This window comes from Streptomyces sp. NBC_00287, from assembly GCF_036173105.1.
In the GTDB taxonomy this organism is placed as follows: Bacteria; Actinomycetota; Actinomycetes; order Streptomycetales; family Streptomycetaceae; genus Streptomyces.
Genome location: NZ_CP108053.1, coordinates 4,276,166 through 4,498,360 on the forward strand (window position 1 = coordinate 4,276,166; position 222,195 = coordinate 4,498,360).

Here is a 222,195-nt window from a genome sequence, read left to right on the forward strand (position 1 = left end):
CACCTCGACGGGCGCGGTGATGATCTGGCCGCCCGCCTCCCGAATCCGCCGGACCAGCGCCTCGGCGTCCGGGGTGGCGAAGTACACCGTCCAGACGGTCGGCATCCGCCCGTCCACCTTGGGGACGAGCGCGGCGACCGGCTCCCCCTCCTGCAAGGCATACGGCTCCTCTTCCGGGAAGCTCCACCCGAAAAGCTCACCGTAGAACCGCTTGCCCGCCTCGACGTCGGGGAGCTGGGCGTCCACCCAGCAGGCGACGCCCTCGGCATACCCGGATGCCCTGTTTTCGGCCATGCCGCCAAAGTAACGGCCTCTCACGCACCCCGCAGACCAGGCACACCACCCTCTCCGCCCTCGCGCACCCCATTTGCAGTCGGCCGAATCGCGCTCCGATCACCCCTCGGTAAGCTGACGGCATGACAGGACAAGTGCGTACCGTCGACGGCCGCGTGGCCGGCCGGCGTGGGCAGGCGACCCGGCAGAAGCTGCTCGACTGCCTCAGCGAGATGCTCAGCTCCTCCCCTTACCGGGACGTCAAAGTCATCGATGTCGCCCGGAAGGCGGGCACTTCGCCCGCCACCTTCTACCAGTACTTCCCGGACGTCGAAGGCGCCGTCCTGGAGATCGCCGAGCAAATGGCCACCGAGGGCGCCGGGTTGACCGAGCTTCTCGAAGGCCGCTCCTGGGTCGGCAAGTCCGGCTGGCAGACCGCACAGGAACTCGTCGACGGATTCCTGGAGTTCTGGCGGAGGAACGACGCGATCCTGCGCGTGGTCGATCTCGGCGCCGCCGAGGGCGACAAGCGCTTCTACAAACTCCGGATGAAGATCCTCAACTCGGTGAACAACTCCCTCGCGGACGCGGTCGCGGAGTTGCAGGCCAAGGGCAAGGTCGACAAGGACGTCAACCCGGCCGCGGTGGCGGGCTCGATCGTCGCGATGCTCGCGGCGGTGGCCTCGCACCAGAAGGGCTTCCAGACCTGGGGCGTCAAACAGGCCGAACTCAAGCCGAACCTGGCGCTGTTGGTACACCTGGGCGTGACCGGCAAGAAGCCGACGAAGTAGCGCCCGGATCTCTTTCCCGTCTTTTTCCAGGCCCCCAAGTCCTGTCTGGCAGGCGGCTGTTCACCCAGGTGGACGGCCGCCTGCCGCGCTATGCGGGCAGTGGCCGGTCGCGTACGACGTGCTTCATCACCAGCGTCGAGGTGAGCCGCTGCACCCCCGGCAGGGTGGCCAGCCGATCGTCGTACAGCCGCTGGAAAGCGGCGAGGTCGGCCGTCGCCACCCGCAGCAGGTAGTCCGGCTCCCCGAAGAGCCGCTGTGCGTCCAGTACGTGCTCGATCTCGCCGATGGCCCGCTCGAACTCGGCGACGGTGTCCCGGTCCTCCTGCCGCATGGACACAAAGACCAGCGCCTCGAAGGTCAGCCCCACGGCGGTCGGCTCCACGACGGCCCGGTAGCCGCTGATCGCCCCCGACCGCTCCAGCTCGCGCAGCCGCCGGTGGCACGGCGAGACGCTGAGGCGCACCCGCCCGGCCAGCTCGGTCACGGTCAGCCGCCCGTCCTGCTGGAGCTCAGCAAGGATTTTCCGGTCTACGTCGTCCATGGGGTAAATCTTGCCTCAGTACAAGCGATCATGAGCAAACTTCGGGAGCACTTTCGGGCCAATCCCGCCTAATGTCCCCACCATGGACTCCGGAACCCTCCTCGCCTTCCTCGCCCTCGACCTGCTGCTGGTCTGTGTGCCGGGCGCCGACTGGGCGTATGTGATCTCGGCGGGACTGCGCGGCGGCAAGGTGGCGCGGGCCGTGGGCGGTCTGGTGAGCGGTTACGCCCTGCACACGGCCCTCGCGGCGGCGGGCCTGGCGGTCCTGGTGGCGAGCAAGCCGGCGCTGCTGACCGGCCTGACGGTGGCCGGGTCGGCGTATCTGGTGTGGCTGGGCTGGAGCGTGCTGCGCCGGCCGGGGGTGCCCGGGGAGTCGGCCACGACCGGCGACCGGGTCTTCCTCCGCGGGGCCATGATCAGCGGCCTGAACCCGAAGGGCCTGCTGCTGTACCTGTCGGTCCTGCCGCAGTTCCTCGTCACGGGCGGCGGCCATCTACCGGTCCCCGCCCAGACCGCCGTCCTCGGCCTGCTCCACATGGCGTGCTGCGCGGCCGTCTATGTGGCGGTCGGCGTCGGCGCCCGCGCGCTCCTCTCCGCCCGCCCGACGGCGGCCCGCGCGGTCACCCGCACCTCCGGGGCGGCGATGCTCGGCATCGGGGCGTTCCTGCTGGTCCAGCACACGCTATGACTCTCTTCGTAGGACCCTGAAGAGCCGAATCTCCCGCTCCAACCCGCGCCTGATAGGTGGCGTACGGCGGCCAGAAGGCGAGCGCCGCCTTCCACACGGCCGCCCGCTCCTCCCCCTCCAGCAGATGCGCGGTTACGGCGATGTCGGCGCCCTTCCAGTTGATCTCGGCGTCGGGATGGGCGAGGAGGTTGGCGGTCCAGGCGGGATGGCCGGTTCTGCCGAAGTTGGAGCCGATGAGGATCCAGGTCCCCTTCTCCGGTTCCGGCATACAGGCGAGCGGAGTCCGGCGGGGCAGTCCGCTGCGGGCGCCGGTGGAGGTCAGGATCACCCCGGGCAACATCTGCGCGCTGAGCAGCACGCGGCCCCGGGTGAGCCGGTGCACGGCACGGTCGAGGGCCGGGATCACATACGGGGCGACCTTGGCGAAGCCACGCGTCGAGGACACCTTCTGCACCAGCCGGACGCCGATCACACCGTCACCTCGAAGAGCCGAGCCACCTCGGCCGCGTACGCCCGCAGCCGGTGCACGGGCCCGAACAGCAACTCATCGCCCGCGGCACGCTTGAAGTACAGGTGCACATCGTGCTCCCAGGTAAAACCGACGCCCCCATGCAACTGGATCGCCTCCCCGGCGGCAGTTCGCAGCGCCTCCAGCGCTTGGGCGAGGGCTAGGCGGCCGACGGGGTCGGGGTGGGCGGGGGCGCCGAGGGTTTCCGGGTGGGCGGGGGCGGGGCCGCCGACGCGTTCCTGGTGGGCGGGGGTGGGGGCGCCGAGGGTTTCCCGGTGGGCCGTGGTGAGCCCGGCGACGGCCTCCCGGTCGGCAGTGGCGAGACCGTCCGCAGCTTCCCGGTGAGCGGTGGCGGCCCCACCGACCGCTTCCCGAGCGCCAGCGCCGATACCACCGGCGGCCTCCCGGGCGCCAGCAGCGAGACCACCAGCAGTTTCCCGGTGAGCCGTGGCGGGCCCACCGACGGCGTCCCGGTGGCCAGCGGCGAGACCACCGGCAGTTTCCCCGTGAGCCGCGGCGGCCCCGCCGACCGCTTCCCGGCGAGCCGTGGCAGGCCCACCAACCGCTTCCCAGTCGCCAGCGGCAAGACCACCGGCAGTTTCCCCATGAGCCGCAGCGGCCCCGCCGACCGCTTCCCGGTGGCCGGTGGCCCAGGCGGCGTAGTAGGCGGCGGATCTGGCTGCCTGGAGTTGGACGTAGACGTCGGCCAGTCGGTGTTTGACGGCCTGGAAGGAGCCGATCGGACGTCCGAACTGCTCCCGCTGCTTCACATACTCGACGGTCAGCTCCAGTACCCGATCGGCGGCGCCGACGGCCTCGCAGGCGAGGACGGTGGCGGCGGTGTCTCCGAGGCGGGCGAGCGCCCCGAGCACGTCCGCGCCCTCCTCCCCCAGCAACCGAGCTTCCACGTCCCGGAGTTGGAGCCGCGCGAGCGGCCGGGTGGAGTCCAGGGCGGTCTGCCGTACCCGGACGAGCCCCTCGGCGTCCCCGGGGACGAGGAAGAGGTCGGTGCGGGAGCGGGCGAAGCCGCCGGTGTGGGCGGCGACGAGGAGGAGCCCGGCGCTGTGGCCGTCGAGGACGTGCTCGATCTCCCCGTAGAGCCGCCAGCCACCCTCCGCCGAGCCGCCGCTGGGCGCCAGGGTGGGGCCGGGGGCGGCCGAGGCCGCCGGCGCACGCCGTGCCTGCACACCCCCCGCACGCCCGCCACCCGCCCAGTCCCCGCAGTTGTCGCCGGTCAGTGCTAGGCAGGCCGCTGGGGCGGCCAGGGTGGCGGTGAGCGACCCGGCGGCGATACGAGGGAGCAGTTCGGCCCGTTGGGTGTCGGTGCCCAGGGCGAGGATCAGCGGGGCGGCGAGGACGGCGGTGGCGAGGAAGGGGGAGGGGGTGAGCAGGCGGCCCAATTCCTCTGCGGCCAGGGCGAGTTCAGTCGCCGAGCAGCCGACTCCGCCGTAGGGCTCGGGGAGGGCCAGACCCGGCAGGCCGAGCTGTTCGGAGAGGGCCGTCCATAGGGCGAGGTCGTGGCCCGCCGGGGTGTCGACGGCGGCCCGCAGTTCCTCCGAGCCGCACCGCTTGTGCAGCAGTTCGCGGAGAGTGCGGCGGATTTCGTCCTGTTCGGCGGTGAAACCGGCGTCCATCGCTGCCCCTTCCCTCCGGATCTGACGGTCCGTCATATTAGGAGGGCCGGGTCGAGATGCACAGAGGGAGAGGCCTGTCATGACTGACGGAAACCGGAAAGTCGCCGTGGTCGGGGTGGCCCTCTCCGACTGCGGCCGGGTGGACGACGCGACGCCGTACGCCCTGCACGCCCAGGCGGCCCGCCGGGCACTCGCGGACGCCGGGCTCGACCGCTCCCTGATCGACGGCTTCGCCTCCGCCGGCACCGGCGTCCTCGCGCCGGTCGAGGTGGCCGAGTATCTGGGCCTGCGCCCGACCTGGGTCGACTCCACGTCGGTGGGCGGCTCGACCTGGGAGGTCATGGCGGCGCACGCGGCGGACGCGATAGCGGCGGGCCATGCGAACGCGGTCCTGCTGGTGTACGGCTCGACGGCCCGCGCGGACATCAGGGCCGGCCGGAGGACCGGCAACCTCTCCTTCGGCGCGCGCGGCCCGCTCCAGTTCGAGGTGCCGTACGGCCATACCCTCATCGCCAAGTACGCGATGGCCGCACGCCGCCACATGATCGAACACGGGACGACCATCGAGCAGTTGGCCGAGGTGGCCGTGCAGGCGCGGCAGAACGCGGCACTGAATCCGGAGGCGATGTTCCAGGACCCGATCACGATCGACGACGTCCTGTCCGGGCCGATGATCGCGGACCCCTTCACCAAGCTGCACTGCTGTATCCGCTCCGACGGCGGGGCGGCGGTGCTGCTGGCGGCGGAGGAGTACGTACGGGACTGCCGCAAGGCGCCGGTGTGGGTGCTGGGGAGCGGCGAGTGCGTGTCCCACTCCGCCATGTCCGAGTGGGAGGACTTCACGGTGTCGCCGGCGGCGGTGAGCGGTCGGCTGGCGTTCGAGCGGGCGGGGGTGCGGCCGACGGAGATCGACGTGGCCGAGATCTACGACGCCTTCACCTACATGACGCTGGTGACGCTGGAGGATCTGGGGTTCTGCAAGAAGGGGGAGGGCGGGGCGTTCGTGCAGGCGCGGGAGCTGCCGGTGAACACGGACGGGGGCGGACTGTCCGCCCAACATCCCGGGATGCGGGGGCTGTTCCTTCTGGTGGAGGCGGTACGGCAGCTCAGGGGCGAATGCGAGGCGCGGCAAGTGCGCTGTGGCGACGGCGAGTTGCCGCGCCTCGCGGTGGCGTCCGGGACGGGTGGGTGGTTCTGCTCGTCGGGGACGGTCGTACTGGGGAGGGCTTAGAAGAAGGCGCGCGGGTCGGCGTGCAGACGGTCGCCCAGGCGGATGGTGATGAACTCGTTGTTGTCCGCCTTGCCCGCCGTACGGCCGGACGAGAAGGGGAAGTTGTTGTCGTTCAGGACGGCGAGGGTGCGGTCGTCGAGCAGGACGACGTCCTCGATCGTCTGGAACGGGAAGGTGAAGGTCTCGCCGAAGCCGCCGAGCTTCTTCGGGTTCGCGATGTTCATCAGGTCCGCGACGAGGGTCTTGTCCATGACGCCGTCGTCGTTGCGGTCCCGGGTGTCGGCGAGGTAGATCCGCTTGAACTTGGCCGTCTCGCCCTGACCGCCGTCCCGCTCGATGACGAGGAAGCGGTGCTTGTCGACGGCGATGGCGTCGCCGATGGCGTTGGCGGGCGACTCCAGACGGTACGTCCAGCGCTTGCCGGTGTACTCGCCGGACTTCGCGCTGAACTGGTTGAAGCGCAGGTCACCGGGGGTGTCACCGGCCACGGTGCCCTCCAGGAGGGGGTAGAGGTACCGCCCGTCGACGGAACGGGCCATCCCCTCGAAGCCCTTGCTGCCACCGAGGTTGGGGGTGCCGCCGTTGAGGTAGGGGTTCTCCGGCGCCTTGACCCCGTCGAGCGAGATCGGTGCCTCGAGCAGCTTGCCGGTCCGCGAGAAGTGCAGCAGGAACGGGCCGAACTCGTCCCCGATCCAGTACGTGCCGTCGTACGCCTTCACGATCGACTCGACGTCGAAGTCGGCGCCGGTGAGGGTGCGGTCGCTGCGGGTGAGCGCGAACGGGACCTTGTGGTCGGGGTCGGTCAGGTTGAACCCGCCGAGCACGTTGACCTTCCCGGTCCGGGTGTCCGGCTTGATGCGGTGGATACGGAGCAGGAAGTCGGCGCTGTTGGCCTTGCCGCCGTAGCCGTTGTCCGACAGCACGTCGTAGGTGCCGTCGTGCCGGTTCACGATGCCGCTGAAGCCCTGGACCGGCTGGTCTTCGAAGGGTGCGGAGATGCCGTTGAAGGGCCCGGCACCTATAGCGGCCCCGGACGCCTCACTCCCCGGCACGAAGGTCTCCGCCGGGAGGGAGGCCCATCCGGTGAGCGTGGCCTGCCCGAAGTCGTGGGCCTGCTCACCGGCGAGGGCGGAGGGCGCCGCGAGGGCGGCCGTCAGGGCGACGGCACTGAGCATGATCGAGGTTCTTCTCATGGCCCGCACGGTAGGGACACCTAGTGACGAACGGCCGAACTGCCGAGGAACGCCGTCCAGGTGGAGGGGGTGACGGTGAGGGTGGGGCCAGTGGAGGTGGGCTGCTTGGAGTCGCGGATGTGGATCGCGGTGGGGGTAGGGGCTATTTCGAGGCAGGCCTCGCCTTCGTTGCCGCTGTAGCTGGACTTACGCCAGGCCAGTCGGGTCGTGCTCATAATTGCGCCGCCTTCCTCTCAATGAGCTCTGCGGACTCCCAGGGAGTGAGGGCCTGCGCCCGCAGGATGCCGAAGAGGTGGAACAGCTCGGTCACCTCGTCCGGCTTGTGGATCAACTTACCGCCGCCCTGGGCCTCCACGTATACGAGATTGCGGCCTTCTTCGGTGCTCATGAGCTGCATCGGGCCCATTAGCCCGGCGTGGGTGTGCCGGTCGCTCGGCATCACCTGGACCGTCAGTTGCTTCATCTTCCGGATGCACTCCAGCACATGCAGCAACTGCCCCTTGAGGACCTCCGGACCGCCGAGCGTCCGCTCCAGTACGGACTCCTCGATCACGTAACCAACATACGGCGGTGGGTTGCGTACAAGCACCGTCTGCCGTTCCAGCCGAGCGGCCACGTGCTGCTCGATCTCTTCCTCGCTGTACGCCGGAACGCGCGCCTCGTACAGGGCCCGCGCGTACGGCTCCGATTGCAGCAGCCCGGGGAACAGCATCGTTTCGTACGCACTGATCACCCGCGCCTGCCTCTCTCGCCGTACCCAGTCGACGAACCGCGGCGGATACTTCTCCTCCTCGATCACCTCGATACACGCAACGAGCACCCCCCGCGCGCCCATCGCCTCGTCCGCCTCCCTCAGGAACTCAATCGGCGGGATGCGCTCGGCCCGCTCGTACGACCCGTAAGTCGACTCGGCGACGTGCACCAGGTCGGCGGCCTCCTTCTGGATCAACCCCAGCCGAGCCCGATGAATCCGCAGGAGCTCTCCCACGAGCCGTCGCCCCACCGAAACCACAAGGACCACCCCTCTCCCCACAAAAGCCTTTTGTGAGCCGTGTTCATCTGGTCACTCACCGCAACCATCGCCACCCTCATACCCATGACGAACCGACTCCACGCCAATTGGATCCCTAAATCCGGCATTCAACTACGTCTCGCCGGAGTCCACTTCGACGCCATCCGAGTCTGCGGCATCCGCGGAGAAGCCGTCGTCCACCACCTCTCCCAGCTCGCCGAAGGCCCCGTCGGTCCCGTGATCCGCGAAGGCAACGGCTGTCGCTGGACCTACTTCCTCCTCGCCCCCGGCGAAAGCGTCGAGCACGAGTGGCCGCCCGGCGCCCGGAAGTACACCCGCTCCTCTCGGGACGAGTACGTCGGGGTACCCGCCCCGGAGGGGAACACGTTCCCCCTCAGTTGGCGTTGTGGTGCACCGGAGGCAGGTGAGTTCGTGGACGCCGAACTACTGCACGGCGTTCTGACGGCTCAGCTCTGCCAGACCGTCGACGTGGAGTAGGAGACCGGAATGGCCCTGAACCGCAAAGAGCGCGCAGAATTCCTCGCGGAACCGCACGTCGCCGCGCTGTCGGTGGACGGCGGCGAGGACCGGGCGCCCCTGACCGTGCCGATCTGGTACCAGGTCGAGGACGACGGCAACGTATGGATCATGACCGGTGTCGAGTCGCGTAAGAACGAGCTGATCAGCGCGGCGGGCCGGTACACGCTGATGGTCGACCGACTGGAGCCGACGATCCGGTACGTGTCGGTGGAGGGACCGGTCGTCGAGACGGTACCCGCGACGAAAGACCAGCTCAGGGAGATCTCGGCGCGGTATCTCCCGGAGGACAAGGTGGACGGGTACGTCGACTTCGCGTGGAAGAACCACGGCGCGCAGGTGGTCGTACGGATGCGACCCGAGCGTTGGGTGTCCTCGGACCTGGGAACCGTCTGACAATCGGTGCATGGATCTTCATGAGCTGCTGAGGTCACTGCGGGTGTGGGACCCGGAGGTGACCGAGTTGCCGCCCTTCGACCCGGGGGCGGCGCCGGCCGAGCCGCTGCCGTTGTTCGCGAGCTGGTTCGCGGAGGCGGTGGCGGCGGGACAGATCGAGCCGCACACGATGTCGCTGGCGACGTCGGACGAGGAGGGCAGGCCGGACGTACGGACTGTGATGCTGCACGGCGCGGACGCGGACGGCTGGTCGTTCGCGACGCATGTCAGCAGCAGGAAGGGGCGACAGCTCGCGGTACGGCCGTTCGCGGCACTGGGCTTCTACTGGCCCGTGCTCGGGCGGCAGGTGCGGGTGCGGGGGCCGGTGACGGCGGCCGCGTCGGCGGAGAGCCAGGCGGATCTGCATGCCCGGTCGACGGGGGCGCTGGCGGCGGCGCTGACCGGTCGGCAGAGCGAAGTGCTCGGTTCCTTGGAGGAGTTGGCGCGAGTCTCGGCCGAGTCCTGGGCGCGGGCGCAGCAGGAACCGGACGCGCCTGTCCCGACCTGGACCCTCTACCGCCTGCTCCCTGAGGAGGTGGAGTTCTTCCAGGGCGACGAGAAGCGTCAACACGTACGGCTGAACTACCACCGTGCGGCCGAGGGCTGGAGCCGCGAACTCCTCTGGCCCTGATCGCTATGAGCCCGCGCCGCCCTGGAAGTCGTACACCTCGAAGTCCGCCACCGCCCGGTAACCGAGCCGCTGGTAGAGGACGTTGGTGGTGGTGTTGGCCATGTCGGTGAAGAGGAGGACCTCCTCCGCTCCGGAGCGGACCGCGGCGCGGCTGACCACGACCGTCACCGCGCCGGCGTAACCGCGTCCGCGCAGGTGGGATGGGGTGTAGACGGGGGCGATACGGACCTGTCCCGCGACCATCGGGGTGACGCCGCACATGGAGACGGGCGTGCCGTCGACCTCCCAGAAGGTGACGCCGCCGTAGGCGATGCGATGGTCGGCCCAGTTCTCGACCTCACCGGCGGAGTGCTCACCGACGCTCTCGGTGAACTCGCCGTACCAGCGGATCAGTTGGTCCCGGTCCTTCTCGCCCGCCACTCGCGCGCTGCCCTCCGGAACCGGCTGCGGTGTCATCAAGCTGCCGAGCCGGTACAGCCGTTGGCGCTGACGCAGGGCCGCGGCGGCGCCGGTGTGGCGCTGCCAGGAGCGGACGAACCCGGTGGTCGTCTCGCGGGTACCGATGATGCCCGGCACCGAGTGGCCGACGGCGACCAGGTGGGCGGCGAGGGCGTCGGTCTCGTCTGCGGTGAGGGGGGTGACGTTGAGCCGGTAGGGCGGGGTGCGGAAATAGGCTCCGCGCACCTGACCGTCCCGTTCCATCACCCCGAACACGGGCGGCTCGTCACCGCCGTACGCGCGCAGTCCGCGCATCCGCAGCGACTCCGTGACCGTCAGGGCGACGGTGTGCAGATCCGGGCGCGACCGCAGGAAGCCACCAGCGTGGCCGAGGAAGCGGTCGAGGTCTTCGGTGACGTACCAATCGTCCGAGCGCATGTCTCATGATCCCGCGTCTGTACGGGACTTGGCCATGCCTTTCCGGGGTGAACACACGGCCGTCATATCGACGCGAGAGTCACGCCCTCATGACGCATCCGGATCCGGATCCTCCGCAAGGCGCGCGTGCAGATGCATGTCCCGGTAGGCGTCATGGCGACCCGCCTCCCACATCGCGCCGCGCAGGGTCCCCTCGTACGTAAAACCGCAGCGCTCGGCGATATGGCACGACGAATCGTGGCCCACGGCATGATCGAGTTCCAGGCGGTGCAGGCCCAGATCGGTGAGCGCCCAGCGGGCGGCCAGGGTGAGCGCCCGGGTCGCCATTCCGTGGCCGCGCGCCTCGGGGAGCACCCAGTAACCGACGCGCGCTGTGTTCATCACACGGTTGATGACGTTGACGCCGATGTGCCCGAGCGGCGTTCCGGTCTCCGGGTCCGCGATGCAGTACGGCGCCGCCGTGCCCTCCGCCGCGGTATGCGCCGACGCCCGCAGCTGGTCTCGCGCGGTGTCGAGGTCGGTGGTGAACCTCAGGGGCGTGTTCCAGCGCCGGAACTCCGGGTCGGAGCGTCCGCGCAGCCAGGCCTCGGCGTCGGCCTCCGACTCCGGGTCCCAGGGGCGCAGCCAGAGGTGCGGGGTGCGCAGGTCGGGGAGGGTGGCGGCGGCTTTGTAGCGCTGATCGTCCTTGTAGCGCTGATCGTCGAGGGCCATGAGCCCATTGAAACCGTTCGCTCATTCATTCGCATGGGACATGGGATTCCTGCGCCTGGGACCTGGGCTTCCTGGGCTTCCCGGGCTTCCCGGGCTTCCTGGGGCGGAACACGGGCACCCCGTCCCGGAACCCCGCCTCCAGCTCCATCCCGGCCCGCAGCGGCGCCTCCCCCGCCGCCCCGGTCCACTCCACGATCTCCGTCATCATCCGGGGGCCCTCGGCGAGGTCGACGACGGCGGCTACGTACGGCGTGCGCTCCCCGAAGGGCGGGAGGTCGTTGCGGTGGACGACCGACCAGGTGTAGAGCGTGGCCCGGCCGCTCGCGGTCTCCCAGACCACGTCCTCGCTCCAGCAGTACGGGCAGAACTCGCGCGGGTAGTGATGGGCCCGTCCGCAGGCCCGGCAGCGGCGGATCAGCAGGCGGCCCTGAGCCGCCGCGTCCCAGTAGGGGCGGGTGAAGGCGTCGGGTTCGGGGACGTCGAAGGCGGCTGGCGTTGCCATCAGAAGATTCCCAACGCGTTGTCCATGGACCAGGTCTGCCAGGACATTCCGAAGAGGGCGACGACCGAGATCAGCGCCATCATCGAGTTCTGGCCCTGTTCGGCCCAGTCGTGGATCATCAGCGCGAAGTAGACGCCGTTGAGCAACAGGCCGGCGACCAGGGCGATCGGGGTCAGGAAACCGGCGATCAGGCCGAGCCCCAGGGCGAGTTCGGCGTAGGCGACGACGTACGCCATGGTCCGCGGTCGGGGCGCCACGACCACGTCGAAGCCGGAACGTACGGCGTTCCAGCGGTGCTTGGCCGCCACGTCCGCCGCCCACGTGATACCGCCGCCCTGGAACCAGCTCTTCTTGTCCTTGTGCCGCCAGCTCTCCAGCCACCACAGGCCGAGGCCTATACGGAGCACGGCCAGCCATTCCGCGCCGCTGAGCCAGATCGTATCCATGAATCTGACGGTACGTCAGATGGAGTTGCCCGGGAAGCCTGTGCGTCCACCATGAAGCTGTGTGGTTCCCATGAAAGCCCAGGATTGTTGGCAATTTTGTCGCCAGTATGGCTACCTTCGCACTACTGGGACCAGGGCCACGGCGCCAACACCGACCCCGGCGACTTCATCACGTGGATCGCCAAGGTGACGGGTCACAAGGCCAAGTAGGGCCCCTGAGCCGCGGTGCCACCGGTTTCCCGTCATGACTTCGGTCACCGCGAAAGCCACGGCGCCGAGCCCCTCCGCAACGAACGGGCTCGGCGCCGTGGCGCGTCCGGGGCGGTCTGACCGGCCGGTTTTACGATGACCGGCATGCCAGCCGTGCCGCCGCCGCCCGTCCTCGTCCACCTGGACAGTCCGTTCATCAACTTCCGCGACTTCAAGTTCACCGAGGCCTCCGCGCACGGTTACCGCTGGATCGACATCAAGCGCTTCCGCCTCCCGTCCGAGGCGCCTTCGGACCGCGCCCTGCTCGCCGCCCTGATCGCCCACCCGCAGTTCCGCGACACCTACGACGGCTCCGGCGTCCAGGACTGGCCCCGGCACGGCGGATGGTGGCTCGACCGCATCACCCCCGACACCTACCGAGCCGTCGACGCGGCGGCCGCGAGCACCGCCATCCGCGCCTGGACCGACCAGCACGGCCCCGTCCCGCACGCACTCACGGAACGCATCCAGGCGCAGGTCCACACCCCCATCGCCACGGCGACCAGCACCTACCTCCTGGACCCCCTCCCCGGGGACGCCCGCCACGACTGGGGCGGCGTCCACACCGACTTCCACGAACTGGTGCTCATCGACCGCCCTTCGGCCACCCTGACCCTGTTGGTCGCCGCCGACGACTGAGGCCTCTCCTCCAAAACCCCACAACCAGACGCCGTACGCCACCGGCCCCACCCACTCCTCCTACGGACGTGATCAATCCGCAACCAATTCCGGTCTTGACCGAGACCCATCAACGGGGGGCGTGATTACGCTCGCGCTATGGCCGACTCCACAGCGCACTCACCAGCCGACGCGGACCGCCCGGTGTACGTCATCGGCGGCGGTCCCGGCGGGCTCGCCGTCGCGTACACCCTGCGCGCCCAGGGCATACGCGCCGTCGTCCTGGAGAAGTCCGACCGCGTCGGCGCCTCCTGGCGCGGCCACTACGACCGGCTGCGCCTGCACACCACCCGCCGCCTGTCGGGACTGCCCGGGCTGCCGATACCCCGCCGGTTCGGGCGGTGGGTGACCCGGGACGACGTGGTGCGGTATCTGGAGAAGTACGCCGAACACCACGAGCTGGAGATCGTCACCGGCGTCGAGGTCTCCCGCGTCGACCGCGCCCCCGACGGCAACGGCTGGCTCCTGCACGCCACCGGCGGCCGCGAACTGACCGGCGCCGCGGTGGTCATCGCCACCGGCTACAACCACACCCCCTGCCTCCCGGACTGGCCCGGCCGCGACTCCTACACCGGCGACCTTCTGCACGCCTCCTCCTACCGCAACCCCAAGCCCTACACCGGCCGTGACGTCCTCGTCGTCGGTGTCGGCAACACCGGCGCCGAGATCGCCGTCGACCTGGTCGAGGGCGGCGCCTCCCGGGTGCGGCTCTCGGTGCGCACCGCCCCGCACATCGTGCGCCGCTCCACGGCCGGCTGGGCCGCCCAGTACTCGGGCGTCCTGTGCCGACGCCTGCCGGTCGCCCTGGTCGACCGCCTCTCCCGCCCGCTGGCGAAGCTGAGCGTGCCGGACCTCTCGGCGCAGGGGCTGCCCCGCCCCGACACCGGCCTGTACAGCCGGGTGCTCGAAGGGGCCGTCCCGGTGCAGGACGTCGGCCTCATCGACGCCGTCCGCGCGGGCCGGGTCGAGGTCGTGACCGCCGTCGACGGCTTCGACGACGGCAAGGTACGCCTCGCCGACGGCACCCTCGTCGAGCCGGACGCCGTCATCGCCGCCACCGGCTACGTCCGCGCCCTGGAAGGTCTCGTCGGCCACCTCGACGTCCTCGACGCCCGCGGCAGACCCGTCGTCCACGGCGCCCGCACCCCGGCCCACACCCCCGGCCTGTACTTCACCGGCTTCACCAACCCCATCAGCGGCATGCTCCGGGAACTGGCCATGGACGCCGAGAAGATCGCGAAGGCCGTGGTGAAGGAGGCCGGGAACCGCGTGTCCAAGCTGCCCGTCACCTGAGATTCTCTGCCTGAGCGTCCCTCCTCCGTTCAACTTTGCCTGCACAGCCATTCCTGACGAAGTGTCAGTTCAGTAATCTGACAGTGCGTCAGTTAATCGCTGTCACACAGGAGCGGGCGGACCGATGCTTGGATCAACCCACGGCACCCTCACCACCGACTCCCGCGGGACCCGGGTCATCGCCTGCGGCGAGCAGCCCGGTCCCGCCGTCCACGGCCGGCCGGCCGAGGTCGACGATCTCGATGTCAGCGGGCGTCCGCTGTATGCGGGCGTCCCCGATCTGGACCGCTTCTTCCGGCCCGAGTCGGTCGCCGTCATCGGCGCCTCGGACGCCGAGGGCCGGCCCAACGCCGGCGTCACCCGGCAACTACTCGCCTGGTCCGAGCGGGTCGGCGCCCGGCTCCACCCCGTGCACCCGAGCCGCCCGTCCGTCTTCGGCATCCCCTGCTCTCCTTCCGTCGCCGACCTGCCCGAGCAGGTCGATCTCGCCGTACTGCTGGTCGCCGACCCCCTTCCGGTGCTCGAGGAACTGGCCGAGGCCAAGGTGAAGTTCGCGGTGGTCTTCGCCTCCGGGTTCGCCGAGACCGGTGCGGAGGGCGCCGCGGCACAGGCCCGGCTCGCCGCCGCGGTCGAGCGGTCCGGGATGCGGCTGCTGGGCCCCAACACCAATCTCAACGCCTTCGAGGAGTTCCGCACCGACCTCGACGGCCCGGCCATCGCCCTGATCACCCAGTCCGGGCACCAGGGCCGCCCCGTCTTCGCCCTCCAGGAACTCGGCGTCCGCCTCTCCCACTGGGCACCCACCGGCAACGAGGCCGACCTGGAAACCTCCGACTTCATCTCCTACTTCGCCGAGCGCCCCGAGGTGGGCGCCATCGCCTGTTACATGGAGGGCCTGAAGGACGGCCGTTCCTTCCTGCTCGCCGCCGACCGGGCCGCCCGCCGCAGGGTGCCGGTCGTCGCGGTCAAGGTGGGCCGCACCGAGACCGGCGCCCGCACGGCCGCCTCCCACACCGGCAAGCTGACCGGCGCGGACGCGGTGGTGGACGCGGCGATGCGGCAGTACGGGGTGATCCGCGTCGACGGTCTCGACGAACTCCAGGACACCGCGGCGCTATTGGCCCGGTCGCGGCCCCCGCGCGCCGACGGTGTCGTCGTCTATTCGATCTCGGGCGGCACGGGCGCGCACTTCGCGGACCTGGCGACCGAGGCGGGACTGCGGCTGCCGGTGCTGTCGGAGGCCAAGCAGGCTGAGCTGCACCAGTGGATACCCGAGTACCTGAGTGTGGCCAACCCGGTCGACAACGGCGGCCATCCGGTGGGCGACTGGCGCGGCCGGAAGATCATCGACGCCATCCTCGACGACCCCGAGGTGGGCGTCCTCATCTGTCCGGTCACCGGGCCCTTCCCGCCCCTCAGCGACCGGCTCGTGCAGGACCTCGTCGACGCGGCCGAGCGCACCGACAAGCTGGTGTGCGTGGTGTGGGGGTCGCCGGTCGGCACCGAACCCGCGTACCGCGAAGTCCTGCTCGGCTCCTCGCGGGTGGCCACCTTCCGCACGGTCGCCAACTGCATCACCGCGGTCCGCGCCTACCTCGACCACCACCGCTTCACCACCGGCTACCGCTCCCCCTTCGACCGCGCCCCGCGCACCCCGTCCCCCTCCTTCCGCAAGGCCCAGGCATTGATGCGCCCGGGCCAGCAGCTGAGCGAGCACGCGGCGAAGCAGCTGCTGCGGGCGTACGGCATTCGCGTACCGCGCGAGCAGTTGGTGACCAGCGCGGCGGCGGCCGTACGGGCGGCGGGCCTGGTCGGCTACCCGGTGGTGATGAAGGCGTCCGGCGCACGGATCGCCCACAAGACCGAGCTCGGCCTGGTCAAGGTCGGTCTCACCTCGGCCAGCCAGGTCCGGGACGCCTACCGGGAGTTGACGGACATCGCGCGCTACGAGGACGTCTCCCTGGACGGCATCCTGGTCTGCCAGATGGTCGAGCGGGGCGTCGAGATGGTCGTGGGCCTGACGCACGACGACCTCTTCGGGCCCACCGTGACCGTCGGGCTCGGCGGGGTGCTGGTCGAGGTGCTGCGCGACACCGCCGTACGCGTGCCGCCCTTCGGGGAGGAGCAGGCGCGGGACATGCTCCATGAACTGCGCGGGCGGGCCCTGCTCGACGGGGTCCGGGGGCGGCCCCCCGCGGACACGGACGCGCTCGTCGAAGTCGTCCTGCGGGTGCAGCGCATGGCGCTGGAGCTCGGGGACGAACTCGCGGAGCTGGACATCAACCCGCTGATGGTGCTGGAGCAGGGGCAGGGCGCGGTGGCGCTGGACGCGTTGGCGGTGTGCCGCTGAGATGGACATGCCCGATTCCCCCCGTGTGCCCGGAAATTCCGTTGAGTCATTGGTACAACACGCCACTGACAATCGGGTCTGCCGCATCACGCTCAACCGCCCCGAGACCCTCAACGCCATCACGCCTGACCAGCGGGAACGCCTCATCGAACTGCTCGCCGAGGCATCGGCGGACGCGGAGATCAGGGCCGTCGTCCTCACCGGAACCGGCCGCGGATTCTGCGCGGGCGCGGATCTGCGGGGCACGTCCACGACCAGTGACCGCGTCCCCGGCGATGTGGCCCGCATGCTCCGCCTGGGCGCCCAACGCCTCATCGCCGCCGTCCTCGACTGCGAGAAGCCCGTCATCGCCGCCGTGAACGGAACAGCGGCGGGCCTGGGCGCACACCTGGCCTTCGCCTGCGATCTGGTCCTCGCCGCCGAATCGGCCCGGTTCATCGAGGTGTTCGTACGACGGGGTCTCGTCCCCGACGCCGGCGGCGCCTATCTCCTGCCGCGCCTGATCGGCCCCCAGCGGGCGAAGGAGCTGATGTTCTTCGGCGACGCCCTGACCGCGGCGGACGCGGAGCGGCTCGGGCTGGTCAACCGGGTCGTCCCGGACGGGGAGTTGGAGAAGACGGCCCGCGAGTGGGCCGAGCGTCTCGCCGCCGGTCCCACCCGCGCCCTCGCCCTGACGAAGCAGCTCGTCAACGCCTCCCTCGACAGCGACCGCGCGACCGCCTTCGCGGCGGAGGCGGCGGCACAGGAGATCAATATGACGACCGAGGATGCGCAGGAGGGGGTGGCGAGCTTCGTGGAGCGGAGAAGCCCTCTTTACAAGGGGCGCTGAGGCTTCAGGATCCGCAGATCCCCGGCGTCCGGATCACCGAACAGCACGAACAGCTCGGGGTCCTGCTCGGTGCCGCCGATCACCCAGTACGTGTCCTGACCGCATCCGCCGTCGAGCCGTACGGCGACCCCACCCCGGTCCCAGTTGCCGTCCTCGCGCTTCAGGGACCAGGTGCCGGTGCCGTCGCAGAGGGCGAAGGCCTGACCCGCCGCCCAGTCGTCCATGTCGGTCTCGGTGGGCAGCTCGGTGAACTCCGCCCGCCCGTCCGGATGCAGCCGCAGAACCGCCCCGTCGTCGCCCCGCCAGACGCCGGTCAGCTGCCCGGCGGAGAGGACGGGAGGCTCGTACCCCTTGATCAGCCCCGCGCTCCCCGCCAGCGCGCCACCTACTCCGACCAGTACGAACAGCACCACGGAGGCCAGCCCCGAGCGGAACCAGACGCCCCAGAACCCCCACCGGGGGCGCCTGCGGACGTAGGCCATGGCGAGGGCGGGAAGGATCCCGAAGGCCGCGAACAGCAGGGCGGTGCTGATGAAGGGCCAGTCCCACAGCACGGTGGTCAGTGCCGCCCAGCCAACGCCGATCAGCGCGCTGCACGCCAGCTGCCAGGCCCAGCGTGGCCCACGCGCGCGTGCGACGACGAGGCCGGCCAGACAACCGGCAGGCAGGGACTGCACCAGCGCATGGATGAGCCCGAGCACGGGCAACACCAGCGGCGCGAAGACGAGCACGCAGGCCATGCCCATCGAGTTGAACCCTCGGCCGTAGGTGTCGCCGGACTGCTCGCCGATCCACCCGACCAGCCAGACCACCGGAAGCTGACCGGCGGCCACGGCAGCGGCCGCGTACAGCTCCGACGACCGCGCTGAGCTGTCGTTTCTGTGCTCCTGCGGACTGTTTCCCCACCTCATGCGCGCAGCGTACGCACGCGTGCCCGGCGCCCCCGCACACCCCTTCCAATCTGACACACCGTCAGCTTCAATGGGTGACGTGATGGGACACGCAGGAATGGCCGCAGCCGCCGTCCGCTACCTCAGGTCGGTCGACGCCCCGCGCGTGGAGCCGTTGCCGCGACCGGAGTTGCGGTGTGTCGGCGAGGACGAGCGGGCGCCGGTCGATCAGGCCGAGTTCCGGCGAGTGCTCGGGAACTTCGCGACGGGGGTGACCGTTGTCACATCACCAGCCGCCGACGGCGAAGCCACCCCCGCCGGTTTCGCCTGCCAGTCCTTCTCCTCCCTCTCCCTCGACCCACCCCTGATCGCCTTCATGGTCGGCCGCACATCGACGACCTGGCCGCGCATCGCCCGCGCCGGCGTCTTCTGCGTCAACGTCCTGGCCGCCCACCAGGGCAACCTGTGCCGCGGCTTCGCGGTAAGCGGCGGCGACAAGTTCGCCGGGGTCGCATACGACGCGGCACCGGCGTCAGGCTCCCCGCGCCTCGAGGGCGCCTTGGCCTGGGTGGACTGCACGATCCACGCCGTACACACGGGCGGCGACCACCTCATCGTGGTGGGGCGGGTGGATGCGCTGGGAGCGACCGAGGAGGACGCGGCGCCGTTGCTGTTCCACCGGGGCCAGTTCATCTGACGGCAAGGGGGCGCCCCGTCAGGGGCGCGGGGAACTGCGCGACAAGCCCCCACGGGCCCGCAGGTCCTTCACGCAACAGCAACCGCCCCAGCCACCCCCGACCGACGCCGAATCACCAACGCCATCAGCGCAGCCACCGCGCACAAGGCCCCGGACGCATACCAAACAACGTCATAAGACCCGAACGCATCCCGCGCGACCCCACCAAGAAACGCCACCAGCGCCGCCCCCACCTGATGGGAAGCAAGCACCCACCCAAAAACAATCGCGCTGTCCTCCCCATAGTGCTCCCGGCACAACGCGACGGTCGGCGGCACAGTAGCCACCCAATCAAGCCCGTAGAACACGATGAAGAAGATCATCGGCGGCCTCACGCTCGGCGCGAGCAGCATCGGCAGAAACAGCAGCGAGACCCCCCGCAACGCGTAATACACCGCCAACAACCGCCGAGCCTCATACCGATCGGTAAACCAGCCGGAGGCAATCGTGCCGACGACATCGAACACCCCGATCACCGCAAGCAACGAGGCCGCGGCCTGAACCGGCATGTGCTCATCGTGCGCCGCAGGCACAAAGTGGGTCTGGATCAGACCGTTGGTGGAGGCCCCGCAGATCGCGAAGGTACCGGCGAGCAGCCAGAAGGGCCCGGTGCGGGCCGCGTCGAGCAGGACCCGAACGGCACGGCGGGCGGCGCCCGTCGCGGGCGGCGGCTTCGGCACGAACTCCTTCGCACCGTACGGCTTCAGACCCACGTCCGCCGGATGGTCCCGCAGCAGCAGCCACACGAACGGGACGACGGCGAGAGCCGCCAACGCCACCGTCACGGCCGCCGGACGCCAGCTGTGTTCCTCGACCATCCAGGACAGCACCGGCAGGAAGATCAGCTGCCCGGAGGCCGACGCGGCGGTGAGGATTCCGGTGACCAGGCCGCGCCGCTCGGTGAACCACCGGTTGGTGACGGTCGCGGCGAAGGCCAGCGCCATGGATCCGCTGCCGAGGCCGACCAGCAGACCCCAGCACAGCATGAGCTGCCAGGCCGCCGTCATCCAGTACGTGAGGCCGGAGCCGAGGGCGATCACGGTCAGCGCGACCGCCACGACCTTGCGTATGCCGAAACGGTCCATCAGTGCCGCCGCGAAGGGCGCGGTCAGACCGTAGAGCGCGAGGTTCACGGAGACCGCGGCGCCGATCGTGCCGCGGGACCAGCCGAAATCCTCGTGCAGCGGGTCGATGAGCAGCCCGGGCAGGGAGCGGAAGGCGGCGGCGCCGATGATCGTCACGAAGGTGACGGCGGCGACGTACCAGGCGCGGTGGATACGGCGCTTTCGGCGGGTCGGGGTGCTCGGGTTGTCCTCTGCGGTGGCCGCGGCGTCGGTTGTCTGGGTCACGACATAGATGATCGCGTCCGGATTCCGCCTCATCGAGTGGCCCGAAGGTCAGCGTTCGTTAGGATCGGGCCATGAGCAGTGACCCGGAGTCGACTGAGTCCCCTGCGTTTCGTCCGCATCGCGTCGTCGTGCTCGCCCTGGACGGCCTGCTCCCCTTCGAGCTGGGCATCCCGCACCGCATCTTCGGCCGCCCCAAGAACGCCCGCGGTAGGCACCTGTACGAGGTCCTGACCTGCTCGATCCGGCCACCCGGCCCCGTCGTCACGGACGCCGACTTCGCCATCATGGTCGAGCACGGCCCCGAGCTCCTGGCGACCGCCGACACGGTGATCGTCCCGGCCTCCTACGAGCTCGGCCCGGTCTTCGAGGAAGGCGTGCTCACCCCCGAACTGGCCGCCGCCCTCGCCCACATCCGCTCCGGCACCCGGCTCGCCTCCATCTGCACCGGCGTCTTCGTCCTGGCCGCCGCCGGGTATCTCGACGGCCGCCGCGCCACCACGCACTGGGCGGAGACGGACCAGCTGCAACGCCTCTTCCCGGCCATCGACGTCGACCCGGACGTCCTGTTCATCGACGACGGCGACGTACTCACCTCGGCCGGCGTCGCCGCCGGGATCGACCTGTGCCTGCACATGGTCCGCCGCGACCACGGAACCGCCGTCGCCAACGAGATCGCCCGCCGTACGGTCGTACCGCCGCATCGCGACGGCGGCCAGGCGCAGTACATCCACCGCCCGGTGCCCGACCCCCAGCAGGCGACGACGACCACGGCCCGCGCCTGGGCCCTGGGCCGCCTGCACGAGCCGATCCAGCTGCGGGACATGGCGGCGCAGGAGGCCATGTCGGTACGGACCTTCACGCGCCGCTTCCGCGAGGAGGTCGGGGTCAGCCCCGGTCAGTGGCTCACCCAGCAGCGGGTGGAACGGGCCCGGCACCTGCTGGAGTCCACCGATCTGTCCATGGACCAGGTGGCACAGGGCTCCGGATTCGGTACGGCGCAGTCGATGCGGCAGCACTTGCAGACGGCACTCGGGGTGACGCCGACCGCGTACCGCCGGACCTTCCGTCAGTCCGAGAACGTCAGCACCGCCCGGGCCACCCGGCCCGCCTCGGCATCGGCGGCGGCCTTCTCGAAGTCCTCCACCGGGTAGGTCCGCGTCACGAGTTCGTCGAGAAGCAGCCGGCCGGCCCCGTACAGGTCGGCGTAGAGCGCGATGTCCCGCTGCGGGCGCGAGGAGCCGTAGCGGCAGCCCAGGATCGACTTGTCCAGGTAGAGGGTCGAGACGCGGAAGGACGCCTCGGCCGTGGCCGGTGGCACCCCGAGGAGGATCGCCTGGCCGTGCCGGTCGAGGAGGTCGATGGCCTCACGGATCAGCTCGACGCGTCCGACGCACTCGAAAGCGTGGTCCGCACCCGTGGGCAGGATGTCCCGCACCCCATCGGTGGAGGTCAGGAAGTCGGTCGCACCGAACCGGCGGGCCATCTCCTCCTTGGCCGGATTGGAGTCGACGGCGACGATCCGCAGGGCACCCGCGATCCGCGCGCCCTGAATGACATTGAGCCCGATTCCACCGGTCCCGATCACCACCACTCTGTCTCCGCGATCCACCCGCGCCCGGTTGAGCACGGCCCCCACCCCGGTCAGCACCCCGCACCCGATCAACGCCGCGGACACCAGCGGAAGTTCCCTCGGGATCCGCACCGCCTGCACCGCCTTCACCACCGTCCGCTCGGCGAAGGCGGAGTTGGACGCGAACTGGTACACCGAGCGCCCACCCCGCAGGAAGGGCTGCCCAGGCCGCCCGATCGCCTGCCGGCACATGGTCGGCCGCCCCCGGTCGCACTCAGGGCACGCACCGCAGTTGGCAAGCGTGGACAGCGCCACATGATCCCCGGGCACGACATGCGAGACCCCGGCCCCCACAGCCTCCACCACCCCCGCCCCCTCGTGGCCGAGCACCACAGGAACGGGGAAAGGTATGGTCCCGTCCACCACGGACAGATCGCTGTGGCACAACCCCGCCGCCGCGATCGCGACCAGCACCTCACCCGGCCCCGGTTCCCGCACCTCCAGGTCGTCCACGACCTCGGTCCGCTTCCCGTCGAACAGCACTCCGCGCATCAGACGACCCCCTTGGGCTCCCTGGGCAGACCGAGCACCCGCTCGGCGATGATCGTGCGCTGAACCTGATCCGAGCCGCCGTAGATGGTGTCGGCCCGGGAGAAGAGGAACAGATGCTGCAGCGGATCGAGTTCGTACGGCGTCGAAGGCGCCCAGTCGACCGGACCGACCGCGGCCCCGGCACCCCGTACCGCCACCGCCAGCTCCCCGAGCCGCTGATGCCACCCGGCCCACAGCAGCTTGGCCACGCTGGAGGCGCCCGCATCACCGGAACCGCCCAGGGTGCGCAGGGCGTTCCAGCGCATGGTGCGCAGCTCGGCCCACTGCCGGACGAGCCGGTCCCGTACGACGGGATCCGCCACCGCTCCCGTCTCCACGGCGACCCGCACCACCTGCTCCAACTCCCGTGCGAAGCCGATCTGCTGGGCCAGCGTGGACACCCCGCGCTCGAACCCGAGCAGGCTCATCGCCACCTGCCAGCCCTGGCCCTCGCCGCCGACGACGTGCTCCACGCGCGCGTGCGCGCCGTCGAAGAAGACCTCGTTGAAGTCGCTGGTGCCGGTCAGCTGCCGGATGGGACGGACGTCGATGTGGTCCGGTTGGTCCATCGCCACGAGGAGGAAACTCAGCCCCTGGTGGCGCCGGGACCCCGGCTCGGTTCGGGCCAACACAAAGCACCAGTCCGCCTCGTGCGCGAGTGACGTCCAGATCTTCTGCCCGGTGATGCGGTACCCGCCCCGCACATCCCGCACGGCCACGGTCCGCACAGACGCCAGATCCGACCCGGCCCCGGGCTCGCTGTACCCCTGACACCACAACTCGTCACCGGCGGCCACCGGAGGCAGGAAGCGGGCCTTCTGCTCCTCGCTGCCGTGCGCGAGCAGAGTCGGCGCCAGCAGATTCTCCCCGATGTGCCCCGAGCGCGGGGGCGCGCCGGAACGGGCGTACTCCTCGGCCCAGGCGACCTGTTGGGTGAGCGTGGCGGACCGGTTGCCGTACCCGGTCTCGGGCCAGGAGAGCCCGATCCAGCCGGCCGCGCCGAGGGTGCGTTCCCAGGTGCGGCGGTCCAGATCGGGGTCGGCATGCGCGCAGAGCCAGGCCTTGGCTTCCGCACGGAACGCCTCGTCCTCGGCACTGAATCCAAAGTCCACGGGACTCTCCTCTACGAGGCGTTCGGCGGCCGAAGCAACGGCATCGGATCCGCTCCCACCGTCCCTGGCAGAAACTCCGCGATCCGTTCCGGCGTCCACGACCCTTCGGAGTACGCGGCCCGCAATTCCCTCGGCTGAGCCCAAACCGCCAGCTTGGGCCCGGCAATTGTGTAGACCTGCCCGGTGATTCCCTGTTCCTTGGCCCGATCCGACAGCAGATAGACGACAAGCGCCGCCACATCCTCCGGATCCCCGATCTCCGCCAACTCCATGGGAACCTTCGCCGACATCCGCGTACGAGCGACAGGCGCCACCGCATTGGCCGTCACTCCGTACTTGTTCAGGCCCAGCGCGGCACTCCGTACCAGCGAAATGATCCCGCCTTTCGCCGCGCTGTAATTGGCCTGCGAAACGGACCCCTGATGGTTCCCGCTGGTAAAACCGATCAAGGTGCCGGAACGCTGTCCCCGCATCACCGCGGAGGCCGCGCGGAATACCGTGAACGTGCCCTTGAGGTGGGTGGCGATCACCGGATCCCACTCCTCCTCGGTCATGTTGAACAGCATCCGCTCCCGCAGAATCCCGGCGACACACACGACCCCGTCGATCCGCCCGTACGCCGACGCGGCCACGTCCACGACCCGCTGCCCGCCCGCCATGGTGGAGATGTCGTCGGCCACCGCGACCGCCTCTCCCCCGGCGGCCTCGATCTCCTTGACGACGCCCTCGGCGACCTCGCTCGTCGGCGAGGCCCCGTCCACCGCGACCCCGTAGTCGTTGACGACGACCCGCGCCCCCTCGGCCGCAGCCGCCAGCGCCACCGCCCGGCCGATCCCCCGCCCCGCGCCGGTCACGGCGACGACCTTGCCTGCCAAGAAGTTCCCCACGCCCGGCCCCTTCCCGCGGTTTCTGACGGACCGTTAGATTTTATGTCCCGCGAGACAGTCGGAGACAAGCCCCGGGGAGGGACCGATGTCATTGCCGGACGCGTTCCACGAGATCGCCAAGCGCGTGAACAACTGGGGCCGTTGGGGGCCCGATGACGAGATCGGCACCCTCAACCTGATCACCGACGAGGTCGTCCGCGAGGCCGCGGCCTCGGTCCGCAGCGGACGGCGGATCCCGCTCGCGCTGCCGCTGCGCCAGGACGGCGTACAGACCGGGATGATCCCGGGGCGGATCAACCCCCTGCACGTCATGGTGCAGATCAATCAGGAGATCTTCGGTCCGGGCACGGTCGCGTGCAGCGACGACGCCGTGACCATGGGCCTTCAGGCGGGCACCCATTGGGATGCGCTGACCCATGTCTCGCACTCGGGCCGGCTCTACAACGGCCGCCCGGCCGACACCGTCAGCGCGCACGGCGGCGCGGAGTTCGCCGGGATGGCCACCGCGCGGCACATCGTCTCGCGCGGGGTGTTGCTCGACGTGGCACGCGCGCGTGGCGTGGAACGGCTCGAGGGAGCGCACGCCGTGACGCCCGAGGACCTGGAGGCGGCCGAGGAACTCGCGGGCACGCGCGTGCGTGGCGGCGACATCGTGCTCGTACGCACCGGGCAGATGCAGATCTGTCTCGCCGGGGACAAGCACGGTTACGGCTATCCGTCGCCGGGACTGTCGATCCGCACTCCGGAGTGGTTCCACGCGCGCGATGTGGCCGCCGTCGCCAACGACACCCTCACGTTCGAGATCTTCCCGCCGGAGATCGAGGACCTGTGGCTGCCCGTGCACGCGCTCGACCTGGTGGAGATGGGGATGCCGCAGGGGCAGAACTGGAATCTCGAAGAGTTGTCCACAGCCTGTGGACAAGAAGAGCGGTACGCCTTCCTGTTGTCGGCGACCCCCGAGCCCTTCGTCGGCGCGACAGGGGCCCCGGTGGCACCGGTCGCCGTACTGTGAGCCCCTGACATGCGGCTGGCGGTGCGCGATGCCCGCCCCGAGCACGGCAGCGCGCACCGCCATCCGACTCCGGCGCTCCCGCCCCGGCTGCCCCTCGGACCCTGAGGGAGCCGACGCCGAATCACGACCCACACTCGCCGAGGGCTCCCGTCACCGAAACCCTCGTCGTCCCCTCACGGCGAATCGCTGACCATAAGCGTGATCAAACGGACACGCGCCGTCAACACCTGTTCGGGGATTTATTACTTATGCCCTATATGCGACAGGCGCACACTGAAGCATGTCCGGCGCACCGCACCACGTCCGGCGCAAGGGATCAGCACCTGTCGGCCATGGGCACCGCCGCATACCCCGCGGGCGCCCTCACACCGCCTCGAACGCCAGCCCTTCAAAGGCTCCGCCGCCATACGCCACCGCGGGCTCGCGCCCCTCGGCGCACCGGTCCAACTCGCACCAGATCCGCTTGCCCGGACCGTCGGGCATCCATCCCCATCGATCCGCGAGACCGTCGACGAGGGCGAGGCCCCGGCCGCCCGTCTCGCCGCCGCCGGCGCAACGCGGCACCGGGGCCCGGCCACTGGCGTCCACCACTTCGAGCCGTACGGTGGCCGACTCGGCGCCGGTCGCCACCCCGGGCAGGAACAGTCGCAGCACGGCCGGACAGCCGGTGTGCACCACGGCGTTGGTGACCAGTTCGGACACGAGCAGGATGAGCGTCTCCGACAGCGACTCGTCGACCCCTATCCCGGACCCGGCGAGCCGCGAGCGGGCCCACCTCCGGGCTCGCCCCACCTCTGCGGGGTCGGGCCGGATCTCCAGCTGCACTTGAAGCACCTGCACCGCTCACACCATCCGAACCGGCGGACTCATAGCCCCGCGCCTCACGAGGGCCACGATCGTAGCCATTTTTTGCATGACCAGAACAATGGCCGGAGCCAGGGTCACGGAACGTGAATCCCTTACGAGAAAGCATGGTTGACGTACAGTCACCCCAACAAGCGCTTCGGGCATATTCCAGCGCGAAGGAGTACCCGTGCGGGATACTGTGCGACGCACTTGACGGGGAGTCGAACAGGCGGGGGCCGAAACCGCGCCCGCCCTGCGATAACCGGCGCGCACCGCCGGATCCGGAGCCGCCTCAAGGGCAACTCCGGCATGGCTCGTGCTCGGAACCACTCGCATCCCACACAAGGTACCGGAGCAAGGCGCCGACTCCAGGCCGTGACGAGTCACACGTAGGACACAACCCGATATCAACGCTCCGTAGTTCCGGTATGCCACAATCCGCGACATCAATTGCCGCCGCTCTACCGGATCCGCAGCCCAGAGGCCTTTTCGCCGCTCACGCGACCAGATCGGCGGCGAGCAATTCCTCACTCTCCGTGTTTCCGCCGCCACGCTGTGCCCGCACCCAGGCCCGCTTCAGATGCAGATGCACCTCGCACTCCCAGGTGAAGCCCATACCGCCGTGCACCTGGAGGCAGTCGCGGGCGCCGCGTACGGCCGCCTCGTCGGCGAGCAGCCGGGCCGCGGCGATGTCGGCGGGGGCCGAGGTCACGGCGGCCGCGTAGACGGCCACACGGGCCGTCTCCGCCCGCACCAGCATGTCCGCGCACAGATGCTTCACCGCCTGGAAGGCCCCGATGGGCTGTCCGAACTGTTCGCGGGTCCGGGCGTGTTGCACGGCGAGCTCACACGCGCGCGTGGCGGTGCCCAGCTGCTCGGCGGCGGTGAGGAGGACGGCGAGGGGGTTCGCCTCGCCCTTGTCGACGACTCGGTGAAGCGGAGTCAGGGGGTCCATGGAGCGCAGGGGTACGGCGCCTGCCGTATCGCCGAGTATTACGTCCGCCTGCGCCAGCCACTCCACCAGACCGGCGTCCACGGCCGTCACGATCGTCTCACCGCCGGCCGCGCCCGGCACCGTGCCCGCCGCGAGATGGGTGGCGATCAACGGTCCGGGCAGCAGTGCCCGCCCCGCCTCCTCGAACGCCAACACCGCCTCGGGCAGCCCGAGTCCGACCCCACCGTCCGCCTCGGGCACACACAGCGCGAAGAACCCGGCCTCGCCCAGCTCCCGCCACAGCGCCCGGTCAAGCCGGGGCTCGTCCACAGTCGCCGCCCGCAGTTCCGCGGCACCGAACCGCCGCTCCAGCAGCTCCCGCATCCCCGCCTTCAACGCCCGCTGATCCTCGGTCAGTTGGAAACGCATCCTCATCGCCCCTTCGGCAGCCCCAGGATCCGCTCGGCCACGATGTTCCGCTGGATCTGCGAGGTCCCGGCCGCGATGGTGTACGACAGCGACGACAGCCGGTCGAGGACCCAGGCCCTGTCCAGGTCGAGGGCGTCGGGCCCGAGGACGTCGGCGGCGGCGTCGTAGAGCTCCTGGCGGGCGTGCGAGTACCTCAGTTTGAAAACCGAACCGCCGACTCCCGGGACCCCGCTCACCGAGGCCTCGCTCACGTTCCACTGCGTCAGCCGCCTCAGCGCTCGGAACTCGGCGTTCAGGCGGCCCAGCCTCCGTCGTAGCACCGGATCGTCCCAGCGGCCGTTCTTGCGGGCCTCCGAGGCCAGTTCGCGCAGGACACGACGGCAGGCCACCACCTCGCCGACGAAGGCCGTACCGCGCTCGAAGGACAGCGTCACCATCGTCACGCGCCAGCCGTCGTTCTCCGCGCCGACCCGGTGCCCGACCGGCACCCGTACCTCGTCGAGGAACACCTCGGCGAACTCGGTGGACCCGGCGAGGGTCCGCAGCGGCCGTACGGTGACGCCGGGCGCGTCCATGGACATGGCGAGCCAGGTGATGCCCCGGTGCCTGGGCGCCGAAGGGTCCGTGCGCACCAACAGCTCGCACCAGTCGGCCACTTCGGCATGGGAGGTCCAGATTTTGGACCCACTCACCACATAGTCGTCGCCCTCCCTACGCGCGCGCGTGCGCAGCGCCGCGAGGTCGGAGCCGGCGCCGGGCTCGCTGAAGCCCTGGCACCAGACCTCCTCGCCGCGCAGGATCGGCGGCAGCCAGCGCGCCCGCTGCTCGGGGGTGCCCTCGGCGGCGATGGTGGGCCCCGCGTGGAGGAGGCCCACGAAGTTGGCGCCCACATAGGGCGCGCCCGCGCGTTCGGTCTCCTCCAGGTAGATCAGCCGGGTGGTCGGGGAGGCGTCCCAGTGGACGTCGGCGTACCCGGCGTCATGGAGCATCCGCTGCCAGCCGAGGTCGTAGGCGCGCCGACCGGGCCAGTCGGACGGGTCGGGCGCGGGCGGCAGCTTCGGCAGCACCTCGCCGAGCCACTGCCTCAAGCGCGCCCGGAAGTCCTCCTCTTCCGGCGTGTAGGCGAGGTCCATACGGTGGCCACCAATCTGACGATCCGTCAGTTCAGGCTAACCCCGCACCCCTGGACCGACAAGGCGCGGCGCCCTACGCTCTGCCCACGATCTGACGCATCGTCAGCAAAGGGAGGTCGCCACCGTGACCGACACCGCACTCGACCTGAGCTCCGCCCGGACCCTGTGGGACCTGCTCGCCCGCCGCGCCGACCTCACCCCGGACCGGCCCGTCCTCCTCCAGGAAGACCGCACCTTGAGCTTCGGCGAGCTACGCGCGCGTGCCGAGCGGGTGGCGGCCGGTCTGCACGACATGGGCGTGCGCCCCGGAACCGTCGTCGCCTGGCAACTGCCCACCCGTATCGAGACGGCCCTCCTCTCCTTCGCCCTCGCCCGCCTCGGCGCCGTACAGTCGCCGGTCATCCCCTTCTACCGGGACCGGGAGGTCGGCTTCGCCCTGCGCGAGTCCAAGGCCGAGTACTTCGCCGTACCGGGCACCTGGCGCGGTTTCGACCACCTGGAGATGGCTCAGCGGCTCGGCGCGAAGGGGATCTTCGAGGCGTACGGCCGTCTCCCCGACGGCGATCCGCGGGTGCTGCCCGCCCCGCCCGCCGAGGGCACCTCCGTCCGCTGGATCTACTGGACCTCGGGCACCACCTCCGACCCCAAGGGCGTGCTGCACACGGACCGTTCGCTGATCGCGGGCGGCTCCTGCCTCGCCCACGCCCTGCGCCCGACCGCCGCCGACGTCGGCTCGATCGCCTTCCCCTACGCCCACATAGGCGGCCCGGACTACATGGTGATGCTGCTGCTGTACGGCTTCCCCGCGGTGCTGTTCGAGCAGTTCGCGCTGCCGGAGGCGCTGGCGGGATATCGCCGGCACGGGGTGACGATGGCGGGCGGATCGACGGCGTTCTACTCGATGTTCCTGACCGAGCAGCGCAAACAGCCCGGATCCAAGGTGGTTCCGACGCTCCGGCTGCTGGCTGGCGGAGGGGCGCCGAAGCCGCCGGAGCTCTATCACGCCGTCGTCCGGGAGATGGGCGTGCAGCTGACCCACGGCTACGGCATGACCGAGGTGCCGATGATCACGATGGGCGACCCGGACGACGACCCCGAGCTGCTCGCCACCACCGAGGGACGGCCGCCGGAGGGGATGGAGATCCGGATCGTGGACGGGGAAGTACGGCTGCGCGGGGAGGCGGTGTGCCGGGGCTATCTGGACCCGGAGCAGACCGCGCAGGCCTTCGACGAGGACGGCTTCCTGCGCACCGGGGACTTGGGGCTGCTCACCGGCACCGGGCATCTGGTGCTCACCGGGCGGCTGAAGGACGTGATCATCCGCAAGGGCGAGAACATCTCGGCGAAGGAGATCGAGGATCTGCTGCACCGGCATCCGGCGGTCGCGGACGCGGCCGTCATCGGGCTGCCGGACGCCGAACGCGGGGAACGCGTGTGTGCCGTGGTCGAACAGCCCCAGGGGGCCGAGGAATTGAGCCTCGCCCAGGTCACAGCGTATCTGCGCGCGGAAGGGCTGTCCGTGCACAAGCTGCCGGAGCAGCTGGAGGTGGTGGACGCCCTTCCGCGCAACGACACACTGCGCAAGGTGCTCAAGTACAAGCTCAGGGAGCGCTATTCGGGGACGGTGAAGTAGCGCGCGAAGGCGGTCACGATCTCGGACTCCTCCACCCTGCCGTCGCTGTCGGCGTCGAGGGTGGCCGCCGCGGCCCGCGCGATGTCCGCGTTCACGCCGAGGGCGGTCAGTACGCGCGCGGTGTCGGCGGTGGTGGCCGCTCCGTCGCCGTCCCCGTCCGCCACCGCGAGGGCCGCGTGCAGGAAGGGGCGGGCGATCTCGGCGAACCGGTCCGGGTTGTCGCGCAACCGCTTGACGGCGCCGCCCACGAACTCGTCCCGCGTGATGCGCTGATCGCCGTCCCGGTCCGCGATTCCCGCCATGCCCTGCCAGAACGCCTCGGCGCCGATGTACAGCGCCTGGCCCTTGTCGGACCGGGCCGCCGTACCGAACTCCGCGAGCAGCGCCTTGGCCGCCGCGTTGAAGTCCGCACGGTCGATATAGCCGTTGCCGTCCTGGTCGAAGGTGGCGAACCGGGCGGCGATCCTGCGCTCGTACTCGCTGCTGACCATGTCTTTTCGTGCCGCCTTTACGTCACGTGGGGTGCGTTCTGGCACGGAGCGTACGACGCCGGGGGCCGTCCGGGAGCGGGAAAGCGACGGTTGTGCCAAGACCGAGGGAATTTTGGGACAACGGTGTGGCAGAGCCGTGATCCGCTACGCCGACAGCGGCCCCGTCTCCTCGTCGGTGGCCGAATCCAGGTCGGGGTGGACGTCGAACAGGCGGCGCACGCCCAGGGCGCCGAGGACGCGGTTGACGTGGGAGCCCTCTACGGCGCCGTGCGCGGGCAGGATCAGGCGCAGCCGGCCCCGGCAGGAGCGGACGAGCCGACGGGCGGCTATGAGCACGCCGACGCCGCTGGAGTCGCAGAAGAAGACCTCGGAGAGGTCGAGCACGAGACTGTGCCGCCCCTCGGCCACTTCGTCGTGCACGCGTTGGCGAAGCACGGGCGAGGTCACCAGATCCAGTTCGCCCGACACATGCAGCACGGCCCACCCGCCCTGCTCCCCGCAGGTCACCTTGAACGCCACCGCCATGCCCTTCGCTCGCCGGACCCCCCGCAAACGGAAGCCGTCCCTACGCTTCCTTGCAGCGCGGCTGCCCAGCGGCAGTGCCCTGAAACACCGGGCCGGAAACAGAAAGAGTGCGAAAGAGGCTTGTTTCTGTCGCCTCCGGTCTTGTTCGATCAGTTCTGGACTGGGTAGGCGACGGTTCACTATCACCCGAGGCCCGTCAGGGGGCGCACATTGCGACAAAGGGGCGTGCGCTGTCAGAGGTGCCGACTACATTCGAGGAGACAGTGGGAGCAGGCTTGACCAGGGCACGCAGTGTGAGGTGAGGGGGTCGCATGGCGAAGAAGGACGCACCGCCCCGCTGGGACCGCAAGATGCAGCAGCGTCTCGCACGCGGTGAGGCGGCCGCCCTCGGCGAGCTCTACGACCGTTTCGCCTCCCTGGTGCACGGTCTGGCCCACACCGTCCTCGGCGACGAGCGCGCCGCCGACGGCATCACCCGCGAGGTCTTCGCCCACGTCTGGGAGCACCCCGACGCCTACGACCCCAAGCAGGGCCCGCTGCGCTCCTGGGTGGCCACGCTCACCCACGGCCTGGCCGTGCAGCGCCTGCGCGCCACCGAGACCGCCGCGCTGGCCCAGGGCGGCCACGGCACCACCGAGGACCTGGAGCGCAAGGTGCGGCACGCGTCCGTGGCCGCCCGCGCCGACTACATCGTCCAGGCCATGCCGGTGCCGCTGCGCGCCGCCCTGGAGCTGGCCTATTTCCAGCGCCGCGACTACCGCCAGACCGCCGTCGACCTCGGCGTCACCGAGGACGAGGCCCGCCGCCGACTCCGCCTCGGCCTGCAACTCCTGTCCACCGCCCACGACGCCGGCACCCCGCCGGGATACAGGGGTGCGGTGTGAACGACGCGGACCGGTTCGAGGCCTACGACGAGCACGAGGGAGAGGGCGAGCCCAAGGAGGAGCGGAGTTACGAGGGTTACGACGGCCCGGAGCCAGACGACAAGGACGCGGACGCCGGTGCGTCCGGCCCCGGCGGCCCCGGCAACGGCAACGACCCGCGCCCCGGCCGCGACCCCGAGCAACCGCCCCGTATACCGCTCCCCCGCGCCTCCGTCGAGGACACCGGCCGGCCGCTGCCCGACCTCGCCACGGATCCGGTGCCGCTCGTCCTGGAGCACCGCGTACTGAAGTCGCTGCTCGGCGCGTGGGCGCTGGCCGCGTGTTCGCCGGAGGAGGCCCTCGCGGTCGAGGTGCACCTCGGCGACTGCGGCTCCTGTGCCGATGAGGCGCTGCGGCTGCGCGAGGCCGTGGGACTGCTGCACAAGGCCGAGAGCCTCGACCTGGACCCCGCCCTGCGCACCCGGGTGCTGGAGAGCTGCCTGGAGCGCCGCCCGCCGCGCATCCCGGTGCCGGGCTGGGCGGCGGCGTACGACGCCGAGACGGCGCGTCTGGACGCGCTGCTGCAGGACTTCGGGGACGCGGAGTGGCACGCGCCCGTGCGGCTGCGGTGGTTCAGGTCCGACGAGGCGACGAGCCGCCGTACGACGGTGGCCGGGGTGATCGCACACCTGCTGACCGTCGATGGCCTGGTGGCGGTCGCCCTGGGCCTCGACGACCCCCTCGGCGACGTCGCGGCCGACCGCCCCACCCCGTCCGCCCGCACCGAGGCGTACTGGCGCGCCTCCCACTTCCCGCCCACCCGCTCGGTCCGGGCGCCCTGGCGGGAACAGAGCCACGACCTGGTCCGCACGGTCTCCTTCACCGGCGGCCAGGCAGGCGGAATGCCGGTCTCCTACGGCGACTTCTCGCTGCCGCTGCACGACGCGATGCTGGACCGGGCCTTCGAGTGCTGGGTGCACGCGGGGGACATTGCCGAGGCGGTGGACTACCCGTACGCCCCACCGTCGGCCCGCCACCTCCACGACATGATCGACCTCGCGGCCCGCATGCTGCCCGTGGCGCTGGCCGGCCGCCGGCAGAACGGGCTGGCGTCGCCGGCGAGAGGCCGCCACCTGGGCCTGGCCGGCGGCCCCGGCCGCAGCCTCCGGCTGGAGATCGAGGGTTCGGGCGGCGGCGAGTGGCTGATCCCGCTGGACTCCCCGGCGGCGGTGGGCTCCGCCGAGCAGGAGGTGGCCCATGTGGCCCTGGACGGCGTGGAGTTCTGCCACTTGGCCGCGGGCCACGTGTCTCCGACGGAGGCCGCGGCGGGGCAAGTGGGCGACCGCGAGGCCATCAGGGATGTGCTGTTCTCGGTGGCGTCGTTGAGCCGGATGTAGGGGCTGGTTGGGGATTCGTCGGCGGCTGCGGGCAGTCGTGGGCTGGTCGCGCAGTTCCCCGCGCCCCTAAAAGGTGGGTCCACTGGTCCGACTCAAGGGGCGCGGGGAACTGCGCGAGCGACCACGAATCGCCCGCAGCCGCCCCGAAACCCAAGCCCCCGCCCCCTTAGGCGAAAACGACCGTCCGCCGACCGTTCAGCAAAATCCGCCGCTCCGCATGCCACTTCACGGCCCGCGCCAGCGCCTGGCACTCCACATCACGCCCCACAGCCACCAGCTGATCCGGCGTGACGTCATGCCCGACCCGCTCGACCTCCTGCTCGATGATCGGCCCCTCGTCAAGGTCGGCCGTCACATAGTGCGCAGTCGCCCCGATCAGCTTCACACCCCGCGCATGAGCCTGGTGATACGGCTTCGCACCCTTGAAGCTCGGCAGGAACGAATGGTGGATATTGATGATCCGCCCACTGAGCTGCTTGCAGAGATCATCGGACAGCACCTGCATATAGCGGGCGAGAACGACCAGCTCGACGTTCTCCTCGCGCACGATCTCCAGCAACCGAGCCTCGGCCTGGGCCTTCGTGTCCTTCGTCACCGGAATGTGGTGGAAAGGAATGTTGTACGAGCCCACCAGCTCGGCAAACTCCGTGTGGTTGGAGACCACCGCCGCGATCTCCACCGGCAGCGCCCCGATCCGCGCGCGGAACAGCAGGTCGTTCAGGCAGTGCCCGAACTTGGAGACCATCAGGACGATGCGCATCTTCTCGTCGGCCCGGTTGATCTGCCAGTCCATCTGGAAGGAGTCACCGATCGCCGCGAAGCTCGCCCGCAGCTTGTCCACCGTCACCGGCGCCTCCGCCGAGAAGTGGACGCGCATGAAGAACAGACCCGTGTCGTGGTCGCCGAACTGCTGACTGTCCTCGATGTTGCAGCCGGTCATGAAGAGGTAGCTCGACACGGCGTGCACGATGCCCTGCTTGTCGGGGCAGGACAGAGTCAGGACGTACTGGTCGGAGGGGACCGCGGCTCGGTCGGACTGCTCGTTCATGCAGGACAGGGTCCCACAGACGGAGCCCTCCGATCACAGCCGTCCCGCTACGCGGACCTACGCGGACCGCGTCATGATCCGCAGCACCTCCAGCGTGCGCGGCGGCGCGTCCGGGTCGTCCCCGTCGCTCGTCGCCATCCGCACATGCGCGTCCCGCGCGGCACGCACCGCGTCCGGCCACCCCTGGTGTTCCAGGTAGGCGGCGACCGGCGCGTCAGGGCCGACCTGGTGCATGATCCTCAGCACCCGCAGCACGGCAGTGTCGACGAGCGCCGCCTCCTGCGAGTCCCGGAAGATCGTGCCGACGTACTTCTCGGCGGACCAGCTGTCCAGCCAGGTGTCCTCGACCAGGCGGTACACGGCATCGGTGACGTCTCCGTAGCCGTCGACGCCGGCCAGCCAGGCGTCCCGCTGGAACACCGGGTCGGAGAGCATGTGCAGCGCGGAGCGCACATTGCTGCGCCAGCGCCACCACGGCATGTCGTTCAGTGGCATGCCGCCCATGGTGGATGAGCGACGGCCGCGACGGGAAGAGTTCTCCGAACCTTGCACGGTCATCGATCGTACGTTCTCGCTCAGCCGACGCTCAGGGACCCCCGTAATTCACCTTCGCGTCACCTTCTGTTGACCGTGGGTCACTTCCGGGTTAGCGATGTGACGGAATCGTGCGTGTCCATGACCGGCAGGCGGCGCTTCCGCAATACCCACCTCCCCACGCTCACCCGACCCGTCAGAGCCACCGCGAGCAAAGCGGCGGCCCTGGTCGCGTGCGCATCCCTCGCCGTCGGTTGCGGGGTCATCCCCGGTGTCTCGGGGGGCGCCGGGGACGATCCCATCACCGTGATGACCTGGGCACCCCAGGACACCAGCGCCACCAACAAGCCCGGCATGCCCGCGCTGGCGCTGGCGTACGCCCGCTGGATCAACTCCCAGGGCGGCCTCAACGGGCGCAAGCTCCGGGTCCTGAACTGTAACGACCACAACGACAGCGTCTCCGCGGCGAAATGCGCCGAGCGCGCCGTCGAGGAGAACGTGGTCGCCGTCGTCGGCTCCTACAGCCAGCACGGCGACTCCTTCTTCCCCACGCTGGAGAGCGCGGGGATCCCGTACATTGGCGGCTACGGCGTCACCAGCGCCGAGTTCACCAGCCCGCTCTCCTACCCCGTCAACGGCGGCCAGCCCAGCCTGCTGGCCGGCCTCGGCCGGGAGCTCGCCAGGAACTGCGGGCCCGTCGCGCTCGTACGGCCCGACAGCATCGCGGGCGACGAGCTGCCCCCGCTGCTGAACTCCGGTCTCTCCGCGGGCGGCCACGCCGACGCGGGCGACCAGCTGGCGGCGGAGGACGCGACCGAGTACTCGGGGCAGTCGAAGCAGGCGCTCAACTACACGACCACCGACCCGGCCAGCCCCGGCTGTGTGGTGCCCGCCCTCGGCGACCGCACCAGCACCTTCATGGACTCCTTCCGGCGTGGCCGCGAGGACTACCCCGACGTCCGCACGGCGACCGTGCTGGGCAGCGTCGACCAGACCGTGATCGACGCCTCCGGCGGCAAGTCCGGGCCCTACGAGGGTGCGTACATCACCGGCTGGTATCCCGTGGCCAGCGACAAGCGCTGGGACGAGATGAAGAAGGTGATCAGCGCGCAGGCCTTCGGCGACAACCGCATCGACCCCGCGGACGCCGGAGTGCAGACCACCTGGATCGCGTACACCGTGTTCAAGGCCGTCGTCGACTCCATCGGCGACTCCGAGGTGACCGCCCGCTCGGTCCGCCGCGCCCTGGACAACGGCCTGGAGATCAGCACGGGTGGGCTCACTCCGCCGCTGAGCTGGGACTTCTCGGAGAGCCTCGCCTCGGTCGGCTTCCCTCAGCTGGTCAACGCCGATGTGACCATGCAGGTCGTACGGGACGGTCGGCTGGTGTCGGCCCGCAAGGGCTTCATCGATGTGACGAAGACCCTTCAGCAGGCCGACCTCAACTGATCGGCTCCTAGAGCTGGGTCGGCTGGCGCTCGGTCAGGCCGTACGTCTTCGCGATCGAGTTCCACAGGCCCGCGGCCTTGGCCTTCTCGGTGCTGGCCGTGCCGCTGGCCGTGTTGCCGGCCTGGGTCTGCGGGGTGGCCCGGGCCTGCCCCTTCTTGCAGAGCTGGCCCTTGCGCTGCGCGACCTGGTCGGCCCAGGCCGCGTAGTGGTTGTCGGCCGACGCGGACGCCTGCCAGGCCTTGTTGAGGGCCGTGGTCAGCTCGGTGTGCTGCGGCAGCTTGTCGACGGACAGCGTGGCCAGCTTGGTCACCAGGTCGTTGCGCTGCTTGGCCGCGTCCCTGAGGTCCTTGGCCGCCTGGGGGAGGTTGGTGCAGGCCTTCACGTCGGCCACGGCGTTGATGACCATGGTCCGGCTGTTGCCGCTGTCGGCCAGCAGCTTGTCCAGCTCGACGGCCTGCTGCTCGACCGGGTCGGCCGAGGGGGAGGGCGAGGCGGACTCGCTCGCCGGGGCGGTGGCGGCGACGGTCTTGTTGTCGCTGTCGTCGTCCCCGCCGCCACTGGCCAGCAGCGCGCCGGCACCTATACCGACGACGGCGATACCGACGCCGACGGCGGCGAAGAGCGTCACACGCGATCCGGTACGGCCGCCACCGCGGCGGCCCTCGTCGTCGTGCGCCTCGCGTCTGGGGATGAGCGGGGGCTGCTGCTGGGCGCCGTACCGCTGCGGCTGCGGCTGCTGGAAGCGCGGCATCTGCTGGGTGGACGCGGCCGGGGGCTCACCGCCCGGCTCGCTGCGGAAGAGGTTGTCGAACTCGGCGGGCGTCTGCCGCTCGCCGCCCGCGCTCGCCGGCACGGGCGCGATGTACTGCGTGGCCTCGGCGTCCGGGTTCGGGGCGGCATGACGCCGGACCCGGCCCAGCACCTGCGTGCTCTCGGCGGGCGTCTCGGGCGTGCCGACCTCGGGCGGCAGCGCCCCGGCACCGACCGGCGGGATGTACTGCGTCGCGCCGTCCTCGCGGACCGGGGGGATGTATCGGGTGGCCCCGTCGTCCACGACCGGCGGGATGTACTGGGTGGCCCCGTCGTCGCCATAAGCAGGCCCGGGCGGAAGAGCACCGGATGCCGACGGACCGGCCGGGGACAGCTGTACGCCCTGACCCGCGTCGCCATAAGCAGGTCCCGGCGGAAGAGCACCGGAAGCCGACGGACCGGCGGGAGGCAGCTGTGCGCCCTGGCCCGCGTCGCCATAAGCAGGTCCCGGCGGAAGAGCACCGGAAGCCGACGGACCGGCCGGGGGCAGCGGTGTGCCCTGGTCCGCGTAGGAGCCGTAGGCGTCCGCGGGCGGCAGCTGGGTGCCGTAGCCCGTGGGGTCGCCGTACGACGGGGCCGGGGCTGGGGCGCCCTCCGGGGGGAGGGGCTGGGACGGGGCGGGTGCTTCGTCCGGGGTGGGCCAGGGGGCCGGGGGGTGCTCCGGGCCGGCCCATGGCTGGGCGGGCGGCGGTGTCCAGCCCTGGCCCGGGGGCGGGGCCGTCGGGGGCTGCGGCTGCTCCGGGCCCCACGAGCCGTTCCAGGCCTGGCCGCCGGGTGGGGCCGCCGGGGTGGGCGGCGCCGTCGGGTGCGCCGGTTGCTGGGGGCTGCCGTAGCCGCCCGTCATGCCCGGGAGCAGGGGCTCTCCTCCGTCGGAGGGCAGCACGATGCCTTCGCGCGCGGGTCGCGCCGAGGGCTCCTCGCCCTGTCCACTCTGCGTCACCGGGACTCCTACGAATGGGGGACCTTCGGAATCGTCGGCTCACGCTACCGGGTCCCGAGAGCCGCGTGCCACGCAGCTCAGGACGTGACGTCCGTCCCTGTGACCGCGGTAACAGAACCGGCCCCCCATCCGCTGACTACGTCTCCTCTCCGTGCCGACGCCTTCGTTTCCCATGTGTTCACGCGCGCGTGGCCCGCACTTTCACGCTGCCGCCTGCAGCTCAAGACGCGCCCCGAACTCCCGTACCACAGGTTCCTCCCGGTACGGCTCCAACCGCTGCTGGAAGTCCTCCAGATACTCGGCGCCCCGGTTGGACCGCAGGGTCTCCAGCAGCTCGACGGCCTTCAGGCCGGTGTGGCAGGCCTGTTCGACCTCGCGCTGCTGGACCTGGGCCGTGGCGAGGAGCACAAATCCGATCGCGCGCCGCCGCGCCTTGTTCTCCGGCAGCCCCGCGAGGGACTCCTCCGCGCGCCGCGCCGCCGCCTCGGCCTGTCCGAGGTCGCGGTGGCAGTGCGCCAGCTCATCGGCGAGGTAGGCCTCGTCGAAGTGCGCGATCCACACCGGGTCGTCCCCGGCGGCCGGATCCGCCGACTCCAACGCGCTCACCGCCCGCCCGGACGCCGCCTGGGCCGCCCGTACGTCGCCCATGAGCGCATGCCCACGAGCCTCGGCCGCGTAGAACATGGACTCCGCGCGCGGGGTGACGCGCCCCCGCGCCCCCTCCTGCGCCGCCCGCGCCAGCTGCGCGATCTCGCGCGGGTTCCCGAGCTGCGCGGCCAGATGGCTCATGGACGCGGCGAGCACGTATCCGCCGTAGCCGCGGTCCCCGGCCGCCTGGGCGAGCCGCAGGGCCTGGATGTAGTACCGCTGGGCGAGACCCGGCTGGCCGGTGTCGATCGCCATATAGCCGGCCAGCTCGGTCAACCGGGCCACCGCGGCGAACAGTTCACGCCCCACGGCCTCCCGGTACGACCCGGCCAGCAGCCCCGAGACGACGCTGTTGAGGTAGTGCACGACGACCGGGCGCACATGCCCGCTGCCGTACTGATGGTCCAGGTCGACCAGGGCCTGCGTCATCGCCTTCACGGCGGCGACGTCGGACTGGCCCACGCGCGGGCCCGCCGAGCGCGCGACCTGCGAGTCCGGCGCGGAGATCAGCCAGTCGCGGCTGGGTTCGACGAGCGCGGACGCGGCGACGGACGAGCCGGACAGGAAGTCCCGGCGGCCCACGTCACTGCGCCACAGCTCACACACCTGCTCGATGGCGCCCAGTACCGTCGGCGAGAACTGGAGGCCCACACCGGAGGCGAGGTTCTTGCCGTTGGCCATGCCGATCTCGTCGATCGTGACCGTACGGCCGAGCTTGCGGCCGAGTGCCTCCGCGATGATCGCCGGGGCGCGTCCGCGCGGCTGTTGTCCGCGCAGCCAACGGGCCACGGACGTCTTGTCGTAGCGCAGGTCGAGGCCGTGCTCTGCGCCGCACATATTGACCCGGCGGGCCAGCCCGGCGTTCGAGCAGCCCGCTTCCTGGATGAGCGCCTGCAGCCGTTCGTTCGGCTGCCGCGCGACGAGAGGCCTTGCGGCCATGGCGTACCCCCTGTGGCTGCGGTGCCTGCCCACGCACCGAGTTGACGAGTCTTCGCACCGAAAAGATCCGGCCTTGAAGATCAATGCCCCGCGGACATACCGAAAATGCGAGACATGCGAGGATTGCCGGGGTAAGAGCCGAAGCCGACCCCACTCGTGGCTACCCACCTCCGGCCATGGATCCTCCCGCGCGCCCCCACACGTGCATCCATGCGCCCCAGACGCGGAATCGATGCTCCTCCCCCGCGCGCGCTACGCCCGTAACCCGAGGTGGGCGCGGGAGTTGTGAAGTGCGTGGAAGAGACGATCGCGGGCACTGAAGCCGCTCAGATTCCGAAGCAGCGCGGGGAATCGCTGCTGGAGACCGCTGTTCGCTACGCCGAGGAGCGCCACTGGGACGTGTTCCCCGGCACTTGGCTGGAAGCCGTCGACGGGGTGCAGCGCTGTTCGTGCGGCGACGCCTCGTGCGGTGCGCCGGGGGCGCATCCGGCACGCGCGGACTGGGAAACGCAGGCGACGGGCAGTGCGACGGTCGCGCGCCGGATGTGGTCGAAGCAGCCGCTGGCTTCGATCCTGCTGCCGACCGGGCGCACGTTCGACGCGATCTCCGTCCCGGAGACGGCCGGGTTTCTCGCGCTGGCCCGGATGGAGCGCATGGAGTTGACGCTCGGTCCCGTGACGTTGACGCCGGATCGCCGGATGCACTTCTTCGTGCTGCCGGGGGCGTCCGTGAAGGTGCCGGAGCTGGTCCGGAAGCTGGGCTGGTCCCCGTCGTCGCTCGATCTCATCGCGCTGGGCGAGGGCAGCTACGTGGCCGGGCCGCCCACGCGGTACGGGTCGCGGGGGGCGGTGCAGTGGGCCTGCCGGCCGACGCCTGCGAACCGTTGGCTGCCGGATGCCGAGGAGTTGATCTCGCCGCTCGCCTATGCGTGCGGGCGGGATCGACAGCCCTGAACATAGGGTGCCCGTATGACTCCTGCTGTGGTGGTGCGTGGGCTCTGGAAGCGGTTCGGGCAGCAAATCGCCGTCGCCGGGATCGATCTGGAGCTGCCCGCAGGGAAGTTCATCGGTCTGGTCGGGCCCAATGGCGCCGGGAAGACCACCACGCTCTCCATGGCGACCGGGCTGCTGCGGCCCGATCAGGGGTCCGTCGAGGTCGTCGGGCACGACGTGTGGCGCGACCCGGTGGAGGTGAAGGCACGCATCGGGGTGCTGCCGGAGGGGCTGCGGCTGTTCGAACGGCTGTCGGGGCGCGAACTGCTCGCCTACTCCGGGCGGTTGCGCGGGCTCCCCGGCACCGAGGTCGACAAACGGGCCACGCAGCTCCTCGACGTGCTGGACCTGGCCGGCGCCCAGCACAAGCTCGTCGTCGACTACTCGACCGGCATGCGCAAGAAGATCGGGCTCGCGGCCGCTCTCCTCCACAACCCCGAAGTGCTCTTCCTCGACGAGCCGTTCGAGGGCGTCGACCCGGTCTCCGCGCAGACCATCCGGGGCGTCCTGGAGCGGTACACCGCCTCCGGCGCCACCGTCGTCTTCTCCTCCCACGTCATGGAACTCGTCGAGTCGCTGTGCGACTGGGTGGCCGTCATGGCGGCGGGCCGGATCCGGGCGCACGGCCCGCTCGCCGAGGTACGCGGGGACGCGCCCTCCCTCCAGCAGGCGTTCCTGGAGCTGGTGGGCGCCCAAGGGCGCGACGCCGGTTCCGACCTCGACTGGCTGGGCGGCGGGGCGCGATGAGCGCGCCCACGATCACACCCGTCCTGGTACGGCTGAAGCTGTCGCTGCTGCGCAACGGCCTGCGCCAGTCCAGCGGCCGCCGCGCCGCCTACGTCGCCTCGATGGTCTTCACGCTCCTGTTCGCCGCGTTGCAGCTGATCGGCCTGATCGCGCTGCGCGACAACACCCATGCCGCGTCCGTGGTCGTCCTGCTGGTGGCGGTGCTGGCGCTCGGCTGGGCGGTGATGCCGCTGTTCTTCCCCGGCGGCGACGAGACGCTCGACCCGACCCGCCTGGTCATGCTCCCCCTGCGCCCCCGCCCCCTGGTACGCGCCCTTCTCGCGGCCTCCCTGGTCGGCATCGGACCCCTGTTCACCCTCTGCCTGCTGGCCGGCTCGGTGATCGCGGTCGCGCACGGCGCCATGGCCTACGTCGTGGGCGTCGTCGGAGTCGTTCTCGCGCTGCTGGTGTGCGTGGCCCTCGCGCGGGCCGTCGCCGCCGTCAACATCCGGCTGCTGACCAGCCGGAAGGGCCGGGATCTCGCGGTACTGAGCGGTCTGGTCATCGCGATCGGCGCCCAGATCGTCAACTTCGGCGCGCAGCGGCTCGGTTCGTCGGGACTCGGCGAACTCGACCCGGCGGCGGAGGTGCTGCGCTGGCTCCCGCCGGCGTCGGCGATCGGGGCGGCAGACTCGGCGAGCGACGGTGCGTACGGCGTCGCGCTGCTGCAACTTGCCCTGGCGGCCGGTGCGCTGGCCGCGCTGATCGCCGTATGGTCGCGCCACCTGACCCGTCTGATGACCGAACCCGACGGCTCGACACTGCAGGCGGCCACCGAGACCGCCGTACGGGAATCCACGGGCCTCGGCCGTCTTCTGCCCGCTGGGCGCACCGGACCGGTCATGGAGCGCAGTCTGCGGTACATCTGGCGCGATCCGAAGACCAAGATGGCCTGGGTGACCTCGCTGGCCATCGGCCTGATCGTGCCGGTGTTCAACGCCTTCCAGGGCACCGGCACGATCTACTTCGCCTGTTTCGCGGCCGGGATGCTCGGGATCCTGATGTACAACCAGTACGGCCAGGACACCTCGGCGTTCTGGATGGTCGCGATGACGATCTCGTCGACGCGGGACGCCTACGTCGAGCTACGCGCGCGTGCGCTGGCGCTGCTGGTGATCACCCTGCCGTACGCCACACTCGTCACCGTCCTGACGGCGGCCCTGCTGGACGACTGGCCGCGGCTGCCCGAGGCCCTGGGCCTGTCCTTCGCCCTGCTCGGCGCGATGCTGGCGACCGGCGCCTGGACCTCGGCCCGTTTCCCGTACTCCATCCCGCAGGAGGGCTACAAGAACGTGGCTCCCGGCCAGGCGGGCCTGGCCTGGATCTCGGTCTTCGGCGGCATGGTCGCGGCGGCCCTGCTCTGCGCCCCGTTCATCGCCCTGACGATCTGGCTGAACGTGAGCGCGAACGGCGACGACTGGACCTGGCTGCTGCTGCCGGTGGGGGCGGCGTACGGGGCGGGGATGACGGCACTGGGTCTGAGGCTGGCGGCTCCACAGACGGCGGCAAGACTGCCGGAGATCTTGACGGCGGTGAGCAAGGGCTAGCGCTTTGCAGGGCCGGCGCCCCTCAAACCGTCCGCACGGCGTCCAGAAACGGCTCGATAGCCACCCGCCAAGCCTCCGGCTGGTCATAGTGCACAAGGTGTCCCGCCTCGGCCACCTCCGCGTACTCCCCCCTGGGAAGGACCCGCACCATCTCCTGCGCCTCGGCCCGGCCCAGCTCCCCGTCCAGCCCGCGCACGACCAGCGCCGGGCACTGGACCTGTGCCAGCTCCTCCCAGTGCGCGTCGTACACCCAGGTCTCCCGGGACTTCAGCATCTGGTCGGGCTCGAACACCGGCCGCCAGCCGTCCTCGCACTCCTGCATGACCTCGGCGTAGAACTCCCCGCGCGCGGGGTTGGGCCGCTCCACCCAGGGGTCGTCCTCGCCGAACCACTTGCGTACGTCGGCGAGCGTGGCGAACGGCACGGGCCATGACTTGAACCAGTCGGCCCACTCCCGCTGCGAGGCCGCGCCGAGTGCGGAGGCCCGCATATCGCAGATGATCACGCCCGACACCAGGTCGGGCCGTTTCGCGGCGAGCTGCCAGGCCGTCAGCGCCCCCATCGCATGACCGATCAGGACGGTCGGCGCGAGGTCCAGTTGTTCCAGCGCGGCCTCGGCGTCCTCCACGTAGGCTTCGCGCGTGAACGCGGCCTCGGGCGGCTTGTCGCTGCGGCCGTGCCCGCGCTGGTCCAGCGCGATCGCGCGATGCCGCTCGGAGAGCCAGCGGGCTGTGGCCGCCCAGTGCGAGGCGCGGCCCATCAGCCCATGAAGTAACAGCACGCCATGCCCCGGATCGCCTTCGGGGGCAACCGGTCGGTCGTTCTTGGGTGGGTCGCCGAACTCCCAGGCCGCGAGGCGTACCCCGCCTGTCCCGGTCACGTCGATGCGCCGCGCCATAGGTCCTGGCACCCCCCTAGCTCGCCTGCCGTGCCTTTGCGTCGGTGTCACCCGCAGGTTATCGAACCCCTATTCGAAAATGCCGTCTCGGCGGGCAACACCCCTCATTCGAGTGACCTCCCTCAAGGATTGATGGCCGCCGCCGAGGGGAGATCTTCAACGGGAGGCGGACCGCTCGGGGAAACCGGTCCGAGGGGAATGACCCTGAGAGCTCGGGGCTCCGGGTCAGCACAGGGGAGGACAGGCCCCGGCGCCGCATGGCGCCGGGGCCCTCCACACGTCTGCGGCGCATCCTCCGCCCCCTCAGGTCATATGCCCCTCGCGACAGCCTCGCACGCGAAGCGCCGGAGCGCTGCGATTCGGCGGACTGAATCTTGGAAACGACGAGATCGCGTCGGTCGCCTCAACTGCCCCTGTGGTTGCGGGAGTTGCGGTCAGCGCTTGGCGACGAACACATGCGAGGCGATGTCCGCCTCCAGCTCGGCCGCCTCGCCGCCGCTGCCCACCAGCACACCGCCCGCCGACTCGGTCACGCTCACCACCGAGCCGGGCTGCACGCCCGCGCGACGCAGCGTGTACATCAGCTGCGCGTCCGTCTGGATCGGCTCGCCGATCCGGCGTACGACGACGGTCTTGCCCTCCACGCCCGGGTCCAGCTCGGCCAGCGACACCATGCCCTCGTCGAGGAAGGGGTCGGCGCCGTCCTTCTCGCCGAGCTCCTCAAGGCCCGGGATCGGGTTGCCGTAGGGCGACTCGGTGGGGTGCCGGAGGAGCTCCAGGACGCGCCGCTCCACGGCCTCGCTCATCACGTGCTCCCAGCGGCAGGCCTCGGCGTGCACCTGCTCCCACTCCAGGCCGATCACGTCGACGAGGAGACACTCGGCGAGACGGTGCTTGCGCATCACGCGGGTGGCCAGGCGACGACCCTCGTCCGTCAGCTCCAGGTGGCGGTCGGAGGCGACGGACACCAGGCCGTCACGCTCCATTCGCGCCACGGTCTGGCTGACGGTCGGCCCGCTCTGGTCGAGCCGCTCGGCGATCCTGGCACGCATGGGGACCACACCTTCCTCTTCCAGCTCGAGGATGGTGCGGAGATACATCTCCGTGGTGTCGATCAGTCCGGACATACGTGCCCCTTGATGAGATCTGCCGGAAGCGCGACAGCTTCGCGGCGCGTGCGCTGGCCCTGGCCTCAATTCTGACGCATAGCGCTGACAACCGTGCCGCGCCGTTGAAACCAGGGGGTTTCGCGCTTGTACGCGGCTCCCGTACGGGCGCATCCGCCGTGCGCCCCCGGCGGCCGTACCGCCGTATTGACACCGCTGTGGTCCAGACCGCACGGTGATCCGCGACACAGATCACGACCGTTCACGACCGCCACCGCACTTTCGCACGGCAAAGGGGCCCCGCGCATGAGCGACCGCAAGCTGGCCGGCCAGTTCTTCGACGCCGCGATCGGGCTGCTCCAGCGGGTCCGCGACGAGGAGGCCGGGAACATCGAGGCGGCCGGCACGCTGCTCGCCGACACGGTCGCCGAGGGCGGGCGGCTGTTCGCCTTCGGGGCCGGGCACTCCTCGCTCGCCGCGCAGGACGTCGTCTACCGCGCGGGCGGGCTGGCGCTGATGAACCTGCTGGCCGTGCCGGGTGTCGTCGGCGTCGATGTGATGCCCGCGACGCTGGGTTCCGCGCTGGAGCGGGTCGACGGGCTCGCCGCCGCCGTACTGGACAGCTCGCCGCTGCGCGCCGGGGACGTCCTGGTGATCGTCTCGCTGTCCGGGCGCAACGCGCTGCCCGTGGAGATGGCCATGAACGCCCGCGCGCTGGGCGTGAAGGTCATCGGGGTGACGTCCGTGGCCTACGCCTCCGAGACGAAGTCGCGGCATGTCTCCGGGACGTATCTGAAGGACCACTGCGATCTGGTGCTCGACTCCAAGATCGCCGTCGGGGACGCCGAGCTGACCCTGGACACCGTTCCGGCGCCGTTCGCGCCCGCGTCCACGGTCGTCACCACGGCCCTGCTCCAGGCGGTCATGGCCACGGCGGCCGGCGCCCTGGCCGACCGCGGCATCGAACCGCCCCTGCTGCGCTCGGGCAACGTGGACGGCGGCCATGAGTGGAACGGCCGGGTGATGGCGGAGTACGGGGACCGGATCTTCTACCAGCGGTGAGCTCTCAGGTGGCGCTCGCCAGGTCCAGGGCCGTCGCGATGCGTGCCGCCACGTCCTCCGCGTAGGTCGCGTCGGAGCGTTCGAAGGGGGTTCGGCCGCCGCCGCGCAGGAACGTCACCACGCCCAGCGTCCGGCCCCGGCTGCGCAGCACCGCGCACAGGGCGTGCACCGAGTCGGACGGCCACTGGCGGGCCTCGGCCCACAGGCGGGCCTGTTCCGGCGGCACTGTGCCGACGCTGGCCCGGACCGATCCGGCGCGCGCCACGCACTGGAGCGCCGGGTGCCCTTCGGTGTAGCGCACGGGCAGGCCCGCGGCGCCGGTGGGCAGGCTGGGGCCCGGGGCGCCGGAGGGGGTGGCGGCGGTTCTGACCAGACGGACCGGGGCGGCGGTGTCCGCGTCGCTCAGGGTGCCGCCCGCGACGCGGTCGATCAGCGCGTGGTCGGCGAATCCGGCGAGCGCGAAGTCGAGGTGGACGGTGGCCGCCTCCGCGGGGTCCTCGCACTCCGCGGCGGCCCGCGCGGCACGGTGCATCTGGTTGGTACGGAAGCGCAGCAGCGCCGCCTCCTGCTCGCCCTGCTTGGCCTCGGTGACGTCCTGGAAGAGCCAGCCCACGCCCAGCGGCACCGGCTCCTCGGCGAGCGGCGAGGCCAGCCGTACGAAGCCGCAGCGCCAGCAGCGCCGCTGGTCGCCGTCGGGGGTGCGCACACTGACCCAGATCTCGGCCGGGGCGGGCGGCGCGCCTTCCGCGAGGACATGGGTGAGCGCGCTCTCCAGTTCCTCGACGCCCTGGGCGAGCAGTTCCCCGAGCGGGCGACCCAGGACGGACGTACGGCCGATGCCGAGCGCGCGGGCGGCGTGCGCGTTGACGACGGCGGGGCGCAGGTCGGCGTCGACGAGTACGACGCCCCAGGAGGCGTCCTCGAAGAGGGCCTCGCTGAGTGCGATGGACCGCTCCAGGTCGATCTGCGCGTGCACCTCGCTGAAGGCGCAGTACACACCGGCGGGCTTGCCGTCGGGACCGCGTACGGCCGCGGACTGGGTCCGTACGAGGACCCGCCCGCCGTCCTTGGTGAGCAGCGCGAACTCGTGCACCTGTCGGCCCGGGGAGTCCATGGAGGACATCAGCCGCGCCTCGACCTCCTCGGCGTCGGCGCTGCGCACGGCCCAGCCGGCGAAGCCGTGCCGCCCCACCGCCTCGGCGGCGGTCCAGCCGAGGATCCGCTCGGCCTCACGGTTCCAGTGGGTCACGACACCGTCGGCGTCGAAGGCGCACAGTGCCGCGTCCATGCCGTCCAGCAGCGCGGCGAGCAGATCGGAGCCGCCGGTGCCCTCGGGACCGGCCCGCTCGGGTTCGTCCGGCCCCAGCTCGTCGGTGGTCCCACTACGCCGGGAAGCACTCACCTGGACCCCCTGCCAAGCCGCGTCCGCACGCGTACGGTGCGGCGGTTCGCCCACTAACAATCATTCAACTCGAACGTGACGCAGCACACACCGGGTTCCCACAAGATTGAAGGAATCGTTGTACGCCGGAGACGTCGTACCACTCAGCGCTCGAGCCGCAGTGTGAGCCACACTTCGGTCTCGTCCTCGGGCGCCACATAGCGCTCGACCTCGACAAACCCCCGCGCCTCGGCAAAACGCAGCCCGTCGGTGTTGGCGGCGAGGACGACGGTCTGGATGCCCTGGGCACCGAGCACACGCGCGTGCGCGAGGCAGTGGTCGTAGAGGGCCGCCCCGAAGCCGCGCCCCCGGAATTCGGGCAGCACGCGCGCGATGACGGTGGCCACCGCTTCCTCGCCGTCCGGTGGCCGCACGGTCGAGCATCCGACGAGTACGTCCCCGAGGTAGGCGTTCTCCAGCCGGTGCCGACCGCTGCGTTCGCGCACCTCGTCGGGGCTCAGCTCGTCGGGCGGCACGATGAGGTTGTGGACGTACCGCCACTGCTCCAGCATGCGGTCGCCGTCCACCGGTACGACACGAAGATCATCCACGTCTGGGATCTCCCCACGGCGCGTACACCTCAACCTTGAGAAAAAAGAGGTTGAACCCGCCGCTGTCGCTTCCTAGTGTGTGGGGCACACGAGAAGGGAGGTGGTTCGGCAGATGTATAAGAACCGGACGCGTGAGGTGGCTGCGGGCTAGCGGCCCAGCACCCCACTAGTTGCGGTGCCGGACCAGCACGTGACAGATGCGTGCAGCCGGCCCAATCCCAGGCAGTCACCCGACCCGCGAGCTCGCCGGTACGTCCGGCCGGCTCCCCCGCCGTCAGGCGGAGGAACCCGAGCTCGCGGGTCGTCTGCGTGCTGGGCGGCTCTCAGCGCGCGATGTCGCCGTAGCCCTCGATCTCCTGAGGATTGCGCGACCCCGGCCCCACGTACCGCGCGGACGGCCGCACCAGCCGAGCCGTGCGCTTCTGCTCCAGGATGTGCGCCGACCACCCGGCGGTGCGGGCACACGTGAACATCGACGTGAACATGTGCGCCGGCACCTCGGCGAAGTCGAGGACGATCGCCGCCCAGAACTCCACGTTGGTGGCCAGCACCCGGTCGGGGCGGCGGGCGTGCAGCTCCGCCAGGGCCGCCTTCTCCAGCGCCTCGGCCACCTCGAAGCGCGGCGCGCCCAGCTCACGGGCGGTGCGGCGCAGCACACGCGCGCGTGGGTCCTCGGCGCGGTACACGCGGTGCCCGAAGCCCATCAGGCGCTCGCCCCTGTCCAGGGCCTGCTTCACATACGCCTCGGCATCCCCGGTGCGCTCGATCTCCTCGATCATGTACAGCACGCGCGAGGGGGCTCCGCCGTGCAGCGGCCCGGACATCGCCCCCACGGCGCCCGACAGCGCGGCGGCCACATCCGCGCCCGTGGACGCGATCACGCGCGCGGTGAAGGTGGAGGCGTTCATGCCGTGCTCGGCGGCGGAGGTCCAGTACGCGTCAACGGCCGCGACATGCTTGGGGTCCGGCTCGCCCCGCCAGCGGATCATGAACCGCTCGACGACGGACTGCGCCTTGTCGATCTCCCGCTGCGGAACCATCGGCAGACCCTGCCCGCGCGCGGACTGGGCGACGTAGGACAGCGCCATGACGGCGGCCCGGGCAAGGTCCTCGCGGGCCTGTTCGCCATCGATGTCGAGGAGCGGTTTCAGGCCCCACACGGGGGCCAGCATGGCGAGCGCGGACTGGACGTCGACGCGGATGTCGCCGGAGTGCACCGGGATCGGGAACGGCTCGGCAGGCGGCAGGCCGGGGTTGAAGGCCCCGTCGACGAGCAGGCCCCAGACGTTGCCGAACGAGACATGGCCGACGAGGTCCTCGATGTCGACGCCCCGGTACCTGAGTGCGCCGCCCTCCTTGTCGGGTTCGGCGATCTCCGTTTCGAACGCGACGACTCCTTCGAGTCCGGGTACGAAGTCGGACATCAGGCGGCTCCCTCGTGATGTGTGCGACAGATGGTGTTGTGGGGGTGATGGTGCGGACCGTGGCTCGTGCGGCAGGGACGGCTGCGCGCCCGGTGGATCCGCGGTCGTGGCTCTGACGGACTCGCGGTCCTGGGCGGTACCCCAGTGATGCCCCGTGCGGCTGGCGGTCACCCAACCGGAACGGCATCAGAACGATATCCCCGGGTGCCACCTTTGGGGAGGGCTTGCGGCACTGAGTGCCATGCAGTGATGAAGGACACCGTGCCGAACGGGCCGGGCACATACGGCAAGATGACCGCGTGACCGACCGAGACGCCGTACCTCCGGACCCCGCCGCGATGCGCATGCATTACCGGGCCGCGGGCCTCGCCGAGAACGAGCTGGCCGCCACGCCGGTGGAACAGTTCGCGCGCTGGTTCAAGCAGGCCGCGAGCGAGGCTCATCTGTTCGAGCCGAATGCCATGGTCGTCTCCACCGCGGACGCCGACGGCCGGCCGAGCTCCCGCACGGTGCTGCTGAAGCAGTTCGACGAGCAGGGCTTCGTCTTCTACACCAACTACGACTCCCGCAAGGCCCGTGACCTGGCGGAGAACCCGTATGTCTCGCTGCTGTTCCCCTGGCATCCGATGGCCCGCCAGGTCATCGTCCAGGGCCTCGCGCGGCGCACCGGGCGCGATGAGACGGCCGCCTACTTCCGCACGCGTCCGCACGGCTCCCAGCTCGGCGCCTGGGCCAGCGAGCAGTCCTCGGTCATCCCCACCCGCGCCGACCTGGACGCCTCCTACGCCGAACTGGCCGCCCGCTACCCGGAGGGCGAGCAGGTGCCCGTACCGCCGAACTGGGGCGGTTTCCGGGTGGCTCCGCAGTCGGTGGAGTTCTGGCAGGGCCGCGAGAACCGGCTGCACGACCGGCTGCGGTATGTGACCCAGCCGGACGGGAGCTGGCGGGTGGAGCGGCTCAGCCCCTGAGCGCCTTCAGGTTTTGAGGGTCTCGTCCAGTAGGGCGGCCCACTGCGCCACCACCCGCTCGCGCCGCCCCTTGTCGTCCGTCAGCAGGTTCGCGAGCCCCAGCCCCCGGGCCATGTCCAGCAGCCCCTGCACGGTTTCCCGCACCCCCGGCTCGGACTCGTCCGCGCCGAGCAGGTCTACGGCGATGCGGTGCGTCTCGCGGCCGACGCGGGCCTCGAGTTCGGTGACCCTGGGGCGCAGCTGCTCCTCGTTGGAGGCGGCGACCCACAGGTGCAGGGCGGCGCGGAACAGGGGCCCGGTGTAGAGGTCGACCAGCGCCGTCACCACCGCCCGTCGGTTCTCCGCCGCGCCTTCCGGGAACAGCGCCCGCAGGGCCGTGGAGCGTTCCTCGGCGACGTACTCGACGGCCGCCGTGAAGAGGTCCTCGCGGGTCGGGAAGTGGTGCTGCGCGGCGCCCCGGGAGACCCCGGCGCGCTCGGCGACGACGGACACCGTGGAGCCCGCCCAGCCGTGTTCGGCGAGGCAGGCCACGGCGGCCTCCAGGAGCCGCTGCCGGGTCGCCCGGCTGCGGTCCTGCTTGGGCACGCGGTCGCGTTCCGCCGTACTCACACCACCCATGAGGGATCCCGTCGCTCCAGGAAGGCCGTCATACCCTCGCGGGCCCGCGGGGCGGAGAACAGCCGGGCCGAGAGCGCGGTGAGGTCGGCCGCGTCCCGGTCGAATGACTCCAGCACCCTAGCCGTGAGCAGCCGCTTGGTCTCGGCCAGGGCCTCGGGGGCGGAGCGCCGGAGGCCGTCGAGGATGGGTTCCAGTACGGCGTCCACGTCGTCCCCCGCGGCCGTCAGCAGGCCGATACGGGCCGCCTCGGGGGCGTCGAAGCGCTCGCCGGTGAGGTAGTAGCGGGCGAGGGCGCGGGGGTCGGTACGCGGCAGCAGGGGGAGCGAGATGACCGCGGGGGCCACCCCGATCCGGACCTCCGTGAACGCGAAGCTCGCCGAGTGCGCGGCGGCGGCGATGTCACAGGCGGCCAACAGGCCGAGGCCGCCCGCGCGTACATGGCCGGTGACCCGCGCGACGACCGGCCGGGGCAGCTCCACGATCTGCCGGAGCAGACCGACCAGCGCGTCCGGGTGGGGCGGGTCGCGCAGGTCGGCGCCGGCGCTGAAGGTGTTGCCGGTGTGGGTGAGGACGACCGCGCGGACGTCCGTGTCCTTGGCGCATTCGGTGAGCGCGTCGGCGAGTTCGCCGACCAGGGCCGCCGACAGGGCGTTGCGGTTGTCCGGCGAGTCGAGGCTGAGGGTCTCGACGCCACGCGCGCGTGTGCGGCCGATCAGCGTCACGCGCGCTCCCTGAGCTCTCGCCGCAGGATCTTCCCGGAGGCGGCCCGGGGCACGCCCTCTATGAAGGCGACCTGGCGGATCCGCTTGTAGGGGGCGACGCGTTCGGCGACGTACATCATGACCTCCCCCTCGGAGAGACCGGTGGCCGAAGGCTGGCGGACCACGTATGCGCGGGGCACCTCGTTGCCGTTGTCGTCGTAGACGCCGATGACGGCGGCGTCGGCGATGCCCGGGTGGGTGAGCAGCAGGGCCTCCAGTTCGGCGGGGGCCACCTGGAAGCCCTTGTACTTGATGAGCTCCTTGACCCTGTCGACGACGAACAGCCAGCCTCCTTCGTCGACATGGCCGACGTCGCCGGTGTGCAGCCAGCCGTCGGTGTCGATCATCGCGGCGGTGGCGTCGGGGCGGCCGAGGTAGCCCTTCATGACCTGGGGGCCCCGGATGAGGACCTCGCCGGACTCGCCGACGCCGAGGTCCTTGTCGGGGTCGTCGAGGGAGACGATCCGCATCTCGGTGCCCGCGATGAGCCTGCCGACGGTGCCGGGGGGCGCCTCGCGCATGGCGTCCAGGGGGACGACATGGGTGCCCGGGGACAGTTCCGTCATGCCGTACGCCTGGCCGATCGGCGGCAGGTTCAGACGCTGGGAGCAGGCGGCCGCGAGCTTGGCGTCCAGGGGGGCGGCGGCGCTGATGATGTGCCTCAGGGACGACAGGTCGTACTGGGCGACCAAGGGGTGCTTGGCGAGGGCGAGGACGATCGGCGGGGCCACGAACAGGTCGGTGATGCGGTGGTTCTGGATGGCCGCGAGGAAGGTCTCCAGGTCGAAGCGGGGCAGGACGACGACCGTGGCGCCGCTCCTGAGGGGCGCGTTCATGAGGGCCGTGAGGCCGTAGATGTGGAAGAAGGGCAGTACGGCGAGGATGCGGTCACCCGGTTTCGCCGGCATCGACGGTTCGAGCTGGGCGAGGTTGGTGGCGATCTGCCGGTGGGTGAGCATCACGCCCTTGGGGATGCCGGTGGTGCCCGAGGAGTACGGGAGGGCCGCCACGTCCGCTACGGGGTCGATGTCGACCTGCGGTTCGGGGGCGGTCGAGCCGAGCATGTCGATGAGGGAGCGGTGTCCGGGCGCGCTGTCGCAGACGAAGATCTCCTCGACCCCGCCCGCGAGTTCGGCGGCGCGGCGGGCGGACTCCAGCAGCGGGGAGACGGTGACGATCCAGCGGGCCGCCGAGTCCTTCAGCTGCTTGGCGAACTCCTCGGGCGTGGCGAGCGGATGCACGGTCGTGACGGAGGCACCCGCGCGCGTGGCGGCGTAGAACGCCGTGGGGAAGGCGACCGTGTTCGGGCTGTGCAGGGCCAGCACATCGCCCTTGCGCACGCCCGCCTCGGCCAGCGCGGCCGCGATGCGCCGGTGGAACTGGTCCACCTGCGCATACGTGAGGGTCATGCCGTTCGTGCCGTCGATCAGCGCGGGCGTGTCGCCGAACTCGGCGGCCCGGCCCAGCACGGCTTCGTGGATGGGGAGTTCGACGGGCGGGACGTCTGCGTACTCGCTGCGGAACATCGTTCCTCCAAGACGGCCTAGTACGACTTGGGCAGGCCCAGGGTCTGGTGGGAGACGTAGTTGAGAATCATCTCCCGGCTCACCGGAGCAATACGAGCCACGCGCGCGGCTGTTATCAACGAAGCGAGCCCGAATTCCCGCGTGAGGCCGTTCCCGCCCAGCGTGTGCACTGCCTGGTCGACCGCCTTCACACAGGCCTCCCCGGCCGCGTACTTGGCCATATTGGCGGCCTCGCCCGCGCCCACGTCATCCCCGGCGTCGTACAGATGAGCCGCCTTCTGCATCATCAGGCGGGCCAGTTCCAGGTCGATGTGCGCCTGGGCGAGGGGGTGCGCGATGGCCTGGTGGGCGCCGATGGGGGCCTTCCATACGGTGCGTTCGCGGGCGTACGTAATCGCTTGCGCGAGGGCGTAGCGGCCCATGCCGATCGCGAAGGCGGCCGTCATGATGCGCTCGGGGTTGAGGCCGGCGAAGAGCTGGAGCAGACCTGCGTCCTCGTCGCCGACGAGCGCCTCGGCGGGCAGTCGTACGTCGTCCAGGGCCAGCTCGAACTGCTTCTCCGCGGCGTTGAGTTCCATGTCGATCTGCCGCCGCGAGAAGCCGTCCGCGTCGCGCGGGACGATGAACAGGCAGGGCTTGAGGTTGCCGGTGCGGGCGTCTTCGGTACGGCCGACGATGAGCGTCGCGTCCGCTATGTCGACACCGGAGATGAAGACCTTGCGGCCGGTGAGGAGCCAGTCCGTGCCGTCTCGGCGCGCGGTGGTGGTGATGCGGTGGCTGTTGGAACCGGCGTCGGGTTCGGTGATGCCGAAAGCCATGGTGCGCGTACCGTCGGCGAGGCCGGGCAGCCAGTCCTGCTTCTGCTGCTCGGTGCCGAAGCGGGCGATCACTGTGCCGCAGATGGCGGGTGAGACGACCATCATCAGCAGGGGGCATCCAGCGGTGCCCAGCTCTTCGAGGACGATGGAGAGTTCGGCGATTCCGCCGCCGCCCCCGCCGTATGCCTCCGGCAGGTTGACGCCTAGGTAGCCGAGTTTGGCGGCCTCGGACCAGAGTGCTTCCCGGTCGAAGTTGCGGCCGTGGCGTTTGCCGAGGGCGGCGACGGCTGATCGGAGGGCCTTGTGTTCTTCGGATTCGAGAGTGGGGTGCATGGGGCTCCTTCCCGGGTGCGGGTTGTGTGTGGTTGCTCGCGCAGTTCCCCGCGCCCCTTAGGTCGGCTGTACGACCGCCAACAGTGCGCCGACCGTTACCTGTTGTCCCGGTTCGGCTTGCAGGGCTGTCAGCGTTCCTGTGACCGGCGCCGTGATCTTGTGTTCCATCTTCATCGCCTCCAGCCAGAGGAGGGGCTCTCCGGCCTCTACGGCGGCCCCCACAGCGAGGCCCTCGGCGACCCTCACCACCGTGCCGGGCATCGGGGCCAGGAGGGACCCGGGTGCGAGCTGGGCCGTGGGGTCAGGGAAGCGGGGCAGGGGTTTCAGGGCCGTGTTGTTGACGTATAGGGCGTCGCCGTGGCGCGCCACCTCGAACCTGCGCTGTACACCGTCCACTTCCAGTACGACGAGCCCCGCGCCCGCGCTCACGACGCGCACTCCCTCGGCCTCCAGGCCCGTCCTCGTGTGCCTGTACTGGACCTCGTGCTCCTCGCCCGCCATCGCGTACCGCTTCGTCTGCGGCTGGGAAGGGACGTTGCGCCAGGCGCCGAAGCGGGAGCCGGAGTGGTGGGCGTCGGCCAGGGCGGCGGCCAGGGGGGCGTGCGGGTCGGGGGTGGGCTCGGTCAGTTCGGGGAGGTGGCGGTCGTAGAAGCCGGTGTCCATACGGGCCGTCGTGAACTCCTCGTGGCGCAGGGAGCGGACGAGGAGGTCGCGGTTGGTGACCGGGCCGTGGATCGTCGCCCGTTCCAGGGCGCCCGCGAGCTTGCGGAGCGCGCCTGCGCGCGTGGGGGCGTGGGCGATCAGCTTGGCGAGCATCGGGTCGTAGTGGATGCCGATCTCGTCGCCGTCGCCGTAGCCACTGTCCAGCCGGACGCCCTCGGGTACGGCGAGCCGGTGCAGGGTGCCGGTCTGCGGGGCCCAGTCGCGAGCCGGGTCCTCGGCGTAGAGGCGGGCCTCAATCGCGTGGCCACGCGCGCGTGGGGGCTCGCTTTCGAGGGGCTGCCCTTCCGCGATGCTCAGTTGCAGCGCGACCAGGTCGACACCGAACACGGCCTCCGTCACGGGGTGTTCGACCTGGAGGCGGGTGTTCATCTCCAGGAAGTGCGCCTTGTCGTCGGCGACGAGGAACTCGACGGTGCCGGCGCCGACGTAGTGCACGGCGCGCGCGGCGCGTACGGCCAGCGCGCACAGCTCCTCCGCGAGCTGTTCCGAGAGCCCGGGCGCCGGTGCCTCCTCGATCACCTTCTGATGGCGGCGCTGGAGGGAGCAGTCGCGCGTGCCCAGCGCCCACACCGTGCCATGCGCGTCCGCGAGCACCTGCACCTCGACATGCCGACCGCGCTCCACATAGGGCTCGACAAAGACCTCGCCGTCACCGAAGGCACTCGCGGCCTCGGCGCGCGCGCCCTCCAGGGCGGCGCTGAGCTCCTCCAGGCGGCGCACGATCCGCATCCCGCGCCCCCCGCCGCCCGCGGCCGCCTTCACCAGCACCGGCAGGTCGCTCTGCGCGACCTCGCGCAGGGGCGCGAGCCCCATCAGCTCCTTCGCGCGCGTCTTGGACGCCATCGCCTCGATGGCCTCCGGGGGCGGCCCGATCCACACCAGCCCCGCGTCCACGACGGCACGCGCGAACTCGGCGTTCTCCGAGAGGAAGCCGTAGCCGGGGTGCACGGCGTCCGCGCCGGCCGCGACAGCGGCCTTCACGATCAGATCACCGCGCAGATACGTCTCCGCGGGCGTCGCCCCCGGCAGCCGTACCGCAGCGTCGGCCACGCGCGCGTGGAGGGCGTTCTCGTCGGCGTCCGAGTGCACGGCGACCGTCCGGATTCCCAACTCACGGCAGGTGCGGAAGACACGGCAGGCGATCTCGCCCCGGTTCGCCACCAGAACAGAAGTAATCATTCGTCTCACATCCGGAAGACGCCGAAGCCACCGCGCGCGCCCTCGTAGGGCGCCGTGTGGACGGCGGACAGGCACAGGCCGAGGACGGTGCGGGTGTCGCGCGGGTCGATGACGCCGTCGTCGTACAGCCGCCCGGACAGGAACATCGGCAGCGACTCGGACTCGATCTGCTGCTCCACCATGGCCCGCAGCGCTGCGTCCGCCTCCTCGTCGTACGGCTGCCCCTTCGCGACCGCCGACTGCCGGGCGACGATCGACAGGACGCCCGCGAGCTGCTGAGGCCCCATAACGGCCGACTTGGCGCTGGGCCAGGCGAACAGGAAGCGCGGATCGTAGGCCCGCCCGCACATGCCGTAGTGCCCGGCGCCGTAGGAGGCGCCCATGAGGACGGACAGGTGGGGCACGCGCGAATTGCTCACCGCGTTGATCATCATCGCGCCGTGCTTGATGATCCCGCCCTGCTCGTACTCCTTGCCGACCATGTAGCCGGTGGTGTTGTGCAGGAAGAGGAGCGGGATGTCGCGCTGGTTGGCGAGTTGGATGAACTGAGCCGCCTTCTGCGACTCCTCGCTGAAGAGCACGCCCTGGGCGTTGGCGAGGATGCCGACCGGGTAACCGTGCAGACGCGCCCACCCCGTGACCAGGCTGCCGCCGTACAGCGGCTTGAACTCGTCGAAGTCGGACGAATCGACGATCCGGGCGATGACCTCGCGCGGATCGAACGGCGTGCGCAGGTCGCCCGGGACGATGCCGAGCAGCTCCTCGGCGTCGTACTTGGGAGGTTCGGCGAGCCCCGGATCCTCGTACGCCTTGCGATGGTTGAGCCGCGCGACGACCCGCCGCGCCTGCCGCAGCGCGTCCCGCTCATCCACGGCGAAGTAGTCGGCGAGCCCCGACACACGCGCGTGCATCTCGGCGCCGCCCAGCGACTCGTCGTCGCTCTCCTCGCCGGTGGCCATCTTGACCAGCGGAGGCCCGCCGAGGAACACCTTGGCGCGCTCCTTGACCATGATCACGTGGTCGGACATACCGGGGATGTAGGCGCCACCGGCGGTGGAGTTCCCGAAGACGACGGCGACGGTGGGGATCCCGGCAGCGGACAGCCGGGTGAGATCCCGGAAGATGGCGCCGCCGGGAATGAAGATCTCCTTCTGGGAGGGGAGATCGGCCCCACCGGACTCAACGAGGCTGATACAGGGGAGCCGATTGGCGAGCGCGATGTCATTGGCGCGCAGAGCCTTCTTCAGAGACCAGGGATTGCTGGCACCCCCGCGCACCGTCGGATCATTGGCGGTGATCAGACACTCCACCCCCTCAACGACCCCGATACCGGTGACGAGCGAAGCGCCGACGGCGTAATCGCTCCCCCATGCGGCCAGCGGGGACAGCTCAAGGAAGGGCGTGTCGGGGTCGAGGAGCAGCTCGATGCGCTCCCGCGCGAGGAGCTTGCCGCGCCCCCGATGCCGCGCGATGTATTTCTCCCCGCCACCCGCGAGCGCCTTGGCGTGCTCGGCGTCGAGATCGGCGAGCTTGGCGAGCATGGCCTCGCGATTGGCCCGGTAGTCAGGGCCGTTGGGGTCGAGGGCGGTACTGAGAACCGTCACAGGAGGGCCTCCGGGATGTCCAGGTGGCGGGAGCGCAGCCACTCGCCGAGCGCCTTGGCCTGCGGATCGAAACGGTGCTGCGCGGCGACACCGGCGCCGAGGATGCCTTCGACGACGAAGTTGAGGGCGCGCAGGTTGGGAAGGGCATGGCGGCGGACGGTCAACCCGGCGGTCTCCGGCAGGAGTTCGCGGAAGAGATCGACGGTGAGCGTATGGGCCAGCCACCTCCAGGCATCGTCCGTGCGCGCCCACACCCCCACATTGGCGTTCCCGCCCTTGTCCCCACTGCGTGCCCCGGCAACGAGCCCGAGCGGGGCGCGGCTGGTGGGCCCTGCCGGCAGCGGCTCGGGAAGCGAGGGATCCGCTGGGTCTTCGAGTGCGAGGGTGTCCTGGGGCGGCGCCATAGGGACCCGTCGGCCGTCATGAAGGACAGCCACATGTGCGGCGGCGCCATGAGGGACGTACACATCCTCGAAGACCCCATAGGGGGCGCCCTTCCCAGGTGGGGCGAGCACATGGAACCCGGGGTAACTGGCGAGGGCGAGCTCGATAGCGGCGCCGCTCAGGGCCCGCCCGACGGAGGCCTGATCGGGGTCCCGGACGACGAGCCGGAGCAGAGCGCTGGCCGTCTCCTCGGTCGAAGCGTCGGCCCGGTCGGTACGGACGAGTTCCCACCGCACCTCGGCGGGCGGCGACTTGGCCAGCGCGTCGGTCATCTGCGCCCGCACCAGCTCGGCCTTGGCCTCGATATCGAGGCCGGTGAGCACGAAGACGACTTCGTTGCGAAATCCCCCGAGCCGATTGACACCGACCTTGAGAGCAGGAGGCGGCGCCTCCCCGCGCACGCCACGGATACGGACCCGATCGGGCCCGTCCTCACTGAGCTGGACGGTGTCAAGGCGGGCGGTGACATCGGGCCCGGCGTACCGGGCGCCTGAGGTCTCGTAGAGAAGCTGGGCGGTGACGGTACCGATATCGACGAAGCCACCCGTTCCGGGATGCTTGGTGATGACAGCGGACCCGTCCTCGTGGAGCTCGGCGAGCGGAAAGCCGGGCCGTCGGACGTCCCCGCCTTTGAAGAAGGCGTAGTTGCCGCCGGTGGCCTGCGCCCCACACTCCAGGACATGTCCGGCGACGACGGCGCCGGCGAGCCGGTCGTAGTCCGTCGGCTGCCATCCGAAGTGGGCGGCGGCGGGCCCGGTGACCAGGGCGGCGTCGGTGACCCTCCCGGTGACGACGACATCGGCGCCTTCCCGTAGACAGGCGGCGATGCCGAACCCACCGAGGTAGGCGTGGGCGGCGAGGCTGCCGGGGTGAGCGGCGGTGAGGTCGTCGCCCTCGACGTGAGCGACCCGCACAGGGATTCTGAGCCGGTCGGCCAACTCCCGTACGGCGGCTGCGAGTCCGGCGGGGTTGAGCCCACCGGCGTTGGCGACGATACGAACGCCTCGCTCGTGGGCGAGCCCGAGGCACTCCTCCAGCTGCCGCAGGAAGGTACGGGCGTACCCGGCGCCGGGGTCCTTCAGCCGGTCGCGCCCAAGGATCAGCATGGTCAGCTCGGCGAGGTAGTCGCCGGTGAGGACGTCGAGTTCACCGCCGGTGAGCATCTCGCGCATGGCGTCGAAACGGTCGCCGTAGAACCCGGAGGCATTGCCGATACGGAGGATCACGCGTCGGCCCCCTTGGGCGCGCGTCCACTGCCGGGCGGGCCCGCGAAGGCCTGGGCGATGTCCAGCCAACGGTCGGCGTCTTCGCCTTCGGCCCTTATGGCGAGGTCGGCACGGTGAGCACGCCGGGTGACGAGAAGGCAGAAGTCGAGGGCGGGCCCGGTGACGCGCTGGGGGGCGTCTTCGGGCCCGTAGGCCCACGTCTCGCCGCCCGGCCCGACGAGCTCGACGCGGAACTCGCCGACGGGCGGGGTGAGTCCGCGCACTCCGTAGGCGTAGTCGCGGGCACGCACCCCGATCCGGGCCACATGCCGGAGCCGGTCGGTAGGTGTGCGCACCACACCCAGGGCGTCCGCGACGTCTTGGCCGTGGGCCCAGGTCTCCATAAGGCGGGCGGTGGCCATGGAGGCGGCGGACATGGGTGGGCCGTACCAGGGAAAGCGGGCGCCGGCGGGGGCGGCGCGCAGAGCGTCGGCAAGTGCCTTGCGTCCGGTGCGCCACGCGGCGAGGATCTCGGCGGGCGGCTTCTGAGCCCCCTCCTCCGCGCCCTCGTCGACAAAGCTCTCCGGGGAGGCGAACGCCTTCTCGACCTCCCGGCCGAAGGCATCGGCATCGGTGACGGCGAGCAGGGCGGCGTGATCGGTCCAGGCGAGGTGGGCGATCTGGTGGGCGATGGTCCAGTGCGGGGCGGGGGTGGCGAGGGCCCACAGGTCCGGACTCAACTCGGCTACCAGCCGGTCGAGTTCATCGCTTTCGGCACGCAGGTCGTCGAAGACGGGCGTCGGGTCGGCCATGGGGTGGAGCATGGCAGGGGCCCCAGAAACAAGCAAGCGTGCTTGCATTAATTAGTTTTCCACAACCCGGCACCTGTGTGCGCATGCCTGGCTACTCTCGGTGATGGGAGGTGGGTCGCTGTGAACATCCGGAAACTTGATCCGAGTGCGTCGCCGTTGGACTACTACGGGTATGAGCTGCGGCGGACGAGGGAGGCGGCGGGGCTGACGCTGGCGCAGCTCGGGTCGATCGTGTTCTGTACGGGGTCGTTGGTTGGGCAGATCGAGACGGCGTTGAAGGTGCCGCAACGAGCGTTCTCCGAACGGGTGGACGCGGCACTGGGGACGGACGGGACGTTCTCGCGGTTGGTGGGGCTGGTTTTGCGGAGCCAGTTGCCTAGTTGGTTTCAGCCGTACGCGGAGCTGGAGGCGCGTGCCACGCACATCGCCACGTACCAGTCCCAGGTGGTGTACGGCCTGCTCCAGACGCCGGCTTACGCGCGCGCGGTGCTGGAGGCCGGATGGTCGGAGACACTGGACGACCAGGTCGCAGCGCGTCTGGATCGGCAACGGATCCTGACTCGCGAGAAGCCACCGCTGATCTGGGTGATCCTGGACGAGGCCGTGCTACTGAGGCCGTTCGGTGGCCGGGAGGTCATGAGGGGGCAACTGACGCACTTGTTGAGCTTCCAGGACTGCCGGGAAGTGCGCGTGCAGGTGCTCCCCTTCAGCGTCGGCCAACACCCGGCCACAGCAGGCTCGTTCAACATCCTGCGCTTCGAGGACCACCCGAGCATCACCTACTCCGAGAACTACGACTCGGGATACATGACGGCCAACCCGGACGTCGTCGAGGACTGTTCGCATCGCTACGATCATCTGCAAGCCGCAGCCCTCTCCATCGAGGACTCGGCGGCACTGATCGCCCGTGTCCGGGAGGAACGCTATGCAGAACAGTCAGGACCTGACGGGAGCGCAGTGGCGTAAGTCGTCGTACAGCGGAGGCACGGGCGGCGATTGCATCGAGTGCGCCCCCCTCGGCACCGCCGCCTGGCGCAAGTCCTCGTACAGCGGAAGCAGCGGCGGCGAGTGCGTCGAGGTCGCCGACCTCACCCCCCACATAGCCATCCGCGACTCCAAGAACCCCACCCACGGAACCCTCACCGTCACCCCAAACACCTTCGCCACCTTCGTAACGGCCACCGCCGACGGCGCCTTCGGCTGACGTCACTCCGCGCGTACCGCCTCGGCAGCAGTGATCGAGGTAGGCGTGGACGGGCTTCAGCGAGCCGTGCTGCACAGCCGCCGCCAAGGCTTGATCCTTGGCCTGGTCGTACACAGTCAGCAGCCGAGGTGCGACAACTGCACAGGCGGCACGCAAGGCGCCCGGCGTGCGCTCCGGGCGGGGGATCAGCGGCCGGTCGCCCTCTGCCGTTCCCTTCGCAGGCACGCGTCCGACTCTAGCCCCAACCCGACTCACCGCGCCGCGGCAACCGTCAGGACGCCGTACCCGGCGTCTTGGCCCTCCCCCGCCCCACCTGCGTCCGTACCGCGCCCATGCTCGCCGCGATGACCAGGGCGATAGCGACCGACTCCATGGCGGACAGGGCCTGGTTCAGGATGAGGAAACCCGCCGTCGCCGCGATCGCCGGTTCCAGGCTCATCAGGATCGCGAACGTGGAGGCGGGCAGGCGGCGTAGGGCCAACAGCTCAAGCGTGTAAGGAAGCACCGACGACAGAATCGCCACCGCAGCGCCGAGGCCGATGGTCACCGGATCCAGCAGCTTCGCCCCCGACTCCATCACCCCCAGCGGAAAGAACAGCACCGCCGCCACCACCATCGCCAGCGCCAGCCCGTCCGCCTGCGGGAACCGTCGGCCCGTACGCGCGCTGAACACGATGTACGCCGCCCACATCGCGCCGGCGCCCAGGGCGAAGGCCACGCCCACGGGGTCCAGGCTGCTGAAGCCTCCGCCGCCGAGGAGGAAGACACCGGCGAGGGCCAGTCCGGCCCAGATGAAGTTGATCGCCCGCCTGGAGGCGACCACCGACAGGGCCAGCGGGCCCAGCACCTCCAGCGTCACCGCCGGGCCCAGCGGGATACGGGCCACCGCCTGGTAGAAGAGGCCGTTCATCGCGGCCATGGTGATGCCGAAGACGACCACGGTTCCCCAGTCCATGCGGGAGTGGCCGCGCAGGCGCGGGCGGCACACCAGCAGCAGCACCACCGCCGCCACCGCCAGCCGCAGTGTCACCACGCCCAGCGCCCCCGCCCTCGGCATCAGGCTCACCGCGAGGGCGCCGCCGAACTGCACCGAGATGCCGCCCGCGAAGACCAGCCCGACGGGACCGAGGGAGCCCCAGCGACGCGGGGCACCGGTCGGGGCGGTCCGGATCGGGCTCGGCGGGGAGGAGACGGCGGCGTCGGGGAGGCTCACGGGGCGGTCCAGGGGCTAGGGGCTTGTTCATCGTGATGTACTGCCAAGTCCACGGTAATGGACTCGGCAGGGATGCGTGAACCCTTTTCCGCCCGCTCGGCAGTGGGCTTCGACACCCGGCCGGGGCGGCGGGCACGGGCATCGGCAGATTGGCTCGAATTGCTCGCCGACCACCGGCGCACCCAGTGATCCCCAGGCCAGTGCGTGCGGCGCCGGATTCGGAGCATGACATTCGCGTTAACTGTGGCCGGGCGCCGCCCAGTTGATCGAACGAGCGCGGCCTTGTGCCCTTCTGTGGCTTCTGGGTGCGTTGCTAACGTCCACGCGCACCCTCCTCGTACGTCCCACATGGCCACAAGGAGAGCAACGTTGACACACGTCCCACCGCTGCGCCGCTTACGAAGATCCGCTCTGCTCGCGGCGACCGCGGCCGCCCTCATCACCGGCCTCCTGGCCGCCCCCCTCCACACAACCGCACACGCAGCCGATGCCCCGGCCCTCGCCGCAAGCGCGGACGAGACCGACACGGCCACCGACCTGGCCGTAGGAATCACCCCCACCGGCGAGGTGATGACCACCTCCGGCAGCACACTCTCCGCCACCGAGGAAACGACCGAGCCCTACAGCGGCTCCGGCGACCTCGCCGACGCCGGTGACAACGTCTCCTTCGACCCCGCGCCCGAAGACGCGACCGGCGACGACGGCACCGTCTCCACCGACTCCGTGATCGGCACGGACAACCGCAGCCGCATCACGGCCACGACGTCCTACCCGAGCCGGACCGTCGCCTACCTGACATCGAGCGGCGTACGGTGCACGGGCTTCCTGGTCTCCAAGGACACCCTCGTCACCGCCGGCCACTGCGTACACCCCGGCGGTACCGGCAGCACCGCCGACTTCTACGACAGCTTCCGCGCCTACCCGGGCAAGAACGGCACCACCAATCCGTACGGCGGCTGCGGCTGGAGCCAGGTGTGGACGGACACGGCCTGGATCAATGACGCCAACGGCTCCCACGACTGGGGTGTCATCAAGCTGAACTGCAGCATCGGGAACACCGTGGGCTGGCTCGGCTACCGCTGGCAGGGAGCCTCGCTCACCGGCACGAACGTGACCGTGCGCGGCTACCCGGGCGACAAGGCGTATGCCACCCTGTGGACGCACGGCGGATCCGTCCAGTACTCGTACACGAACATCCTCGGGTACACGATCGACACCGCGGGTGGCCAGAGCGGCTCCCCGGCCTACGACGCCAACCTCTACGCGGTCGGCATCCATGTACGCGGGGCCGGCGGATCGATCGCCTACAACCAGGCCAAGCGCATCACCGAGAGCCTGTTCAACATCATCCAAGGCATCACCTGACGCGGAGCACCAGATGACAGCCATCCGCCGAGCAGTCCTGACCGGCGCCGTCCTCCTGTCGCTCGCCGCCTGCGGCTCGTCGAGCGACGACGGCCCGGGCGGAACCGGCGGCAACGGCACCGTCTCCGGCGAGGTCCAAGCCCCCGACGGCAAGACGGTGCCCGGCTGCACGGTCACCCCGGAACAGGTCGAAGGTGACAGCGGCGTACCCGAGATGAACGTCGTGACCACGGAGAACGGCACCTACACCTGGCCCCTTCCCCCGGGCACGTACAACTTCACGGTCGTCTGCGACACCGAACGGGACCCCTCCGTCCCGAGCGCCTACGACGGCCTCAAGGGGTCAGCCTCGGATGTGGAAGTGACCTCGGGCGAGACCCGGACCCTGAACATCCGCCTGACCTAGTCCCGCCCCCCGAACACCTCCAGCCCCTCCGCCAACACCTCCGCCAGATGCCGCCCCCGCACCCCGCCCAGCTGCTCCAACTGCGTCCGGCACGAGAACCCGTCCGCCAGGACCACCGCCCCGTCCGGAGCCTGCCGTACGGCCGGCAGCAGTTGTTCCTCCGCGCAGGCCGCCGACACCTCGAAGTGGCCTTTCTCGAAGCCGAAGTTACCCGCGAGGCCGCAGCAACCGCCGCTCAGTTCGCCGGAGAGCAGAGCGGCTTGACGCAGGCGGCGATCGGCCGTGTCCCCGAGGACCGCGTGTTGGTGGCAGTGGGTCTGGCCGACGGCGGGGCGGTCCACGGAGGGCGGCGTCCAGTCCGGGGCCAGGCGTTCCAACGCCTCCGCGAAGGTCAGGACCCGGGCCGCCAGAGCGCCCGCGCGTGGGTCGTCGTGCAGCAACTCCGGCAGGTCCGCACGCAGGGCGGCCGCGCAGCTCGGTTCCAGGACCACCAGCGGGGCCTCGGTCGCCAGTACCGGTGCCAGCAGGTCCAGCGTCCCGCGCAGCACCGCTCGGGCCCGGTCCAACTGCCCCGTGGAGATGTACGTCAGACCGCAGCACACCCTCCCCCGACGCCCCGCGCTCAACAGCGAGACCGCCCATTTCGTACGGCCGTCCCCCACCGGCCGCCCCCGCATCCGCAAGGTCGGCGGCAGCGCCACCCGCAACCCCGCCGCCTCCAACACCCGCACCGCCGCCCGCCCGACGGAGGGCGAGAGATGCTCGGTGAACGTGTCCGGCCACAGGACGACCAGGCGGCCATCGGCAGCAGCGGGGCCGCCCTTACGTCGCCACCATCCGCTGAACGTCTCCGTAGCGACCCGAGGGATGTCCCGCTCGACCGCGACCCCGCCGAGCCGCTTACCCAGCGATGCCAACGCCCTTACAGACGCAAGGGAGTTCACCACAGAGGCCAGCCGCATCCGCGACACCGACCGCAACCACACCGGCAGCCACCCCATCGTGTAGTGGGCCGCCGGGCGCCGCCGCCCCGCGTAGTGGTGGTGCAGGAACTCCGCCTTGTACGTGGCCATGTCGACCCCCACCGGGCAGTCGGACCGACACCCCTTGCACGACAGGCACAGGTCCAGCGCGTCCCGGACCTCCCTCGACCGCCAGCCGTCCGTCACGACCTCGCCCGCGAGCATCTCGTGCAGCAGCCGGGCACGCCCGCGCGTGGAGTGCTCCTCCTCGCCCGTCGCGCGGAAGGAGGGGCACATGACGGCGGGGCCGGTCGCCGAGGTCGTACGGCATTTGGCGACACCGACGCAACGGCGTACGGCGGCGGAGAAGTCACCGGCGTCGGAGGGGTAGCCGAAGGCCACGTCGACCGGTTCGCGGGGCAGGACGGAGAAGCGGAGGTTTTCATCCAAACCCGACGGGCGGACGAGCATGCCGGGGTTCAGCAACCAGTCCGGGTCCCAGACCGCCTTCGCCCGCTCGAACAGGCCGACCAGCTCCGCGCCGTACATCTTCGGCAGCAGTTCCGCCCGCGCCTGTCCGTCCCCGTGCTCCCCGGACAGCGAACCGCCGTGCGCCACCACCAGTTCGGCGAGCTCCTCCGAGAAGCCCCGGAAGCGTCCGATGCCCGCCTCGGTGAGCAGGTCGAAGTCGATACGGACATGGATACAGCCGTCCCCGAAGTGGCCGTACGGCGTTCCGCGCAGCCCGTGTGCGGTCAGCAGCGCGCGGAAGTCCCGTAGGTAGGCGCCCAGTCGCGCGGGCGGCACCGCGCAGTCCTCCCAGCCCGGCCAGGCCTCGCTGCCGTCCGGCATGCGGGTCGCCGTACCGCTGGCGTCCTCGCGGATGCGCCACAGGCCGCGCTGCCCGGCCGGGTCGGTGACGACCAGGGCGTCCACGACATCGGCGGCGCGCACGATCTCCTCCGCACGCGCGCGTGCCTCGTCCGCCGACTCCCCGCCCGTCTCCACGAACAGCCAGGCACCGCCCCGCGGCAGCGCGACCGCCGACGGCACCAGGTCGGCCGCCATGCCCTCCACCGTCAACGGGCCGTACGGCAACAGCCCGGCCGCGGCCTCGGCGGCCGCGCCTTCGTCGGCATACCCGAGCACCGCGAGGGCACGCGCGCGTGGCGCCTCGACCAGTCCTACGACCGCCTCCGTCAGCACCCCGAGCGTGCCCTCGGAGCCGCAGAAGGAACGGGCCACATCGGCGCCCTTCTCCGGCAGCAGGGCGTCCAGCGCGTAACCGGAGATACGGCGGGGCAGCTCGGGGAAGCCGGTCCGCAGCAGGGCCAGGTCCCCCTCCACCAGCGCCCGCAGCCCCTCCGGCGCCCCGGCCCACCCCTTGCCCAGCCTCAACCGCCGCCCGCGCGCGGTGACGACATCCAGCTCCCGAACACTGTCCGCGGTCGTCCCCCACGCCACGGAGTGCGAGCCGCAGGAGTTGTTCCCGATCATCCCGCCGAGCGTGCAGCGGCTGTGGGTGGAGGGATCGGGCCCGAAGCGGAGCCCGTGCGGGGCGGCGGCGTCCTGAAGACGGTCCAGAACGAGCCCGGGCTGTACGACGGCGGTCCGGCTCTCCGGGTCGAGGGAGACCAGACGGTTCATGTGCCGGGTGAAGTCCAGCACGACTCCGGTGCCGGTGGCCTGCCCGGCGATGGAGGTACCCCCGCCACGCGGCACGACGGGAACACCGTGGGCCCGGCACACCTCCAGCACGGCGGCCACGTCATCGGCATCACGCGGGGCGACGACGCCGAGGGGGACGCGGCGGTAGTTGGAGGCGTCCATGGTCATCAGCGCCCGGGACGTGACGTCGAAACCCACCTCGCCCCGGACGGCCTTGCGCAGCTCGACCGCCAGATCCTTCATGAGCCCACTCAACCAGCCTCACGTCTCAGACGACGGACTACATTTCGCCCGCGTTTCCCGCACCGGCTAACCTCACTGCGTGGCTGAGATCCAGATTCCCGCTGACATCAAGCCCGCCGACGGACGTTTCGGCGCGGGCCCCTCCAAGGTGCGGACCGAGGCGCTGGACGCCCTCGCCGCCACCGGTACCTCTCTGCTGGGCACCTCCCACCGCCAGGCCCCGGTCAAGAACCTGGTCGGCCAGGTGCGTGCGGGCATCAGCGAGCTGTTCCAGCTCCCGGACGGCTACGAGGTCGTCCTCGGCAACGGCGGCTCCACCGCGTTCTGGGACATCGCCACCCATGGCCTGATCGAGAACAAGTCGCAGCACCTCACCTTCGGTGAGTTCAGCTCGAAGTTCGCCAAGGCCGCGAAGCTCGCCCCCTGGCTGGCCGAGCCGACCGTCATCTCCTCGGAGCCCGGCACGCACCCGGAGCCGCAGGCCGAAGCGGGCGTCGACGTCTACGCGTACACCCACAACGAGACCTCCACCGGTGTAGCCGCCCCGATCAAGCGCGTGGCCGGTGCCGACGAGGGCTCCCTCGTCCTCGTGGACGCGACGAGCGGCGCCGGCGGCCTCCCCGTCGACATCGCCGAGACGGACGTCTACTACTTCGCCCCGCAGAAGTCCTTCGCCTCCGACGGCGGCCTGTGGATCGGCGTCTTCTCCCCCGCCGCGATCGAGCGCGCCGAGCGCATCCACGCGTCCGGCCGCCACGTCCCGGAGTTCTTCTCGCTCCCCACGGCGATCGACAACTCCCGCAAGAACCAGACGTACAACACCCCGGCCCTCGCCACCCTCTTCCTGCTGAACCAGCAGCTGGAGTGGATCAACGGCCAGGGCGGCCTCGCCTGGTCCACGGCCCGGACGAAGGACTCCTCGACCCGGCTGTACGGCTGGGCGGAGGAGAGCAAGTACGCGACCCCGTTCGTCACCGACCCGGCCAAGCGCTCGCAGGTCATCGGCACGATCGACTTCTCCGACGAGATCGACGCCACCGCCGTCGCCAAGGCCCTGCGCGCCAACGGCATCGTCGACACCGAGCCCTACCGCAAGCTCGGCCGCAACCAGCTCCGTGTCGCGATGTTCCCGGCGATCGACCCGGCGGACGTCGAGGCACTGACGAAGTGCGTCGACTACGTGATCGAGAAGCTGTAAGCAGTTTCCGTACGGCTTGTGAAGGGCGCCCGGCGATCATCGCCGGGCGCCCTCGCCTTTCACCGGCCCAGCTTCTGGAACCTCCGTACCGCGAGCGGCAGGAAGATCGCCGTCAGGATGACGGGCCAGACCCCCGCCATGAGCAGGGCGTGCTCCTCGACCCAGGAGTCGCCGCCGCCGACCGGGGTGCCGAACAGGTCGCGGGTCGCCGCGGCCGTGGAGGAGATCGGGTTCCAGGCCGCGACCCAGCCCAGCCAGTCGGGCATCAGCTGCGGCGCGACGAAGATGCTGGAGATCATCGTCAGCGGGAAGGCGACCGCGAAAAGACCGCCCGCCGCCTCGGGGTTGGGGACGATGAGGCCGAGCCACACCCCGATCCAGATCAGCGCGAACCGCAGCCACAGCAGCAGCCCGAACGCGGCCAGGAAGTTGAGCCCGCCGTCCGGCCGCCAGCCCATCGCGATCGCCGTCAGCATCATGATCGCCAACTCGGCGCAGGCGACGAGCAGATCGGTCACCCCGCGTCCGGCGACCACCGCGGAGGAGGACATGGGCATGGAGCGGAACCGGTCGATGACGCCCTTGGTGGAGTCGTAGACCACGAGGGTCGCGGTGTTGATGAAGCCGAAGGCCATGGTCATCACGAACATGCCGGGCATCAGGAAGTCCTTGTAGTCCCCGCCGCCGGGCACCTGCATGGCGCTGCCGAAGACATAGCCGTACAGCAGGACGGAGAGGATCGGGAAGCCCAACTGCCAGGCGATGTTGATCGGTTGGCGCTGGTAGTGGGTGAGGCCGCGGCGGACGATGTTCCACACGTCGGCGAGCAGCCAGTACGTACGGCCGCCCGGTGCCTGGGTGTTCAGGTCTACGGCGGTCATGCCGCTGCCTCCTTCTCGGTGCGGTGTCCGGTCAGACGCAGGAACACATCGTCGAGGCTCGGCCTGCGCAGCCCGATGTCCTCGACCCGGACGCCCTCGTCCTGAAGGGTCCGCGCGACCTCGGTGAGCGCGCTCACCCGGTCGCTCACCGGGGCATGCACCCGCAACTCGGTCTCCTCCGCCTCGGGTTCGCCGTCCGAGACCCGGGAGACGACCTTCACCACGCGCGGGATCTCCGACCGCTCGGCGACCACGACCTCGATACGGTCGCCGCCGACGAGGTTCTTCAGCCCGTCCGGGGTGTCGTCGGCGATTGCCTTCCCCTGGTCGATGACGGTGATGCGGGAGGCCAGCTTGTCGGCCTCCTCCAGATACTGCGTGGTCAGCAGTACGGTCGTGCCGCTCGCCACCAACGCCCGTACCGACTCCCAGACTTCGCCCCGGCTGCGGGGGTCGAGCCCGGTCGTCGGCTCGTCCAGGAACAGCACCGACGGGGCGAGGATCATCGAGGCGGCGAGGTCCAGGCGGCGCCGCATACCGCCGCTGTACTTGCCGACGCCCTTCTCGGCGGCGTCGGTCAGGTCGAACTGCTCCAGCAGCTCGGCGGCGCGCGCCTTGGCCCGACTGCCGCCGAGGTGGAAGAGACGGCCGAACATCTCCAGGTTCTGCCGCCCGGTGAGCACCTCGTCCACCGCGGCGTACTGCCCGGTGAGGCCGATGCGCGCCCGCACCTCGCGCGACTGGCGTACGACATCCAGGCCGGCCACCGTCGCCCGTCCGCCGTCCAGCTTCAGCAGCGTGGACAGGATGCGGACCGCCGTGGTCTTGCCCGCGCCGTTCGGGCCGAGCAGTCCGTGCACGGTGCCCTCGCGGACGGCCAGGTCGAAGCCGTCGAGGGCGCGTTTGTCGCCGTAGCGCTTCTCCAGGGCCTCCGCCCGTACGGCGTATCCGTCGCTCATGGGTCCCCCTTCTCGGTAACTGAGTACACCGTACCCGATTACGCGTACGCCGTACCCAGTTTTTTCCGGAGGACTTAAGCTGAGGGGCATGACCAGCGGCAAGGGCGGTACGGAAACCAGTGGCAGCGGTGACATCGCCCGCACCATGGAACTGCTCTGGGACACCGGCCGGCGCCCCAGCCGGGGCCCCAAACCGACCCTGACCCTCGATCAGATCGTGGAAGCCGCCGTCCGGGTGGCGGACGGCGAAGGTCTGGAGGCGGTCTCCATGCGCCGGGTCGCCGCCGAACTCGGCACCGGCACGATGTCGCTGTACCGGTACGTCCCCGGCAAGGGCGAGCTGCTCGACCTGATGCTGGACCGGGTCCAGCGCCCCTCGGACGACCCGGCCGGCCTGGGCGACGGCACCTGGCGCTCGGCGCTGGAGGCGCTGGGCCGCGCAACCCTCGACCTCTACCGCCGCCACCCCTGGCTGCTCCAGGTCAACCAGTCCCGCCCGATCCTCGGCCCGAGCGCCCTGGACGGCATGGAGAAGGTCCTCGCCCGGATCAAACCGATGGGCCTGAGCGACCCCGAACTGGTCTCCGCGATCGTCGCGATCGACGGCTACGTCGTCGGCGCCGCGCGCACCCAGCTGTACCACCAAGAGGCGGAGCGGCGGACAGGACTGACCGACGCGGAGTTCTGGCAGGCGCAGACGCCGATGCTGGAGAAGGTCATGGTGTCCGGCCGCTACCCCCTGCTCTCCTCCCTCGCGGAGGACACCTGGGGGCCCGACTTCGACCACTTCGAGTTCGGGTTGCAGCGGATCCTGGACGGGCTCGAGGTGTTCGTGGCGCGGCGGCGGGAGGAGTGAGCGGCGGTCTTACCTCCGCCGCAGCAGCCGCCGGAAGCCGAACCACACGGCGATGACGGCGGCCACAGCGAAGGCGCCCATCTTGTAGTCGCTGCCCCCGCTGTCACCGGAACTCCCGTCGGCGGACGGCGACTTGGAGTCCCCACCGCCACCGCCACCGGAGTCGCCCCCGGGCGCGTCCTCCGGCTCGACCGAACTCTCCGCCCCTTCGGCGCCGTACATGAGCTTCGAGCCGTCCGCGGTGTAGGTGACGGACTCGCCCTGGCCCAGGAACGGCACGCTCAGACGGCCGGTCCTCTTGAGGTCGCCGCCGTTCCAGTCGTAGGCGGCGGCGCCGAAGTAGCTGCGGACGACGAGCTTCTTGCCGTCGGGCGAGAGGGTGGCGTCGGTGGCCTGGAGGTTCTCGATGGTGGCGATGGGCTTGAAGACGTTCGTGCCGGAGGCGGAGAGCTCGGTCGGACCCTCGTAGAGGTGCCCGTTCCCGTCCTTCTTGTCCACGATGTAGACGCGCCCGGTCTTCGGATGCACGACGAGCGACTCGGCGTCCCGCGCCCCGTCCTGATACTTCACCACGTACTGCGTGGCCTTGATCGTCAGGTCCCGCAGCTCCTTGGGCTCGGGGAGCTGGTAGATCCAGACGTGCGGCCAGGTGCCGCCGAGGTTGTCGCCGATGTCGCCGACGTAGAGCTGGTTGCCAGGGCCGACGGAGATCGCCTCGACGTCTCGGGGGGCGCCGACGCCGGTCATGGTGATCGTGGCGACGGTCTCGCCGGTGGCGCTGTCGACGGCGTAGAGGTAGGCGCCGTCGTCGCTGTCGTTGTGGGTCCAGTAGATGCCGGGGTGCTGACGCGAGGCGGCGAGACCGCTGGACTCGGTGATGCGCGGGTCCTTGATGGTGAAGCCGTCGTCGCCGTCGGCGGCGGAGGCGGGCACGGCGAGCGCGCCCACGAACAGGGCGGCGGCGAGGACGGCGAAGGGTCGGCGCATGCCGTCAAGCCTGCCATCCCGCCCTGTCGTTCGGCGGGGCGTGTCCGGCCTCACACCCCACCCGCCCCGCCGATCGTCCATCATGAGCGGATGCTCAGGTTCATGCCCGTCGGTGATTCCCAGACAATCGGAAGCGCGGGCGAACACACCTGGCGCTACCGACTGTGGCAGCACCTGCGCGATACGTACGGCGGCCCCTTCACCTTGGTCGGCCCGCGCGAGGAGCTGTACGACAAGGCGACGGACACCCCCACCTCGTACGAGTACGCCGACCCCGACTTCCCCCGGGCCCACCTGGCCGGCTGGGGCGAGGGCTGGCTGCACATGGCCCCGCTGATCGGCGAGGCGGTGCGATCGTCCCGTGCGGACGTGCTCCTGGTCTCCCTGGGCCTGATAGACCTGGGCTTCTACACGAACGCGGAGCAGACGGCGGAGAACGTACGCCGCTTTGTGACGGAGGCACGGGCGGCCCGGCCGAAGGTGCGGATGGCGATCCTCCCGGTGATCCCGAACATCCGAGCAGAGTCCGAGCCCGCCTTCGGCGCCCAGGTGACCCTCTTCAACGAACTCCTGGCGAAAGCAGTGGCCGACCTGGACGAGCCCCGGTCCTCGCTGCTGCTGACGTCGCCGCCGGAGTCGTACGACATCAACTTCGACACCTATGACGGGACCCACCCGAACGCGAGCGGCGAGCACAAGATCGCGGCGGCGTTCGCGGAGGCGATGTGGCAGGCGTGGGGTCTGGGGGAGCGGTACGGGGACTGAGTTCCTTACGTGACCTGGTCACCGTGCGTATCGTTGTACTGCGCGGCTGCATCTGTCCGTGGGGCAGCCGGGGAGGAGCGCCACGATGATCGTCGCAGAAGACAGGATCGAGATGGCCGAAGTCAGCGGCGAGCTCACTCTGGACGTCATGTTCGAGTGGCTTGAGAAGATGCCCATCCCCGAGGGAACAAAGGTCGAGATCGTCGGGGGAAACATCTTCATGTCACCGCAGCGGCACACCCACTTCCAGATCATCTTCGACATTCTGGAGCAGCTGCGCGCCACATACCCCCGCAAGCGGCTGGCATCAGACGTGCGGATCGATTTCCCCGGGCACCTGAACGGCTTCGCCTCCGACGTAGCGGCTGTGGCCGACCGCTCGGTGAAAGACGGCAAAGGGCGCTGGCGCTATCAGGACGTCGAGTTCGTGGCCGAGGTGATCTCCAAGGACACCGGCCAGAACGACTACGGCCCCAAGAAGACCGCCTACGCCACCGCCGAGGTCGCTGTCTACCTGGTCGCCGACCCCTATCAGGGCCGCTGCCACATCTACACCGACCCCAAGGACGGCGACTACCAGGTGGAGACGACCGTCCCCTTCGGCAAGGACCTCGACCTCACCGGCACCGTCGTCGGCCTCGTCCTGAAGACCGACGAGTTCCCGCGCGACTGACACAATCAGGCCGCATGGCGATCATTCATCACACCACCCTCAAGCCCTCCAAGCTCGAACTGCTCACCACCTGGCTGCCCACCCGCCCCTGGTATGTCGGCGAGGGCACACCGGAGTTGACCAAGGCCGGTGGCTTCCGGCTGGACGACCCCGAGGGCGAGGTCGGGATCGAGTTCATGGTGGTGGGCGATGCCGACGGGGTCACGTACCTCGTCCCCCTCACCTATCGCGGCACCCCTCTCGACGGTGCCGAACACGCCCTCGTCGGGACCATGGAGCACGGAGTGCTCGGCAAGCGCTGGGCCTATGACGGCTGCCATGACCCGGTGCTGGTCGCCGAGTTGTTCGCCCTGATCGAGGGGCGCGCCCAGGCGCAGGCGCAGAGCGTCGACAACACCCCGGACCACGAGATCGCCCGCTCCTACTCCGGCCCCGGCAACCTCTTGGCGCACGGACCCGCCGTGGACGACGAGACCGGCACCGAGATCACCGCCCAGGACGGCACCACCCTCCGCCTCCACCGCCGCCTCGGCCTCCCCGACGCCCCGCCCCCGGGCGCCCTCGGTCATGTCTCCGGGCACTGGACGGCGCAGGACGGCACCCGCGTACGGAGCCTGTTCGCCGAACTGCGTTAAAGGTCGCTTGCTTCGAGTCCGCTCTACGGCGTTGGCTGGTCAGTCATGAAGTACACGCAACTCGGACGCACGGGACTCAAGGTCAGCCGACTCGTCCTCGGCACCATGAACTTCGGACCGCAGACCGACGAAGCCGACAGCCACGCGATCATGGACGCGGCGCTGGACGCGGGCATCAACTTCTTCGACACCGCCAACGTGTACGGCTGGGCCGAGAACAAGGGCCGTACCGAGTCGATCATCGGCAGCTGGTTCGCCAAGGGCGGCGACCGCCGGGACAAGGTCGTCCTCGCCACCAAGGTGTACGGCAACATGGGCGCCGACGGCGAGGCCTGGCCGAACCACGACAAACTGTCGGCGCTCAACATCCGCCGGGCCGTCGACGCCTCGCTGAAGCGGCTCGGCACGGACTACATCGACATCTACCAGTTCCATCACATCGACCGGAACACCCCGTTCGAGGAGATCTGGCAGGCCATCGACGTCCTCGTCCAGCAGGGCAAGATCCTCTACGCCGGTTCCAGCAACTTCCCCGGCTACAAGATCGCCCAGGCCAACGAAGTCGCCGCCCGCCGCGGCTCCTACGGCCTGGTCACCGAGCAGTGCCTGTACAACCTCTACGAGCGCCGCGCCGAGATGGAGGTCATCCCGGCCGCGCAGGACTACGGGCTCGGCGTCATCCCGTGGTCACCGCTGCACGGCGGCCTGCTCGGCGGCGTGATCAAGAAGGAGACGGAGGGCGGGCGGCGTGCCTCGGGCCGAGCCGCGGACACCCTCGCGGACCCGGCCGCCCGGGCCCGGCTCCAGTCCTACGAGGATCTGCTGGACAAGCACGGCGTGGAGCCCGGCGAGGCGGCGCTGGCCTGGCTCCTCACGCGGCCCGGTGTCACCGGCCCCATCGTCGGCCCGCGTACGGCGCAGCAGCTCGACTCCGCGCTGAAGGCGGTCGAGCTGGAGCTGAGCGAGGAGCTGCTGACGGGCCTGGACGAGATCTTCCCTGGTCCGGGGCCGTCTCCGGAGGCCTTCGCCTGGTAGCAGCCCTCTAGTGGGGGGCACCCGCACACGGGGCGCCCCCTACTGACCTACCGCCGCCGCCAACGCGATCACAACGAACATCAGCACAAGCACACCGGCCATGATCCGGTTCCGGGTTTTCGGGTCCACACCCCGAGCCTAACCGCCCGCCCCGAGCGCCCAACGGGCGACCGTCTCGTACCGCGGCTCCTCCCCCGGCACCCCGGACCTCGGCAGGTGGCTGCGCACCAGTACCAGCTCCCCGACCGTCCAGGTGCGGCTCGTGAAGTCGTCCAGGGCCGTTACGCAGGGCCGGGTGTCCACCGCCCTCCGGCTGCGCGCCACCGTCAGATGCGCCTTGTACCGCCGGTGCTCCCCCATCGCCACCCCGGCCTTCCGGCCCGCCGCCTCCGCCCGGTCGGCCAGCAGCCGCATGCTCGGCACATCCCCGTCCGCCCCCACCCACAGCGCCCTGCCGTGCCCGAACTGCCCACCCCCGCGCAGGGCCAGCCGGAAGGGCTCACTCCGGTGCGCGGCCCGCTCCAGTCGAAGAGACAGATCCGGTACGACGTCGTCGTCGACCTCACCGTAGAAGGCGAGCGTGAAGTGCCACCCGGGGCGCCCGGTCCAGCGCAGCGCGTCCGCCCCCGACAGCTTCTTCAACTGATCGACCTCAACGGCCAGTTCACGGGAAACATCCTCCGGCAGGAGCAGCGCGGCGAAGAGTCTCATGGCCCCAGCCTGCCACCATGGGGGCATGGAGATCATCATCAGGGACGGTGGGCCCGACGACATCCCCGCGATACTCGGCATGCTCGACAGCGGTGTCGAGTGGCTGGTGTCACAGGGGCGCAGCGGGCAATGGGGGAGCAAGCCCCTGTCGGAGAATCCGAAGGTCGCGGAGTCGGTCGCCCGGTACATGGCCGAGGGCGCCGCGTTCATCGCAGAAGCCGACGGGGTGCCGGCCGGCGCGCTCACCCTCACCGATGCGCCCGGCGCCTATCTGTCCCATCTTCCGCCGCCCGGAGAGCCGGAGCGGTACATCCACTGGCTCACCTCCGACCGCCGTTTCCAGGGGCACGGCGTCGGCAGCGCCCTGCTCGCACACGCCGCCGAGGTGACCCGGCGGGCGGGCATAGGCCTGCTGCGGGTGGACTGCTACGTCGGCGGCGACGGCAAACTCGTCGCCTACTACGAGCGCCACGGCTTCTCCCCGACGGACACGTACACCACCGGGGAGAACAACGACTGGCCGGGACAGGTGCTGGCCATGCGCGTGTAGCCGTACGGCTCACGCCGCCGGTGCGAGCTGTTCCCGCTCTCTGGGGACGAAGCGGACCGCCGGATGTCCGCCGTTCCAGCCCACCGTCAGCCGTAGATTGCCGACTCGGGCCAGGACCAGGCCGATCACGATCGCCGCGAGTGCGGCGATGGCGCCGCCGGCGGCCAGGCCCGCTCGGACTCCGTAGGCGTCGGTGATCCAGCCGGCGATCGGGGCTCCCAGGGGCGCGCCGCCCATGAACACCATCATGTACAGGGACATCACCCGGCCGCGCATGGCCGGGTCGGTGCTCAGTTGGACGCTGCTGTTGGCGGTGACGTTGACCGTCATGCCGAACATCCCGATCGGGACCATGAGCAGGGCGAACAGCCACAGCGAGGGGGCGAGCGCGGCCGCGATCTCCAGCGTGCCGAAGGCCACCGCGCCCGCGACCAGCACCCTCAGTCGGGCGGTGCCGCGGCGGGCGGCGAGCAGGGCGCCCGACAGGGAGCCCACCGCCATCAGGGTGTTGAACAGGCTGTAGGAGCCGGCGCCCGCGTGGAAGACGTCGTCGGCGAAGGCGGAGAGGTAGACGGGGAAGTTGAAGCCGAAGGTGCTGACGAAGCCGACCAGGACGATCGTCCAGATCAGCTCCGGGCGCCCGGCGACGTACCGCAGGCCCTCTCTCATCTGGCCCTTGCCGCGCGGGGCGCGCTCGACGGAGTGCAGGTCGCGGGCGCGCATCAGCAGCAGCCCGGCGATGGGCGCGACGAAGGAGAGGCCGTTGAAGAGGAAGGCCCATCCCGTGCCCACGCCGGTGATCATCAGGCCGGCCACCGCAGGGCCGACGAGCCGCGCGGACTGGAAGTTCGCCGAGTTGAGGCTGACCGCGTTCTGGAGCTGGTCGGGGCCGACCATCTCGGTGACGAAGGTCTGCCGGGCCGGGTTGTCGACGACCGTCGCGAGGCCTACGGCGAAGGCGGCGACGTAGACGTGCCAGACCTCGACATGTCCGCTCAGCGTCAAAAAGGCGAGGGCGAGGCCGGTCACGGCCATCGACGTCTGGGTCACGAGCAGCGTGGGCCGCTTGGGCAGCCGGTCGACGAGGACACCGCCGTAGAGGCCGAAGAGCAGCATCGGCAGGAACTGCAGAGCCGTCGTTATACCGACGGCGGTCGCGGAGCCGGTGAGGCTGAGGACCAGCCAGTCCTGGGCGATGCGCTGCATCCAGGTGCCGGTGTTGGAGACGACCTGTCCGATGAAGAACAGGCGGTAGTTCCGGACGCCCAGCGAGCTGAACATCGAAGACTTGGAAGACTGGGCAGACTTGGTAGGGGTGGTCGGTGCGGGGGCGGAAGCTGCTCCGGATCCCGTACTCAAAAGGGTTCGCCTCCTTCAGGCTTACAGATGCGCCAGCTTCTCCAGCACGGGGGCGGCGGCGCGGAGTTTCGCCCACTCGTCCTCGTCGAGGCCGTCGACCAGGGTGGCCAGGAAGGCGTTGCGCTTGGCGCGGCTCTCGGCGAGCATCGCCTCGGCCTGTTCCGTCTTCGTGACGACCTTCTGGCGCCGGTCCTCGGGGTGCGGCTCAAGCCGGACCAGCCCCTTGGCCTCCAGCAACGCGACGATGCGGGTCATCGACGGCGGCTGGACATGCTCCTTGCGGGCGAGCTCGCCCGGGGTGGCCTGGCCGCAGTTGGAGAGGGTGCCGAGCACCGACATCTCGGTCGGGCTCAGCGACTCGTCGACCCGCTGGTGCTTGAGTCGGCGGGACAGCCGCATGACAGCGGATCGCAAAGAGTTCACGGCGGCAGCGTCGTCGCCATGGGTAAGGTCCGACATGTTCTTTAGGTTAACTCATTACCCTGACTAAAGACCACCCTGACACGCACAAATGCCCGTGACCCTGGCCACTGAACCACCTCGTCACCCGTATGAGTGAGCTGAATCCGGAAAGTGACGCGCGGCCCGGCCACCTGAGGTGACCCTCGTATGCATGGGGACCAGCGTGCTCAGCCTGCGGATGGACGGGGAGCTGCTCGAACGGCTCCGGCACCATGCGGCCAAAAGGGGAATGAGCGTCCAGGACTATGTGGTCCGGACGCTCATTCGGGACGACTTCGACGAGCGGTTCCAGACCGCCGTGGAAGAGACAGAGAAGTTCTACGGCCTTACGTGAGGCCCAGCGCCGGCATCAGGTAGTAGAAGCCGAACACCGCGGCCACGACATACATCGCGGCGGGGATCTCCTTGCCCCGCCCGGCCGCGAGCCGCAGTACCACGAAGGTGATGAAGCCCATGCCAATCCCGTTGGTGATCGAGTAGGTGAACGGCATCATCACCATCGTCACGAACGCCGGGATCGCGATCGTGTAGTCGGCCCAGTCGATCTCCTTGACAGAGTTCGCCAGGATCAGGAAGCCGACCGCGAGCAGCGCCGGGGTCGCCGCCTGGGAGGGGACCATCGTGGCGACCGGCGTCAGGAACAGCGCGGCGGTGAAGAGTCCGCCGGTGATGACGTTCGCGAAGCCGGTGCGGGCGCCCTCGCCGACGCCGGCCGTGGACTCCACGAAGGCGGTGGTGGCCGAGGAGGAGCTGGCGCCGCCTGCCGCGACCGCGAGGCCGTCGACGAACAGGACCTTGTTGATGCCGGGCATCTGGCCCTGGGCGTCGGTCAGCTTGGCCTCGTCGGAGACGCCCATGATCGTGCCCATGGCGTCGAAGAAGCAGGACAGCAGGACCGTGAAGACGAACAGGACGCCGGTCAGCACACCGACCTTCTCGAACCCGCCGAACAGACTGACCTCGCCGACCAGACCGAAGTCGGGGGAGGCGACCGGGTTACCGGGCCACTTCGGCGTGGTCAGGCCCCAGGAGGGGATGTCCGCGATCGCGTTGATGATCACCGCGAGGACCGTCATGGCGACGATCGAGATCAGGATGGCGCCGGAGACCTTGCGCACGATCAGGGCGAGCGTCAGCAGCGCGCCCAGGACGAAGACGAGCACCGGCCAGCCGTTGAGGTGACCGTCGGCGCCGAGCTGGAGCGGGACGGTGGTCTGGGCGGCGTCCGGGATCCGGGAGACGAAACCGGAGTCGACGAGCCCGATCAGCATGATGAACAGGCCGATACCGATCGAGATCGCCTTGCGCAGGCTGAAGGGCACGGCGTTCATCACGCGCTCCCGCAGCCCCGTGGCGACCAGCAGCATCACGACGAAGCCGGCCAGGACGACCATGCCCATGGCGTCCGGCCAGGACATCCGGGGCGCGAGCTGGAGGGCGACAACCGAGTTCACACCAAGACCCGCGGCGAGCGCGATCGGCACATTGCCGATGACGCCCATGAGGAGCGTGGTGAAGGCGGCCGTCAGGGCGGTGGCGGTGACCAGCTGACCGTTGTCGAGCTGGTTGCCGTACATGTCCTTCGCGCTGCCGAGGATGATCGGGTTCAGCACGATGATGTAGGCCATCGCGAAGAAGGTGGCAAAGCCACCACGGACCTCACGCGCGAGCGTGCTGCCCCGCTCCGAGATCTTGAAGAAGCGGTCGAGGGCGCCGTACGCGGGCGCGCCGCCGGGCTGCTCGGGGGCGGGGACCTTGGCGGGGGCCGAGGTGGGCATTGGCGTTTCCTACGAACAGAAGTGGACAAAGACAAACGGTTTCAGTATGAACATATGAGGGTTTGATCGCTATCTCCGCGCGTAGACCGCGTGTGGGCCTGATCGTGGTGAGCCGCTTTCCGATCGCCTCGTAAGCTGTGCCCATGGCGAAGTGGACACCCACACACGAGGCGCCGGAGCCCCTGGAGGGCCCCGTCGTCGCCACCATCACGGGCGGCACGATCCTCTGGTTCGTCCTCTTCCTGGTCCAGCTCCCCTTCTACGGCTGGTTCGACGACCACGGGCACCTGTGGTGGCTGTGGACCTGCCTGGCCGGCGGCGGGCTGGGTCTGATCGGCGTCTGGTACGTCCGCAAGCGGGACGCGGCGATCAAGCGGTCCGCGTCCGTACAGCAGTAGGCGCGGCCTACAACCACGGCACCATTTCGCCCCGTTGCCCGTCCTCCCCAGGTCGGATCTTCCGCCCACTCGGCGGGTGAAGCCGTAAATCCGCACGTACCGTCGAATGCATGACGCACATCGACGCGGGCACCGAAGTCGATCCCGGCCATCCCCTGCCCGCCCCGGTGGGTACGGGCGGACTGACCGCCGCCGAAGTGGCCGAGCGGGTCGCGCGGGGGCAGGTCAACGACATACCGGTGCGCAGCAGCCGGTCCACCGTCGAGATCGTCCGGGCCAATGTCTTCACCCGGTTCAACGCGATCATCGGCGTGCTCTGGCTGATCATGCTGTTCGTCGCGCCGATCCAGGACAGCCTGTTCGGCTTCGTCATCCTCGCCAACACCGGTATCGGCATCATCCAGGAGTGGCGGGCGAAGAAGACCCTGGACTCCCTCGCCGTCATCGGGGAGGCCCGGCCCACCGTGCGGCGCGACGGGGTCGCCGCCGAGGTGACCACCGCCGAGATCGTGCTGGACGACCTGATCGAGATCGGGCCGGGTGACAAGGCTGTCGTCGACGGGGTGTGCGTCGAGGTCGACGGCCTGGAGATCGACGAGTCACTGCTCACCGGCGAGGCCGACCCGGTCGTCAAACAGCCCGGGGACCAGATCCTCTCCGGCAGCTTCGTGGTCGCGGGCGGCGGCGCCTTCCAGGCCACCAGGGTGGGTCGCGAGGCCTACGCCGCCCAGCTCGCCGAGGAGGCCTCCCGCTTCACCCTGGTCCACTCCGAGCTGCGCTCCGGTATCTCCACGATCCTCAAGTACGTGACCTGGATGATGATCCCGGCCGCGCTCGGCCTGGTCGTCACCCAGCTCTTCGTGAAGGACAAGGACCTCGACGACTCGATTGCCCGGACCGTCGGCGGCATCGTCCCGATGGTCCCCGAGGGCCTGGTCCTGCTCACGTCCGTCGCCTTCGCCATCGGTGTCATCCGGCTTGGCCGAAAACAGTGCCTCGTCCAGGAGCTCCCCGCTATCGAGGGCCTCGCCCGCGTCGATGTCGTCTGCCTCGACAAGACCGGCACCCTCACCGAGGGCGGCATGGACGTCACCGAGCTCAGAACGCTCAACGGCAGCGACGAGGGTTACGTCCGCACGGTCCTCGGCGCCCTCGGCGAGTCCGACCCCCGCCCCAACGCCTCCCTCCAGGCCATCATCGACGCCTACCCCGACGCCGAGGACTGGCGCTGCACCGAGTCCCTGCCCTTCTCCTCCGCCCGCAAGTACAGCGGCGCCACCTTCAGCGAGGGGGGCGGCGAGTCCAGTACGTGGCTGCTGGGGGCGCCCGATGTCCTGCTCGCCCCGGACGACCCCGCGCTCGCGGAGACCGGGCGGCTCAACGAGCAGGGCCTGCGTGTCCTCCTCCTCGCCCGCACCGGACGCGAGCTCGACGACCCCGACGTGGCCGCGGGCGCCAAGCCGACCGCCCTGGTGGTGCTGGAGCAGCGGCTGCGGCCCGACGCCGCGGACACGCTGCGCTACTTCGCCGAGCAGAACGTCAGAGCCAAGGTCATCTCCGGCGACAACGCGGTCTCCGTGGGCGCGGTCGCCAACAAGCTCGGGCTGACGGGGACGACCGTCGACGCCCGTACGTTGCCGCGCGACAAGGACGGCATGGCGACGGCCCTCGACGAGGCCACGATGTTCGGGCGCGTCACTCCGCAGCAGAAGCGGGACATGGTCGGCGCGCTCCAGTCGCACGGGCACAACGTCGCCATGACCGGCGACGGCGTGAACGACGTCCTGGCCCTGAAGGACGCCGACATCGGCGTGGCCATGGGCTCGGGGTCGGAGGCCACCCGCGCCGTTGCGCAGATCGTGCTGCTGAACAACAGCTTCGCGACGCTTCCCTCGGTCGTCGCCGAGGGGCGGCGGGTCATCGGGAACATCACGCGGGTCGCCACGCTGTTCCTGGTGAAGACCGTGTACTCGGTGCTGCTTGCCGTGCTGGTGGTGTGCTGGCAGGTGGAATACCCGTTCCTGCCACGGCACTTGACTCTGCTCTCCACCCTGACGATCGGCGTCCCGGCCTTCTTCCTCGCCCTCGCGCCGAACAAGGAGCGGGCGCAACCGCACTTCGTGCGGCGGGTGATGCGGTACTCGATCCCGGGTGGGGTGCTGGCCGCGATCGCGACCTTCCTGACGTATCTGATCGCCCGTCACTACTACTCGGGCGAGGGGGCGTTGGACGCGGAGACCAGTGCGGCGACGCTCACGCTGTTCCTGATCTCGATGTGGGTACTGGCGATCATCGCGCGGCCGTACACCTGGTGGCGGGTGGCGCTGGTCGCGTCCATGGGCCTGGGGTTTGTGCTGGTGCTGGTCGTGCCGTGGCTTCAGGAGTTCTTCGCGCTGAAGCTGGTGGGGGTCACGATGCCGTGGATCGCGGTGGGGATCTCGGTGGTCGCGGCGGCCGCCCTGGAGTTCACATGGAAGTGGGTCGACCGCCGCGTTCCCGCGTAGCGCTTGGCTTGGGCGGGACGGGGCGCGTGGTCGGCTGCGGGACCGTCGTGGCTGGTCGCGCAGTTCCCCGCGCCCCTAAGGGAGTTGTCCTACTGCACGTCTACGAAGTCGCCCTTGGCCGCGACCGGCGCCGTGCTCGTGATGCCCGCGTACGTGAAGCGGTAGTAGCCGTCCTCGGAGGCCGTGACCGTCGTCTTCAGTGCGCCGCCAGTGGCGGTCTGGATGCCCTTGACGTTGCTGTAGGCGGTCGTGCCCGCCTTGCGGAACTGGAGCACCACCTTCTGGCCCGCCGGGAGACCCACGTACTTCTCGGTCTCCCAGTTGGCGCGGGTCAGCTTGCCGGTGACCGTGATGGGCTTGCCCTTCTTCACCGGCTCCGGCGCGGCGTCGACCGTCAACTTGGCGGCGCGCTGGACCAGCGTGCTGCCGAGGTCGCCCTGGTCGGCGTAACCGACCTTGGTGATGTCGTAGTTCTCGCCCTCCGGGTCCTGACCGTTCTGGGCGAGCGCGAGAGCCGCGCCCTTCCAGGTACCGGCGTCGGAGTTCGCCAGCTCGGCGTCGGCCGGGTAGATGTCGATCTTGCCGGTGCAGGTGGCGGTGGTGTCCGAGGTCGAGGCGCAGGTGGCCGCCTTGTTGCCGAACAGCATGTTGTCCGGGCTCGCGAAGGCGCCCTTGTAGATGTACGGGCCGGTCGCGAAGTCCTCGGCCTTGATGTCGATGTCGGCGGCGTGGGTCATCGTGTAGGTGACCGTCGTCGAGACCTGGGCGGTCGTACCGACCTTGACCGTCTTGGCGATCTTGAAGTTGGAGAAGGTGACGTCCATGTCGTACGGGGCGTCCGCGCGGGTGCCGAACGCGCTCTTGGCGACGGCGGCGCGGACCTTCGCGACGTCGGCGCGGTAGGCGGAGGCGGAGTCGTCGGCCTGCGCGGCCGGCACGGCGAAGGCGGACAGGGCCAGGGCGCCGGAGACGGCGGCCACAGTGGCGCGAATACGCATGCGTTCCCCAAATGGTCGTGAAGGGAGCCTGGATGCTCCACATGATCAGAGGGACGCGTGGGGCATTCGGTTGCCCGGCACCCCCCAAAACGCCGACGCCCGGCCCCGGATGGCTTCCGGGACCGGGCGTCGGTGAGGGTCTGTCGACTACTGCACGTCGATGAAGTCACCCGCGGCCGAGACCGGCGCGGTGGACGTGATGCCCGCGTAGGTGAAGCGGTAGTAACCGTCGGCGGAGGCCGTGACCGTGGTCTTCAGCGCACCGCCCGTGGTGGTCTTGATGCCCTTGACGTTGGAGTACGTCGTGGTGCCCTTCTTGCGGAACTGCAGCACCACGCTCTGGCCGCTGGGCATGCCCGCGTACGTGTTGGAGTCCCAGCTGGCGCGGGTCAGCTTGCCGGTGACCGTGATGGTCGCGCCCTTCTTCACCGGCTCCGGCGAGGCGTTGACCGTCAGCTTGGAGTAGCGCTGGAGGTTGAAGGAGTTGGTCTTGTCCTTCACCGCGACACCGACGTTGTCCAGGACCGGGTTCTCCGGGTCCTCACCGTTGAAGGCGACCGCGAAGGCGGCGGCCTTCCAGGCGCCCGCATCCTCGTTCAGCAGCAGGTACGGGTCGATGGCGACGGTGGCCTTGCAGGACGCGGCGGTGGCCGAGGTGTCCGTGCAGGTGGCGTCGTTGCTGTCGAACCACCAGATGGAGTTCTCGAACGACTCGCCGCGGTAGAGCTCGACACCCGCGAAGAAGTCGGACGCGTGGATGTCGACGTCCGCGGCGTGGGTGAGGGTGAAGGAGACCGGCACGTTCACCACGTTGGTGGTGCCGACCTTGATGTTGCTGCCGTTGTTGACCTTGACGTTCGAGAAGGTGGCGTCGAGGGCGTAGGGAAGGCCGTCCTCGGCCGTGGCGTAGGCCGACTTGCCGGTGGCCGCGTGGGCAGCCTCGCTCGCGGCGCTGAGCTCGGCGGGCACCCGCGAGTCGTCGGCCAGAGCGAGCGGAGCCGCGACGGCGGACAGGACGAGGGCGCCGGAGACGGCGGCCACGGTGGCGCGAATACGCATGTGTTCCCCAGTGTGGAGAGGGGCCCCGACGGTGGTCGTTCCCTACGGCTCGTCGTCGGCCGGGGCCCAAGTGATCGTGGAGCCTGTTGGCTCGCATGATCAGATTCGTGACGCATGCGAATGGTTGTACGTCGTACGAAAGTTTTGTGCGGAAAGTTTTGAGACAGTGTGTGCGTCTCAGTCGAACCAGCGGTCCCGCGCCAGCTCCTGTGTCCGCGAGGGATCCTCCAGCAGCGCCGCCACCTCGAACCGGCGCGGCCACTGCCCGGCCGCCCAGGCCAGACCCGCGGCGACGCCCTCCAGCGTGGACGCGTGCAGCACGCCGTCGTCGGTGAGCCGCCAGTCGATCTCCACGCCGTCCACGACGAGTTCCTCGTGCTCGACGTAGGAGGACGGGGTCCGCGGGCCCAGCAGCACCCGCACCGAGTCCGGTACGTCGTGCTCGGCGCCCTCGGAGTCGACCTCGCCGGTGACGGACTCGCTCAGGCGCCGCACCTGGAACAGCTCCGCCAGCTCGGCGGCCCGCGCCGGCCGTACCGGCAGCAGCGGGATGCCCTCGGTGAAGGGCAGCAGGTCGGGCGAGTCGACGACCATGGCGTCGGCCGCGTCCACCACCTCCACCCGGCCGTCGACCACGGCCCGCAGCTCGTCGGGCAGGGTCACCTGCTCGGGGTCGAGATCGGCCAAGGCGCTGTACAGGGCGTGGAGTTGGGTGCCGGTCACGGTCCGCTCGGGGTCGGCGAGCCGGTCCAGCAGCTCGGCGGCGCCGCCCGGCTCGTCGAGCAGGGCCGCCACCGACGTCCGTACGCCCAGGGCTCGCAGCACCTGTTCGTCGTCGAACCCGGTCGCGTCGGCCTCGTCGTACAGGCCGCGCAGGAGCGGGTCGCCGCCGGAGGCGAGCAGTCCGGCGGGGCGGCGGCCGTCGAGCACGGGGTGCCCGCGCAACCACCAGGCGGTGTAGGGCCGTACGACCTCGTGCGTGCCGTCGGGCAGGAGGATGCGCACCTGCTGGGTGATGGCATCCCTGAGCGGCGGCTGGGCGAGGAGGGTGAGGGCCTGGGGCCACTTGTCGTCGTCGACGAGGTCGAGGTCGCGTACGGCGACCAGTTCCGTGGCGACGGGCGGCACCGGTGTGTCCGGGAAGCGGTCGAGGATGTCCTCGCTCCACACGTCCACGGCGTCCAGCAGCCCGGCGTCGTCGGGCTCGGCGAAGTCCCCTTCGCGGGGCTCCAGTTCATCGGGGTCGAGGACGACGTCCGTGGCCCGGACGAGCGCGAAGGTGGCGAGCACTCCGCAGGCGGCGAGGGGCTGTTCGCCCCACTTGTCGGCCAGTTCGGCGTCCACGGCGGCGAGTTCACCCTCGCGCATGACCTGGTGGAAGGCGCTGCCGGGCAGCACCAGCTCGCCGGCGGGCGCCAACTCGCCTTCCTCGTCGGGCAGGGCGAGGGCGCCGAGCCAGGGCTCGTCACCGGGTTCGAGGTCGGCGTCCCGCACCAACGCGAGGACGGTGTCGGCCAGTTCCTCGGCGTCGGGCGCCTCCTGCTCCCAGTCGAGGCCGCCCTCGTCGTCCAGGGAGGTGGCTACGGCGGCCCGCACCTGCGGGGTGGTGAGCACGGCCCGCGGGGTGGCGGGCAGCGCGCCGAGCTTCTCCAGCAGCGGGTGGGCGGCGTCCGGGTGGGCGACCTTGAGGCCGAGCCGGGCGAGGATCTCGGGGTCGATCCCCGTGCCGTCCGGAGTGGGCAGCAGCACCTGGCGCGGGCCGATGGTGGTGCGTCCGTCCGCCAGCGGTACCGGAAGCCCGGACAACCGGTCGGGGTCGACGCCGGCGAGGCTGTCGTAAAGCCGCCGCCACCAGCCCGGCTCCTTCTCCAGACCGGCCAGCCGGTCCACGGCATCGGTCAGCGGAACCCGGGCGACGCCCAACGTCCGCAGCTCCACCCGCCGTTCGAGCCCGGCGGGCAGCAGGGTGGGCAGCACTTCGGCGAGCACGCGCACGGTGTCGGAGCCCGCGCCCTCGACCACCTCGGCGTCCCGCGGCCGCAGCGCCTCGGGAAGATCGTCGGTGGCTTCGAGGGCGGGCGGCAGGAAAGAGGTCCGCGGCAGCCGCTGGAGGATCGCCGCACGCAGCGCGCCGTCCAGCTCGCCCTTCCCGAGCGGCCCGGGCACGAGGTCGATGATCCCCGCGGTCACCGGCCGCCACTCGGCGAGCAGCTCAGCGTAGGCGTCGGCCGCGCGCTCGACGAGGAAGTCGGTCAGCGGGCCGGGGGCGGCGTGCCGCCGCGTGGTGTCCAGCGGGAAAGAGGCGATGAGCAGCGCGGGCACCCCGAGCGGCTCGTCGCTCGGCGTCGGGGCGTGCACGACGGAGTTGGTGCGCGGCCGTGCCGGGGAGCCGTCCGCTTCGGCGGGCACGGCCCAGGTGATGGACCAGTGGGGCCGCAGCCGCTCCTCCACGGGCCGGTCGGCGAGCAGCTCCGCCGTGAGCGGCCCGTGCGCGAGGGCCGTACGCCAGTGGGTGATGCCGTCCCGCGAGTCCTCCACGACGGTGAAGACGCCGTCGGTGCGGCGGCTGAGCGTCCGTACGGTGTCCGTCTCGATGACGACCTCGGTGAGCCCCGGCAGGGCGAGCAGGAGGGCGTCGTCGACGGCGTGCAGGAGGCGCTCGGCGAGGTCGGCGGCGGCCGTGTCGCGCAGCGGCAGGATGACGGCCGTGTCGTAGGGGCCGGGGGCGGTGCCCTCGGCGGCGAAGGGGAGCCGGAGCAGGGGCACATGCCCGTCGCGGCGGCGGATCTCGTCCCCCAGACCGGGGCTGTGCCGGGCGGTGTCGGCGGCCAGCTCACGGGCCTCCGCGAGCGACCAGCGCACCCCGCCGTGCCGGCCGACGACGGCGGGCTCGTCGGTGACCGAGAGGACGGCGGCGAAACCCACGCCGAAGCGGCCGATGGAGGGCGTGTCCCGCTTGGCGGACGCCCGGAGCGTGGAGAGCGACTCGACACCGGCGGCGTCGAGGGGGGCGCCGGTGTTGGCGGCGACGAGGACGCCGTCGCGCAGGGTGAGTCGGAGCCGTCCGGGCACGCCCGCGCGGGCGGCGGCGTCGGCGGCGTTCTGAGCGAGCTCGACGACGAGCCGGTCCCGATATCCGCCGAGGACGAGGTCCTCCTCGGCGTTGGCGTCCTCCCGGAACCGGGCGGGGCTGGTGGCCCAGGCGTCCAGTACCCCACGTCGCAGCCGGGCGGTCCCGAACGGATCCGCTCCCTCGACGGCCGGCCGCACGAACTTGCTCACGTTCACTCCACTCATCGGCGTGACGATGAAGGTACCGCGAGGTGGGGCCCCGCTAACCCCGGGCCAAAGGCTCCCAGGGGGCTAGGAGTGACCCAAGTCCGCCGCGTCCTCGTCCGACACCGCCGGTACCGATCCCGAGTCCGGTGCCGGGCGCAGTGGGAAGGGGTCGACCCTCGTCTCGTCGATCACCGGTGGGGCCGGCTGCGGGGGCTTGGGCATGACGGCCGCCTCGGAGTGGCCGCCGCAGCCGTAGGTCAGGGAGACGACGCGGCCGTCGGCCGGGGAGAACTCGTTGGCGCAGACGCCGAAGGCCTGGCCCAGGGAGCCGCCGAGCCGCATCAGGAAGCCGCAGCTGACGCAGGAAGCGGGGGCGGCCTGTGCCATCGGGGTCTTGGCGCCGAACGCCTCCTCCCAGCGGTCCGCGGCGACATGGAGGCCGTAGCGGGACAGGACCCGGGCCCGGCGCATGCCCAGTTCCTCGGCGACCGCGGCGATCGAGCCCCGGGTGGGGGCGACCGGCAGGTGGGCGGGGGTGCCGGCGGTGACCTCGGCGTCCTCGGCCTCGACCAGCTCGGCCATCTCGTGCGAGACGGGCGAGCTCGGCACCGGCTCGTCCTCGCCGGTGTAGCCGGGCTCCAGGCGGAGGTCCTCGGCGTCGGTGGGGAGCAGGTCGCCGGGGCCCATGTCGCCGGGGCGCAGCCGCTCGCTCCACGGCACCCACTCGGGGGCCAGCAGCGCGTCCGGTCCTGGCAGCAGGACGACCTCGTCCAAGGTCACGAACTTCGCGCGGGAGGCCCTCGCCACGGTCACGGCCCAGCGCCAGCCGCGGTACCCGAGCTCCTTGCACTCGAAGAAGTGCGTGACAACGCGGTCGCCCTCGGAGACCAGACCCACGTGCTCCCCGACGACGCCGGGTGCGGCTGCCTCCTCGGCGGCGGTGCGGGCGAGGTCGGTCGCCTCGGCGCACAGGCGGTCGGGGGTGCGGCTTCGCGTTGTCGCTGCGCTCACAGGTATCGCTTCTCTCCTACGCCGTCTCTCGGGTGCGGCTGCCTGAAGGCGGCGGGGCGGGCGGACGGAGCGGACCGAAGGACCGCGTCGACGTCGTCGCCCCCTCGCACTCGGGCGCACCTGTCACCATCCATTCTGCGGGATGGCCGAGATACGCACGCTACCTGCTCACCGGCGCTCGGCCTACACCGACGGTCGCAAACCGCTGACAAAGCCACCGCCATACGCGCGGTAACCGCACTACGTACGCCCATCTCGGGGCACTATGACGTCGTGGCAGCCGCGCGGACGCCTCAAGGAGCCACCGGGGTCGGTGGGGACAGGGGCCGCAGCAGAAGCGGCGGTTCGGGCCGACTCGGCGGCGCCGTCCGCTCCGTCGGACGTGCCCTGCACTTTCCGGTCACCGGCACCGCCCGCGGTATCCGCAAGGCGACGCACGCGCAAGGAGCGGGCGAGTCAGGCCTCGGCAAGCTGATCGAACTGCACGGCGTGAACGGCGCCGGGGACATGATGATCACCGTCGCCCTAGCCTCCACCGTGTTCTTCTCCGTGCCCACCGACGAGGCCCGCGGCCGGGTCGCGCTCTACCTGGGCATCACCATGGCGCCCTTCACGCTCCTCGCGCCCGTGATCGGCCCCCTCCTCGACCGCGTCCCGCACGGCCGCCGGGCGGCGATGGCATGCGCGATGCTCGCCCGGGCCCTGCTCGCGCTGGTCCTGTCCCGCGCGGTGATCACCGGCGGCATCGAGCTGTACCCGGCGGCGCTCGGCGTGCTGGTGTCGTCGAAGGCGTACGGCGTGGTCAGAAGCGCGGTCGTGCCCCGGCTGCTGCCACCCCGCTTCTCCCTGGTGAAGGCGAACTCACGGGTCACCCTCGGCGGGCTGCTGGCCACCGGGGTGGCCGCGCCGATCGGCGCCGGGCTCCAGGCGATCGGGCCCCGCTGGCCGCTCTACGGCGCCTTCGTGATCTTCATGCTGGGCGCGTTCCTGTCGTTCACGCTGCCGCCGAAGGTCGACTCGGCGAAGGGCGAGGACACCGCGCTGCTGGCGGCGGACGAGCAGCATCTGCACGGACCGCACCTCAAGCCCGTCAAGCGCCCCGGGCTGCGCACGGTCGGCCTCGCCGTCACCCACGCGCTCGGCGCCAACGCCGCCCTGCGCTGTCTGTCCGGCTTCCTGATCTTCTTCCTCGCCTTCCTGCTGCGCGAGCATCCGCTGGCCGGCCAGAGCGCCGCGGTGTCGCTGGGCATAGTGGCCGTCTCGGCCGGGGTGGGCAACGCCTGCGGTACGGCGGTCGGGGCGTGGCTGCGATCGCGCGCCCCGGAGATCATCATCGTGACCGTCGTGGGCGTTGTGCTGACCGCGGCGATCACCGCGGCGGCCTTCTTCAGCGCCGCCCTGGTGGCCTGCCTCGCGGCGGTCGCCGGGTTCTCGCAGGCGCTGGCCAAGCTGTCCCTGGACGCGCTGATCCAGCGGGACGTCCCGGAGCTGGTGCGCACCTCCGCCTTCGCCCGCTCCGAGACGCTGCTGCAGATGTCCTGGGTGCTCGGCGGCGCGATCGGCATCGTGCTGCCGCTGAACGGCACCCTGGGCATGACGGTGGGCGCCACGATCGTCGCCGCGGGCTGGCTGACCACGGTCCACGGCCTGATCGTCTCGGCCCGGCACGGCGGCCCACCGCGGACTGGGGTGGCGTAACGCACGGCACGCCGCACCCCCACGTAAAGAGACCGCAGGACGCTCCCGATAGCCTTCGCCCATGACCCTGCTGCAATCCGCTGTGCGACGCCGCCGCGCGCTCGCCGCCGCCGGCGCCGTATCCGCCGGACTGCTCGTCCTTTCGGCCTGCGACAAGCCCACGCCGATCGCCACGATCACCGTCGGTTCGTCCTCGGTCAGCGAGGAGGCCACCTGCGGTGGCGAGGGTGAGGCCCTGCAGACCGCGGACCTGACGAAGTGCCTGAAGGACACCGACATCGAGTCCATCAGCGTGGACCCGGACGAGACCGTTCGCTTCGGTGTCGACCCGGAGATCGCGGACAACGGCTGGACGATCCTGATGAACGGCCAGCCGCTGCTCACCGAGCCCCTCAAGAAGACGTACACGACGATCCCGGGCAGCGTGTTCTTCAACGCCCAGTACGGCGCGCAGGGCAACTCGACTCTGGTGTCCATCCGAGAAGGCGGCGAGAACGAAACCACCGGTCTGTGGTCCTTCAAGCTGAAGAAGGACAGCTGATCGCGTCCCCCGCACGCATCCTCGTGGCCACCGCCGTCCCCGCCGAGCGGGACGCGGTGGCACGGGCGTTCCCGGGTGACGTCCTGGCCGTGGGCGTCGGTCCGGCCCGTGCCGCCGCCACGACGGCCACGGCCCTCACGAGGACCTCGTACGACCTGGTGATCTCCGCCGGAATCGCCGGCGGTTTCGCCCCCCACGCCCCCGTCGGCTCCCTCGTCGTCGCCGACGAGATCACTGCGGCCGACCTGGGCGCCGAGACGCCCGACGGCTTCCTGCCGGTCACCGAGCTCGGCTTCGGCACCGTCACCCACCGTCCCCCCGAAGCACTCGTACGGGAGACCGCGACCGCCACCGGCGCCCTGACCGGCGCCGTGCTCACCGTCTCCACCGTGACCGGCACCGCCCTCCGCGCCACCGCGCTGCGCGAGCGCCACCCGACGGCCCTCGCCGAGGCCATGGAGGGCTTCGGGGTCGCCGAGGCGGCCGCCGCGCACGGCGTGCCCGTGCTGGAGATCCGGGCCGTGTCGAATGCCGTGGGCCCGCGCGACCGCGCGTCCTGGCGCATCGGCGAGGCACTCGACGCCCTGGCGGCGGGCTTCGGGAAGCTCACACCCGTACTGGAGAGTTGGAAGTCGGTATGAGGCTGCAGATCGCGTACTCCCCCTGCCCGAACGACACCTTCGTCTTCGACGCCCTCGCGCACGGCCGGATCCCCGGCGGGCCCGAGCTGGACGTGACGTTCGCGGACATCGACCTCACCAACGGCATGGCCGAGCGCGGTGAGTTGGATGTGCTGAAGGTGTCGTACGCGGTGCTGCCGTACGTCCTCGACGAGTACGCGCTGCTGCCCTGCGGGGGCGCGCTGGGCCGGGGTTGCGGTCCGCTGGTGCTGACCCGGGAGGCCGGGGTGGACCTCACCGGCCGTACGGTCGCGGTGCCCAGCGAGCGGTCGACGGCGTACCTGCTGTTCCGCCTCTGGGCAGCGGAAACCCTCCCGGGCGGGGTCGGGGAGATCGTGGTGATGCCGTTCCACGAGATCATGCCGGCCGTGCGGGACGGGAAGGTCGACGCGGGACTCGTCATCCACGAGGCCCGGTTCACGTACCAGAACTACGGGCTGCACAAGCTCGCGGACATGGGCGAGCACTGGGAGCACACCACCGGGCTGCCCATCCCGCTCGGCGCGATCATCGCCAAGCGGGCCCTCGGCGCCGAGCGGCTGACCCACCTCGCCGAGTCGATCCGCGCCTCGGTGCTGGCCGCCTGGGACGACCCCGAGGTGTCCCGGCCGTATGTCATGGAGCACGCCCAGGAGATGGACCCGGCCGTCGCCGACCAGCACATCGGGCTGTACGTCAATGAGTTCACAGCGGATCTCGGCGAGGACGGTTATGCGGCCGTGCGCGGGCTGCTCACACGTGCGGCGGCCGAGGGGCTGTTGCCGCCCCTCGGCCCGGATGCACTGGATTTCCCCTGACGGGTGCTTATACGTCGAGCTGGTCTGCCACCGCGCGCAGCAGACCGGCGATCTTCTTGCCGGCGGCCTTGTCGGGATAGCGGCCCCTCTCCAGCATCGGCGTGATGTTCTCAAGGAGGGTCGTCAAATCCTGGACGATGGAAGCCAGCTCGTCCGGCTTCTTGCGCTGCGCCGCAGCGACCGAGGGGGTCGGGTCGAGAATCGTGACGGACAGGGCCTGGTCGCCGCGCTGCCCGGCGACGACCCCGAACTCGACTCGCTGGCCCGGCTTGAGCGTCTCGACTCCGGCGGGGAGGACCGAGGAATGGACGAAGACGTCACCGCCGTCGTCGCGGGAGAGAAAGCCGAAGCCCTTCTCGCTGTTGAACCACTTGACCTTGCCGGTAGGCACGTCTGTCCTCGTCCTCGTACTCGTCGGAAAACTGCTTCGGAAAACGGCTCTTGATAGCACTGGGGCGGGTCGACCATGACCCGCCGGTACCAAGGCTAATGGTCTTCGGGCGGGTGACAAGACGTCCCCCGGTTGTTCCTTCGCGCAGGGAACTACCCTGGTCCGGTGCGTGACAAAACCCAAACGAATTCCACCGCGCCCGGTGACCGACTGATCCGAGTCGGAGCGGTCGTGTTCTTCCTCGGTGCCGTGGCCACTGTGGTCACGGTGGCCCCGCTGCTGCTGGGGTCGTCGCCTTTTCCGGCCTACATGTTCGGATTGAGCATGCTCATGGGCGTCGGTTTCCTGATCGCGGGCGTGGGGGTGTTCCGGTCGATCGCGGCGGGGCGCCGTCAGGCGCGGGCGGGCCAGTAGCCCGCGAGCCACTGCGGGAAGTGCGTGAGGTCGGCGAGCACCACATCGGCACCGGCCGCGCGCAGGGCGTCGGCGTCGTAGGGCCCGGTCGCGACGGCGACGGAGAGCGCCTCGGCGGTCCGGGCGCCGCGTACGTCGCCCAGGTGGTCGCCGACGTAGACGCCGGCGGCGTACTCGCGCAGCGCCTCCGCCTTCCGCTCGGCCCACAGGTCGCCTATCACCGCGTCGGGCTCGATGCCGAGGTGGTCGAGGTGGAGCTTGGCGTTGGGCTCGTACTTGGCGGTGACGACGATCGCGCGACCGCCCGCGGCGCGTACGGCTGCGATGGCGTCGACGGCGCCGGGGAGTGCGGGGGTCGCGCCGATGGCGAACTCCGGGTACATCGACCGGTACAGCTCGGCGATCTCCTTGAGCCGCGCCGCCGGGAACCAGTTGGCGAGCTCCTCCTCCAGCGGCGGCCCGAGCCGGGTGATCGCGAGGTCGGCGTCGACGTAGGTCCCGGTGCGCTCGGCGAGCGCGGTGTAGCAGGCGTGGATGCCGGGGCGGGAGTCGATGAGGGTCATGTCGAGGTCGAAGCCGACGGTGCGGGCGGACGCGGGGTTCTCGGTGGAGGCCATATGGGCCATTGTGCCCATCCCGTACGACGAGCCCGGGGCGGCGACCTACTTCTGCCGCTGCGAGCGCCACACCAGGTACAGCGCCGAGGCGACCGCGGCGCCCCGCACGACCCAGGGCCAGGTCTCGGCGACGGCGTCGTTCATCTGCCCGTCGGCGATGGGGTCGCCCCAGCGGCCGTCCGTACGGCCCCACAGCCACACGATCCCGGCGGTGACCGCGAGGCCGGGCAGGACGATGACGGCGCCCTTCTTCTCGGCGTCGGTCAGGCGGCGTGAGCCGTAGGCGAGGAGCCAGCCGAGGATCAGCACGATGAGGTTGCCGATGACGGCGCCGGTGAGCAGGAGGGCGGCGGCGAGCAGGAGGAGGGGGTTCTGCCGGCTCTTCCACTTGGCGGCGGGCAGGGCCCGGAAGCGGCGGCGCGGAGCGGGCTCCTCCTCGACCGGTTCCTCAGCCTTCTCGACGACGGCCGCCTCTTTCGGGGGCGGGGGCTTGAGCAGCTCCGGGATCTCGACACCGCCGACGAACCCGGGGACCTCGTCCCCGACCCCGAACGGGCTGGAGTCCACCCGCCACCAGTCGGGCTGGGCGGCACTGTCGCCGAGCTCGTGGGTGGCGGCGAGATGAGGCGAGGAGGGAACCTCGTCGCCCCCGGAGTCGGCTTCGGCGGGCCGGGGGCGCGGCACGATCCGCCGCAGCCGCTTCTCCTCACGGTCCGGCTGTACGGGCACGGAGGCGGCCGGCGCCTGGGGCGCACCGCCGCGGCCCCCGGCGGCGGTGACGACCTCGTCCGGGGTACCGAGCCGGTCGATGATCCGGCGCACGGCGGCAGGACTGTCGACGGTGACCTTGGCCCGGCGCCGGTCGATCTCGTTCCGCAGCTCGGAGACGAGCCGCATCCGAGTACTCGACGGCAACTGCCGCTGCTGAGCCACGTCTCCGACGCGGCTCAGATACTCGTAGACGACCTGATCGCTCTCAATACCCACCGAAGTCCCTCCGGGGGTCGGCACGTTGAAACCCTACTGGGCAACAGCGTAGCCGCGGGCAGTCGTGCAGCCGGGCGGCACCGTGTGACGCAGCCGAACCCCATCGTCGTACCCAACCGCTAACGTGGGCAGGATGAGCGACCCGGCATCCCCGCCCCGTTCCCTCGCGGAAGCGCTCCGCGCGCGGGACGACGCCTCCCTGGCCGTACTCCTGCGTGCCCGCCCCGACCTCATCACCCCCGTCCCGACGGACCTCACCCAGCTCGCGACAAGGGCCGGCACCCGCGCCTCCGTCGTCCGTGCCCTGGAGCGCCTGGATCGCTTCGCCCTGCAGACCGCCGAGGCCCTGGCCGTCGCCGCGGACCCGGCGCCGTACGAGGAGCTGCTCGGCCTGATGGCCGGCGACGAGGGCGACCCCGCCGTCGAGGGGGCCCTCCCCCGCGCCGTCGCCCTGCTGCGCGACCAGGCCCTGGTCTGGGGCGACGACGACCGGCTCCGTCTCGTCCGCACGGCCCTCGAGCTGCTCACGCCCACCCCGCAGCACCCGTCCCCCACGGGACTGGGCCCGGCCGTACGGGAAGCCACCTCGGGCATGTCCCCGGGCCGCATCCAGGAGATCGTCACCGCTGCCGGCCTGCCGTCCACCCACGACGCCGTCTCCGCCGTCACCGCGCTGACCGCCCTGTTCACCGACCGGCACCGGATGTCCGCCCTGCTCGCAGGCGCCCCCGCCGAATCCCTCGAGGTGCTGACCCGCCTGATCTGGGGCCCGCCGTACGGGCAGGTCACCGCCGATCCGGCGCCCCGGCTGCGCTGGCTCCTGGACCGCGGGCTGCTGCTGCCGACGACGCCGGGGACGGTCGTACTCCCCCGCGAAGTGGCCCTGCACCTGCGCGGCGGCCATGCACACCGCGCCACCGAGCCGCTGCCGCCCCCCGTGGAGGCCACGGCCATGCACCGTCCACAGGTTGTGGACGCGACGGCGGCCGGGCAGGCGTACACCGCGCTCGCCACCGTCGAGGAGCTGCTGAAGGACTGGGACGAGGGCGGCCCGGCGGTGCTGCGGGCCGGTGGGCTGAGCGTGCGCGATCTCAAGCGCACGGCCGTGGCGCTGGACGTCTCCGAGCCGGTCGCCGCGTTCTGGGTCGAGCTGACCTACGCCGCGGGGCTGCTCGCCTCCGACGGCGAGGCCGACGAGCGGTACGCGGCGACGCCCGCCTACGACGAGTGGCTGGAGCGGTCCCCGGACCGCCGCTGGACGCAGCTCGCGGAGGCCTGGCTGACGGCGACGCGGACGTCGGGCCTGGTCGGGGGGCGGGACGCCAAGGACCGTACGCTCTCCGCGCTCGGCCCCGGCCTCGACCGCTCGGCCGCCCCCGAGGTAAGGCACCGGGTCCTGACCCTGCTGGCCGGACTGTCGGAGGGCGCCGCCCCGAGCGCGGAGTCGGTACTGGCCCGGCTGCGCTGGGAACGCCCGCTGCGCGGCCCGCAGACCGGCGACGACCTGCGCGGTCAGCTGGCCCAGTGGACGCTCGCGGAGGCCGAGATGCTGGGCGTGACCGGCCGGGGCGCCCTGTCGGCACACGGCCGCGCCCTGCTGGGCGCACCGGAGCCGAGGCACCAGCAGGAGCCCCCCACCGGCCCCGGCGACAAACTCCCCGTCCACCACCGCCCCACCCCCACGACGGCCCCCCTCACCCCGCCCGAACAGGCGACAGCCTCCGCGGCGGCCGCCCGCCTGCTGGCCCCGCTCCTGCCCGAGCCCCTGGACCACGTCCTGCTCCAGGCGGACCTGACCGCGGTGGCCCCCGGCCCGCTGGAGCGCCCGCTCGCGGACATGCTCGGGGTGCTGGCGGACGTGGAGTCGAAGGGCGGCGCCACCGTCTTCCGCTTTACGCCCGGCTCGGTACGCCGCGCCCTGGACGCCGGCCAGTCCGCCTCCGATCTGCACGCCTTCCTCGCCGCGCACTCCCGTACGCCGGTGCCGCAGCCGCTGACGTATCTGATCGACGACGTGGCCCGTAAGCACGGCCATCTCCGGGTCGGCGCGGCCTCCGCGTACGTCCGCTGCGACGACGACGCCCTGCTCAACGAGATCCTCGCCGACAAGCGCGCCGCGGGCCTGCGCCTGCGCCGCCTCGCCCCGACCGTGCTCGCCACCCAGGCCGACCCGGCGGCCCTGCTGGACGGCCTGCGCGCGATGGGCTTCGCCCCGGCCGCCGAATCCGCCGAGGGCGACGTCCTGATCACCCGAGCCCTGTCCCACCGCACCCCACCCCGCACGGCCCCCGAACCGGTACCGGAAGGCCCCCCGATCCCGGACTCAACCTTGTTGTCGGCGGCGATCCGCGCGATCAGAGCGGGCGACATGGCCTCCACAACCCCCCGCAAACAGCCCCCGCTCTCCGGCGGCGACCTCCCCCGCACCAGCTCAGCCGAGACCCTCGCCACCATGCAGGCCGCCGTCCTCACCGGCGAGACCCTCTGGATCGGCTACGTCAACGCCGAGGGCGCCGCCACCCAACGCGTCATCGCCCCCATCCGCGTCGAGGGCGGCTTCGTCACGGCCTACGACCACACGGCGGACGAGGTACGGACGTATCCGTTGCACCGGGTGACCGGGGTGGCCGAGCTGGCGGACGACTGAGCTTGATCGTTCGCATGTGCGGCACACTGGAGGTTTGGACCAGTCCGGAGGGATGCGTACGTGAACGGACCGTTGATCGTCCAGTCCGACAAGACCCTGCTCCTGGAAGTCGACCATGAGCAGGCCGACGCATGCCGTCGGGCCATCGCTCCGTTCGCCGAGCTGGAGCGGGCGCCGGAGCATATTCACACCTATCGGGTGACCCCGCTCGGGCTGTGGAACGCGCGTGCCGCCGGGCATGACGCCGAGCAGGTCGTGGACGCGCTCGTGCAGTACAGCCGGTATCCGGTGCCGCACGCGCTGCTCGTCGACATCGCCGAGACCATGGACCGGTACGGCAGGCTGACGCTCTCCAAGCACCCCGCGCACGGGCTGGTCCTGACGACCACCGACCGTCCGGTGCTGGAGGAGATCCTGCGCTCCAAGCGGATCATGCCGCTGGTCGGCAATCGGATCGACCCGGACACCGTCGCCGTGCATCCCTCCGAGCGCGGGCAGATCAAGCAGACGCTGCTGAAGCTGGGCTGGCCGGCCGAGGATCTCGCCGGGTACGTCGACGGCGAGGCGCATCCGATCGAGCTGGTCGAGGACGGCTGGGCGCTCAGGCCGTACCAGAAGCAGGCCGTGGAGAACTTCTGGCACGGCGGGTCCGGGGTCGTCGTACTCCCCTGTGGTGCCGGTAAGACGCTGGTCGGCGCCGGGTCCATGGCGCAGGCGAAGTCGACCACGCTGATCCTCGTCACCAACACCGTCTCCGCCCGGCAGTGGAAGCACGAGCTGGTGAAGCGGACCTCGCTCACCGAGGACGAGATCGGCGAGTACAGCGGGACGAAGAAGGAGATCCGGCCCGTCACCATCGCGACGTACCAGGTGCTGACGACCAGGCGGAAGGGCGTCTATCCGCACCTGGAGCTGTTCGACTCCCGGGACTGGGGGCTGATCCTCTACGACGAGGTGCATCTGCTGCCCGCGCCCGTCTTCAAGTTCACCGCCGATCTGCAGGCGCGGCGGCGGCTCGGGCTGACCGCGACCCTCGTCCGTGAGGACGGGCGCGAGTCGGATGTCTTCTCGCTCATCGGCCCGAAGCGGTTCGACGCTCCCTGGAAGGAGATCGAGGCGCAGGGGTACATCGCGCCCGCGGACTGCGTGGAGGTCCGGGTGAACCTCACCGACGCCGAGCGGCTCGCCTACGCCACCGCCGAGCAGGAGGAGAAGTACCGCTACTGCGCGACGACCGACACCAAGCGCAAGGTCACCGAGGCTCTGGTACGGCGTTTCGCGGGCCAGCAGATCCTGGTCATCGGCCAGTACATCGACCAACTCGACGAACTGGGCGAGCACTTGAACGCCCCCGTCATCAAGGGCGAGACCTCCAACGCCCAGCGCGAGAAGCTCTTCGACGCCTTCCGGCAGGGCGAGATCAGCGTGCTGGTCGTGTCCAAGGTCGCGAACTTCTCCATCGACCTGCCGGAGGCCACGGTCGCCATCCAGGTGTCGGGCACCTTCGGCTCCCGCCAGGAGGAGGCGCAGCGCCTCGGCCGCGTCCTGCGTCCCAAGGCCGACGGCCACCAGGCCCACTTCTACTCGGTGGTCGCCCGCGACACCCTCGACCAGGACTTCGCCGCCCATCGCCAGCGCTTCCTGGCCGAGCAGGGGTACGCATACCGGATCGTGGACGCGGACGAGCTCCTCGCGGAGAGCTGAGCCGCCAGCAGGGTCAGCGCGAACAGGGCGTACGGGGACGCCAACGGCTGTTGCCACCACGGGAGATGAAGGTCCAGGTCGCCCTCGTGGGGCAGCAGCCACATCGTGCGGGCGGTGAAGACGGCCGTCGTGAGGGCAGCGAGGTGACGTCTGCGGTCCGCCAGGAGTACCGCGATCAGCGGGACGCACCACACCCAGTGGTGGGACCAGCTGATCGGGGAGACGAGCAGGGCCGTGGCTGCCGTCAGGAGGATGGCGTGGCGGTCGTCGCGGACCGCCTGCCACAGCGCGACGGCCGCGATCGCCGCCGCCGGGAGGAGCAGCCAGGCGAGGCTCGGTGTCGGGTCTCCCAGGGCCCGGGCGATCAGGCCCTGGAGGGACTGGTTGTCCACGATCCACGCCTTGCCCACGCGGTCGATGTCGTAGAGGTGGCGGGTGAAGTAGTCGAGGGTGGCTGTGGGGAGGGCCAGGGCGCCGAGCAGGACGGTGCCGGCGCAGGCCGCCGTCGCGGTGAGCGCCTCTCGGCGGTGGCCGCGCAGCAGCAGGTACGCGATGAAGACGGCCGGGGTCAGTTTGATCCCGGCCGCGATGCCTACCGCGATGCCCTTGCCGCGTGCGCCGGGCGGTCGGGTGAGGTCCCACAGGATCAGGCAGACGATCGCGAGGTTGGTCTGGCCGAACAGGACGGTCTGGAAGACCGGTTCGAGCCAGAGGGCCCCGGCTGTGGCGGTGCAGATCGTCCTGGGGCGGACGGTCAGTCCCGCGAGTCGGGCCGAGAGGTGGATGAGCCAGGCGAGCAGGAGCGCGTTGCCCGCGAGGAAGGCCGCCTTCAGGACGGTTACGGGGAGCAGCGCCGCCGGGACGAACAGCAGGGCCGCGAACGGGGGGTAGGTGGCGGGGAGATGCCACTCGGTGACCGTGAAGCCGTACAGATCTCCGCCCTGTACGACCGCCTGTCCCTCGGCCCGGTAGACCAGCGCGTCGGCCATCGGGAGGCCCTGGTGGGCACAGAGGGTGGCGAAGGCGGTGCCGGAAACCGCCGCAAGAAGAAGGGTGGTTACGGTGTGTGATCTACGGGTCACGCTGTGACCCTAGGGGGTTACTTGTGGCGGACGCCTGCTTCCTCGCCGTACTCACCGAGGATGATCACGTCGAAGGCGGCGCCAGCGAAGACCTTCACGGCGCGCAGGGCGTCGCCGAGGCGGTGGCGGTGGCTGCCGAGGACCGGACTGGCTCCGGCGGCCGGGGGGCGGCCGGGGGCTGGGTGGATGGTTGCTGCGCTCATGTCTCCATGGTTGCTCGCGGGCGGTAAGGAGAGCATCGGCCTGCCGGGCGAACCGCCGTACGGCCCTCGTACACCTCCGGACCGACCCGTACCCCCCGGAGAGGAGGGGCCCGTCCCCTAGGGGATGAGAAAACCGTTGGTCTCCCCCTCCGCCGTTCACCTAGAATCTCCGCTCTTGCCCGCCTCCCCTCACGGAGTGCCGCCGCCCGGCCGGAAACCGGACGGCTTCTCGCAGCGCCCGAACCCCGTAGGCCCACCGGAGGCACCCCCTTGTCCACGCCCGCCGACGACCCCCTCTCCCGTGAGCGTTCCCACCTCGCCTCCTCCCGCGCCGCCCTGCGTGCGATGCGCGAGGACGTCGAGGCGCTCGACATCAGGGACGTCACCGCGAACTGGGTCAACGCCGAAGTGCTCGCCCACCAGATCGACGAGCGGATCAAGGCGCTGGCCGACCTGAGCCACACGCCATTGTTCTTCGGCCGCCTCGACTATCTGACACAGAGCGAGCGGTTCTACATCGGGCGCCGGCATGTGCACGATGCCGTCGGCGATCCGATGGTGATCGACTGGCGGGCGCCGGTGTCGCAGCCGTTCTACCGAGCGTCCAAGAAGGACCCGATGGACGTGGCGCTGCGCCGCCGTTTCGGTTACACGGGCGGCGATCTCACCGCGTACGAGGACGAGCATCTGTCGGATCCGGCGGAGGCCGCGCGGACCAGCAAGCTGCTCCAGCAGGAGATCGAGCGTCCGCGTGTGGGCCCGATGCGGGACATCGTCGCGACGATCCAGCCGGAGCAGGACGAGATCGTACGGTCCGGTCTGGGCGGGACCGTGTGTGTGCAGGGAGGTCCCGGGACCGGAAAAACGGCGGTCGGTCTGCACCGGGTGGCGTACCTGCTGTATGCCCACCGCGAGCGGCTGGCCCGCACCGGGACGCTGGTTATCGGACCGAACCGGTCCTTCCTCAGCTACATCGAGCAAGTCCTCCCCGCCCTCGGTGAGTTGACGGTCCGACAGGCGACCGTGGACGACCTCGTCGGGCAGGTGGAGGTGCGCGGTACGGACGACGCGGCGGCGGCGATCGTCAAGGGTGACGCGAGGATGGCGGAGGTGTTGCGGCGGGCGCTGTACTCGCATGTGACGATGCCGACGGAGGGGGTCGTGGTGGTGCGGGGATCGCGCCGCTGGCGGGTGCCGTCGTACGAACTCGAGGAGATCGTCCGGGAGTTGCTGGACCGGGAGATCCGTTACGGAGCGGCGCGGGAGGCGCTGCCGCAGCGGATCGCGCATGCGGTGCTGGTGCAGATGGAGCGTTCGGGGGAGGCGCCGGACGATCGGGTGCAGGACGCGGTGGCGCGCAATACGGCGGTGAAGGCGGCCGTGAAGGCGATCTGGCCGGTGGTGGAGCCGGCGAAGCTGGTGCTGCGGTTGCTGACGGATGCGGAGTTCCTTGCGGAGCACTCGGAGGGGGTGCTGAGCGAGGAGGAGCGGAAGCTGATCCTCTGGGCTCGGCCGGTGCGGTCGGTGAAGTCGGCGAAGTGGGCCGCGGCGGATGCGGTGCTGATCGACGAGGCGACGGATCTGATCCAGCGGACGCATTCGCTGGGGCATGTGGTGCTGGACGAGGCGCAGGATCTGTCGCCGATGCAGTACCGGGCGGTGGGGCGGCGGTGTACGACGGGGTCGGCGACGGTGCTGGGGGATCTGGCGCAGGGGACGACGCCGTGGGCGACGCGGAGTTGGGCGGAGGCGCTGTCCCATCTGGGGAAGCCGGAAGGGGTGGTGGAGGAACTGACGGCGGGTTTCCGAGTCCCGACGGACGTGATCACGTACGCCTCGCGCTTGCTGCCGCACATCGCGCCAGGGCTTACACCGGTGGCCTCGGTCCGTGAGAATCCCGGCTTCTTCGAGGTGCGGTCGGTGGGTGATACGGCGGAAGTCGTGAGTGCGTGTGAGGAGTTGCTGCGGAACGAGGGCTCGACGGGGCTGATCGCGGCGGATGCGCGTATCCCGGAACTGTCGGAGGCGCTGGGGGCGGCGGGGATCGGGTACCTGTCCCCCGGCGAGGAGACGACGTCGCAGACCCGGCTGACGCTGGTCCCGGCATCGCTGGCGAAGGGTCTGGAGTACGACTACGTGGTCCTGGACGAACCCCGGGCGGTGGTGGACGGCGAGCCGGACGAACGGACGGGCTTGCGGCGGCTGTACGTCACGCTGACGCGAGCGGTATCGGGCCTGATCGTGACGCATGGGGCGCCCCTGCCGCCTGAGCTGACGGCCTGATTCCTCGCCCTCCTCAAACGCCGGAGGGGCTGCTTTTAGCCCGTCCGGCGTTTGAGGACGAGGCCCGTTCAGGGCCGAAAGGGGGGTCTGGGGGCGCAGCCCCCAGTGGGGGTCCCCCCTCTGGGGGAGGGACGGGTAGGGGCGGCGGGGGCGAAGAAGGTCTGGTCAGCCCCCGTCCAGCACCCCCCGCCACTCCCCCACCGCCGCCTCCGACACCGGCCCGGCCCAGCCCCCCGGCCGAGCCGCCCCGCCGATATGGAACGCGTCGATCCCGGCCGACAGCAGATACGGCACATGCTCCAGCCGCAACCCCCCACCCACCAGGATCCGCTGCTCGTACCCCGGCTCCCCACCCCGCGCCGCCTCCGCCAGCAACGTAGGCAAGCCCTCGTCCACCCCCACCGCAGACCCCGCCGTCAGATACGTGTCCAGCCCCGGCAAACCGTCCAGCGCCTTCCGCAGCGCATCCCGATCCCCCGCCCGGTCGATCGCCCGGTGAAACGTCCACCGGCACCCGCCCAGCACCCCCACAACCCGCTCCACCGCATCCAGGTCGACACCCCCGTCCGCGTCGAGGAACCCGAGCACGAACTCCTCGGCCCCCACCCCCCGCATCTCCCCGGCAACCCCCACCAGCCGGTCCACATCCCCCGCCGCGAACCCGTCCGCCAACCGCAACATCACCCGCACCGGAATATCCACCGCGGCCCGAATCCCCGCCACGGTCGCGGCCGACGGAGTCAGCCCGTCGGCCGCGATGTCGGTGACCAGTTCGAGGCGGTCCGCGCCTCCGGCCTGGGCGGCGACCGCGTCCTCGACGTCGAGGGCGATCACCTCCAGGAGTGCACGCTTGCTCATGGGGCCCCATTCGTCGGCGACCAGAGGTCGACTACAGCTACAGGTCTAGTCCAATCCTGCTCCAAGACTACGCCGACTACACAACCCCGATCACTCTCACCCGAAGATGTTCAGCTCCCCCTCCTCCGCCCCCGCCAGCTCGTACGACACCCCGCCCACCGGCCGCCGCCCCGAGTACAGCCGTACAAGAGTCGCCGCGTCCCCGATGAACCGTGCCGGCGTCCGCTCCCCGGAGTCCGCGCCGAGCCGCAGCGGCTCGTCGATGTCGTCCAGGTCGGCGTGGAGAGGCAGATGCCCTCGGGAGCGGGTGACCTCGGACAGCAAGGTCAGGGCGTAGGGGAGGCCGGCACCCGTGTACGCCCCGGGCTCACCCCACGCCTCCCGGACATCCCCCGCATGCACCCACTCCCCGAGCGCGATCCCGTCCAGCGCCCCGCCCGCCTTCGCCATCACCGGCCCGGCCTCGGTCATCCCCCGTTCCAGTTCGTCCACGATCCGCGCGGACGACCACTCGGCCCGTTCGGCGATGTCCCGGTCGTTCGACTCGGGCGAGAAGACCCCCTTCTCGAACCGTCCTTCCACCACTCGCATCAACGCGGCCGAACAATGCGCCAGCACATCCCGCACCGACCACCCCGGACACGCCCCGACGGGCACCGCGAAGTCCGCCTCACCACGGCCGCGCAACATCGGCACCAGTTCGTCCCGCTCCACGGTCAGCAGACGCCCCGGCAACTCCGGATCCCGTACCCACTTGTCAGTCATGGGCTCCAAACTAGGGGCGAGCGTCGGCCCAGGGAGAGAATGAGCGCATGGCAGATCTCGACGACCTCCGCTCCCGTTGGCTGCGCACCCTGCTCGCGGCGCGGGGGGACGACTCCAGCGCGATCGCCCCGGAAACCCCGGAACGGTACGGCGACGCGCTGCTCAAGCGCTGGTGCGAGCCGCAGCGGCACTACCACACCCTGGAGCACCTCTCAGCCGTCCTCGACCACATCGACGTACTGGAGGAATACGCCGACGACCCCGCCGCCGTGCGCCTCGCCGCCTGGTTCCATGACGCCGTCTATCTGCCGGACCGCTCCGAGAACGAGGAGCGCTCCGCCCGCCTCGCCGAGCGCGCACTCCCCGAAGCCGGCGTACCCGCAGAGCGCACCGCCGAAGTCGCCCGTCTCGTCCGCCTCACCGTCACCCATGACCCCGCCGACGACGACCGCAACGGCCAGGTCCTGTGCGACGCCGATCTCGCGATCCTCGCCGCGCCGCCCTTCGCGTACGCCGCCTACACGGCCGCCGTCCGCGAGGAGTACCACTTCGTGCCGAGCGACGCCTTCCGCGCGGGCCGGTCCGCGATCCTGCGCCAACTGCTCGATCTGCCACGGCTGTTCAGGACCCCGTACGGACAGGAGAAGTGGGAGGCCACCGCCCGCTACAACCTCACCTCGGAACTCGAAATGCTCTCGCTCCCTTCCACCCCGTCCGCATAGCCTGCCCGCATGCGACACATGGGCGGGGAACGCGTTCAGGAAGCCGTGGCGGGCTCGGTGGCCCTGCTGCGGACGGCGGTCGAGAAGGACTGGGACACGGTCAAGGCCGCCCGGTCCGACTGGAGTTGCCGGGAGGCGGCGATCCATATCGCCTACGACCTCATCGTCTACGCCGGTCGGCTCGCGGGGCGGGGGCACAGCAGCCATGTCCCGCTGAGGATCCATCCCGACGACACCGCCGGGAACGAAGGCCTCCTCCACGCCATCGAAACCACCGGCACCCTGCTCACCGCCACCATCCGCACCACCCCCCGCCACATCCGCGCCCACCACCCCTGCCCCTTCCACACCGCGAACCCGGAAGGCTTCGCCGCCCTCGGCGTCGGCGAGGTGCTGCTGCACACGTACGACATCGCCGAGGCCCTGGGTCTGGTGTACGAACCCCCCGCCGAACTCGCCGAGTTCGCGCTCACCCGGCTCCTTCCGCAGGTCCAGCCCGGGCCCACCCCGTGGAGCACCCTCCTGTGGGCCACCGGCCGCGGTGAACTCGCCGACCGCGCGCCCGTCACCAGCTGGTACTGGATCAACAACCTCGTCGTCCCCGCCGAGCGGCTCAACCTGGAGAGCCTCACCCCCGCCGCAGCGGCCGACCTCGCCGCGGGCGGCGACGGCGGCTACGAGTGGGCCCGGGGCGGCCCCTACGACGGCACCCGCGAGGCCTCCGGGATGTTGCTCAAGGCGTACGAAGCGGGCGTGCACCGCCCGGAGTTCGGCGTCTTCGTCCTCGTACGACATGAGGACGACCGCGCGGTCGGCGCCCTCGGCTTTCATGGCGCCCCGGACGAGGAGGGCCGGGTCGAGATCGGGTACGACCTGGCGGAGTCCGCGCGCGGCAACGGCTATGCGACGGAGGCGCTGCGCGCACTGGCGACGTGGGCGCTGGCCAGGGATGACGTACACACCCTGCTGGCGACGGTAGATCACGACAACCGGGCGTCGCAGGCCGTGGTCACCCGGGCCGGATTCGTCCGGGCCACCGTCGAGGAGGAGCGGGCGATGGGCGAGAGCCGCGAGGCGAACGGGCCGCTCCAGGTCTACGTACGTACGGCCTAGGCCCGCCCCTTCGGCCTCCGCAACCCCGACCCGTTCAGCATCCGCACGATCTCCCGGCTGCTGACCTCCACCGCCCCGGCGGCCACCACATCCGCGTACCGGTGCGACGGTATGTCGTAGTGGTCCCGCTCGAAGGCGCGTCGGGGGACGCCCACCTGCTCGGCGAACGCGTGCAGTTCGGCGTAGGAGACATCGCTGACGAGGTGGGACCACATCCGGCCGTGGCCCGGCCAGGTGGGCGGGTCGATGTAGACCGTCACGAGGACGCCCCGCCGGTCGCCGTCCCCAGGGAGCCGAGCGAGGCCACCTTCACGCCCGCCTTGTGGCAGACCCAGTGCGGGTCGGGGCCGAGCTCCGGTTCCACGTCCAGCGCGTGCGGGTCGCCGGAGCCGCACACCGGGCACAGCGGCCAGCGGCCGTACCGCTCCAGCAGGGCGTCCTGGACGTCCTGCGCGACCAGACCGGCCACGTACGCCATGCCGTCCGGCCACTGCTCCACCCACCAGCGCCGCTGTACGACGGACTCCTCGACGAGCGAGACGACGTCCGCCTCGGCGACCTGGCCCGCGACCAGATCGGCGAGCACGAGGGCGCGTGCCGCGTGCAACGCCTGCTCCAGAGGGGTGACCAGGGGGCCGGAGGGTTCCATGCACCCATTGTGCGCACTCTTGACCACAACACCGAAGCGAAAATATCTTTCAACAGTGACCCAGCACGTGAAGGAAACTTTCGGGACAAGGCAGGGGCAGGGCTCGGGGCAGGCCGGTCCGGCCGCCGGTCCACCTCCCGCCCCCGCCGCCCTCGCGGCCAAGGTGCGCACGCTGGCGCCGTCCATGACCCGTTCCATGCAGCGGGTCGCCGAGGCCGTCGCCAGCGACCCGGCCGGCTGCGCGGCGCTCACCGTCACCGGTCTCGCCGAGCTCACCGGCACCAGCGAGGCCACCGTCGTACGCACCGCCCGACTGCTCGGTTACCCCGGCTACCGCGATCTGCGCCTCGCGCTCGCCGGACTCGCCGCCCAGCAGCAGTCCGGGCGGGCGCCCGCGATCACGACGGACATCGCGGTGGACGACCCGATCGCCGACGTCGTCGCCAAACTCGCCTACGACGAGCAGCAGACCCTCGCCGACACCGCGGCCGGACTCGACACGGCCCAGCTCGGCGCGGCGGTCACCGCGCTGGCCGGTGCCCGCCGGATCGATGTGTACGGCGTCGGGGCGTCCGGGCTCGTCGCGCAGGACCTCACGCAGAAGCTGCTGCGCATAGGGCTGATAGCCCACGCGCACAGCGATCCGCATCTGGCCGTGACGAACGCGGTGCAGCTGCGCGGCGGCGACGTGGCGATCGCGATCACCCACTCCGGGTCCACCGGCGATGTCATCGAGCCGCTGCGCGTGGCCTTCGAGCACGGGGCCACCACGGTGGCGATCACCGGACGCCCGGACGGGCCGGTCGCCCAGTACGCCGATCACGTGCTGACCACATCCACCGCACGTGAGAGCGAGCTGCGCCCCGCGGCCATGTCGTCCCGGACCAGTCAACTGCTGGTGGTGGACTGTCTGTTCGTGGGCGTGGCCCAGCGGACGTACGAGACCGCCGCGCCCGCGCTGTCGGCGTCCTACGAGGCGTTGGCCCACCGGCACCGGCGACACTGAATCACACCCGTTTGCGGAAAGAGCTCATGACCTCTACATCCAACCCCCGTGATCTCCGCGCCGAGTTGGAGTCCCTCACCACCGAGGCCTTCCGCCCCGACCTCGCCGATATCGACCGGCTGCCCACGCTCGACATCGCCCGTCTGATGAACGGCGAGGACAGCTCCGTACCGGCCGCCGTGGCCGCGCGGCTGCCGCGGATCGCCGCCGCCATCGACGCGGTGGCCGAGCGGATGGCGCGCGGGGGGCGGCTCGTCTACGCGGGCGCGGGCACCGCGGGGCGGCTCGGGGTGCTCGACGCCTCCGAGTGCCCGCCCACCTTCAACACCGACCCGACGCAGGTCGTCGGCCTGATCGCGGGCGGCCCCGAGGCCATGGTGACCTCGGTCGAGGGCGCCGAGGACTCCAAGGAGCTGGCCCGCGCCGACCTCGACGCGCTCGGGCTCACGCCCCTCGACTCGGTGGTCGGCGTCTCCGCCTCCGGCCGTACTCCGTACGCGATCGGCGCCGTCGAACACGCCCGTGTGCTCGGCGCGTTGACCATCGGCCTGGCCTGCAACGCGGACAGCGCCCTCGCGGCCGCGGCGGAGCATGGCATCGAGATCGTGGTCGGCCCCGAGCTGCTCACCGGGTCCACCCGGCTGAAGTCCGGCACGGCGCAGAAGCTCGTCCTCAACATGATCTCGACGATCACGATGATCCGGCTGGGCAAGACGTACGGGAACCTGATGGTCGACGTACGCGCCTCGAACGACAAGCTGCGCGCCCGCTCCCGCCGTATCGTCGCGCTGGCCACCGGCGCGGACGACGAGGAGATCGAGCGGGCGCTCGCCGCCACCGACGGCGAGGTGAAGAACGCCATCCTGGTGGTGCTGGCCGACGTCGACGGCCCGACGGCCGCCCGCCTTCTGGAGGAGTCCGGCGGCCATCTGCGTGCCGCGCTGGCGGCGGCGGGCGGCTGACCGCAGGCTCGCGGGGTGAGCACCTCGTACCACGACACAGCAGCCGCGATCCTCCCCCTGGTGGGCGGCCCCGCGAACGTCACCTCCGTCGCCCACTGCATGACCCGCCTGCGCCTGGGCCTGGCCGACCGCTCCCTGGTGGACGAGGAGGCGCTGCGGGCGGTGCCCGGCGTTCTCGGGGTGGTCGACGACGACACGTATCAGATCGTGCTGGGGCCGGGGGTGGTGGGACGGGTGACGCCGGAGTTCGAGGCGTTGCTGACCTCCGCGGGTCAACTCGCCCTGAAGGGTGCCGAGTTGAAGGAGGCCCGCAGCGCCCGCAACGCCACTCCCGGCAAGCTTCTGCTCCGCCGGATCGCGAATATCTTCGTCCCCCTCATCCCGGCGCTGATCGGCTGCGGCATCCTGGCGGGGATCAACGGCCTGCTGATCAACCTGGGTCGGCTGACGGGCGTGACCCCCGCGCTGACGGTGCTCGCCGCCGCCTTCATGTCCCTGATCGCGGTGTTCGTCGGCCACAACACGGCGAAGGAGTTCGGCGGCACACCCGTGCTGGGCGGGGCGGTCGCGGCGGTCGTGGTGTACCCGGGGGTGGCGAAGGTGACGGCGTTCGGGGTGACCCTCGCCCCCGGTCAGGGCGGGGTGCTGGGCGCGCTGGCGGCGGCGCTGCTGGGGACGTACGTGGAGAAGTGGTGCCGCAGACGGGTGCCGGGGACGCTGGACGTACTGCTGACCCCGACCGTGACGGTCCTCGTCGCGGGCCTGGCGACCCTCTACGGCCTCATGTACGCGGCCGGCGAGATCTCCACCGCCATCGGCACGGCCGCGAACTGGCTCCTGTCCACGACCGGCGCCTTCGCGGGCCTGATCCTCGGCGGCCTCTTCCTCCCCCTGGTCATGCTGGGCCTGCACCAGGCCCTGATCCCCATCCACACCACCCTGATCGAACAACAGGGCCACACCGTCCTGCTCCCCATCCTCGCGATGGCGGGCGCGGGCCAGGTGGGCGCGGCACTGGCGGTGTACGTCCGCCTCCGCCACGACACATCCATCCGTACGACGATCAAGTCGGCCCTTCCGGCGGGCCTGCTGGGCGTGGGCGAACCGTTGATCTACGGGGTGTCGCTCCCCCTGGGCCGCCCGTTTCTGACGGCCTGCGTGGGCGGGGCGGCGGGCGGGGCGTTCGTCGGCTTCTTCGCGATGCTCGGGGCACAGGTCGGCTCGACGGCGATCGGACCGTCGGGGTGGGCGCTGTTCCCGCTGCTGGCGGGGAGCGCGGGCCTGTGGTCGACGGCGGGGATCTACGCGGGCGGGCTGCTGACGGGGTACGGGGTGGGCTTCGTGACGACGTACGCCTTCGGCCTCAGGACTTCGTCTGCGTGATCCGCCAGAGCCTGCGCGGAAGTTCGCCCTCCTCGAAGGGATGCACCTCGCGGAGGTCCCACCCCTCGGCGAGGGCGTCGACGAGTTCGCGGGAGAAGAAGTGCACCGCGAACCCGCCGTGCTCCCAGATGTCGTCGCCGTGCCCGGTCCCGGCGCCGAAATGGGCGTCCCCGGTGTGCCGGACGGTGTACACGAACACCCCGCCCGGCCGCAGCACCCGCCGCACCTCGCCCACCAGGGCGTGCAGCTCCTCGGTGGACAGGGCCATACAGAGCAGCATGTGCGCGAAGACACCGTCGACGGAGGCGTCGGGGAGGGGCAGAGGCTCGCGTACGTCATGCACGGTGCGCGCGACGCGGAGGCCCTGCGCCCTCGCCGCGTCCCCGAGTTGCTCAAGCGCTACGGCACTGAAGTCGGTGGCGTGCACGGAGAATCCCTCGCGGGCGAGGAAGAGGGCGTCCCGGCCGTGCCCGGCCCCCAGCTCCAGCACATCCTCGGCACCGGCTGTCCGGAAGACGCCGGCGGCATGCACGGCCGGCGCCGAGGGCTCCTCGCCGTACATGCCCGGATGGGAGCCGTACATCCCCTGCCAGTGCGCCCGCTGGTCGTCGCCGAGGTCGTGCTCGTCGTTCACCGTCCGCACGCTACAGCGCGGTGGCCCGCCTGGCCGACCGGCAGGTCCGACCGCAGTTCGCGCACAACCGGTCCGCGAGGCGCAGCGAGCCGCCGCGCTCGGGCACGAGGTCGAACCACTGCCGGTCGGCGGCGGCCGGCCCGCGCACGGTCACCTCTGGCAGGTTCTGCCCCAATGGCAGTTTGTGCCACTTGTCAGTGGGGCCTGCGAGAGTGTGAGAACGCGCTTGGAGGGGGCGGACGATGACGAACGGTCACGGCTGGGACGGCATGGACTACCGGGGCTGGCAGGACCTGGGGGACGTACGGCGGCGCCTCGACGCGGGGGCCGATCCGGAGCGGTGGGGCATGGGCGGCTCCCGGCCGCTGCATCGGGCGGTCGTGTTCGGCTCGCCCGAGGTCGTCGCGGAGCTCGCGGGCCGCGTCCGCGACGTGGACGCGCTGGAGCACGGCGTGACGGCGCTGTGGGAGGCGGTCGTGGCCCGCAAAACGGAGAATGCGCGAGCCCTGGTCGCCGCCGGTGCCGATCCCGGCTGGGTCGGACACGGCGGCTGGACACCGGCCCGCCTCAGCCTCGCCGGCCCCGAGCCGGACCTGTTCCCGCTGCCCGAGGGAGCGCCCGGTCTGACGGACTCCGAGCGCGCGGTGGCGGACGAGGGCCGACGGCTCATATCGGCCGTCGGCGAGTTCCACTACGAAGGGACCGGGCTGGCCTGCGTCGCGGGGATCGACGCCGAGGAGGCCATACGACGGCTGTCGGCGACCCCGGCCGACAGCGAGTTCATGGACGAGCTGACGGAGGACATGTTCAGCTACGACCTGGACGAGACCCTGCGCTTCGTCGGGGTGACGACCGTGCCGGGCGGCTGTGTCGTCACCCAGCCCTGGGGCTACGGCCCACAGCAGCCGGTGGTCATGCGGCTGCTGTCCGAGGGCACCCTGGCCTACGGTCTGTACGCCAACGCCAAGAGCGGCAACCAGGGTTGCGTCTTCCGCGACGGCGTCGGCGAGGGCTGGGACCTGCACCCCGGCGGCGGCCCCTATCCGGAGGACAGCCTCGAGGAGGTGCTCTTCTCGTACGTCTACACCCACAAGGCGGTCGCCTACTGCCTCGCCTACGCCGGTCTGCGCCCGACGGACGCCCGCGCGGTGGTGGGTCCGCCGGACCACTGGGTCGAGCTGCCGGAGCGGGACTACTGGGCGCGATGACGAAGGCCCGCCGATCGCCGCGGGAGGGCGATCGGCGGGCCGAGGCAGGGCCATGGGCTCAGGACTTGGCCGTCGCCTCCGCCGGTGCCGGCGCGCCCTGCGCCGACGCGGCCAGGGTGGCGGCCGGTCGCTGGCGCGGGATGAAGGAGGCGACCGCGAAGGCAAGAAGCGCCGCTCCGGCGCCGACCGCGAGGACCACCTTGAAGCCGTTCTCGGAGGGCAGGGCGTAGCCGCCGAAGTTGGTGGTCATCTGGGCGAGGATGACACCGGCGATGGCGCTCGCCGAGGAGGTGCCGATGGACCGCATCAGGGTGTTGAGGCTGTTGGCGGCGGCCGTCTCGGAGGCGGGCACGGCGCCCATGATGAGGGCGGGCATCGAGCCGTAGGTGAAGCCGATACCGGCGCCGATGACACAGGACACCAGCACGAAGTGCCAGACCTCGGACATGAGGAGGATGTTCAGACCGTATCCGGCGGCCACGATCAGGGCGCCGATCATCAGGGTGACCTTGGGGCCCTTGGCCTTGGAGACGGCCGCCGAGACCGGGGCGGTGGCCATCATGACCAGGCCGGACGGCGCCATGACCAGACCGGCGACCAGCATCGACCTGCCGAGGCCGTAGCCGGTCTGCTCGGGCAGCTGGAGGAGCTGCGGCAGCACCAGGGACATCGCGAACATCGCGAAACCGACGGCGATCGAGGCGAGGTTGGTGACCAGCACCTGACGGCGGGCGGTGGCACGCAGGTCGACCAGCGGCTGCTCGATCCGCAGCTCCCACCAGCCCCACGCCAGCAGGATCACCACGGCCGCGAAGAACAGACCGAGCGTGGTGCCGCTGGTCCAGCCCCAGTCGGCGCCCTTGGAGATACCGAGCAGCAGACAGACCAGGCCCGTCGCCATACCCAGGCCGCCGACGAGGTCGAAGCGGCCTCCGGTGCGGACCTTGGACTCGGGCACGAAGACGAGGACGAGCACGGTGGCGACGGCGCCGAGGGCGGCCGAGGTCCAGAAGAGCATGTGCCAGTCGAAGTTGTCGGCGATCAGCGCGGCGGCGGGCAGACCGAGGGCGCCGCCGATGCCGAGGGAGGCGCTCATCAGGGCGGTGGCGGAGGCGAGGCGTTCGGCGGGCAGCTCGTCGCGCATGATGCTGATGCCGAGCGGGATCACGCCGGAGGCGAGACCCTGGAGCACCCGCCCCATGATCATCGGGATCAGCGAGTCGCTGAGCGCGCACACCAGCGAGCCCGCGACCAGCAGTACGGCGCTGACCAGCAGCATCCGCCGCTTGCCGAACATGTCGCCGAGCCGTCCGACGACCGGGGTGGCCACGGCGGCGGCGAGCAGGGTGGCGGTGACCGCCCAGGCGGTGTCCGAGGCCGGGGCGTCCAGCAGCTTCGGCAGCTCCGGGACGATCGGGATCACGAGGGTCTGCATCAGCGAGACGACGATTCCGGCCAGGGCCAGCACCGCCACCACGGCATTCGTCCTCGGCGGGGCGGAACCCCCCGCCGGGCCGGTCTTGGCAAGGGTGTCGGACATGGCGAAGCCTCCGTCGACAGGGAAGAGCGATTGACTGAGGCAACCGTAAGTCAGTTGATTGACTTAAGCAAGCGCCGCTGGTGGAGGCCGGTACGGCGCGGCCTTGAGGGGCCGCGCCCGGCTCTCAGTCCCGAGGGGCCCGCGCGTCGATGAAGGCCCGGATCCGCTCCTCGCCCAGCTCATGGACGGTCTCGTGGGCCCGCGGATCACGGGCGTGGAGGGTGTGGAAGAGCGGCCCGCTGTCCCCACCAAGTTCGACCAGCGAGGCCGAGGCGCCGCGCACCGCGCGTTCGGTGCCGGGCGGGGCCGTCAGGTCGATGCGGTTGACCACGCCAGGGGTCACCCACACCGGTACGCCCGCCAGGAAGCCGAGCACCTGAAGATGGAAGTGGCCGGTGAGGACGGCCTTGACGTCGGTGCCGCGGATGACGTCGGCAAGGGCCCCCGGGTCCCGCAGACCGAAGGGCCGCTGCACAGGATGATCGAGCGCTACGGGCGGATGATGGAAGGCGAGTACCGTCCCCTCGGCGGCGGGGGTCCGCAACACCTCGCGCAGCCAGTCGAGTTGAGCCTCGCCGAGGTGGCCCCACACCTCCCCCGGTACCAGCGAGTCCAGGGTCACGATCCGCCATCCGCCGACCGTGGTCACGGCCGCCCGTTCCCCGGCGGCGGACTCCAGCGCCGTCTCGGCGCAGTCGCCGCCGTCCACACCCAGATGCCCGCTGCCCAGCACCTTGCCGAAGGCGGCGCGCTCGTCGTGATTGCCGGTGGTGAAGAACACCGGCGCCCCCAGCCCCGCGGCGAACTCCCCCACCAACTCCCGGAGGGCGGCATACGCCTCGACGGCGCCGTCGTCGGCGAGGTCGCCGGTGACCACGACCGCTCCGATGTCCCGCTGGTGCCGCAGCTCGGCGAGCATCAGCCGCAGGGACTCGGTGGCGTTGACTCCGTGCTTGTTGGGCGCGTCGGAGCGGTCGAGGTGGGTGTCGGAGAGATGAAGGATCTTCATCTCCGGAAAACTAGCGGGAGTTGAGGGGGAGGGTCCATAGCGTTTCAGCTCAGGGACTTCAGCGCCGCCGGGTCGTACGGGGCCAGTTCGGTCACCCGGCCCGCCAGGACCTTCTCCGCCCACCGCGGGTCCTGGAGCAGGGCGCGGCCGACGGCCACCAGGTCGAACTCGTCGCGCTCCAGACGGTCCAGGAGGTTGTCGAGGCTGCCCAGCTCGGCACCCTCGCCCTGGAATGCCTTGATGAAGTCGCCGTTCAGGCCGACCGAGCCGACCGTGATGGTGGGCTTGCCGGTCAGCTTCTTCGTCCAGCCGGCCAGGTTGAGGTCCGAGCCCTCGAACTCGGGGAGCCAGTAGCGGCGCGTGGAGGCGTGGAAGGCATCGACACCGGCCGCCACGAGCGGGGCGAGGACGGCCTCCAGCTCCTCGGGGGTCTCGGCAAGGCGGGCGTCGTAGGCGTCCTGCTTCCACTGGGAGTAGCGGAAGATCACCGGGAAGTCGGCCGAGACGGCCGCGCGGACGGCGGCCACGATCTCCGCGCCGAACTTCGTACGGGCCACCGGGTCGCCGCCGTAGGCGTCGGTGCGGCGGTTGGTGCCCTCCCACAGGAACTGGTCGATCAGGTAGCCGTGCGCGCCGTGGAGCTCGACACCGTCGAAGCCGATCCGCTCCACGGCGGCGGCCGCCTCGGCGAACGCGCCGATGACGTCGTCCAGGTCCTGCTGGGTCATCGCCTTGCCGGTGGGCTCCTCGGCGCCGATGCGCAGCCCGGAAGGACCGACGGCAGGGGCCTCGGCGAACGGCGGCTGACCTGCTTGTCGCACCATGCCGATGTGCCAGAGCTGCGGGACGATCGCGCCGCCCGCGGCGTGTACGGCATCGGCGACCTTCGTCCACCCCGCGAGCTGCTCCGCGCCATGGAACCGCGGGATCCGGTCGCTCAGCCCGGCCGACTCATGGCCGACGTACGTACCCTCGGTGACGATCAGCCCGACCCCGGCGGCGGCCCGGCGCGCGTAGTACGACGCCACGTCCTCCCCCGGAATGCCGCCCGGCGAGAACGCTCGCGTCATCGGCGCCATGGCGATGCGATTGGGAACGGTCAGCCCGTTGATCGAAGTAGGACGGGACAGAATCTCAGCGGCGCGCGAGGCGGCTTCGGTGGCGGCGACGGTCATGTGGCAGCTCCTAGGGGTGGTTGATATATGCGCACGCATTGTTGCATGCACTTAAACAACCACCCATGGGCCCTGACACATTCCGCGCACCGAACGCGCCCCATAGGGGCGCGGGGAACTGCGCGACCAGCCCCCACGGCCCGCACCCGCCGAAACACCCGAGGGCGGCACCCCCTGTCGCAACAGGAAGTACCGCCCTCGGTAAGGACGTTGATCAACCGAAACCGGTCGATCAGAAGTCCATGTCACCGCCCGGCATACCGCCCGGAGCAGCCGCAGCAGCCTTCTCCGGCTTGTCGGCAATGACAGCCTCGGTGGTCAGGAACAGCGCAGCGATCGACGCGGCGTTCTGCAGCGCGGAACGCGTCACCTTCGCCGGGTCGATGATGCCCTCGGCGATCATGTCGACGTACTCGCCGGTCGCGGCGTTCAGACCGTGGCCGACGGCCAGGTTGCGCACCTTCTCGACGACGACGCCGCCCTCAAGACCACCGTTGACGGCGATCTGCTTGAGCGGGGCCTCCAGCGCGAGCTTCACGGCGTTGGCGCCGGTCGCCTCGTCACCCTCGAGGTCCAGCTTCTCGAAGACCCGGGAGGCCTGCAGCAGGGCCACGCCACCACCGGCGACGATGCCCTCCTCGACGGCCGCCTTCGCGTTGCGAACGGCGTCCTCGATGCGGTGCTTGCGCTCCTTGAGCTCCACCTCGGTGGCGGCACCGGCCTTGATGACCGCGACACCGCCGGCGAGCTTCGCCAGGCGCTCCTGCAGCTTCTCGCGGTCGTAGTCCGAGTCGCTGTTCTCGATCTCGGCGCGGATCTGGTTGACCCGGCCCTGGACCTGCTCCGAGGAGCCGGAACCGTCGACGATGGTGGTCTCGTCCTTGGTGATGACGACCTTGCGGGCCTTGCCAAGGAGGTCCAGGGAGGTGTTCTCGAGCTTGAGACCGACCTCCTCGGAGATGACCTCGCCACCGGTGAGGATGGCGATGTCGTTCAGCATCGCCTTGCGGCGGTCACCGAAGCCCGGGGCCTTGACGGCGACGGACTTGAAGGTGCCGCGGATCTTGTTGACGACCAGGGTCGACAGGGCCTCGCCCTCGACGTCCTCGGCGATGATCAGCAGCGGCTTGCCCGACTGCATGACCTTCTCCAGCAGCGGGAGCAGGTCCTTGACCGAGGAGATCTTGGAGTTGGCGATCAGGATGTACGGGTCGTCGAGGACGGCCTCCATACGCTCCATGTCGGTGGCGAAGTACGCCGAGATGTAGCCCTTGTCGAAGCGCATACCCTCGGTGAGCTCCAGCTCCAGACCGAAGGTCTGGGACTCCTCGACGGTGATGACGCCTTCCTTGCCGACCTTGTCCATGGCCTCGGCGATGAGCTCGCCGATCTGGGTGTCGGCGGCGGAGATGGAGGCCGTGGAGGCGATCTGCTCCTTGGTCTCGACGTCCTTCGCCTGCTCCAGCAGGGCGGCGGAGACGGCCTCGACGGCCTTCTCGATACCGCGCTTCAGGGCCATCGGGTTGGCGCCGGCGGCGACATTGCGCAGGCCCTCGCGGACCAGCGCCTGGGCGAGAACGGTCGCGGTGGTCGTACCGTCACCGGCGACGTCGTCCGTCTTCTTGGCGACTTCCTTGACCAGCTCGGCGCCGATCTTCTCGTACGGGTCCTCGAGCTCGATCTCCTTGGCGATGGAGACACCATCGTTGGTGATCGTGGGGGCGCCCCACTTCTTCTCGAGGACGACGTTGCGGCCCTTGGGGCCGAGCGTCACCTTCACGGCGTCCGCGAGCTGGTTCATGCCGCGCTCGAGGCCGCGCCGCGCCTCCTCGTCGAACGCGATGATCTTGGCCATGTGAAGTGGTCCCTCCAGGACTGGGGGTGATTCCTTCGGACCGCGCCCGCGCCCGCGACGGACGGCTCGCCTGCCCTGTGGTTCCTTGCCCCACCTGGCCTGCGGGCCTCACCGACCCGGTCCTTCTTTGTCACTCTCACCTTCAGAGTGCTAACGCCAATGATTAGCACTCGGCCCATGCGAGTGCAAGCGGCTCTCGGGGATCGGGCCGCGTCGGGTCGGGGCTCCCCAGGCATGCGGAAGGGCCCGCACCCGAGGGGTTGGGTCCCCGAGGTGCGAGCCCTTCAGCAGAAGACGTCGCTTGCGGTTCGTTGGTCGCGCGTTCAGGCAGAGACGCGAACCATGTCGGCCTGCGGGCCTTTCTGGCCCTGCGAGATCTCGAACTCAACCCGCTGGCCTTCTTCAAGGGTGCGGTAGCCGTCCATCTGGATCGCGCTGTAGTGGACGAAAACATCCGCACCACCGTCGACCGCGATGAAGCCGTACCCCTTCTCCGCGTTGAACCACTTGACGGTGCCCTGAGCCATGCCTAACTCCCCTATTACTGGCCCTTGCACAGATCCACACTTCGCGGATCCGGGTCAGACCTCACCCCCCACGGTTTGGGGGCGTGCGCCGGAACGCGTCGACCGCGGCTGAATGTATCTGTCCAACTGCCGTCTGCAACAGGTCAATCGGACGAGAATTCTGGACGCGCAGGGTCCGGAATGTAGTGAGAATTCGCCCGAATTCAGGGCAAGTCGGGCCCCATAAAGGGAGCATAAGGCGCAAAAGACCCGCACACTTTGGCTACTTCTCGTCGCATACGGAGTCGATACTCATATGCGTCCGGCATGCGGGGAGCAGCAGGTTCCCCAACTGTACCGTGCTCAACCATGCAGAATTGCCCCCTCCGTTTGTCTTACGGAGGGGGCAATTCAATGAACTCTCGGTGACGCACCTTACCGACGGTAACGATCAGCCGCCGGCGACCGCCGGAATGATGGAAACTCCGGCGCCGTCCGGGGTCGCCGTCTCCAGGCCCTGCTCGAAGCGGACGTCGTCGTCATTGACGTACACATTCACGAAGCGGCGCAGCTTGCCCTGGTCGTCCAGGACGCGCGCGGCGATTCCGGTGTGGTTCTTCTCCAGGTCGGCGATGACCTCGGCGAGGGTGCCACCCTCGGCCGTCACCTCGGCGGCACCACCGGTGTAGGTGCGCAGGATGGTGGGGATGCGGACTTTGACGCTCATGAGTCGAGGCCAGCCTCTCGGAAGGAGTCGAGGTTCGGACGGATCGTCGCGGTCAGGCCGGTGCCGGCCACCGCGTCGAGGGTCTTGAGGCCGTCGCCGGTGTTGAGGACGACGGTGGTGAGGGTCGGGTCCAGTACGCCGTTCTCGATCAGCTTGCGCGTCACGCCCACGGTCACGCCACCCGCCGTCTCGGCGAAGATGCCCTCGGTCCGGGCCAGCAGCTTGATCGCGTCGACGACCTGCTCGTCCGTCACGTCCTCCACCGCGCCGCCGGTGCGGCGGGCGATGTCCAGGACGTAGGGACCGTCCGCCGGGTTACCGATGGCCAGCGACTTGGCGATGGTGTTCGGCTTCTGCGGGCGGACGACGTCATGTCCCGCCTTGTAGGCCACCGACACCGGCGAGCACCCCTCGGCCTGCGCGCCGAAGATCTTGTACGGCTTGTCCTCGACGAGCCCGAGCTTGATCAGCTCCTGGAGCCCCTTGTCGATCTTCGTGAGCTGCGAGCCGGAGGCGATCGGGACGACGATCTGGTCGGGCAGCCGCCAGCCGAGCTGCTCGCAGATCTCGTACGCCAGGGTCTTGGACCCCTCCGCGTAGTACGGCCGCAGATTGACGTTGACGAAGCCCCAGCCCTCGCCGGCCGGGTCGCCGATCAGCTCGGAGCAGAAACGGTTCACGTCGTCGTAGTTGCCCTCGATGCCGACGAGCTCACCGCCGTAGACCGCGGCCATGACGACCTTGCCCTGCTCCAGGTCGTGCGGGATGAACACGCAGGAGCGGAAGCCGGCGCGGGCGGCGGCGGCGCCGACGGCACCGGCCAGGTTGCCCGTGGAGGAGCAGGAGAGGGTCGTGAAGTTGAAGGCGCGGGCGGCCTCGATGGCCTGCGCGACCACGCGGTCCTTGAAGGAGTGCGTCGGGTTGCCGGAGTCGTCCTTGACGAAGAGCTTGCCGGCCTCGACACCCAGCTCGCGGCCGAGGTTGTCGGCCTGGACGAGCTTGGTCCAGCCGGGGTTGATGTTGGGCTTGTCCGCCACGTCCGCCGGAACGGGCAGCAGCGGCGCATAGCGCCAGATGTTCGCGGGTCCCGCCTCGATGCGCTTGCGGAGCTCCTCCGTGTCGTATCCGGAGAAGTCGTACGCGATCTCGAGCGGGCCGAAACACTCCTCGCAGGCGAAGACCGGGCCGAGGGGCACACGGTGGCCGCACTCGCGGCAGCTCAGCGCGGCGGCGGGGCCGAGGTCTACGGTGTTCGTGGTGCTTGCAACAGTCTGCACAGCCATGGAGGCGAGGCCCTTTCTCCTCATCTTCCTCACGACGCACTTCGCCGTGAGACGGATTTGGCACCTTCCCTAGTCGGGAGCCTCGCGGAGAACGATCAACACTGATCTACGAGTACCGACTGGAGGGTTGCCGGGGCTTCATCGGGCCGTATCCCTCTGCCCCTCTGGATGAGCGGTATGTAGTTGTAGACGCAAACAACCCCCGACATGCGATGGTCATCAGCGTTGTTCAAGACTGTAACCGAAGGCCAGGACAGTTGAGATAGACGTCCGAACCGCGAGATGGATCACACAGGATCCCGTCCCTATCTCCGTCAGTGAGGAGCCGCAGACTGTGCTGGAAGAAGCCGAGCGCTGGCTGAGCACCCGCTCCTGGTCCGTGACCGACCGCCCGCTCCACCAGATCCTGGCCGCGAAACGCAGCTCGGGCCAGACGGTCTCCGTCGTGCTGCCCGCGCTCAATGAAGAGGAGACGGTCGGCGACATCGTCGCCGTCATCCGGCATGACCTGATGCAGCAGGTCCCGCTGGTCGACGAGATAGTCGTCGTCGACTCCGGATCGACCGACCGCACCTCCGAGGTCGCCGCGGCGGCCGGGGCGACGGTCGTGCACCGGGACGCGATCCTGCCCCGCCTGCCCGCCGTGCCCGGCAAGGGCGAGGTGCTCTGGCGCTCGCTGCTGGTCACCCGCGGCGACATCGTCTGTTTCATCGACGCGGACCTGAAGGAGTTCTCCTCGGACTTCGTCTCGGGGATCGTCGGCCCGCTCCTCACCGACCCCGGCGTCGACCTGGTCAAGGCGATGTACGACCGACCGCTCGGGCAGGCGGCGGGCCAGGGCGGCCGGGTCACCGAGCTGATGGCCCGCCCGCTGCTGAACATGCACTGGCCGCAGCTCGCCGGCTTCGTCCAGCCGCTCGGCGGGGAGTACGCGGCCCGCCGCTCCCTGCTGGAACAGCTCCCCTTCCCCGTCGGCTACGGCGTCGAGCTCGGCATGCTGATCGACGCGCTGCACCTGGTGGGTCTGGACGCGCTGGCCCAGGTCGACGTGGGGGTGCGCAAGCACCGGCACCAGGACGGACAGGCGCTCGGCCGGATGTCCGCCGCGATCTACCGCACGGCCCAGCTCAGGCTGGCCCGCGGCCATCTGATCCGCCCTTCGCTGACCCAGTTCGACCGCGGCGAGGACGGTTTCGAGCCACGGACGTACTCGGTGGACACCGAGGAGCGGCCGCCCATGGTGGAGATCGCGGAGTACGCGCACCGCAAGGTGGCGTAACCCACGTCTCGTGGGGCGGCTCGTACGTTTGAGCGTTTACGGCACGGGCTAGGTTGGAGCACATGGCTTCCACGCACGTGGCTTCCGCACACGGTGCCGCTCAGGTGCTGGTCGCGTCGAATCGCGGCCCGGTCTCCTACGAGGTCCAGGAGGACGGCTCGCTGCGCACCAAGCGCGGGGGCGGCGGACTGGTGTCGGGCCTGTCGGCCATCGGCCCGGACGCCGGTGCCCTGTGGGTGTGCTCGACGCTGTCCGACGGCGACCGCGAGGCGGTGCGGCGCGGGGAGGGCGAGTCCGGCGTACGGATGCTCGACATCCCGGCGGACGTGCACGCCGACGCGTACAACGGCATCGCGAACTCGGTGCTCTGGTTCGTCCACCACATGCTGTACCAGACGCCGCTGGAGCCCGTCTTCGACGCGGAGTTCCAGCGCCGGTGGGCGTCGTACGAGACCTACAACCGCGCGTTCGCCGAGGCGCTCGCCGAGGAGGCGGCCGCGGGGGCGGCGGTGCTGGTGCAGGACTACCACCTGTGCCTGGTGCCGGGGATGCTGCGCGAGCAGCGCCCGGACCTGCGTATCGGCCACTTCTCTCATACGCCGTGGGCGCCGGTGGACTACTTCCGGATGCTGCCCGACGACATCCGGTCCCAGCTCATGAGCGGAATGCTCGGCGCCGACCGCCTCGGCTTCCTCACCCGGCGCTGGGCGGACGCGTTCACCGCGTGCTGTGCGGAGCAGGGCGGGCTCGGCGGCACCGAGATCGGCGTGCACGGCCTTGGCGCGGACGCGGACTTCCTGCGCAAGCGGTCCCACGAGCGGGACGTCGAGGAACGGATGACGGCGCTGCGGGAGGAGATCGGCGGCCCGGACCGGAAGACGATCGTCCGGGTCGACCGCACCGAGCTGTCGAAGAACATCGTGCGCGGACTGCTGGCATACCGGCAGCTCCTCGACGACCGCCCCGAGTGGCGGGAACGGGTCGTGCACGTGGCGTTCGCCTACCCCTCCCGACAGGACCTGGCGGTGTACCGCGACTACACGGCGGAGGTGCAGCGCCTCGCGGAGGAGATCAACTCCTCTTATGGCACCCCGGGTTGGACCCCGGTAGTCCTCCACGTCAAGGACGACTTCGCCCGCTCCCTGGCCGCGTACCGGCTCGCCGACGTGGCCCTCGTCAACCCCATCCGGGACGGCATGAACCTCGTCGCGAAGGAGGTGCCGGTCGTCTCCGACGAGGGGTGCGCGCTGGTGCTGTCGCGGGAGGCGGGGGCGTACGAGGAGCTCGGCGAGGACGCGATCGTGGTGAACCCGTACGACGTCCTGGACACCGCGCGTGCCCTGCACGAGGCCCTCACTCTGCCGCCCCACGAACGAGCCGAGCGCACCAAGCGCCTCGCCGCGGCGGCCACGGCGCTGCCGCCGGGGCAGTGGTTCATGGAGCAGTTGCGGGCGTTGCGCGCTTAAGCGGCCATTCCTTCGGGGCTCACCAAAACCCGCCCCAGCAGCTCCTCGTACGCCCGCCCGTCGAACTCCCCCGCCGCCGGCGCCAGCACGCTCGCCGCGGACAGGGCTGTCGCGCGGGCCAGGCGGTCCGGCCAGGGGAGCCCCTCGGCCAGGCCCGACAGCAGGCCGGCGACCGCCGCGTCGCCCGCGCCCGTCGGGTTGCCGTGCAGTGTGGCGGGAGGGGTCGCGCGCCAGCGGCCCTCGAGGGTGTGGGCGAGGAGGCCGTCGGCGCCGAGGGAGGCGACGACCGTGTGGGCGCCGCGGCGGCGGGCGTCCTGGGTCGCGCGCAACGGCTCGTGGGAGCCGGTGAGTTCGGCCAGCTCGTCGGCGTTGGGCTTGATGATGTCGGGGCGGGCGGCGACGGCCCGGCGCAGGGGTTCGCCGCTGGTGTCCAGCAGTACGGGAACGCCCGCGGCGCGTGCCGCGCGGACCAGGCCCGCATAGGCGCCGACCGGGACTCCCGGAGGGAGGCTGCCGCACAGGGCCACCGCGTCGGCGGACGCGAGCAGACCGTCGTAGGACTTCTGGAAGGCGGACCACTCGGCGGGCGTGACGAGCGGGCCCGGTTCGTTGAGCTGAGTCGTGTCACCGGTCAGGTCGTCGACGACCGCGATGGTGCGGCGGGTGGCGCCGGAGAGTGGGACGAGGGCATCCACGACCCCCGTGAGCCGCTCGCGTACTACACGGCCCGTGGCGCCGCCCACGAAGCCGGTAGCCGTCACCTCGTGGCCGAGGGCCGCCAGCACCCGCGCCACGTTCAGGCCCTTGCCGCCGGGGCGTTCGAGGACCTCGGAGACCCGGTGGGAGGCGTGCGGGCGCAACGCCCGTACGCGATAAGTGATGTCGAGAGCGGTGTTCAGCGTGACCGTGAGGATCACCCGGGCCGACCTCCCCCCGAAAAGCGGTGCCGTCTCTTCCGGTCCCGATCATGCCAAACAGACGGCGGTCGTCCCAGTCCTCGGAACGGCCGCCGTCGCGCTGGTTGCCGGACGGATCAGCCCAGTTGGGGAGCTACCACCCAGTCACCTCGGCGCAGCACGCCCTTCACGTTGAAGTCGGAGTCCAGCAGCACCAGGTCGGCGTACTTGCCCGGCTCCAGCGAGCCGATGGTGTCGGCCATCCCGAGGAGGCGGGCCGGGTTGGCGGACAGGGCCGTCACCGCGTCCCCGACCGACAGCCCGTCGATCGTCACCGCGCGCTTGAAGGCACGGTCCAGGGTGAGCGTCGAGCCCGCGATCGAACCACCCTCCACCAGGCGTGCGACGCCTTCGGCGACCTCGACCTCCAGCGGACCCAGCATGTAACGCCCGTCGCCGAAGCCTGCCGCGTCCATCGCGTCCGTGATGAACGCGACCCGGTCCGCGCCCGCGTGATGGAACGCCAGCTGGAGGGAGGCGGGGTGCAGATGCGTACCGTCGTTGATCAGCTCGACGGTGATCCGGTCGTCCTCCAGGAGCGCCGCGATCGGGCCGGGGGTGCGGTGGCCGAGCGCGGGCATCGCGTTGAAGAGGTGCGTCGCTACGGTCGCGCCCGCGTCGATCGCCTCCACGGTCTGCTCGTACGTCGCGTCCGTGTGCCCGATCGCCGCGATGACGCCGTGTTCGGCGAGAAGCCTGACGGAGTCGATGCCGCCGGGGAGTTCGGTGGCGAGGGTGACCATCTTCGCCTTGCCGCGCGCCGCGTCGATCAGCTTGCGGACCTCAGCCGGGTCCGGGTCGCGCAGCAGCTCCTCGGAGTGCGCGCCCTTGCGGCACGGGGAGATGAACGGGCCCTCGAAGTGGATCCCGGCGATGTCGCCCTGCTCGGCGAGCTCGGAGAGGAGGCCTGCGCGCTGGGTGAGGAAGTCCATGTCGCCGGTGACGGTGGAGGCGACGAGGGTGGTGGTGCCGTGTCTGCGGTGGGTGTCGATGCCCTTCAGCACGTCGTCGACGGTGCCCGAAGTGAAGGAGGCTCCGCCTCCGCCGTGGTTGTGGATGTCTACGAAGCCGGGTACTACGTAGTGGCCGGATACGTCGATGACCTGGGCGTTCTCTTGAGCGCTCGCGGAGATTCGGTCACCCTCGACGACCACCTGGCCGCCGTCGACCACTCCTGTGGGCATTACTACGCGGGCGCCCTTGAGGACCAGCTGCGGGCCGGTGGGGGCTTGGCGCGCAGTTCCCCGCGCCCCTGAGGGGGTTGCCATCAGGTCGATTCCTCCTGGATCCGAGTTGTAGTCGTCAGCAGGTCCCAGGCCAGGAGGCCCGCACCCAGACAGCCCGCCGTGTCCCCCAGAGCCGCCGGGACGATCTCCGGCAGCTTCTGGAACGTGACCCTCCGCCGGACGGCGTCCCGCAGTGGTGTGAACAAGGTTTCCCCCGCCTCGGCGAGGCCGCCACCGATGATCAGGGTGCGCGGGTCCAGCAGGGTGAGGGCGGTGACCAGGCCGTCGGCGAGGGCGTCGATGGCGTCCTGCCAGACTCGTACGGCGTTCGGGTCGCCGGACATGACGGCGTTCGCGCAGTCGGCCGCGTCTGCGTCGGGGTTGCCGCTCGCCTTGGCCCAGGCCTCGCTGACCGCAGCGGCGGACGCGAGCCGTTCTAGGCAGCCGCGCTGGCCGCAGGGGCAGGGGGTGCCTCCGGGGCGTACGACGACATGGCCGATCTCGCCCGCGAAACCGTGCGCCCCGGCCTCCACCCGGCCGTCCACGCCGATCGCGCCCGCGATACCGGTGCCGAGCGCCACGAACAGAAACCGGTCGGCGCCCCGGCCCGCGCCGACGCGGCCCTCGGCGAGACCGCCGGTGCGCACGTCGTGGCCGAGGGCGGCAGGGATGCCCAGCTCGGTGCGGATCAGCTCGCGCAGGGGTACGTCGCGCCAGCCCAGGTTGGCCGAGTAGGCGGCGACGCCGGCCGCGTCGTCGACGATGCCGGGGACGGCGATTCCGGCCGCGGCCGCCGGTTCGCCGAAGGTTTCGGCGCCGTGGGCGCGCAGTTCGGCGGCGAAGTCGAGGATGCCGGCGACCACCGCGTCGGGGCCGCGCTCGCGTCCGGTCGGTCGGCGGGCCTGGTACAGCAGAGCGCCGTCCGCCCCGACCAGGGCGGCCTTCATCCCGGTGCCGCCCACGTCGAGGGCGATGACATGTCTCACGGGGACAGTGTGGCCCGTTGACCCGGGAGAGGTCTAGTCCACTCACGTGGTGTAGACCTTATGACGTTGTATCGAAAGTTTTCGCAGGGTTGGGGCTGGAAGAGCAGTGCAGCGGCGTAGGGCAGGAATGATCGCGGTGGTGTCCGCACTGGGCATGACGGCGGTTCTGGGCGGCTGCGGCCTGACCGGAGGGTCGGACGAGGTCACGCTGAGACTGGTCGCCGCCGACTACGGCGACAGCGCGGCGAACAGCTCCGAGAAGTACTGGGACTCGCTGGTCGAGGAGTACGAGAAGGCCCACCCGGATGTAAACGTCGAGGTCAGCGTCTACTCCTGGACCGAGGTCGACCGCAAGGTCAAGGAGATGGTGGACGCCGGGAAGGCCCCTGACCTCGCGCAGATCGGGGCGTACGCCGATTACGCGAAGGCCGGGAAGCTGTACACCGCAAGCGAGCTGCTCTCCATCACCACGCAGGCCGACTTCGTCTCGCAGCTCGCCGCCGCGGGAGCGGTCAACGGAGTCCAGTACGGGATGCCGTTCGCGTCCTCCACACGCCTGCTCTTCTACAACAAGTCCCTCTTCGAGCAGGTCGGCATCGCTCCCCCCGAGACCTGGGAGGAGCTGGCCGCCGACGCCGAGGCGCTGAAGGCGGACGGGGTGAAGTTCCCGTACGCCCTGCCGCTCGGGCCCGAGGAGGCGCAGGCCGAGACCATGCAGTGGCTGCTCAGCGGCGGGGGCGGCTACACCGACACCAATGTCGGCACCTACGGCATCGACTCCGCGGAGAACGTCGAGACCTTCGACTGGCTGAAGGACGAGCTGGTGGACAAGGACCTGACGGGACCGGTCGCGCCCGCCTCGCTGAATCGCGCCGACGCCTTCGAGGCGTTCACGGACGGCGAGGTCGGCATGCTCAACGGGCATCCCTCGCTGATGAAGGCGGCCGCCGCGAAGGGCGTGAAGTTCGGCATGGTGCCGATGCCGGGCGCCGACGGGCCGAGCAAGATCTCCATGGGCGTCGCCGACTGGATGATGGCCTTCAAACAGAACGGCCATGCCGAGGAGATCGGGGACTTCCTCGACTTCGTCTACGACGACAAGAACGTCCTCTCCTTCTCGCGCGAGTACGACCTGCTGCCCGTGACGAACTCGGTCTGGGACACCATGAGCGCGGCCGAGGAGGACGCGGACCTCAAGCCCTTCCTCAAGGCACTCCCCGCCTCCGAGCTCTACCCGGTCGGGCGTACCTCCTGGGCGGCGGTGAGCGCGGCCGTGAAGGAGAACATCGGCAAGGCGGTCACCGGCAGCCCGTCCACCGTGCTGCGCGAGCTCCAGGTGACCGCGGTGGCTGCGGAGAACGCCGAGTAGCACGGCTGTCAGTGCCGGGAGCTACGGTGCCGGGTATGGAAAAGGAGCCGCTGCACCCCAGGGAACGGTCCATCCTCGCCCTGGAACGCCGCGGCTTCCCCGGCCCCGGCGCCAAGGAACGGGCGATACGCGAGGAACTGGGCCTGGCCCCCGTCCGCTACTACCAGCTCCTCAACGCCCTCCTGGACGACGAACGCGCCCTGGCCCACGACCCGGTGACGGTCAACCGTCTGCGCAGAGTGCGGGATTCACGGCGAGCGGAGCGGTGACGTCCTGCTGACCGGAGCAGGCGGAGCTGGATAGGGTCCCCCGTATGGGCAGCCACACGGACTCGACCCCCCTGCCGACCCCCTCCACCCCCGCCGGACGGGCCGGTCTCGACGCGCTCCTCGCCGAGCCGGCGCGGGCGGTGATCGCGCTCGACTTCGACGGGACGCTCGCACCGATCGTGCCGGACCCCGAGCAGGCGCGTGCGCACCCGGACGCGGTGACCGCACTCGCCGCACTCGCGCCGAAGGTGGCCGCCGTCGCGGTGGTCACCGGACGCCCGGCCGGTGTCGCGGTCCGCTACGGCGGGTTCGCCGGGGTTCCCGGCCTGGAGCACCTCGTCGTCCTCGGCCACTACGGCGCCGAGCGCTGGGACGCCGTCACCGGCACCGTCAGCGCCCCCGCCCCCGACCCCGGGGTCGCCGCCGTCCGCGCGGAACTGCCCGGCGTCCTCGACGGCGTCGGTGCCTGGCGCGGCACCTGGATCGAGGAGAAGGGCCGCGCGGTCGCCGTACACACCCGCCGGGCCACCGATCCGCAGGCCGCCTTCGAAGCGCTGCGCGAACCCCTCGCCGAGCTCGCCGCCCGGCACGGCCTGATCGTCGAACCGGGCCGTCTGGTCCTGGAACTGCGGCCACCCGGCATGGACAAGGGCGTCGCCCTGCTGGACTACGTCCGCGAGATCGACGCGACCTCGGTCCTCTACGCCGGTGACGACCTGGGCGACCTGCCCGCCTACGCGGCCGTCGACAAACTCCGCACCGACGGCACCCCGGGCCTGCTGGTGTGCAGCAGCGGCAGCGAGGAGGTTCCGGAGCTGGAGGCGAAGGCGGACGTGGTGGTGAAGGGTCCGGCGGGGGTGGTGGGCCTGCTCAGCACACTGGCGGCCCACCTACAGAGCTAGTTCTTGACCTGTCCGGCCTTCAGCCACAGCTGGTCCAGCAGGACGTCGCACTTGTCGCCATTCCCGCAGGAAATCACGATGGTGTTGGTGCCCTTGTTGAGCGTCGGCCACACGTAGGTCTCGGTCCAGGCCTTCGCGTAGTCACCCTCGCCGGCTTTCGCGAAGTTGCTGAGGTTCATCTTGCTGCCGAACACCTTGCCGTTGACGGTGAGCGTCATCGACTGATCCTTGCCGGGGACGCTGTAGCGCGTGAACAGCGTGTAGACGCCCTCTTCCGGGATACCGTCGACGCTCCAGGTGACCGAGGCACCGCTCTGGTTGAGACCCGTGACATAGCTGCCGGAGTTGGCGCCCGTCACATCCGAGGCAAGGCCCACGCCCGGCGAGAGCCGCAGCGACTTCGCGTCGGACTTCGGCAGTTCCGCCTTCTCCCCGGCACTGCTGCTGGCCGAAGGACTCGAGTCCTTGCTCTCGCCCTGCGTCGGCGTCGAGTCGGCCTGGTTGCCGCCGCCCTTGTCGCCGTCGTCGCCGCCCGCCATCGCCACCGCGATGCCGATGACGACCGCGGCGACCACCGCGATGGCGCCGATCAGCAGCCCCTTGGTGTTCGGACCGCGTCCGCGGCCGTTGCCGCCGCCGTAGGACGGCAGCTGCTGCTGGGTGGTCGGCGCGCTGCCCGGGAAGGTCTCCGGGGCCGCGTAGTGCGCGTTCGGCTGGCCGTACGTGCCCTGCTGCGGCGGCACCTGCGGGGCCGTCTGCTGGCCGTACTGGCGCTGGCCGACCGGACGGGTCCGGTTCATCGCGTTCGGGTAGCCGTAGCCACTCGACGGAGGCTGGGCGCCGTTGGCCTGCCCGTCGGCGTAGAGGTAGCCGAACGGGTCGTCGTCCTCGGGCGGCGTGCTCGCCCCGTTGTTACCGGACGTCATCCCTTTGGTACTCCTCACCAGGTGCGGGCGGATGCGGTACGTGTGGCGAATGGCGAGCCTACCCGCTCTGGCTGGCCCAAACGGGTGACTCGGACCGCATCAGCTCGCTGACCTGGGGCTCATCCCGCACGTCTGTGCTGTTTGGGACGAGATCGTTTCTCTACGTACATCCGCTCGTCGGCGGACTTCAACACCTCGTCCGCGGTCATGCCGCAGTGCGCCCACCCGATACCGAAGCTGGCGCCCACCCGCATGGCGCGGCCGTCGACCCGGATCGGCTGGATGATCTCGTTGCGCAGCCGTACGGCCAGGTCCTGGGCGTCGGCCCGGCCGAGCCCGTCGGCCAGAACCACGAACTCGTCGCCGCCGAGCCGGGCCACGGTGTCGCCGTCCCGGACCTGCCGGGACAGCCGGCGGGCGACCTCGATGAGGACCGCGTCACCGGCGTTGTGCCCGAACCGGTCGTTGATCGACTTGAAGCCGTCGAGGTCGCAGAAGAGCACCGCGAGCCCCTTGGTGCCGTCGTCGTGTTCACTCTCAGGGGCGACGGTGTGCACATGGTGGTCGAATCCGTCGAGGGCGTCGGTGCCGGGCCGGAAGTCGAAGCCGTGGCCGTTGACGTCGTAGGCGGGGTGGCCGAACGCGGCGTCCATGGACTCCAGGGCGCCGGCGTGGGTGGGGCGCTGGCACAGCCGCGAGGAGAGGCGGGCGCGCAGCTCGGCGGAGTTCGGCAGCCCGGTCAGGGAGTCGTGGGAGGCGCGGTGGGCGAGCTGGAGCTCGCGCCGCTTGCGCTCCTCTATGTCCTCGACGTGGGTGAGCAGAAAGCGGGGGCCGTCGGCTGCGTCGGCGACGACGCTGTTGCGCAGGGACACCCAGACGTACGTACCGTCCCGGCGCCCGAGCCTGAGCTCCGCCCGGCCGCCCTCGGCGGAGGTCCTGAGCAGGGTGCCGATGTCCTCGGGGTGGACGAGGTCGGAGAAGGAGTAGCGGCGCATCGCGGAGGCGGGGCGGCCGAGGAGGCGGCAGAGCGCGTCGTTGGTCCTGAGGATGCGGCCGTGCTGGTCGCCGCCCATCTCGGCGATGGCCATGCCGGAGGGGGCGTACTCGAAGGCCTGCCTGAAGCTTTCCTCGCTGGCCCTGAGGGCCTGCTGCTCGCGCTCGAGCCTGACCAGTGCCCGCTGCATATTCGCGCGTAGACGCGCGTTGCTGATCGCGATGGCGGCCTGGAACGCGTACATCTGCAGGGCCTCGCGCCCCCATGCGCCCGGCAGCCGGCCGTTGCGCGGGCGGTCCACGGACAGGACGCCGATCAGCTCGCCGCTGCCGCCGTGCGCGTCCGGGGTGTACATGGGTGCGAAGAGTCGGTCCGAGGGGTGCCACTCGTCCTCGAAGCGGGGCGCGGGCCCGTCGGTGTACCACTGCGGGACGTCGTCGTCGTCGAGGACCCAGCCCTCGGTGTGCGGAATGAAGACCAGGTCGCCCCAGTGCTCGCCCATGCTCAGCCGGCGCTCCCAGGACTCGCGGGAGCCGGTGCGGCCGGTGATCAGCGCCTCGGCGGCGGGGTTGCCGGCGAGGGCGGCGACGACGAGGTCGCCGTCGGGCCGGACCAGGTTGACGCACGCCAGCTCGTAGCCGAGGCCGGTGACGACGCCGTCGGCGACGGTCTGCAGTGTGTCGGCCAGGCTGCGCGCGGTGTTCATGTCCGCCATGACCTGGTGCAGTTGTCGCAGGGTCGCAAGACGGACGTACGGCTCCGACTCGGTCTCCATGCTCGCCCTCCCCCCGAGACCTCGCAGCGAATCAAGGGTTGTCTTCGGCGTCTTTTCGGTACGGTGCCCTTGCCGTTCTTGATGAAGCTTCCCCGCCACTGAATCACAGCGCGCTGCCCACTCGGTACACAGGGTCAACAATTAATGGCCCTTGTGACTCAAGTCACAGCGAAAGATGAACAATTGAGCGGGGTTTCTGCGTTTTTCCTGTGCGTTTACTGAACGCAAAGTTTGTGTGCTGTCTGCTGTCGGTCGGAGGTCCTAGGTCCGTTCTCGGCCCCGGGCCCGATGCGACACCCTAGCCCCGGAGATTAGCGTTTCCGGCGTGCCGAACACTCCCCCTGCCGCGCCCGCCCCGATCACCGCACCGCCCGTCGCCGGGCATGCTGAGGGGGTGAGCAACGACGAGTTCCGCGCCGCCATGTCCCGGCTGGCCGCGGGCGTGGTCCTGGTGACCGCCTACGAACCCCCGCTCGCCGCCGACGGGCCGAAGGGCGAGGACGTCGGGATGACGGCGACGGCGTTCATGTCGGTCTCCCTGGACCCGCCCCTGGTCCTGGTCAGCCTGCGCACGGGCGCCCGGATGGACGACCTGCTCGACGAGCAGCCCTTCTGGGCGGTCTCCGTCCTCTCCGAGAGCCAGCGGCACATCGCCGGCCGCTTCGCCATGAAGGGCCGTATCAGCGACCGGCTCCTCTTCGAGGACATCCCGTACGTCCGCGGCGCGGCGACCGGCGCCGCACTGGTGGGCGGCGCGCTGGCCCAGCTGGAGTGCCGGACCGAGCAGCGGATGATCGCGGGCGACCACACGCTGGTGATCGGCCGCGTCCTGACGGCGAGCGTGCCGAGCGCGGAGGGCGGGCCGTTGACGTATTTCCGTGGTCGCTATCGCCAATTGGGCTGAGCCGGAATTCATATGACCGCGCGTGAAGGTACGGCCTAGGGTGCGCGCATGACGACGACCGGACCCCGCCTGGAATCCCTCACGCCGAAGAATGTCGAGGACGCGCTCGCCATCCGGATCCGCCCGGACCAGGAGCACGCCGTCGAACCCGTCGCGCACTCGCTCGCCGAGGCCTATGTCCGGCCCGGCGCCGCCTGGCCCCGCCTGATCGTCGACGACGGCCGGACGGTCGGCTTCCTGATGGCGTTCCTCGACATCGACTGGAAGGGCGACGGCACCCTCTTCCGCTCCGGCCTGTGGCGCCTGAACATCGCGGCGCAGGAACAGGGCCGGGGCTACGGCCGCTTCGCGGTCGAGTCCGTGGCGCAGGAGCTGCGCCGCCGGGGCGGGAAGGAGATGTACGTCACCTGGCATCCCGGCCCGACCGGTCCCGAGGGGTTCTATCTCGGGCTCGGCTTCGAGCCGAACGGGGAGACCAGCGGGGGCCAGACGGTCGGGGTCCTGGAGCTCTCCTAGATCAGGCGGACATCGAGCCCGGCCAGCCGCTCGGGGTCCTTCACGATGTCGATGACGGCGATCCGGTTCCGTACGACCGTGAAGTCCAGCACCCGTTCCAGCCGCCCGTCGACCAGCACCGCGAAACCCGCCCGGCCGTCGACCAGCGCGGGCCGGGCGAGAGCGGCGAGGGCCGCGAATCCGGAGGCACCCCTGGCCACGGCAAGGGCCCCGGTCGTCACCCCTGCCTCGCTGCGCGCCACGACATCGGGGTCGAGCACCCCGACCAGCGCGTCGAAGTCCCCGTCCCGGACGGCGGCCAGGAACGCGTCGACGACCGTCCGCTGCCGGGCCGGATCGACGGCCGCCGGCTCCGCGCCCCGCACCCGGCGCCGGGCCCTGCTGGCCAGCTGCCGCGCGGCGGCGGGCGTACGGTCGACCACGGTCGCGATCTCCTCGAAGGGCACCGCGAACAGGTCGTGCAGCACGAACGCCAGCCGCTCGGCGGGCGTCAGGGTGTCCAGGACGACGAGCAGGGCGATCCCGACCGAGTCGGCGAGCAGCGCGTCCTGCTCGGGGTCGGCGCCGGCGGCGGGCTCCGTTCCCACGGCGTCCAGCGGCCGCTCGGCGCGCGAGCCGCGGGAGCGGAGCAGGTCGAGGCAGACCCGGCCGACGACGGTGGTCAACCAGCCGCCCAGATTGTCGATACGTGCAGCCTCGGACCGGCTGAGCCGGAACCAGGCCTCCTGCACGGCGTCCTCGGCCTCGGCGGACGAGCCCAGCATGCGGTGGGCGACGGCCAGCAGATGCCCCCGGTGCGCCTCGAAGCGCTGGGCGAGGAAGTCGTGGTCGGTGGTCATCGGTCCGTCACACCCTCTCGTGGTGACCCTTGTGGTCACTGGGATGACGGACGGGAGGTCGAATGTGTGACGGCGACTGTCCCCGGTCGCGGACTATCCCCAGTCGCGCCCGGACCGGCCCCGCTTGGTGTCCGAGCGCTGCTTCTTGTTCCGCAGTCGCCGTTCGTTGATGCCCCGGGGGATGCGGGTCGGCTTGCGCGGCTTGGGCGGCGGCGCGGTGGCCTCCGCGAGCAGCGCCGCGAGGCGTACGGCGGCGGTCTCGCGGTTGCGCCACTGGGAGCGGTGCTCGGAGGAGCGGACGGTGATGACGCCGTCGGCCAGGCGTCCGGCGAGCCGCTCCAGCGCCCGCTGCTTCCACACCTCGGGCAGCGCCTCGGTGCGCGCGAGGTCGAAGCGCAGCTCCACCTGGGAGTCGCTGGTGTTGACGTGCTGTCCGCCGGGCCCCGACGAGCGCGAGAAACGCCACATGAGCTCGGCCTCGGGGAGCGAGACGGAGTCGCGGATGACGTGAGGACCGGACATGCCGTCCATGGTCGCGCGTCTGTCCGGTCCACGTCACGCGAATATCCCGGTGCCCTCCAGAAGGGCGAGTAAAGAAAGTAAAGAGGGCTGGAACTCGCGTACCCCTCTCGGCGTTCATAGAGGTAGCTGTAGCTTCGTGCTCGTACGCATAACGAGGGAAGGGACTCCCAACAATGGCTGTAAGCCTGTCCAAGGGTGGCAACGTCTCGCTCACCAAGGAGGCTCCGGGCCTGACCGCTGTCACCGTGGGCCTCGGCTGGGACGTCCGCACCACCACCGGCACGGACTTCGACCTCGACGCCTCCGCGATCGCGGTCAACACGCAGGGCAAGGTCTACTCGGACGGCCACTTCGTGTTCTTCAACAACAAGCAGACCCCGGACAGCACCATCGTCCACACCGGTGACAACCGCACCGGCGAGGGCGCGGGCGACGACGAGGCGATCAAGGTCAACCTCGCCGGCCTCCCGGCCGACATCGAGAAGATCGTCTTCCCGGTCTCGATCTACGACGCCGAGAACCGCTCGCAGAACTTCGGCCAGGTCCGCAACGCCTACATCCGCATCCTGAACGAGGCGGGCGGCGCCGAGATCGCGCGCTACGACCTGTCGGAGGACGCGGCCACGGAGACGGCCATGGTCTTCGGCGAGCTGTACCGCAACGGCGCGGAGTGGAAGTTCCGCGCGGTGGGCCAGGGCTACGCCTCGGGCCTGGTGGGCATCGCCCAGGACTTCGGCGTCAGCGTCTGACAAACAGCGCAGACATGCCCGAACCCCCGGCTCCGGCCGGGGGTTCGGTCGTTGCGCAGTAGCGTCCTGTGCATGTTTCTCGAGCCCCTGCGCAAGGCCCCCGACCACGACATCCCGGGCCCCCTGCTCACCGAACTCACCGCCCTCTACGCCTCCAACCGGGACTTCCATGCCCTCAGCGGCGACTTCCCGGACCCGGACGACATCCGGCCGGAGCAGGTGGCGGCCGCGCTGGCCGACGAGTTGGCGGAGCCGGATGCAGAGGTGTTGCTCGCCCGTAGCGCGGGGCGGCTCGTCGGGGTCGTGATCACCCTTGCCCAGCACCCCGATCCGGCCGACCCGGACCCGTGGATCGGTCTGCTGATGGTGGACGCGAGCACCCAGCGGCAGGGATACGGCCGTCGGCTCGCCTCCCTCGTCGAGGACCGCTTCCGCGCCGAGGGCCGCACCGCTGTACGCCTGGCCGTGCTCGACAACAACCCCAAGGCGCTGGCCTTCTGGACCGCCCTCGGGTACGAGGTCATCGACCACCGCGAGGACCGCGGACTGGGCCGCCCCTGCGCGGTCCTGCGCAAGCCCCTGCGCATCCCGCGCCGGGCCGCCCGAGTTGCCGTCCTCGACCCGGACGGCGCGGTCTTCCTCTTCCGCTACGACAACACCGAGGTCGGCGTCCACTGGGCCCTGCCCGGCGGCGGCCTGGAGGGGGGCGAGACCCCGCGTGAGGGCGCTCTGCGCGAAATGGGCGAGGAGACGGGCTGGACGGACCTGGAAGCGGGCCCGCTGCTGTGCACCTGGGAGCACGACTTCACCCGCATGGACATCCCCGTCCGCCAGCACGAGCACATCTACGTCACCCGAGGCCCGCGCCGCGAACCCGCCGGCCCCCAACTCGCCGCCGCCCACGCCCAGGACGGCATCCTCACCTGGCACTGGTGGACCCGCGAGGAGCTGACCGCGGCGCCGGAACCGATCTGGCCGCCCGATCTGGCCCGGCTTCTGACGGAGTGGGAGACGTCCGCATAACGGACCGTCGGAAACGGCTTTCGGATACGAACCCGTAAAATCTTGACGGCACCCTGTCAAACAGAGGTGTCCGGATGTCACCCTCTCCTCGCTCGCCGCAACTCTGTGCCCCACCTGTGCCCCAACCATGAGGCCAGCGACGAAGGAGACCGAGTGAGACAGCACCTCCGCGCCACCCGTACCTCCCGCACCACCGCCCTCCGCGCCACCGCCCTGATCGGGTCGGCCGCGATGGTCGTGCTCGCGCTGCAGAACGGCCCCGCCTCCGCGGCGCCCGAGCCGGGGACCACCGCGGCCCTCCCCCTCGGCACTTCGGCCCGTGCCGCCGCCATCAAGTCGGCCCAGGCGGACGCCGGTTCGACGGCCCGCGAGCTCGGGCTCGGCGCCAAGGAGAAACTCGTCGTCCGGGACGTCGTCAAGGACGCGAACGGCGCCGTCCACACCCGCTATGAGCGGACGTACGCCGGCCTGCCCGTCCTCGGCGGCGACCTGGTCACCCATGTGACGAAGAGCGGTGACCTGAAGAGCGTCAGCAAGGCGACCAAGGCCCGGATAGCCGTGACGTCCACCGACGCCGCGATATCCGCCGCCACCGCGAAGAAGTCCGCGCTCAAGGCGGCAGCCGAGGGCACCGCCGCGACGCCCCGCAAGGTCGTCTGGGCCGCCGACGGCAAGCCCGTCCTCGCCTACGAGACCGTCGTCGAGGGCCTCCAGCACGACGGCACCCCGAGCGAGTTGCACATCATCACCGACGCGGCCACCGGCAAGCGGCTGTACTCCTTCGAGGCCATCGAGACCGGCTCGGGCACCAGCCAGTACAGCGGCACGGTCCCGCTCGGCACCACCGCCTCCGCGTCCGGCGGCTACGACCTCACCGACTCCGGACGCGGCAACCACAAGACGTACGACCTGAACGGCGCCACCAACGGCACAGGCACCCTCTTCCACGACGCCGACGACACCTGGGGCGACGGCACCCCGACGAACCGTCAGACCGCCGCCGTGGACGCCCACTACGGCGCCGCCGTGACCTGGGACTTCTACAAGAACGAGCTGGGCCGCAACGGCATCCGCGGCGACGGCGTGGCCGCCTACTCGCGCGTCCACTACGGCAACGCCTACGTCAACGCCTTCTGGTCGGACCAGTGCTTCTGCATGACGTACGGCGACGGCGCGGGCAACCTCAAGCCGCTCACCTCGCTCGATGTCGCCGGGCACGAGATGACCCACGGTCTGACCTCCGCCACGGCGGGCCTGCGCTACAGCCGGGAGTCCGGCGGCCTGAACGAGGCCACCTCCGACATCCTCGGCACCTCGGTGGAGTTCTTCGCGAACAACTCCTCCGACACCGGCGACTACCTCATCGGCGAGAAGATCGACATCCGCGGCAACGGCACCCCGCTGCGCTACATGGACAAGCCCAGCCGGGACGGCAACTCCGTCGACTACTGGTCGCGCACGGTCGCCCGCCTCGACGTGCACTACTCGTCGGGCGTCGCCAACCACTTCTTCTACCTGCTGTCCGAGGGCAGCGGCGCCAAGACGATCAACGGCGTCGCATACGACTCCCCGACCTACGACGGCTCCACGGTCACCGGGATCGGCCGCACCAAGGCCTATCTGATCTGGTACCGGGCCCTGACGACGTACATGACCTCGTCGACCAACTACGCGGGCGCCCGCACGGCGACACTCCAGGCGGCGAGCGACCTGTACGGCGCGAACAGCGCCGAGCAGCAGGCGGTCGCGGCGGCCTGGAAGGCGGTCAACGTCAACTGACCCCGCAGGGCAGCACGGCAGCCGGACCGTCCGTCAGGGGCGGTCCGGCTGCCCCTCCCCGTACAGCCAGTCCGCCCAGATCCGGCCGAAGTCCTCGTCCGGCGCCCGCTGTTCGACGTACTCCGTGAAGTCGTCGGTGCTCGCGTTGCCATGGCGCCGGTCCGCCGTCCAGCCCTGGACGAGGTCGTAGAAGGCGTCGTCGCCCACCGTCTGCCGGATCTTGTGGACAACCATCGCGCCACGGTCGTAGACCGGCCGGTCCGAGATGTGCTCGGCGCCGGGCGGCTCGGCGGGCGGGAAGGCCCACAGGTCGGCGTCGTCGCTGTCGTACAGCGCCTCGAAGGTCTCCTGCGCGCTGTCGCCGCCCTGGTCCTCCGCCCAGAGCCACTCCGCGTAGGTCGCGAACCCTTCGTTCAGCCACATGTCCCGCCAGGTCTTTGGTGTGACGGAGTTGCCGAACCACTGGTGGGCGATCTCGTGGACCAGCAGCTCGGTGTCGGGGGCGCCGGGGAAGACTGGCCGGTTCTGGGTCTCCAGGGCGTAGTCGGAGTCCCCGGCGCCCGCGATGATCACGCCGGTGGAGGAGAAGGGGTAGGGCCCGAAGTTGTACTCCGCCCACTCCATGACGTCGGGCAGCTCATCGACGCTCGCCCCGTCCTCGCCCGGATCGACAGCCGTGTACACCGGTACGTCCCCGGCGGTGGACCGCCGGATCTCGTACGCGCCGATCGCGACCGTGGCGACATAGCCGGCCATCGGCTCGGCACTGCGCCAGCTGAAGGTCGTACGGCCCGCCCTGGTCCGCTCGCCGGTCAACTCCCCGTTGGAGACGGCGCGCAGGCCCTTCGGCACGGTGACCGCGATGTCGTACGACGCCTTGTCCGCGGGGTGGTGGTTGCCGGGGAACCAGGTCATCGACCCCATCGGCTCGCCGAGCGCGAGGGCGCCGCTCTCGGTGCGCAGCCAGCCCTCCTGGGAGCCGTCCGGGTCGGTGATGGTGCGGGGGGTGCCGGAGTAGCGGACCCGGACCTCGAAGGTCTCGCCGTCGTCGAGGCCCTCGGGCGGGCGGACGGTCAGCTCCTGGCCCTCGCGGTCCCAGCGGGCACGCTCGCCCTCGACGGTGACGTCGTCGACGGTGAGCCCCTTGAGGTCCAGGTCGAAGGCGGAGAGGTGCTGGGTGGCGCGGGCGGTGATCGTGGCCGTACCGGTGAGGCGGCGGGTGTCCGGCGCGTAGTCGAGGGCGAGCGCGTAGTGGCTGACGTCGTAGCCGCCGTTCCCGGCCTTCGGGAAGTACGGGTCGCCCAGGCCCGGGGCGCCGGGGGAGCCGTGGCCGCCACCGCCGCAGGCCGTCAGCGCGAGCAGGGCGGGAACCAGGCACAGCCGTACGAACCGGGACACGACCGTGATCCTACGAGGCCGTGACACCATCACCTACGTGCTCGACATCGGCTACGCCCTCTCCAACCGCTTCCCGGACCCCCCGCAGACGGACTACCGCCGCGCGGACGTCCGCGCCCTGCGGCACGATCTGTTCTGCGGTGATGTCTATCTGGCGGACACCAAGGCGGACCGGGAGTTGTCCACAGCCTGGGGATGGGTGCCGGTGCTGGACTTCGCGTGGGCGCTGTGCGACATCGTGGAGCGGATCGACCAGGACCCGGCGGGCTCCAGGGCCTCCCGTCCGCAGCGGGCGGAACTGGACTTCACCGAGTCCACGGACCGGATGCTCTTCGAGCGCCGCTTCGGCTGGGTGGACGTGGAGGCGGACTGGATGCCGACCGAGGAGGCACCGCTGACCTTCTCCCACGCAGAGCTGCGCCGCGAGGCCCGTGACTTCCTGCACGACCTGATCGCCGACCTGTGCGACCTGCACGAGGACCTGGCGGAGAACCCGGCGATCTGGACCTTGCAGGCCCGCTATCCCCGGGTGTCCTAACGCCTCTCCGCCCGGCGCGATTCCCCTTGGGTGTCTTGACACGCTCCTCCACGCCCGTTTCCCCCGGCGCGCCCCGAGAGCCCGTGTCACTCCTCCACTCGAATCCCCAGCGCCCCCGCCAACACCCCCGCCAGATCCAGCAGTTGCCCCGTACTGATCACCGCCCCCGCGAGCCGCTCCACCCCCCGCGCGATCTCCAGTGACGCCGCCTCTCTGAGGTCCACGTCCGTCAGGTTCGCCCCGGCGAGGTCCGCGCCCTTCAGTACGCACCCCGGGAACGAGACCCGCTCCAGGGTCGCCCCGCCGAAGTCCGGCTCCACCAGGACGCAGTTCTCGAAGACGACGTCTCTGAGGCGGGCCCCGCGCAGATTCAGGTAGTCGATCTTGCCGCCGCGGATCAGGACGCGTTCCAGAGCGCCGCCGTGCAACTGCACCCCGCCGAGACGGGCATCGAGCAGCTCCACATCACGAAGCGTCGCCTCGGAAAGGTCTGTGCCGACACCGCGTGGAGCGCTCAGCACCGAGTCCAGGAAGCGGGCGCGGGTGAGCCGGGTCTCGTCCAGCGCGCACGCTCTCAGCGCGCAGTCCATGAAGCGGGCGCCGCCCCCGTCCTGCCCGGCGAGATCCGCCTCCCGGAACTCCAACCCGTCGTAATCCCCGTCCGGCTCCAGCTCCCCCTCGGTGTACGGCTCCAGCGCCGCCAGCCGCACCTCGGGGCGCCGGGCCGCCTTCACCCTCGTACCACTACCACCCGTAGTCGCCATGTCCCCATGCTGCACCCCGCCACTGACAACGCCCCTGACCTGCGAAAACCCGCCCGATGTCACATTCGAGGGCGCCCGATGCGTCGTACTGGAAGAAAGGGCCACCAAGCAGAAGGCCAACCAAGCAGAGGGAGACCCCTATGCACCGCATCACCGTCGTCGGCGGCGGCTTCGCCGGACTCGCCGCGGCCATCACCGCCGCCGAAGCCGGCGCCCGGGTCACCGTGTACGAAGCCCACCACACCCTGGGCGGACGGGCGCGGACGGCTGAGGGGCCGTACCGGACCAACGAGGGACCGCACGCCCTCTACAACGGCGGCCCGCACTGGACCTGGCTCAAGCAGCGCGATCTGATCGGACCGCTCGCCCCGCTCCCGCCCCTGGAGGCGGCCCGGCTGCGGCTGCGCCACAAGGGCGTACTGCGCCGCACCCCGCCCTTCGGCATGCTCAAGCTGCTGCGCCGCGGCCTGCCCCAGGCACCCGTCGACGTGGACTTCCTGACCTGGGCGACCGGTGTCGCCGGTGACGAGGGGGCCCAGGCCGCCGCTCACTACTCCGCCGTCGCCCTCTTCCACCACGACCCCGGCGCGCTCTCCGCCGCCTTCGTGCAGGAGCGGCTGCGCCGCGCCACCAAGCTCCCGCCGGAGGCGCACTACCCGCGCGGCGGCTGGGGCAGTGTCATCGGACGGATGGCCGACCGCGCCTGGAATCTTGGGGTCCGGATGGAGACCCTGTCCCGCGTCGACACCCTCCCGACCGACACCCCGGTCGTCGTCGCCACCTCGCTGGACTCCGCCCGGCGGCTGCTGAAGGACGACAGTCTGACCTGGACGAGCGGCCGTACGGCGCTGATCGACCTGGCGGTGCGCACCCGGCGCGGGGACGCCTTCGCCGTGTCCGACCTGGACCAACCGGGGTGGATCGAGCGGTTCACCGCGCAGGACCGGACCCTGGCGCCGGCCGGCGAGCAGCTGATCCAGGGGCAGATCCCGCTCGGCCCCACCGAGTCGAAGGCCGCCGGCATCGCCCGCGCCGAGCAACTGCTGGACCTCGCCTTCGAGGGCTGGCGGGACCGGGTCACCTGGCGACGGGAGGCCCTCGCCAACGGCCGTACCGGAGCCGTGGACCTGCCCGGCACCAGCTGGCGGGACCGGCCGGCCATCGACCGGGGCGACGGCGTCTATCTCGCGGGCGACCAGGTCGCCGCGCCCGGAGTGCTCTCCGAGGTGTCCTTCAACAGTGCGCTGACCGCGGTGTCGCTGGCCCTCGGACAGAACGCCCTTGACCTCAAGCATGCTTGAGGTTGAAGAGTGGTCACCCGAGAGAGCCAACGAGTGATGGGGGACCCCTGATGCACGCCATCCGCCTGCACGCCTTCGGACCGGCCGAGAACCTCACCTACGAGCAGGTCGAGGACCCCCGGCCGGGCCCCGGCCAGGTCCGCATCGCCGTCGCCGCGGCCGGTGTCCACCTCCTCGACACCGCCCTGCGCGAGGGCGCACAGGGCCCGGCCCCCGCCCCGACCCCCCTGCCCACCATCCCGGGCCGGGAGGTCGCGGGCGTGGTCGTGGCCCTCGGCGAGGGCGTGGCCGACCTCTGGCTCGACAAGCGGGTGGTGGCCCACCTGGGCTTCGCGCCCGGCGGGTACGCCGAACTCGCCGTCACCGAGGTCGAGCGCCTCCACGAGATCCCGGCGAACCTGGACTACGCCGAGGCGGTCGCCATGATCGGCACGGGTCGTACGGCGATGGGGATCCTGCAGTTCGCCGAGCTGGGCCCGGACTCCGTGGCCGTCGTCCCGGCGGCGGCCGGCGGGATCGGCACCCTGCTCGTGCAGTACGCCAAGAACGCCGGCGCCACCGTCGTCGGTCTCGCCGGCGGCCCGGAGAAGGTCGCCCGCGTCCAGGCGAACGGCGCCGACCTCGCCGTCGACTACAAGGACCCCGACTGGCCGGAGAAGGTCCGCGCCTGGCTGGGCGGCCGTGCGGCCACCGTGGTCTTCGACGGGGTGGGTGGCAGCGCGGCCGAACAATCCGTCGCCCTGCTCGGCCCGGGCGGCAAGCACATCGTCTTCGGCTGGTCCGGCGAAGGCATCCAAGGCGGCGAGCCCTACCTCGTCGAGGGCGTCTCCGAGCAGGTCCTCGGCCCCGTGATGATGAGCAAGGCCGGCGGCCCCAACCCGGTCCGCACACTCGAACTGCGGGCGTTGGTGGAGGCGGCGGAGGGCCGCCTGACCCCGGCGGTCCAACGCTTCCCCCTCACCGAGGCCGCCGCGGCGCACCGGGCGCTGGAGACAAGGGGGACGACGGGAAAGGTGGTACTGGAGCCGTAGAGGGCCGCGACAACACGGGGCACCGCAGACGCCCCAGGGGCGCGGGGAACTGCGCGACCAGCCACAACGCACCCGCACCCGACATACGGCACCCGGCGGTACCCCAGTGGTCACCAGCCCCCAGCCGACGCTCAGCCGCGCCCCGCCACCCGATCCGCAAACCGCGCCAGCCGCGACGACTCCGCCCCCCGAGTCACCGCCTCCCGCCGGTCCGCCGCCCGGTACACCGCGTACATGCCCTGGACGCCCAGCCAACGCAACGGCTCCGGCTCCCACTTGCGCACCTTGTGCCCCACCCACGGCAGATCCGTCAGCTCGGTGCGGCCCCCTTGCCCCGAGTCCTGCTGGACCAGGTCCCGCAGGGTCCGCGCCGCCAGATTGGCCGTGGCCACGCCTGAACCGACGTACCCGCCCGCCCAGCCGAGCCCCGTCGACCGGTCCAGCGTCACCGTGGCGCACCAGTCGCGGGGCACGCCCAGCACCCCGGACCAGGCATGCTCCACCCGGACGCCGGCCAGCGACGGGAAGAACCCGTGCAGGAGCTCCCGCAGCGCCTCGATGGTCGCGGGCTGGGTCCGCCCGTCGTTGTCGGTCCCCGAGCCGAAGCGGTACGGCACCCCGCGACCGCCGAGCGCGATCCGCCCGTCGGCCGTGCGCTGGGCGTACATGTAGGCGTGCGCCATGTCGCCGAGCGTCTCGCGCCCGTCCCAGCCCACCGACTCCCACTGCTCGTCGGTCAGCGGCTCGGTGGCGATCATCGAGGAGTTCATCGGCAGCCAGGTCCGCCGCTCGCCCTTGAGCGCGGCGGTGAAGCCCTCGGTACAGCGCAGGACATAGGGCGCGCGGACGGTGCCGTACGGCGTCACCGCGTGCTTGGGACGGATCTCCGTCACCGGCGTCTGCTCATGGATGACGACCCCGAGCGCCTCAACAGCGGCGGCCAGCCCCTTCACCAGCTTCACCGGATGCACCCGGGCCCCGTGCGGAGTCCACGACGACCCGACCGCGTCCGCGACCCGGATCCGCTCGGCGGTCTCCCCGGCGCCGTACAGCTCCCGGTCCTTCTCCCCGAAGGCCAGCTCGGCTTCGTGGAAGGCCTTGAGCCGCGCCAACTGTGCGGGCGTACGGGCGACTTCGAGCACCCCGCCCTTGTGTACGTCGGCCTCGATGCCCTCCGCCGCGGCGACGGCGACGACCTCGTCGACGGTGCCGTTCATGGCCTGCTGCAGCCGTACGGCGGCGTCCCGCCCGTGCAGCTTCGCGTACCGGTCGCGGCCCGCGATGCCGTTGTACAGCCAGCCGCCGTTGCGCCCGGAGGCGCCGTAGCCGCAGAACTTCTGCTCAAGGACGGTGATCCGGAGGAAGGGCGCCGCCTTCTTCAGGTAGTACGCGGTCCACAGTCCCGTGTAGCCACCGCCGACGATCACCACATCGGCCGAGGCGTCCCCGGGCAGCGGCTCCCGCACCGCGGGGAGGCCGTCGTTCGCGTACCAGAAGGAGATGCCGCCGTTGACGACATCGCTGACCGAGCTGCTCATGGCCGGGACGTTAACCCGTGTCGGCGGCCGGTGTCTCCTTCGGATTCCGTGGTTATTGCGTGGCTGACGGCACGCGTACGCCGCTACCGTCGGCCCGTGATCGCCGAACGCGCCGCGCCCTTCCTCCAGCGCTGGGACCTCCGCCCCGACGGCCCGCCCATGTACGGCCGCTGCGCCGCCGTCCTCCCCGTCCTGCGCGCCGACGGCACACCCGCCGTGCTCAAGCTCCAGGACGTCGACGACGAGACCGTCGGCGAGCCGGTCGCGCTACGGGCCTGGAACGGCGAGGGCGCCGCAAGGCTCCTGGCTGCCGACAACGGCACGCTGCTCCTCGAACGGCTCGACTCGGAGCGCCCGTTGGACGACCTGCCCGACACCCGTGAGGCCACCCTCGTCATCGCCCACCTGCTGGCCAGGCTGACGGCCCTGAAGGCCCCACCGGAACTCCGCCGCCTCGCCGATATCGCCCCGCGCCTCCTGGACCGCACGGCGGCGGTACTCCCCCAGCTCAAGGACCCGGCCCCGCTCGCGGACTGCGCGGCGGCCGTGCGGGAGGTCGCCGACGAACCAGGCGACCAACTCCTCCACTGGGACCTGCACTTCGAGAACGTCCTGGCCTCCGACCGCGCCCCCTGGCTCGCCATCGACCCCAAGCCCCTCGCGGGCGACCCCGGCTTCGACCTTTTCCCCGCCCTGTGGAACCGCTTCGACCCCGACGAGGTCCGCTGGCGCTTCGACGCGATGACGGACGTCCTCGGCCTCGACCGGGACCGGGCGCGCGCCTGGACGCTGGGCCGCGTGCTCCAGAACTCGGTGTGGCAGCTCGAGGAGGGCAACGCTCCGCTTCCGGAGCACCTGGAAATTGCCGACCGCCTGCGCGGCCAGGGCGGTTAACCTCCCGACATGATCCGCACCGCGACTCCCGCCGACATCCCCGTCATCCACGCCCTCGTCCGCGAGCTGGCCGAGTACGAGAAGGCCCCGGACGAGGCCAACGCGACCGAGGAACAGCTCCACGAGGCCCTCTTCGGCGACCGCCCCGCCGCCTACGCCCACATCGCCGTCGACGACACGACCGGCGAGCCGGTCGGCTTCGCCCTGTGGTTCCTGAACTTCTCCACCTGGCGCGGCGTCCACGGCATCTACCTGGAGGACCTCTACGTCCGCCCCACGGCCCGAGGCGCCGGCCACGGCAAGGCCCTGCTCACCGAACTGGCCCGAATCTGCGTGGAGCGCGGCTACCAGCGCCTGGAGTGGTCCGTCCTGAACTGGAACACCCCGTCCATCGCCTTCTACAAGTCCCTGGGCGCCCGCCCACAGAACGAGTGGACGGTATACCGCCTGACAGACGAGGCCCTGGTCACGCTGGGCAGCTGAGCGGGTCGCGGGGCTGCATCCAACGAACCTCGATCCGATCGGCGTTCGGCACGGACGAGGCACCCGTCAAGCCAGACGCATGACCAGCCCCGTCCGCCTCCAACGAGCCTCGGCCCGCCCCGAACTCGGCGCAGACGAGACCCTGGTCGCTGAGCAGGCGCGGGGCTGCATCCAACGAACCTCGATCCGATCGACGCTCGACACACACGAGGCACCCGCCAGGCCAGGCACATGACCAGCCCCGTCCGCCTCCAACGAGCTCCGTCCCGCCCCGAACTCGGCGCAGCCGAGGCCCTGATCAAGCCCGGCAGCTGAGCAGCCCCCGGGAGACCTCCAGCGGATCCCCGTCGAGTTCGGCATGCACCGCCATGACCAGCTCCGGGCGCGCAAGCACCGCCTCCCCCGCCGGATCCCCGGCTGCCCGGGCCGCGAGCCCGAGGCCGACCCACGTCTCGGGGTCGCCCTCACCCCGCAGGATCCGCTCCCGGTACGCCCGCAGCGCGGCCTCCGTGTCCCCGGTGACCAGGGCGACGTCCTCGGGGCGGGCGCCCTCGACGGTGGCGCCGGGGTTCTCGCGCAGGGCGTCGAAGCCGGCCGGGTCGGCCATCAGCCAGCGCAGCAGTACCGCGCGGGTGTCGAGGCCGCGTGCCGGAGTGCCCGGGACGAGCTTCGGCTCGCCCGTGCCCTCCGGACGTCCCTCCACGTGTGCGCGTACCACCTGCGGGTCGGGACGCAGGTGATACGCACGCCAGGTCGCCCGATGATCGGCCGCCGCGAGCTCGGCGGCGACCCGGGCCCGTTCCGCCACCGGCTCCCCGAGCCAAGGCGCGAGCCGCCCCTCCAGCTCGGCGACCAGCCGCCGCCCCAACTCGGTCAGCCCTTCCGCCGCGCCGATCGCGCGCAGGGCGTGCGCGGTCTGGGCCCGCCACAGCGCGAACTCGAAGCGCCCGAGCGGGTGTTCACGCCTCCGCCAGAACCCGGTGACCCCGAAGAAGGCGTACACCCCCTGCAACAGCCCACCGAGCGGCCGTGGATCGTCCCGCCAAGGGGCGTAGTACAGCCGTCCACCGCCGCCCTGGTCGTCGTAGAGGGTGAACAGGTGCATGAACGCGCTGAGTTTGTTGTGCTGGAACTCATGAACCAGCGTCGACGCGAGCTGCTCGCCATCGTCCGGGACGGAGACGAGGGCCGCGCCGAAGGCGTCGCCGGAGGAGGCGCTGTGCGGGCGGAAGCGTTCGGCGCGCGGCCGTGGTACGAGGGTCACCAGACCGTCGCCCAAGGCCCGGGCCGCCTCTGCGTCAAGCCCGCGCAGGATCTCCCAGGCCTCGGCGAACAGCTCCTGCCAGTCCCCGGCGGCCACGGGCTCGGTGGGGACGGGCGTGCGCAGGGTCCGGTACGGGTCGGCATCGTCCAGGAGCAGGGCGTGCCCGTCGGCGCTCAGACGGGTCAAGGGGTGCCAGTCGGGCCCGCCGACCGGCCGTCCGGCGACCAGCACACGCCCCTCGGCGGCGCTCACCTCGGCCGTCGACCCACCGGACACCCGCATCGCTCCGAGCGCGGGCAGCACGGCCCAGCCTTCGTGTACGGGGACGGCGGTACGGAAGTGCAGTCCGGCCCGAATCGCCGCGCTCGCCGCTACGGCGTGCAGATAGCCGGTGTCCGGACCCGCGTCCCCGGCTGCCGTACCGCGCAGCCTTCGCAGTGTGTGCGCCGCCCATACCCCGACGGACGGATAGGCCAGCAGCTCCTCAAAGGCATCCTCGTCCACGGCACGGGCCCGCATGAGGAGTTGCCAGGCCTCGGTCAGGGGATGTGCGGCGGAGGCGTCCAGCAGGGCCCGTACGACCAACAGCCGCCAACTGCGCTCACTCGCCCTGAGCGCGGCCACGGTCGCGGAACCGCCCCCGCCGCCGAGGAGTTCGTCGAACGACCCGGCGGCGAGGACATGCGGGCTGGTCACGCTTCGTCGCGCTGGGGGTTGTAGCCGCCGAGGCTGCTGGCCGGGTCGTCGATACGGCTGAGCAGTCGCCGCAGGGAACCGTCGGCGGCCGGGAGGGGGAGCGAGGGCCAGGCGTCCAGCGGAACACCGCTGAGATCGATCAGCTCGGACTCGACTCCGGACTTGTCCATGACCCCGTCCATTTCCCCTGTTTCAGGTGTTTCGCATGTTTTCCAGCGGTATCAGATGGTTTCTGACCGCCTCAGCGACCCTAGTGCATCACAGGCACCTCACAGGTTCGTGGCGTCGAATCCACCCGGATCGAGTGACAAAACGGTGGTGCGGGTAGGGACCGGGTGAGGGAACTCATGGAAACGACCGAGGAGTTGTGAGCGGGGGTGGCGGGGCTGATTCCGGAACGGGTGGCGGAGGTGCTGGCACTTCCGAGCGGAAGCGGCGCCTGGCGGCGCGGCTCGGGGTACCGGGTGGGCGACCGCTGGGTGCTCGCGGCCGCCCATGTGGTCAGTCAGCAGCGCGAGACGGTCGTACGGTTCGGGGCCGATCGCGTCGGTGAGGACGCCCGCGTGGCGCTGCACTCCGACAAGGCCGACCTTGCGCTCCTGGAGCTCGCCGGCCGGTTCGTCCCCGAGAGCAGCGAGCCACCCCTCTACGGCGCGGTACCGGAGACGGACGCGGCCCTGCCGTTCACGACCGTGGGCTTCCCCCTCTTCAAAACGCGCTGGGACCCCGGTGCCCGGACCTACTACCGCGACTCCTGCCGGACGAGCGGCATGATCTCGGTGCTGTCCAACCGCCGCGAGGGCACCCTCGAACTCGCCGTGGCACCGCCCCATGCGGATGCCGATCAGCCCCGGTCACCGTGGGAGGGCATGTCCGGAGCGGCGGTCTGGCACGAGGGGACCTTGATCGGTCTGGTCGGCGCGCACCGTCTCAGCGACGGCCTGGGCCGCCTCGCCGCCGTCCGCGTGGACCGCTGGTACGAGCTGCTGACCGGCGCCGAACTCGCCCTGCTCCACGAGTACGCCGGACTGCCGGCCACCCCGGCCGAGCTGACCGGTATCGCCGCCCCGCCCGACGGCACCGCCAGCCTGGCGAACCTGCCCGAGAACCTCCCCCTGCGCGAACTCGACGGCCTGGTCACCGCATTGACCCTGCTGCCCTCGGTCAGCGACCGCAACGGCCTGGCCCTCATCCTCGACAGCATCGACCCGGTGATCTCAGCCATGAGCCCGCGCTCGTCCGCCCTGCGCCCGGACGTGTTCGCAATCCTGCGCACCTGTCTGCGCTATCGCGGGACCTTGGACCAACTCCTCGAAGCGATACGGTTGGTGGAGGGCGATTCCGTCGGGGTGGCCCGAATGGACCAGGAGGCGGTGGAGTTGTCCCGGCGCCATCGCTGACCTGATATCGCGGCGCCGCGCGGGCGCGGGGTTTCATCCCCTGCACTGCGGGCCATTATCAGGGGGATGTGAGCAGCGCCCGCACCACAAGTGCAGCCGGGGGGAAGGGGTTTGGCCGTCATGGAGCCGTCTGTGGCCGCCGTCGAGTCCAACCTAGTCGATCTCGCGGGGGTGTCTCTTGAAACGCTGCGCTCCATGGACAGTCAGGTTCTCGCCGGATCCCTGGAGGAGCTGCGGCAACGCATCGACCTCGCGCAGGCGAGCGTCAGCGATTTCAACCCCAGCGCGGAGCGGTACGACTGACTCCAGGGCCGCCGATGCGCGCTGATCCCACGCTCCCCCATCATCGTCTGCCGTCGGCCGACCTGGACGAACTGAGCTGCGGCGAGGGCGGTCCGGCCACGGTCGACCTCCTGCTCGCCGCCGAGCGCAGCCGTCGCCTGCTGCTGTTACGGATGCTCGACGACGCGACCGACCTGGGCCCCGCCTGGGACCTGCTCAGCGCGGTACAGCGCCGGGCGCCGGAGGTCGTGGACGAGCTGCTGATGTATCCGCAGACGGGAATGTGGCTGGCCACGGCGCTGCGCCGACTGCGCGGGAGCGAGCCCCAGGACGATCCGCCGCTGTGGGTGGTGCTGGGTCATGTGTCGTCCCTGGCCGCCGCGGCGGCGCTACGCGCGGAGCTGGACTTCTCGATCGAGATCCCGATGCGCCACGGCCGGGTACCACTTCCGACCCTGGGCTGCGCGGAACTGCCCGCGACCGAGCCGTGGACGACGGCGACGGTACGGGGTGAGGGGGGCCGTGCGGTCGTGGTGGCACCGGGTGCCGAGGTCGCCGTACCGACGCCGCCGGACGCTCCAGCGCCGGGCTGGCATCCACTGCGGCGCCTGACGCTCGGTCCCGCGAACCACCGGCTGGAGCTGGCGCTGGACGACGTGGACCCGTACCGGACGTATCCCCGGCCGACGGAACCGCGTCCGCTGTCCGAGGATGCCACGGAGCAGTGGCGGCGGTTGCTGGAGCGGGCCTGGGCGGTGCTGCTGGACGAACAGCCGAGGACCGCGGAGGCGATGCGAAGGGGCTTGCTGTCCCTGACTCCGGGCCCGGCGAGGGAAAGGTTTCGGCCACGCAGTGTGACGGCTGGGGATGCGTTCGGCGGCATCGAATCGTCGGAGCCGGACGACCATGTGCAGCTCGCGGTGACCCTGATACACGAGTTCCAGCACACGAAGCTGGGCGGCCTGCTGCATCTGACACCGCTGCTCACCCCGGACACGACCGAGGCCCCGGAACTCTGGTACGCCCCCTGGCGCGACGACCCCCGCCCCCTGGACGGCCTGATGCAGGGCATCTACGCCTTCGTAGGCATCGCCCGCTTCTGGCGCACCCACCGCCTGGCCTCGGGGGCGGCAACCCCCCTGGCACACTTCGAGTTCGCCCTGTGGCGGGCGCATGTGACCACGGCGTTGCGCCAGGTCCATCGCCATGAACGCCTGACGCCGGTGGGCGCACAGCTCCTGGACCGTCTGTACGCCCTCTGCACGCGCTGGCTGGACGAGCCGGTCCCGGACGCCCCGCTGGCCCTGGCCCGCATGTGCGCCGCGGACCACGCCACCCGGTGGCGCTCCCACCATCTGCGCCCCCCGGAGCCGGCGGTGCGGGAAACGACCCGGGCCTGGCTGTCCGGCGCCGCGAGCCCCCCGCGCTCCCTGGCGGCGACCCCCGAGGTGGCCACGGACGATTCGGCCCGCTGGCTGGACACCCTGGCCGTCCTGACCCGCCACCGCCTGACCGGAGAGGACACGGAGAAGGCGGCGGCAACGGTGACGGCAGCCCTGCGGGCAGACGCCCTACTGGCAGCGGGAGAAGCCGAAGCAGCCCAAGAGGCCTACCTCTCCCACCTGCTGACCACCCCGGACCACCCCACAGCCTGGTCGGGCCTCGCCCAGTCCCTGGCCCTCACAGGAACATCCCCCACAGCGGCCCACTTCCTACGCCACCACCCGGAACGGGCCCGAGCGGTGTTCCGGTCGCTGACCACAGCAACCGGAACACCGCCGGACCCGATCGACTTGGCAACCTGGCTGGCGACTTAGCCGCCGCCGACGCCGGTTACAGCGGCATCGGGTCGATGTCGCAGTTCGCCCGCTCCCGGGCCCGGGCCTGCACCGTCGCCGGGTGGGGTGCCGGTTCCGCCGAGCGCAGGCGGGGCGCGTCCAGGACCTGTTCCATGCGGGCCAGTGTGTCCGCGCGCAGCAGCTCCGCCTCGTCCTCCTCGCCCAGGGCCGCCAGGTCGAGGGAGAGGTTCGCCGCGCACACCAGAGCCGTCGGGTGGTTCTCGCCCAGCCGCTCCCGGCTCAACTCCAGGGACCGCTCGCCCAGTTCACGCGCCTCGGTCACCTGACCCAGCGCACTCAGATCGCTCGCCAGGTTGATGGCACAGGCGAGAGCGATCGGATGGGCCTCGCCCAGCCGGTCCGTCAGCGAGGCCAGCGCCTCCTCGTCCAGGGCCCGCGCCTCCTCGGTCCGCCCCAGCAGCCGCAAGGTCACCGCGAGGTCCACATCCGCGGCCAGCACATGCGGGTGATCGGCCAGGAAGACCCGACGGAAGCGTTCGCTGGTCTTGACGCCCCTGTCCCGCGCCGCCTCCAGTTCGCCGTTGTGCCGCAGCGCCACCGACAGGGCCAGCGCCGCCGTAAGAGATTCGGGGTGGGTGTCGCCGTAGCGACGGGTGAACTGGTTGAAGGCTTCCCGCGCGAGATCCAGCGCCATCGCGTGGTCGCCCTCCTTGCGGCAGGCCTCGCCGAGCTGCCGCAGTACCAGGAGGGTGGAGGGGTTCCCGGCGCCGAAGACGGGCCGGAAGCCGTCCACCACCGCCTCCTGGAGGGAGCGTGCGCCGACGTAGTCCCCGGTCTCGCGGACGTCGATGGCGATACTGCCCTCGGTGATCAGCGACTGGTGATGGTCCCGTCCGTACAGCCGCGTCTTCAGCGCGTGCGTGTGCTGGTCCAGCTCCAGCGCCCGCTGGAACTCACCCACCAGACGCAGGCTCACGCCGAGGTTGTGCGCGGTGCCCAGCGTCGTCGGGTCGTCCTCGCCGAACGCGCGGCGGGCCCGGTCGTAGACCATCTCGTCGAGTTCCGCACCGGCGGCGAAGTCGCCCTGGACACGGCGTACCGCCGCCTCCAGCATCATCGCCTCCAGCGCGTCCTCACGGGTGTCCTCCCGGTCGTCGGGCGCGGTACGGGTGTAGACGTCCTTGAGCTGCGCGACCAGCCGGGAGGCGTCGTCGTACCGCCCGACCTTCAGATACAGGAAGCCCAGCCACCAGCCCATCAGCCGGGTCTGCTGGTCCTCCTCGCCGAACAGGGCCTGCCAGGTCTGCCACGCCTGCTCGGTGAACTCACGGGCCACCTTGTGGTCGCCCCAGTACCAGAGGTACCTGGCGACGTTCATCACGAGCTCGCGGACCCACGGCTGGTCGGACTCGATCGCGTTCGAGGCGATCACATGGCCGTACAGCTCGGCGTAGCGCGGCCAGTTGGCCGCCTGGTTGGGACCCTTGGGGTCGGCGGCGGCCAGCAGGGTGTGGGCCCCGTTGCGCATGCGGTTCTGTTCCTCGGGGGCCATCCGGTGGATCAGCACGGCCTGGACCAGGCGGTGCATCTCGATCGAGTTGGTGCGGTGGTCGATGCGGGCGAGGGAGTAGCGGTTGATCTCCCGGATGGCGCGGGCGAGCCGCATCGGGTCGTTGAGCGCCCGGTCGAGTGCCGGGTCGATGGTGGAGCCGCCGAGGCCGGAGAAGATCGAGCGGGAGATGGGGTCGGGCGCGAAGTACGAGCACAGCTGGAGCAGGCGCAGCGCGGTGAGGCTGCGGATCTCCAGGTGGTCCAGGGACACGTTCCACGCGGCGGCGACCGGCAGTTGGTAGTCCGGCGGCGGGGAGACCTCGAGCAGCTCGGCGCGCTTGTGCTCGAACAGCCGCAGATACTCCGACGCCGGCATCCCGGTCTCCGCCCGCCAGGCAGCGGCCTGCTCCAGCGCCAGCGGCAGGTCACCGAGGGCGTCGGCGAGCCGGTCCGCCTCGGCGTCGTCGAGGTCGTCGGGCCCGGAGCGGCGCAGCAGCTCCTTGCTCTCCTCGCGGGTGAAGACATCGACCTCCAGGGAGGGGCCGACCACGCCCCACCGGCGGTTGCGGGAGGTGACGAGGATGGTGCCGCTGCCCCCGGTCGGGAAGTAGTCGCGGACCACATCCGGGTTGTCGGCGTTGTCGAAGATCAACAGCCAGCGGGAGTACGGCCGTCCCTCGCGCAGCGCCTCCCGCACCGCAGGCCCGGCGATATTGGCCTCGGCGCTGGTGACCAGACCGAGCCGCTGGGCCAGCTCCACCAGGGCCTGCCCGATCTGGCCGGGCCGCTCGGCGGGGACCCACCACACGACGTCGTACTCGGACTGATGGCGGTAGGCGTACTCGATCGCCAACTGGGTCTTGCCGACACCGCCCATGCCGTGGATGGCCTCGGGCAGCACGGTGGTGGTGCCCTCGCGCAGCCGCTCACTCAGTCGTTCCAGAAGGTCCACGCGGCCGGTGAAGTTCGGGTTGCGCGGCGGGATGTTGCCCCAGATGCGCGGCGTCGAACGCCCGCTCTCCACCGCGGGCTGCGTATGCGTGGCGGTCATGGCCGTGGCTCCTTCTGAAGTTGTCCCGGCCCCCGTCGGGGCCTGTTCGACGTGGCGGTCGCTCTGGGGAGCGGTGCGGGAGCCCATGCCCTTGCGAAGGCTCACGGAGTTCTGCCGGTCGTACTCGCGCAGGGCGCGGGCCAGCCGCTCGGCTCTGGGGAGGAACCGCCCGGACAGGGCGCGCAGCGCGGCCAGTTCGACGCGCAGGAAGGCAACATTGCGCCGGGTGACCGAGGGCACGTCGGCCGTTTCGAAGAGTTCCTCGGCGGCGGGCAGGACGGGTTCGGCGTCCTGGGGCGCGGTGGCGAGCAGGCCGCGTACGTCGTGCAGCACCCGGGCGGTGTCCCTGCGCCGGGACAGCGCCAATAACTCCTGGCGGATGTTGGGGCCGAAGACGAAGGCCACCTCGGCCACCCGCTCGGCGTCCGCGCCGGCGGGCCGTACCAGGCCGCTCATCAGCAGCTCGGCCAGATGGGCGGGCCCGGCGCCGGGCACCGAGGCGGTCACCGCGTTCATCACCGGCAAGGTGAGCGGCGCCGCGGCGAGCCGGGTGGCCAGCGCGAAGGCGGTCGGGGACGCGGCCGCCCGGAAGTCCGAGACCCGCTCCCAGGGCGGTACGGCGCTCGCCGGGTCGGGCACGTCCTCCACCCAGGGCACGGCCCGCGCCGCATCCGCCCGGCGCTTCCAGTCCCGGGCCCGTACGCCCGACATCTCCAGCCATTCGCCGGAGCCCGAGGTCACCAGGTCCACCCAGCCGGACAGGGAGTGGTCCGTCGGCTCCAGAACGGGCACCGGGACCACACCGGCCCGGGCGTCCGGGTCGTCGACGGGTTCGAGGGGGGAGGTGCGCAGTTCCCAGCGCAGGGTGTCGTTCGTCGCCCAGGGGCGGGCGCTGCTGAACCGCATCCGGTTCACATCGAGACCGGTCCGGGACCACAGGTGCTGCGGCAGCAGATGCAGCACGGCGAGCGGCTCGGTCCGACCGAGCTCCCGCAGCAGCGGAAGCACGGCGTCCGAGCGCCAGCCCGCGGCGAGCCCGTCGGTCAGCACCAGCACCACCCGGTGCTCGGACGGGGAGAGCGGCAGCTGCTCGAGCCGGATCCGGGCCGGCTCGGTGTCATCCGAACTGAGCAGTCGTACGGTGCTGATCTCGCCCAGTCGCTCCTCGCGGCCGAGGTCGCCTGCCAGCTTCTCGACGGTCTCCCGCCACACCCGCATGGTCGCGTGGTCGTCGACGACGAGAAGCACGGAGGGAGGGTCCGCGGAGTGTGAGGGCGCCAGTTCGCTCAGGGCGTGCGGCACAGCGTCCAGTGATGCTTCGTCAAACGCCGTTTCCACCGCTGATCGTGGGACATCGTCACACTGCATAAGCGCTCTCAGAGCGTTTCGTAAGGCCCTCGAACTGATGGGGGTCCGAAGAGGAGTCCCGAAGTCCGCGGGCATGCGTGACATCCACGTGCCAAGCCTGGCAGTGGTCTGCAAACAGTGCAAGACGGCAGGCCACAGGGGGAGGGAGCACAAATAGGACAGTCGATCGGCGGATGGAACGGCGGATGGAACGCGCCCCCCTGCGGTGTCGTTCAGGCCGGTCTTTCTCGCGTCCAGCGTGGCACCGCGCCAGGTCGCGTGCAAGGCCGTCCGCCACTCTCCCGCACGGACCGGCAAGTGGCCGACGCCGGACGGCACAAGGCGCCCGATCCCGATTGGCGAAGTCATCGCGCTACACCGGCCCCACGGGACCCGGCTTGCGCTCGGGATCGTCCAGCAGGATGGCCAGATGCCGACCGACATGCCCGTCCCAGCCCTCGGGACCGAGGGCGAGCGCGTCGTTGCGCCACCGGCCGACGCTCTCCGCCAGTGAGCCGAGCCCCCGGTCCTGGAGGATCTCGCTGATCGCGTCCTGGAAGTCGGAGTCGGAGCAGTCCGAGCGGTGCCAGATCATCGCGGGCACCCCGGCCCGCAGCCCGGCGAGCACCTCGCGGCGGCCGGTGCCCGAGTCGTCGCCCGGCGGCTCGCTGAGCACCAGACACACGGCGTGCTGGTCCTCCTTCAGCTCCCGCTCCAGATGGAAGAAGTACGCCCCGTCCTGCGCCGGACGGCTCCAGTGCGGGCGGCTGTCCGCCGGGCGGTCCTTGAGCAGCCGCCACTTGGTGTGCCAGGGCCGGTGCCAGGCGGCTCGCTGCAGCCGTTCGAGCGATCTGATCAGTACGGGGTAGTCCATGGCCAACGGGGTCGGGTCGGGATGGTCGGACTCCTTCGACCACCATTCGACCGGCTCGTTGAGCAGCTCCCAAGGCAGGATGAACTCGAGAATGACCGGTTGACGCAGATCGGCCCAGCGCGCCTCGGACTCCTCGATCAGCCGCTCCACCGCACCCGGCAGCTCCGCCCGGCACAGATGGAGGGTCTCACCGCGCACCGGGTGCCAGCCCGTCGAATCGGACTGGCGCCAGTGGGTGAGGTAGTAGCGGCCGGCCTCGTTCCGGTCCGGCTCGAACTGGATCATCAGATAGGCCGGCACGACCGAGGGCGCGGGCTGCGGGGACTCCGAGTGCTGCCACTCGGCCAGCAGAACCTCAAGGCCGAGCTTCTGGGCCTGGCCGAGATTGAAGCGGCGCAGCACCTGGGCGGCCTCCACCCAGCCCTCCTCCACCAGCCGGTGGGCGGACAGCGCCAGGAAGGCCATGCAGGGCGGGAGCTCGCCGGGCGGGGTGTTCTCACCGGCCAGGCGCAGAAAGACCTGCCAGCCCGTCTGGCACCAGCGGGGCAGCTCCTGGACCCGGGAGCGGCTCGCGCGCCGCGCCATCGACGCCAGCTCGGTGGAGCGCAGGGACTCCAGGATCGGCCGCAGATGCCCGAGGTCGGCACTGTCGAAGAAGTCGACGGCCTCCCACTCGTCCACGAGCGGCCATAACGCGGCGACCGTCAGTGACTCCTGCTCCACGTACTCCAGCGACCGCGCCAGACAGGCCGCGCCGTACTCGACCGCCGTACACGCCTTGACGACCTGGAGCAGCCAGGGCCGCAGCCGGTCACCGCCGAACGGCTCCACCAGAGAGCCCAGTTCGCCCGCGAGCATCTCCCGCCATAACTCGCGGCTGCTCGCCTGTTTCACCGTCGCCGACTCCTGAAGCGCGTCCACGATGGCTACGACCAGCTCATTGCGGACCCGTTCCGGATTGCGCCCACTCACCCCGTGACCTCCCCCACCGGCGCGGTTCCGTTGTGCCGACCAGGGTACGGCCGCGAAGGGTCCCGTGGCAGGGCCCTGGGGGAGAAGGGAGAGAGCCCCCTGTCGGATTCGAACCGACGACCTTCGCTTTACAAGAGCGGCGCTCTGACCAGCTGAGCTAAGGAGGCGCGCACGTACGTGCCCGTGCAGTGTACCCACGACCCGGCGTGCCCCTGTCGAAAATTTCCGCGAAGTTCACAGCGGTCCGGGTACTGACAGACCAGGTGAACGGCAGGTACCGTCCGAGTTCAGTCCACTCACATGGACTACACCACCACCTTCCTACAACGGATCGTCCGGCACGTTCCTGCCGGTAGAAGGGGGCCCATTCACCATGGCCACTGTTTCGTTCGACAAGGCGACCCGGATCTACCCGGGTTCCGAGAAGCCCGCCGTAGACGCGCTCGACATCGAGATCGAGGACGGAGAATTCCTCGTTCTGGTCGGCCCGTCCGGCTGCGGCAAGTCCACCTCGCTCCGCATGCTGGCGGGGCTCGAGGACGTCAACTCCGGGATCATCCGCATCGGCGACCGCGACGTCACCCACCTGCCGCCGAAGGACCGGGACATCGCCATGGTGTTCCAGAACTACGCGCTCTACCCGCACATGACGGTCGCCGACAACATGGGCTTCGCGCTCAAGATCGCCGGTGTGCCGAAGGCGGAGATCCGCCAGAAGGTCGAGGACGCGGCGAAGATCCTCGACCTCAGCGAGTACCTCGGCCGCAAGCCGAAGGCGCTCTCCGGTGGTCAGCGCCAGCGTGTGGCGATGGGCCGCGCGATCGTGCGTGAGCCGCAGGTCTTCCTCATGGACGAGCCGCTGTCGAACCTCGACGCCAAGCTCCGTGTCTCCACCCGTACGCAGATCGCCTCGCTGCAGCGCCGTCTCGGCATCACCACGGTCTACGTCACCCACGACCAGGTCGAGGCCATGACGATGGGCGACCGCGTGGCGGTCCTCAAGGACGGTCTGCTCCAGCAGGTCGACTCCCCGCGCAACATGTACGACCGCCCGGCCAACCTCTTCGTCGCCGGCTTCATCGGCTCCCCCGCCATGAACCTGGTCGAGGTCCCGATCACCGACGGTGGTGTGAAGTTCGGCAACAGCGTCGTCCCGGTCAACCGTGACGCCCTGAAGGCCGCCTCCGACAAGGGCGACCGCACGGTCACCGTCGGCGTCCGCCCCGAGCACTTCGACATCGTCGAGCAGAACGGCGGCGCCGCGAGCTCCCTGTCGAAGGAGACCGAGGACGCCCCGGCCGGTCTCGCGGTCTCCGTCAACGTCGTCGAGGAGCTCGGCGCCGACGGTTACGTCTACGGCAGCGCCAAGGTCGGCGACGAACTCAAGGACCTGGTCGTCCGTGTGAGCGGCCGCTCGGTGCCGGAGAAGGGCGCGACGCTGCACGTCGTACCGCGTCCGGGTGAGACCCACGTGTTCTCGACCTCCACGGGTGAACGTCTCTCCGACTAACCGCGCAGATCGGGTGTATCGCCCAGGTTGACGAGAAGGGCCCCGCAGACCGCTGCGGGGCCCTTTTTCTTGTCGACAAATACCCCGGCATACCGCTCATTTCGAGCAGTGAGCGTCAACCCCTTACCCAAAAAGGGGCACCTCTTCATCCCCCGAACCGGTGACTAAATGTCGCCAAATCATTACCGGGCGCTACCCTCACTCGCGTGAAGCACTCCACTAACCAACAGACGCGTCGCGGCCGGGGCCCCGCCCACCGGATCGGCCGCTCCCTCGCCCTCGTCCTGCCCGTCGTCCTGGTGCTCTCCGGGACCCTCGCGGTCACCCGGGTCAACTGGTCGGGGAACCCCTCGAACTCGGTGCTCACGGCGTCGGACGCATCAGTGTCGGACGCCAAGCCCGGCTCCGTCTCCCGTGCGCCGCAGGACGCGCTGCGCGACCGGCTGATGACCGAACTCGTGCAGGAGAACCCCGGCGTCGCACTCACCCACCTCCAGCAGGCCGTCAACGGCCGCCCGTCGCTGGCCAAGCACTGCGCCTCCATCGCCCGAGCCCTCGGCAAGGCCGCGGTCCGCGTCTACGGCCCGACCCGTGCCCAGTCGTACGCCCGCCCGGTCTGCGACACGTCCTTCGCGACGGGAGTGGCGGCGGCACACGGCTGACGAGAAGGGACCTCGGGGTCCGGAGGGGGCTGGGGGCGCGGGGCGCTGCTCGATATGCGGCTCCGCCGCGTGGGCGCGACCAGCCCCCACACAGCCGCGCCCGCAAAGCACACAGCACCCCCTACCCCAGTAGGCACAGCGGCCACATACAGTTCGGCACATGACCGATCCCAACGCCGCCTCCCGCCCCACACAAGCTGTGATCCTGGCCGGAGGCCAGGGCTCACGGCTGCGCCCGTACACCGACGACCGGCCCAAGCCGATGGTCGAGATCCCCGGCACGGGGACGCCGATCATCGGCCATCAGCTCGCGTGGCTCGCCGAGGAGGGCGTGACGGACGTGGTGGTCAGCTGTGGCCACCTCGCGGATGTCCTCAAGGACTGGCTGGCGTCGGCGGACCTTCCGGTGCGGGTGACCACCGTCGTAGAGACCGAGCCCCTCGGCCGCGGCGGTGGCCTCAAGTACGCCGCCGCGCATCTGCCGCACCCCGAGCGGCCCTGGTACGCCACGAACGGCGACATCTGGACCCGGTTCTCGCTGCGCGACATGGCGGACTTCCACGCGGAGCGTGACGCCGTCGCGACGCTCGCCCTGGCTCGGCCGCGGATCCCCTGGGGCGCCGTGCAGACGGACGGGTTCGGGCACGTCACGGACTTCATCGAGTCGCCGCCCACGACGTACGAGATCAATGCGGGTGTGTACGTCTTCTCCGCCGAGTTCGCCTCGATGCTTCCCGAGCGGGGGGATCATGAGCGGACGACGTTTCCGCGTCTTGCGCGAGAGCGGAAGCTGGCCGGCTTCCCGCTTCCTCAGGGTGCGTATTGGCGGGCCATTGATACGGCGAAGGACCTCACCGAGGCTGCGAAGGAGCTGTCGGCGCTTCGGTCGTAGTGCGGGCCGGTGGGGGTTGATCGCATAGTTCCCCGCGCCCCTGAAGGGGTGCGGGGAACCGTGGGTTTCGTTGTTCCAGCCGGTGGGCTAACCCAGAATCCCGCCCACCGGCCCATCTACCCCAACAGGCCGCCTACCAGGCCCGGTTCGCCGGCGGTGGATCCTCCGCCTCCCGTGCCGCCCGGGGTGCCTGTGCCGCCGCCGGTGGAGCCGCCTGAGGTCGGGCCGGAGCTGGTGCTCGGCGCCTGGTCCGCGGGGGTGGACTGCTGGGGCGGGGCCTGGCCAGCGGTGCCCTGCGTCTGGCTGGGGGTGCCTGCCGTACTGGCGTCCCTCGTGGCGCCCGGCGTCGTGGCCGCGCCCTCCGTGGGGGCCGCCGAAGTGGCGCCCTGGGTGGGGGCCGTGGAGGCCGACGGGGTGCGGGAGTGGCGTTTGCCGGGCTCCGACGGGAGCGGGGAGCCGGGGAGTTCGTTGCGCGGGGCCTCGCCGGGGCCGGGGACGACCACGCGGTCGGCATCGCGGACGGCGCCGCCGAGCAGCGAGCCGATCAGCAGGGTCAGGCCGGTCACGATGGCGGTCACCAGGGCACCGCGGCGCAGGACGTAGCGGCGCAGGTCCCAGATGTCGGCGCGGGGTCCGAGGCGGCGCCAGGCGCTGCCCGCGAGGCGGCCGTCGATCGAGTAGACGGGGGCACCCGCGATGATCAGCGGGGACCAGGCGGCCAGATAGATGATGTCGGGGGCGTCGTAGACGGGGACGCTCTTCCAGCTGACGGTGACGAGCAGCGCGGCCGACAGCAGCGCGCCGACCACGGCGGCGACCCGCTGCCAGCAGCCCAGCACCGTGAGGACGCCCACGATCACCTGGAAGAAGGCGATCACCAGGCCGGAGCCGATGGGGTGCTCGAGGGCGAACTGGCGCAGTGGCTCGGCGACTTCCCAGGGGTGCAGGGTGTTCAGCCACTTCACCATCGAGCCGCGCTTGCCGCCGTCGAAGTAGACGGGATCGCAGAGCTTGCCCATGCCGGCGTAGATGGAGATGAAGCCGAGGAAGATCCGCAGCGGGAGGAGGACCACGCCCAAGTTCATGCGGCGGCCCGGGTAGTAGGCGTGCCGCGCGGGGTCGTCGCCGTGCCGCCTGGACCGGGGTCCGTCGTCCGACTCCGCGAACTGCTGGTCGTCGTAGTCGAGTTCCTCGTCGTAGGCGCTGCCGACCTGGCGCATGTCGGGCAGCAGCCGGGTGCCGTCGGCGTCGGGCGGGGTGCGCTGGGCGCCGACCACGGGGGTCTCGACGGTCTGGGCGAGATCGTCGTAACCGTCGCCGCCGTAGCCGTCGTTGACGTCGACGCGCGGGATGACCTGGGTGGCGCCGGCGTCGGCCGGTTCCTCGGCGTGGCCGACGCCCGCGCCCCGCACCGCCTGGAGGAGCCGGTGGGCGCCGGTGTCGTCGGGGGCGGACCTGCCGCTCCAGACGACGGGCCGGCGTCGGGCGGCGGCCGCGGCGCCGACCACGGGCATCCGCGTGGTGTCCTCGGTGGCGCTCAAGTGCCGTGCGATCCGCGGCGATTGGCTGCGTCTCGTCGACGAGGCGCCCAACTGCACCCGGAAACTCGCATGATTGACGATGATCTGCGCCGGATCGCTCGGCACCTTCACCATGCTCAGCGCGGGAGCGTCGTCGAATCCCGACGAGCGGTCCCCCGTGGGTGTGCGGGGTGTTCTGGTGTCCACACTCATCTAACCGAGTGACGTGTGTTTAGGACACTGCTTTGACCTGCCGGATCTGTCCGGACCGCGTCAAGCTTGTCCTGGACGACCGGATTGCCCCGTACGGGTGAGGGTGCGGACGCGCGTTCAGACGCGTCGGCGCGCCGCCTCGTACAGCACGATCCCCGCCGCCACACCGGCGTTCAGTGACTCGGCACCACCGGGCATCGGGATCCGCACCCGGTAGTCGCAGGTCTCGCCGACCAGTCGGGACAGCCCCTTGCCCTCGCTGCCGACCACGATGACGACCGGACCGTGCAGGGCCTCCAGCTCGCCGACCTCGTGCTCTCCGTCGGCGGCGAGGCCGACGACGACGATGCCCGCCTTCTTGTACGCCTCAAGGGCGCGGGTGAGGTTGGTGGCGCGGGCGACGGGGGTGCGGGCCGCGGTGCCTGCGGACGTCTTCCAGGCACCGGCGGTCATGCCCGCCGCACGGCGCTCCGGCACGAGGACACCGTGGCCGCCGAAAGCGGACACCGAGCGGACGACGGCGCCGAGGTTGCGCGGGTCCGTCACACCGTCGAGGGCGACGATGAGCGGGTCCTCACCGTCGTCGTAGGCGGCGCTGGCCAGGTCCTCGGGGTGGGCGTACTCGTACGGCGGGACCTGGAGGACCAGGCCCTGGTGGTTGAGCCCATTGGTCATACGGTCGAGCTCGGGGCGCGGGGCCTCCATGAGGTTGATGCCGCCGCGCTCGGCGACGAGCTGGAGTGCCTCGCGGACGCGCTCGTCGTTGTCGATGAACTGCTGGACGTACAGCGTCACCGCGGGCACGCCCTCGCGCAGCGCCTCGACGACGGGGTTACGGCCGACGACCATCTCGGACGTGCCCTTGCCGCCGCGACCGCGCGGTGCGGGACGGCGTGCGGTCTGCTTCGCCTTGGCGGCGGCGAGGCGGTTCTTCTTGTGCCCCTTGCGCATCTCGGCGGGCGGCGTCGGGCCCTTGCCCTCAAGACCCCGGCGTCGCTGGCCGCCACTGCCGACCTGCGCGCCCTTCTTGCCGGACATGCGGCGGTTGTTCGCGGCCATGACCTACCCGTCTCTGTGTAGCGGTGAAGTACGTATGTCTATGCAGTGTGCCGCCCGGACGGCCGGGCGGCACAATCGATCACTGCGCTCAGCGCGCGCCGAGGCTCCAGCGGGGCCCCTGCGGGCTGTCCTCGATGACCAGTCCCGACTGCCCGAGCTGGTCCCGGATGGCGTCCGCGGTGGCCCAGTCCTTACGGGCGCGGGCCGCCTCACGCTGGTCCAGGACCAGGCGTACGAGGCTGTCGACCACGCCGTGCACGCTTTTATTGAATAGAGCCTGGCCCCGGTCGGCCTCCCCCGCCCAGTGCGGGTCCAGCGGGTCCAGGCCGAGGACGCCGAGCATGGCGCGCACCTCGGCGAGGCGGGCCACGGCGGCTTCCTTGTCGTCGGCGGCGAGGGCGGAGTTGCCCTGCCGGACGGTGGTGTGCACGACGGCGAGTGCCCCCGGGACGCCCAGGTCGTCGTCCATCGCCTCGGCGAAGGCGCTCGGCACCTCGGCGGCGGGCTCCACGGCGTGCCCGGCCATTTCGGTGACGCGCTGCACGAAGCCCTCGATCCGCGCGAACGCCGACTCGGCCTCGCTCAGGGCCTCCTCGCTGTACTCGATCATCGAGCGGTAGTGCGGGGTGCCGAGGTAGTAGCGCAGCACGATGGGACGCCAGGTCTTGACCATCTCGCTGACGAGCACGGAGTTGCCGAGCGACTTGGACATCTTCTCGCCGCTCATGGTGACCCAGGCGTTGTGCACCCAGTACCGGGCGAACTCGTCGCCGTAGGCCTTGGCCTGGGCGATCTCGTTCTCATGGTGCGGGAAGATCAGGTCCAGGCCGCCGCCGTGGACGTCGAAGGCGGAGCCCAGGTACTTGTGGGCCATCGCCGAGCACTCCAGGTGCCAACCGGGACGGCCACGGCCCCACGGCGTCTCCCAGCTCGGCTCGCCCGGCTTGGCCGCCTTCCACATCGCGAAGTCACGGGGATCCCGCTTGCCCGTCTCGCCCTCGCCGGAGGGCTGGAGCAGGTTGTCCAGCTCCTGGTTGGACAGGCGCAGGTACTCCGGGAAGGACTTCACGTCGAAGTAGACATTGCCGTCGGCCTCGTAGGCGTGACCGCGCTCGATGAGGCCGCGCATCATCTCGACCATCTCGGTGATGTGGCCGGTGGCACGCGGCTCGTACGTCGGCGGCAGGCAGCCGAGCGCGGTGTAACCGTCGTTGAACGCGCGCTCGTTCTCGTACCCGATCGACCACCAGGGGCGGCCCTGGTCCGCGCTCTTGGTGATGATCTTGTCGTCGATGTCCGTGACATTGCGGATGAACGTGACGTCGTAGCCGCGGTACTCGAACCAGCGGCGCATGATGTCGAAGTTCAGTCCGGACCGGATGTGGCCGATGTGCGGGGCCGCCTGCACGGTGGCACCACACAGGTAGATCGAGACACAACCCGGCGTGAGCGGGGTGAAGTCACGGATCTGCCGGGCGCTGGTGTCGTACAGGCGAATAGTCACGAGTCCAGGGTAGTAGGCGTTGCGCAGTGCCTCCGACGGTTGTGGATAACAGTCAGCGCGGTGTTCTCGCCACCAGCGCGGTCGCCACCGCCATCAGACCTTCACCCCTACCGGGGAACCCCAGCCCGTCCGTCGTAGCCCCCGAAACGGATACCGGCGCTCCCGCCGCCTCGGACAAGACCTTCTGTGCCTCGTCCCGCCGCTTGCCGATCTTCGGCCGGGGCCCCACCACCTGCACCGCGATGTTGCCGATGGTGAAGCCCGCCTCGCGCACGATCCGCGCCGCCTCCGTCAGCAGTACGACGCCGGAGGCGCCCGACCACTCCGGGCGCCCCGTGCCGAAGTGCTGGCCGAGGTCCCCGAGGCCCGCCGCGGAGAAGAGCGCGTTGCACGCGGCGTGCGCGACTACGTCCGCGTCGGAGTGGCCGGCCAGACCGGTGCCCTCCCACTTCAGGCCCGCGCACCACAGCTCGCGGCCCTCCTCGAAGGCGTGGATGTCGGTGCCGATGCCGACCTGGGGCAGCACAAGATCAGAAGCCATCGTTGAGCCTCCGGCGTGCCAGGACCGCCTCCGCCAGGACCAGGTCCAGCGGACGGGTGACCTTGAAGGCCTCCTCGTGACCGGGTACCACCACGACCTGCAGGCCGAGCTGCTCGACCATGCCGGCGTCGTCGGTGACGTTCTCGGTGACCGTCTCATGGGCGCGGACCAGGGTCGCCCGCTCGAAGCCCTGCGGGGTCTGCACGGCACGCAGGCGTGCACGCTGCGGGGTGGCGACGACGGGCTCGGGCTCGCCCTCGGCGGTCGGCTCGACCTCCTTGACGGTGTCGGCGAGCGGCAGCGCGGGGACGACGGCGGGAGCGCCTTCTCGTACGGCCTCGATGACCGAGTCGACCGTGTCCACCGGGACGAGCGGGCGGGCGGCGTCGTGCACGAGGACGATGTCGTACTCGGGCGGCAGCGCGTCCAGGCCGAGCTTCACGGACTCCTGGCGGGACTCACCGCCGGGGACCACCAGGAAGTCGGTCCGCTCGGGCAGCGCATGGGCGTCGAGGAGGGACTTCACCTCGGCGGCGCCGTCGGGCGGGGCCACGACGACGACCAGCGAGACGGCACGGGACGCGGCCATCGCGCGCACCGCGTGGATGAGCATGGGGGTGCCGCCCAGCGCGCGGAGCGCCTTGGGGGCGCCGGGACCGAGGCGTACACCCCGTCCGGCGGCCGGAATCACGGCAGCCGTACGGGCGGTCGCACGAGCCTGCGCGGGCGAAGGGCGCGATTCGTCAGACATCGGTTCCTGTCAGGTTTGTGTGCTGGCCTGGCGTGGGTATGGCCTGGGAAGTGCCGGGCGCGACGCCTTGACCGGACCCTTCCGTGACACTGGTCGAGCCAGCTGCCCGGGCCCGGCACGCCAAAGTATCGGGGGGAAGTCCCCCTGAGAGGTGTACGGCGTGAGTCGGCACGCATAAGCGAACATGCCGCAGCGCCCGGCGACAGTAAATACGTCATCGGGCACCGCGGCACTTCTTTTACAGCACGCTGCAATGTGGGCTGAGCCTGCCGACAGTCGGCGTCAGGACGCAAGAACCTCGTCGAGCAGCGCCTCGGCCTTGTCCTCGTTGGTGTTCTCCGCGAGGGCAAGCTCGCTCACCAGGATCTGGCGGGCCTTGGCGAGCATGCGCTTCTCACCGGCGGAGAGTCCACGCTCACGCTCACGACGCCACAGGTCACGGACGACTTCCGCAACCTTGATGACATCGCCGGAGGCGAGCTTCTCCAGATTTGCCTTGTAACGACGAGACCAGTTCGTGGGCTCCTCGGCGTACGGCGCGCGCAGCACCTCGAAGACCCGGTCCAGCCCATCCTGACCGACCACATCACGCACGCCGACGAACTCCGCATTGTCCGCTGGCACACGTACCGTCAGGTCACCCTGGGCGACCTTCAGCACCAAGTAGGTCTTGTCCACGCCTTTGATCTGGCGAGTTTCGATAGCCTCGATCAGCGCGGCCCCGTGATGGGGATAGACCACGGTGTCGCCAACCTTGAACGTCATGTGACAGGTACCCCTTCCGTGGCTATCCAGGGTAACACGGAAACGGCAGCTTCTGAATGGCGTTTTCGCAGGTCAGGGCATATCTCGGGGCTTGACAACAGCAACAGGAACGTGCTGCGCGGGCCGACCGGAAGAAGGTATTCGCAGGTCGGAGCGGCTCTTCGGGGGAGGTGAAACGCGCACGTTACACACATCCGGAGGCCCCGCCAAGCGGACGAACATCCCGTTATGTCCTCTTCCATGTGTGCGACTTCCGCTACTCCGTTCGGTGTCCGGAGTCGGGTACCGGACGAATCCGGAATTGATCACGAGGGGCGGTCGAGGCACGGTCGGTGATCAATTTCCGGACGGTCGCGTATTCCTTCACCGAAATTTCGCGGGTCGGTGTCGTGGGTATGCGCGAGGGACTTATGTGAATGTCGGACGAGCACGGCGCCAAAGTGACTCATGGGTCACTTGTGCGTGACGGGACGGGTGAAGCGGGAGGCTCTTGTCCGGACCGGACGAGGTTCTTGTACGGCTCAGGGGAGGGTCGGGTGCGGCGGCACGGGAACGGCTCGGTAACCTAAGGCCGCTGACAGACACTTAGGGCGGCTTTATGCGCCCGCCCCGTTCGAGTCAAGGAGTTGCCGCCGCCGTGAGCAGCAGCCTTCGACGCGGCGTCCTCGCCGCCGCCGCCATCACGTTCTCGATTCTTCCGCTCGCCGCGTGCGGAGCCGGCAACAACGCACAGACCCTGGAGATCAAGCCGGACAACGCTGCGACGACGGTCGGCGACATCAAGGTCCAGAACGCCGTCGTCATCACGCAGCCCGACCCGGAGGCAGGCGGCCCGGCCGTCGTGGCCGCCACCCTCTTCAACACCGGCACCAGCGCCCAGACGCTGGAGTCGGTCACCGTCGACGGGGCCGGCGAGTCCGCCGAGCTCAAGGCGGCCAAGGGCAAGAGCCTGTCCATCCCGGCCGGCGGCTCGCTGATCCTCGGCGGCGCGGAGAACGCCTCCGCGGTGCTGTCCGTCACGCCCGAGGACGTGAAGGACGGCAACGCCCAGGAGGTGACCTTCACCTTCAGCAAGACGGGCGATGTGAGCCTGCGCGCCTTCGTGGTCCCGTCGGAGAGCTACTTCACCGGCTGGGGCCCGACCGAGGTCCCGGCGGCGCCGGAGGAGGACACCGCGTCCCCGACGGGTGAAGCCACCGGGGAGCCGACGGGCGAGGCCACGGGCGAGCCGGGTGGGGAAGCCTCCGGCACCCCGACCGACGCCGCCTCGGCCACGGCGACGGAGTCCCACGAGGCTTCCGGCCACTGAGCGAACGTACGACAAAGAAGGGCGGGACCCCCGAGGGAGTCCCGCCCTTCGTCGTATCGCCTGTCAGGCGGTTTACGGCTCGAACTTGTAGCCGAGACCACGCACCGTCACCAGGTATCGCGGCGCGCCCGGGTCGGGCTCGATCTTTGCTCGCAGGCGCTTGACGTGGACGTCGAGGGTCTTGGTGTCGCCGACGTAGTCGGCGCCCCAGACCCGGTCGATGAGCTGCATACGGGTCAGTACGCGGCCCGCGTTGCGCAGGAGCATCTCCAGGAGGTCGAACTCCTTGAGAGGGAGGTCGACCTTCGAGCCGGAGACCGTGACCACGTGGCGGTCGACGTCCATACGGACCGGACCCGCCTCCAGCGCGGCCGGGGTGACCTCCTCGGGCTCGCCGCGGCGACGCAGGACGGCCCGGATACGGGCGACCAGCTCACGTGAGGAGAACGGCTTGGTGACATAGTCATCGGCTCCTATTTCCAGCCCGACGACCTTGTCGATCTCGCTGTCCTTGGCGGTCACCATGATGACGGGGACGTTGGAGCGGCCGCGCAGCTGGCGGCAGACCTCCGTGCCCGGCAGGCCGGGCAGCATCAGGTCGAGCAGGACGAGGTCGGCGCCATTGCGCTCGAACTCGTCGAGTCCGTCGGGCCCGGTGGTCGCCACGGCGACCTCGAAGCCCTCTTTGCGAAGCATGTACGACAGGGCGTCTGAGAAGGATTCCTCGTCCTCGACGACGAGCACTCGGGTCACGGAAGGACCTCCGGGGCGGAAAGCGTTTGGTACGCGGCTGACTCGGGGGGTGTGTCGTGGGACGGATCGGCGGGGCGCCCGGCCTCGGCGTCGAGGACGGGATGCTGCTGAGCTCGGTCGCGGGCCGCGCCCGCCTCCGGCAGTCTCAGGGTGAACGTGGAGCCCTGTCCCTCGGAACTCCACACCGTGACCTCCCCGCCGTGCGAGGCGGCCACGTGCTTGACGATCGCCAGCCCGAGACCCGTACCGCCGGTGGCACGGGAACGGGCCGGGTCGACGCGGTAGAAGCGCTCGAAGATGCGCTCCTTGTCCTTTTCGGAGATGCCGATGCCCTGATCGGTCACGGCGATCTCGATATGGTCGCCGCCGGATGCGGACACCCGGCGGGCGGCTATCCCGACGCGGGTGCGGGCGGGCGAATAGTTGACGGCGTTCTCGACGAGGTTGCCGAGGGCTGCGGCGAGCTGGCCGCGGTTGCCGTAGATGCTCAGGTCGGCGGTGCCGCCTGCGGCCATCGTGATCTGCTTGGTGCCGGCGGCGTGCCGGCAGCGGTCGATGGCCTCGGCCACCAGTTCGTCCACTCGAACGGGCTCGGCGTCCTCCAGCGGGTCGTCGTTCTGGACCCGGGAGAGGTCGATCAGCTCCTGGACAAGGTTGGTGAGCCGGGTCGCCTCGATCTGCATCCGCCCCGCGAAGCGCTCCACGGCCTCCGGGTCGTCCGAGGCGTCCATGACAGCCTCGGACAGCAGGGAGAGAGCGCCCACGGGGGTCTTGAGCTCGTGGCTGACATTGGCGACGAAGTCGCGCCGTACCGCCTCTATCCGCCGGGCCTCGGTGAGGTCCTCGACGAGCAGAAGCACCAGGCGGGAGCCGAGCGGCGCCACCCGGGCGGAGACCGCGAGGGCCTCGCCGCGTCCGGTGCCGCGCCGGGGCAGATCCAGCTCGACCTGGCGTATCTCGCCGTCGCGCCGGGTGTCCCGGGCCATCTGGAGCATCGGTTCCACCGACAGCCGTCCGCCGCGCACCAGCCCGAGGGCGTACGCGGCGGAGCTGGCCTTGACGACGGCGTCGGCCTCGTCCAGTACGACCGCGGAGGAGCGGAGCACGGACAGCACCGTGTCGACGCCCGGTGGCAGTACCGGATCGGTGTGCAGGGAGGTTCTGGTCGGTCGCGCCTGGTCGCGTTCGCTCCAGCGGAACGCCAGCATGGCGATGACGCCGGTGAGTACCCCGGCAATCGCTGCCGCTGCGGCGACCGCCGCGTTCACGTCCATGCATCCAGGTTAGGCATGGCCACGGTCCTGGCCACAGCCATCCGAGTGCGAGCTCGAACACTCGTCGCCCAGAGTTCACCTTGGAGCTAGCAATGGTTCATTTGGGGTGGCAGAAACGGACGCGTGCAGGTCAGACGGTAGGAGCGTGGGGTGCGATAGCGCCGGTTCAGCAGGACGTGCACACTGGCCCCGGCCCCCGGAACCCCAAGAAACACGTACGAGAGGGAACCCTCATGCGGGACGCGTACCACGAGGAACTTGACTCGATCAGCGACAGCCTGGTGGAGATGGCCCGCTTGGTCGGGTCGGCGATCGGACGCGCGACGACCGCGATCCTCGACTCCGACCTCAAGCTGGCCGAAAGTGTGATCGAGGCCGACCAGAAGGTCGACGACCTCCAGCACGACCTGGAGGCGCGAGCGATAGCCCTGCTCGCGCGCCAGCAGCCGGTGGCGACCGACCTGCGGATCGTCGTCACCTCGCTGCGGATGTCCGCGGACCTGGAGCGCTCCGGTGACCTGGCCCAGCATGTGGCCAAGCTCACCCGACTGCGCTACCCGTCGCGGGCCATCCCGCACGACCTGCACGCCACGATCCTGGAGATGGGTCAGCTCGCGCAGCGCCTGATGGCGAAGGCCGCCGAGGTGATCGTGACCAAGGACGTCGACCTCGCGCTCCAGATGGAGACCGACGACGACGAGATGGACCTGCTGCACCGCACGCTCTTCCAGCACCTGATGGACGAGCGCTGGAAGCACGGCATCGAGACCGCGGTCGACGTGACCCTGCTGGGCCGCTACTACGAGCGGTTCGCCGACCACGCGGTGGCGGTGGCCAAGCGCGTGGTGTTCCTGGTGACGGGTGAGCACGCGGACGAGCTCCAGCAGGACATTCAGCCGGTGACGGGCGTCGAGGGCGCCTGACGCCACGCGAGGGCGTGCGGGAGAGCCTCTGTGCGCCGTTGATGCGCCCAGCGGAACGGGCATGCAATGGGGAACAGGCACCAGCCTCGACGAGGAGGGACCATGGCCGACTCCCCCGGCACGCCCGGCACCACACCCGACCCCACGCAGGAACGCCAGACCGAGCAGCCCGCCGAGATCAAGAACCTGATGCTGATCGGCGCGTGCGGCTGCGGTTCGGGGTGCCAGTGCGGTTGCCAGTCGGGCAATCCGTGCCAGTGCGGTTGAGATTTTTCTGTTACGACGGTGAAGGGCCCCGGCGCGCTGCCGGGGCCCTTCGTCGTGCTCACGGCTCTGTGGAGGCGCAGCATGGAAGGAGGACCGGAAGGAGGGTGCCATGACTCAGTTCATGGACGTACACCACGGGATGCAGGGCATCACGAACGACCAGCTGATGGAGGCCCACAAGGCGGACCTCGCGATAGAGAAGGACGAGGGGGTCCACTTCGAGCGGGCCTGGGCGGACCCGGAGTCCGGCGTCGTCTACTGCCTCTCCGAGGCGCCCTCGGCGGAGGCCGTCCAGCGCATCCACGAGCGGGCCGGCCACAAGGCCGACGAGATCCACGCGGTGCCGCTGTCGGTGTGAGAGGAGGCGGTGGGCGATGACGCGTTACATGGACGTCCACCACGGAATGCAGGGCATCACGGCGGACCAGCTGCGCGCGGGCCACGAGGCGGCGGCCGCGGTCGAGAAGGAAGAAGGAGTCCACTTCGAACACGCCTGGGCGGACCCGGAGTCCGGCACGGTGTACTGCCTCTCCGAGGGGCCCTCACCGGAAGCGGTCCACCGGGCCCACGAACTCTCGGGCGCCCAGGGCCCGGACGAGATCCACGCCGTACCTCTGGCTGTGTGAGTCCGAGAGCAGCGACGGCGGCCCTCAGCCGCGGGCCGCGGTCGCGTACTGCTCGATGATCCGGGCCGCCTCCGCGAAGGGCATGTGGAAGAACTCGCGGTCACTGCGGACGCGGTAGTCGGCGAGCAGGGCGTGGACCTCCGCTTCGACGCGCCGCGCCTGGGCAACGGTCCAGGCCCCGCGCACACCCCACGGGATGATCACGCCGGTCGCCGAGTTGATCTCCTTGGCCCGGGTCAGAGGATCGCGATCGGTGTACCCGATCTTGAGCATCTCGGGTGCCTCGCGGGTGGAAAGCACGTAAACGAAGCCGCGGCCGTCGAGCGGAGTGGGGCTGCCACTGACGAAGTCCCGCAACCGTTCCGGCATCCCGGCCGCCCTCAGAACGGCCAAGTCCCTGTCCGCTTCCGGCAAGTTGGCGTCCCGAAGACACTGCCGAAGATGCTGAAGCGTCCCGGACGCCTGGCGGGCCTCCTTGAACGGCGGATACCCCAACTGCGCCGAGACCGGGTTGCGTCCAGGGAAGTGGTGTACGGGTTCGACCTGATCCGGGGGTTTGCTCCGGCATCGGGATGAGGCCCGCATAGATGAACGGCCACCGGCTGATCTTCGAAGTGTCGAAGTGTCGAAGGAGATCAGCACGATGACCGCACCCGACAGTGTGCCCCTGCACCCCGGCCGCCGGCCCTCGCCTCGCGCTGATCAGCCCGAGGCGACTTCAGCGGTCCGGTCGGCGGCCGGGACCTCGGTTGCCGTTGGCTTCTCTTGGGGCAGGGTCCGCATGAGCACTGCGTACCCCACACCCGCGACGGTGCCGATCACCGCGCACAGCCCCCACAGCCACTCCGCCCCGTACCGGTCGATGACGACGCCGGACATCAGCGGGGCGATCAGGGAGGCGACGGCCCAGGACATGGTGTACATGCCCTGGTAGCGGCCCCGGCCGTGGGTGGGGGAGAGGCGGACGACCAGGCTGGTCTGGGTCGGGGCGTTGACGATCTCCGCGAGGGTCCAGACGCAGACGGTGAGGGCGAACAGGCCGACGGATCCGGCGAAGGCGGTGAGTCCGAAGCCGTACCCGGCGAGGAGGGAGGAGATCACGAGCAGCCGGCGTGGGTCCCGGTGCTCGATGAACCGGGTGACCGGGATCTGCAGGACGACGATCAGAACGCCGTTGACGGCGATGGCCATGCCGTAGTCGGCCGGCGTGAATCCGGCGTCGCCCATCGCGACGGGCAGTCCGATGGCGCCCTGCTGAAAGATCAGGGCGATCAGGAAGGACAGCCCGACGAGTCCCATGAACCGCCCGTCCCGCAGCACGGTTCCCAGTCCTACGGCCGTTTCCGCGGCCTTCACCTTCTCCGTGCGCTCGGGCCGGGACTCGGGCAGCTTCAGGAAGATGACGATCGCGCAGGCCAGGGTCATGACGCCCTCGATGAGAAACCCGGCCTGGTAGCTGTACTCGGCGATGAAGCCGGCGCCCATGGAGGAGACGGCGAAGCCGAGGTTGATGGCCCAGTAGTTGAGCGAGAAGGCGCGGACGCGGTCCTCGGGCCGGACGATGTCGGCCATCATCGCCTGCACGGCGGGCCGGGAGGCGTTGGAGGCCATCCCGACGAGGAAGGCGACGCCCGCGATGGCGGCAGGGTGGTGCACGAACCCGAGCGCGGTCACGGAGACGGCGGTGGCGGCCTGCGAGACGAGCAGCGTGGGCCGCCGCCCGAGCCGGTCGGCCATGACGCCCCCGCCGAGGGACGAGAGGACCCCGCCCAGGCCGTGGAGGGCGGCGACGAGACCGGCGTAGGAGGCGGAGTAGCCGCGGTCCAGGGTCAGATACAGCGCCATGAAGGTGGCGACGAAGCCGCCGAGCCGGTTGACGAGGGTGCTGGTCCACAGCCACCAGAACTCGCGGGGCAGCCCGGAGACGGACTCCCGGGCGGCACGTCTCAGGGCGGCGACGGACATGCGGATCCCCCGGGTGTGTAAGTGGCGCGTACGGCGAACACAACTTACGAAGCCATGGCGCTCGCGGGCCACTCAATTAACAGATCCCGTCAACCGTCCGTCCTCTGGTCGGGGGCGCAAGCGATCAGAAGGTTCGATTACGCTCCTTCTCATGGCCGACGCACCGTACAAGCTGATCCTCCTCCGCCACGGCGAGAGCGAATGGAACGCGAAGAACCTGTTCACCGGCTGGGTGGACGTCAATCTCAATGAGAAGGGCGAGAAGGAGGCAGTCCGCGGCGGCGAGCTCCTGAAGGACGCCGACCTTCTCCCCGACGTGGTCCACACGTCCCTCCAGAAGCGCGCGATCCGCACGGCGCAGCTGGCGCTGGAGGCGGCCGACCGCCACTGGATCCCCGTCCACCGCAGCTGGCGCCTGAACGAGCGCCACTACGGCGCCCTCCAGGGCAAGGACAAGGCCCAGACCCTGGCCGAGTTCGGCGAGGAGCAGTTCATGCTCTGGCGCCGCTCCTACGACACCCCGCCGCCCCCGCTCGAGGACGGCACGGAGTTCTCCCAGTCGGACGACGCCCGCTACGCGACGATCCCCCCGGAGCTGCGCCCGCGCACGGAGTGCCTCAAGGACGTCGTCGTCCGCATGCTCCCGTACTGGTACGACGGCATCGTCCCGGACCTCCTGTCCGGCCGCACGGTGCTCGTCGCCGCCCACGGCAACAGCCTCCGCGCCCTGGTCAAGCACCTGGACGGCATCTCGGACGCCGAAATCGCGGGCCTGAACATCCCGACGGGCATCCCCCTCTCCTACGAACTCGACGCCGACTTCAAGCCCCTGAACCCGGGCGGCACGTACCTCGACCCCGAGGCGGCGGCAGCGGCGATCGAGGCGGTCAAGAACCAGGGCAAGAAGAAGTAAGCAAGCCCGAAGAAGCCCCCTACCTGCGATTCCGCTGGTAGGGGGCTTCGTCACGGATGCATCCGTGCCCCCTTCACCACCTTGTCCACCGCGTTCCGCGGGCCGTACACCGCCAGCCCCACCAGGTCCAGTTCCCGCGTGGGCACGGCCCGTACGGCGGCCCGGTTGTCCCGGTCGTTGCCGGTGCTGAACAGGTCGGACGTGAAGACGGCTCGCGGCAGGGCACGTGACAGCACGCGCGCGTGCGCCGCCGTCAGCGTCTCCTTGGTGCCCTCGAAGACCAGCACCGGCTGCCGGAACATCGGCAGATACGCCACCCCGTCGGCGTCCTCGTACGGCTCCCCGATCACCTCGGCGACCTCTGTCCCCAGGCCGCTGACCAGGAACGCGGTCACATTCAGCCGCTGCCAGGGCTCCAGGTCCTCGCGCAGGATCACGGCGATCTTCGTATCGAATCGATAAGACTGCTCGCTCATGCCACGAGACTGCCGACCGCCGTACGACCTCGTCTTGTACGTTCTTTGCATGGCCGTCCGGCAGGAAGTCACCGCCTGGCGTCCCCGTGTCCCGGGTGTCGTCGAGGTCTTCCACGCGCACTTCACCGAGTACGCCTACCCGATGCATGTCCACGAGGCCTGGACCCTGCTCATCGTCGACGACGGGGCCGTCCGGTACGACCTCGACCGGCACGAGCACGGCACCCCGCACGACACGGTGACCCTGCTGCCGCCGCACGTCCCGCACAACGGCTCCGCCGCCACCCCGCACGGCTTCCGCAAGCGCGTCCTGTACCTCGACTCCTCCCGGCTCCCCGACGACCTCATCGGAGCCGCCGTCGACACCCCCGACCTCCGCGACCCCCTGCTCCGCCACCGCGTCGGCCAACTGCACACCGCCCTCGCCCTCCCCGGCGAGGAACTGGAGGCCGAGAGCCGGCTGATGCTCATCGACGCACGGCTGCGCCGGCATCTGAGGCCACGGCCGGATGTCGCGATCCGCCCCGGCCTCGCCCATCGCCTGCGCGAACTCCTCGACGAACGCGTCGTGGAGGGGATCACGCTGGAGGAGGCCGCGAGGGTCCTCGACGCCCATCCCGCCCATCTCGTACGGGCGTTCAGCGGCGCCTACGGCATCGCCCCGCACCAGTACCTGACGTCCCGCCGCGTCGAACGCGCCCGCCGCCTTCTGCTCTCGGGCGCGCGTCCCGCCGAGGCGGCCCTGGGCACCGGCTTCTACGACCAGGCCCATCTCACCCGGCACTTCAGGCGGCTGGTGGGGGTGACGCCGGGCCGCTACCGGGACAGCTCGCGCTGAGCGTCGTACAGATTGCGCGGGCGTACGGCGTCCTTCGTGCCGTACAGCTCAAGGCGGCTGTTCAGGTCGCCGGTGAAGTCGGGGACGTCGATCTGATCGAACTCGCGGACCTCGTTGATGCCGACCGTGGCGGACCAGGGGGCCAGGCCGTCGATCTTCATCAGGCCTGCCCGGCCGTTCGTCACGCGGATGTTCCAGTGGGTGAACCGGGCGCCGAAGAGGGGGCCCGCGCTCGCGTCGCCGCCGTGCCGGCCGTTGTTGTCGACGGTGATGTCGGTGCGGACGTTGGCGAAGGGCAGTCCGCGGTGGCTGTCGAAAGTGCCCATCTCCATGACGCCGCGCGACCAGACGTTGTACGAGGACAGGCCCTCGACGTTGATGCCGTGCAGTTGGGTGCCGGTCGGGGCCGGAGTGGTGCGCTGCTCGATCGTGAAGTCCTCGATGAGGTTGTCGTGCGAGCCCTCGCGGCAGAAGTACGGGTGGTGCGCGCCGCGGCCCGCCACGCGCGTGTGGCGCAGCGTGCAGGCGGAGGCGGCGACCAGGCCGAAGCCGTTGTCGACGTGCCGGACGGTGACGTCGTCCACCCAGCAGTCGTACGCGCATTGGAGGGTGACGCCGTTGAATCCCTTGTCGAGGAGGTGCGGTTGCTGCGGGGTCTCGACCGCCTCCAGAGTGAGCCCCTCGACGCCGGCACCGGTCAACTCCGGGACGTGGGTGGTCAGTCGTGGGTCCCATTCGGGGCGGACGTCGAGCGGGAGGGGGCGTTCGAGGGTGATACGGCGGCCCTGTACGCGCGTGATGCGGACCGGCCACTCGTAGGGGACGTACGAGGTCAGCTTGGTCTTGTCGTCCCAGGAGTAGGCCTCGGTGCCGGGGCCGCCGCCGCACATGTGCTCAAGGAGGGTGTGGTCGGCGTCGTCGGCGAGGCGGAGGAGGACGAGGGCGCCGGGCCGCAACCGAGCGGCGTCGGCGACGGTGATGGTCCAGGAACCCTGGCGGGCCGGCTCGACCGTCGTGAGCGTGCTCCACTCGTCGCGTTTGTTGCCGGTCCAGCCCTCGAACGGCCATTCCTTCGCGCGGATCGCGGACGTCAGGGACTCCCAACGGGCCGCCGGGGCCAGCCAGATCAGGCCGCCCGCCCAGGACCAGGAGGACTTGTCGCCGCCGTAACGGGAGCCGTAGACGCCGATCAGCTCGGTGAGATGCCTGGTCGCGTACAGCGTCGTACGGCCGCTTCCGGCGCCGCGCAGGACGACGTTCGAGTGGCCCAGGCGGATCACGTCGTCGATGCGGAAGGTGCCGGGCGGGATGAGCACCGTGCCACCGCCGGCCCTTCCGGCGGCGGCGATGGCACGGTTGATCGCGGGGGCGCAGTCCGTGGTGCCGTCGGGGACGGCGCCGTAGGCGGTGACGTCGGTGACGGGGCGGGGGCGGGTGGTTCGGGCGCGGCTGCCTGCCCGGCCTATGTACGGGATCTGCGGGTGGTCGAAGGGGCTGCGGGTGAACTCCCGCCAGATCGACGGGACTTCGGCGGCCTTCGCCGTGCCGGTCGTCGCGCCGAGCGCCACCGCGGTGGCGCCGATCAGGAGTGTGCGTCTGCCGATGTGCCCGTGGTTCATGTCCAGCCGCCCCTTCATATTCACGGATATGAACGACGTTCAGGAATGCGTTGGCGGTGAGCATGCCACGGGGCCCCTCGGCGGGGAAAGGGTCGTGCGAAGCCGGGATTTGAGCTACTGGCGCTCGGTCAGATGCTTGAACGCATCCAGATTGCGGGTCGACTCACCCCGGGCCGTCCGCCACTCGTACTCCTTGCGGATGGCGCTGGCGAAGCCCAGTTCCAGCAGGGTGTTGAAGGCGCCGTCGGCGGCCTCCAGGGTCTGGCCGAGCAGGCGGTCGAGGTCGTCGGCGGTGACGGCCGACAGGGGGAGCTTGGCGGTGACGTAGACGTCGCCGAGCTGGTCGACGGCGTAACTCACGCCGTACAGCTTGAGGTTGCGCTCGAGGAGCCAGCGGTGGACGCCGGACTCGTTCTCGTCGGGGTGGCGGATCACGAAGGCGTTGAGCGACAGGGAGTGGCGGCCGAGCAGCAGGGAGACCGTCGTCGACAGCTTGCGCGTGCCGGGGAGTTTCACCACGTAGGTGCCGGGGTCGGGGCGCTCCCACTCCAGTTCCGCGTCCTGGAGGAAGTCCTCGACGACCTGCTGTGCCTCACCCATGGTGGGAGCGTACGCGACGGCGGTGGGCCTGGGCCGCCGCCATGTAGACGTCCGCCGTGGCGGCGGCCGCGGTGTCCCAGCCGAACGACTGGGCGTGCCGGGCCGCGGCGGCGCCCATCCGGGCCGACAGGTCGGGGTTGTCGGCGAAATCGCGCAGCACGCGCGCGTAGGCGGCGGGTTGGTGGCCCTGTACGAGGAAACCGGTCTGCCCGTCGCGCACGGCCACCGGAAGTCCGCCGACCGACGCCGCGAGCACCGGCGTACCGGCCGCCTGTGCCTCTATGGCGACCAGGCCGAAGGACTCGCTGTAGGAGGGCATGACGAGGACCGAGGCGGCGCGGAACCAGTCCGCGAGCTGGTCCTGGCCGACGGGCGGGCGGAACCGTACGACATCGGCGATACCGAGCCGCGCGGCCAGCTTCTGCAGGCCCTCGGGCTTGGCGAGGCCGCTGCCGCTGGGGCCGCCGACGACGGGGACGAGGATGCGGGAGCGCAGCTCGGGGCGCTCGTCGAGCAGGACGGCGACCGCGCGGAGGAGGACGTCCGGGGCCTTCAGGGGCTGGATGCGGCCCGCGAAGAGCGGGATCAGGGCGTCCTGGGGCAGGCCGAGGCGGGCGCGGGCGGCGGCGCGGCCGTCGGCGGGGCTGAAGCGGTCGAGGTTGACGCCGGGGTGGACGACGGCGACCTTGTCGCGTTCGGCGGAGTAGTGCCGTACGAGCTCGTCGGCCTCCTCCGCCGTATTGGCGATGAGGCGGTCGGCGGCGACGACGATCTGGGTCTCGCCGATGACCCGGGCTGCGGGCTCGGGGGTGTCGCCCTCGGCGAGGTTGGCGTTCTTGACCTTGGCCATGGTGTGCATGGCGTGCACCAGGGGGGTGCCCCAGCGCTGGGCGGCGAGCCAGCCGACGTGGCCGGAGAGCCAGTAGTGCGAGTGGACGAGGTCGTAGTGGCCGGGGCGGTGGCCGGCCCAGGCCTGCATCACGCCGTGTGTGAAGGCGCAGAGCTGGGCGGGGAGTTCCTCCTTGGCGAGGCCCTCGTAGGGGCCGGCGTCGACGTGCCGGACGAGGACTCCGGGGGCCATCTCCACGGTCGGCGGGAGGGCGGCCGTGGTCGCGCGCGTGAAGATCTCGACCTCGATGTTGATCGCGGCGAGGCGCTGCGCGAGCTCCACGATGTAGACGTTCATGCCGCCGGCATCGCCGGTGCCGGGCTGGTGGAGCGGTGAGGTGTGCACGGAGAGCATCGCGATACGGCGGGGGCGGCGGTGCAGACGCAGCCGCGGGGGTGCCGCCGCGGAGCGCCGACCGAGCCTGCTGACGTAATGGCTCACGTGGCGGTCCTCCTCGCTGCGGGCATGTCTTTGGGAGGACGTGCGGGCCCTCCAGGGGGTCCAACACCGGAGTGGTCGGCTCCATTTCCGGCCCGGCGTTCTTTGCCGAATCATTACCGTGACTCGCTCAACCGTTCGAGGGTGGGGTGCGTGCACGGCGTCACCGCATACCCTTCTGAGCATGACCCGCGCCGCCTCCCGCCCCGTGGGAACGGTGACGCGCGGGACCACCAACCCCAATCGCCTGCGCCGTATGGACCGCTGGATCGCGGCGACGCACGGCGCCGAGCTGCGGCGGGCCGGGGAGGCCGTTGCGGTCGATCTCGGGTACGGCGCCACTCCCTGGACCGCCGTGGAGCTGCTCGGGCGGCTGCGTACCGTCGCGCCACGCGCGCGTGTGGTCGGCGTCGAGATCGAACCGGCCCGGGTCGCGGCCGCGCGGCCGTACGAGCGCGAGGGGCTCGTCTTCCGGCACGGGGGGTTCGAGATCCCGGTCCCCCAGCGGCCGATGCTGATCCGGGCCGCCAATGTGCTGCGGCAGTACGAGGAGGGCGAGGTCGCCGCCGTCTGGGAGCGGCTGTGCGCGCGGCTGGCTCCGGCGGGCGGGGGCTCGCGGGGCGGGCTGCTGGTCGAGGGGACCTGCGATGAGATCGGGCGGCGGCATGTGTGGGTCGCGCTCGGGCCCGAGGGGCCGCGGACGGTGACCTTCGCGACTCGGCTCGGGTCCCTGGAGCGGCCGTCGGACCTCGCCGAGCGGCTGCCGAAGGCGCTCATCCACCGGAACGTCCCCGGCGAACCGGTCCATGCCTTCCTGCGGGACTTCGACCGCGCCTGGGCCGCCGCCGCGCCCTATGCCTCCTACGGCGCCCGGCAGCGCTGGATGCGGGCGGTGCGGGAGTTGACGTCGGACTGGCCGGTGCTGGACGGGCCGGTGCGGTGGCGACAGGGGGAAGTCACCGTGGCGTGGGGGGCGTTGGCGCCGGCGGATCAGCGCCTCTGACGTACTGACCTGCGGGGAACGATCTCCCTGAGTCGTTCGTCACATAGGCGGGGAGATCGTCATGCGGGGGCGGGAAAGGGGGGAAGCAGCAGGATGCACAACCTCTGTCGTTTTACGGGGCAACATGGCACGATCCCCCAGACGCCCGTAAGTTACTGACGGTAAATCAGGTTGGGGGAAGAGGTATGGGTACGGCCAGGCGCAGCCTCATCACCGCTGCCGTCACCGTGGTCTGCGCGGTGACCGTGCTGGCGGCACCAGGCACGGCGTTCGCGAGTCCGAACCCATCGCCCACCCCGAGCGCGACCTCGACTCCCGTGACCAACAAGGACCTTGAGGCCGTACGCAAGAAGCTGGACCGGCTCTATCACGACGCAGCCGTCGCCACCGACGCGTACAACCTGGCCGAGGAGAAGGCCGAGAAGCAGTCCTCCGAGATCGTGGCCCTGGCGAAGAAGATCGTGAAGGGCAAGAAGAAGCTGGACGATCTCAAGAAGCGGGCCGGCGCCGCGGCCGCCGCGCAGTACCGCAGCGGCGGACTGCCGGACGAGGCACAGCTGATGCTCAGCGACGACCCGCAGGAGTTTCTCGACGGCGCGGGCCGGGTGATCCAGGGCGAGCGCGCCACCAAGGGACTGCTCGGCGAAATGACCCGCACCCAGCAGGACTTGGAGCAGTACGCGAAGGACGCCTCCACCCAGTGGGAGAAGCTGGAGGCGAACCGCAAGGCCAAGGCCAAGGCCAAGGCGAAGATCAAGAAGCAGATCGCGGCCGCCGAGAAGCTGGAGTCGGAGCTGGAGGCGGAGGAGAAGGAGCGCCTCGCCGAGCTGGAGCGGCAGGCCGCCTACAAGGCGCAGACCGCCTGGCTGGACTCCGGGATACTCGACGAGATCGACGGCAAGGCGTCCGCGCAGGGCAAGAAGGCCGTGGCGTATGCCACCGCACAGTTGGGCAAGCCGTACGAATGGGGCGCCGAGGGGCCCGGCACCTTCGACTGCTCCGGGCTGACCTCACAGGCCTGGGCGGCGGCGGGACAGCCGATTCCGCGCACCTCGCAGGAACAGTGGAAGCAGCTCAAGCGCATCGACACCAAGGACATGCGCCCCGGCGACCTCATCATCTACAACGACGACGCCAGCCATGTCGCCATGTACGTCGGCGACGGCGCGATCGTGCACGCCCCGCGCCCCGGTCGCACCGTGACCGTCGCGGGAGCGGGGTCCATGCCGATCCTGGCGGTCGTACGACCGGACGTATGAGACCGGGGTCACGCGTACGGCCCCGGGGTGACCGGGGCCACGTGACGCACCGCACGCGGGTGGCCGATCCAAACTCCGGGCGGACGTGACGTTCGTCATTCCCGCAGCTCCACCACCCTGCCCAACTGCGGTACGGAACGCGGCATATGACAGTGGCCAGCCGCCGAACGGCGTGGCCTGCACCATTCCTTTGCGGTGCCGACTACCGCTATGGTCCCCGTCGGTGGGTCGAGGTCCCTCGTCCCCGCCATGCCCTCGGGGGGAGGGAAGGAACCCAAGACGATGCCCGTACCCGTACCGCGGCAGAGAGCGATCCCGGCCGTGGAGAGTGGTCAGGCGCAGGCGGCCGCGCCCACAGTCGGCGGCCCCTCGGCCGAGGAGGCCCCGCGCAAGGACGACACGGTCGAGCACACGCACAACCCCGGTGCCACCGGCACCGCCCACACCCAGCTGACGCTGCTGCTCATCGAGGACGATCCGGGCGGCTCCACTGTCCTGCCCGAACTGCTCGACTGGGCGGGCAAGCCGATCCGGGTGCGCACCGCCCGCAACCTCACCGAGGCCGAGCGGCTGCTCACCGACGACGTCCACTGCATCCTGCTGGACCTGACGCTGCCCGCGCCCGGCCGCGGTGACGACAGCGACGAGCTCGCCGTGCTCAAGCACGTGCTGGAGCTCGCACCCCGGCATGCCGTCCTCGCCCTGACCGCGTCCGGCGACGCCGAGCGCGGCGCGGAGGCGGTGCGGGTGGGCGCCCAGGACTATCTCCTCCGTGACGAGCTGGACGGCCGGCTGCTGAGCCGCGCGATCCGTTACGCGGTGGAGCGAAAACGTTCCGACTCCGCCGAGCGCCGGCTCGCCGAGGGCCGGGTGCGGGCGCAGGAGAACCGCCGTCTCGAGCGGGGCCTGCTGCCCACGCCGCTGCTGGAGGGATCGCCACTGCGCTTCGCCGCGCGGTACCGGCCGGGGCGCTCACGGGCGCTGCTCGGCGGTGACTTCTACGACGTGGTCCGTACGGCCGACGGCACGGTGCACGCCATGATCGGTGACGTCTGTGGACACGGCCCCGACGAGGCCGCGCTCGGTGTCGAGCTGCGGATCGCCTGGCGGGCCCTGACGCTGGCCGGGCTGTGCGGGGACGAGCTGCTGTCGACGCTTCAGCAGGTCCTTGAGCACGAGCGGGCGGACGACGAGATCTTCGCGACGCTGTGCACGGTGGATATCGCGCCGGACGGTCGTCGGGCGGGGCTGTGTCTCGCGGGGCATCCGTCGCCGCTGCTGGCCCGTCCCGGGCGTTCGGCTCAGCTGCTGCCGTACGACAACAACGGTCCGGCGCTCGGGCTGCTGTCCGGGGCCCGATGGCCTCGGATGCAGGTGGAGCTGGGGGCCGAGTGGAGCCTGATGCTCTATACCGACGGGCTCATCGAGGGTCGGGTCGGTGAGGGTCGGGAGCGGCTGGGGCAGGACGGGATGGTGTCCATGGTCCGGCGGCAGATCGCGGAGGGGCTCCGCGGCGAGGCCTTGCTCGGGGCTGCCGTCAATGAGGTCCGGAACCTCAATGGTGGCGAGCTGACCGATGACGTGGCTGTGCTGTTGCTCGATCGGGTGGGGTGAGCGGTAGTTACCGTCCGCCGTTCCAAGGGCCGTACGGACCGTCGCTGCTCGAACCCCTCCGTGTGCTGCGGCCGCCCCCGGGCAGGCTGCGGAGTGCCGGGCGGACGTCGACCATGTAGACGATCGTCGCGATGAGGCCGATGATCGGCAGGAACGACAGGATGTTGAAGATCAGGTTCACCACGAAGGCGAGCCCGAGGATGATCAGCCAGAACGGCTTGGTCTTCTTGTCGGCCGCGCGGTAGGCGTCCTCACGGCGTGTGGCGGCGTCGATCAGCGCGAAGCCGCTGAAGAGGATCAGGGCCATGCTCAACAGCCACATGAAGTTTGTGAAGCCCTGCATCAGCACAACATCCACCACCCGACTCGGCTCGTCCCTACGCGGTCACCGTACCCGCAACGGCAGGCCCGCTACCCGGTCAACGGGCCGAGCACCCGGTAAGTGCCCGACCCGTCCGGTTATCGCCCCGCGTGCTTACTTCGCGGGCGGAGTCGACTTCTTGGCGGTCGTCTTGCGCGGCGCCGTCTTCTTTGCGGTGGTGGACTTCTTCGGCGCGGCCGTCGCGGCGGGCTTGTCCTCGGCCGGCTTGTCCTCTTCCTTGGCCTCGGCGGGCTCGGCCTTGGGCTCGACGGCCACGGCGAGCTCCTCGATCTCCTCGGCCGCCTCGCCGCGCCAGGTCTTCACGGTCTGCTCGCCGTGCTCGGCGACCTTCTCGTAGGTCTCACGGGCCTTCACGGCGTACTCGGCGGCCACGCCGACGCCGCGCAGCGCGAAGTCCTGGGCGCTCTCGCCGATCTTCTTCAGGTCGGTGTCGAGGGTGGTGCCGAGCTTCTTCAGATCACCGTCGAGGGTGTTGATGAACTCGCTGACCTTGGCCTGGAGGGTCTCCTGCGTCTCCTTGACGCGGGCCTGCGCCTCCTTGGCGCGGGACGCGGCCTTCTCCTGGACGGCCTTCGGGTCGGTGTTGCGCACGGCCTCGATCCGCGCCGGGGCCTCGGCGCGCAGCTGCTCCACCAGGCCGGGGACCTTCTTGGCCTGCTGGAAGGCCAGGTCGGCGGTGCCGGCGGCGAAGTAGAGCGGGGTCGGGTCGCTGAGGGTCTTACGGAGGTCGTCGGTGATGGCCATGGTGATGGTCCTCCCGGGGTCGCTTGCAGCTGAGGGTTGGGTGGGTGTGCTCCCGTGGGCGCGTGCGACGGCGGCCGGTTGCCCGGCTCAGCCGGCCGACTGCCGCGGCTCCTGCGGGTCCTCGGTGTCCGTTGTTACGTCTCTTGCGTCTATTACGTCGGCGTCCTTGCCGTCGTCGGTCGTGCCGTCGGCGTTCTCGGCCGCCGTGATCCCGAAGCCGTTCTCCTTGCGGAAGGACTCGTAGATCTGGAGCAGCGCCTGCTTCTGCTGCTCGGTCAGCGTGGGATCGGCGAGGATGACGGCGCGCGTCTCCACCTCGTCCCGGTCCCGCTCGGCGTCCAGGATTCCGGCCCGCACATACAGCGTCTCGGCGGAGATCCGCAGCGCCTTGGCGACCTGCTGCAGAACCTCCGCGCTCGGCTTGCGCAGCCCGCGCTCGATCTGGCTCAGATACGGATTGGACACCCCGGCGGCATCGGCGAGCTGCCGCAACGAGAGCTGGGCGTTGCGCCGCTGCTCGCGCAGATACTCACCGAGATTGCCGACGTTGAGCGTTGCCATATCCCCACCTTGCCCCACCGGCGCTAACTATTGCAAGCACCCGCTTGCAATAGTGCGCCATGTCATGCCGCAGCCGCACTCCGCTAGCGTCGGGCCCGTGATCGTATGGCTCAACGGCACCCATGGCGCGGGCAAGACGACGACCAGTCCCCTCGTGCAGCAGCTGATCCCGGATTCGCGGGTGTTCGACGCCGAGAAGGTCGGCGAGACGCTGATGGACATCACACCGGGGCTGCCCGCGACGGACAACTTTCAGCACTGGCCGCCGTGGCGGCCGCTCGTCGTGGAGACTGCCCGGCGGGTGCTCGACTACACCGGCGGGACTCTGGTGGTGCCCATGACGGTGCTGGTCGAGCAGTACTGGCGCGAGATCAGTACGGGGCTCGCCCAACACGCCATTCCGGTACGGCACTTCGTTCTCCACGCCGACCAGGACACCCTCCGCGGGCGCATCGCGGGCGACAGTGTCCTGGGCCCCGACTCGCCGTTCCGTCTCCGATACCTCGAGCCCTACGCCGAGGCGGCCCGCACCTGGCTGCACGCCGAGGCCGAGGTCGTCGACACCACCCACCTCACGCCCGCCCAGGCCGCCCGGCGGATCGCGGAGGCCGTCAAGGGCTGAGGCGGGTGCGCTAGCTAGCGCAGCGTCAGGCGGGTCTCCGACTCGATGTGGGTCAGCTTCTCGGGGTTGCGGACGTAGTAGAGGCCGGTGATGCGGTCGTCGTCCAGGCGGATCGCCATGATGCCGTCGGTCTCGCCGTTCACGCGGAGGGCGAGGGCCGGGTGGCCGTTCACCACGGTGGGCTCGTAGGCGATCGTGACCTTGGCCTTTCCGATGCCGCCGATGATGTAGCGGCCCACCCGGTCGGCGCCGAGGATCGGGCGTACCGCGCCCTGCTTGAGCCCACCGGCGTCGGCCATGAAGACGACGTCGGGGGCGAGGACGTCGAGCAGGCCCTGGAGGTCGCCGGTCTCCAGGGTGCGCCGGAAGGAGTCCAGCGCCGCCCGGGTCCGGCTCGCGGAGACGGCCTCGCGGGGGCGGCGGGCCTCGACGTGCTGCCGGGCCCGGTGGGCGATCTGGCGTACGGCCGCCGGGGTCTTGTCGACGGCGGCCGCGATCTCGTCGTAGCCGACGTCGAAGACCTCGCGCAGGACGAACACGGCGCGTTCCGTCGGCGTGAGGGTCTCCAGGACGAGCATGAGCGCCATCGAGACGCTCTCGGCGAGCTCGACGTCCTCGGCCACGTCCGGCGAGGTGAGCAGCGGCTCCGGCAGCCACGGGCCCACGTACGCCTCCTTGCGGCGCTTCATGCTGCGCAGGCGGTTGAGCGACTGCCGGGTGGTCATCCGGACCAGGTAGGCCCGGGGGTCACGCACCTGGTCCAGGTCGAGTTCGACCCACCGCAGCCAGGTCTCCTGGAGGACGTCCTCGGCGTCGGCCGCGGAGCCGAGCATCTCGTAGGCGACGGTGAACAGGAGGTTGCGGTGGGCGACGAAGATCTCGGTCGCCGAGTCGGTGGCGTGATCACTCATGGTCGGTCTCTCCCCAGTGCGGGCGCTGGTTAGGCCACGTGTTCGACGGTGGCCTCGTCGCGCTTGGCCTCCAGCAGTTGGCCCCGCTTGGGGCCGCCCGAGACCTTGTGCAGGCGGTACGAGCCCGGCTTGTTCGCCTCGCCGGACAGGTGCCCGACGATGCCCTTGCACACGAACTCCTTGAGCTTCGCGCCGGGGCGGCCGCCGATGTGGAACCACACCGCCTCGTCGTACCGGTGGGCGAACTGGAAGATGCCGGCCCCTCGGCCGAGGCTGATGCACTGGCCCGCGAAGGCCGTGTTGAGGGTCGAGGGCTGCTCCCCCGCGATCCGGCTGAGCACGGTGTCCGCGGCCCGCGCCCCGAGCGGCATCGCGGCCTGGCAGCTCATCCGCAGCGGCAGGTCCGACGGGGCCGCGGAGTCGCCGGCCGCGACGATGCGTACGTCGTCCACGCTGGTCAGCGTCTCGTCGGTGAGCAGGCGGCCCACGGCGTCGGTGCTCAGCCCGCTGCGCGCGGCCAGATCCGGTACCCCGAACCCGGCGGTCCAGATGGTCACGGCACTCGGCACCGCACGGCCGTCGTCCAGCCGTACGGCCTCCCGCGTCACGGCGGTCGCCCTGCTGCCGGGCCCGTCCAGGACGGTCACCCCGAGCTCGGCCATCCGCCGGTCGACGGAACGCCGCCCACGTGCGTGCAGATACGGCCCGAGCTCCCCACCGCACACGAGCGTGACGGCACGCCCCTCCTCCGCCAGCTCGGCGGCGACCTCGATCCCGAGCGGCCCGGCGCCGACGACGGTGACCGGGGCGGAGGTGGGGGTGTCGTACAGAACGGCCCGGAGCCGCTCCGCCTCCTCGAAGGTGGCGACGGGGTGGGCGAACTCGTCGGCACCGGGGACGCCGGACCGGGCGCTGCCGCTACCGACGGCATAGACGAGATAGTCGTACGAGAGGGTGCCCCCGGAAGCCAGGACCACCCCCCGCCCGGCGGCATCGATACGGCTCACCGAGTCGACGACCAGCCGCACCCCCTCGGCCAGCACCTCCCGGTACTCGACGACGGCGTCATCGGACCCACCCACCAGCTGATGCAGCCGAACCCGCTCGACGAAGCTCGCCCGCGGATTGACGACGGTCACCCGCACGTCCTCGCACTGCGTGATCCGATTGGCCGCCATCACCCCGGCGTACCCGCCCCCCACGACGACGACCTCGATGTTCTCAGTCACGGTGCCTCCTCCGATTCCAGGGATTCGGCCTTAAGACACCGGGCGGGGGGTGGCTGTGACAGGACGTGATCCAGATCACTTCAGGACAATGGGGGCATGGATACGGAAGACCAGAACCTGTTGGCCCGGGGGCGCGTCGCGACTCGGCTGCCCGCCCAGGATCTTGCGCGGGCTCGGCGGTTCTATGCCGAGAAGTTGGGGCTTGAGGCTGTTGATGAGCGGCCCGGGGGGTTGCTCTATCGGTGCGGCGGGACCGAGTTCGCCTTGTTTGCGTCCAGTGGGGTTTCGCCGGGGACTTTTACGCAGATGGGGTGGCAGGTCGATGACCTCGATGCCGTTGTCGGGGAGCTTCGGCGGCGGGGGGTGGTGTTCGAGGATGTGGATGTTCCCGGGCTGCGCACCCGGGACGGGATCGCCGATATCGACGGGAACTATCCGAGCAAGGGTGCCTGTGGTGAGCGTGCCGCCTGGTTTCGGGACAGTGAGGGGAATCTGATCGGGATCGGGGAGCCTGTCGTCTGAGCCGGGCCCGGCTCTCAGGACGGCCCGGCTCTCAGGACTCCGTCTCCGACCTGCGCGCCCTGTTCGCCTCCCGCAGCACCGCCCATGCGTCCGCCACCGGGCCCACATGGGTCAGCTTCTCCGGGTTGATCACCGAGCGGATCGTCTGGACGCGGCCGTCCGCGATGTCGATCGCCATGATGTTGATGACCTTGCCGTCCCGGTCGCGGAAGATCACGCCCGGCTGGCCGTTCACCTCGTGCCGTTCGGCCTGGATGCCGATCAGGCCGAACGGCTGCGCCAGCCCGACCAGCAGCCGGGACACGTTCTCGGCGCCCACGATGGCCCTGGCCCACTGCGGAGCCTTGCCGCCGCCGTCGCCGACCATCTGGACGTCCCCGGCGAGCAGCTCCCGCAGTCCGTCCACGTCCCCCTCCCGGAACGCCTCGAAGAACCGCTCGGCCAGCTCGTCCCGCTCCTTGCGGTCCGCCTCGAACCTCGGCCGCCCCTCGTCCATGTGCCGCCGCGCCCGTACCGCCAGCTGGCGGCAGGCCGACTCCGAGCGGTCCACCGCCGACGCGATCTCCGGGAAACCGAACCCGAACACCTCGCGCAGCACGAACACCGCCCGCTCCAACGGCGTCAGCCGCTCCAGCAGGACCAGCGCCGCCATCGACAAGGAGTCCGCCAGCTCCGCCGACCGCTCCGGGTCCTCGTAGGGGTCGTTCAGCAGTGGCTCGGGGAACCACGGGCCGACGTACGCCTCCCTGCGCACCCGTGCCGAACGCAGGACGTCGATGGAGATCCGGGTGACCACGGCCGACAGATACGCCTTCGTGGACACCGGCCGTGTCTCCACCGCCTCCCAGCGCAGCCAGGCCTCCTGCACCGCGTCCTCCGCCTCACTGACGCTGCCGAGAATCCGGTAGGCGATGGCGAACAGCAGCGTCCGCAGCTCCTCGAACTCCTCTGTACGGGTCACGCCGAGAACTCCTCACATCGCCTCACGCCAACTCCGCCAGAAGTATGCGGCGCCATGCCATCCCCTCCCGAGGCAACCGGCCTCACGCCAGCTCCTCCCTGAACCCCTCCCGCCAGGACGGATACCGCAGCTTCCACCCCAGCTCCCGTTTCGCCTTGGCGTTGGAGAACGCGCGGCCCTCCGTCATCATCACCACGGCGACGTCCCCGGCCAGCAGTCGCGCCAGCCATACCGGTACCCGCATCGGCGGCTTCGCGCCCGCGCACGCGGCCAGGTGGGGCAGCCACTGGGCCGCCGGGGCGGGTTCGTCGTCGACGATGCCGTACACGCCCGTCGCCCGCTGCTCAACGGCCAGCACCGTCGCGCTCGCCGCGTCGTCGAGGTGGATCCAGGAGCAGTACCCGGTGCCCCGCCCGACCAGCGGGAACTGCCGTTTCCGGATGAGCGCCACCTGGTCGTCGGTCGCGCCGGCGCCGTAGAACGCGCCGTACCGCAAAGCCGCGCCGCCCGCCTTCACGACCGCCTCCTCCAGATGTCGGACCGCCGCCATGACCGGCTCGGCCGGGGTGCCCGTGAGCGGGTCGACCGGGTCGTCCTCGGTCTTGATCCAGCCGCCCTCGCGAATGCCGTTCCAGGCGCCGTAGCTCTGCGCGACGACATACGGGACTCCGGTCGCCTCGGCGGCGGCCAGCAGATGGTCCGTTCCCTCGGTGCGCAGCCGGTTGGTGGTGGCGAACCAGCGGTCCATGTGCTTGATGTCGGTCTTCCCGGAGATCGCGGTCATCTGGTGCACGATCACGTCCGGCCGAGCCGTACCCACGGCCTCACCGACCGACATCGCGTCGAGCCCGTCCATCACCACGCCCCGCGCGCCCAGCCCCTCCAGCACACCCAGCTTGGCCGCGTCGGTCGTCGTGGCCGTCACCTCATGCCCCCGCGCCACCAGCTGCGGTACCAGCCGCCGCCCCAGCATCCCGGCCCCGCCTGCCACGAACACCCGCATGACCCTCACCTTCCCGTTCCCGCGAGGCGAACCGCCTCTCATCCCTGGGACGAGACAGCCCCACCCGGCTGTGACATGCCCCGGGGCATACCCACTTTTTTGTGGGTACTTGGCACGACTCCCCGTACCCGCGAGGCTGAACCCAGGTGATCAGGAAGCCGCCAGCCGCTCCAGCCGGCGGTGACCCCAGTCGGAGAGGGGGCCGAGGAGTTCGGAGAGTTCACGGCCGAAGCCGGTCAGGGAGTAGACCGTTTTCGGCGGGAGTACGTCATGCGCCTCCCGGTGCACCAGACCGTCCTCCACCATCTCGCGCAACGCCTGCGTCAGCACCTTCTCGCTGAGCCCCGGCAGTCTGCGCCGCAGCTCGCCGGGTCGCATCGGGCCCGATTCGAGCAGCCACAGCACGCTCGTCTTCCACTTGCCGTCGATCACCGCGATGGCGGCGGTCACTCCGCAGACGTTCGGATCCTGAGCACGGCTGCGCGTCATCATCGCCCCTTTTGTTACACATACTCACGTTTGGGAGAAGCATGTCCACGTACGACGACCAGTCTGCCGTCACCGTCCTCGGCCTCGGCCCGATGGGCCGCGCACTGGCCGGAGCCTTTCTGGACGCCGGTGTACGAACCACGGTCTGGAACCGCACGCCGGGACGGGACGGCGATCTGGTCGCCCGCGGGGCCGTATCCGCCGCCACGGCCGCCGAAGCCGTCGCCGCGAGCCCGCTGACCGTCGTCTGCGTCGTGAACTACGACGCCTCCGACGCGATCCTGCGCCAGGACGATGTCACCGACGCCCTCAAGTCCCGGACGGTCGTCAACCTCACGGCCGATACACCCGACCGCGCCCGGGACACGTCCGTATGGGCCGCCGCGCACGGCATCGCCTATCTGGACGGCGCGATCATGACCCCGACGCCGAGCATCGGGACACCGGACGCGGTCTTCATCCTCAGCGGCCCGAAGGACCTCTACGACCGCCACCACCCCGTTCTCGCCTCCCTCGGCGGCACCCACACCCACCTCGGCGAGGACATCGGCCGGGCCGCCGCCTACGACATCGCCCTGCTCGACATCTTCTGGACGGCGATGGCCGGCTACGCGCACGCCCTCGCGGTGGCCCGCGCCGAGAACGTCACCGCCCGTGAGCTGGCCCCCTTCGCGCAGGGCATCGCCACGATCCTGCCGCCGCTGTTCACGGAGTTCGCCGGGGACGTCGACGACGCCACCTACTCCGGCGACCTGAACCCGATCACCTCGGCCGCCTCCTCCATGTCCCACATCGTCCACGCGGCCGAGTCCCACGGCATCGACGCCGGCCTGATGCGGATCGTCGAGGGCCTCACCCGCCGAGTCATCGCCGAGGGCCACGGCACAGACGGCTTCGTCCGAGTCACCGACCTCCTGAGCCGACACGCTCGCTGATCCATCGCTCCAGCACGACAAAGTCCGCGTCGGTCAGCCCCGCCCGGTGATCGACGCGGTGGAGCAGCGCGGGCGCGGGGTAATGCTCGGCGGCCCAGGCCCGGTCGGCCTCCCCGATCTCGTCGTCGACCCAGACGAAGGGCCGCCCGTCCGCCCATTCCATCAGCGGCCGGGTCTTCCAGTGCAGGACGGGCGGATGGCCTTCGTCGTCCGGCCAGCCCACCAGTGGCAACGGGGGCAGTCCGAGCCAGGGCGCGATACAGGTGTTCGCGTCCTCCATCCAGGTCGTGGCCCACACGAGCACACAGCCGAGGCCCGCGAGACGCGGCCCGAGCTCCGGGTCGACGCGGGTGAGGAGGGGGTGCGCGAGGGGAGTCCCCGGGAGCGGCGGGTCGTACTCCGGATACGGCCCCGGGCCCCCGAAGGGGATCAACGTCCCGTCGACATCAAGGAAGAGAAGCATCACCACCCAGCATCCCTCAGAACGGCAACCCCCTCGCATGCACCACCTCAAGCCGTGACACCGCCCGCGTCAGTGCCACATACAGCCGGTGCAGGCCCCGTTGCTCCGACTCCGCGATCGTCCTCGGCTCGACGACGACCACATGGTCGTACTCGAGGCCCTTGACCGCGCTCGCCGCGATCACCGTCACGCGCGGGGTCGACAGCCCGGCGTCCGTGAGGGACTCGCGGAGCGCGGTTACGTCGGAATCGGCGGCGATGACTCCGATGGCGCCTTCCCACGCGAGCGCCTCTCGTACGGCTGTCACCACCGCCTCGGGAATCTCGGCCGCCCGTGCCTCGCGCAGGGTCAACTCTCCGTCCCTGCGCAGGGAACGGGCCGCCGGGACGTCCACGTCGAGGTGGGTCAGGAGGCGGTTCGCCAGGTCCGCGACCGCTGCCGGCATACGGAAACCCGTGGTCAGGGGGACCAGGGTCGCGTCCGGCTTGCCCAGGTGGCCGAGAAGGGCGTCCCACGACCGCGCCGCCCAGGGTGTCGTCCCCTGCGCCAGATCACCCAGCACCGTGAGCGAGCCGAAGGGGGCGCGGCGCGCGATGGCACGGCACTCCATGGCGGACAGGTCCTGTGCCTCGTCGACGACGATATGGCCGTAGCTCTCCGGATGCTCGATGAGTCCGGCCAGTTCGTCGAGGAGGACCAGGTCTGCCGGTGACCAGCGGGCCGACTTCCATGACCGCGGCGGCTTCGCCCACAGCAGCGCCTTCTGCTCGTCTGTGTCGAGGAGACCGTCCGCGGCTGACGCCAACACCTCCGGTTCCGTGAGGAGTTCGGCGAGCACCTCCTCCGGCCGCACCCGCGGCCACACCGTGTCGACGTACGGCCCGGCACCCCGCGTCCCCGACATCCGTCGCGCCCAGGCGTTCGGCCGCGGCCCCGCCCGCCGCTCGGCCTGCCGTCGCAAGGCGCCCACGATCCGCGTCCGCACCCGCTCCCGGCCGACGTCGTACGGCAGCTCCTCGGACCGCACCTCCCGTACGATCCGCGCCAGTTCGCCCTCCCCTACCCGCCAGCGGTACGAGCCGTCCGGCACGACCAGCGCACCGGCCCCTTCCTCGGCCACCCGTGCGTACAGCGCCCGGCGCAGCACCTCGGCCATCCGGGCGTCGTGCTTGACCGCGGCCGCCCGCTCCTCGTCGGCGCCCCCGACCGGCCGGCGGGCGATCTCCTCCAGGAGCGTCGACTGACGTACGCCCGTTTCGCCGAGGGCCGGGAGCACCTCGGAGATATAGGCGAGGAAGGTGCGGTTGGGGCCGAGGATCAGCAGGCCGGAGCGCTGGATGCGCTGGGGGTGGGTGTAGAGGAGGTAGGCCGCCCGGTGCAGGCCCACCGCCGTCTTGCCGGTGCCGGGGGCGCCCTGGACGCAGACCGAGACCCCGAGGTCCGCCCGGACCAGGTCGTCCTGCTCGGGCTGGATCGTCGCGGCGATGTCCCGCATCGGCCCGACGCGCGGCCGCTCGATCTCCCGCGTGACGATCTCGCTGACCTGCGACTCACCCCGTACAAGGTGTTCGTCCTCAAGACCGGTGAGGTCGGCCGACGCACCCTGGCTGCCCGGCGCCCACCCGAACCGCCGCCGTACGGCCACGCCCTGCGGATCACGCGCACTCGCCTGGTAGAAGGCCCGGGAGACAGGGGCCCGCCAGTCCACGACCAGCGGAGGCGCGGCCGGATGCTCGGTGATCCGCAAGCGGCCCACGTGATAGCTCTGCCCGGCATGCACTCCGCCGCTGAAGTCCAACCGCCCGAAGAACAACGGCCCTTCAGGCAGCTCCCGCATCGCCTTCGCCTGACTGCGCAGCCGATATCCGAGTACTTCGGCGTCGGCCCCGGATGCGGAGACGTCCTCGCCCACGACGACCTGTTCGTCGGCGCCGGCGACCATCGCGTCGAGGGCGGCACGGCAGCGGTTGTGGTGGGCGCGTTCGGTGCGGAGGAGGTCATGGAGGGCAGGGTCGGGGGCGCTCATTCCATCGAGCGTACGCGAAAAACGTAACCGAGTTAAATTTTTTACCGCGACTCAAACAGAGGGGGCAGCCCCGCCTCCAACCGCCCGAACGCCCGCTCAGCCGCCGCCACCGCATCCCCCCGTACGTCCTCCACCCGCTCCCCACCCGAGATTCGCCGCCAGTTCTCCATCGCGAGGATCCGCTGCACGGCGATGATCTGCCCGGCCGCGAGTCGCGCGTCCAGATCCCCGCCCAGCGCCTCGGCGAGCGCGGCCTCGGACCGTTCCTGATGGCTGTACGCCCGGGCGACCAGCGACGGAGTCCCGTACAGCAGCGAGTGGAAGGCGAGCACCTGCGGATGGTCATTGAGCCCGGTGACGGGATCGCACCGCTCAAGCCCGTCGAGAAAGTGCCGTCGCAGTGCCTCGACCGGCGCCCCCTCCGCCTCCGCGACCACCCGCGCCGCCTCGTCCTCGTGATCGGAGATCCGGTACAGGACGAGGTCCTCCTTGGTCGGGAAGTACCGGAAGAGCGTCGGCTTCGAGATCTCCGCCGCGGCGGCGACCTCCGCGACCGACACCGCGTCGAAGCCCTTCTCCAGGAAGAGCCGGATCGCCACCTCCGTCACGGCCTCGTACATCCGCCGCTTCTTGCGCTCCCGCAGGCCGATCTCGCTCATGGGTCGAGCCTACGCAGACGGGGGCGGGGTCAGGCGAGCGCGCGGCCCGGCTGCGGATGCACGGCGGGGCGGGGCGGCAGGCCCAGTGAGCCCACGGCGGCGGCCAGGGTCATGGCGTACGAGTCCACCGCGCGCCGGACGTTGGGGGCGTCCAGGCTCGCCCCGGTCACCAGGCGGTCGAGGTCGACGTACGCCGAGCGCACGATCTCGATCCACCGGTAGACCCGCCAGTCCCGCTGCCAGTCGACCGTGAACGCCGGGTCGAGCCGCTCCGCCCAGCGCTGGAACATCCGGTCGCGGATCTCCGGCCGGGTCGGGGTGAGGTGCATATGGCGGACCAGGTCGTAGAGCGGATCGCCGACGACCGCCATCTCCCAGTCGATGAGGGTCAGCGCGAGGGCGTCGGTGCGGCGCACCAGGTTCCACGGGTTGAGGTCGCCGTGCAGCAGGGCGGGCCGGCGTTCGCTGACCTGGTGGCGGGCGAGGATCTGGCGCAGGCGCGGGGCGTCGGGCAGGCCGAGCAGCCGGGCGCGCTGCTGGGACCGCTTCGGCAACTCGGCCACCAGCAGGACCAGCTGCTCGCTGAGCCAGGAGTAGAAGCGGCCCTCCCCCGCGGCCGGGTCGACCTCCCGGTACTTCACCCGGGTCAACGCGGCGAGCTGATCGACGAGCCGGTCCGCCTCGTGCGGGAGCAACCCATGCACGGGGTGGCTGGGGGGCCGTCCGACGTCGCGCGGGCCCTCGTAGGTGTGGATGGCGAAAGGTTCCCCCTGATAACTCGTGCCCAGGGCGAGGAACTTCGGCGCCGCGATCCCGGCCCCCGACCGCTCGATGGCCCGCAGCACGGCGTGCTCGCTCAGAAAGCCGCGCTCACGCCGGCAGGCGTTCGCCACCTTGCGCCGTACGACCACCGGAAAGTCCACACCCGGCACCCGGACCACCGAGTTCAGATGCCCGGTGCCCTTGAACACCCGCCCGGCGGGCGCCGCGCCCTCCGCGTACAGGGCCTCGTGCACGGCGGAGCTGGGGAACCGCGGATGTTCCGGAACCCGGCGCTCCGGGTCCCAGCTCCTGATCCGCGCGTGCAGCCGGAGCCCGCCGGTCCTGGCCTCCCGCCAGCGGAAGAGGATCCGCCCGATCTCCGGCTCGCCCGGGATGGTCCCGAGCCCCAGCGGCCGGGCCGCCGTCTGCAGCGCCCGGCGCACCCGCGCCGTAGCCGCGTGCAGGCTCTGCTCGTCGGTCAGGTCCCGCAGGGAGGCCGCGGCCCGCATGACGTCCGGGTAGACGGACTGCGCCCGCTCGAAGTCGAGGTAGTGGTCGAGGTCCTTGCCGAGGCCCTTCACGGCGGCCGGTCGCACCCGCCGCATCGCCTCGGCCCACGCCTCGACGACCTCCTCCCACTGGTGGGCGGGGTAGCGCATGCGCACCAGATGCGTGGCGAGATCGTGCAGCGGATCGCCGTAGCCGGCCAGCTCCCAGTCGGCGCAGAAGAGCGGTGGCTCGGCGGCGAACGGCAGGATCAGGTTCTCGCGGTGCAGATCGGTGTGGAGCAGGGCGTACGGCCGTCTGGCCATCGCCGGGACCCGGTCGGCGAGCCGGAGCATGGCGTCCTCGGGAATACCGAGGGCGGCGAACAGACCGCCGAACTCATGCCAGTTGGGCTGCCGGATCTGCCGGTCCGCGAGATGGGCCAGTGTCCGCAGGAAGCCCTGGCTGTCCTTGTCGTTGCGCGGCCAGAGGGCGGGCAGACGGGGCAGGGCCTCCCGGCGCACCTGGGCCATCCGGGCGAATACGTCGGCCAGCGCCTTCACGAGCAGGGTGTCGAGGGGTTTGCCGTCGGCGCACACACTCGACAGCGTGGTGCCCTCCACATAGCTGTGGATGGCGAAGTCGGGTCCCTTGGCGAGGCATTGCGGCACATGCGGCAGCTGGCGTCCCACGGCCGCGAGGATCTCGGTCTCGTCCTGCCAGGTCCGGATCACCACGGGCAGCGCTCCGGGGCGCCGCATCCGCACGGTCACCTGGGTGCCGGGCTCGCGGCCGAGCCTGCGGGCCATGTCCTCGGTGAGCGGAAGGACGTAATTCCGGTTGTGATGGCCGCTGCTGGAGCGGCCCCGCCGGGCGGCCTGCGCCACGAAGGCCTGGACGGCGGCGGATGCTGCGCGTTCCCCGGGGAAGGGACCGGGAAGAGGTCGTGCGTCCACGGGCCGCTCCGGAATTTCACGCAGAACACGGAAGGTAGGGCAAACGGTAAGTGCGGGTTGTACCAGGCACGACCGGAGGGGGCCTTGAGTAGCCACATCGGGTGGTTTGCGGCTGTTCGCGCACACCGGTCGGCCGGGCCGTGAAGACTGGCCTGTTCGCCGGTCCTACACGGCTCCAATACGAGCAGAACAGAGCGTTCGCTCAGCGGTGCGGCGAATCGTAGCGCACCCCGGGTGAGCCCCGGCCCTTCACGGCCTCCAACACCGGCTCCAGCGAGTGGACTATCGCCTCCGCTCCCACGCCGGCCTCGCGCAGCAGGAGCGTCTTGCGGGCGTTACGCGCGTAGCCCAGGAACGGAACCCCGGCGGCTCGTGCGGCGAGGTAGTCCGTGGGGGCGTCGCCGATCATCAGCGCCGACCTGGGGGCCGCGCCCATCGCGTTCAGGGCGCGGTTGAGACAGTGCGGGTCGGGCTTGAGGTGGTTCAGCTGCTGGGTGCGGCCGTAGATATGCGGGTTGAAGCACGAGGTGAGGCCGCGGCTCGCGAGGTAAGTGCGCACTACGCGCGGGGAGTTGTTGGTGGTGATGGCCAGCCGGGAGCCGACCGCGGTCCAGGTGCGGATCAGCGGGTCGGCGTGCGCGGTCGGCATCGCGGAGGAGGTGGCCTTCAGCTCCTCGTTGGTCAAACGTTCCTCCAACTCGGCGACCAGGTCGCTGCCCGGATGCCGGCGGTCCACTGCGCGCAGGACCACCTGCGGGTCGAGGGTCTCGCGTTCGTTCTCCGTCAGCAGACTGTGCAGACCGCGGCCCTCCAGCCACTCCACCAGCTGTGTCGCCACCCGCTCCGCCTTGTGCCCGGCGAACAGACGGCAGATCGGCCCGTCGAAGTCCCAGAGCACCACTCGGGCGTTGCGGATCAGGTCCCTCAGTTCGGCGGGGTCGCGCTCGGTCCGGTCCGTCACGGCTTCAGTCTGCGTCTCAGAGGTCACTAGGAGAGTGTCAGGTCCGTGGTGATGGTTTCCCAGAGGGCGTCGAACCACTTCTGGGATTCCGTCACGAAGGCCCCGTCGCGCTCCTCGGCCTGCTTGGCGAACGAGAACAGCAGGGACTGGGTGCCCAGCACGTCGTACATCTCCAGGGTCTTGCTCTCCCACTCCTCCGCGCGCTCGGTGATCACGTAGTACCCGATCAGCGCCTCTTCGCCGTTGAGCAGATACAGCTTCACCGGGGGCGTGAAGGGGAGCGCGCGGAAGGTGACGTGCACATCGATGCCGTGGGTGGCGCGGAACGCCTGGAGGTTGTGGCGCAGGACCTGGGCCTGGGCGTTGCGCATGGCGAGCCAGCGGGTGTGTACGGAGTGGTCGTCGGCGTCGCCCTCGACCAGGACGGGGAAGGCGAGCGTGATGTCGCGGGACGGCAGCAGGATGCGTACGTCGATCGACTCGGGCCGGACCGCGCCCTCGTGGATCCGGCGCAGCGGCTCGCCGAGGGCCAGCATCAGGGTCTCGGCGGTGTGGCAGACGACGTCCACGCGGACCTTGCGGGCCCCGAACGCCTCGACCAGGCGAGGGGCGAGCGCGACCATCGTCGGCTTCGGCTCGCCGCGGGTGGGGGCGGGGGCGGCGATGCGTGGCGGGCTGCCCTTGCTGACGTTGCTGAGCAGGCCGTCCTCCTGGAGAGAGCGCAGGGCCTGGCGGACGGCGCCGCGCTCCACCCCGAACTCCTCGGCCAGTTCGGCCTGGGTGGGCAGGCGGTCGCCCGCCTTGAGCTCTCCGGCGCGGATCCGCTCCCGCAGGATGTCGGCGATCTCCTGGGGGGAAAGCCTGCTGCTGCCGTTCACTGCCACGTTCTCCTGGTCCACGACCAAACGCTACAACTCCACCCCATCTACGGGGAGTTGTTCGGTACCTGTTTATAAGTAGTAACCAAGTGGGGACAACATAAGCATAGTTGGTACCAACTTGGCCGAGTTGGCGGAAGCTTTACCTCAGGTTGGGACACCAGAAGGGGGAAACATCGTGCCTGTCATCGCCCTCCTCGCCGCAATCTTCATCGTCGGCATCGAACAGATTATCGAAGTCAAGTACGGCACCACCGGCATCGTCGGACTGCTGCTGCTCACCATAGGCATCAAGGCCAAGAGCCCGGCCGTCAGCTCCGCCGGGGCCGTGGTGCTCGCCCTGCTGGTCTCGGGGCCCGCCCTATGACCGACCCGCTCCCGGATCAACCGCCGTGGGGGACGATCAGCTTGTGAGCTCCAGCTCCGAACTGATCGTCTCCCACAGTGAGTTGAACCACAGATTGGACTGCTCCACGAACGTGGTGTCGCGCAGCTCGGCGCCCTGCTCGAAGGCGAACAGCATGGACTGGGTGCCCTCGGCGTCGTACATCTGAAAGAACTCGTGGTCGACCTCCTCCTCGCGGCGCGTCACCGTGTAGTAGGCGAAGAGCGCCTCCGCGCCGTTGAGCAGGTACAGCTTCACCGGCGGGGTGAAGGGCAGCGCGCGAAAGGTGACCTGCACATCGATGCCGTGCGTCGCCCGCAGGGCCAGCAGATTGTGCTGGAGCACCTGCCCCTGGGCATTGCGCTGGGCGAGCCAGTGGCGGCGCAGCCGGCCCGCGGCCGCGGTGTCCACGGGGGCGTCCACGGGGGCCGGGAAGGCGAGGTCGATATGGCGGCTCGGCAGCAGGACGCGGACGTCGACCTTGGCCGGTTTCAGTCGCCCGGCATGGATCTGGCGCAGGGGTTCACCGATGGCGAGCGTCAGGGAGATGGCGGTCAGACAGAGGGCGTCGATCTCGACGTGCGGGGCGGCGAAAGCGGCCCCTATCCGGTGCGCGAGGGCCACCATGGTCGGCTGCGGCGGGGCTCCGGGGCCGGTCAGCGCCCTGCCGAGGTCGGGGGCGACGGTGGCCGGGCTGCCCTTGGACACATTGGTGAGCAGCTGCTCCGACTGCAGGATCCGCAGCGCCTGCCGTACGGCTCCCCGCTCCACACCGAACTCGTCGGCCAGCCGGGCCTGGGTGGGCATCCGCTGGCCGGGCCTGAGCTCGCCGGATCGGATACGGCGGCGCAGCTCGTCGGCCACCTCGCGATGTGACGTCGGTGACCGCTGTGGCCTCTTCCGTCCATTGACGGAGGCGTGTTCCGGGTCCACAGCCAAACGGTACAACTTCCCGCCATCTTTGGGCAGTTCACCGGAAGGTGGTTATGAGACGCTTCCTCGCGGTCATAAGTACAGTGAAGTTGGTCGCCAACTTGAGCAACATGGTCAAACTTTCAGGGGGTTGGCGATCTGAGGATCAGGATCGGCTGGCCGGGCTCCCTTCCGGAGGGGAGCCGGGAGCCCGGCTCAGTCAGCACCACCGCACAACAACCACAACCACAACTGAAGAGCACGCTACGGATGAGTACGGAGGACAAGGCCTGTCATCGGCGAAAGGAGCTCAGAACAGGTCCGGGCACCAAGGCCGCCTGGACGTACGCAGCAGGGCGTCGGCCATACGGGCGGCGCCCGCTCGTTCTTCCACGACCCGGCCGAGCGCGGTCAGCCGTACGGCGGACTCGTCGCCGAGCCAGAGGGTGGCCAGGTCGGAGAGGGTGAGGGTGAGGTCGGCGGCGTCCTTGGTAGGCGCGCAGATTCCGGAGCCGTCCGCCGCTGCCTCAACGCGGTACCGCCCTTCACCGGCGATCTCCAGCACCAACGATCCCGCGCTCTCGTACGTCCTCGCCTCCATGGCCCGTACGACGTCGAGGATCCGTACCCACATCCAGTCGGCCTGGGTGGTGAGACGGGCGGCGCGAGGGTCGGGCAGGAAGTGCGGCAGCAGATCGTCGGGGGCCCGCCAGCCGGTCTTCACCGTGGTGATCCAGTCGATCGAGCACAGGTACTGCCACAGCGCGCGCTCCGCGGCCGGGGTGACGCCGATCAGCCACTTCACCTTCGCCGTGTTGAGGGGCTGATTGCCGTCGCCCCAGTGATCGTCGGCCGTGTACGCCACCATGCCCTCGACCTCGCCGGACTTGGAGCGGTACACGGCGTAGTGGGGCTCGGTGAAGCTGTTGAAGAACAGGACCTGGCCGGTGGTGAGCTGCCACCAGAGGTCGTCGCGGCTGACGGCGCCGGGCTGGGTGCGGCGCAGGCGCTCATGGAGTTCGGGACCGAGCTTGCGGACGTCCGGGGCGTCGATGAGGTCGATACGGCCGCCGTCCTCGGGGCCCGACCAGCGGGGGTCGAGGCCGGTGCGGGGTACGTCGATCGTCCACTCGGCCATGGTGGTGGCGGGGCCGAAGCCGTAGCGGCCGTAGATCGGGTACTCGGCGGCGATGAGGGTGGCTACGACGTCGCCGCGCTGCTTGGCGGCCTCCAGATCCCGCTCCATCATCCGGCTGAGGAGGCCTCGGCGGCGGTGCGTGGGAGAGACGGTGACGTTGGTGACGGCGTCTGTGGGGACTGCGGTGCCGCCTACGGTGGTGAGCTGCTGGTCGAAGGAGCGGAACGTGGCGACGCAGCGGTCTCCGTCGAAGGCGCCGAGGAGTCTGCCGGGGACGAACCAAGGGGCCCTTGCGGCGAGTTGTTCCTCGGTGAGGGTGGGTTCGCGCAGGAAGCCGGTGTTCACTGCGCGATGCCAGTCGGTGAGCTCGGCTTCGGTGATCGGTCGGACGTCGATGTCAGCGGGGCGGGTCATGGACTCACGGTAGGTCGGGGCCGGTGGGGGTGTCGCGACGATTTTTCTCGCCCCGCCGCCCCTACCCGTCCCTCCCCCAGAGGGAGCGCCGCCCTGTCACAGCAGCAGGTCGTCCACCTGGGCCTCGCCCTCCCGGTACCGGCGGGCGATCTCCGCGCTGCAGTCGTCCGCCGTTCGCTGGAGGCGCTGGCGGCGTAGGGAGACCTGTTGTTCGTAGCGGACCAGGCGGGCCATCGCGTCCGTCAGTTCCGTGTCCGTGCGGGCCGTCACGTCCGACAGTTCCACCTCCGCCAGCATCTCCGACGCCAGCCGCCGGTACTCCTCGTTGTGCGGTGTGCCCAGCGTGACGTGGCGGGCCGAGGAGCGGTGGCGGGCCGGGGCGTCCCGGAGGATCTCCGGGAGCCGGTCCACGACGGACGCCGCGCCCAGCGGGGACCGCCGTGCCAGCTCCGCCCGCAGGATGTCGATCCGCCCCTGCAGCAGCCGTCGTACATAGCTCAGGTCCGCCTCGTCGCGCTGCGCGTCCCGGCGCAGTGTGCGCAGCTCGGGCAGGCTCAGGACCGTCAGATTGTGTTCGGGCGGTTCCCCCGCGGTGCGCTGCACGGGCGGCCGGAGCTGGGTCCGTTCTCCCGCATGGGTCAACGAGACAGCCCCAGGGGGCTGCCCCGTACTCGGTGTGCTCATGTGCCTCTACCGTCCCCTCGACCGGCGTGTGGAAGCATCGTGCCACCCCAAGTGGCCGCTATGTGACCGAGTGCCCCCGATCGGCCCCAGATGGGGGGTTAAGGATCAAAAAGAAGCCACTTGCATTCCGCTTCCGGCCGCACGGCATCATGGGGGCCATGCGAGCAGTGGTGCAGAGGGTGGACGGCGCGAGCGTCGTCGTCGAGGGGCAGACCGTCGGGGAGATCGTCGGGGAAGGGTTGTGCGTCCTCGTGGGCGTGACCCACGAGGACACCAAGGAGAAGGCGGGCCAACTCGCCCGCAAACTCTGGTCGATCCGCATGCTGCACGACGAGAAGTCATGCAGCGACATCGACGCCCCGCTCCTCGTCATCAGCCAGTTCACCCTCTACGGCGATGCGCGCAAGGGCCGTAGGCCCACCTGGAACGCCGCCGCCCCGGGCGATATCGCCGAGCCGCTCGTCGACGAGGTCGTCGCCCAGCTGCGCGCGCTCGGCGCGACGGTGGCGACGGGCCATTTCGGCGCGCAGATGCGGGTGTCCCTGACGAACGACGGCCCGTTCACCGTGCTCATCGAGATCTAGGGCTCTACGACGACTTCCTGCGCCGCCGCCGTCTCCCCGGCCACCAGCGGCGCGTCCGTCGGTACGTTCCGCTTCACCAGCGCCAGCGCCACGGGACCCAGCTCGTGGTGGCGTACCGAGGTCGTGATGAAGCCGATCTTGCGGCCGTCGGGCCCCTCGTCCGCGCGCCGGACCTCCGTACCGGCGACCGGGAGGTGGACCTCGCTGCCGTCGAGGTGGAGGAAGACCAGCCGACGCGGCGGCTTGCCGAGGTTCTGGACGCGGGCGACCGTCTCCTGCCCCCGGTAGCAGCCCTTCTGCAGATGCACCGCGGAGCCGATCCAGCCCAGCTCGTGCGGGATCGTACGGTGGTCGGTCTCGAAGCCGAGGCGCGGGCGGTGGTGCTCGACGCGCAGCGCCTCGTAGGCGAGCAGCCCGGCGGCGGGGCCGACCTTCTCGGCGTACGACTCCAGGTCCGCGCGCGGGAGGAAGAGATCACGGCCGTACGCCGTCTCGCGTACGACGACGCCCTCGGGGACCTGGGTGATGGACCCGGCGGGCAGATGCAAGACGGCGAAGTCGGCGGTCCGGTCGGTGACCTCGACCCGGTAGAAGAACTTCATCGACTCCAGGTACGCGATCAGCGCGTCCTGGGTGCCGGGCTCGACGTGGGCCCAGGTCGTCGATCCGTCGTCGACCAGGTACAGCGCGTGCTCGATATGGCCGTGCGCGGAGAGGATCAGCGCCTCGGTGGCCTCACCGGCGGGCAGATCACTGACGTGCTGGGTGAGCAGCAGATGCAGCCAGCTCAGCCGGTCCTCACCGGTCACGGCGACGACCCCGCGGTGCGAGAGGTCGACGAAACCGGCGCCGTCGGCGAGGGCGCGCTGCTCGCGGAACAGATCGCCGTAGTGGGCGGCGACGCCTTCGTCCACGCCCTCGGCGGGGACGGCGCCGGGCAGGGTCAGCAGGGGGCTCTTCATGGACGTAAGCCTACGACTCGGTAGTTGAATTCTTCAGTGAGCTCTTCCGGGCGCAGTCCTTGCAGCGCCCGAAGATCGCGAAGTGCTTCATATCGGTCTCGAAGCCGAAGGTGTCCCGCAGCTTGGCGGTGAACTCGGCGGCCACCGACACATCCGCCTCGATCACATTGGTGCAGTCGCGGCAGACGAGGTGGATGTGGTGGTGCCGGTCGGCGAGGTGGTACGTCGGCGCCCCGTGCCCGAGGTGGGCATGCGAGACGAGCCCGAGCTCCTCCAGGAGCTCAAGGGTCCGGTACACCGTCGAAATATTGACCCCCGACGCCGTCTTCCTCACTTCCACGAGGATGTCGTCGGGGGTCGCGTGCTCAAGGGTGTCCACGGCTTCGAGCACGAGTTGCCGCTGCGGCGTCAGCCGGTAGCCGCGCTGCCTGAGGTCGCTCTTCCAGTCGGTGCTCACCACACCGACGAGTCTAGAGCTACTTCAAGAAAGGCCTACTTGAAGAATGCGATCCCGTCGTCAGGCATGTCGTCCGGGAGGGCCTTGGCCCAGCGCTCGACGTCCTCCGGGGTGACGACCTTCTTCAGGTGCGCCGACAGGTAGGGGCGCAGCTCGACCTCGGGGGTCTGCTTCTCGCCGACCCACATCAGGTCGCTCTTGACGTAGCCGTACAGACGCTTGCCGCCGGTGTAGGGGGCGGAGGCGGCCGTGCGGGCCACCGCGTCCGTGACCAGGTCGATCTGGGGCTTCTTGTGGGCCAGCTCGCCGTACCAGATCTCGATGACGCCGTCGTCGCGGGTCATCGTGACCTCGACCTTGCGGTCGGCGTCGATACGCCAGAAGCCGTGCTCGGACTCCAGCGGCCTGACCTTGTTCCCGTCGTTGTCCAGCACCCAGGTGTGGGACTGGTACTCCAGGAAGTCCCTGCCGTCATGCGTGAAGGTGACCTCCTGACCGAAGTTGCACTTCTCGGAGCCGGGGAAGTCGTGCACGCCCGCGCCGGCCCAGTTGCCGAGCAGGAAGGCGAGCGGGACGAGGTCCTTGTGGAGGTCGGACGGGATCTCGATCATGGGTGGCAGTTCCTAGACGTGGGTCAGCGCTGGCCCTGGTACAGCTTCTTCACGGTCAGTCCGGCGAAGGCCAGGACACCTACGGCGACCAGAACCAGCAGGGCTTCGAAGAAGACGATCACGGGATGCTCCTTGGTGAGCTACGGGCGTTTGCACAAGGCCGGGGCCCAGCTTACGCGTCCTGACCCCGGCCCACTTTGCGAGGTCCATCAGCCCAGCAGCCGGCTCTGCAGGGTGACCGTCTGCTGGAACGGAACGGCCAGTGCCTCGCCCTTGCGGGACTGGACGATCAGCGCGAGGACGTCTCCGGCGGTCAGGTGACGGCCGCGCGGCGGAAACCGGAGGTCATGCTGTCGAACGCCGGGCCCGGCTCGTTGAAGGTGCCGGCGTAGTCGGCCAGGTCCATCCAGCCGTCGTAGGCGGCCAGCCACTGGCCCTCCCACGCTCCCGCGGCTTCTTCAGCAGCAGCTTGCGCCGGTCGTGCGAGGCGGACAGCGGCTCGGGGCCCTCGCCCTTCGCCAGCGCCGTACGCCCATGTCTTTCCGGGAGTTGATTACGATTCGGCCATGGCGAAGAAGCTCGTAATCAAGGTGACGGCCGGGGCGGACGCCCCCGAGCGCTGCTCGCAGGCGTTCACGGTGGCGGCGGTGGCCGTGGCCAGTGGAGTGGATGTCTCGGTGTGGCTGACCGGGGAGTCGGCGTGGTTCGCGCTGCCGGGGCGGGCGGCCGAGTTCGAGCTGCCGCATGCGGCTCCGCTGCCCGACCTGATCGAGTCGGTCCTGGCCGGGGGGCAGCTGACCCTGTGCACGCAGTGCGCCGCCCGCCGGGACATCACCGAGAAGGACGTCATCGAGGGCGTACGGATCGCGGGCGCGCAGGTGTTCGTACAGGAGGCGCTGGGGGACGAGACGCAGGCGCTCGTCTACTGAGACGCGGCTACAACCGCCGCTTCTTGCCGTCCAGTTCGTCCCACCACTCGTCGGACTTCGGGTCCCCGGAGGGATCGTCCCACCAGCGGTCGTCGGGGCCCCGGCGGTTGGCGATCATCGCGGCGACGGGCGGGATGACCATCGCCACCACACACATGCCCACCGCCACCGGAACCGACCAGAGGCGTACGACGCCCCAGGCCAGGACGAACAGCGTGATGCAGGTGCCCATCATGGCGAAGTACTGATGACGTCGCCGTGCGTACATACGTCCAGGGTAGGTCCGGACAGGCCGAAGGGCCGCACCCCGGCGTCCAACCCGGGGGTGCGGCCCTTCGGCCGGTCAGGGGTCGATCAGACCGCGATCGCGACCTCCGCCAGGCCGCCCTGCTGGGCGACGACGGTGCGGTCCGCGGTGCCGCCGGGCACGAGCGCCCGGACGGTCCACGTGCCCTCGGCCGCGTAGAAGCGGAACTGGCCCGTGGCGGAGGTGGGGACCTCCGCGGTGAACTCGCCGGTCGAGTCCAGGAGGCGGACGTAGCCGACCACGGGCTCGCCGTCCTTCGTCACCTGGCCCTGGATCGTGGTCTCACCGGGCTTGATCGTCGAGGCGTCGGGGCCGCCGGCCTTCGCTCCACACATGCTGTTTCTCCAGAGGTCTTGAAGGTCGGGGCTTACTTGTTGGCGCCGAGCTCGATCGGAACGCCGACCAGGCTGCCGTACTCGGTCCAGGAGCCGTCGTAGTTCTTGACGTTCTCCACGCCGAGCAGCTCGTGCAGCACGAACCAGGTCAGGGCCGAGCGCTCACCGATACGGCAGTAGGCGATGGTGTCCTTGGCCAGGTCCACCTGCTCGTCGGCGTAGAGCTCCTTGAGCTCGTCGTCCGACTTGAAGGTGCCGTCGTCGTTGGCGTTCTTCGACCACGGGATGTTGCGGGCGGACGGGACGTGGCCCGGGCGCTGCGACTGCTCCTGCGGCAGGTGGGCCGGGGCGAGCAGCTTGCCGGAGAACTCGTCGGGCGAGCGGACGTCGACCAGGTTCTGCGAGCCGATGGCCGCCACCACGTCGTCGCGGAAGGCGCGGATGGACTTGTTCTGCGGCTTGGCCTTGTAGTCGGTGGTGGCCCGCTGCGGGACCTCCTCGACCAGCTCGCGGGCGTCCAGCTCCCACTTCTTGCGGCCGCCGTCGAGAAGCTTGACGTTCTCGTGGCCGTAGAGCTTGAAGTACCAGTAGGCGTACGACGCGAACCAGTTGTTGTTGCCGCCGTAGAGGATCACCAGCGTGTCATTGGCGATGCCCTTCGCCGACAGGAGCTTCTCGAAGCCCTCCTGGTCGATGAAGTCGCGGCGGACCGGGTCCTGCAGGTCCTTGGTCCAGTCGATGCGGATCGCGTTCTTGATGTGGTTCTTCTCGTACGCGGACGTGTCCTCGTCGACCTCGACGATGGCGATGTCGGCGCTGTCGAGGTTGGCCTCGACCCAGTCAGCGTCGACCAGGACGTCGCTGCGGCTCATGCTTGTTCTCCTCCGGGGCAGTTGCGGCGGGGCGTGCAAGTGAGATGGGTGCGCGCGCTGCGGGTGCGGACGGCGCACGAGTGCCCTGGGCAGGGCGGCGGGGAATGCGAGGAGTCGGTGCTCTTCGCTCAGAAGGGGCGACAGAGCATGGCGGCGACGCGGCACAGGTCTACTGCCCGCCGCTTCGTGAGATCCGCCTGTCGCTTCATAGCTGCGATCGTAGGGAGGTACGGGCGCGCGTGTCACCGGCGTGTCGCATGCTGAGACACGATCGTCCGGGATGTGGGATGAGTGGGGTGTCGAAGCCCGTCCCGTACGGCATTCGGGTCCATGTATCCGCCGTCACATCTACGGTGCGGACGGCGCCGTCTCGCCTTTCGGACACCCGGTGTTCACCAAGGGCCGTATTACCCCGCGAGTCGGACGTTCGAACCCTTCACCGTGATCTCCACGCCGTTCTCCGCCGCCTCGACCTTGTCCAGCTGGATGCCACCGGGGAGGCCGTCGATCCGCTGCTCGAAGTCGGTGATGTCCCGCGCCCTGGACTCGGCGATGTCGACGCCGCCGAAGGAGGGCAGCGAGTCGGCGTGCACCTTGACCGTGTCGCCCTCGGCGGTCACCGAGCTCAGCACATAGACGGGGTTCGGCAGCTTCACACCGAGGACCGTGGCCTCGACGGCGACCTTGATACGGCCGTTGCCGCCGTCGGAGAGGCCGACGACATGGGCGGTGACGCCGGGGCCGACCTCGGTGGGCTCCGACTGGGCCGTCTTGAGCAGCTCGTCGTAGGTGATGGAGGCGGTGCCGGTGGCCGTGGCGGCGGTGGCGGAGCTGTAGTCGCCGGAGAACTGCACGCCCTTCATGTTCGCCTTGAGGCCGGCGATGCGGATGGTCTCGCCGCCGGTGCCCGCGGTGGCCTCGTAGTCCTCTATCCCGACCTCGACGTCGTCCAGCTCACCGCTGGCCATCTGGGTGAGGAAGGGGAAGCCCTTGATGGACACGTCCGGGGTGGCGGCGAGGTTCTCCGTGGTCTTCAGCTGCTCCGCGGCCTCGTCCTCGGCGAATCCGACGGCGAGGCGGTCGGCGAGTACGAAGAGGCCGCCGAGGATGACGACGACGATCAGCGTGATCCGCAGTGCGCGCATGTTCCGGTGTTCCCCCACCTAGGCGGTCCCCTTGACGACCGGGTGGCCGCCTTTGGGGAGCGTAACCCTGTGGTGTGCGGTCACCGGAAGTTTGTCGATCACCTGTGACAGGCGAACGCCCTACCCCAGCGCCCATCCCAGCACGTACACCGCCGGTGCCGCCGCCGCGAGCGGAAGCGCCACTCCCGCGGTGAAGTGGACGAACCTCGACGGGTAGTCGTAGCTCGCCACCCGGTGGCCGATCAGGGCGCAGGCCCCCGCCGCGGCGCCGAGGAGCGCGCCCTCGGCTCCCACGTCCGTCATGCCGCCCACCGCGATGCCCGCGCCCGCCGCGGCGAGGAGGGCCACGATCACGGACGCCGGGGTCGGGAGCGGAAGGGCCCGGGCCAGCAGGGCCACTGCCACCGCCGCCGCGCCCACCGTCACCGCGTCCGCCTCGGCCGCCAGGTAGCCCGCCGCGACGATGGCCAGGGCCGCCGAGGCGACCGTCGCCATCAGGCCGTACATGCGTTCGTCGGGGTCGGCGTGGGAGCGGAGCTGGAGGACGAGGGCCAGCAGGACCCAGACGCCCAGGGTGCCGAGGATCGCCGACGGGGCCCGGTCGGCGACCAGGAGCGCCACGTCCGCCGTCAGCGCGCCCGCGAAGGCCAGCGCGATGCCCTGGCGGGCCGGCCACATGCCGTTGAGGCGGAACCAGCCGGCCGCCGTCACCGCCTGGAGGACGACCAGCGGGACCAGCAGCGCGTACGTGCCGACCGCCGCCGTACCCGACAGCAACAGGCCCAGCAGCGCCGTCAGCGCCGCCGGCTGCATGCCGGGCTCGATGATCGGGGAACGGCCCTCCGCGCGCGCCCGCTGGGCGTCGGTGACGCGGGTGTTGCCGCCGACGGTGGCCGGGCCGTAGCCCGACTCCTCAGGCGCGAGGGGCGGGGTCCAAGCGGCGGGTTCGGGGGTCTCCGCAGGCAGCGGCGCCGCGTACGGCTCGTACCCCTGCTGCGGCAGGTACGCCGTCTCCGCGGGTGACGCCGGTGCCTGGACCTGCGTCTCCCAGGTCTGGCCCTGCCACTGCTGCGTGTACTGCTGGGCGGCCTGCGGGTCGTCGTACCCCTGCCATCCCTGCTGCGCCTGCGCCTGCTGCTGCCCATAGGGGTCGTAGGCGTCGTACTGACCGTCGTACTGACCGTCGTGCGGCCCCTGATACGGCTGGTTGGTCATCGCTCATCCTCCTGCGAACGGCGGGAGCACCTCGACCGTGCCGCCGTCGGCCAGCCGTACCGTCTCATGCTCGCGGGTGCCGACGGGGTGACCGTCGATGAGGAAGGAGCATCGCTGCAGGACGCGCGCGAGTTCCCCGGGGTGTCGCGCACGCACCGAGGCGAGCGCATCGGCGAGCGTGGCCGCGTCGTACGGCTCCTCGGCGACCCCGGCCGCGGACTTCGCGGCGGCCCAGTAGCGCACCGTGACCTTTGCCATCCCGTTCCTCTGTCCTTCGGCTGTCAACAGGGCCAGGCTAGCCCGCCCGGCCGGCACCCCAGCGCCCGATCCGGGCCAGCAGCTCGTCGGCGGCCGCGTGCTCCGCGTGGCCCATGCCGGGCTCCAGCCAGAGTTCGCCGTGGTCACCGGCGGCCTCGGCCAGCATGCGGGGGTGGTCGACCGGGAAGTAGCCGTCACGGTCGCCGTGCACGATCAGCAGCGGGGTCGGGGCGATCGCCGGCACCGACTCCACCGGGGAGAGCGGGACCGGGCTCCACCCCCGGTGATGGATGCGGGTACGGAGTCCGTACCGGCTCACGATGCGGCCCTCGGGGCGGGTTACCAGCCAGTGCACCCGCCGCATAGGGGGCGTACCCCGGTAGTACCAGCGGGCGGGGGCACTGACCGAAACCACGGCATCCGTACGCGCTTCCGTGCCCCCCTCGCGCATCGAACCGTCCGCTCCGTACAGCGCCCCGTGCCGCAGCACGACCGAGCCGCCCATGGAGAAGCCCACCGTCACCACGCGCGCGTGCCCGAGCTCCCGTGCCCAGGCCACCGCGGCCGCCAGATCGAGCACCTCCTTGTCCCCCACCGTCGACCGCCCGCCGGAGCGCCCGTGCCCGCGGAAGGAGAAGGTGACCACGGCCCCGTACTGCGCGAACGCGGTCGCCACCCGGCGTACGTGCGGGCGGTCCACATCGCCCGTGAAACCGTGCGCGATCACAAACACCGGATCACCAGAAGGTGGAATTCCGGCGTCGTATACGACCGCACCCGGTTCGTATACGGAATCAATCGTCACCCCGTCTTCTGTGCGCAGAAACGTCCGCATAGGGGTGCGTCTGTTCGTCTCAGAGTTCGGAACAGTCGTCAAACGCGCCACATGACCTGCCGGACCAGTCCTCATGTGGGCTATTCTGCTGGGCAGAGGACTCGGGCAGCGAAGCCCCCGGGTCCTTTTGTGCTTTCGGAAGCGTTGTATACGACGCGGGAAACCGCAGGTGTACGGAGCCTTCGGGACGCAGAGCTGTACCGCTGTGCCGCAAACGTCCTCGCAGGGACCGAGGAGGAACCAGACGTATGAGTTCTCTGCTGCTCCTGACCAATGCCCTCCAGCCGTCGACGGAGGTGCTTCCGGCTCTCGGCCTGCTTCTGCACAATGTGCGAGTGGCCCCGGCCGAAGGCCCCGCCCTCGTCGACACCCCGGGCGCCGACGTCATCCTGATCGACGGCCGCCGTGATCTGCCGCAGGTGCGCAGCCTGTGCCAGCTGCTGCGCTCCACCGGGCCCGGCTGCCCGCTCATCCTCGTCGTCACCGAGGGCGGCCTCGCCGCCGTCACCGCCGACTGGGGCATCGACGACGTCCTGCTCGACACCGCAGGGCCCGCCGAGGTCGAGGCGCGGCTGCGCCTGGCCATGGGCCGGCAGCAGATCGTCAACGACGACTCCCCCATGGAGATCCGCAACGGCGACCTCTCCGTCGACGAGGCGACCTACTCCGCGAAGCTCAAGGGCCGGGTCCTCGACCTCACCTTCAAGGAGTTCGAGCTCCTCAAATACCTCGCCCAGCACCCGGGCCGCGTCTTCACGCGCGCGCAGCTGCTGCAGGAGGTCTGGGGCTACGACTACTTCGGCGGCACCCGAACCGTCGACGTCCACGTACGACGGCTGCGCGCCAAGCTCGGAGTCGAGCACGAGTCGCTCATCGGGACCGTCCGGAACGTGGGTTATCGATTCGTTACGCCCGAGAAGGGCGACCGCACCTCCGAGGAGGCGCGGGCCAAGGCGGCCCCGCAAAAGGCGGAGGATGCGGACGAGACGGCCGTCCTGGACGGCGTGGAGATCAGCGCGGACGCCTAGGACCGTCGGACAGCGCTCAGGCAGGGCACAGGGAAGCTCCTTCACGCCCTGCCCAGAGCGGGTCCATCCGCGTAGACTCCGCGCGTGGCCAAGGTAACCAGGGATGATGTGGCGCGGCTGGCAGGGACGTCCACTGCCGTCGTCAGCTATGTCATCAACAACGGACCCCGGCCGGTTGCCCCGGCCACGCGCGAGCGTGTCCTCGCCGCGATCAAGGAGCTGGGGTACCGGCCCGACCGGGTCGCCCAGGCCATGGCCTCGCGGCGCACGGACCTCATAGGCCTGATCATCCCGGACGCACGCCAGCCCTTCTTCGGGGAGATGGCGCACGCGGTCGAACAGGCCGCCTCCGAGCGCGGGAAAATGGTCCTCGTCGGCAACACCGACTACGTCGGCGAGCGCGAGGTCCACTATCTGCGGGCCTTCCTGGGCATGCGGGTCTCCGGTCTGATCCTGGTCAGCCACGCGCTGAACGACCTGGCCGCGGCCGAGATCGACGCCTGGGACGCCCGGGTGGTGCTGCTGCACGAACGCCCCGAGGCGATCGACGACGTCGCCGTCGTCACGGACGACCTCGGCGGCGCCCAGCTCGCCGTACGCCATCTTCTGGAGCACGGCTACGACTACGTCGCCTGTATGGGCGGTACCGCCGAGACTCCGTCGGTCGGTGACCCGGTCTCCGACCACGTCGAGGGCTGGCGGCGCGCGATGGACGAGGCGGGGCTGCCGACCGAGGGGCGGCTGTTCGAGGCGCCGTACAACCGCTATGACGCGTACCAGATAGCGCTGGAGATTCTCGCCGGGCCCTCCCGCCCTCCGGCGATCTTCTGCTCGACCGACGACCAGGCCATCGGTGTGCTGCGCGCGGCGCGCGAGCTGCGGATCGATGTTCCCGGGGAGCTGGCGGTGGCCGGCTTCGACGACATCAAGGAAGCGGCGCTGGCGGATCCGCCGCTGACAACGATCGCAAGCGATCGGTCTGCCATGGCCCGGGCCGCGGTCGACCTTGTGCTGGACGATGGACTGCGGGTCGCCGGGTCCCGGCGGGAGCGGCTGAAGGTGTTTCCGTCGCGGTTGGTTCCACGACAGTCCTGCGGCTGTCTCTGAAGGTTCCCTGAGAGGCCCTGTCAGGCTTCCGGGAACGTCTTTACATCGGGCATACGAGGTTCTGCCGGGCTTCTCAGCGGGCGCTCAGGAAGCTCTCATGGTGGGCCGACATGCTCATTGCCATGACCGAGAGCTTCCGCCGCGACGGCGAGTACGAGCAGTACGAAAACCCGTACCAGGGCGCTCAGCACCACGCGACCTCCTCCGTGAACCCCGAGTGGCCGCCCCCGCCGGCGCACGAGCCTGCGCAGCCGGTCAAGAGGCGGACCCGGGGTCCCATCGCCCTGCTCGCCGCCGTCGCGCTGGTCGCCGCGGCCGTGGGTGGCGGTACCGCGTACGCCGTCCAGGAGCTGACCGGCAGCGACACGGTCGCCGCGAGCACCACCACCAGCGTGGTGCCGTCCAGCAAGAAGGGCGACATCGCGGCCATCGCCGAGGCGGTCAGCCCGAGCATCGTCGAGATCAGCGCGACGTCGAACTCCGGTGAGTCCACCGGCTCCGGCGTGATCATCACCAGTGACGGCGAGATCATCACCAACAACCACGTGATCTCCGGCGCCTCCTCGATCAAGGTGACGACCAGCGACGGCAAGGAGTACACCGCCGAGGTCGTCGGCACCGACAGCAGCAAGGACCTCGCCTTGATCAAGCTGGAGAACGCCTCCGGGCTGAAGGCGGCGAGCCTCGGCAACTCCGACAGCGTGCAGGTCGGCGACACGGTCGTGGCGATCGGCTCGCCCGAGGGCCTGACCGGCACCGTGACCAGCGGCATCGTCTCGGCGCTCGACCGCGATGTCACCGTCTCCACCGACGAGGGCCAGCAGCAACAGCAGCAGGGCGGGGGCGGCTGGCCGTTCGAGTTCGGCGGCCAGGAGTTCAACGGCGACACCGGCTCGTCCACGACGACGTACAAGGCGCTCCAGACGGACGCGTCCCTCAACCCGGGCAACTCCGGCGGCGCGCTGATCGACATGAGCGGCAACATCATCGGCATCAACTCCGCGATGTACTCGTCCGCTTCGACCTCCTCCGACGCCGGCAGCGTGGGCCTCGGCTTCGCCATCCCGGTCAACACCGTCAAGTCCGACCTCGCGAAGCTGCGGTCGGGGTCCCAGAACTAAGGGGTACGTCATGATCAAGCAGATCTCCCACACGGTGACGGACACCGACCCGGCGCGCTTCACGCTGGCGCTGGAGGTGGCGTACGAGCTCCACGCGCCCGTGTCCTCCAGGGCGCCGGAGCTGGCCACGGGCGGCGCGACGGGCCGCCGGGCCCGCCGCCGTACGACGGCCCGAGCCTGACCCCTTTTGTTGCTCAACGCCCCCGCCTCGAACATGCGAGGCTGAAGGCGTTGAACCGTCCCTCCGCACCCGAGGAACCCGAAGCCCATGAGCCCCGCCGATGGCGACCGTGAACCCCAGCGCATCCTGATCGTCGACGACGAGCCGGCGGTGCGTGAAGCCCTTCAGCGCAGCCTCGCCTTCGAGGGGTACGACACGGAGGTGGCCGTCGACGGCGCCGATGCCCTGGAGAAGGCGACGGCGTACCGCCCCGACCTGGTCGTCCTCGACATCCAGATGCCCCGCATGGACGGCCTGACCGCCGCGCGCCGCATCCGCGGGGCGGGCGACACGACCCCGATCCTGATGCTGACGGCGCGTGACACGGTCGGCGACCGGGTGACGGGCCTGGACGCGGGGGCCGACGACTACCTGGTCAAGCCGTTCGAGCTGGACGAGCTGTTCGCACGGGTGCGGGCGTTGTTGCGGCGCAGTTCGTACGCGGCGGCCGGCGCGGGTGCGGTGGAGGAGGACGAGGCCCTCACCTTCGCCGACCTGCGCATGGACCTGGCGACGCGGGAGGTGACGCGGGGCGGGCGGCCGGTGGAACTGACCCGCACGGAGTTCACCCTCCTGGAGATGTTCATGGCACACCCGCGCCAGGTCCTCACCCGCGAGCAGATCCTCAAGGCGGTCTGGGGCTTCGACTTCGAACCGTCGTCGAACTCCCTCGACGTGTACGTCATGTACCTGCGCCGCAAGACCGAGGCGGGCGGCGAGCCGCGCCTCGTGCACACGGTCCGCGGAGTCGGGTACGTCCTCCGCCAGGGCGGCGCCGAGTGAGAAGGGTTCTACGCCGGTTCCGTTCGCTGCCGATCCGGTCGCGGCTGGCCTTGCTGGTGGCGGCGGCGGTTGCGTTCGGGGTGGCTGCGGTTTCGGTTACCTGTTGGTTCATTGTGCAGGGGAAGTTGTATGAGCAGGTCGACAAGGACCTGACGGAAATGGTGGAGGTGCCGCAGCCGCGGCTCAACGACCAGATCAACAACACCCTCGCCGTCTGCGCCGAGGACGCGCACGGCCTCGGGAACAACTACTTCCAAGTGGTCAAAGAGGACGAGACCGTCTGCGTCAACACGTTCGCCTCCGGCAAGGTGAAGGTCTCCGACACCGACCGGAAGGTGATCGAGGAAGGCGGCGACGACGGCATCTTCCACAACGGCACCGACGAGGACGGCAACGCCGTACGCGTGCTGACGCTGCCCCTGACCACCAACCAGGGCCCTGCAGTCCTGGTCCTCGCGACCCCGCTCAAGGGCACCGAGTCCACACTCAACGAACTCGCCCTGATCCTCCTCCTCGTCTCCGGTGTGGGAGTGATCGGCGCCGGAGCCGCCGGTCTGGCGGTCGCCCGCGCGGGCCTGCGCCCCGTCGACAAGCTCACCGAGGCCGTCGAGCACGTGGCCCGCACCGAGGACTTGAGCGTCCGTATCCCCGTGGAGGAGGACGCCGAGGACGAGGTGGCCCGTCTGTCCCGCTCGTTCAACTCGATGACGTCTTCCCTGGCCAGCTCCCGCGAGCTGCAGCAGCAGCTCATCGCAGACGCGGGCCACGAACTCCGCACCCCCCTGACCTCCCTCCGCACCAACATCGAACTCCTCACCCGCAGCGAGGAAACCGGCCGCCCCATCCCGGAGGCGGACCGCAAGGCACTGCTCGCCTCAGTGAAGGCGCAGATGACCGAACTGGCCGCACTGATCGGCGACTTGCAGGAACTGTCCCGATCGGAGGGCCAGCGCGGCGAGCGCGTCCAGGTGGTGTCGATGGAGGACACGGTCGAATCCGCCCTGCGCCGGGCACGGCTCCGTGGCCCGGAGCTGACGATCACCGCCGACCTCCAGCCCTGGTACGTCCGCGCGGAGCCGACGGCGCTGGAGCGCGCGGTGGTCAACATCCTGGACAACGCGGTGAAGTTCAGCCCGGACGGCGGCACGATCGAGGTCGTCCTGACCGATGGCGTACTGACGGTCCGCGACCACGGCCCCGGCATCCCCGCCGACGAACTCCCCCACGTCTTCGACCGCTTCTGGCGCTCACCGTCGGCCCGCGCCCTCCCCGGCTCCGGCCTCGGCCTCTCCATCGTGGCCCGCACGATCCAGCAGGCGGGCGGCGAGGTATCACTGGCCCGAGCCGAGGGCGGCGGCACGGTGGCAACCGTACGGCTGCCGGGGGCACCGGTGCCGCCGCCGGAGAGCCCGGACCCTGGGAGCGTCAGGAAGCCGTAGGCGTCCAGTCGCCCAGCCAGTCCGCGACCTCCTGGTCCGCGGCCTGGGTGTCGGTGAGTTGCGGGCGGTCGCTGCTCGCGCTGCCCGCGCCCGGGCCCGTGTTCTTGTACTCCGCGAAGCGGTCGTTCTTCCAGGAGAAGCCGCCCATGTCGGACCAGGGGGTGGTCTTGATGGCGGCGCTCAGGGTGGAGTTGCGGACCGTCGTCTGGGGGCGGAGGGTGGCGTCGCCGCCGGCGTGCCAGTTGCGGCCCAGGAAGAAGCTGGCGTTGGAGACGTCGCCGTTGACCGTGGAGCGGTTGATCAGGAGGCCCTTGCGGGCGGCCGGGGTGCTGGGGGCGGTGATGTAGCCGGCCGAGGTGCCGTTCCAGCGCTTCTTCAGGGTGATGACCGACTGGTCGATCACCGCCGTCGCGCGGCCGAAGATGAAGTCGACGTTGCCGGTGACGTAGGAGTTCCGCACATAGACGCGGCCCAGGCGGTCCGCGGCCGCGGTGTCGAGGAGCAGGGTGTCCTGGTCGCCGTTGATGATGAGTGAGTCGAGGAAGACCTTGTCGGCGGCGGTGCGCAGGGCGACGGCCTGGTGGCCGGAGAGCGACTGGTTCGCGGCCTCGTCGAAGTCGTTGGTGATCGTCAGGTTGCGGGCCTGGAAGTCGTCCGCCTCCGCCGCGACCGTGGCGCTGCCCGACGTGCCGTACGTGCCCGAGCCGTCCGGCTTCGGCGTCCCCGACGCGTTGTTGTAGACGATCACCGTGTCCTTACGGCTGCCGCCCGTGCCCTGGATCGTGACGTGCGGCTTGTTGGCGGGGACCTTGACCGTCTCGCGGTACGTGCCCGGCTTGACGGCGATGACGATCCGGGAGGGGTTGTTCGCGGGTACGGCGTTCACGGCGGCCTGGACGGTGGAGTACTGACCGCTGCCGTCCTTGGCGACGGTGAGGGTGGTCGCGGCGGCGGCGGTCGTGGTGGCCGTCGTACCGATCGAACTGCGCGGGCCCGTACCGGACTTCAGGAGTGACGGCACGTCCGCCGTCTTGTCCAGCGTGTACGCGTAGTACGTCTTCGGGTCGAAGGCGGTGCCACCGCTTTCGTTACGGCCGCTGGTGCCGACGAAGGTGTTCCCCTTCTGGACGATCGCCGCCGTGCTGTCCTTGATGACGGGGTTGGTGAAGCCCTGGAAGTAGGAGTTCTCCAGGACCATCTTCGTCTTGCCGCGCGAGTAGTTGCCGTAGGAGGAGGTGATGGTGGTGCCCGCCGTGTCCTCCAGGAAGTTGTTGTAGAGGTGCGCGTGGGCGGCGTTGTCCGTGGAGGGGTTGCGCTGTTCCGTCTCGCGGAGCCAGTTGTGGTGGATCGTGATGTCGGTGACGACGTTCTCGGTCCAGCCGATGCCGAACGTCTTGTTGTTGTTGCTCAGCTTGTTCCAGGAGACGGTGATGTTCGTGCTGTCCTTGCGGACGTCGATGAGCCCGTCGGCCATGTGCCGCAGGTCGTTGTGGTCGATCCAGACGTGGTGCGCTCCGTCCATCTGAATGGCGTCGAAGTCGTGGTCCTTGTCGTTCCAGATGCCCTGGTACGAGTCCCGGATCGTCAGGTTCCGGATGATCACGTTGTGCACGCCGGTACCGAGGAAGAAGCCGCCGCCGACGATCTGGCCGGAGGTGCCGGACCCGACGATGGTCTTGTCCGACTGGACCTTGATCTCTTTCCCGACCGGGTTCATGTTGATCGTCGCCGCTACGACGATGACGTACGGCTCGGACGCGGTCGCGTACTTCTCCAGATCCGCGAGCGTCTTCACGGTGACCGTCTTGCCGTCGCGGCCGCCGTAAGTGCCGTTCTGGCCGAGCGAGTTGACGGAGGCGAAGCCGTCCGCGGTGGCGGTCGCCCAGGCGGGTGCCGTGGCGGCCGACGCCTGCTCCGCTCCGGCGCCGATCCCGTACACCGACCCGTACGCCAGCGTGCCGGCGGCGGTCAGCGCCAGGGGGACGCCGATGGCGAGGGCGGTGTTGCGCTTGCGGTGGCGGGGGCGGGCAGTGCCTCTGTCGCGGTGTGCGCTCATGGGGGGGGTTCCATTTCGTGCGGGGGTGGCTGACCACAGGGTGGTTGCCGCACGGAACGGAAAGGTTGCCGGGGCCTATGGCGACGGGCTGCTCAATCTCGGTGCCCTATGTCTCTCATCGAATCGCTGCTGCTCGCACTCGTACGAGCCCTCTTCCCCGCCCGAGGACGCAACCGCGCATCAGCGGCCCGACTCCCGCTCGCCGCCGAGCCGTTACGCCAAGAGCGTGCCGTGCTCCCCGTCGGTGCTGAGGTAGCAGGGCTTGCCTTCGGGACTGGTCCCCGTGAGGGGCGGACGAGGGGGGTGTCGTACTCGATGGGGCAGGGGTTGGGGTTCGCCCTCAGCAGGGCGGTGGAATCACTGACGGACGTCCTTCGGGTGGCGGTCAGCCGAGGGGGACGTATTCCTGGGGACCAACGGTGACCGCCGCGGCTGACGGATCGTTCCGCCCTCGCTCGAACGGGTGAACCGTGGGCATTGCCCCTGGTCAGCCCATCGCCCTACCTACCGTGATCGCGTTGCTTGTGCCCCGAGCACACCCAGCCCACACTTGAGGAGGAGGTGCCACCTTGACCGCTCTCGCACATGAGAGGCCCGAGACGATGTCCGAGGCTCAGGCTGAATCCCTGAATGAAACCGACCTGGACGAGTTCTTGTGGCAGGTCTGGAAGACCATGGACCCCCCCGAGGGCTACCGCGCCGAGATCATCGAGGGAGCCCTCGAGGTGTCGCCCACCGGTCGCCTGTCCCACGCCCAGATCGTCAACCGTCTGCGCGATGCGCTTGTGCACTTCCTGGCCGAGGGGGAATACGCGGCGTACCAAGACACGAACGTCATCTTCCGGCGCAAGGGGTGGATCCCTGATGCCTTCATCGCGCCGAAGGATCTGGAACCGTACGCCGACCCAGAGGGGCTCGGTGTCGATGCGGCAGCCGTCCGACTCGTCTTCGAGGTCGTCTCCCCCGGCAAGCGCAACCAGGACCGCGACCGAGACCGCAAGCGCCGCGAATACGCCCGCGCCGGCATCCCCGTATACGTCCTCATCGACGACTACGACGGCCAAGGCGCCGTCACTCTCCTCACCACCCCCCGCCCCGACAAGGCCGACTGGGAAGACATCCACCGCGTCCCCTACGGCACCGACGTCACCATCCCCGAAGGCCCCGCCAAGGGCTTCGTGATCGGCGAGGCCATCACCGGCCCCAAGCGGAGTTGAGGACCAGCACCGCGGATCTATTACGGGAACTCCAGGTCCGCCCCAGCCAGCCGCACCCTGATCCCGTCCTCCTCCACCCGTACATCCGTCAGCCGCAGCTCCCCGCCGCGAGGCGGCTCCGGCAGCCGGAAGCCCAGGGACAGTCGCTCCGCCAGCACTGGGCGCGTCAGGTCCGGCAGTGCCTTGAGGAGCCCCGGGTCCAGGCCCAGGCGCTCCAGCACCCCCGGATGATCCAGCGCCAGGTCTAGGAGGTTCACGCCCATCGCCTGGTGGACGAAGCGCGGCGTTCCCGTCAGCTTCGACAGCTCCGCGTCCGAGCGCAGCGCCTCCCGCACCGCCGACTCCGGCACCCCCAGCCTGCGTACCACCGAGGGCACCGACAGCAGCGCCTTCGCCTTCCGGGTCTCCCGAGTGAGCAGCGCGGCCGACGAACGCGTCAGGTGCAGGCCCTGCGTGGCACCCGTCCCGGGGCGGTACGTCGCCAACTCGCCGATGTCCAGCCGTATGCCGCCGATCTCGGTCGACAGGCCTCCGGCGCCGTCCCGGCCGATGCGCGCCTCGGCCCGCAGCCGCAGATCGTGCCCGGCGATCGGCAGCGTGCCGCGCGCCAGCACCCGGTCCCGGCCCTGCGCGGTGAACTTCATCTGGGACGCACCGAGTTCACGGTTCAGGTCGGAGAACGACAGCACGACCTCGCCGTCCATCGCGGGGAGCGTGAAGCCCCGTATTGAGGTCGGGCCGTCCGTGTCCAGTCGTACGTCTCGCGCGGTCGCGGAAACTCGCGCCAGCGAGACCCTGTCCGCGGCCACGTCCGGGACCGTGATCCGTACCGACTCCAGGCGTTCGTCGGCCAGTTGGGTCAGGAAGGGGAAGCCGCCGATCTCCACCTCGGGAGCGGCGTTCAGGTTCATGCGGTCCTTGAGTGCGTCCGCGGCCCGGTGTTCGGCGTAGAGCAGGGCCCAGCGGTCGCCGAGAACGAGGAAGGCGGTGACGGCCAGCAGGCCGATCACCGCCTTCGCCGCGAGCGGCAGACCCGCGAGGCGGCCGCGGCGGCGTCGACGACGTCCGCCGCGGCGATGGTTGGGCGGGGCCCAGTCGTCCTCGTCGTCCGGCTCGAAGGACCGGACGCCGAGTTTTTCCAGTTCCGTCAACTCCTCATAGGGGTCGATTTCGGGATGCGTCACTATGTGGTGGGGGGTACGCATCGATCCATA

General features: G+C 70.5%; 219 protein-coding genes, 1 tRNA gene, 2 pseudogenes and 1 riboswitch (1 of these 223 running past the window's edge). Of the genes and pseudogenes, 94 read left to right on the forward strand and 128 right to left on the reverse strand.

The window, feature by feature from the left end; translation table 11 throughout:
- On the reverse strand, positions 1–294 hold the beginning of the coding sequence (locus OHT76_RS19295) for a VOC family protein (protein ID WP_328872090.1). 429 nt of this gene lie to the left of the window's left edge; 294 of the gene's 723 nt are visible here — the first part of the coding sequence; the start codon lies at positions 292–294; the stop codon falls past the left edge of the window.
- 134 nt (positions 295–428) lie between these two features.
- On the opposite strand from OHT76_RS19295, the gene OHT76_RS19300 reads away from it, so the two are divergent.
- The gene (locus OHT76_RS19300) at positions 429–1,064 is read left to right on the forward strand and encodes a TetR family transcriptional regulator (RefSeq protein ID WP_328876573.1); all 636 of its coding nucleotides are present in this window, start codon (positions 429–431) and stop codon (positions 1,062–1,064) included.
- A gap of 88 nt (positions 1,065–1,152) precedes the next feature.
- Here OHT76_RS19300 and OHT76_RS19305 read toward each other — a convergent pair whose 3' ends face one another.
- Positions 1,153–1,605, reverse strand: a complete 453-nt coding sequence (locus OHT76_RS19305; RefSeq protein WP_328872091.1) for an Lrp/AsnC family transcriptional regulator — start codon at positions 1,603–1,605, stop codon at positions 1,153–1,155.
- An 82-nt stretch (positions 1,606–1,687) separates the two neighbouring features.
- Here OHT76_RS19305 and OHT76_RS19310 point away from each other — a divergent pair, with 82 nt between their 5' ends.
- Positions 1,688–2,293: a LysE family translocator gene (locus tag OHT76_RS19310; protein WP_328872092.1), complete on the forward strand. Its 606-nt coding sequence runs from the start codon at positions 1,688–1,690 to the stop codon at positions 2,291–2,293.
- On the opposite strand, the pseudogene OHT76_RS19315 reads toward OHT76_RS19310, so the two are convergent.
- Positions 2,288–2,765 (reverse strand): annotated as a pseudogene (locus OHT76_RS19315) (nitroreductase family deazaflavin-dependent oxidoreductase). The gene OHT76_RS19310 and the pseudogene OHT76_RS19315 overlap by 6 nt on opposite strands.
- The gene (locus OHT76_RS19320) at positions 2,762–4,435 is read right to left on the reverse strand and encodes an acyl-CoA dehydrogenase family protein (RefSeq protein ID WP_328872093.1); all 1,674 of its coding nucleotides are present in this window, start codon (positions 4,433–4,435) and stop codon (positions 2,762–2,764) included. The pseudogene OHT76_RS19315 and the gene OHT76_RS19320 overlap by 4 nt, the downstream one beginning before the upstream one ends.
- 79 nt (positions 4,436–4,514) lie before the next feature.
- Between OHT76_RS19320 and OHT76_RS19325 the strand changes: the two genes are divergently transcribed.
- Entirely contained in the window at positions 4,515–5,666 is a 1,152-nt protein-coding gene (locus OHT76_RS19325) for a thiolase C-terminal domain-containing protein (protein WP_328872094.1), read from the forward strand.
- Here OHT76_RS19325 and OHT76_RS19330 read toward each other — a convergent pair.
- Genes OHT76_RS19330 through OHT76_RS19340 form a run of 3 tightly spaced genes read right to left on the reverse strand, consistent with a single transcriptional unit; the run spans position 5,663 to position 7,847 of the window.
- Positions 5,663–6,859, reverse strand: a complete 1,197-nt coding sequence (locus OHT76_RS19330; protein ID WP_328872095.1) for an esterase-like activity of phytase family protein — start codon at positions 6,857–6,859, stop codon at positions 5,663–5,665. The genes OHT76_RS19325 and OHT76_RS19330 overlap by 4 nt on opposite strands.
- Positions 6,860–6,879: 20 nt before the next feature.
- The gene (locus OHT76_RS19335) at positions 6,880–7,074 is read right to left on the reverse strand and encodes a DUF397 domain-containing protein (RefSeq protein ID WP_328872096.1); all 195 of its coding nucleotides are present in this window, start codon (positions 7,072–7,074) and stop codon (positions 6,880–6,882) included.
- A complete protein-coding gene (locus OHT76_RS19340) occupies positions 7,071–7,847 on the reverse strand; it encodes a helix-turn-helix domain-containing protein (protein ID WP_328872097.1) in 777 nt (258 codons plus the stop codon). Before OHT76_RS19340 ends, OHT76_RS19335 begins: the two co-directional genes overlap by 4 nt.
- 108 nt (positions 7,848–7,955) lie before the next feature.
- Between OHT76_RS19340 and OHT76_RS19345 the strand changes: the two genes are divergently transcribed.
- The 3 genes from OHT76_RS19345 to OHT76_RS19355 are packed head-to-tail and all read left to right on the forward strand — an operon-like array spanning position 7,956 to position 9,474.
- Entirely contained in the window at positions 7,956–8,369 is a 414-nt protein-coding gene (locus OHT76_RS19345; RefSeq protein WP_328872098.1) for a hypothetical protein, read from the forward strand.
- A gap of 9 nt (positions 8,370–8,378) precedes the next feature.
- Entirely contained in the window at positions 8,379–8,804 is a 426-nt protein-coding gene (locus tag OHT76_RS19350) for a pyridoxamine 5'-phosphate oxidase family protein (RefSeq protein WP_328872099.1), read from the forward strand.
- A 10-nt stretch (positions 8,805–8,814) separates the two neighbouring features.
- Positions 8,815–9,474 (forward strand): pyridoxine/pyridoxamine 5'-phosphate oxidase, encoded by a 660-nt coding sequence (locus OHT76_RS19355; protein ID WP_328872100.1) that lies wholly within the window; start codon positions 8,815–8,817, stop codon positions 9,472–9,474.
- Between the two features lie 3 nt (positions 9,475–9,477).
- Here OHT76_RS19355 and OHT76_RS19360 read toward each other — a convergent pair whose 3' ends face one another.
- From OHT76_RS19360 to OHT76_RS19375, 4 genes are all read right to left on the reverse strand, one after another.
- Positions 9,478–10,350: a GNAT family N-acetyltransferase gene (locus OHT76_RS19360; protein WP_328872101.1), complete on the reverse strand. Its 873-nt coding sequence runs from the start codon at positions 10,348–10,350 to the stop codon at positions 9,478–9,480.
- Positions 10,351–10,437: 87 nt separating this feature from the next.
- On the reverse strand, positions 10,438–11,061 hold the full coding sequence (locus OHT76_RS19365) for a GNAT family N-acetyltransferase (RefSeq protein WP_328872102.1): 624 nt from the start codon (positions 11,059–11,061) through the stop codon (positions 10,438–10,440).
- A gap of 25 nt (positions 11,062–11,086) precedes the next feature.
- The gene (locus tag OHT76_RS19370) at positions 11,087–11,563 is read right to left on the reverse strand and encodes a Zn-ribbon domain-containing OB-fold protein (protein WP_328872103.1); all 477 of its coding nucleotides are present in this window, start codon (positions 11,561–11,563) and stop codon (positions 11,087–11,089) included.
- Positions 11,563–12,009 (reverse strand): DoxX family protein, encoded by a 447-nt coding sequence (locus OHT76_RS19375; RefSeq protein WP_328872104.1) that lies wholly within the window; start codon positions 12,007–12,009, stop codon positions 11,563–11,565. Before OHT76_RS19375 ends, OHT76_RS19370 begins: the two co-directional genes overlap by 1 nt.
- A 354-nt stretch (positions 12,010–12,363) precedes the next feature.
- Here OHT76_RS19375 and OHT76_RS19380 point away from each other — a divergent pair, with 354 nt between their 5' ends.
- From OHT76_RS19380 to OHT76_RS19395, 4 genes are all read left to right on the forward strand, one after another.
- Positions 12,364–12,897 carry a hypothetical protein gene (locus OHT76_RS19380; RefSeq protein ID WP_328872105.1) on the forward strand — a complete coding sequence of 178 codons (534 nt, stop codon included), beginning with the start codon at positions 12,364–12,366 and terminating at the stop codon, positions 12,895–12,897.
- A 138-nt stretch (positions 12,898–13,035) separates the two neighbouring features.
- Positions 13,036–14,229: a flavin-containing monooxygenase gene (locus OHT76_RS19385; protein WP_328872106.1), complete on the forward strand. Its 1,194-nt coding sequence runs from the start codon at positions 13,036–13,038 to the stop codon at positions 14,227–14,229.
- A 124-nt stretch (positions 14,230–14,353) separates the two neighbouring features.
- Positions 14,354–16,579: an acetate--CoA ligase family protein gene (locus tag OHT76_RS19390; protein WP_328872107.1), complete on the forward strand. Its 2,226-nt coding sequence runs from the start codon at positions 14,354–14,356 to the stop codon at positions 16,577–16,579.
- Positions 16,580–16,586: 7 nt separating this feature from the next.
- Complete coding sequence (locus OHT76_RS19395; protein WP_328872108.1) at positions 16,587–17,408, forward strand: enoyl-CoA hydratase/isomerase family protein; 822 nt, start codon at positions 16,587–16,589, stop codon at positions 17,406–17,408.
- Here OHT76_RS19395 and OHT76_RS19400 read toward each other — a convergent pair.
- A complete protein-coding gene (locus tag OHT76_RS19400) occupies positions 17,393–18,319 on the reverse strand; it encodes a hypothetical protein (protein WP_328872109.1) in 927 nt (308 codons plus the stop codon). The genes OHT76_RS19395 and OHT76_RS19400 overlap by 16 nt on opposite strands.
- A gap of 82 nt (positions 18,320–18,401) precedes the next feature.
- Here OHT76_RS19400 and OHT76_RS19405 point away from each other — a divergent pair, with 82 nt between their 5' ends.
- Complete coding sequence (locus OHT76_RS19405; protein ID WP_328872110.1) at positions 18,402–18,995, forward strand: flavin reductase family protein; 594 nt, start codon at positions 18,402–18,404, stop codon at positions 18,993–18,995.
- 68 nt (positions 18,996–19,063) lie between these two features.
- On the opposite strand, the gene OHT76_RS19410 is transcribed toward OHT76_RS19405, so the two are convergent.
- The gene (locus tag OHT76_RS19410) at positions 19,064–20,383 is read right to left on the reverse strand and encodes an MFS transporter (RefSeq protein WP_328872111.1); all 1,320 of its coding nucleotides are present in this window, start codon (positions 20,381–20,383) and stop codon (positions 19,064–19,066) included.
- A gap of 71 nt (positions 20,384–20,454) precedes the next feature.
- Here OHT76_RS19410 and OHT76_RS19415 point away from each other — a divergent pair, with 71 nt between their 5' ends.
- Entirely contained in the window at positions 20,455–21,534 is a 1,080-nt protein-coding gene (locus OHT76_RS19415; protein ID WP_328872112.1) for a GlxA family transcriptional regulator, read from the forward strand.
- Here the strand turns inward: OHT76_RS19415 and OHT76_RS19420 are convergent.
- Genes OHT76_RS19420 through OHT76_RS19430 form a run of 3 tightly spaced genes read right to left on the reverse strand, consistent with a single transcriptional unit; the run spans position 21,450 to position 24,543 of the window.
- Positions 21,450–22,505, reverse strand: a complete 1,056-nt coding sequence (locus OHT76_RS19420; protein WP_328872113.1) for a Zn-dependent alcohol dehydrogenase — start codon at positions 22,503–22,505, stop codon at positions 21,450–21,452. The two genes, OHT76_RS19415 and OHT76_RS19420, sit on opposite strands and share 85 nt — an antisense overlap.
- Entirely contained in the window at positions 22,505–23,656 is a 1,152-nt protein-coding gene (locus OHT76_RS19425; RefSeq protein WP_328872114.1) for an acyl-CoA dehydrogenase family protein, read from the reverse strand. The genes OHT76_RS19420 and OHT76_RS19425 overlap by 1 nt, the downstream gene beginning before the upstream one ends.
- A gap of 11 nt (positions 23,657–23,667) precedes the next feature.
- Complete coding sequence (locus tag OHT76_RS19430; RefSeq protein ID WP_328872115.1) at positions 23,668–24,543, reverse strand: SDR family NAD(P)-dependent oxidoreductase; 876 nt, start codon at positions 24,541–24,543, stop codon at positions 23,668–23,670.
- An 85-nt stretch (positions 24,544–24,628) separates the two neighbouring features.
- Between OHT76_RS19430 and OHT76_RS19435 the strand changes: the two genes are divergently transcribed.
- A complete protein-coding gene (locus OHT76_RS19435; RefSeq protein ID WP_328872116.1) occupies positions 24,629–25,555 on the forward strand; it encodes a cyclase family protein in 927 nt (308 codons plus the stop codon).
- A 363-nt stretch (positions 25,556–25,918) separates the two neighbouring features.
- On the opposite strand, the gene OHT76_RS19440 is transcribed toward OHT76_RS19435, so the two are convergent.
- The 3 genes from OHT76_RS19440 to OHT76_RS19450 form a co-directional block, all read right to left on the reverse strand.
- Positions 25,919–26,395, reverse strand: coding sequence for an ATP-binding protein (locus OHT76_RS19440; protein ID WP_328872117.1), 477 nt, complete (start codon positions 26,393–26,395; stop codon positions 25,919–25,921).
- 502 nt (positions 26,396–26,897) lie between these two features.
- Positions 26,898–27,764: an acyl-CoA dehydrogenase family protein gene (locus tag OHT76_RS19445; protein WP_328872118.1), complete on the reverse strand. Its 867-nt coding sequence runs from the start codon at positions 27,762–27,764 to the stop codon at positions 26,898–26,900.
- Positions 27,765–27,766: 2 nt separating this feature from the next.
- Positions 27,767–28,897 carry an acyl-CoA dehydrogenase gene (locus OHT76_RS19450; protein ID WP_328872119.1) on the reverse strand — a complete coding sequence of 377 codons (1,131 nt, stop codon included), beginning with the start codon at positions 28,895–28,897 and terminating at the stop codon, positions 27,767–27,769.
- Positions 28,898–29,021: 124 nt separating this feature from the next.
- On the opposite strand from OHT76_RS19450, the gene OHT76_RS19455 reads away from it, so the two are divergent.
- Positions 29,022–30,530 (forward strand): class I adenylate-forming enzyme family protein, encoded by a 1,509-nt coding sequence (locus OHT76_RS19455; protein ID WP_328872120.1) that lies wholly within the window; start codon positions 29,022–29,024, stop codon positions 30,528–30,530.
- Here the strand turns inward: OHT76_RS19455 and OHT76_RS19460 are convergent.
- Both OHT76_RS19460 and OHT76_RS19465 read right to left on the reverse strand, forming a co-directional pair.
- Complete coding sequence (locus OHT76_RS19460; RefSeq protein WP_328872121.1) at positions 30,509–31,021, reverse strand: EF-hand domain-containing protein; 513 nt, start codon at positions 31,019–31,021, stop codon at positions 30,509–30,511. The two genes, OHT76_RS19455 and OHT76_RS19460, sit on opposite strands and share 22 nt — an antisense overlap.
- A 144-nt stretch (positions 31,022–31,165) precedes the next feature.
- Positions 31,166–31,546: an STAS domain-containing protein gene (locus tag OHT76_RS19465; protein ID WP_328872122.1), complete on the reverse strand. Its 381-nt coding sequence runs from the start codon at positions 31,544–31,546 to the stop codon at positions 31,166–31,168.
- Positions 31,547–31,857: 311 nt separating this feature from the next.
- Between OHT76_RS19465 and OHT76_RS19470 the strand changes: the two genes are divergently transcribed.
- Positions 31,858–32,430, forward strand: a complete 573-nt coding sequence (locus tag OHT76_RS19470; RefSeq protein ID WP_328872123.1) for a sigma-70 family RNA polymerase sigma factor — start codon at positions 31,858–31,860, stop codon at positions 32,428–32,430.
- A complete protein-coding gene (locus tag OHT76_RS19475; protein WP_328872124.1) occupies positions 32,427–33,806 on the forward strand; it encodes a maleylpyruvate isomerase N-terminal domain-containing protein in 1,380 nt (459 codons plus the stop codon). The genes OHT76_RS19470 and OHT76_RS19475 overlap by 4 nt, the downstream gene beginning before the upstream one ends.
- A gap of 166 nt (positions 33,807–33,972) precedes the next feature.
- On the opposite strand, the gene purU is transcribed toward OHT76_RS19475, so the two are convergent.
- On the reverse strand, positions 33,973–34,854 hold the full coding sequence (gene purU / locus OHT76_RS19480) for a formyltetrahydrofolate deformylase (protein WP_328872125.1): 882 nt from the start codon (positions 34,852–34,854) through the stop codon (positions 33,973–33,975).
- A 57-nt stretch (positions 34,855–34,911) separates the two neighbouring features.
- Positions 34,912–35,412: an SCO4402 family protein gene (locus OHT76_RS19485; RefSeq protein WP_328872126.1), complete on the reverse strand. Its 501-nt coding sequence runs from the start codon at positions 35,410–35,412 to the stop codon at positions 34,912–34,914.
- Positions 35,413–35,529: 117 nt separating this feature from the next.
- On the opposite strand from OHT76_RS19485, the gene OHT76_RS19490 reads away from it, so the two are divergent.
- Positions 35,530–36,837 carry an ABC transporter substrate-binding protein gene (locus OHT76_RS19490; protein ID WP_328872127.1) on the forward strand — a complete coding sequence of 436 codons (1,308 nt, stop codon included), beginning with the start codon at positions 35,530–35,532 and terminating at the stop codon, positions 36,835–36,837.
- Positions 36,838–36,844: 7 nt separating this feature from the next.
- Here the strand turns inward: OHT76_RS19490 and OHT76_RS19495 are convergent, their stop codons facing one another.
- Positions 36,845–38,587: a hypothetical protein gene (locus tag OHT76_RS19495; protein WP_328872128.1), complete on the reverse strand. Its 1,743-nt coding sequence runs from the start codon at positions 38,585–38,587 to the stop codon at positions 36,845–36,847.
- Between the two features lie 201 nt (positions 38,588–38,788).
- Positions 38,789–40,174, reverse strand: coding sequence for a transcriptional regulator (locus OHT76_RS19500; RefSeq protein ID WP_328872129.1), 1,386 nt, complete (start codon positions 40,172–40,174; stop codon positions 38,789–38,791).
- A gap of 294 nt (positions 40,175–40,468) precedes the next feature.
- Here OHT76_RS19500 and OHT76_RS19505 point away from each other — a divergent pair, with 294 nt between their 5' ends.
- The 3 genes from OHT76_RS19505 to OHT76_RS19515 are packed head-to-tail and all read left to right on the forward strand — an operon-like array spanning position 40,469 to position 43,500.
- A complete protein-coding gene (locus OHT76_RS19505; RefSeq protein WP_443049810.1) occupies positions 40,469–41,128 on the forward strand; it encodes a bifunctional DNA primase/polymerase in 660 nt (219 codons plus the stop codon).
- A 15-nt stretch (positions 41,129–41,143) separates the two neighbouring features.
- Complete coding sequence (locus OHT76_RS19510; protein ID WP_328872131.1) at positions 41,144–41,914, forward strand: ABC transporter ATP-binding protein; 771 nt, start codon at positions 41,144–41,146, stop codon at positions 41,912–41,914.
- Positions 41,911–43,500, forward strand: coding sequence for a transporter (locus tag OHT76_RS19515; protein WP_328872132.1), 1,590 nt, complete (start codon positions 41,911–41,913; stop codon positions 43,498–43,500). The genes OHT76_RS19510 and OHT76_RS19515 overlap by 4 nt, the downstream gene beginning before the upstream one ends.
- A gap of 22 nt (positions 43,501–43,522) precedes the next feature.
- Here the strand turns inward: OHT76_RS19515 and OHT76_RS19520 are convergent, their stop codons facing one another.
- Positions 43,523–44,398 (reverse strand): alpha/beta fold hydrolase, encoded by an 876-nt coding sequence (locus tag OHT76_RS19520; RefSeq protein ID WP_328872133.1) that lies wholly within the window; start codon positions 44,396–44,398, stop codon positions 43,523–43,525.
- Positions 44,399–44,832: 434 nt separating this feature from the next.
- Positions 44,833–45,525: a metal-dependent transcriptional regulator gene (locus tag OHT76_RS19525; RefSeq protein ID WP_328872134.1), complete on the reverse strand. Its 693-nt coding sequence runs from the start codon at positions 45,523–45,525 to the stop codon at positions 44,833–44,835.
- Between the two features lie 285 nt (positions 45,526–45,810).
- Between OHT76_RS19525 and OHT76_RS19530 the strand changes: the two genes are divergently transcribed.
- Positions 45,811–46,566, forward strand: coding sequence for an SIS domain-containing protein (locus tag OHT76_RS19530; RefSeq protein ID WP_328872135.1), 756 nt, complete (start codon positions 45,811–45,813; stop codon positions 46,564–46,566).
- 4 nt (positions 46,567–46,570) lie between these two features.
- Here the strand turns inward: OHT76_RS19530 and OHT76_RS19535 are convergent, their stop codons facing one another.
- From OHT76_RS19535 to OHT76_RS19545, 3 genes are all read right to left on the reverse strand, one after another.
- On the reverse strand, positions 46,571–47,968 hold the full coding sequence (locus tag OHT76_RS19535) for a PAS domain-containing protein (protein ID WP_328872136.1): 1,398 nt from the start codon (positions 47,966–47,968) through the stop codon (positions 46,571–46,573).
- A gap of 143 nt (positions 47,969–48,111) precedes the next feature.
- The gene (locus OHT76_RS19540; RefSeq protein WP_328872137.1) at positions 48,112–48,558 is read right to left on the reverse strand and encodes a GNAT family N-acetyltransferase; all 447 of its coding nucleotides are present in this window, start codon (positions 48,556–48,558) and stop codon (positions 48,112–48,114) included.
- 323 nt (positions 48,559–48,881) lie between these two features.
- Positions 48,882–49,982: a citrate synthase 2 gene (locus OHT76_RS19545; RefSeq protein ID WP_328872138.1), complete on the reverse strand. Its 1,101-nt coding sequence runs from the start codon at positions 49,980–49,982 to the stop codon at positions 48,882–48,884.
- A gap of 299 nt (positions 49,983–50,281) precedes the next feature.
- Between OHT76_RS19545 and pdxH the strand changes: the two genes are divergently transcribed.
- Positions 50,282–50,950 carry a pyridoxamine 5'-phosphate oxidase gene (pdxH, locus tag OHT76_RS19550; protein WP_328872139.1) on the forward strand — a complete coding sequence of 223 codons (669 nt, stop codon included), beginning with the start codon at positions 50,282–50,284 and terminating at the stop codon, positions 50,948–50,950.
- 6 nt (positions 50,951–50,956) lie between these two features.
- Here pdxH and OHT76_RS19555 read toward each other — a convergent pair whose 3' ends face one another.
- From OHT76_RS19555 to OHT76_RS19590, 8 genes are read right to left on the reverse strand one after another with little or no spacing between them, the layout of a single operon-like run.
- Complete coding sequence (locus tag OHT76_RS19555; protein ID WP_328872140.1) at positions 50,957–51,568, reverse strand: TetR/AcrR family transcriptional regulator; 612 nt, start codon at positions 51,566–51,568, stop codon at positions 50,957–50,959.
- Positions 51,556–52,290, reverse strand: a complete 735-nt coding sequence (locus OHT76_RS19560; protein ID WP_328872141.1) for an enoyl-CoA hydratase family protein — start codon at positions 52,288–52,290, stop codon at positions 51,556–51,558. The genes OHT76_RS19555 and OHT76_RS19560 overlap by 13 nt, the downstream gene beginning before the upstream one ends.
- Positions 52,287–53,855 (reverse strand): 4-coumarate--CoA ligase family protein, encoded by a 1,569-nt coding sequence (locus tag OHT76_RS19565; protein WP_328872142.1) that lies wholly within the window; start codon positions 53,853–53,855, stop codon positions 52,287–52,289. Before OHT76_RS19565 ends, OHT76_RS19560 begins: the two co-directional genes overlap by 4 nt.
- A gap of 17 nt (positions 53,856–53,872) precedes the next feature.
- A complete protein-coding gene (locus OHT76_RS19570; RefSeq protein ID WP_328872143.1) occupies positions 53,873–55,006 on the reverse strand; it encodes an acyl-CoA dehydrogenase family protein in 1,134 nt (377 codons plus the stop codon).
- A gap of 57 nt (positions 55,007–55,063) precedes the next feature.
- The gene (locus OHT76_RS19575) at positions 55,064–56,908 is read right to left on the reverse strand and encodes an acetyl/propionyl/methylcrotonyl-CoA carboxylase subunit alpha (RefSeq protein ID WP_328872144.1); all 1,845 of its coding nucleotides are present in this window, start codon (positions 56,906–56,908) and stop codon (positions 55,064–55,066) included.
- Positions 56,909–56,913: 5 nt separating this feature from the next.
- The gene (locus OHT76_RS19580) at positions 56,914–58,512 is read right to left on the reverse strand and encodes an acyl-CoA carboxylase subunit beta (RefSeq protein ID WP_328872145.1); all 1,599 of its coding nucleotides are present in this window, start codon (positions 58,510–58,512) and stop codon (positions 56,914–56,916) included.
- Complete coding sequence (locus OHT76_RS19585; protein ID WP_328872146.1) at positions 58,509–60,182, reverse strand: acyclic terpene utilization AtuA family protein; 1,674 nt, start codon at positions 60,180–60,182, stop codon at positions 58,509–58,511. Before OHT76_RS19585 ends, OHT76_RS19580 begins: the two co-directional genes overlap by 4 nt.
- On the reverse strand, positions 60,179–60,973 hold the full coding sequence (locus OHT76_RS19590; RefSeq protein WP_328872147.1) for a TIGR03084 family metal-binding protein: 795 nt from the start codon (positions 60,971–60,973) through the stop codon (positions 60,179–60,181). The genes OHT76_RS19585 and OHT76_RS19590 overlap by 4 nt, the downstream gene beginning before the upstream one ends.
- 120 nt (positions 60,974–61,093) lie before the next feature.
- Here OHT76_RS19590 and OHT76_RS19595 point away from each other — a divergent pair, with 120 nt between their 5' ends.
- Entirely contained in the window at positions 61,094–61,939 is an 846-nt protein-coding gene (locus OHT76_RS19595) for a helix-turn-helix domain-containing protein (protein ID WP_328872148.1), read from the forward strand.
- Complete coding sequence (locus OHT76_RS19600; protein WP_328872149.1) at positions 61,899–62,177, forward strand: DUF397 domain-containing protein; 279 nt, start codon at positions 61,899–61,901, stop codon at positions 62,175–62,177. Before OHT76_RS19595 ends, OHT76_RS19600 begins: the two co-directional genes overlap by 41 nt.
- A 271-nt stretch (positions 62,178–62,448) precedes the next feature.
- Here the strand turns inward: OHT76_RS19600 and OHT76_RS19605 are convergent, their stop codons facing one another.
- A complete protein-coding gene (locus tag OHT76_RS19605) occupies positions 62,449–63,390 on the reverse strand; it encodes an EamA family transporter (RefSeq protein WP_328872150.1) in 942 nt (313 codons plus the stop codon).
- Between the two features lie 369 nt (positions 63,391–63,759).
- Here OHT76_RS19605 and OHT76_RS19610 point away from each other — a divergent pair, with 369 nt between their 5' ends.
- Positions 63,760–64,755 carry a trypsin-like serine peptidase gene (locus tag OHT76_RS19610; RefSeq protein ID WP_328872151.1) on the forward strand — a complete coding sequence of 332 codons (996 nt, stop codon included), beginning with the start codon at positions 63,760–63,762 and terminating at the stop codon, positions 64,753–64,755.
- A 13-nt stretch (positions 64,756–64,768) separates the two neighbouring features.
- Positions 64,769–65,161: a carboxypeptidase-like regulatory domain-containing protein gene (locus OHT76_RS19615; RefSeq protein WP_328872152.1), complete on the forward strand. Its 393-nt coding sequence runs from the start codon at positions 64,769–64,771 to the stop codon at positions 65,159–65,161.
- On the opposite strand, the gene OHT76_RS19620 is transcribed toward OHT76_RS19615, so the two are convergent.
- The gene (locus tag OHT76_RS19620; RefSeq protein ID WP_328872153.1) at positions 65,158–68,034 is read right to left on the reverse strand and encodes an FAD-binding and (Fe-S)-binding domain-containing protein; all 2,877 of its coding nucleotides are present in this window, start codon (positions 68,032–68,034) and stop codon (positions 65,158–65,160) included. The genes OHT76_RS19615 and OHT76_RS19620 overlap by 4 nt on opposite strands.
- Before the next feature lie 79 nt (positions 68,035–68,113).
- Here OHT76_RS19620 and serC point away from each other — a divergent pair, with 79 nt between their 5' ends.
- Positions 68,114–69,232, forward strand: coding sequence for a phosphoserine transaminase (gene serC, locus OHT76_RS19625; protein ID WP_328872154.1), 1,119 nt, complete (start codon positions 68,114–68,116; stop codon positions 69,230–69,232).
- Between the two features lie 59 nt (positions 69,233–69,291).
- On the opposite strand, the gene OHT76_RS19630 is transcribed toward serC, so the two are convergent.
- Complete coding sequence (locus OHT76_RS19630) at positions 69,292–70,113, reverse strand: ABC transporter permease (RefSeq protein WP_328872155.1); 822 nt, start codon at positions 70,111–70,113, stop codon at positions 69,292–69,294.
- Positions 70,110–71,072, reverse strand: a complete 963-nt coding sequence (locus OHT76_RS19635) for an ATP-binding cassette domain-containing protein (protein ID WP_328872156.1) — start codon at positions 71,070–71,072, stop codon at positions 70,110–70,112. The genes OHT76_RS19630 and OHT76_RS19635 overlap by 4 nt, the downstream gene beginning before the upstream one ends.
- Before the next feature lie 88 nt (positions 71,073–71,160).
- Between OHT76_RS19635 and OHT76_RS19640 the strand changes: the two genes are divergently transcribed.
- Positions 71,161–71,928, forward strand: coding sequence for a TetR/AcrR family transcriptional regulator (locus tag OHT76_RS19640; RefSeq protein ID WP_328872157.1), 768 nt, complete (start codon positions 71,161–71,163; stop codon positions 71,926–71,928).
- A 9-nt stretch (positions 71,929–71,937) separates the two neighbouring features.
- On the opposite strand, the gene OHT76_RS19645 is transcribed toward OHT76_RS19640, so the two are convergent.
- Positions 71,938–72,915: a WD40 repeat domain-containing protein gene (locus OHT76_RS19645; RefSeq protein WP_328872158.1), complete on the reverse strand. Its 978-nt coding sequence runs from the start codon at positions 72,913–72,915 to the stop codon at positions 71,938–71,940.
- 90 nt (positions 72,916–73,005) lie between these two features.
- On the opposite strand from OHT76_RS19645, the gene OHT76_RS19650 reads away from it, so the two are divergent.
- From OHT76_RS19650 to OHT76_RS19665, 4 genes are all read left to right on the forward strand, one after another.
- Positions 73,006–73,680, forward strand: coding sequence for an SGNH/GDSL hydrolase family protein (locus OHT76_RS19650; RefSeq protein ID WP_328872159.1), 675 nt, complete (start codon positions 73,006–73,008; stop codon positions 73,678–73,680).
- An 85-nt stretch (positions 73,681–73,765) separates the two neighbouring features.
- Complete coding sequence (locus OHT76_RS19655; protein WP_328872160.1) at positions 73,766–74,353, forward strand: Uma2 family endonuclease; 588 nt, start codon at positions 73,766–73,768, stop codon at positions 74,351–74,353.
- 14 nt (positions 74,354–74,367) lie between these two features.
- The gene (locus OHT76_RS19660) at positions 74,368–74,988 is read left to right on the forward strand and encodes a maltokinase N-terminal cap-like domain-containing protein (protein ID WP_328872161.1); all 621 of its coding nucleotides are present in this window, start codon (positions 74,368–74,370) and stop codon (positions 74,986–74,988) included.
- Positions 74,989–75,033: 45 nt separating this feature from the next.
- The gene (locus tag OHT76_RS19665; RefSeq protein ID WP_328872162.1) at positions 75,034–76,023 is read left to right on the forward strand and encodes an aldo/keto reductase; all 990 of its coding nucleotides are present in this window, start codon (positions 75,034–75,036) and stop codon (positions 76,021–76,023) included.
- A 138-nt stretch (positions 76,024–76,161) separates the two neighbouring features.
- Here OHT76_RS19665 and thpR read toward each other — a convergent pair whose 3' ends face one another.
- Positions 76,162–76,734: an RNA 2',3'-cyclic phosphodiesterase gene (gene thpR / locus OHT76_RS19670; protein ID WP_328872163.1), complete on the reverse strand. Its 573-nt coding sequence runs from the start codon at positions 76,732–76,734 to the stop codon at positions 76,162–76,164.
- A gap of 25 nt (positions 76,735–76,759) precedes the next feature.
- Between thpR and OHT76_RS19675 the strand changes: the two genes are divergently transcribed.
- Positions 76,760–77,284, forward strand: a complete 525-nt coding sequence (locus OHT76_RS19675) for a GNAT family N-acetyltransferase (protein ID WP_328872164.1) — start codon at positions 76,760–76,762, stop codon at positions 77,282–77,284.
- Between the two features lie 9 nt (positions 77,285–77,293).
- On the opposite strand, the gene OHT76_RS19680 is transcribed toward OHT76_RS19675, so the two are convergent.
- Positions 77,294–78,643, reverse strand: coding sequence for an MFS transporter (locus OHT76_RS19680; RefSeq protein WP_328872165.1), 1,350 nt, complete (start codon positions 78,641–78,643; stop codon positions 77,294–77,296).
- 21 nt (positions 78,644–78,664) lie between these two features.
- On the reverse strand, positions 78,665–79,102 hold the full coding sequence (locus OHT76_RS19685) for a MarR family winged helix-turn-helix transcriptional regulator (protein WP_328872166.1): 438 nt from the start codon (positions 79,100–79,102) through the stop codon (positions 78,665–78,667).
- Between the two features lie 154 nt (positions 79,103–79,256).
- On the opposite strand from OHT76_RS19685, the gene OHT76_RS19690 reads away from it, so the two are divergent.
- The gene (locus tag OHT76_RS19690; RefSeq protein WP_250071919.1) at positions 79,257–79,439 is read left to right on the forward strand and encodes a BrnA antitoxin family protein; all 183 of its coding nucleotides are present in this window, start codon (positions 79,257–79,259) and stop codon (positions 79,437–79,439) included.
- Here the strand turns inward: OHT76_RS19690 and OHT76_RS19695 are convergent.
- Positions 79,432–80,883: an NCS2 family permease gene (locus OHT76_RS19695; RefSeq protein WP_328872167.1), complete on the reverse strand. Its 1,452-nt coding sequence runs from the start codon at positions 80,881–80,883 to the stop codon at positions 79,432–79,434. The two genes, OHT76_RS19690 and OHT76_RS19695, sit on opposite strands and share 8 nt — an antisense overlap.
- A 143-nt stretch (positions 80,884–81,026) precedes the next feature.
- On the opposite strand from OHT76_RS19695, the gene OHT76_RS19700 reads away from it, so the two are divergent.
- Both OHT76_RS19700 and OHT76_RS19705 read left to right on the forward strand, forming a co-directional pair.
- Entirely contained in the window at positions 81,027–81,281 is a 255-nt protein-coding gene (locus tag OHT76_RS19700) for a DUF2530 domain-containing protein (protein WP_328872168.1), read from the forward strand.
- Between the two features lie 110 nt (positions 81,282–81,391).
- On the forward strand, positions 81,392–83,785 hold the full coding sequence (locus tag OHT76_RS19705) for a cation-translocating P-type ATPase (RefSeq protein ID WP_328872169.1): 2,394 nt from the start codon (positions 81,392–81,394) through the stop codon (positions 83,783–83,785).
- Between the two features lie 89 nt (positions 83,786–83,874).
- On the opposite strand, the gene OHT76_RS19710 is transcribed toward OHT76_RS19705, so the two are convergent.
- The 4 genes from OHT76_RS19710 to OHT76_RS19725 all read right to left on the reverse strand — a co-directional run bounded on the left by OHT76_RS19710 (position 83,875) and on the right by OHT76_RS19725 (position 90,132).
- The gene (locus OHT76_RS19710) at positions 83,875–84,783 is read right to left on the reverse strand and encodes a hypothetical protein (RefSeq protein ID WP_328872170.1); all 909 of its coding nucleotides are present in this window, start codon (positions 84,781–84,783) and stop codon (positions 83,875–83,877) included.
- Positions 84,784–84,930: 147 nt separating this feature from the next.
- Entirely contained in the window at positions 84,931–85,842 is a 912-nt protein-coding gene (locus tag OHT76_RS19715) for a hypothetical protein (RefSeq protein ID WP_328872171.1), read from the reverse strand.
- Between the two features lie 177 nt (positions 85,843–86,019).
- Positions 86,020–89,124 (reverse strand): sacsin N-terminal ATP-binding-like domain-containing protein, encoded by a 3,105-nt coding sequence (locus OHT76_RS19720; protein ID WP_328872172.1) that lies wholly within the window; start codon positions 89,122–89,124, stop codon positions 86,020–86,022.
- An 81-nt stretch (positions 89,125–89,205) separates the two neighbouring features.
- A complete protein-coding gene (locus OHT76_RS19725; RefSeq protein ID WP_328872173.1) occupies positions 89,206–90,132 on the reverse strand; it encodes a DUF3027 domain-containing protein in 927 nt (308 codons plus the stop codon).
- 273 nt (positions 90,133–90,405) lie between these two features.
- Here OHT76_RS19725 and OHT76_RS19730 point away from each other — a divergent pair, with 273 nt between their 5' ends.
- The 4 genes from OHT76_RS19730 to OHT76_RS19745 all read left to right on the forward strand — a co-directional run bounded on the left by OHT76_RS19730 (position 90,406) and on the right by OHT76_RS19745 (position 93,848).
- Positions 90,406–91,830, forward strand: coding sequence for an MFS transporter (locus tag OHT76_RS19730; protein WP_328872174.1), 1,425 nt, complete (start codon positions 90,406–90,408; stop codon positions 91,828–91,830).
- Positions 91,831–91,912: 82 nt separating this feature from the next.
- Positions 91,913–92,371: a DUF2771 domain-containing protein gene (locus OHT76_RS19735; RefSeq protein WP_328876574.1), complete on the forward strand. Its 459-nt coding sequence runs from the start codon at positions 91,913–91,915 to the stop codon at positions 92,369–92,371.
- Positions 92,341–93,012, forward strand: coding sequence for a futalosine hydrolase (locus OHT76_RS19740; protein ID WP_328872175.1), 672 nt, complete (start codon positions 92,341–92,343; stop codon positions 93,010–93,012). The genes OHT76_RS19735 and OHT76_RS19740 overlap by 31 nt, the downstream gene beginning before the upstream one ends.
- On the forward strand, positions 93,009–93,848 hold the full coding sequence (locus OHT76_RS19745) for a 1,4-dihydroxy-6-naphthoate synthase (RefSeq protein ID WP_328872176.1): 840 nt from the start codon (positions 93,009–93,011) through the stop codon (positions 93,846–93,848). The genes OHT76_RS19740 and OHT76_RS19745 overlap by 4 nt, the downstream gene beginning before the upstream one ends.
- Before the next feature lie 7 nt (positions 93,849–93,855).
- Here the strand turns inward: OHT76_RS19745 and OHT76_RS19750 are convergent, their stop codons facing one another.
- Positions 93,856–94,239 (reverse strand): cold-shock protein, encoded by a 384-nt coding sequence (locus OHT76_RS19750; protein WP_328872177.1) that lies wholly within the window; start codon positions 94,237–94,239, stop codon positions 93,856–93,858.
- Positions 94,240–94,404: 165 nt separating this feature from the next.
- Between OHT76_RS19750 and OHT76_RS19755 the strand changes: the two genes are divergently transcribed.
- Entirely contained in the window at positions 94,405–94,653 is a 249-nt protein-coding gene (locus OHT76_RS19755) for a hypothetical protein (protein WP_328872178.1), read from the forward strand.
- Here the strand turns inward: OHT76_RS19755 and OHT76_RS19760 are convergent.
- Together OHT76_RS19760 and OHT76_RS19765 are read right to left on the reverse strand one after the other, a co-directional pair.
- Entirely contained in the window at positions 94,632–95,279 is a 648-nt protein-coding gene (locus OHT76_RS19760) for an HAD family hydrolase (RefSeq protein WP_328872179.1), read from the reverse strand. The two genes, OHT76_RS19755 and OHT76_RS19760, sit on opposite strands and share 22 nt — an antisense overlap.
- A 36-nt stretch (positions 95,280–95,315) precedes the next feature.
- Entirely contained in the window at positions 95,316–96,257 is a 942-nt protein-coding gene (locus OHT76_RS19765) for a hypothetical protein (RefSeq protein WP_328876575.1), read from the reverse strand.
- A gap of 133 nt (positions 96,258–96,390) precedes the next feature.
- Between OHT76_RS19765 and OHT76_RS19770 the strand changes: the two genes are divergently transcribed.
- Positions 96,391–98,904, forward strand: a complete 2,514-nt coding sequence (locus OHT76_RS19770; RefSeq protein WP_328872180.1) for a helicase C-terminal domain-containing protein — start codon at positions 96,391–96,393, stop codon at positions 98,902–98,904.
- Positions 98,905–98,964: 60 nt separating this feature from the next.
- The gene (locus tag OHT76_RS19775) at positions 98,965–100,608 is read left to right on the forward strand and encodes a DNA repair helicase XPB (RefSeq protein ID WP_328872181.1); all 1,644 of its coding nucleotides are present in this window, start codon (positions 98,965–98,967) and stop codon (positions 100,606–100,608) included.
- A gap of 275 nt (positions 100,609–100,883) precedes the next feature.
- Here the strand turns inward: OHT76_RS19775 and OHT76_RS19780 are convergent.
- A pseudogene (locus OHT76_RS19780) lies at positions 100,884–101,597 on the reverse strand (glycosyltransferase 87 family protein); the annotation flags it as partial.
- 110 nt (positions 101,598–101,707) lie between these two features.
- Entirely contained in the window at positions 101,708–101,893 is a 186-nt protein-coding gene (locus tag OHT76_RS19785) for a hypothetical protein (RefSeq protein ID WP_328872182.1), read from the reverse strand.
- A 270-nt stretch (positions 101,894–102,163) separates the two neighbouring features.
- Here OHT76_RS19785 and OHT76_RS19790 point away from each other — a divergent pair, with 270 nt between their 5' ends.
- Complete coding sequence (locus OHT76_RS19790) at positions 102,164–104,176, forward strand: HelD family protein (RefSeq protein WP_328872183.1); 2,013 nt, start codon at positions 102,164–102,166, stop codon at positions 104,174–104,176.
- Between the two features lie 165 nt (positions 104,177–104,341).
- Here OHT76_RS19790 and OHT76_RS19795 read toward each other — a convergent pair whose 3' ends face one another.
- The gene (locus tag OHT76_RS19795) at positions 104,342–105,034 is read right to left on the reverse strand and encodes a copper homeostasis protein CutC (protein ID WP_328872184.1); all 693 of its coding nucleotides are present in this window, start codon (positions 105,032–105,034) and stop codon (positions 104,342–104,344) included.
- Positions 105,035–105,130: 96 nt separating this feature from the next.
- A complete protein-coding gene (locus OHT76_RS19800; protein WP_328872185.1) occupies positions 105,131–105,799 on the reverse strand; it encodes a maleylpyruvate isomerase family mycothiol-dependent enzyme in 669 nt (222 codons plus the stop codon).
- Positions 105,800–105,846: 47 nt separating this feature from the next.
- On the opposite strand from OHT76_RS19800, the gene OHT76_RS19805 reads away from it, so the two are divergent.
- Positions 105,847–106,521 (forward strand): HD domain-containing protein, encoded by a 675-nt coding sequence (locus tag OHT76_RS19805; RefSeq protein ID WP_328872186.1) that lies wholly within the window; start codon positions 105,847–105,849, stop codon positions 106,519–106,521.
- Between the two features lie 9 nt (positions 106,522–106,530).
- Complete coding sequence (locus tag OHT76_RS19810; protein WP_443049811.1) at positions 106,531–107,634, forward strand: GNAT family N-acetyltransferase; 1,104 nt, start codon at positions 106,531–106,533, stop codon at positions 107,632–107,634.
- On the opposite strand, the gene OHT76_RS19815 is transcribed toward OHT76_RS19810, so the two are convergent.
- Together OHT76_RS19815 and OHT76_RS19820 are read right to left on the reverse strand one after the other, a co-directional pair.
- Positions 107,631–107,894 carry a DUF4031 domain-containing protein gene (locus OHT76_RS19815; protein WP_328872187.1) on the reverse strand — a complete coding sequence of 88 codons (264 nt, stop codon included), beginning with the start codon at positions 107,892–107,894 and terminating at the stop codon, positions 107,631–107,633. The genes OHT76_RS19810 and OHT76_RS19815 overlap by 4 nt on opposite strands.
- The gene (locus OHT76_RS19820) at positions 107,891–108,283 is read right to left on the reverse strand and encodes a hypothetical protein (protein ID WP_328872188.1); all 393 of its coding nucleotides are present in this window, start codon (positions 108,281–108,283) and stop codon (positions 107,891–107,893) included. The genes OHT76_RS19815 and OHT76_RS19820 overlap by 4 nt, the downstream gene beginning before the upstream one ends.
- Before the next feature lie 55 nt (positions 108,284–108,338).
- On the opposite strand from OHT76_RS19820, the gene OHT76_RS19825 reads away from it, so the two are divergent.
- The 3 genes from OHT76_RS19825 to OHT76_RS19835 are packed head-to-tail and all read left to right on the forward strand — an operon-like array spanning position 108,339 to position 111,634.
- The gene (locus OHT76_RS19825; RefSeq protein ID WP_328872189.1) at positions 108,339–109,289 is read left to right on the forward strand and encodes a MurR/RpiR family transcriptional regulator; all 951 of its coding nucleotides are present in this window, start codon (positions 108,339–108,341) and stop codon (positions 109,287–109,289) included.
- A 26-nt stretch (positions 109,290–109,315) separates the two neighbouring features.
- On the forward strand, positions 109,316–110,251 hold the full coding sequence (gene murQ / locus OHT76_RS19830) for an N-acetylmuramic acid 6-phosphate etherase (RefSeq protein ID WP_328872190.1): 936 nt from the start codon (positions 109,316–109,318) through the stop codon (positions 110,249–110,251).
- A 15-nt stretch (positions 110,252–110,266) separates the two neighbouring features.
- Positions 110,267–111,634, forward strand: a complete 1,368-nt coding sequence (locus OHT76_RS19835) for a PTS transporter subunit EIIC (protein ID WP_328872191.1) — start codon at positions 110,267–110,269, stop codon at positions 111,632–111,634.
- Here the strand turns inward: OHT76_RS19835 and OHT76_RS19840 are convergent.
- Positions 111,615–112,217, reverse strand: a complete 603-nt coding sequence (locus OHT76_RS19840) for a class I SAM-dependent methyltransferase (protein WP_443049926.1) — start codon at positions 112,215–112,217, stop codon at positions 111,615–111,617. The two genes, OHT76_RS19835 and OHT76_RS19840, sit on opposite strands and share 20 nt — an antisense overlap.
- 61 nt (positions 112,218–112,278) lie before the next feature.
- On the reverse strand, positions 112,279–112,422 hold the full coding sequence (locus tag OHT76_RS19845) for a hypothetical protein (protein ID WP_328872193.1): 144 nt from the start codon (positions 112,420–112,422) through the stop codon (positions 112,279–112,281).
- An 88-nt stretch (positions 112,423–112,510) separates the two neighbouring features.
- Here OHT76_RS19845 and OHT76_RS19850 point away from each other — a divergent pair, with 88 nt between their 5' ends.
- Positions 112,511–113,476 carry an ankyrin repeat domain-containing protein gene (locus tag OHT76_RS19850; protein WP_328872194.1) on the forward strand — a complete coding sequence of 322 codons (966 nt, stop codon included), beginning with the start codon at positions 112,511–112,513 and terminating at the stop codon, positions 113,474–113,476.
- Positions 113,477–113,534: 58 nt separating this feature from the next.
- Here the strand turns inward: OHT76_RS19850 and OHT76_RS19855 are convergent, their stop codons facing one another.
- The 7 genes from OHT76_RS19855 to thrC all read right to left on the reverse strand — a co-directional run bounded on the left by OHT76_RS19855 (position 113,535) and on the right by thrC (position 121,571).
- Positions 113,535–115,016, reverse strand: a complete 1,482-nt coding sequence (locus OHT76_RS19855) for an MFS transporter (protein ID WP_328872195.1) — start codon at positions 115,014–115,016, stop codon at positions 113,535–113,537.
- 124 nt (positions 115,017–115,140) lie between these two features.
- Entirely contained in the window at positions 115,141–116,025 is an 885-nt protein-coding gene (locus OHT76_RS19860) for a metallophosphoesterase (RefSeq protein WP_328872196.1), read from the reverse strand.
- Between the two features lie 44 nt (positions 116,026–116,069).
- Positions 116,070–117,200 (reverse strand): NADH:flavin oxidoreductase, encoded by a 1,131-nt coding sequence (locus OHT76_RS19865; RefSeq protein ID WP_328872197.1) that lies wholly within the window; start codon positions 117,198–117,200, stop codon positions 116,070–116,072.
- Between the two features lie 232 nt (positions 117,201–117,432).
- Positions 117,433–119,055 carry a chaperonin GroEL gene (gene groL, locus OHT76_RS19870; protein WP_328872198.1) on the reverse strand — a complete coding sequence of 541 codons (1,623 nt, stop codon included), beginning with the start codon at positions 119,053–119,055 and terminating at the stop codon, positions 117,433–117,435.
- Positions 119,056–119,378: 323 nt separating this feature from the next.
- Positions 119,379–119,582, reverse strand: coding sequence for a cold-shock protein (locus OHT76_RS19875; RefSeq protein WP_010035953.1), 204 nt, complete (start codon positions 119,580–119,582; stop codon positions 119,379–119,381).
- Between the two features lie 430 nt (positions 119,583–120,012).
- Positions 120,013–120,288, reverse strand: a complete 276-nt coding sequence (locus OHT76_RS19880; RefSeq protein ID WP_250071890.1) for a MoaD/ThiS family protein — start codon at positions 120,286–120,288, stop codon at positions 120,013–120,015.
- Entirely contained in the window at positions 120,285–121,571 is a 1,287-nt protein-coding gene (gene thrC / locus OHT76_RS19885) for a threonine synthase (protein ID WP_328872199.1), read from the reverse strand. Before thrC ends, OHT76_RS19880 begins: the two co-directional genes overlap by 4 nt.
- Positions 121,572–121,588: 17 nt before the next feature.
- A riboswitch (SAM riboswitch) is annotated at positions 121,589–121,746 on the reverse strand.
- A 159-nt stretch (positions 121,747–121,905) separates the two neighbouring features.
- Between thrC and OHT76_RS19890 the strand changes: the two genes are divergently transcribed.
- Together OHT76_RS19890 and OHT76_RS19895 are read left to right on the forward strand one after the other, a co-directional pair.
- The gene (locus tag OHT76_RS19890) at positions 121,906–122,850 is read left to right on the forward strand and encodes a glucosyl-3-phosphoglycerate synthase (protein WP_328872200.1); all 945 of its coding nucleotides are present in this window, start codon (positions 121,906–121,908) and stop codon (positions 122,848–122,850) included.
- A gap of 62 nt (positions 122,851–122,912) precedes the next feature.
- Positions 122,913–124,316, forward strand: coding sequence for an alpha,alpha-trehalose-phosphate synthase (UDP-forming) (locus OHT76_RS19895; protein ID WP_328872201.1), 1,404 nt, complete (start codon positions 122,913–122,915; stop codon positions 124,314–124,316).
- On the opposite strand, the gene OHT76_RS19900 is transcribed toward OHT76_RS19895, so the two are convergent.
- From OHT76_RS19900 to OHT76_RS19910, 3 genes are all read right to left on the reverse strand, one after another.
- The gene (locus tag OHT76_RS19900) at positions 124,313–125,233 is read right to left on the reverse strand and encodes a 1-phosphofructokinase family hexose kinase (RefSeq protein ID WP_328872202.1); all 921 of its coding nucleotides are present in this window, start codon (positions 125,231–125,233) and stop codon (positions 124,313–124,315) included. The genes OHT76_RS19895 and OHT76_RS19900 overlap by 4 nt on opposite strands.
- 116 nt (positions 125,234–125,349) lie before the next feature.
- Positions 125,350–126,540: an N-acetylglucosamine-6-phosphate deacetylase gene (gene nagA / locus OHT76_RS19905; protein WP_328872203.1), complete on the reverse strand. Its 1,191-nt coding sequence runs from the start codon at positions 126,538–126,540 to the stop codon at positions 125,350–125,352.
- Complete coding sequence (locus tag OHT76_RS19910) at positions 126,540–127,484, reverse strand: ROK family protein (RefSeq protein ID WP_328872204.1); 945 nt, start codon at positions 127,482–127,484, stop codon at positions 126,540–126,542. The genes nagA and OHT76_RS19910 overlap by 1 nt, the downstream gene beginning before the upstream one ends.
- 106 nt (positions 127,485–127,590) lie before the next feature.
- On the opposite strand from OHT76_RS19910, the gene OHT76_RS19915 reads away from it, so the two are divergent.
- From OHT76_RS19915 to otsB, 3 genes are read left to right on the forward strand one after another with little or no spacing between them, the layout of a single operon-like run.
- The gene (locus tag OHT76_RS19915; RefSeq protein WP_443049812.1) at positions 127,591–128,853 is read left to right on the forward strand and encodes an ABC transporter substrate-binding protein; all 1,263 of its coding nucleotides are present in this window, start codon (positions 127,591–127,593) and stop codon (positions 128,851–128,853) included.
- A gap of 35 nt (positions 128,854–128,888) precedes the next feature.
- A complete protein-coding gene (locus tag OHT76_RS19920) occupies positions 128,889–129,122 on the forward strand; it encodes a DUF3263 domain-containing protein (protein ID WP_328872206.1) in 234 nt (77 codons plus the stop codon).
- 44 nt (positions 129,123–129,166) lie between these two features.
- Positions 129,167–130,024, forward strand: a complete 858-nt coding sequence (otsB, locus tag OHT76_RS19925; protein ID WP_328872207.1) for a trehalose-phosphatase — start codon at positions 129,167–129,169, stop codon at positions 130,022–130,024.
- On the opposite strand, the gene OHT76_RS19930 is transcribed toward otsB, so the two are convergent.
- Complete coding sequence (locus OHT76_RS19930; protein ID WP_328872208.1) at positions 130,021–130,950, reverse strand: carbohydrate-binding protein; 930 nt, start codon at positions 130,948–130,950, stop codon at positions 130,021–130,023. The two genes, otsB and OHT76_RS19930, sit on opposite strands and share 4 nt — an antisense overlap.
- A gap of 119 nt (positions 130,951–131,069) precedes the next feature.
- Entirely contained in the window at positions 131,070–132,719 is a 1,650-nt protein-coding gene (gene cdgB, locus OHT76_RS19935) for a diguanylate cyclase CdgB (RefSeq protein WP_328872209.1), read from the reverse strand.
- A 325-nt stretch (positions 132,720–133,044) separates the two neighbouring features.
- On the opposite strand from cdgB, the gene OHT76_RS19940 reads away from it, so the two are divergent.
- Together OHT76_RS19940 and OHT76_RS19945 are read left to right on the forward strand one after the other, a co-directional pair.
- Positions 133,045–133,623 carry a flavin reductase family protein gene (locus OHT76_RS19940; protein WP_328872210.1) on the forward strand — a complete coding sequence of 193 codons (579 nt, stop codon included), beginning with the start codon at positions 133,045–133,047 and terminating at the stop codon, positions 133,621–133,623.
- Positions 133,624–133,671: 48 nt separating this feature from the next.
- Entirely contained in the window at positions 133,672–134,139 is a 468-nt protein-coding gene (locus OHT76_RS19945; protein WP_328872211.1) for a GNAT family N-acetyltransferase, read from the forward strand.
- On the opposite strand, the gene OHT76_RS19950 is transcribed toward OHT76_RS19945, so the two are convergent.
- A complete protein-coding gene (locus OHT76_RS19950; protein WP_328872212.1) occupies positions 134,136–134,978 on the reverse strand; it encodes a sigma-70 family RNA polymerase sigma factor in 843 nt (280 codons plus the stop codon). The two genes, OHT76_RS19945 and OHT76_RS19950, sit on opposite strands and share 4 nt — an antisense overlap.
- A gap of 93 nt (positions 134,979–135,071) precedes the next feature.
- Complete coding sequence (gene arfB / locus OHT76_RS19955) at positions 135,072–135,509, reverse strand: alternative ribosome rescue aminoacyl-tRNA hydrolase ArfB (protein WP_328872213.1); 438 nt, start codon at positions 135,507–135,509, stop codon at positions 135,072–135,074.
- 164 nt (positions 135,510–135,673) lie between these two features.
- Here arfB and OHT76_RS19960 point away from each other — a divergent pair, with 164 nt between their 5' ends.
- From OHT76_RS19960 to OHT76_RS19970, 3 genes are all read left to right on the forward strand, one after another.
- Positions 135,674–136,249, forward strand: coding sequence for a TerD family protein (locus OHT76_RS19960; protein ID WP_328872214.1), 576 nt, complete (start codon positions 135,674–135,676; stop codon positions 136,247–136,249).
- Between the two features lie 72 nt (positions 136,250–136,321).
- Positions 136,322–137,272: a bifunctional GNAT family N-acetyltransferase/NUDIX hydrolase gene (locus OHT76_RS19965; RefSeq protein ID WP_328872215.1), complete on the forward strand. Its 951-nt coding sequence runs from the start codon at positions 136,322–136,324 to the stop codon at positions 137,270–137,272.
- A 231-nt stretch (positions 137,273–137,503) separates the two neighbouring features.
- A complete protein-coding gene (locus tag OHT76_RS19970) occupies positions 137,504–139,051 on the forward strand; it encodes a M4 family metallopeptidase (RefSeq protein WP_328876577.1) in 1,548 nt (515 codons plus the stop codon).
- A gap of 33 nt (positions 139,052–139,084) precedes the next feature.
- On the opposite strand, the gene OHT76_RS19975 is transcribed toward OHT76_RS19970, so the two are convergent.
- Positions 139,085–140,479, reverse strand: a complete 1,395-nt coding sequence (locus tag OHT76_RS19975) for a M1 family metallopeptidase (protein WP_443049813.1) — start codon at positions 140,477–140,479, stop codon at positions 139,085–139,087.
- Positions 140,480–140,486: 7 nt separating this feature from the next.
- On the opposite strand from OHT76_RS19975, the gene OHT76_RS19980 reads away from it, so the two are divergent.
- A complete protein-coding gene (locus tag OHT76_RS19980; protein WP_328876578.1) occupies positions 140,487–140,987 on the forward strand; it encodes a hypothetical protein in 501 nt (166 codons plus the stop codon).
- A gap of 86 nt (positions 140,988–141,073) precedes the next feature.
- Here OHT76_RS19980 and OHT76_RS19985 read toward each other — a convergent pair whose 3' ends face one another.
- Positions 141,074–141,751 (reverse strand): pentapeptide repeat-containing protein, encoded by a 678-nt coding sequence (locus tag OHT76_RS19985; RefSeq protein ID WP_328872217.1) that lies wholly within the window; start codon positions 141,749–141,751, stop codon positions 141,074–141,076.
- Positions 141,752–141,891: 140 nt separating this feature from the next.
- Here OHT76_RS19985 and OHT76_RS19990 point away from each other — a divergent pair, with 140 nt between their 5' ends.
- Positions 141,892–143,052, forward strand: coding sequence for an NAD(P)-binding protein (locus OHT76_RS19990; protein ID WP_328872218.1), 1,161 nt, complete (start codon positions 141,892–141,894; stop codon positions 143,050–143,052).
- Between the two features lie 50 nt (positions 143,053–143,102).
- Positions 143,103–144,083 carry a zinc-binding dehydrogenase gene (locus OHT76_RS19995; RefSeq protein ID WP_328872219.1) on the forward strand — a complete coding sequence of 327 codons (981 nt, stop codon included), beginning with the start codon at positions 143,103–143,105 and terminating at the stop codon, positions 144,081–144,083.
- Between the two features lie 131 nt (positions 144,084–144,214).
- Here the strand turns inward: OHT76_RS19995 and OHT76_RS20000 are convergent, their stop codons facing one another.
- Positions 144,215–145,621, reverse strand: coding sequence for an NAD(P)/FAD-dependent oxidoreductase (locus OHT76_RS20000; RefSeq protein WP_328872220.1), 1,407 nt, complete (start codon positions 145,619–145,621; stop codon positions 144,215–144,217).
- 96 nt (positions 145,622–145,717) lie between these two features.
- Here OHT76_RS20000 and OHT76_RS20005 point away from each other — a divergent pair, with 96 nt between their 5' ends.
- The gene (locus OHT76_RS20005) at positions 145,718–146,515 is read left to right on the forward strand and encodes an aminoglycoside phosphotransferase family protein (protein ID WP_328872221.1); all 798 of its coding nucleotides are present in this window, start codon (positions 145,718–145,720) and stop codon (positions 146,513–146,515) included.
- A 9-nt stretch (positions 146,516–146,524) separates the two neighbouring features.
- Positions 146,525–146,998, forward strand: coding sequence for a GNAT family N-acetyltransferase (locus tag OHT76_RS20010; RefSeq protein WP_328872222.1), 474 nt, complete (start codon positions 146,525–146,527; stop codon positions 146,996–146,998).
- Between the two features lie 298 nt (positions 146,999–147,296).
- On the opposite strand, the gene OHT76_RS20015 is transcribed toward OHT76_RS20010, so the two are convergent.
- Together OHT76_RS20015 and OHT76_RS20020 are read right to left on the reverse strand one after the other, a co-directional pair.
- Entirely contained in the window at positions 147,297–148,958 is a 1,662-nt protein-coding gene (locus OHT76_RS20015; protein WP_328872223.1) for an HEXXH motif domain-containing protein, read from the reverse strand.
- A complete protein-coding gene (locus tag OHT76_RS20020; protein WP_328872224.1) occupies positions 148,955–149,128 on the reverse strand; it encodes a hypothetical protein in 174 nt (57 codons plus the stop codon). The genes OHT76_RS20015 and OHT76_RS20020 overlap by 4 nt, the downstream gene beginning before the upstream one ends.
- Positions 149,129–149,335: 207 nt before the next feature.
- On the opposite strand from OHT76_RS20020, the gene OHT76_RS20025 reads away from it, so the two are divergent.
- The 3 genes from OHT76_RS20025 (at position 149,336) to OHT76_RS20035 (ending at position 152,457) form a co-directional block, all read left to right on the forward strand.
- Positions 149,336–150,358 (forward strand): effector-associated domain 2-containing protein, encoded by a 1,023-nt coding sequence (locus OHT76_RS20025; protein WP_328872225.1) that lies wholly within the window; start codon positions 149,336–149,338, stop codon positions 150,356–150,358.
- 120 nt (positions 150,359–150,478) lie between these two features.
- Complete coding sequence (locus OHT76_RS20030; protein ID WP_328872226.1) at positions 150,479–150,661, forward strand: hypothetical protein; 183 nt, start codon at positions 150,479–150,481, stop codon at positions 150,659–150,661.
- 14 nt (positions 150,662–150,675) lie between these two features.
- The gene (locus OHT76_RS20035) at positions 150,676–152,457 is read left to right on the forward strand and encodes an HEXXH motif domain-containing protein (RefSeq protein ID WP_328872227.1); all 1,782 of its coding nucleotides are present in this window, start codon (positions 150,676–150,678) and stop codon (positions 152,455–152,457) included.
- Between the two features lie 16 nt (positions 152,458–152,473).
- On the opposite strand, the gene fxsT is transcribed toward OHT76_RS20035, so the two are convergent.
- The 3 genes from fxsT to OHT76_RS20050 all read right to left on the reverse strand — a co-directional run bounded on the left by fxsT (position 152,474) and on the right by OHT76_RS20050 (position 158,401).
- Positions 152,474–156,832, reverse strand: coding sequence for an FxSxx-COOH system tetratricopeptide repeat protein (fxsT, locus tag OHT76_RS20040; protein WP_328872228.1), 4,359 nt, complete (start codon positions 156,830–156,832; stop codon positions 152,474–152,476).
- Positions 156,762–158,234, reverse strand: a complete 1,473-nt coding sequence (locus tag OHT76_RS20045) for a VMAP-C domain-containing protein (RefSeq protein ID WP_328872229.1) — start codon at positions 158,232–158,234, stop codon at positions 156,762–156,764. Before OHT76_RS20045 ends, fxsT begins: the two co-directional genes overlap by 71 nt.
- Positions 158,235–158,327: 93 nt before the next feature.
- Positions 158,328–158,401, reverse strand: a tRNA-Thr gene (locus OHT76_RS20050).
- Between the two features lie 206 nt (positions 158,402–158,607).
- On the opposite strand from OHT76_RS20050, the gene OHT76_RS20055 reads away from it, so the two are divergent.
- From OHT76_RS20055 to OHT76_RS20065, 3 genes are all read left to right on the forward strand, one after another.
- On the forward strand, positions 158,608–159,744 hold the full coding sequence (locus tag OHT76_RS20055; RefSeq protein WP_328872230.1) for an ABC transporter ATP-binding protein: 1,137 nt from the start codon (positions 158,608–158,610) through the stop codon (positions 159,742–159,744).
- Positions 159,745–159,950: 206 nt separating this feature from the next.
- The gene (locus tag OHT76_RS20060; RefSeq protein WP_328872231.1) at positions 159,951–160,406 is read left to right on the forward strand and encodes a hypothetical protein; all 456 of its coding nucleotides are present in this window, start codon (positions 159,951–159,953) and stop codon (positions 160,404–160,406) included.
- 160 nt (positions 160,407–160,566) lie between these two features.
- On the forward strand, positions 160,567–161,298 hold the full coding sequence (locus OHT76_RS20065; RefSeq protein ID WP_328872232.1) for a nucleotidyltransferase family protein: 732 nt from the start codon (positions 160,567–160,569) through the stop codon (positions 161,296–161,298).
- A gap of 116 nt (positions 161,299–161,414) precedes the next feature.
- Here the strand turns inward: OHT76_RS20065 and OHT76_RS20070 are convergent, their stop codons facing one another.
- From OHT76_RS20070 to OHT76_RS20095, 6 genes are all read right to left on the reverse strand, one after another.
- Positions 161,415–163,031, reverse strand: a complete 1,617-nt coding sequence (locus tag OHT76_RS20070) for a DoxX family protein (protein ID WP_328872233.1) — start codon at positions 163,029–163,031, stop codon at positions 161,415–161,417.
- Between the two features lie 117 nt (positions 163,032–163,148).
- On the reverse strand, positions 163,149–164,090 hold the full coding sequence (gene rlmB / locus OHT76_RS20075) for a 23S rRNA (guanosine(2251)-2'-O)-methyltransferase RlmB (RefSeq protein ID WP_328872234.1): 942 nt from the start codon (positions 164,088–164,090) through the stop codon (positions 163,149–163,151).
- An 88-nt stretch (positions 164,091–164,178) separates the two neighbouring features.
- The gene (gene cysS / locus OHT76_RS20080) at positions 164,179–165,594 is read right to left on the reverse strand and encodes a cysteine--tRNA ligase (RefSeq protein WP_328872235.1); all 1,416 of its coding nucleotides are present in this window, start codon (positions 165,592–165,594) and stop codon (positions 164,179–164,181) included.
- A gap of 52 nt (positions 165,595–165,646) precedes the next feature.
- The gene (gene ispF, locus OHT76_RS20085; protein ID WP_328872236.1) at positions 165,647–166,135 is read right to left on the reverse strand and encodes a 2-C-methyl-D-erythritol 2,4-cyclodiphosphate synthase; all 489 of its coding nucleotides are present in this window, start codon (positions 166,133–166,135) and stop codon (positions 165,647–165,649) included.
- Complete coding sequence (ispD, locus tag OHT76_RS20090; protein ID WP_328872237.1) at positions 166,125–166,886, reverse strand: 2-C-methyl-D-erythritol 4-phosphate cytidylyltransferase; 762 nt, start codon at positions 166,884–166,886, stop codon at positions 166,125–166,127. Before ispD ends, ispF begins: the two co-directional genes overlap by 11 nt.
- A 282-nt stretch (positions 166,887–167,168) precedes the next feature.
- Positions 167,169–167,651 (reverse strand): CarD family transcriptional regulator, encoded by a 483-nt coding sequence (locus tag OHT76_RS20095; protein WP_003953493.1) that lies wholly within the window; start codon positions 167,649–167,651, stop codon positions 167,169–167,171.
- A 637-nt stretch (positions 167,652–168,288) separates the two neighbouring features.
- Between OHT76_RS20095 and OHT76_RS20100 the strand changes: the two genes are divergently transcribed.
- Complete coding sequence (locus tag OHT76_RS20100; RefSeq protein WP_328872238.1) at positions 168,289–168,960, forward strand: DUF461 domain-containing protein; 672 nt, start codon at positions 168,289–168,291, stop codon at positions 168,958–168,960.
- 72 nt (positions 168,961–169,032) lie between these two features.
- Here OHT76_RS20100 and OHT76_RS20105 read toward each other — a convergent pair whose 3' ends face one another.
- Positions 169,033–169,713, reverse strand: a complete 681-nt coding sequence (locus OHT76_RS20105) for a response regulator transcription factor (protein ID WP_015659563.1) — start codon at positions 169,711–169,713, stop codon at positions 169,033–169,035.
- Entirely contained in the window at positions 169,710–170,987 is a 1,278-nt protein-coding gene (locus OHT76_RS20110; protein ID WP_328872239.1) for a sensor histidine kinase, read from the reverse strand. The genes OHT76_RS20105 and OHT76_RS20110 overlap by 4 nt, the downstream gene beginning before the upstream one ends.
- A gap of 233 nt (positions 170,988–171,220) precedes the next feature.
- On the opposite strand from OHT76_RS20110, the gene phoU reads away from it, so the two are divergent.
- From phoU to OHT76_RS20130, 4 genes are all read left to right on the forward strand, one after another.
- Positions 171,221–171,910, forward strand: coding sequence for a phosphate signaling complex protein PhoU (phoU, locus tag OHT76_RS20115; RefSeq protein ID WP_328872240.1), 690 nt, complete (start codon positions 171,221–171,223; stop codon positions 171,908–171,910).
- 102 nt (positions 171,911–172,012) lie between these two features.
- Positions 172,013–172,177, forward strand: coding sequence for a hypothetical protein (locus tag OHT76_RS20120; protein WP_315885737.1), 165 nt, complete (start codon positions 172,013–172,015; stop codon positions 172,175–172,177).
- 109 nt (positions 172,178–172,286) lie between these two features.
- Complete coding sequence (locus OHT76_RS20125) at positions 172,287–172,535, forward strand: SCO4226 family nickel-binding protein (protein ID WP_328872241.1); 249 nt, start codon at positions 172,287–172,289, stop codon at positions 172,533–172,535.
- A gap of 16 nt (positions 172,536–172,551) precedes the next feature.
- The gene (locus OHT76_RS20130) at positions 172,552–172,803 is read left to right on the forward strand and encodes an SCO4226 family nickel-binding protein (protein WP_328872242.1); all 252 of its coding nucleotides are present in this window, start codon (positions 172,552–172,554) and stop codon (positions 172,801–172,803) included.
- Positions 172,804–172,827: 24 nt separating this feature from the next.
- Here the strand turns inward: OHT76_RS20130 and OHT76_RS20135 are convergent, their stop codons facing one another.
- On the reverse strand, positions 172,828–173,196 hold the full coding sequence (locus OHT76_RS20135; protein ID WP_328872243.1) for a GIY-YIG nuclease family protein: 369 nt from the start codon (positions 173,194–173,196) through the stop codon (positions 172,828–172,830).
- A gap of 309 nt (positions 173,197–173,505) precedes the next feature.
- Positions 173,506–174,768 carry an MDR family MFS transporter gene (locus OHT76_RS20140; protein ID WP_328872244.1) on the reverse strand — a complete coding sequence of 421 codons (1,263 nt, stop codon included), beginning with the start codon at positions 174,766–174,768 and terminating at the stop codon, positions 173,506–173,508.
- A gap of 151 nt (positions 174,769–174,919) precedes the next feature.
- On the opposite strand from OHT76_RS20140, the gene OHT76_RS20145 reads away from it, so the two are divergent.
- A complete protein-coding gene (locus OHT76_RS20145) occupies positions 174,920–175,681 on the forward strand; it encodes a phosphoglyceromutase (RefSeq protein ID WP_328872245.1) in 762 nt (253 codons plus the stop codon).
- Positions 175,682–175,731: 50 nt separating this feature from the next.
- On the opposite strand, the gene OHT76_RS20150 is transcribed toward OHT76_RS20145, so the two are convergent.
- Positions 175,732–176,208 carry a DUF2000 family protein gene (locus tag OHT76_RS20150; RefSeq protein ID WP_443049814.1) on the reverse strand — a complete coding sequence of 159 codons (477 nt, stop codon included), beginning with the start codon at positions 176,206–176,208 and terminating at the stop codon, positions 175,732–175,734.
- Between OHT76_RS20150 and OHT76_RS20155 the strand changes: the two genes are divergently transcribed.
- Positions 176,207–176,995 (forward strand): helix-turn-helix transcriptional regulator, encoded by a 789-nt coding sequence (locus OHT76_RS20155; RefSeq protein ID WP_328872247.1) that lies wholly within the window; start codon positions 176,207–176,209, stop codon positions 176,993–176,995. The two genes, OHT76_RS20150 and OHT76_RS20155, sit on opposite strands and share 2 nt — an antisense overlap.
- Here OHT76_RS20155 and OHT76_RS20160 read toward each other — a convergent pair.
- The 3 genes from OHT76_RS20160 to mshA all read right to left on the reverse strand — a co-directional run bounded on the left by OHT76_RS20160 (position 176,974) and on the right by mshA (position 180,544).
- On the reverse strand, positions 176,974–178,614 hold the full coding sequence (locus OHT76_RS20160) for a glycosyl hydrolase family 28-related protein (protein ID WP_328872248.1): 1,641 nt from the start codon (positions 178,612–178,614) through the stop codon (positions 176,974–176,976). The genes OHT76_RS20155 and OHT76_RS20160 overlap by 22 nt on opposite strands.
- A 114-nt stretch (positions 178,615–178,728) precedes the next feature.
- Positions 178,729–179,214 (reverse strand): YbjN domain-containing protein, encoded by a 486-nt coding sequence (locus tag OHT76_RS20165; RefSeq protein ID WP_328872249.1) that lies wholly within the window; start codon positions 179,212–179,214, stop codon positions 178,729–178,731.
- Positions 179,207–180,544 (reverse strand): D-inositol-3-phosphate glycosyltransferase, encoded by a 1,338-nt coding sequence (mshA, locus tag OHT76_RS20170; RefSeq protein WP_328872250.1) that lies wholly within the window; start codon positions 180,542–180,544, stop codon positions 179,207–179,209. The genes OHT76_RS20165 and mshA overlap by 8 nt, the downstream gene beginning before the upstream one ends.
- A 181-nt stretch (positions 180,545–180,725) precedes the next feature.
- Here mshA and OHT76_RS20175 point away from each other — a divergent pair, with 181 nt between their 5' ends.
- From OHT76_RS20175 to OHT76_RS20185, 3 genes are all read left to right on the forward strand, one after another.
- On the forward strand, positions 180,726–181,544 hold the full coding sequence (locus OHT76_RS20175; protein ID WP_328872251.1) for a class I SAM-dependent methyltransferase: 819 nt from the start codon (positions 180,726–180,728) through the stop codon (positions 181,542–181,544).
- Between the two features lie 185 nt (positions 181,545–181,729).
- Positions 181,730–182,803 carry a C40 family peptidase gene (locus OHT76_RS20180; RefSeq protein WP_328872252.1) on the forward strand — a complete coding sequence of 358 codons (1,074 nt, stop codon included), beginning with the start codon at positions 181,730–181,732 and terminating at the stop codon, positions 182,801–182,803.
- A 282-nt stretch (positions 182,804–183,085) separates the two neighbouring features.
- Positions 183,086–184,417, forward strand: a complete 1,332-nt coding sequence (locus OHT76_RS20185) for a PP2C family protein-serine/threonine phosphatase (protein WP_328872253.1) — start codon at positions 183,086–183,088, stop codon at positions 184,415–184,417.
- Between the two features lie 7 nt (positions 184,418–184,424).
- On the opposite strand, the gene OHT76_RS20190 is transcribed toward OHT76_RS20185, so the two are convergent.
- From OHT76_RS20190 to OHT76_RS20200, 3 genes are all read right to left on the reverse strand, one after another.
- Entirely contained in the window at positions 184,425–184,760 is a 336-nt protein-coding gene (locus OHT76_RS20190; RefSeq protein WP_328872254.1) for a DUF2516 family protein, read from the reverse strand.
- Between the two features lie 132 nt (positions 184,761–184,892).
- On the reverse strand, positions 184,893–185,543 hold the full coding sequence (locus tag OHT76_RS20195) for a hypothetical protein (protein ID WP_328872255.1): 651 nt from the start codon (positions 185,541–185,543) through the stop codon (positions 184,893–184,895).
- Between the two features lie 87 nt (positions 185,544–185,630).
- Positions 185,631–186,104, reverse strand: a complete 474-nt coding sequence (locus OHT76_RS20200) for a helix-turn-helix domain-containing protein (protein WP_328872256.1) — start codon at positions 186,102–186,104, stop codon at positions 185,631–185,633.
- Positions 186,105–186,201: 97 nt separating this feature from the next.
- Between OHT76_RS20200 and OHT76_RS20205 the strand changes: the two genes are divergently transcribed.
- Entirely contained in the window at positions 186,202–186,726 is a 525-nt protein-coding gene (locus OHT76_RS20205) for an ATP-binding protein (protein WP_328872257.1), read from the forward strand.
- Positions 186,727–186,740: 14 nt separating this feature from the next.
- Here OHT76_RS20205 and OHT76_RS20210 read toward each other — a convergent pair whose 3' ends face one another.
- Positions 186,741–187,637 (reverse strand): RNA polymerase sigma-70 factor, encoded by an 897-nt coding sequence (locus OHT76_RS20210; protein ID WP_328872258.1) that lies wholly within the window; start codon positions 187,635–187,637, stop codon positions 186,741–186,743.
- Between the two features lie 29 nt (positions 187,638–187,666).
- On the reverse strand, positions 187,667–188,866 hold the full coding sequence (locus OHT76_RS20215) for an NAD(P)/FAD-dependent oxidoreductase (RefSeq protein WP_328872259.1): 1,200 nt from the start codon (positions 188,864–188,866) through the stop codon (positions 187,667–187,669).
- Positions 188,867–188,962: 96 nt separating this feature from the next.
- Here OHT76_RS20215 and OHT76_RS20220 point away from each other — a divergent pair, with 96 nt between their 5' ends.
- Positions 188,963–189,388 (forward strand): VOC family protein, encoded by a 426-nt coding sequence (locus OHT76_RS20220; protein ID WP_328872260.1) that lies wholly within the window; start codon positions 188,963–188,965, stop codon positions 189,386–189,388.
- A gap of 31 nt (positions 189,389–189,419) precedes the next feature.
- On the opposite strand, the gene OHT76_RS20225 is transcribed toward OHT76_RS20220, so the two are convergent.
- The 3 genes from OHT76_RS20225 to OHT76_RS20235 all read right to left on the reverse strand — a co-directional run bounded on the left by OHT76_RS20225 (position 189,420) and on the right by OHT76_RS20235 (position 191,841).
- On the reverse strand, positions 189,420–190,349 hold the full coding sequence (locus OHT76_RS20225; RefSeq protein WP_328872261.1) for an RNA polymerase sigma-70 factor: 930 nt from the start codon (positions 190,347–190,349) through the stop codon (positions 189,420–189,422).
- Positions 190,350–190,431: 82 nt separating this feature from the next.
- Positions 190,432–191,352: an NAD-dependent epimerase/dehydratase family protein gene (locus OHT76_RS20230; RefSeq protein WP_328872262.1), complete on the reverse strand. Its 921-nt coding sequence runs from the start codon at positions 191,350–191,352 to the stop codon at positions 190,432–190,434.
- Positions 191,353–191,502: 150 nt separating this feature from the next.
- Positions 191,503–191,841 (reverse strand): winged helix-turn-helix transcriptional regulator, encoded by a 339-nt coding sequence (locus OHT76_RS20235; protein ID WP_328872263.1) that lies wholly within the window; start codon positions 191,839–191,841, stop codon positions 191,503–191,505.
- Positions 191,842–191,882: 41 nt separating this feature from the next.
- Here OHT76_RS20235 and OHT76_RS20240 point away from each other — a divergent pair, with 41 nt between their 5' ends.
- The gene (locus OHT76_RS20240) at positions 191,883–192,776 is read left to right on the forward strand and encodes an NAD(P)-dependent oxidoreductase (protein WP_328872264.1); all 894 of its coding nucleotides are present in this window, start codon (positions 191,883–191,885) and stop codon (positions 192,774–192,776) included.
- Here OHT76_RS20240 and OHT76_RS20245 read toward each other — a convergent pair.
- The 6 genes from OHT76_RS20245 to OHT76_RS20270 all read right to left on the reverse strand — a co-directional run bounded on the left by OHT76_RS20245 (position 192,745) and on the right by OHT76_RS20270 (position 199,994).
- Positions 192,745–193,239, reverse strand: coding sequence for an HAD domain-containing protein (locus OHT76_RS20245; protein WP_328876579.1), 495 nt, complete (start codon positions 193,237–193,239; stop codon positions 192,745–192,747). The genes OHT76_RS20240 and OHT76_RS20245 overlap by 32 nt on opposite strands.
- A 16-nt stretch (positions 193,240–193,255) precedes the next feature.
- On the reverse strand, positions 193,256–195,265 hold the full coding sequence (locus OHT76_RS20250; RefSeq protein WP_328872265.1) for a HelD family protein: 2,010 nt from the start codon (positions 195,263–195,265) through the stop codon (positions 193,256–193,258).
- A gap of 41 nt (positions 195,266–195,306) precedes the next feature.
- The gene (locus tag OHT76_RS20255) at positions 195,307–195,924 is read right to left on the reverse strand and encodes a TetR/AcrR family transcriptional regulator (RefSeq protein ID WP_328872266.1); all 618 of its coding nucleotides are present in this window, start codon (positions 195,922–195,924) and stop codon (positions 195,307–195,309) included.
- A 29-nt stretch (positions 195,925–195,953) separates the two neighbouring features.
- A complete protein-coding gene (locus OHT76_RS20260; RefSeq protein ID WP_328872267.1) occupies positions 195,954–198,128 on the reverse strand; it encodes a phosphotransferase family protein in 2,175 nt (724 codons plus the stop codon).
- Positions 198,129–198,330: 202 nt separating this feature from the next.
- Entirely contained in the window at positions 198,331–199,116 is a 786-nt protein-coding gene (locus OHT76_RS20265) for an HAD family hydrolase (RefSeq protein WP_443049815.1), read from the reverse strand.
- Complete coding sequence (locus tag OHT76_RS20270) at positions 199,116–199,994, reverse strand: GntR family transcriptional regulator (RefSeq protein ID WP_328872269.1); 879 nt, start codon at positions 199,992–199,994, stop codon at positions 199,116–199,118. The genes OHT76_RS20265 and OHT76_RS20270 overlap by 1 nt, the downstream gene beginning before the upstream one ends.
- A gap of 151 nt (positions 199,995–200,145) precedes the next feature.
- Here OHT76_RS20270 and OHT76_RS20275 point away from each other — a divergent pair, with 151 nt between their 5' ends.
- Entirely contained in the window at positions 200,146–200,334 is a 189-nt protein-coding gene (locus OHT76_RS20275) for a hypothetical protein (protein WP_328872270.1), read from the forward strand.
- A gap of 36 nt (positions 200,335–200,370) precedes the next feature.
- On the opposite strand, the gene OHT76_RS20280 is transcribed toward OHT76_RS20275, so the two are convergent.
- The 3 genes from OHT76_RS20280 to OHT76_RS20290 all read right to left on the reverse strand — a co-directional run bounded on the left by OHT76_RS20280 (position 200,371) and on the right by OHT76_RS20290 (position 203,500).
- Entirely contained in the window at positions 200,371–201,291 is a 921-nt protein-coding gene (locus OHT76_RS20280; RefSeq protein ID WP_328872271.1) for a winged helix-turn-helix domain-containing protein, read from the reverse strand.
- A gap of 283 nt (positions 201,292–201,574) precedes the next feature.
- Positions 201,575–202,816 (reverse strand): GNAT family N-acetyltransferase, encoded by a 1,242-nt coding sequence (locus tag OHT76_RS20285; RefSeq protein ID WP_328872272.1) that lies wholly within the window; start codon positions 202,814–202,816, stop codon positions 201,575–201,577.
- 96 nt (positions 202,817–202,912) lie between these two features.
- Positions 202,913–203,500 (reverse strand): RsiG family protein, encoded by a 588-nt coding sequence (locus OHT76_RS20290; RefSeq protein ID WP_328872273.1) that lies wholly within the window; start codon positions 203,498–203,500, stop codon positions 202,913–202,915.
- A gap of 158 nt (positions 203,501–203,658) precedes the next feature.
- Here OHT76_RS20290 and dtd point away from each other — a divergent pair, with 158 nt between their 5' ends.
- Positions 203,659–204,084, forward strand: a complete 426-nt coding sequence (dtd, locus tag OHT76_RS20295) for a D-aminoacyl-tRNA deacylase (RefSeq protein ID WP_328872274.1) — start codon at positions 203,659–203,661, stop codon at positions 204,082–204,084.
- Here the strand turns inward: dtd and ygfZ are convergent.
- From ygfZ to OHT76_RS20310, 3 genes are read right to left on the reverse strand one after another with little or no spacing between them, the layout of a single operon-like run.
- Positions 204,081–205,046, reverse strand: coding sequence for a CAF17-like 4Fe-4S cluster assembly/insertion protein YgfZ (gene ygfZ, locus OHT76_RS20300; RefSeq protein WP_328872275.1), 966 nt, complete (start codon positions 205,044–205,046; stop codon positions 204,081–204,083). The genes dtd and ygfZ overlap by 4 nt on opposite strands.
- Positions 205,047–205,056: 10 nt before the next feature.
- On the reverse strand, positions 205,057–205,506 hold the full coding sequence (locus OHT76_RS20305; RefSeq protein ID WP_328872276.1) for a Fur family transcriptional regulator: 450 nt from the start codon (positions 205,504–205,506) through the stop codon (positions 205,057–205,059).
- 32 nt (positions 205,507–205,538) lie between these two features.
- The gene (locus tag OHT76_RS20310) at positions 205,539–206,114 is read right to left on the reverse strand and encodes an FABP family protein (RefSeq protein ID WP_328872277.1); all 576 of its coding nucleotides are present in this window, start codon (positions 206,112–206,114) and stop codon (positions 205,539–205,541) included.
- 566 nt (positions 206,115–206,680) lie between these two features.
- On the opposite strand from OHT76_RS20310, the gene OHT76_RS20315 reads away from it, so the two are divergent.
- Positions 206,681–207,043 carry a DsrE family protein gene (locus OHT76_RS20315; RefSeq protein WP_328872278.1) on the forward strand — a complete coding sequence of 121 codons (363 nt, stop codon included), beginning with the start codon at positions 206,681–206,683 and terminating at the stop codon, positions 207,041–207,043.
- Between the two features lie 7 nt (positions 207,044–207,050).
- Here OHT76_RS20315 and OHT76_RS20320 read toward each other — a convergent pair whose 3' ends face one another.
- The 8 genes from OHT76_RS20320 to OHT76_RS20350 form a co-directional block, all read right to left on the reverse strand.
- Positions 207,051–207,311 (reverse strand): DUF3099 domain-containing protein, encoded by a 261-nt coding sequence (locus OHT76_RS20320; protein WP_328872279.1) that lies wholly within the window; start codon positions 207,309–207,311, stop codon positions 207,051–207,053.
- Positions 207,312–207,397: 86 nt separating this feature from the next.
- On the reverse strand, positions 207,398–207,685 hold the full coding sequence (locus OHT76_RS20325) for a DUF1416 domain-containing protein (protein WP_315885701.1): 288 nt from the start codon (positions 207,683–207,685) through the stop codon (positions 207,398–207,400).
- A gap of 32 nt (positions 207,686–207,717) precedes the next feature.
- Complete coding sequence (locus tag OHT76_RS20330; RefSeq protein WP_328872280.1) at positions 207,718–208,557, reverse strand: sulfurtransferase; 840 nt, start codon at positions 208,555–208,557, stop codon at positions 207,718–207,720.
- A 128-nt stretch (positions 208,558–208,685) separates the two neighbouring features.
- Entirely contained in the window at positions 208,686–208,766 is an 81-nt protein-coding gene (locus OHT76_RS44150; protein WP_350751515.1) for an Ms5788A family Cys-rich leader peptide, read from the reverse strand.
- Between the two features lie 198 nt (positions 208,767–208,964).
- The gene (locus OHT76_RS20335; protein WP_328872281.1) at positions 208,965–209,702 is read right to left on the reverse strand and encodes an LmeA family phospholipid-binding protein; all 738 of its coding nucleotides are present in this window, start codon (positions 209,700–209,702) and stop codon (positions 208,965–208,967) included.
- Between the two features lie 120 nt (positions 209,703–209,822).
- On the reverse strand, positions 209,823–210,917 hold the full coding sequence (locus OHT76_RS20340) for a hypothetical protein (protein WP_328872282.1): 1,095 nt from the start codon (positions 210,915–210,917) through the stop codon (positions 209,823–209,825).
- Between the two features lie 3 nt (positions 210,918–210,920).
- A complete protein-coding gene (locus OHT76_RS20345) occupies positions 210,921–211,175 on the reverse strand; it encodes a MoaD/ThiS family protein (protein ID WP_328872283.1) in 255 nt (84 codons plus the stop codon).
- A gap of 37 nt (positions 211,176–211,212) precedes the next feature.
- Positions 211,213–212,085, reverse strand: coding sequence for an alpha/beta hydrolase (locus tag OHT76_RS20350; RefSeq protein WP_328872284.1), 873 nt, complete (start codon positions 212,083–212,085; stop codon positions 211,213–211,215).
- A gap of 173 nt (positions 212,086–212,258) precedes the next feature.
- On the opposite strand from OHT76_RS20350, the gene OHT76_RS20355 reads away from it, so the two are divergent.
- The 6 genes from OHT76_RS20355 (at position 212,259) to OHT76_RS20380 (ending at position 217,708) form a co-directional block, all read left to right on the forward strand.
- The gene (locus OHT76_RS20355) at positions 212,259–213,038 is read left to right on the forward strand and encodes a response regulator transcription factor (protein WP_328872285.1); all 780 of its coding nucleotides are present in this window, start codon (positions 212,259–212,261) and stop codon (positions 213,036–213,038) included.
- A gap of 84 nt (positions 213,039–213,122) precedes the next feature.
- Complete coding sequence (locus OHT76_RS20360) at positions 213,123–214,145, forward strand: LacI family DNA-binding transcriptional regulator (RefSeq protein WP_328872286.1); 1,023 nt, start codon at positions 213,123–213,125, stop codon at positions 214,143–214,145.
- Positions 214,146–214,267: 122 nt separating this feature from the next.
- Entirely contained in the window at positions 214,268–215,266 is a 999-nt protein-coding gene (locus tag OHT76_RS20365) for a S1C family serine protease (RefSeq protein WP_328872287.1), read from the forward strand.
- Between the two features lie 10 nt (positions 215,267–215,276).
- Complete coding sequence (locus OHT76_RS20370; RefSeq protein WP_328872288.1) at positions 215,277–215,447, forward strand: hypothetical protein; 171 nt, start codon at positions 215,277–215,279, stop codon at positions 215,445–215,447.
- An 87-nt stretch (positions 215,448–215,534) separates the two neighbouring features.
- Positions 215,535–216,269, forward strand: coding sequence for a response regulator transcription factor (locus OHT76_RS20375; protein ID WP_328872289.1), 735 nt, complete (start codon positions 215,535–215,537; stop codon positions 216,267–216,269).
- Positions 216,266–217,708, forward strand: a complete 1,443-nt coding sequence (locus OHT76_RS20380) for a HAMP domain-containing sensor histidine kinase (RefSeq protein WP_328872290.1) — start codon at positions 216,266–216,268, stop codon at positions 217,706–217,708. Before OHT76_RS20375 ends, OHT76_RS20380 begins: the two co-directional genes overlap by 4 nt.
- Here the strand turns inward: OHT76_RS20380 and OHT76_RS20385 are convergent.
- On the reverse strand, positions 217,695–219,764 hold the full coding sequence (locus OHT76_RS20385) for a pectinesterase family protein (protein WP_328872291.1): 2,070 nt from the start codon (positions 219,762–219,764) through the stop codon (positions 217,695–217,697). The two genes, OHT76_RS20380 and OHT76_RS20385, sit on opposite strands and share 14 nt — an antisense overlap.
- 569 nt (positions 219,765–220,333) lie before the next feature.
- Between OHT76_RS20385 and OHT76_RS20390 the strand changes: the two genes are divergently transcribed.
- A complete protein-coding gene (locus tag OHT76_RS20390; RefSeq protein WP_328872292.1) occupies positions 220,334–220,981 on the forward strand; it encodes a Uma2 family endonuclease in 648 nt (215 codons plus the stop codon).
- A 20-nt stretch (positions 220,982–221,001) separates the two neighbouring features.
- On the opposite strand, the gene OHT76_RS20395 is transcribed toward OHT76_RS20390, so the two are convergent.
- Positions 221,002–222,186, reverse strand: coding sequence for an LmeA family phospholipid-binding protein (locus tag OHT76_RS20395; RefSeq protein ID WP_328872293.1), 1,185 nt, complete (start codon positions 222,184–222,186; stop codon positions 221,002–221,004).
- Positions 222,187–222,195: the final 9 nt, after the last annotated feature.

What these genes read in the sequence shown, in the direction of transcription:
- OHT76_RS19650 (WP_328872159.1), top strand. Translation starts at nt 73,006, where the DNA reads ATGCTCAGGTTCATGCCCGTCGGTGATTCCCAGACAATCGGAAGCGCG.
- OHT76_RS19760 (WP_328872179.1), bottom strand. Translation starts at nt 95,279, where the DNA reads ATGGCCCATATGGCCTCCACCGAGAACCCCGCGTCCGCCCGCACCGTC.
- OHT76_RS19950 (WP_328872212.1), bottom strand. Translation starts at nt 134,978, where the DNA reads ATGACCACCGACCACGACTTCCTCGCCCAGCGCTTCGAGGCGCACCGG.
- OHT76_RS19660 (WP_328872161.1), top strand. Translation starts at nt 74,368, where the DNA reads ATGGCGATCATTCATCACACCACCCTCAAGCCCTCCAAGCTCGAACTG.
- OHT76_RS19945 (WP_328872211.1), top strand. Translation starts at nt 133,672, where the DNA reads ATGACGACGACCGGACCCCGCCTGGAATCCCTCACGCCGAAGAATGTC.
- arfB (WP_328872213.1), bottom strand. Translation starts at nt 135,509, where the DNA reads ATGGACGGCATGTCCGGTCCTCACGTCATCCGCGACTCCGTCTCGCTC.
- OHT76_RS20230 (WP_328872262.1), bottom strand. Translation starts at nt 191,352, where the DNA reads ATGCGGGTGTTCGTGGCAGGCGGGGCCGGGATGCTGGGGCGGCGGCTG.
- OHT76_RS19435 (WP_328872116.1), top strand. Translation starts at nt 24,629, where the DNA reads ATGTCATTGCCGGACGCGTTCCACGAGATCGCCAAGCGCGTGAACAAC.
- OHT76_RS19305 (WP_328872091.1), bottom strand. Translation starts at nt 1,605, where the DNA reads ATGGACGACGTAGACCGGAAAATCCTTGCTGAGCTCCAGCAGGACGGG.
- OHT76_RS19970 (WP_328876577.1), top strand. Translation starts at nt 137,504, where the DNA reads ATGGTCGTGCTCGCGCTGCAGAACGGCCCCGCCTCCGCGGCGCCCGAG.
- OHT76_RS19770 (WP_328872180.1), top strand. Translation starts at nt 96,391, where the DNA reads ATGAGCGACCCGGCATCCCCGCCCCGTTCCCTCGCGGAAGCGCTCCGC.
- thrC (WP_328872199.1), bottom strand. Translation starts at nt 121,571, where the DNA reads ATGGCTGTGCAGACTGTTGCAAGCACCACGAACACCGTAGACCTCGGC.
- OHT76_RS20070 (WP_328872233.1), bottom strand. Translation starts at nt 163,031, where the DNA reads ATGAGTGTGGACACCAGAACACCCCGCACACCCACGGGGGACCGCTCG.
- OHT76_RS19875 (WP_010035953.1), bottom strand. Translation starts at nt 119,582, where the DNA reads ATGGCTCAGGGCACCGTCAAGTGGTTCAACGCGGAGAAGGGGTACGGC.
- OHT76_RS19995 (WP_328872219.1), top strand. Translation starts at nt 143,103, where the DNA reads ATGCACGCCATCCGCCTGCACGCCTTCGGACCGGCCGAGAACCTCACC.
- murQ (WP_328872190.1), top strand. Translation starts at nt 109,316, where the DNA reads ATGACCTCTACATCCAACCCCCGTGATCTCCGCGCCGAGTTGGAGTCC.
- OHT76_RS19395 (WP_328872108.1), top strand. Translation starts at nt 16,587, where the DNA reads ATGCCCGATTCCCCCCGTGTGCCCGGAAATTCCGTTGAGTCATTGGTA.
- OHT76_RS20055 (WP_328872230.1), top strand. Translation starts at nt 158,608, where the DNA reads ATGGCCACTGTTTCGTTCGACAAGGCGACCCGGATCTACCCGGGTTCC.
- OHT76_RS19865 (WP_328872197.1), bottom strand. Translation starts at nt 117,200, where the DNA reads ATGACCGTCGCCGCCACCGAAGCCGCCTCGCGCGCCGCTGAGATTCTG.
- OHT76_RS19575 (WP_328872144.1), bottom strand. Translation starts at nt 56,908, where the DNA reads ATGATTACTTCTGTTCTGGTGGCGAACCGGGGCGAGATCGCCTGCCGT.
- OHT76_RS20240 (WP_328872264.1), top strand. Translation starts at nt 191,883, where the DNA reads ATGTCCACGTACGACGACCAGTCTGCCGTCACCGTCCTCGGCCTCGGC.
- OHT76_RS19985 (WP_328872217.1), bottom strand. Translation starts at nt 141,751, where the DNA reads ATGGCGACTACGGGTGGTAGTGGTACGAGGGTGAAGGCGGCCCGGCGC.
- OHT76_RS19805 (WP_328872186.1), top strand. Translation starts at nt 105,847, where the DNA reads ATGGCAGATCTCGACGACCTCCGCTCCCGTTGGCTGCGCACCCTGCTC.
- OHT76_RS19810 (WP_443049811.1), top strand. Translation starts at nt 106,531, where the DNA reads ATGCGACACATGGGCGGGGAACGCGTTCAGGAAGCCGTGGCGGGCTCG.
- OHT76_RS20340 (WP_328872282.1), bottom strand. Translation starts at nt 210,917, where the DNA reads ATGACCAACCAGCCGTATCAGGGGCCGCACGACGGTCAGTACGACGGT.
- OHT76_RS19350 (WP_328872099.1), top strand. Translation starts at nt 8,379, where the DNA reads ATGGCCCTGAACCGCAAAGAGCGCGCAGAATTCCTCGCGGAACCGCAC.
- OHT76_RS20325 (WP_315885701.1), bottom strand. Translation starts at nt 207,685, where the DNA reads ATGTGTGGAGCGAAGGCCGGCGGCCCCGACGCCTCGACGATCAAGCCC.
- OHT76_RS20395 (WP_328872293.1), bottom strand. Translation starts at nt 222,186, where the DNA reads ATGCGTACCCCCCACCACATAGTGACGCATCCCGAAATCGACCCCTAT.
- OHT76_RS20285 (WP_328872272.1), bottom strand. Translation starts at nt 202,816, where the DNA reads ATGACCCGCCCCGCTGACATCGACGTCCGACCGATCACCGAAGCCGAG.
- OHT76_RS19335 (WP_328872096.1), bottom strand. Translation starts at nt 7,074, where the DNA reads ATGAGCACGACCCGACTGGCCTGGCGTAAGTCCAGCTACAGCGGCAAC.
- OHT76_RS19930 (WP_328872208.1), bottom strand. Translation starts at nt 130,950, where the DNA reads ATGACGTCCGGTAACAACGGGGCGAGCACGCCGCCCGAGGACGACGAC.
- OHT76_RS20065 (WP_328872232.1), top strand. Translation starts at nt 160,567, where the DNA reads ATGACCGATCCCAACGCCGCCTCCCGCCCCACACAAGCTGTGATCCTG.
- OHT76_RS19620 (WP_328872153.1), bottom strand. Translation starts at nt 68,034, where the DNA reads ATGAAGGATCTGGCGGTCGAGCTGCGCAAGGCCGTCCGGGGCGAGGTG.
- OHT76_RS20180 (WP_328872252.1), top strand. Translation starts at nt 181,730, where the DNA reads ATGGGTACGGCCAGGCGCAGCCTCATCACCGCTGCCGTCACCGTGGTC.
- OHT76_RS19415 (WP_328872112.1), top strand. Translation starts at nt 20,455, where the DNA reads ATGAGCAGTGACCCGGAGTCGACTGAGTCCCCTGCGTTTCGTCCGCAT.
- otsB (WP_328872207.1), top strand. Translation starts at nt 129,167, where the DNA reads ATGGGCAGCCACACGGACTCGACCCCCCTGCCGACCCCCTCCACCCCC.
- OHT76_RS19530 (WP_328872135.1), top strand. Translation starts at nt 45,811, where the DNA reads ATGAGCGACCGCAAGCTGGCCGGCCAGTTCTTCGACGCCGCGATCGGG.
- OHT76_RS19365 (WP_328872102.1), bottom strand. Translation starts at nt 11,061, where the DNA reads ATGGCCCTCGACGATCAGCGCTACAAGGACGATCAGCGCTACAAAGCC.
- OHT76_RS19745 (WP_328872176.1), top strand. Translation starts at nt 93,009, where the DNA reads ATGAGGCTGCAGATCGCGTACTCCCCCTGCCCGAACGACACCTTCGTC.
- OHT76_RS19710 (WP_328872170.1), bottom strand. Translation starts at nt 84,783, where the DNA reads ATGCGTATTCGCGCCACTGTGGCCGCCGTCTCCGGCGCCCTGGCCCTG.
- OHT76_RS20150 (WP_443049814.1), bottom strand. Translation starts at nt 176,208, where the DNA reads ATGCAAAGAACGTACAAGACGAGGTCGTACGGCGGTCGGCAGTCTCGT.
- OHT76_RS20250 (WP_328872265.1), bottom strand. Translation starts at nt 195,265, where the DNA reads ATGAGCGCCCCCGACCCTGCCCTCCATGACCTCCTCCGCACCGAACGC.
- OHT76_RS20375 (WP_328872289.1), top strand. Translation starts at nt 215,535, where the DNA reads ATGAGCCCCGCCGATGGCGACCGTGAACCCCAGCGCATCCTGATCGTC.
- phoU (WP_328872240.1), top strand. Translation starts at nt 171,221, where the DNA reads ATGCGGGACGCGTACCACGAGGAACTTGACTCGATCAGCGACAGCCTG.
- OHT76_RS20350 (WP_328872284.1), bottom strand. Translation starts at nt 212,085, where the DNA reads ATGAGGACTGGTCCGGCAGGTCATGTGGCGCGTTTGACGACTGTTCCG.
- OHT76_RS19515 (WP_328872132.1), top strand. Translation starts at nt 41,911, where the DNA reads ATGAGCGCGCCCACGATCACACCCGTCCTGGTACGGCTGAAGCTGTCG.
- OHT76_RS20190 (WP_328872254.1), bottom strand. Translation starts at nt 184,760, where the DNA reads ATGCAGGGCTTCACAAACTTCATGTGGCTGTTGAGCATGGCCCTGATC.
- OHT76_RS20385 (WP_328872291.1), bottom strand. Translation starts at nt 219,764, where the DNA reads ATGAGCGCACACCGCGACAGAGGCACTGCCCGCCCCCGCCACCGCAAG.
- OHT76_RS19690 (WP_250071919.1), top strand. Translation starts at nt 79,257, where the DNA reads ATGGGGACCAGCGTGCTCAGCCTGCGGATGGACGGGGAGCTGCTCGAA.
- OHT76_RS20160 (WP_328872248.1), bottom strand. Translation starts at nt 178,614, where the DNA reads ATGAACCACGGGCACATCGGCAGACGCACACTCCTGATCGGCGCCACC.
- OHT76_RS19490 (WP_328872127.1), top strand. Translation starts at nt 35,530, where the DNA reads ATGACCGGCAGGCGGCGCTTCCGCAATACCCACCTCCCCACGCTCACC.
- OHT76_RS19380 (WP_328872105.1), top strand. Translation starts at nt 12,364, where the DNA reads ATGCCAGCCGTGCCGCCGCCGCCCGTCCTCGTCCACCTGGACAGTCCG.
- OHT76_RS19565 (WP_328872142.1), bottom strand. Translation starts at nt 53,855, where the DNA reads ATGTTCCGCAGCGAGTACGCAGACGTCCCGCCCGTCGAACTCCCCATC.
- cdgB (WP_328872209.1), bottom strand. Translation starts at nt 132,719, where the DNA reads ATGGAGACCGAGTCGGAGCCGTACGTCCGTCTTGCGACCCTGCGACAA.
- OHT76_RS19500 (WP_328872129.1), bottom strand. Translation starts at nt 40,174, where the DNA reads ATGGCCGCAAGGCCTCTCGTCGCGCGGCAGCCGAACGAACGGCTGCAG.
- OHT76_RS20235 (WP_328872263.1), bottom strand. Translation starts at nt 191,841, where the DNA reads ATGACGCGCAGCCGTGCTCAGGATCCGAACGTCTGCGGAGTGACCGCC.
- OHT76_RS19630 (WP_328872155.1), bottom strand. Translation starts at nt 70,113, where the DNA reads ATGACCGCCGTAGACCTGAACACCCAGGCACCGGGCGGCCGTACGTAC.
- OHT76_RS19975 (WP_443049813.1), bottom strand. Translation starts at nt 140,479, where the DNA reads ATGGTGTCACGGCCTCGTAGGATCACGGTCGTGTCCCGGTTCGTACGG.
- OHT76_RS19640 (WP_328872157.1), top strand. Translation starts at nt 71,161, where the DNA reads ATGACCAGCGGCAAGGGCGGTACGGAAACCAGTGGCAGCGGTGACATC.
- OHT76_RS19325 (WP_328872094.1), top strand. Translation starts at nt 4,515, where the DNA reads ATGACTGACGGAAACCGGAAAGTCGCCGTGGTCGGGGTGGCCCTCTCC.
- OHT76_RS19375 (WP_328872104.1), bottom strand. Translation starts at nt 12,009, where the DNA reads ATGGATACGATCTGGCTCAGCGGCGCGGAATGGCTGGCCGTGCTCCGT.
- OHT76_RS19310 (WP_328872092.1), top strand. Translation starts at nt 1,688, where the DNA reads ATGGACTCCGGAACCCTCCTCGCCTTCCTCGCCCTCGACCTGCTGCTG.
- OHT76_RS19855 (WP_328872195.1), bottom strand. Translation starts at nt 115,016, where the DNA reads ATGTCCGACACCCTTGCCAAGACCGGCCCGGCGGGGGGTTCCGCCCCG.
- OHT76_RS19645 (WP_328872158.1), bottom strand. Translation starts at nt 72,915, where the DNA reads ATGCGCCGACCCTTCGCCGTCCTCGCCGCCGCCCTGTTCGTGGGCGCG.
- rlmB (WP_328872234.1), bottom strand. Translation starts at nt 164,090, where the DNA reads ATGGCCGCGAACAACCGCCGCATGTCCGGCAAGAAGGGCGCGCAGGTC.
- dtd (WP_328872274.1), top strand. Translation starts at nt 203,659, where the DNA reads ATGCGAGCAGTGGTGCAGAGGGTGGACGGCGCGAGCGTCGTCGTCGAG.
- OHT76_RS19685 (WP_328872166.1), bottom strand. Translation starts at nt 79,102, where the DNA reads ATGTCGGACCTTACCCATGGCGACGACGCTGCCGCCGTGAACTCTTTG.
- nagA (WP_328872203.1), bottom strand. Translation starts at nt 126,540, where the DNA reads ATGGCAACCCCCTCAGGGGCGCGGGGAACTGCGCGCCAAGCCCCCACC.
- OHT76_RS19705 (WP_328872169.1), top strand. Translation starts at nt 81,392, where the DNA reads ATGACGCACATCGACGCGGGCACCGAAGTCGATCCCGGCCATCCCCTG.
- purU (WP_328872125.1), bottom strand. Translation starts at nt 34,854, where the DNA reads ATGAACGAGCAGTCCGACCGAGCCGCGGTCCCCTCCGACCAGTACGTC.
- OHT76_RS19785 (WP_328872182.1), bottom strand. Translation starts at nt 101,893, where the DNA reads ATGAGCGCAGCAACCATCCACCCAGCCCCCGGCCGCCCCCCGGCCGCC.
- OHT76_RS20255 (WP_328872266.1), bottom strand. Translation starts at nt 195,924, where the DNA reads ATGAGCGAGATCGGCCTGCGGGAGCGCAAGAAGCGGCGGATGTACGAG.
- OHT76_RS19665 (WP_328872162.1), top strand. Translation starts at nt 75,034, where the DNA reads ATGAAGTACACGCAACTCGGACGCACGGGACTCAAGGTCAGCCGACTC.
- OHT76_RS19450 (WP_328872119.1), bottom strand. Translation starts at nt 28,897, where the DNA reads ATGGACCTCGCCTACACGCCGGAAGAGGAGGACTTCCGGGCGCGCTTG.
- ispF (WP_328872236.1), bottom strand. Translation starts at nt 166,135, where the DNA reads ATGGCTTCTGATCTTGTGCTGCCCCAGGTCGGCATCGGCACCGACATC.
- OHT76_RS19840 (WP_443049926.1), bottom strand. Translation starts at nt 112,217, where the DNA reads ATGTACGGCTCCCATCCGGGCATGTACGGCGAGGAGCCCTCGGCGCCG.
- OHT76_RS19920 (WP_328872206.1), top strand. Translation starts at nt 128,889, where the DNA reads ATGGAAAAGGAGCCGCTGCACCCCAGGGAACGGTCCATCCTCGCCCTG.
- OHT76_RS19880 (WP_250071890.1), bottom strand. Translation starts at nt 120,288, where the DNA reads ATGAGCGTCAAAGTCCGCATCCCCACCATCCTGCGCACCTACACCGGT.
- OHT76_RS20355 (WP_328872285.1), top strand. Translation starts at nt 212,259, where the DNA reads ATGAGTTCTCTGCTGCTCCTGACCAATGCCCTCCAGCCGTCGACGGAG.
- OHT76_RS20320 (WP_328872279.1), bottom strand. Translation starts at nt 207,311, where the DNA reads ATGTACGCACGGCGACGTCATCAGTACTTCGCCATGATGGGCACCTGC.
- ygfZ (WP_328872275.1), bottom strand. Translation starts at nt 205,046, where the DNA reads ATGAAGAGCCCCCTGCTGACCCTGCCCGGCGCCGTCCCCGCCGAGGGC.
- OHT76_RS19655 (WP_328872160.1), top strand. Translation starts at nt 73,766, where the DNA reads ATGATCGTCGCAGAAGACAGGATCGAGATGGCCGAAGTCAGCGGCGAG.
- OHT76_RS19525 (WP_328872134.1), bottom strand. Translation starts at nt 45,525, where the DNA reads ATGTCCGGACTGATCGACACCACGGAGATGTATCTCCGCACCATCCTC.
- OHT76_RS19390 (WP_328872107.1), top strand. Translation starts at nt 14,354, where the DNA reads ATGCTTGGATCAACCCACGGCACCCTCACCACCGACTCCCGCGGGACC.
- OHT76_RS19895 (WP_328872201.1), top strand. Translation starts at nt 122,913, where the DNA reads ATGGCTTCCACGCACGTGGCTTCCGCACACGGTGCCGCTCAGGTGCTG.
- OHT76_RS20200 (WP_328872256.1), bottom strand. Translation starts at nt 186,104, where the DNA reads ATGGCAACGCTCAACGTCGGCAATCTCGGTGAGTATCTGCGCGAGCAG.
- ispD (WP_328872237.1), bottom strand. Translation starts at nt 166,886, where the DNA reads ATGTCTGACGAATCGCGCCCTTCGCCCGCGCAGGCTCGTGCGACCGCC.
- OHT76_RS20110 (WP_328872239.1), bottom strand. Translation starts at nt 170,987, where the DNA reads ATGGACGTGAACGCGGCGGTCGCCGCAGCGGCAGCGATTGCCGGGGTA.
- OHT76_RS20330 (WP_328872280.1), bottom strand. Translation starts at nt 208,557, where the DNA reads ATGAGCCGCAGCGACGTCCTGGTCGACGCTGACTGGGTCGAGGCCAAC.
- OHT76_RS20290 (WP_328872273.1), bottom strand. Translation starts at nt 203,500, where the DNA reads ATGAGCACACCGAGTACGGGGCAGCCCCCTGGGGCTGTCTCGTTGACC.
- OHT76_RS19695 (WP_328872167.1), bottom strand. Translation starts at nt 80,883, where the DNA reads ATGCCCACCTCGGCCCCCGCCAAGGTCCCCGCCCCCGAGCAGCCCGGC.
- OHT76_RS20095 (WP_003953493.1), bottom strand. Translation starts at nt 167,651, where the DNA reads ATGACGTTCAAGGTTGGCGACACCGTGGTCTATCCCCATCACGGGGCC.
- OHT76_RS20140 (WP_328872244.1), bottom strand. Translation starts at nt 174,768, where the DNA reads ATGTCCGTCGCCGCCCTGAGACGTGCCGCCCGGGAGTCCGTCTCCGGG.
- OHT76_RS20220 (WP_328872260.1), top strand. Translation starts at nt 188,963, where the DNA reads ATGGATACGGAAGACCAGAACCTGTTGGCCCGGGGGCGCGTCGCGACT.
- thpR (WP_328872163.1), bottom strand. Translation starts at nt 76,734, where the DNA reads ATGAGACTCTTCGCCGCGCTGCTCCTGCCGGAGGATGTTTCCCGTGAA.
- OHT76_RS19800 (WP_328872185.1), bottom strand. Translation starts at nt 105,799, where the DNA reads ATGACTGACAAGTGGGTACGGGATCCGGAGTTGCCGGGGCGTCTGCTG.
- OHT76_RS19460 (WP_328872121.1), bottom strand. Translation starts at nt 31,021, where the DNA reads ATGGTCAGCAGCGAGTACGAGCGCAGGATCGCCGCCCGGTTCGCCACC.
- OHT76_RS20345 (WP_328872283.1), bottom strand. Translation starts at nt 211,175, where the DNA reads ATGGCAAAGGTCACGGTGCGCTACTGGGCCGCCGCGAAGTCCGCGGCC.
- OHT76_RS19400 (WP_328872109.1), bottom strand. Translation starts at nt 18,319, where the DNA reads ATGAGGTGGGGAAACAGTCCGCAGGAGCACAGAAACGACAGCTCAGCG.
- OHT76_RS20315 (WP_328872278.1), top strand. Translation starts at nt 206,681, where the DNA reads ATGGCGAAGAAGCTCGTAATCAAGGTGACGGCCGGGGCGGACGCCCCC.
- OHT76_RS20125 (WP_328872241.1), top strand. Translation starts at nt 172,287, where the DNA reads ATGACTCAGTTCATGGACGTACACCACGGGATGCAGGGCATCACGAAC.
- OHT76_RS20130 (WP_328872242.1), top strand. Translation starts at nt 172,552, where the DNA reads ATGACGCGTTACATGGACGTCCACCACGGAATGCAGGGCATCACGGCG.
- OHT76_RS19360 (WP_328872101.1), bottom strand. Translation starts at nt 10,350, where the DNA reads ATGCGCTCGGACGATTGGTACGTCACCGAAGACCTCGACCGCTTCCTC.
- OHT76_RS19420 (WP_328872113.1), bottom strand. Translation starts at nt 22,505, where the DNA reads ATGCGCGGAGTGCTGTTCGACGGGAAGCGGACCGAGGTCGTGGACGAC.
- OHT76_RS19795 (WP_328872184.1), bottom strand. Translation starts at nt 105,034, where the DNA reads ATGAGCAAGCGTGCACTCCTGGAGGTGATCGCCCTCGACGTCGAGGAC.
- OHT76_RS20000 (WP_328872220.1), bottom strand. Translation starts at nt 145,621, where the DNA reads ATGAGCAGCTCGGTCAGCGATGTCGTCAACGGCGGCATCTCCTTCTGG.
- OHT76_RS19355 (WP_328872100.1), top strand. Translation starts at nt 8,815, where the DNA reads ATGGATCTTCATGAGCTGCTGAGGTCACTGCGGGTGTGGGACCCGGAG.
- OHT76_RS20370 (WP_328872288.1), top strand. Translation starts at nt 215,277, where the DNA reads ATGATCAAGCAGATCTCCCACACGGTGACGGACACCGACCCGGCGCGC.
- OHT76_RS19320 (WP_328872093.1), bottom strand. Translation starts at nt 4,435, where the DNA reads ATGGACGCCGGTTTCACCGCCGAACAGGACGAAATCCGCCGCACTCTC.
- OHT76_RS19600 (WP_328872149.1), top strand. Translation starts at nt 61,899, where the DNA reads ATGCAGAACAGTCAGGACCTGACGGGAGCGCAGTGGCGTAAGTCGTCG.
- OHT76_RS44150 (WP_350751515.1), bottom strand. Translation starts at nt 208,766, where the DNA reads ATGAAGCGACAGGCGGATCTCACGAAGCGGCGGGCAGTAGACCTGTGC.
- OHT76_RS20210 (WP_328872258.1), bottom strand. Translation starts at nt 187,637, where the DNA reads ATGAGTGATCACGCCACCGACTCGGCGACCGAGATCTTCGTCGCCCAC.
- OHT76_RS19520 (WP_328872133.1), bottom strand. Translation starts at nt 44,398, where the DNA reads ATGGCGCGGCGCATCGACGTGACCGGGACAGGCGGGGTACGCCTCGCG.
- OHT76_RS19545 (WP_328872138.1), bottom strand. Translation starts at nt 49,982, where the DNA reads ATGTCCGACTTCGTACCCGGACTCGAAGGAGTCGTCGCGTTCGAAACG.
- OHT76_RS19330 (WP_328872095.1), bottom strand. Translation starts at nt 6,859, where the DNA reads ATGAGAAGAACCTCGATCATGCTCAGTGCCGTCGCCCTGACGGCCGCC.
- OHT76_RS19675 (WP_328872164.1), top strand. Translation starts at nt 76,760, where the DNA reads ATGGAGATCATCATCAGGGACGGTGGGCCCGACGACATCCCCGCGATA.
- OHT76_RS19555 (WP_328872140.1), bottom strand. Translation starts at nt 51,568, where the DNA reads ATGGGTGGTGTGAGTACGGCGGAACGCGACCGCGTGCCCAAGCAGGAC.
- OHT76_RS20010 (WP_328872222.1), top strand. Translation starts at nt 146,525, where the DNA reads ATGATCCGCACCGCGACTCCCGCCGACATCCCCGTCATCCACGCCCTC.
- OHT76_RS20335 (WP_328872281.1), bottom strand. Translation starts at nt 209,702, where the DNA reads ATGCGCGCACTGCGGATCACGCTGATCGTCGTCGTCATCCTCGGCGGC.
- OHT76_RS20365 (WP_328872287.1), top strand. Translation starts at nt 214,268, where the DNA reads ATGACCGAGAGCTTCCGCCGCGACGGCGAGTACGAGCAGTACGAAAAC.
- OHT76_RS19445 (WP_328872118.1), bottom strand. Translation starts at nt 27,764, where the DNA reads ATGCGTTTCCAACTGACCGAGGATCAGCGGGCGTTGAAGGCGGGGATG.
- OHT76_RS20165 (WP_328872249.1), bottom strand. Translation starts at nt 179,214, where the DNA reads ATGGGTGAGGCACAGCAGGTCGTCGAGGACTTCCTCCAGGACGCGGAA.
- OHT76_RS19345 (WP_328872098.1), top strand. Translation starts at nt 7,956, where the DNA reads ATGACGAACCGACTCCACGCCAATTGGATCCCTAAATCCGGCATTCAA.
- OHT76_RS20035 (WP_328872227.1), top strand. Translation starts at nt 150,676, where the DNA reads ATGCGCGCTGATCCCACGCTCCCCCATCATCGTCTGCCGTCGGCCGAC.
- OHT76_RS19470 (WP_328872123.1), top strand. Translation starts at nt 31,858, where the DNA reads ATGGCGAAGAAGGACGCACCGCCCCGCTGGGACCGCAAGATGCAGCAG.
- OHT76_RS19570 (WP_328872143.1), bottom strand. Translation starts at nt 55,006, where the DNA reads ATGCACCCCACTCTCGAATCCGAAGAACACAAGGCCCTCCGATCAGCC.
- OHT76_RS19820 (WP_328872188.1), bottom strand. Translation starts at nt 108,283, where the DNA reads ATGGAACCCTCCGGCCCCCTGGTCACCCCTCTGGAGCAGGCGTTGCAC.
- OHT76_RS19510 (WP_328872131.1), top strand. Translation starts at nt 41,144, where the DNA reads ATGACTCCTGCTGTGGTGGTGCGTGGGCTCTGGAAGCGGTTCGGGCAG.
- OHT76_RS19960 (WP_328872214.1), top strand. Translation starts at nt 135,674, where the DNA reads ATGGCTGTAAGCCTGTCCAAGGGTGGCAACGTCTCGCTCACCAAGGAG.
- OHT76_RS19850 (WP_328872194.1), top strand. Translation starts at nt 112,511, where the DNA reads ATGACGAACGGTCACGGCTGGGACGGCATGGACTACCGGGGCTGGCAG.
- OHT76_RS19465 (WP_328872122.1), bottom strand. Translation starts at nt 31,546, where the DNA reads ATGGCGGTGGCGTTCAAGGTGACCTGCGGGGAGCAGGGCGGGTGGGCC.
- OHT76_RS20030 (WP_328872226.1), top strand. Translation starts at nt 150,479, where the DNA reads ATGGAGCCGTCTGTGGCCGCCGTCGAGTCCAACCTAGTCGATCTCGCG.
- OHT76_RS19700 (WP_328872168.1), top strand. Translation starts at nt 81,027, where the DNA reads ATGGCGAAGTGGACACCCACACACGAGGCGCCGGAGCCCCTGGAGGGC.
- OHT76_RS20310 (WP_328872277.1), bottom strand. Translation starts at nt 206,114, where the DNA reads ATGATCGAGATCCCGTCCGACCTCCACAAGGACCTCGTCCCGCTCGCC.
- OHT76_RS19385 (WP_328872106.1), top strand. Translation starts at nt 13,036, where the DNA reads ATGGCCGACTCCACAGCGCACTCACCAGCCGACGCGGACCGCCCGGTG.
- OHT76_RS20185 (WP_328872253.1), top strand. Translation starts at nt 183,086, where the DNA reads ATGCCCGTACCCGTACCGCGGCAGAGAGCGATCCCGGCCGTGGAGAGT.
- fxsT (WP_328872228.1), bottom strand. Translation starts at nt 156,832, where the DNA reads ATGTCGGTCGGCATCTGGCCATCCTGCTGGACGATCCCGAGCGCAAGC.
- OHT76_RS19485 (WP_328872126.1), bottom strand. Translation starts at nt 35,412, where the DNA reads ATGACCGTGCAAGGTTCGGAGAACTCTTCCCGTCGCGGCCGTCGCTCA.
- OHT76_RS19860 (WP_328872196.1), bottom strand. Translation starts at nt 116,025, where the DNA reads ATGAAGATCCTTCATCTCTCCGACACCCACCTCGACCGCTCCGACGCG.
- OHT76_RS19715 (WP_328872171.1), bottom strand. Translation starts at nt 85,842, where the DNA reads ATGCGTATTCGCGCCACCGTGGCCGCCGTCTCCGGCGCCCTCGTCCTG.
- OHT76_RS20195 (WP_328872255.1), bottom strand. Translation starts at nt 185,543, where the DNA reads ATGGCCATCACCGACGACCTCCGTAAGACCCTCAGCGACCCGACCCCG.
- OHT76_RS19990 (WP_328872218.1), top strand. Translation starts at nt 141,892, where the DNA reads ATGCACCGCATCACCGTCGTCGGCGGCGGCTTCGCCGGACTCGCCGCG.
- OHT76_RS20020 (WP_328872224.1), bottom strand. Translation starts at nt 149,128, where the DNA reads ATGGACAAGTCCGGAGTCGAGTCCGAGCTGATCGATCTCAGCGGTGTT.
- OHT76_RS20245 (WP_328876579.1), bottom strand. Translation starts at nt 193,239, where the DNA reads ATGCTTCTCTTCCTTGATGTCGACGGGACGTTGATCCCCTTCGGGGGC.
- OHT76_RS20155 (WP_328872247.1), top strand. Translation starts at nt 176,207, where the DNA reads ATGGCCGTCCGGCAGGAAGTCACCGCCTGGCGTCCCCGTGTCCCGGGT.
- OHT76_RS19635 (WP_328872156.1), bottom strand. Translation starts at nt 71,072, where the DNA reads ATGAGCGACGGATACGCCGTACGGGCGGAGGCCCTGGAGAAGCGCTAC.
- OHT76_RS19615 (WP_328872152.1), top strand. Translation starts at nt 64,769, where the DNA reads ATGACAGCCATCCGCCGAGCAGTCCTGACCGGCGCCGTCCTCCTGTCG.
- OHT76_RS19965 (WP_328872215.1), top strand. Translation starts at nt 136,322, where the DNA reads ATGTTTCTCGAGCCCCTGCGCAAGGCCCCCGACCACGACATCCCGGGC.
- OHT76_RS20145 (WP_328872245.1), top strand. Translation starts at nt 174,920, where the DNA reads ATGGCCGACGCACCGTACAAGCTGATCCTCCTCCGCCACGGCGAGAGC.
- OHT76_RS20175 (WP_328872251.1), top strand. Translation starts at nt 180,726, where the DNA reads ATGACCCGCGCCGCCTCCCGCCCCGTGGGAACGGTGACGCGCGGGACC.
- OHT76_RS20120 (WP_315885737.1), top strand. Translation starts at nt 172,013, where the DNA reads ATGGCCGACTCCCCCGGCACGCCCGGCACCACACCCGACCCCACGCAG.
- groL (WP_328872198.1), bottom strand. Translation starts at nt 119,055, where the DNA reads ATGGCCAAGATCATCGCGTTCGACGAGGAGGCGCGGCGCGGCCTCGAG.
- OHT76_RS19405 (WP_328872110.1), top strand. Translation starts at nt 18,402, where the DNA reads ATGGGACACGCAGGAATGGCCGCAGCCGCCGTCCGCTACCTCAGGTCG.
- OHT76_RS19590 (WP_328872147.1), bottom strand. Translation starts at nt 60,973, where the DNA reads ATGGCCGACCCGACGCCCGTCTTCGACGACCTGCGTGCCGAAAGCGAT.
- OHT76_RS19370 (WP_328872103.1), bottom strand. Translation starts at nt 11,563, where the DNA reads ATGGCAACGCCAGCCGCCTTCGACGTCCCCGAACCCGACGCCTTCACC.